This is a genomic window from Rothia sp. 27098_8_29, from assembly GCF_041432785.1.
GTDB classification, from domain to species: domain Bacteria; phylum Actinomycetota; class Actinomycetes; order Actinomycetales; family Micrococcaceae; genus Rothia; species Rothia mucilaginosa.
In genome coordinates, this window is the sequence record NZ_JAPWAI010000001.1 from 692058 (window position 1) to 922743 (window position 230686).

The window sequence follows — 230686 nt, forward strand, 5'->3', positions numbered from 1 at the left end:
AGGCTGACACGCCGCTGGCAACCATTGAGAACGGTTTCTCTGAGAAGGAGCGCGTGACTGTCACGACCCTTGAGAACGCTCAGGCAGATTGCGCATCGGTTAGGGCGCCGGCTATTACCGTCATCGGTGAGGTCGTGCATTATGCTCGCGATGATCAGAACCGCTTTGTGAGCGAGGTTCACGAGCGTCTGCGTGAGCGTTCCACCTCCTAGAGGCGGTGCGCTAGATAGTATTGCACAGCCCCGCATCCTTGGTTTTCCTAGTTGCCGAGGAGCGGGGCTGTTGCTGTGCCGGGTTATATTGCTGCGCCGGAACGCCGCGGCACAAAAACATACGAAAGCGGGGCGGGTATCAGTTGATACCCGCCCCGCTTTCATCAGGGGCGCTGCGCTCAAATCCTAATCTTGGAGCTTAGAATCTCAGAGCCTAGACCTTGAAATCGCTACTGCTACCGGAGCTAGAGCCACCGGAGCTGCCGGAGCCGCCACCGCTGGACTTGCTTGCCGAAGCCGATGAGGAGGGGCCCTCAAAGACCTTGCGGAATCGGTCGCTGTACTCCGACACAAAGTACTCGCGGCTGGTCACGCGCCACTTGCCCTCGGCGTACACCACGTAAATCACGACATCCAGGGTGCTTGCCTTCTGAGGCTCACCCGTGCCCTTCTGGTAGATGGTGTACTCCTTGACAACATCCCGGCAGGGGAACGCCACAACAGCCAAATCGGAAGAGGCAAGAGCCTTCGCATCGAGATCGTCACGGATGCTCAGCTTACTCTCGTAGTCCTTAGTCCAACCACCCGCAGCGTAGAGCTTAGCAATAGCCTTCAGATTGTTGACCAGACCGCTGTCAGCGCCGTGGACCAGACCCTTGAGGTACTGCAGGTCGCCGTTGTACATCGCGGCAATGTACGCGCTCTGGTAAGCAGCCAGGGTCTTGTAGGCGCCCTCGAGGGAGACGGTACGCTGAGCCACCGTATCAATGACCGGAATCGGGACGTTCTTCGCGGGGGAGGTGTCGGTCGGCTCAACATAGTGCGCAATGGCGGGCTTGTACTCGTACTTGACGTCGCCAATGTACTTCTTATAGTCCTTCAAGAACTCGTCGGACGGAATAATCTTCGCGCTACTACGGCTTGACGAGGACGAAGACGAAGCGGATGCCGAAGCCGAAGCAGACTCAGAAGGCGAAGCCGACGCAGAGGGGGAGGCGGAGGCGCTCGGGGAGCCGGAGAAGGTGTCGCCGCTACCGGTGGGGCGAATATCCTTGTTGAAGGCGCATCCTGCCAGAGCCAAAGCGCCGGCGGTCAGACCGCCAAAAAGAACGGTGCGGCGGGTCAATCCGTTTCGGTCGTTAGCAGAGAAGTTGGTGTGTGCACTCGGCCGGAAGGACATGGTATCTCCTGAAAGTGGTTGATCGAGGTAGCTCGCTTCACAACGCTGTGATGCGTACGAAAGGATCCGCCTCATCGTTTTTGTATGGTGCGCGGTACAGGGGGGGGTACCGGGATACGGGTGTGCCGGAGCGTGAACTGCGGCGGTATAAAGTATCCACTTCTTACTATAGAAGACTGGTTTTAAAACTTCGTCAAAAAACCCTGAACGTTGTCTTTAAGACGCAATAACCCAAAGTCGGTGAGGTGCAGGGGAAACTGTACCTCAACGACTTTGGGCTAGTGCGTATGAAATTGATGAAACGGGGCTAGTTTAGACCTTGCCGGATTTAGACCTTAGTGGAGCCGCGACCCGAAGAACCGCTAGAACCTGCGGAACTGGAACCTCCGGAGCCAGAAGAGCCCTTGCCGCCATTCAGACGCTCGTTCAGATAATCGTTGCCGATTCGCCACCACTTACCCTCGGTGTAGAGCATCACGTGCGGAATGGCTACCTGAGTAATCGCCGGTATCTTGCGTTCGGTGCCGTCCGGCTGATGGATGGCGGTGGCAGAATACTTAGCGTCCATCATGATTTCTACGTAGCCGTCACCGTTCTTCAGGGCGGTTCGAGGCTCCGTATTCCGCATGGAAATGCTGCACGTGAAGTCCATGTACCAGCCGTTCTGCTCATACAGTTCCTTGACTGCTTTAACCTCGTCGATGGCGCTCTTGTCTGCCGGGTAGGTCAGCTCAATCGCCTGATCTGCATAGTGGCCATCCTTGAGCGCGGTGATTTGAGCACTGTAGTAGGCACGCAACGTCTCGTAGGCGCCCTGGAAGGTCGGTTCTTCACGGTGCGGAACGGTCTTGAGGGGCTTAGGTACGTTCTTCGCAGGGGAAGAATCCGTTGCGGGCTGGTACTCGCCCATGTATTCGCCGGTCAGCTTCAGAGGGCCGGGGTACTTTTCCCAACCCTCAACAAGTGCGTCCTCAGATACGGGTACGCGTGCCGCGCTGGACGAGCTGCTCTTAGCGCTTGCTGATGCGGTCGCCGAAGCAGACTGTGAAGCAGACGGCGAACTAGATGCAGAAGCGGAAGCGCTCGCGGACGGGGTGGGGGAACCGATCTTAGCTTTTGCTTCTTCGCTCAACGGGCGAATGTCGGAGGCGCAACCAGCCATGAGGGTTGCCGCGCCACCGAGCAGTAGGGCGCGGCGGCTCATTAGGCGGGAAGCAGCGGAACGGGTGCTCGAAGAGGGTGAGAGCATCGGTGAACTCCTTGATTATTCCCGAGGCGGGCTCGGGGCACCCGGCGGCGGGCGCGTGGTTGTATGGCGTGTTGGGTGAGGTCGTGAAAGGGGGTAAAACTTCAGGCAAATGCCGCGGTTTCAGTCCACATCCGGAAGTGACCTCGGGCGCGTACATGCTGCTGGTAGAGCGAACGGATACGCGGTGAACTCATCTTTGAGACTGCTATGTTCACACTCCGGTGAGAGGGTAGATGCTATCGAATCATCATTGATGTGTTGCACGATTCATTTTAGACTACTTTGAATTCAAAATGCACGAAAATACACCTTAGTAATCTCTGTGAGTCTATGGATCACTCAAGATATCAATCACCGTAAAGTATTGCGACCATGCTCTGTTGATGGGGGCTATTTGATGGGGGTGGGTGCTTCGGCGAGAGGTGGCGCGCATGTTAGATTAAGTGATTTCAATCATATTTATGACCTGAAAAACGAAAGAGCCTCGTCCCAGTGTTCGCAAAAGATGGGGGAGAGGAGAGGGATTGGCTCAACCTTCTGGTTGTGAGGATGCCTTCAGTAGTTCAGGAGAAATACCCGATTCAACAAGGGGAAACCCGCTCAACAATTCCCAAATATGCACTCTATTCACCCGCTATGCATTGCTGAATCATTCAGAAAAACCGGTTCCCACACGGGGTGTTGAAGAGATGAAAACGTGCAGGGGTGAATATCTAGTGGAATTACATCGGTGTTCACCCCATATCTTGTGGTTGCACTGACTGCAATCCCATGGGCTCCCACGAAAAAATCGAAACCCACTTAAAGCAACACCGGGGGAATGCAAAAACATACATCCTTAAACACGCCCGAGCGTGGGGTGAGGCAAGACCCCTTAAGCCCCCTACTCGCTCTAAATATCGCCGAACGAAGAACCATTCTGTTTTGTGTCCCCGGCATCGGCGCATCTGAATAGTACTGTTCAAACCCACACCCCGCGGGGTTGCATACAGGCACAAAAGCCACATAAACTATTAGTGTTTGCAACGACCCGGCCATCACCGGCGAGCAATTCGGAAGAACGGACCGCACCTGCGGGCACCCGCCAATCGCTGCGGCGAGGGTGTCTTAGCGGAAGAGATGTAGTCCCAGTAGAACCGGACGGTTAAGCCCGATATAGCTGTAATAAGCGACTGATACCCGCCCAACGCGCCGCTCTTCCGGTGGCTAGGTATCGCGGACACGCGACACCCCGCTAGCCCCGGGAGGGTTCGGTGCGTTGAGCTGTTAAATCAGTAAGCAAGGTGGTACCGCGCCGCATCCCGACCCCCGGCACAACCCGGGCAAGTCAGCGATGCCTAGGCGTCCTTGCACCCGTCATGTCAATCCTCACCCGCTGAAACGGTGCGGACGACGAGTGCTACGTACCCTGTCGCCCCAACCTCTCAGCGTTGAGAACAACAGATAAGGGCGCACAAACACATGTCCCATGTTTACCCCAAGGCGAGCGCCTTCGAAGCCGCAGGAAGCGGCGTCACCGCATCGCCCAAGTTCCCCGCACTCGAAGAGGCAGTCCTCGACTACTGGAAGAAGGACAACACCTTCTCCGCATCCGTCGAGAACCGCCCCGCAGGCGAAAACGGCGAAAACGAATTCGTCTTCTACGACGGCCCTCCCTTCGCTAACGGCCTGCCCCACTACGGGCACCTGCTCACCGGCTACGCCAAGGACCTCGTCGCACGCTACCAGACTCAGCGCGGCCACAAGGTAGAACGCCGCTTCGGCTGGGACACCCACGGCCTGCCCGCAGAACTCGAGGCAATGAAGCAGCTCGGCATGACCGACAAGCGCGAAATCCTCGAAATGGGCATCGACAACTTCAACGACGCTGCCCGCGCATCCGTGCTCAAGTACACCAACGAGTGGGAAAAGTACGTCACCCGCCAGGCACGCTGGGTCGACTTCGAAAACGACTACAAGACCCTGAACGTCGAGTACATGGAGTCCGTCATCTGGGCGTTCAAGCGCCTCTACGACAAGGGCCTGACCTACCAGGGCTTCCGCGTGCTGCCCTACTGCTGGAAGGACGAGACCCCCCTCTCCAACCATGAGCTGCGCATGGACGACGACGTGTACAAGGACCGCCAGGACCAGACCGTCACCGTCGCATTCCGCCTCACCGCAGACACCGCCCTCGGTGCTGACGAGAAGGTCGCCGCAGAACTCGACGGCGTCGAAGCACTCGCATGGACCACCACCCCCTGGACCCTGCCCACCAACCAGGCGCTCGCAGTCGGACCCGAGATCGAATACTCCGTAGTACCCGGCGCGGGCAAGTTTGAGGGCCGCTCCTTCCTGATTGCCTCCGAGCTGCTCGGCTCCTACGCCAAGGACCTCGGCTACGAAGGCGACCAGCCCGAAAAGGATGCAGACGCAGCCGTCACCGCACGCTACACCGGCTCCCAGCTCGAGCACGTGCGCTACACCCCGCTCTGGGACTACTTCGCAGACACCGAAAAGTGGGGCACCGAAACCTCCTGGCAGATTCTCGTCGCCGACTACGTCACCACCGGTGACGGTACCGGCATCGTCCACCAGGCACCCGCCTACGGTGAAGACGACCAGAAGGTCTGTGAAGGCTACGGCATCCCCGTGATCCTCTCCCTCGACGAAGGCGCAAAGTTCCTGAACCTCTTCGCCGAGCCCACCGCCTCCGGCTCCACCGCCCTGGCTGAGATTGCAGGCGTGCAGGCATTCGACGCGAACCGCACCATCATCAACGCCCTCAAGGCAGACGATGTGCTGATCCGCGAGAAGTCCTACGTGCACTCCTACCCGCACTGCTGGCGCTGCCGCACCCCGCTCATCTACCGTGCAATCACCTCCTGGTACGTGAAGGTCACCGACTTCAAGGACCGCATGTACGAGCTGAACAAGCAGATTAACTGGATCCCGGAAAACGTGAAGTACGGCCAGTTCGGCAAATGGGTTGAGAACGCACGCGACTGGTCCATCTCCCGTAACCGCTTCTGGGGCTCCCCGATCCCCGTGTGGGTTTCGGACGACCCGAACTACCCGCGCATGGACGTGTACGGCTCCCTCGAAGAGCTCAAGGCAGACTTCGGCCGCCTGCCCCTGAACAAGGACGGCGAACCCGACCTGCACCGCCCGTACATCGACGAGCTGACCCGCCCGAACCCGGACGATCCGACCGGCAAGTCCACCATGCGCCGCGTGGAAGACGTGCTCGACGTCTGGTTCGACTCCGGCTCCATGCCCTACGCACAGGTGCACTACCCCTTCGAGAACCAGGAATGGTTCGAGAACCACTACCCGGCAGACTTCATCGTCGAGTACATCGGTCAGACCCGCGGCTGGTTCTACGTGCTGCACGTACTGGCGACCGCGCTCTTCGATCGCCCCGCGTTCAAGAACGTCATCAGCCACGGTATTGTGCTCGGCTCGGACGGTCAGAAGATGTCCAAGTCCCTGCGTAACTACCCGGATGTCTCCGAGGTTCTCGACCGCGACGGCTCCGACGCGATGCGTTGGTTCCTGATGTCGTCCCCGATTCTGCGCGGCGGCAACCTGATCGTGACCGAACAGGGCATCCGTGAGGGTGTTCGCCAGGTCATGCTGCCGCTGTGGAACGTCTACCACTTCTTCGCCCTGTACGCTAACGCCGCCAACAACGGCGAAGGCTACAGCGCAAAGCTCAAGTACGACTCGCAGCACGTGATGGACCGCTTCATCCTCGGCAAGACCCGCGAACTCATCGAGCAGGTCACCGCAGCGATGGACTCCTACGACATCTGGAACGCCTGCGAATCCCTGCGCCAGTACGCCGACGCACTGACCAACTGGTACGTGCGCCGCTCCCGCGAGCGCTTCTTCAACGAAGACACCGACGCATTCGACACCCTCTACACCGCACTGGTGACCGTGTCGAAGGTCGCCGCGTCCCTGCTGCCGCTCAGCAGCGAGGAAATCTACCGCGGCCTCACCGGTGAACGCTCCGTGCACCTGGCTGACTGGCCCGAGGCATCCGCTTTCGCTGACGAGTCTGACCTGCTGGCTCTCATGCAGACCGTGCGTGAGGTTTGCTCCGCCGGTTCGGCACTGCGCAAGGAAAAGAAGATCCGCGTGCGCCAGCCGCTGCAGAAGATGACCGTGGCAATCGCACCCGAGCAGTTCGCTGCCCTGGGTACCGCTTTCGGTGAGAAGGGCGCGGAGTACTTCGCGAACATCGTCGAGGACGAGCTGAACCTGCGCCAGGTGGAGCTGGTCAGCGCCGACACCGTCGACCCCGCCGACTACGGCATCTCCCAGCAGCTGAAGGTCAACGCACGTGCGGCAGGTCCGCGCCTGGGCAAGCAGGTACAGGTTGCCATTAAGGCATCCAAGTCCGGTGACTGGGCCGTGACCGAGGACGGTACCGTCCTGGTCGGCGTGGCGGCTCTGGATGGCGGCCTGGCTCTGGAAGAGGGCGAATACGAGCTGGCAACCGTGGTTGCCGCTGACGCTGAGGGTGCTGAGCACACCGCGGCTGCGGTTCTGCCCGGCGGCTTCCTGGTCCTCAACATTGAGCTGACCGATGAGCTGGTTGCCGAGGGTATCGCCCGCGACACCATCCGCGCTATTCAGCAGGCACGTAAGGACGCCGACCTGAACGTTGCGGACCGCATCAACCTGAGCATCGCGGCGCCGGAGGAAACTCTGGCAGCTCTGCGCGCCAACGAAGCACTGGTGACCGGTGAAACCCTCGCCGTGTCCCTGCAGCTGAGCGAAGCAGCCGAGCTGAGCATTAGCGTAGCCAAGGCATAAAACGCCTGAACCGTACGGCCGTCCCGCCCCCTTCACGGGCGGGGCGGCCCGTCGTCTATCCCGCCGCACGGTTATCCCGCCGCACGGTGGGCCCCTGCCGGCACTGACCGGCTATCCCAGTGAGGAGAACAATGAGCGAGAAGAATTACCCCGCAATTCCCGACCCCGAGGGCGTGGAACGGGTCTACGGTGAACTGCTGGCGCGAGCACCCGAAAACAAGATGGCACCGCGCCTGGACGCTGTGGCGCGCGCCGTCGAAATCCTCGGTGACGTGCACCGTGCCGCACCGGTCATCCACATTACCGGCACGAACGGCAAGACCAGCACCGCCCGCATGATTGAGGCGCTGCTGCTCGGCCACGACCTGCGCGTGGGCCGCTTCACCAGCCCGCACCTCGAAAGCGTCACCGAGCGTATCTGCATCAACGGCGCGCCCGTACCGGATGCTACCTTCGTGCGCATCTGGGACGAAATCGCCCCCTACCTGCAGATCGTGGACGCGGAAATGACCTCCCGCGGCGAGCCCGCCCTGACCTTCTTCGAGTCCGTCACCGTACTCGCCTTCGCAATTTTTGCGGACGAGCCGGTGGACGTGGTGGTGCTCGAGGTCGGCATTGGCGGCACTTGGGACTCCACGAACGTTGCCGACGGCGTGGTCTCCGTGGTCACCCCGATTGGTCTGGACCACACCGACATGCTCGGCGAAACCCTCGCCGAAATTGCAACCGAAAAGTCCGGCATTATCAAGCCCGGCGGCTTCCTGGTTTCTGCGGCGCAGGATCCCGAAGCGGCGGATGTACTGCTCGCCTCCGCCCGCGAGAAGGACGCATCCTTCGCCTTTGAGGGCGTGGAGTTCGGCGTGGTCTCCCGTGAGCTTGCGGTCGGCGGTCAGCTGCTGACCCTGCGCGGCCTGGCGGGGGAGTACCCGGACGTGCCGCTGTCCCTGCACGGTGCGCATCAGGCGCAGAACGCCGTGGTGGCTCTTGCCGCCGTGGAGGCGTTCTTCGGCGGTCACCGTCAGCTGCCCGAGGACGTCGTGCGTGCCGCGTTTGAGACGGTGCGCTCGCCGGGTCGCCTGGAGGTTGTGCGTACCGAGCCGCTGACCATCCTGGACGCGGGCCACAACCCGCACGGTGTGCGTGCTTCCGCGACCGCGCTGACCGAGGCGTTCAAGCTGTCGCACCTGCACGCGGTGGTCGGCATCCTGGGCGAGAAGGATGCCCTGGGCATGTTCGAGACCATGCGCGAAGAGTATGTTGACGCTTCCGACGGCACCTTCCGCCTGTACCTTGCGGCGTCGGATTCGCCGCGTGCGATTGCCCCGGAGCGCCTGCACGAGCTCGCCCTGGATGCTGGCATTGATGAAGACTCAATCGAGGTGTTCGAGCACCTGGATGAGGCGATTGCCACCGCCATGGAGAACGCTCTCTTCGAGCAGGAGTCGGCGGGCGTGCTGATTACCGGTTCGATTACGGTCATCGGTGAGGCGCGTACCCTGCTCGCTGCGCATGAGCAGGCGAAGACCCCCGGCGCTGAGGCTGAGGAGCTGCCGGATGAGCTGCCCGCCGAGGCTGGCCTGTACGCCGGTTCTGCGGGCGCGGCGTCGGCTTCGACTCTGGCTGCCGCGGCCGCTGAGGCTGCTGCCGCCGAGCCGGATGAGCTGCTGAACGACATCATGGCTGAGCTGGGTGGCGAGTCTGCGGCGGGTTCTTCGCTGGAGGATTCGCTGGGTCTGCCGCTGGGCGATTCGTACACCGATGATTTCTTCGGTGACGACGAAGACTCGGACAACTAAAGCGGTCTGTTGAGGTTACAGACATGAGGCGGGGTGCCGCCCTCCGGCTAGTATTTCTAGTATTTATTGGCTGGGGGAGTGGCACCCCGTTTTTTCGTGCCCCCGCTTTTTATGCCTTTGCCCTCATACTCCCACTCGAACGCATGATTTCTCACGTGTTCCCATGGGCTCTCACCTAACCCCAATCACGCGAGTTTGACCGGCACCATCCGCCCTCACCCATCCAAAAAATCGAAAAGAACGAAAATTTGTGGGCACCGGGGCGCAAAACCGGGCACGCCTTGGCGTTACGGTGCTATATTCGCTGAGGCGCCGGCCCCAACGCCTGAGGCCGCACCAACACACCCGCACACATACGCATACCAGCGACGGTATGCCACATAGTGAAAGGCACCCATCATGCCCGCACCCTTCACCGATTTGATTGGCACCGATTCGTTCACCGAGGCCCTGCGCCAGGAGAACCTCGCCACCTGGCTTGCCGCCACGAATCACCGTTTTGTTGCTGAGCTTTTTGACGGCTCGATTGCCCCGCAGGTCATGGCGGGGTACCTGGTGCAGGACTACCGCTTCCTCGATACCTTCCTCGCCCTGATTGGTGGCGCGATTGCTAACGCTGATACTCTCGCAGGTCGTCTGCGCCTCTCCGAGTTCGCGGGCGAAATCGCGGGAGACGAGAACACCTACTTCCTGCGCTGTTTTGAGACTCTGGGCGTGACCGAACATCAGCGTGACTCCATGCCCGATACGGAGGCGACCACCGGCTTCAAGCGTCTCTTCCTCGACGCGGCGGCAAGCGGCAGCTACGCGGCGATCCTGTCGGTGCTGGTGGTTTGCGAGGGCCTGTACCTGGATTGGGCGTCGAAGGCTCCCGCCAAGCGCCCCGACTCTTTTGTGCATCACGAGTGGATTACCCTGCACGACTACCCGGAGTTCCGTGAGCTGGTTGATTTCCTGCGCCGCGAACTGGACCGTGTGGGCCCGTCGGATGCGCAGCGTGCCCGCGAGTTCTTTAGCCGCGCGGTGGAGCTGGAGCAGCTGTTCTTTGATGAGTCGTACACCCACCCGCTGCCCTAGGTAATACCGCCCTAAGCGATGCCCCGGATAAAGCCCTAGAAATATCCTGTTGAAACCCCTGGAAGGTTCCGCCCGCCGCTGAATTGTGGGCGCCTCCCGGGGGTTTCGCGTGCTCAAGACGCCCCGAAAGTGCCCGGAATGAGCCCCTGAAAATGCCCCGAAAGTGCACAGAAAACGCGCCCACCTGTGTAAAATAGCACGTCATAAAACGGAACATATAGGCTGATGGCGTGCCATTTGGCGGTGTGAGAGGCTAGGATAAATGGGGTACCGCTTCCGGGGTGCTGGCTATGCCGCGCCGGTATGTACCCGCTACTGCACGAGGTGAGGCGCACCCTTGAGGAACCTAACCGGCACCTCCTCAGCCGTCCCCGGCGTCTGCCGCGTTGACGGTTGCATGCGCCCCTCAACACTACAGAGCTTAAGACGGTGCCGCTGCGCAAATATCCGCAGATATCTGCTGTGCAAGTATCCGCTAAGCAACTATCACCGTAAAACACTATCTAAAGGAGTCGTATGAGTACCGCCGCATCGAGTACTACCGAGCCCACCCACGCTGCAAAAGAAGCGCAGCACGGGCACGCGGGAACCCCGGGCGGCTACTCAGACCGACAGCTCGGATTCTGGCTGGTTGGCGCCGGCCTGATTGCACTCATTTCTTCAGCGATTCTGGTGTACGAGCGCCTGCAGATTTACATTGATGCCGGCCACTCCACAGTCTGCGATATCAACGCACTGCTCAGCTGCGGCACGGTGATGCGCACCCCGCAGGCGGAAGCTTTCGGCTTCCCGAACCCGTTCATTGGTCTGGTGGGCTTCTCGATTGTGGTGACTATCGGTGCCGCAATCATGGCAGGCGCACAGTTTAAGAAGTGGTTTTGGGTGTGCATGAACATTGGTCTGGCTGCGGCAACCGCGTTCATTATGTGGCTGTGGTACCAGACGACGTTCCAGATTAATGCCCTGTGCCTGTTCTGCATGATCGTGTGGGTTATGACCATCACGCTTTTTGTGAAGACCACGGTCCGCAATATTTCGGCGGGTGTTATTCCGGCGTCGCAGTCGATGCGTGAGAGCGCTCGCGGCTGGTCGTGGTTTGCGATTAGCCTGTGGCTGATCCTGATTTTCGGCATTATTGTGATCCGCTTCTTCGAGGTCATTGTGAATATGATGCGCTAAGCATTGAGCTGTACCGCCCCGGTGCCTGTTGGTACCGGGGCGTTGCTGTACCCGCAGGCAGAATGTGCTGGCAAGAATGCGGCGGGCAAGAACGTGCCGGCAGATTGCGGTGGGTAGCGGGGGAGGCGCCGGTGACCCGGGTAGCGAAGTCAGCGGGGAGGCGACGCGGGTGCGTATAATGGTCAGGTATATTCATGAGCGGCATCAGCCGGGACCGTCCGCGGGTTTTGCCTGCGGCGTCGACTGCCCGCCGTTCTGTTGGACGCTAGATTCTTGATACCCCTTCGAGGAGAACCGTGAAGACTGCCGGAATTGCCGCAATGGGCGCTGCTGCCGTTATTTTTCTGACTGCCCTGCTGTTGCTGACCGCCGGTCACTTCTCGCTACTGTGGGTGATTCTGCTGGTGGTTTCTCCGTTCGTTTTCATTCTGGGTGTTCCGTTTGCGACCGGTTCCGGTCCGGAGTACCTGCCGACCGACCCGAAGCTTGCTCAGCAGGCTCGTGAGGCGCGCGACGCGGAGCTGGGTCTGAACTAGCCCCTCCTCTTGAGAACTTTTTGAAGCCGGGTGGTGCGTGGTGGCACGCCCGGCTTTGCTGTACCCGCTATGGTGCTCGCCGCAGTGCCCGCGCATCCTGGTGGGAAGTGATGCCTGGATTGGTGGTCCCGGGTGGCTTAGAGGCACCCTCTACCGGGTATAATGGAACACGGTGTCTTGTGCGCCCCGCACGCGCATGAAGATCCCCACCAACGCATCGAGGGAGAGTACCCGATGAGCGCCGGCTATAAGCCGCGGAGCATAACTGTCGCACCGCGCGGGCCGCCCGCCTCGGCGAAGAAACCCGAAGACCGGCAGAGCACCCAGGAAGGGTGTGAGCGTGCCGTGCTCGAGAGCGAGGTGGCTGTGACCGTCGCGGCGCGCTCTGCGTTCCGCCCGCTCGCCCCCTACGGCTGAGGCACTGAATGAGATAGTGCTCGACTGAAGCGCCGATGAACGCGCACCGTAGGGTGAGGCTTGAGCCGCGGTGGCAGCAACTAGGCTTTGCGCTGTATGCGCGCTGTTAAAATCCTTGCGGTGCGGAGCAGGGTGTAACGAAAGAAGATTAATGTCTGACGAGAAGAACGTCGAACTTGGGGTTTTTGAGGCGCTGAACGCCCTCGCGGAGGAGAAGAACGCCTCTGCGGAGACCCGTGAAACTCTGCGTAAGAATGTTCGTGAGAGTTCTGAGGCTCAGCAGGGTACTGAGCGCCGCCGTCCGGGTCGCCCGAAGAAGGAGAAAGCTCCTGAGGTTCCCCTGGATGAGGCGATTGCTGCTGGCCTGACCAACCTGCGTAACGCGAAGGCTAAGCACGCGCCGGCACCGAAGGTTGCCGCTCCCGCTGCGTCTGAGACTGAGGTTGCTTCTACCTTGGATAGCCTGTTTGCGGCTGCCGAGAAGAAGGCGGCTGAGCCTGCTGTTGAGGAGAAGACCGCTAAGGTCGAGACCGTCGAGAAGACCGCGAAGGTGGAGGAAGTTGTTGCCCCCGCCGCTGAGTCTGCTGAGCCCGCTGCTGCTGAGCCCGCTGCCGAGCCTGCCGTTGAGGTGAAGGAAGAGACCGCCAAGGTTGAGGTCGTAACCCCCGCAAAGGCTGAGAAGGCTGAGACTGAGAAGGCTGAGAAGACCGAGGCTACCGCTGAAGCTGCTGAGCAGAAGGCTGAAGAGCCTGCCGCTGAGCAGCCCGCCGAGGCTGCTGCAGCTGCTGAGGAGCCCGCCGCAGAAGAGTCTGCAGAGGAGCCCGCAGCTGAGGAGCCCGAAGTAGCTCCCGAACCCGTCAAGACCATTAGCGACCTGCAGCGCGAAAAGTTGCAGGAGCTGCGCTCGCGTACCCCCATGGGTGCGATGCCGCTGTTCATGGCGCCCGAGCCGGAGGAGCTGAGTGAGCTCGCTGTTGCCGCCAAGCTGGAGCGTGAGGCACGCCGCGCCGCTGCTGAGGAGCAGAAGCGTAAGGAGCGCATGGAGCGCCGCCGCGAGGAGGCTGCCGCTGAGGCTGAGGTGACGAGCCACCGTCGCCGTCGCCGTCGCCGCGGTACCGAGGATATTGAGATTGAGGGCGGCGTTGATGATGACGTTGAGACCGTCACCAAGGTGCGTGCGCCGCGCCTGGCTGACTCTCACGCATCCAACACCGTGACCGGTGTGCGCGGTTCTACCCGCCTGGAGGCGAAGCGTGTGCGCCGCCGCGAGTCCCGTTCGCTGGGTCGCCGCCGCCACATTGTGACTGAGGCTGAGTTCCTGGCTCGCCGTGAGTCCGTGGACCGTCAGATGCTGGTTCGTCAGAAGGACGGCCGCATCCAGATTGGTGTGCTTGAGGACGGCGTGCTGGCTGAGCACTTCGTGTCCAAGACCCAGCAGGATTCCCTGATTGGCAACGTGTACCTGGGTAAGGTTCAGAACGTTCTGCCGTCCATGGAAGCTGCGTTCGTTGACATTGGTCGCGGCCGCAACGCTGTGCTGTACGCGGGCGAGGTCAACTGGGATGTCACCGGCCTGGACGGTGCGCCCCGCAAGATTGAGAACGCCCTGAAGCCCGGCGATTCGGTTCTGGTGCAGGTCACCAAGGACCCGATTGGTCACAAGGGTGCCCGCCTGACCAGCCAGGTTTCCCTGCCCGGTCGCTTCCTGGTGTACGTGCCGGGTGGTTCGATGACCGGTATTTCCCGTAAGTTGCCCGACACCGAGCGTGCGCGTCTGAAGAAGATTCTGAAGGACAAGCTGCCCGATGGTGCTGGCGTGATTGTTCGTACCGCGGCGGAGGGTGCTTCTGAGGAGGAGCTGACCCACGACATTAACCGTCTGCGTGTGCAGTGGGAAGAGATTCAGGAGAAGGCTAACTCCCGCAAGGTATTGGCCCCCGAAATGCTCTACCAGGAGCCCGACCTGATGATTAAGACCGTGCGTGACGTCTTCAACGAGGACTTCACCGCGATGATCGTTCAGGGCGAGAACGCGTGGGATTCCATCGAGGCGTACGTGACGTACGTGGCGCCGGACCTGGTCTCCCGCCTGCAGCAGTGGGACGGCGATGACGACCTCTTCGACCACTACCGCATTAACGAGCAGCTGGCGAAGGCACTGGACCGTAAGGTGTACCTGCCTTCGGGTGGTTCGCTGGTGATTGACCGTACCGAAGCCATGACCGTGGTGGATGTGAACACCGGTAAGTTCACCGGTAGCGGCGGCAACCTTGAAGAGACTGTCACCAAGAACAACCTGGAAGCTGCTGAGGAGATTGTCCGTCAGCTGCGTCTGCGCGATATCGGCGGCATTATCGTCATTGACTTCATTGACATGGTGCTTGAGTCGAACCGTGACCTGGTTCTGCGTCGCCTGATTGAGTGCCTGGGCCGTGACCGTACCAAGCATCAGGTGGCTGAGGTGACTTCGCTGGGTCTGGTTCAGATGACCCGTAAGCGCCTGGGTACCGGTCTGCTTGAGGTCTTCTCGGAGCCCTGTGAGCATTGTGCCGGTCGTGGCCTGGTGGTTCACGATCAGCCGCTGAGCGGTCGTAGCGGTGGCGCGTCGGATTACATCCACCGCCATGAGCGTAATGACCGTAAGCGTAGCCGTGCCGCTGCCCGCGAGGATTCTCGTGACCAGCAGAAGCAGGATGCTCTGGAGTCGAAGAAGGCTGAGCGCCGTAACGCTATGGCTGCGGTGGCTGCCGCATCCGCTCAGAGCGAGGACGTTTCGGAGGAGACTGCTTCGACCCGCAAGAAGCGTAAGCGCCGTAAGCGTTCGCGCCGCGCGGAGACCGCTGAGCTCTCGCTTGAGCAGGAGATTCAGGGTATTGCCGAGGCCGCCAGCGAGCAGGCTCACGCCGAGGTTGCTCAGCGTGAGGACAAGGTCGCTGAGGTCACCGAGGGCAACTGGATTGGTGAGCAGGGCGGCTTCTCCCTGGAGCAGCTGGCGAGCGCGTTTGACCGCGTGGAAGAGTCCGCTGAGGATTCCTCGAAGGACTCTGCTGAGGAGCGTTCTGATCAGGAACGTTCGGAAGAGCGTCGTTCGTCCAAGCGTGGCGAGAAGAAGTCTTCTCTTAACCGCCAGCGTCGCGAGCTGACCGATGCGGATATTGCCGCTGTTGAGGATTCCGGCGCGGGTGCGCTGGAGGACGAGCACCACGTTGACCCGGAGCTCGACCCGCGCTTTAGCCGCTCCTCGGATCGTTTTGAGGCGATTCGCGCCGGTGAGGCGAAGGCTCGTGCTTCTCAGAAGGCTGGCCGTCTTGCCCGCGCCGAGGGTGAGTCGTTCCGTTCGGGCCGTGAGGATCGTTCGGAGGAGCGTCGTTCGTCCAAGCGTCAGAACCGCGAGCAGCAGAACGCTGAGGCAACCTCCGCTGAGGTAAACTCGGGTGTGCAGAAGGCTCAGGAGTCCAAGCGTGTTGAGCGTGAGGACCTGCGCATTGAGGATGTTCGTGAGACTCCGCGTGCGTCTCGCCGCCGTGCTCGTCGTGCCGCTGATGAGAAGCGCGCCGAGAAGGCAGCTGAGCAGAGCGTGGCATCCGAGCAGGCACCCGCGAAGGCTGATAAGGTTGAGAAGTCTGAGTCTCGCCCGATTGTGACCGGCGTGATTGGTGCTCCGGCTGTGACCGGTGTGGTGGGCGCAGCTCCTGCAGCGGTTGAGGCTCCGGTTGAGGAGGCTCAGAAGCCTGCGGCTCAGGTGCCCGGTTCGACCCCGCGTAAGCGTCGCATTCGCCGTGCGGCTTCGAGCGCCGGTGCCGGTGCTCAGGTCGTGACCGTGGACGCTTCCGAGCGTGCTGAGGGTTCTGTGGTTGCTTCCGCTTCTGTTGCGGATGTGGCTCCGGTGGCTGATGACGCTTCGGCCCCTGTCTTGTTCGGCATTGGCGTTGCCGCTGCCGACATTAAGCGTGAAGGTAAGGACGATTAGTCTTTAGCTTCCGATCATCGGAAATCCGATGGTGTGTGTATATGAGATAGCCTCGGTAGGGCGAGCCGGAACTTCCCTACCGAGGCTATTTTTTTCTGTGCGTGTGCTGCGTCATTATTAAAGGCGCTACTAAGAGTGCGGTGCAGTATTAGAGGAGCATCACGTGCCGACTTCGAGTGTTCCGCAAAATTATCTATTGCGCGGCGCGTAGATCATGCCGTATCCTTAAGGACTGGTGTATATCTCAGTGAAGCCCTATCGACGCAGGGCCAGCGGGAGACACCGCTCCCACCCGCATCGTCTTCGGCGCGGTCGAGTATTCGGCTGAGTTTGGAACGTGCGGGAGAGAGACACCACCGGTGAGCCTCGCGTGTTGGCTTCGGCGGGCAATCCCGCCGGAACGCACGGGCCGTTCCTCCTTGTTCGCGGTCATTCGACTGGCGGGGGAGGGCGCACAGCAATGAAAGCGCAGGCTGCTCATTCGTGTGAGATTCAAGAAGCAAGTTGTCGAGAAAAGTGAGTCCCATAGTGGCATACGCGATTGTACGCGCTGGCGGCCGCCAGGAGAAGGTTTCCGTAGGCGACCTCGTTACCCTTGACCGTGTTGCAGGCGAGCCCGGCAGCACCATCGAGCTGCCCGTGCTGCTGCTCGTCGACGGTGACAAGGTCACCGCTGACGCAAAGTCCCTGGCTTCCGCCAAGGTTGTTGCTGAGAAGGTTGAGGACCTGCGCGGTCCGAAGATCGTTATTCAGAAGTACAAGAACAAGACCGGTTACAAGAAGCGTCAGGGCTTCCGCGCCGAGCTGACCACCGTCAAGATTACCGCTATCAACGCGTAATCGAAACGACCGGAATTCAACCCTAAGGTAGGAATACAGAATGGCACACAAGAAGGGCGCAAGCTCCACCCGTAACGGCCGTGACTCGAACCCCCAGTACCTCGGTGTTAAGCGCTACGGCGGCCAGTCCGTCAACGCAGGCGAGATTCTCGTTCGCCAGCGCGGCACCCACTTCCACCCCGGCCTGAACGTTGGCCGCGGTGGCGACGACACCCTGTTCGCTCTGGCAGCAGGCACCGTCGAATTCGGTACCCGCAAGGGCCGCAAGGTCGTTAACATCCTGGCAGCAGCTGAGTAATACTCACCGCTAGGGCAGAGGGGGTAGGCGTTAGTCTACCCCCTCTCGCTATGACCTCGAATGCCGTGGACGCCCGTGCTGGGCTCCACGATGAGGCGCACCCCAACCCGGTCGCGCCTGCCGCCGCATCCGCAGCATGATTGGTGTGTGCCGTGCGGTGGCGAAGTGAAGATTTTCCAAGATAAGGAGAACCCGTGGCAGAATTCGTGGACCGCGTGGTCTTGCATGTATCTGGCGGTCGCGGAGGTAACGGCTGCGTCTCCGTGCGACGTGAAAAGTTTAAGCCCCTGGGCGGCCCTAACGGCGGTAACGGTGGTAATGGTGGCGCGGTGATTCTGCGCGTGGATAACCAGACCACGACCCTGCTGGAGTACCACCACAGCCCGCACCAGCACGCCCCGAATGGCGATATTGGTCGTGGCGATATGCACCACGGCTTTAACGGTGAGGATCTGGTTCTGACCGTGCCGCAGGGTACTGTGGTGAAGGACCGCGAGGGTAATGTTTTGGCTGACCTGCTGCGTGTGGGTGACGAGTATGTTGCGGCCCGTGGCGGTATGGGCGGTCTGGGTAACGCTGCGTTGGCTTCGGCTAAGCGTAAGGCTCCCGGTTTTGCTCTGTTGGGCACCCCCGGTGAAGAGGCTGATATTGTTCTGGAGCTCAAGTCCATTGCGGATGTGGCTCTGGTGGGTTACCCCTCGGCGGGTAAGTCTTCGTTGATTGCTGCGATTTCTGCGGCGCGTCCGAAGATTGCTGACTACCCGTTCACCACTTTGATCCCGAACCTGGGTGTGGTGCAGGCGGGCGATGTTCGCTACACCGTCGCGGATGTTCCTGGTCTGATTGAGGGCGCTTCGGAGGGCCGCGGTCTGGGTCACCGCTTCCTGCGCCATGTGGAGCGTTCTTCGGCTCTGGTGCATGTGATTGACTGCGCTACTTTGGAGCCGGGCCGCGACCCGATCAGCGACTTTGAGGTGATTCGCGGCGAGCTGCAGAACTATGAGGTTGACCCGACTGCGGGTGTGACCGTGCCGCTGCATGAGCGTCCGCAGATTGTGGTGCTCAATAAGATTGACGTTCCTGAGGCTCGTGAGCTGGCTGAGTTTGTTCGCCCCGAGTTTGAGGAGATGGGCTTCAAGGTCTTCGAGATTTCGACTGCTTCCCATGAGGGTCTGAAGTCCCTGATCTTTGCGATGGCAAAGCTTGTGGAGGAGGACCGCGTGGCTCGTGCCGTTGCCGAGAAGGAAGCGGAGCGCGTGGTTGTTGAGGCTCCTGTGGTTCGCCCGAAGGGCTTCCGCGGTAAGAAGAAGCAGGAGTTCACTATTCGCCGCGAGGAGCGTAACCTTGAGCCGCTGTTCCGCGTGATTGGTGAGAAGCCTGAGCGTTGGATTCAGCAGACTGACTTCAATAATGATGAGGCTGTCGGCTACCTGGCGGACCGCCTGGCGCGCCTGGGCGTTGAGGATGAGCTGTTCAAGGCTGGTGCTCGTGCCGGTGACGCCGTGGTGATTGGTGAGAACGACAACTCGGTGATCTTCGATTGGGAGCCGACCATGGTCGGTGGCGCTGAGTTGCTGTCCTCCCCGCGTGGTACGGACGCTCGTCTGGAAGAGCTCATTCGCCCGACTCGTGCGCAGAAGCGTGTGGAGTACAAGGAGCGTATGGACGCGAAGGCGGAGGCTCGTGCCGAGCTGGAGTCCGAGCGTGTTGCAGGCGTGTGGACCGAGTCGGTCGAGTACCGCAAGAAGCTGAAGGAAGGCAAGGTCGACGAGAATATCGACATGCCGAATGTTGACGACTAATAGCTCAGCGTTAGCTGTTGCCTGGCTGAGGCTTGGTCGTTAGGTATTGGCGCCGCGTGCCGGGGTTCGCTCCGGTGCGCGGCGCTCTTTCTTCCTGACGCTTTGACTGCCTTTTACGCAGCCTCTTGCACTGGTTTCGCGCGTCGGAACATGCGGGTGGGCGTGTGGGTGGGCGTGCTGGCTGGGTATTCCACTGGCGGCTTAGCTCACCCCCGTCATTTCGGTGTTTTTGACCGTAAGAAGGTAGCATAGAGGGGAATGTACGCGGGCACCGTTTTCGGTGTTGCGTACCTTCTGTGTACCTGCCCGCATCCGCGCCTGTGGCGGCTCCCAAGTTGCCGTGGTGCGGTCTCTGTCCCCAGCAAGGACGGCATTTGTGACTGACCAGCCTGTTCACCTTGATTTTGGTGCTCCGAGCACCGAGTCGATTCCCCCGCGCACTCCCGGTCGGGTGCGTCTGGGTGTGATGGGTGGAACTTTTGACCCGATTCATCACGGACACTTGGTGGCAGCTAGTGAGGTTGCCGCCGTGTTCGATTTGGATGAGGTGGTGTTCGTTCCGACGGGCCAGCCTTGGCAGAAGGTGGGGGAGCGGCACGTGAGTGACGCTGAGCATCGCTACCTGATGACGGTGATTGCGACCGCGTCGAACCCGCGTTTTACGGTGAGCCGTATTGATATTGACCGTGGCGGCGCCACCTACACCTTTGATACGCTTAACGAGCTGCGCGCCCTGCGCCCGGATGCTGACCTGTTCTTCATTACCGGCGCGGACGCGATTAGCCAGATTATGACCTGGCGTAATGCCCATAAGCTGTGGGATTTGGCGACTTTTGTGGGCGTGACCCGCCCCGATCATGATCTGGATCCGCCGCTGGCAGAGGGTCGTCATATTACGACTCTGAAGATTCCTGCGATGGCGATTTCTTCAACCGATATTCGTCGCCGCGCAGCTGCAGACGCCCCCATCTGGTACCTGGTGCCGGATGGTGTGGTGCAGTACATTGCTAAGTATGGCTTGTACAAGAAGGACGCCTTGACGGCGTACCGTGACGGCTTGCCTCACGTGAAAGATGAGTCTGGGCAGGCACCCCAATCGACGAATAATGAGGGAACACATGAGTGAAGCTACGGGTTCGAAGCCCTATAGCGAGGACGAAGCGTACCTCTACGAGACGTACGTGACCGAGGACGGCATTGAGGTGCCGCCGCCTACTAAGGTGATGGGTCCGCGCCGTCTTGCCCGCTACCGTGAAGAAGTTGCCGAGTACCTGCGTGCGAACCGCCGCGGTGAGCCCGCGAAGCCTGTTGCGAACATGGGCTCCGTGATTTATACGGACGCTATTGACCCGCAGGTTCTGGCTGTTCAGCGTCGTTTTGCGGCGCTGGCGGCTCAGGGCAAGATTGACACTGAGGCGAACGATGAGGAGAAGCTACACGAGCCTGCTCCTCTGACCAGTAGCCTGCGTGTTCTGCGTCCCGAAGAGATTGCGCAGAACCGTGTGGATGCGACCAGCCCCTCCGCGGTGGATAACCCGATGACTTCTTCGATTCCGGTCATTGCCGTGGTCAAGGAGGAGAAGCCGGAACCCGAGCTGCACCAGTACCTGGTGCGCGATGAGCCGAAGGTTGAGGAGCTGGACAGCTCAGACGTTGAGGCTGAGCAGACCGAGGGCGCTTCCGTTGAGGAAGAGACCGTTGAGGTTGCTGAGGTTGAAGAGTCTGCGGACGAGCTGCCCACCCGCGTGAGCGCAGTGAACGCGCAGGGTCTTGACCTGAGCGTGCTGGATAGCGCCTCCGCAGGGGATACCGTGGATTCGGTGGACGGTGACCCGACTGTTGCTCTGAGCCCGGATGAGGTGGAGGAGCTGCTGCAGCGCATGGTGGATCGTCAGGATCCCGAAGAGTCGCTGGGCGAGGAGACTGCTGAAGAGTCCGAAGAGGATTCTGAGGATGAAGAGTCCAAGTCTGCTGAGTCGAAGTCGGCTGAGTCCAAGTCTGCTCCGGTGCCTTCTGCTGAGGCTTCGAAGGAAGCTGATGAGTCTGCTTCTGAGAGCGCTGTTGAGAAGGCTGAAGAGGTTCTGCAGCCTGCGCAGAAGGCCTCCCTGGCGTGGCTGTGGATTGTTCTGCTGCTCGCCCTGGTCGTTGTTGGTCTGATTATGATTTTTGGCCCTAAGTAGGCCGTGAACAATGCACCCCTGTTGCGGGTGCTGCCGGCGGGTGTTCTGCCGGCAAGGAAGGAAAATATGACTGCTGCACAGTCCTCGATTGAGGCTCTGCGCATTGCCGCCCGCGCTGCGGAGGAGAAGCAGGGAACGAACCTGTTCGCTGTGGATGCATCCGACGCGATGGGTCTGATTGATGGCTTCCTGGTGGTTTCTGCCCACAATGAGCGCCTCGTGAACGCTGTTGCGGATGAGGTTGAGGACGCTCTGCGTGAGCAGGCTGACCTGAAGCCGGTCCGCCGTGAGGGTCGTTCCTCGGGCCGTTGGATTCTGCTGGACTTCGGCGATATTGTCGTGCACGTTCAGCACGAGGAGGACCGCGAGTTCTACGCTCTGGATCGTCTGTGGGCTGAGGCTCCGCGTATTGAGCTGGGCGTTGAGAACGAGGCTCCCTTCGATATTGAGGGTGAGACTGAGGAAGATGCTGCACGCATCATTCCCGCTCAGGATGAGGCGTAGGCTTCTGCTTGATTTTTAGCTGATGAGGGGTGGGCTCTGCTGGCGCTGTATGGTGCCGCGGGTCCGCCCCTTTCGGCGTGTTTGCGGGTGTTTCTGCTTGCCCAGTTGCCCCGGAACTTTTTTGGATTTTTGGGTGCGTTGGTTTGCATCGTTGTCCGTGGTGTGTGTAATATATTCATGTTGCCTCGTTGAGGTCACTAACTGAATATGGGGATATGGCGCAGCTGGTAGCGCACCTGCATGGCATGCAGGGGGTCAGGGGTTCGAGTCCCCTTATCTCCACGTTTTCCTCGGTTGAGGAGCTTTTCGCCCGGTTCTTGTGAATCGGGCGATTTTGCTATCTGCCGATAACTCTCGATAGTCAACAACACAGTTCATAGTTGAGGAGTCACTCATGGGAGCGCACGCACACCACGGCCACCACGGGCATCATCACGATCATTCGCATGCCCCGAGCCCGGAGGACGCCGCCTCGATGCGTCCGCGCCTGCTGATTGCGTTCAGCTTGGCGGTCGTTATTGTATTGGCGCAGGCGATCGGTTCGTTGGTCACGGGAAGTCTTGCGCTGCTGACTGATACGGCGCATGCTGTTACGGATGCCTCGGGCCTGCTGGTGGCGTTGACGGCGGCTTCGCTGATGACGCGCCCGGCGACCTCGCGCCATACGTGGGGTTTCCGTCGCATTGAGGTGCTGGCGGCGCTGGGTCAGTCGGTGCTACTGCTGGCGGTGGGTATCTACACGGCGGTGGAGGGCGTGCATCGCCTGTTTGCCCCGCCGGAGGTGCCCGGCACTGAGCTGCTGATCTTTGGTGTGGTTGGCCTGGTGGCGAACGCTATTGGTATTGCGGTGCTGGCTACGGCGAGGAACGCGAACTTCAATATGCGTGCCGCGTTCCTGGAGGTGCTCAATGATGCCCTGGGTTCGCTGGGTGTGATTGCAGCGGCTATCGTGATTTGGCTGACCGGCTTCTACCAGGCGGACGCCCTGGCGGGTCTGTTCATTGCGGCACTGATTGTGCCGCGTGCGATGCGCCTGATGAGGCAGACGACTGCGGTGCTCATGGAGTTCACTCCTGACGGTCTGGATTTGGACGCGATGCGTGAGCACATGTTGCGCGTTGAGGGTGTGGTGGAGGTGCACGACGTGCACGCTTCGATGGTGGCGACCGGTCTGCCGGTGGTGACCGCACACGTGGTGGTTGCCGATTCGTGCTTCCATGACGGGTCTGCGGTGGCGATTTTGGACCGTATCCGTTCGTGCGTGGCGGGCCATTTTGAGGTGTCGGTGGAGCACTCGACCTTCCAGCTGGAGACCGCCGAGCTGGGCGGCCGCGAGTCGGCTTCGATTCGCCACCCGTAAGCCACCTGAAAACCTTGCGTGTATGATTTCTGCGGGCTGAAATAGCGGGGGGGGGGGAGTAGTGACCGTTATATTTGGTGGCTTCAACACGCAAAAGATACACTCTTTAGGGAGCAAAAGGTGCTCCTCACCCGCACACTTTGACAGGCCCGCTGGCTGGCTCTTTAGTTTGGTAGCCGCGGTAGCCTGTAACGATGAGCGCCTCAGCCGGGCTGAAACGGAACAGCGGGCGGGCGCATCCATAGATTTTTGACGAGAATAACCACGATTAGCAGCAGATACGGAACACTATGCATTCACCTATTGCCACTTACCTGACCGAGACCCTCGAGTCGGTCGCTTCTGATACCTCCGGTGAGCTGGCAAACTACATTCCGGAACTTGCCGCCGTGGACCCGGACAAGCTTGCCGCGTCTATCGCCATGGTTGACGGTGAGCAATACGCCGCCGGTGACTCCGATGTGGAGTTCACAATTCAGTCGATTTCTAAGCCGTTCGTGTACGCCCTGGCGCTCGCGGACCGCGGCTATGATGACGTGCTTGCGAAGGTGGGCGTGGAGCCTTCCGGTGAGCCGTTCAACGAGCTGTCCCTGGAGGACGGCTCCGGTAAGCCGCTGAACCCGATGATTAACGCGGGTGCGATTACCACCCATTCGCTGGTGGGTCCTCCCGGTGCGACTCAGGGTGAGCGCATGGAGCGCGTCATTTCTGGTCTGTCTGCGTTTGCGGGCCGTCGCCTGTCGGTGAATGAGCGCGTGTACGAGTCTGAGCTGGAGCACGCGCACCGCAACTACGCGATTGCGCACATGCTGCGCGGCCACGGCATCCTGACCGGTGACCCGACCGTGGCGGTGCAGGGTTATACCCGCCAGTGCTCGCTGATGGTGACGGTCAAGGATTTGGCGTTGATGGCGGCGACTTTGGCGAACTATGGTGTGCATCCGGTGACGGGTGAGCAGGTGGTTCCTAAGGGCGTGGTGCGTCAGGTGCTGAGCGTCATGTTCACGTGCGGCATGTATAACGCTGCGGGTGACTGGGCAACCCAGGTGGGTGTGCCGGCGAAGAGCGGCGTGGGCGGCGGCATTATTGGTGCGGTGCCCGGTCAGCTGGGTGTGGCGACGTTCTCGCCGCGTCTGGACGGTCACGGTAACAGTGTGCGCGGTGTGGAGCTGTTCGAGCAGTTCTCGGATGACATGGGCATGCACGTGATGAACGTGCCGACGGTGGCTCGTTCGGCGTTGCGCGCGAACTACCAGATTGGTTCGGGCGATGAGTCTATGCGTCTGATTCAGTTGCAGGGCCGCATCCGTTTTGCGGGTGTGGAGCGCGTGATTCGTGAGATTGTGGAATCTCCGATGGAGGGCTCCAAGGTTGCCCTGGACGTAACGCGCGTGTACGCAGTGGATGAGGTTGCTCAGAGCATGCTCCTGGAGCTGATGCGTCGTCTGCGGAATGACGGGTACAAGGTGTACCTGATTGATAATGACGAGACGATCACAAATACGGATGCGCTGCGCAGCATGGGTGTGAAGGTTCTGACGAACCCGGCGGCGGTGACTTCTGCTGAGTCGGATGCTGAGCGTGTGGCTGAGGCGGACGCCGAAGAAGCTGCGGAGGCTGCAGCTCTGGAGGCGCTGAATGCGCTGGATTCCGTTCAGGCGAAGCAGCCGGAAGCTTCGGAGTCTGAGTAGGTTTCTCTCCGCGTACTTGGTTGTACGATTGCGTGAACTTATATATTGAGGACCCTTTCCCGGGCGCGTTGTGAACGTGTTCTGGGGGAGGGGCCTTGCTGTGCTTACCTAGAGTTGCATCTTGCGCTGTATCTGGAGCTGTACCTGGATTGCCTGGCGGGGGTAGCTTAGTGCGCTGAGCGTGGTCTTCGGTGAGTGAGGGGAGTGAAAGTACGTAGAGGTTCTTTAATATCGCCGTTGTTAATCATTAAGTAATATTTTGAATTTTTCGATAGCTAACAGTGGTCTCATCATACACTCGTAATATGAACACTGTTCCACACTCAGAAACACCTATCGCTCCTCGTCAATCCGCTATTACTGACCCCACCGCTGACCGGGCGGTGGTGGGTGCTTCTGCCCGCGCCTCCATGGGGCGACGGGAACTCTTACAACACGTTGGTACCTTTAGCCTGGGCGCGGTGAGCTTCGGTGTGCTGGGTCTTGGCCTCACCGGTTGCACCCCGTCTGCGGCGGAAGGCACCCACGAGGCAACGGCTAGTGGGTCTGCCTCGGCGGCTCCTTCGGCAAGCTCGGCGGCTACCCCTTCCGCAACGGGTACCCCATCCCCGACTGCCGCGGCATCTAAGACCGCTTCTGCGACTGCGACCTCGTCGAACCCGGTTCCCGAAGCTCGTGCCTGGACCGGCCCGCAGACTGGCCTGCCCGGTGAGGGCAAGTATATTGCGTGGACGGTCGATGACGGCGCCGACCCGGAGGTGGTACGCGCCTACGCGGAGTTTTCTCGCCGTACCGGCACGCGCCTCACCTTCTTTATCAACGGTCAGTACCCGGCGTTTAGGCAGCATCGTGACCTGTTGTTGCCTCTGGTGAAGAGTGGTCAGTTGCAGATTGCGAACCATACGTATAGTCATGCGGCGTTGACGAGTCTGACGGATGAGCAGATTGTTCAGGAGTTGACCCGTAATGATGAGGAGATTATGCGGCTGTTTGGGGTTTCGTCGAAGCCGTATTTCCGCCCGCCGTACGGGTATTATGATGCGCGCGTGTTGGCGGCTGCGGCGTCGTGTGGTTTTACGCGCCCGGTTCTGTGGTACGGGTCGTTGGCGGATTCGTCTAATATTTCTTCGGCTGAGGTGTATGCCTATGCGGAGAAGTATGCGTTGGCTCAGCATATTGTGATTGGGCATTTGAATTATCGGGGTGTGGTGTCTGAGCTGGACCGTATTCGGGCGTTGTTGGATCGGCGCGGGTTGAAGACGGTGACGATTCGCGACTATTACGGGTAGTGCGGGGGAGACCCGGCGAGGGGTTCCGGTGGGTATACTGGGAGGCATGATGAAGCTTCCTCAGAACCCTCTCCTTCGGCAGGTGCACCGCTTCCGTGAGTCGCTGTTGCTTCTGCTGTATTACTCGCTGTCTTTTCTGGGTGTGCGGTGGATGCGCACGGGGCATCCGCGTGTGGCGGCGGTGTGGTCTGTGGGTTTGTGGCTGAACTTGGTGCTGCGCGGTATGGGCCAGGTGGTGCGTATGCTGGTGCCGGTCCTGCAGGATGCGGAGGCGCGCCGTGCTCGCGCTGAGCGTGCCCGCGCCTACCAACCGCGCTAACCTCACCGGCTTAGTTAACAGAACGAGGCTGATACGACGAAGCCCCCTCGTACTAGAAATAGTACGAGGGGGCTTCGCTATATCTGGGGGTAGAAGCTTAGTGCTTCTTCTTCGGCTCGCACGCCACGCCGTCACCATCAGAATCAAGACCAGGGCGGTAACCTGGCTCGCCACGATGCAACGGCGCCGCACCAGCAGCAATAGCCGCAGCACAATTCTTGTAATAAACACTCGACTGCGCCGGAGCCTGCTGAACCGGCTGCGCGGGAGCTTGCTGAGCGGGAGCCTCAGCCGCCGGAGCCTGCGCGGGCGCCTGCTGGACGGGCGCCTCCGTAGCTACCGGCGCCTGCTGAACAGGCTCAGCCTGTTGCGCGGGAGCCGCAGAAACCGGAGCCGCCGGCGCCTCCGCAGAAGGAGCCTCAGTAGACGGTGCCTGCACGGGAGCCTCAGTCGTCGGAACCGGAGACGGGGTTACCGTCGGGGTAACAGACTCCGAAGGAGACGCAGACGCACTCGGCGTCGGAGAAGAACTAGGGGTAGCTGAAACCGAAGGGCTAGCAGAAACAGACGTCGACGATGACGCAGAAGGCACAGACTTCGGAGCGCGAACAGACGAAGAGCAACCAGTCAGCAATAGAGCACCCGCAAGAACACCAGCGGTCGCGGTGTGAATTTTCAACACAATATTCCTTTATAAAGTGAGTGGACAAGGGTGTTCACCGTAGAACACACACTCAAGTGTAAATGAAAACGGTCCCATCCGCAGGTAATATTGAGCCCCCAAAAATTTCTGACAAGGGAAGATGTAGCGTGCGGGCATAGCAAAGCCCCCTCGTACTGGAAATAGTACGAGGGGGCTTCGCTATATCTGGGGATGCATTAGCCGGGGCGCTAGGGGAGTAGCACCCCCGCCGGGGTAGCTCTAGCCAGGACTGCCGCTAGGAGCAGTTGCCGTTCATGTCGCAGGACGGACCCGCCTCCGCAGCATTGTTACCTGCCGCGTCACCAGCCGCGCCCGCCAGCGGGTTCAAAAACTCAACACGGTGAGTCTCCTCCCACACCTGACGCAGCGCCTGCACCAGCATCTCCGCAGGCTGCGCACCACTGACCGCCCACTTCGACTCAATCAAGAAGAACGGCACACCATTAATGCCCAGCTGGCGCGCCAACTGCTCATCAGCACGCACATCCGCCGCGTAACGGTCGCTCTTCAACACCGCCTCAACCTCGGCGGTATCCAGGCCAATCTCAGAAGCAATATCCAGAATCGACTCGTGATCCTGCACCGAACGGCCCTGCGTAAAATACGCCAGCTTAAACGCCTCCTGCGCCGCCGATGCCAAACCCTGCTCCGCCGCATAATGAATCACACGGTGCGCATCAAACGTGTTACCGTACCGTGCCTGACGCCAATTGAAATCCAAACCCACCTCACGGGCACGCTCCGCCAACGACTCCTGGCTCGCAATCGCCTGCTCCAACGACATCTGATACTTACCGGCAATCATCTCAGGCAGCGAACCGGCAGGATGTTCCGTAGCCGACGGGTCCAGCTCAAAACTATGCCACACCACCTCAACCTCGTCACGGTGCTCAAACTCGGCGAGCGCCAGCTCCAGGTTACGCTTGCCCACGTAGCAGAAGGGGCACACAATATCGGACCAAATATCAATACGCATGTTATCTATTCCTCTCATACTCGGATGCGGCACACTGCCGCCTGTATGCTCACCTAACGCCCCGGCTACCGTGTTTATTCCCGGCTATTCCCCAGCGTTATTTCCCAGAGTTTATTCCCGCCGGGTACGGCAAAGCCCCCTCGCGCCGGTTCGTACAGAATCTCTGTATAGGAATATCTGTACAGGAATATCCGTACAGGAACCGGGTCAAGGGGGCTTAGCACACGCGAAATACGCGAACCTATCGGCGGGCAGCCGCCGGTGCGGTCGTGGCAGTAGCCGCGGGAGCAGTCGTAGCCGCAGGTGCGGCGGTCGCACGAGCCGGCGGAGCAGTCGTTGCCGCCGGAGCGGTTGTAGCCTGCTGATTAGCCGCTGCCTCATCCTCATAGCGGGTAGTCGGCGCCTGAGTCGGAGCCTCAGTAGTCGGTTCCGGGGTAGGGGCCGGCGCCTCCGTAGTAGCCTCGGGGGAGGGGGTGTTCTCCTCCGGGGTGGGGGTCGGCGAAGGAGCCGCCGCCTTAATCTCTTCCTCGGATGCGTCACCGTAGTAGTCACGAACCGTCACCGCAGTCAGGCCGCGGTCATCAAGCAGGCCCTTCACCTTATCCAGAATCGGGATGATCGTCTCGTAGTTCAAGTGACCCAGCACAATCTGCTGCGGCAGCATGTAGCGGATGCAACGCATGTAAATCACGCGGGCGCTAGTCTTCGCCTCGTCACCGGTAGTGCCGTTCCACATGACCGGGCGGGTAAAACCAATCTCACCGGCAGCCTTCAGCACCGCATCGTTGTAGCGGCCGTAGGGCGGGCGGAAGTACGGCTTCGACGAGACACCGAACATGCTCATAATCTCGTCTTCGTTACGCTGCAGCTCTTCCTTCACACCCTCAGCATCCAGGGTGGTCAGGTCAGCGTGGTTGTACGTGTGGTTCGCAACCTGAATCTGGCCGCTCTGAACCAGCGGACGCAACAACGACACATGCTCCTTAAAACCGGTGTAAGAAGCGTTAATGAAGAAGGTCAGGCGAGTATTCGTACGCTTCGAGAACTCAGCGTAGCCGCGAATCGCCTCCGGGCTTGCGCCGTCATCAACAGTCCACGCAACATACTTGCCGTCACCAACGAGGGAGTTGCCGATACCGGGCCATTCGCGCGGCTTATCAACCGGGTTGCCAGCAGCGGCAACCGTCGGCGAATTCGTGGGTGCGGGGCGAGTAGCAGCAGCAGAGGTCTCGCCGCCAGCCTGATACGGAGTGAAATTACCGCTGGTGCCGTCGTAGTCATTCGACTTCTTCGAGCAGGCAGCAATCAGCGGAAGCATAGCAGTGCCGAGCACAAAAAGTCGGCGGTTAGGCTGTGAGTGGGTCATACTCTCCAGGATAACGCCCCCACCTGCAAGGAACGAATCTGAACAGCGAATACACCCTAAATAATGTGCACATCACACCCCGCGCTCAGCACCACAGTATTAATAGGTATAAAAACTAGGTATAAGAACACAAAATCCTAAAGCCGCAAGCCGGTAACGCTCCGCTACACTAGTGGGATGGAGAATTTGGGCACTCACGAACTGCGCAACCTTGTGAACGATGCTGCCGACGAGGCTGTCAACATCGGCTACCGTGTTGCAGACCGGCTGCACAGGTGGCGCGAAAAGCGTGCCATCGCCGCCGGTCGCGAGCCTATCCTGGTGCCCACCGAAGGCTACGGACGCGCCGCCTCCGAAGGAAACCCCGGCTGGGTCCGCGTCATCGCCCGCGCACTCTACAAGACGGTCAACCTCGAACGCCTGCTACAGGTCGTAGAAGGCACCCAAGACACCGCCAACCCCATGCGCGGCTGGCGCTCCTTCACCGCAACCGCAATGTCCGACGCGCCCGTCACCATCGTCATCGACGGCACCAAGTACGAGGCGTACACCGACCGCGGCGGCGTGCTCGACGTCAAACTCAGCATCGACCTGGAACCCGGCATGCACGAAGTCATCATGTACGTGCCCGGCTCCCGCGCCGTAGCAACCAGCGTCTACATCGTTCCCGAAAGCCAGAAGCTCGGCGTCATCATGGACGTCGACGACACCGTCATGGTCACCATGCTGCCGCGCCCCCTCGTCGCTGCCTGGAACTCCTTCATTCTCGACGAGCACGCACGCATCCCCACCCCCGGCATGGCGGTCATGACTGACCGTATCCGCCGCAGCCACCCGGATGCGCCGTTCATGTACCTGTCCACCGGCGCCTGGAACATCACCCCGACCCTGCGCCGCTTCCTCAGCCGCAACGGCTACCCGCGCGGCACGTTCCTGCTCACCGACTGGGGCCCCACCCCGGACCGCTGGTTCCGCTCCGGAACCAACCACAAGGTCGAGTCCCTGCGCCGCCTCGCCGAGGAATTCCCGCAGATGAAGTGGATCCTCGTCGGCGACGATGGGCAGCGCGACCCGTACATCTACAACGGCTTCGCGGTACGCTACCCGGACAACGTGGCGGCAATCGTCATCCGCAACCTGACGGTGGGGGAGACCATGCTCGCCTCCGGTCGCGTGTGGAGTGACTACCGTGCCGAACAGATGATGCGCTCGCCGCTGTGGATTGAAGCCACCGACGGCGTAACGCTTAGTAAGAAGCTGCGTGAGCTGGGTCTGATCGATTTCTAGTCGGTCACTGTTCGCCGGTTGCTAAAACCTGCGCCTATGGCCTGTAAACCCACCGCAAATACCGCGAAATACCGGTATATGCGGTGGGTTTTGCTGTTTCAGGGGAGTTAACCAACTTAAACCCACGACACACCGGTTAGTGGAAAAAAAGTTAAAAATCTTTTCTACAGCTTTAATCACATAGCTTAAAGCCGCTCGAAGGGGGTTAACCCTCGTCTTTAAGAAAGTCCGTTCTGCTTTAAAACCGCGCCGTTCCGCGCAAGAACGCGTGAGAGCGAAGATCTCTTTAAAATCAAGCCCGAATCTGCCGGGTTTTATGCCCCCGAAAGCATACATGAGGTTAACTAAACCTCAACTCAGCGGGCGAATGAACCCTTAAAAATCCTGCCCAACTTAAACCCCACCTGTGGATAACCCGGCGCACCCCGCGAAAATCCAACGAACTAGCCTCGCGGTAGGGTGTGGATAAGCTGTAGGCACCCCCTCTTAAGTGGGTTCAGCTGTGGGTTTATCGAACGAAACACGACCCTTGCACCACATCATCTTGTGGTGAAGAAAAATCTCGACACTAGATGTAGTATTAATACTCGGTTCCACCACTACGGCACTTTTGACCGCCCTGCCCCAGCGCAGGAAGCCGCCACACCCCACTAGAAGGGGCAGCGGACGGCACCGCGCCCGCCGTAAACAACACGTGGTGAACCACAAACGAAACACGCCAGATTCATTCACGAGATAACCCCGCCTGAGCGGGAGAAAGTAAGAGGCACTCCCATGGTAGTGACCGTGTACACCAAGCCCCAGTGCGTCCAGTGCAACATGACCTACCGCGCCCTCGACGCGAAGGGTATCAGCTACACCAAGGTTGATATCACCGAAGACGCTCAGGCCCTCGAAATGGTCAAGTCCCTCGGCTACATGCAGGCACCCGTCGTCATTGCAGGCGACGAGCACTGGTCCGGCTTCCAGCCCGACAAGATCAACGCTCTGGCAGCCTAACAACCCTGCCGAACCCGTACAAACGGAAAAATCGGCACGGAACCACACCGGCACACGAGATAAGGAGTACACGTTGAGTACCGCCCTCACGCCCAACCCCGTCGACGAGCACGCAGAAATCCGCAAGATTCTTATGGATGCACGCAATGCTTCCGAGGGTCGAGCGACCGAGGTCCTGGACGACTCAGCGCCGCTCATCGTGTATTTCTCCTCCATCTCGGGTAACACCCACAAGTTCGTGGAGAAGATTCGTGCCCGCCGCCTCCGCCTGCCGCTGCGCACCGGCGAAGACACCCTCATTCTTGATGAGCCGTTCGTGCTTATCGTCCCCACCTACGGCAAGCCTGAAGGCGCCGGTAACGTTCCCCCGCAGGTGGTTAAATTCCTGAACGTGGAGCAGAATCGCCACCACATGCTCGGTGTGATTGGCTCCGGCAACACCAACTTTGGTCCGCTCTTCGGCATCGCGGCAGACATTGTCGCCAAGAAGTGCGATGTGCCCGTGCTCTTCAAGTTTGAGCTCATGGGCACCGATTCAGATGTAGAAAAAGTCAACGAAGGATTGGAAGCATTTTGGACGCAAAACTGCCCTCAGCACTAGAAACTCTCGGTGCGAGCCACAGCGGCAAGAGCGTACCCGAGAAGTTCAAGGGTATGAGCTACCACGAGCTGAACGCACTGCTGAACCTCTACGATGAGAACGGCCAGATTCAGTTCGATGCCGACCGCCAGGCTGCACGTCAGTACTTCCTGCAGCACGTCAACAACAACACCGTCTTCTTCCACGACCTGGAAGAGAAGATTGAGTACCTGATCGAGAACCAGTACTACGAGCCGGAACTCTTCGACAAGTACAACTTCCAGTTCATTAAGAACCTGTTCAAGCGCGCCTACGGCGTGAAGTTCCGCTTCCCGACCTTCCTGGGTGCCTTCAAGTTCTACACCTCCTACGCGCTCAAGACCTTCGACGGCCAGCGCTACCTGGAGCGTTTTGAAGACCGTGTCTGCATGGTTGCACTGCTGCTGGCGGAAGGCAACGAGAAGCTCGCCGAAGACATCGTCGACGAGATTATTTCCGGCCGTTTCCAGCCGGCAACCCCGACCTTCCTCAACGCTGGTAAGAAGCAGCGCGGCGAGCTCGTCTCCTGCTTCCTGTTGCGCATGGAAGACAACATGGAGTCCATCGGCCGCTCCATCAACTCTGCACTGCAGCTCTCCAAGCGCGGCGGCGGCGTGGCATTCGCCCTGACCAACCTGCGCGAGTCCGGTGCGCCCATTAAGAAGATTGAGAACCAGTCCTCGGGCGTTATCCCCGTCATGAAGCTGCTGGAAGACGCCTTCTCCTACGCAAACCAGCTCGGCGCACGTCAGGGTGCCGGTGCCGTGTACCTGCACGCACACCACCCCGACATCTACGCCTTCCTGGACACCAAGCGTGAGAACGCTGACGAGAAGATCCGCATCAAGACCCTCTCCCTGGGTGTTGTCATCCCCGACATCACCTTCGAGCTGGCGAAGAAGAACGAGGACATGTACCTCTTCTCCCCGTACGATGTGGAACGCATCTACGGCGTGCCCTTCTCCGACATCAACGTCTCCGAGAAGTACTACGAGATGGTCGACGATGCACGCATCACCAAGACCAAGATCAACGCACGCGAGTTCTTCCAGACCATCGCAGAGATTCAGTTCGAGTCCGGCTACCCGTACGTGATGTTCGAAGACACCGTCAACCGCGCGAACCCCATCGCCGGTAAGGTCATCATGTCCAACCTGTGCTCCGAGATTCTGCAGGTTTCTGAGCCGTCCACCTACCACGCTGACCTCGGCTACGAGACCGTCGGTAAGGACATCTCCTGCAACCTCGGTTCGCTGAACATTGCACTGACCATGGACGGCGACGACTTCGGCAAGACCGTGGAAACCGCGATTCGTTCGCTGACCTCCGTCTCCGACCAGTCCGACATCCGCTCCGTACCCTCCATCGAGCGCGGCAACAACATGAGCCACGCCGTGGGTCTGGGTCAGATGAACCTGCACGGCTACCTGGCACGCGAGCACGTCTACTACGGTTCTGAAGAAGCACTGGACTTCACCAACATGTACTTCTACACCGTCGCCTACCACGCAATCCGCGCCTCCATGCAGATTGCTAAGGAACGCGGCCAGCGTTTCGAGGGCTTCGAGAACTCGAAGTACGCATCCGGTGAGTTCTTCGCCAAGTACATTGAGAAGGAATGGGAACCGCAGACTGAGCGTACCCGCGAACTGTTTGCTAAGCACCACATCCCCACTCGTGAAGAGTGGATTCAGCTGGCTGCTGACGTGGCACAGTACGGCATGTACAACCAGAACCTGCAGGCTGTTCCGCCGACCGGCTCCATCTCCTACATCAACGGCTCGACCTCTTCGATTCACCCGATTGCTTCGAAGATTGAGATCCGTAAGGAAGGCAAGCTCGGCCGCGTCTACTACCCGGCGCCGTACATGACCAACGACAACCTGGAGTACTACCAGGACTCCTACGAAATTGGTTACGAGAAGATCATCGACACCTACGCTGTGGCAACCCAGCACGTGGACCAGGGCCTGTCGCTGACCCTCTTCTTCCGCGATACCGCAACCACCCGCGATATCAACCGCGCCCAGATTTACGCATGGCGTAAGGGCATCAAGACCATCTACTACATCCGTCTGCGTCAGATGGCCCTTGAGGGTACCGAGGTTGAAGGCTGCGTATCCTGCATGCTCTAGCCCGAATGCTGTGACGCATTCAGCCTGAGCTGGCACACTATAACTAAAGACTGGAAGGGGCGGTTACGGTGAACACGCAAACCGCCTGCGCGACTGGCTGGGCGCGCGTGGGACCGTAACCGACCCTTAAGAATCGGAGAATTACTAATGAGCGAAAAGGTGAAGCTCGTCGACCACGTGGTTGAGGCTATCAACTGGAACCGTATTGAGGACGAGAAGGACCTTGAGGTTTGGGATCGTCTGACCGGTAACTTCTGGCTGCCGGAGAAGGTGCCGCTGAGCAACGACGTGCCCTCCTGGAAGACCCTGACCGAGGAAGAGAAGCAGCTGACCATGCGCGTCTTCACCGGTCTGACCCTGCTGGACACCATCCAGGGTACTGTCGGTGCAGTGTCCCTGCTGCCGGACGCTGTGACCGCGCACGAAGAGGCCGTGTACACCAACATTGCGTTCATGGAGTCCGTGCACGCAAAGTCGTACTCCTCGATCTTCTCGACCCTCGCCTCCACCAAGGAGATTGACGAGGCATTCCGCTGGGCTTCTGAGAATGAGCACCTGCAGAAGAAGGCGAAGATCGTTCTGTCCTACTACACCGGTGACGACCCGCTGAAGAAGAAGGTTGCCTCCACCCTGCTGGAGTCCTTCCTGTTCTACTCGGGCTTCTACCTGCCTATGTACTGGTCTTCGCACGCGAAGCTGACCAACACCGCTGACCTGATTCGTCTGATTATTCGTGACGAGGCAGTGCACGGCTACTACATTGGCTACAAGTTCCAGCAAGGCCTGGCGAAGGAGTCCGCTGAGCGTCAGGCAGAGCTGAAGGAGTACACCTTCAACCTGCTGTACGAACTGTACGAGAACGAGGTGGCGTACACCCACTCCCTGTATGACGGTGTGGGTTGGAGTGAGGACGTGAAGAAGTTCCTGCACTACAACGCTAACAAGGCTCTGATGAACCTGGGCTACGAGCCGATGTTCCCGGCGTCTGTGACTAATGTGTCTCCGGCGATCCTGTCGGCGCTGTCCCCGAACGCTGATGAGAACCACGACTTCTTCTCCGGTTCCGGCTCTTCCTACGTGATCGGTAAGGCTGTGAACACCGAGGACGAGGACTGGGACTTCTAAGCCCCTTCTCGCTGCGAGATATCAGGCTGAGATAAACCGAGCGGAACCCCCGCGTATCCACTATGGATGCGCGGGGGTTCCGCCGTTTAACCGGGCTATTCAACGTGCCGGGATGTCCAGGATTCCCCGGTTTAACCTGGTGTGGAAGCGCTGGGGAAGCGGGGGAGTGGGAGCAGTTTTGCGGGTTCAGATTGTCGGAGTTTTTGCCTTCACCCCGTAGCATAAAAAATCATTGATATATCGGGGTGCGGGGCGTACTATTGGACTACTATCCCACAACCCCTAAAGGAACATCATGCGTTCAGTTGTTATGGAAGCCCCCGGCAAGGTCGTCGTCAACGAAGTTGAGAAGCCGACCCTGCTCGAACCCACCGACGCCATCATCAAGCTCGCAGCATCCTGCATCTGCGGCTCCGACCTGTGGCCCTACCGCGGCGCAGACGCAAAGCCCGTCGACCACCGCGCAATGGGCCACGAATACATCGGCGAGGTCGTAGAAATCGGCTCCGAGGTCACCACCGTAGCCCCCGGCGACTTCGTCGTAGGCTCCTTCTGCATCTCCTGCGGCGAGTGCGAAACCTGCACCGCAGGCTACCCCTCCCGCTGCCTCAAGGCAATCGCAGCAGGCGACACATTCATCGGCATGCGCTCTAACGGCACCCAGGCAGAATACGCCCGCGTACCCTTCGCAGACGGCACCCTCGTCAAGACCCCCGCAACCCCCACCGCAGAGCAGATCCCGCACCTGATGGCGGCATCCGACGTGCTCGGCACCGGCTGGTACGCAGCAGACGCAGCGCAGGCAGGCCCCGGCAAGACCATCGTCGTTGTTGGCGACGGTGCAGTCGGCCTGAGCGCAGTTATCGGCGCTAAGCAGCTCGGCGCTGAGAAGATTATCATCATGTCCCGTAACCCCGAACGCCAGGCGCTCGCTAAGGCATTCGGCGCAACCCACATCGTGGAAGAGCGCGGTGAAGAGGGCATCGCCAAGGTTCTGGAGCTCACCGACGGCGTGGGTGCACACGGCGTTGCGGAGGCTGTCGGCACCCAGCAGTCCTTCGACCAGGCTCTCGGCTGCGTACGCCACGGCGGCTACATCGGCTTCGTGGGCGTGCCGCACGACAGCTCCATCGGCACCGATAAACTCTTCGGCAAGCAGGTTCATCTGGAGGGTGGCCCCGCCCCCGTGCGTAAGTACCTGCCGACCCTCATCGACCTGATTTACAAGGGCGAAATTGAGCCCGGTAAGGTCTTCGACCTGGTTCTGCCCATCGACGAGGCGGCTAAGGGTTACGAGGCAATGGACCAGCGTACCGCCACCAAGGTTCTGCTGACCATGCCGTAATAGCCTGCTGTAGCGCCGGTTCTTATGCCGGTTCCTGTACCGGTAGCCCGGCGTGTATGCGCTACTAATCCCCGCACCGACCCTGCCGCTCCACGTGAGTGTAGGGTGCCGGTTGCGGGGATTAGTGCATTAAAAATTGGGTTTATTTGCCACCTTTCGGCGAGGTGAGGGACAAATGAGTGAGCCAAGGCATAGAATAAAAGAGCATGATTCGTACAACTCGAAGGATGACAATGACGAAGAAGCCTTTCCCTTCCGACCTCGAAATCGCACTTGCCGCCGATCTTTGGCCTATTAATAAGATCGCAGCAGACAACGGCATCAGCGAAGATCGCCTTGAACCCTACGGCAAGTATGTCGCTAAGGTCCTCCTCGACGAAACCACTAACGCAGAGACCGCCCGCAAGCGCGGCTCCAAGTACATCGTGGTTACCGCAGTCACCCCCACCCCGCTCGGTGAAGGTAAGACCGCAACCTCCGTCTCCCTCGCACAGGGCTTCGCCCAGACCGGCCGCAAGGCAATCCTGGCTCTGCGTCAGCCCGCAATGGGCCCGACCTTTGGCATCAAGGGCGGCGCAGCAGGCGGCGGCTACTCCCAGATCGTTCCCATGGAGAAGCTGAACCTGCACCTGACCGGCGACTTCCACGCCGTCACCGCAGCGCACAACCTGCTTGCCGCCATGATCGACAACCACCTGCACCACGGCAACGAGTTGCGCATCGACCCGCGCGCAATCGAGTGGCGCCGCGTTATCGACATGAACGACCGCTCCCTGCGCAACATTGTCGTGGGTCTGGGCGAACGCATGGACGGCGTGGTCCGCGAGACCGGTTTCGACATCACCAGCGCCTCCGAAATCATGGTGATTCTCTCGCTGGCAACCTCCTTCAAGGACCTCCGCGAGCGCCTGGCAAAGATCGTGATCGGCCTGAACTACGACGGCGAGCCCGTCACCGCAGCCGACCTGAAGGCTGACGGCGCAATGTCCGTCATCCTGGCAGACGCTATCAACCCGAACCTGCTGCAGACCCTGGAGCACACCCCCGCACTGATTCACGCGGGCCCCTTCGGCAACATCGCAACCGGTAACTCCTCCGTGGTCGCCGACTACGTTGGTCTGGAGTACTCCGACTACGTGATTACCGAGGCTGGCTTCGGTGCCGATATGGGTGCGGAGCGTTTCTTCAACGTCAAGTGCCGCGTCTCCGGCCTGAAGCCGGACGCAGCAGTGCTCGTCGTGACCGTGCGCTCCCTGAAGTCCCACTCCGGCCTGTACAAGATCGTTCCGGGCAAGCCCCTGCCCGAAGGCATGCTGCAGGAAAGCCCCTCCGACGTGGAGAAGGGCGCAGAGAACCTGAAGAAGCACATCGAGATTGTGCGCAACTTCGGTGTTCAGCCGGTCGTGGCAATCAACGCCTTCCCGACTGACTTCGAGTCCGAGCACGAGACCATCCGCCGTATCGCTGAGGAAGCTGGTGCTCGCGTCGCTATCCACCGCGGTGTGGCTGAGGGCGGTAAGGGCACCACCGACCTGGCAGACGTGGTTGCTGAGGCATGTGACGACGTTTCGGATCTGAAGTACACCTACGATCTTGAGGACTCCATCGAGACCAAGATTGAGAAGGTTGCGACCAAGGTCTACGGCGCGGACGGCATCTCCATTGCTCCCGCTGCCGCTAAGCAGCTGAAGCGTTTCGCTGAGCTGGGCTACTCGCACCTGCCCGTGGTTATCGCGAAGACCCACTTGTCCATCTCTTCGGATGCAACCCTGAAGGGCGCACCGACCGGCTGGACCCTGCCCGTGCGCGAGGTTCGCCTGGCTGCAGGTGCTGGCTACGTTTACGCTATCTGCGGTACCATGCGCACCATGCCGGGCCTGAGCAAGAGCCCCGCAGCTGAGCGCATCGGCTTTGACGAGAATGGCGTGATGGTCGGCCTGTCCTAAAGCTTGTTCTAAAGCGGCTGTTCCAGCTGATTTATAGCTAGTGGAGGCGGCGCTCCTTCCCCACAGCGGGGGAGGGGCGCCGCCTTTGCTTGTGGCCCTATGGTGCTTTTGTGGAGTGCTCTGCCCCCAGATACATGGAAGCATGAGGGGCGAATATGAGGTGTGCAACGCTTGAGGGCGGGGGAGCTCTTGAAAACAGAGTGAAACCAGACTGCAACCAAGCTGAAACCTGGCTACAACCAGACTGCAACCAGGGGGAGTGAAGGATCCTGAAACCCCTGGTGGAGGGGTCTTTCAACCTTTCATTGAGGCTTCTAGGGCGCCTGTTTTGAGGGTGAAATTGGTACGTGCTGGTTAATAATTGGGCTCTATTTGTGCTTGAAGGTCAGGTTTTATTAAACAATCTATAGAGGTTGATTTTTTAGTGACACACTGTCTTGCATTTTGTGAAAATACGGCATTGACTAGGTATTTTGCTTTTTGAAAGGGGTTTTAATGGGTGCACTCAGTGAACCTGAAAGTGGGGCTGATGTTATTGTTTTGTAATAAAACCTCTACTTTAGGGGGTACCTACAGGGGTAAAACAGACCAATTGATTTTGCCCTCGCGCGAATAATTGTGCAGATTTTGAACGGTGAGCAGTACATTTTTTCCTGCTCATGAAGTTGCAAGTACTTGAAGATACTTTCACCTTAACCCTCTACTTCCGCAGAATACCGGGCTAAAACTGGGTATTGAACCTTTGGGATTGCCGAGTGTGGAGCTTAAGTTAAAGGTGCACCGAAGTGCCAAAAGAGGGAAATTCTAAAATTATTTTGGGTGAAATAAGTCACGCTAAAACTCGAAAAAAATGAAATTGGTACGTATGGATACCCTAAAAAACACCTGTTTTTATTACAGAATGATTACAATGAGGTGCGGGTCACTAAATCCGGCTCTCCGTACCAAATTGGGTGGTAAAACAGCCCCCAAAAAGTTCGCTACTATTGAGTCATCAAGTAATCGTGAGATTTCCAAAGTCCTCGGGTTGCTTGTGTTTGAGTGAGTGATAGATACCCCTGGGTGTCATGAGAAGCGACTGTGTATCGATGCGCAGTCGCTTCTCTGTTTAACTTTTGAATTTCAGTGGAACCTCAGCCGGGCGGGATCCAGCCGGAACCTAATCCGCGCTGAACCCAATCCGTACCGAGCATGCTCCAGAATCTGTTCCCTGTGCATCCCGCACATGTATCCCGCGCGTTCAACGCCGAATGCGCTGATAGGGGAGCGAACCGCATAGGCGCATGCTGTGCGGTCACAACCCCCTACACTGGAACTATGACTACTTACCCCGAACCCACCCTCATCTTTGAGAACCCTGAACTGACCGTCCGTGCGTTCAGCGTCTCCGAGATGGACAATAGCGTCTACCTCATCACCATGCGCGCCACCGGCGAGCAGGTGCTCATCGACCCTGCAGACGATGCAGAAGAACTCTACGCATTCACTCTTGACGCGCTCCTGAACGACTGCCCGCAGCTTGAACTGGCAGACGGCGAAGAACGCCGCGTGCGCGTCATGGAGAAGGAAGAGGACTTCAACTCCATCAGGCCCCGCGCTATTGGTCTGACCGGCATTCTGGTTACTCACGGCCACTGGGACCACATCCGCGCTATTAAGGAGCTCGACCACCTCACCGGTGCCGTGACCTCCGCGGGTGCAGCTGACGCTGCTGAGATTAAGGAACTGGAAGACTACACCGTCGAAGAGGAGCTGACTGGCGGCGAAAGCTTCGACTTCTACCTCTCTGATACCGTCATCCGCGCCCTGCACGTGCCCGGCCACACCCCCGGATCCATCGTCTACACCCTCGAAACCACCTGGGAAGACGGCACCCCCGCAACCCTGCTGTTCACCGGCGACGCTCTCTTCCCCGGCGGCGTGGGCAAGACCGACTCCCCGCAACAGTTCGGCGAGCTCTTCTCCAACGTGCTCGAAAAGCTCTTCGGCGGCTTCGAAGACGACGCCATCGTGCTGCCCGGCCACGGCCGCTCCACCACCCTCGGTGACGAGCGCCCCCACCTGGAAGACTGGGGCACCCGCGGCTGGTAAACCGCGCCTGACAGTCCACCTCATATAAGTACTGCACCCTCATGCCTTCACCCGCCGCATAATCCCGCTGGTGAAAGGCGTGAGGGTGTAGAATTTAAGTTCGAAGATAAGACGAAAGGATTTTCGATGACACCCCGCCCGGCACACGGTAGCACCGCACTCAAAGCGAACGATCTGACTAGCATCCGGGTTCAGGGTGCCCGCGAAAACAACCTCAAGAACGTAGACCTCACCATTCCGCGTGATGCGATGGTCGTCTTCACCGGCCTCTCCGGCTCCGGTAAGTCCTCCCTCGCCTTCGACACCATCTTTGCGGAAGGTCAGCGCCGCTACGTCGAGTCGCTGTCCTCCTACGCGCGTATGTTCCTCGGACAGGTCGACAAGCCCGACGTAGACTTCATCGAGGGCCTCTCCCCGGCGGTGTCTATCGACCAGAAGTCCACCTCCAAGAACCCGCGCTCAACCGTCGGTACCATCACCGAAATCTACGACTACATGCGTCTGCTCTGGGCGCGCATCGGCCACCCGCACTGCCCCGAATGCGGCGAAGAAATCACCCAGCAGACCCCGCAGCAGATTGTGGATATTCTGCAGGAGTACCCCGAACGCACCCGCCTGCAGATCCTCGCACCCGTCGTCAGCGCACGTAAGGGCGAGTTCGTAGACCTCTTCAAGGATCTGCTCACCCAGGGGTACTCGCGTGCCCGTGTGGACGGCGAAACCGTGCAGCTCTCCGACCCGCCCAAGCTCGCCAAGCAGTACAAGCACACCATCGAGGTGGTCGTCGACCGCATCGTCATTAAGGACGGTATCCATCAGCGCCTGACCGATTCCATCGAAACCGCGCTCAAGCTCGCCGACGGCCGCGTGCTCATCGACTTCGTGGACCGCGAGCAGGACGACCCCGAACGCACCCGCTCCTTCAGTGAAAACCTCGCCTGCCCCAATAATCACCCGCTGCAGATCGACACCATCGAGCCGCGCGCCTTCTCCTTCAACTCGCCGTTCGGCGCATGTAGCGCCTGCGACGGCATCGGCTCTCGCCTGGAAGTAGACACCGAACTGCTCGTACCCAATCCCGACCTGACCCTCGGCGAGGGCGCTATCGCTCCCTGGTCGCAGGGCAAAGCAACCACCGAATACTGGCTACGCCTGCTCGCAGGCCTGGGGGAGGAGCTCGGCTTCGACCTGAACACCCCCTTCAAGGACCTGCCCGCCAAGACCCGCGCCGCCATCCTGGATGGCAAAGACTACAAGGTTGAGGTCTCCTACCGCAACCGATTCGGCCGCGAACGCCGCTACACCTCCGGATTCGAAGGCGTGAAGGCGTACATCAAGCGCAAGCACGAAGAAACCGAATCGGACTTCGCCCGCGACCGCTACGAACAGTACATGCGCCAGGTCGCCTGCCCCTCCTGCGGTGGCGCGCGCCTGAACCCGACCATCCTCGGCGTGAAGGTCGGCGGCAAGTCCATCGCAGACATCACCGACCTGTCCCTGGCTGACGCGCTCGCCTTCGTGCGCGGCCTGCAGCTCAGCGCCCGCGAAGCCAAGATTGGTGAGCAGGTCCTCAAAGAAATTGACGCGCGCCTGCAATTCTTGCTGGACGTGGGCCTGGACTACCTGACCCTTTCACGCTCCGCCGGTACGCTCTCCGGCGGTGAGGCGCAGCGCATCCGCCTCGCAACCCAGATTGGTTCCGGCCTGGTCGGCGTGCTCTACGTGCTCGACGAGCCCTCCATCGGTCTGCACCAGCGCGATAACCGCCGCCTCATCGAAACCCTCACCAAGCTGCGCGACATGGGCAACACGCTTATCGTGGTTGAGCACGACGAAGACACCATGCGCGAAGCCGACTGGATCGTGGATGTGGGACCCGGCGCCGGCGAGCACGGCGGCGAAATCGTGCACTCCGGCAGCTTTGAGGAGCTGCTGAAGAACACCAAGTCCATTACCGGCGACTACATGGCTGGCCGCCGCAGCATTGAGGTGCCCGCCTCCCGCCGACCCGTGGACAAGGAACGCCAGCTGACCGTGCGCGGCGCCCGCGAAAACAACCTCAAGAACGTGACCGTCTCCTTCCCGCTGGGCGTGTTCACCGCGGTGACCGGCGTGTCCGGCTCGGGTAAATCCACCCTCGTCAACGACATTCTATACACCTCCCTGGCGAACAAGCTCAACGGCGCCAAGCAGGTACCCGGCCGCCACAAGAGCATCGACGGCCTGGAACACCTGGACAAGGTCATTCACGTGGACCAGTCGCCCATCGGTCGTACCCCGCGTTCGAACCCCGCCACCTACACCGGCGTGTTCGACCACATCCGCAAGCTGTTCGCAGAGACCAGCGAAGCGAAAATGCGCGGCTACACCCCCGGCCGATTCTCCTTCAACGTCAAGGGCGGCCGCTGCGAGGACTGCTCCGGCGACGGCACCCTGAAGATTGAAATGAACTTCCTGCCGGACGTGTACGTGCCCTGCGAAACCTGCCACGGCAAGCGCTACAACCGCGAAACCCTCGAAGTGCACTACAAGGGCAAGACCATTGCCGACGTACTCGAAATGCCCGTGGAAGAAGCCGCAGAGTTCTTCGCCGCATTCACCCCGATTGCGCGCCACCTGAACACCCTCGTGGACGTGGGCCTGGGCTACATTCGCCTGGGCCAGCCCGCAACAACCCTCTCCGGCGGTGAAGCGCAGCGCGTGAAGCTCGCAACCGAACTACAGAAGCGCTCCAACGGCCGCTCCATCTACGTGCTGGACGAGCCGACCACCGGCCTGCACTTTGAAGACATCCGCAAGCTGCTCGCCGTACTGCAATCGCTGGTTGACAAGGGAAATAGCGTCATCACCATCGAGCACAACCTGGACGTGGTCAAGTGCGCCGACTGGATTATCGACATGGGCCCCGAAGGCGGTAGCGGCGGCGGCACCGTGATTGCTGAAGGAACCCCGGAACAGTTGGCTCAGGTGAAGGGCTCACACACCGGCGCGTTCCTTGCCGAGATCCTGAGCTAGCCGAGATTCTGAACTAGTCAAAAACTTGCCCTAGAGGAAACCTACGTGACTGATACTCAAGGAACCGAACCCACGCGGGGAGCTAAGGCAACCCGTGGCACTGTGAACCGGGGAGCCGTGAACCGTGGTGCTGTGACCACCGTGGACCGTGCGCGGCACATCCTGCACACCCAGCTTGAGGCGGACTTCTGCCAGGCGCCCGGCTCGATTAGTCGCGCCCTTCAAGAGCTACGCGACTACCCGGAAGCCGAGAGCCTGCCGCTACTCGCCACCGTGCAGCCGCCCTCCGAGAAGATGGGCGCCGCACGCCGCCGCAACGACGACATATGGGAGTTGCGCGTCGCCAACTACGCGAGCGTAGGCATTCTCTGCGCCAAGCACCCGCGCGTACTCGAAAAGGCCATCGACTACATGCTCGGCGACCAGTCGAACTGGCTCGGCGATTACGCGCAGCTGCGCCAGCTCAACGAACTGCTCACCCCCTACACCCAGCAGGTTAGCGGCACGAGCATCTACTATACGCCCGGCCGCGCCCTGCTGAACTCGGTCGTACCCGAGGGCGTGAAGGCGCAGGAGGTCAAGTGCGCCGTGCCCGGTGTGGGCATGATGCGCCGCGTCGACCCCGCCGAGCTGAAGGCGGCACTGCTTGCCGAAATTACCGGCGAGCGCACTATTCGCAGGGAGGCGAACGCCTCCGCGGGGGCGCTTGAGGTTGCCCCGGAGGATACGGAAGCGCGCGTAACCCGCCTGCGCGTGGACCTGCTGAGCGAAGAGCAGATTGAGTCGTTCCGCGGGGATAAGCGTTACTCAAACGCCCTGGGCTTTAGCGTGACCCGCCCGGATGTGCTGGTGCTCGCCGCATACCCGGTGGATGAGAACGCATCTAAGGCACCTGATGCACCCGCGGCGGGGGAGAGCCCCGCAAATGCCGACCCGGTAGCCATGGTTGGCCTGAGCGACGATTCGCCGATTATGCGCCAGATTGGCATTGACGTGCTGCCCGCCTTCCGCGGCGCGGGTATTGCGAGCGCCCTGGTGCGAGATGCCGCACGCCTGACCCTGGCGGAGGGTTACCTGCCGTTCTACGGTACGAGCCCGTCGCACATGCTGTCGCAGCGGGTTGCGATGAACGCGGGGCTGGTGCCGACCTGGTGGGAGTACGTGTCCACCAGCCTGAACGACCTGCCCCTGGACTAGAATTGCCCGCGCTGGGTATAACGGACAATAGGTACGCAGCATATGCGCGAAAGCCCCCGAGATCAGAGTCTCGGGGGCTTTTTGCTGCTGAGTTTCGCGTGTTAGCCGCGCGGGGTTCAGCGTGCCGGGATTTTTGCGGAGTTCAGCGTCTAGAGTCGCCGCATAAGGAACAACGTCTAGAGCCTTACCAGTTACAGCTCCGCGCCGTTGCTGGCAATCACCTCGCGGTACCAGTGAAAGGACTTCTTACGGTAGCGCGCCAGGGTGCCGGTGCCGTCGTCGTTGCGGTCCACGTAGATGAACCCGTAGCGCTTGGACATCTGCGCGGTGGAGGCGCTAATCATGTCGATGCATCCCCAGGTGGTGTAGCCGAGCACGTTCACGCCGTCCTCAATCGCCTCGCGTACCGCGTGCAGGTGCTGGCGCAGGTAGTCGATGCGGTAGTCGTCCTCCACGGTGAGCTCACCGTTCACCTCGACCAGCTCGTCGCGTGCGCCCAGGCCGTTCTCCACGATGAACAGCGGCTTCTGCCAGCGGTCCCAGTACTGGTTGAGGACCATGCGCAGGCCGGTCGGGTCGATCTGCCAGCCCCATTCGCTGGCGGGCAGGGTCGGGTTTGTTACGCCGCCGATGATGTTGCCTTCGCCGCGCTCGCCGCGTGCCGGGTCGCCGGACGCGCAGGTGGACATGTAGTAGCTGAAGGACACAAAGTCTACGGTGTTCTTCAGGTCCTCGCGGTCCTGCTCGGTGATGTTCAGCTCCACGCCCTTCTCACGCAGGGCACGCAGGAAGTAGCCGGGGTAGGCGCCGCGCACGTGCACGTCACCGAACGCGAAGTTCGCCTGCTCCGCCTGCATGGCGGCGAGCACGTCCGCGGGGTCGGGGGTGAGCGGGTAGGTGGGCATGGCAAGAATCATGCAGCCGACCTGGGCGCCCGGTGCCAGTTCGCGTGCCGCAGCGGTGGCGCGTGCGGAGGCGACCAGCTCATGGTGCATTGCCTGGTAGAGGTCGGCGTCGCTGAGCTGATCCGCCGGGGTGTTAATACCGCCGGACATGAACGGCAGGTGCAGCATCGAGTTGATTTCGTTGAAGGTCAGCCAGTACTTCACGCGCTTGCCGTAGCGGGCGAATACAGTGCGGGCGTAGCGTTCGTAGAAGCCGATGAGTTCGCGGCTGGTCCAGCCGTTGTACTGTTCGACCAGGTGCAGCGGGGTTTCGTAGTGGCTGAGGGTGATGAGCGGTTCCATGCCGTGCTTTTCGAGCTCGTCGAGCACGCGGTCGTAGAAGGCGAGGCCCGCCTCGTTCGGGGTTTCTTCGTCGCCGCGGGGGAAGATACGCGACCAGGCGATGGAGAAGCGGAAGACCTTGAAACCCATCTCTGCGAGCAGGGCGATGTCTTCGCGGTAGCGGTGGTAGAAGTCGATGCCCTCCAGCTTGAGGTTGTCCTCGGTGGGTTCCGCGGTGCGCGGGTGCAGGCCGCCGGCGGGCAGCACATCCTGCAGGCTGGGGCCCTTGCCGTCTTCGTTCCAGGCACCCTCGAACTGGTTGGCGGCGGTGGCGCCTCCGAAGAGGAACCCGGCGGGGAATGCGCCGAGCGGCTGCGGCTCGGTCAGCGCCGGGTTGGTGCGCTGTTCAGTGCTGACGCGGGGTAGCGCGGTGGTTTGGGCGGTGATGTGCTGGTCCTGATGCACGGCATTCTCCAAGGTGTTTTGGGTCTTTCTTCTACCCTAGCGGAGGGGGAGGGGGATTACTAGGTTTTAGCTACCCGGGTGGGCGTTTTCGCATTGTGGGGAGACGTAGGAGCTGTGGCGGGCGTAACCGTAAAATAGGAACGTGCAGATTATTCGAGAGACCGGCCCCGAATCCGGCGATATCCTCATCCACCACGACCAGACGGTGCAGATGCTCCGCGAGGTGGCAACCGGCAAGCGTGAAGCCACCTTGCGCATGTATCAGCCGAACCCGACGGTCGCGTTCGGCCGCCGTGACGAACTGAACCCCGGCTTCGCGGAGGCCTCCGCGGCGTGTACCGAGCACGGTTTCGAGGTGCTGGTGCGCAAGGTCGGCGGGCATGCCGCCGCCTACCATCAGGGGTGCCTGGTCGTGGACCATTTTCAGCCCGCCTCCGACGCCCGCAGCGGCAACACCCTACGCTACGAACTGTTCGGTTCCATGTACGCGCAGGCACTTCGCGAGGTTGGCGTGGATGCGCGCATGGGCGAGATCCCGGGGGAGTACTGCCCCGGCGAGTATTCGGTGCACGCGCAGCTTCCCGCCTCCGCAGGTGGTGGCCGCATTAAACTGGTCGGCACCGCCCAGCGTGTGGTGACCGGCGGCTGGTGGTTCAGCACCGGCATCGTGGTCTCCGACTCTGCCCCGCTGCGGGCGGTCACCGCGGATGTGTACCGTGCCCTCGGCATGGACCTCGACCCCGCCACGGTTGGCGCGGCGCAGGACGCGAACCCCGCCCTGCTCATGGAAGACCTGGAAGACGCCATCGTTGAGGTGTACGCCCAAAACGGTTTTCACTAGGTTGTTTTATTTCTGACTTTTATCCGTAACTTATTCGATATATCCCCACCTGAAGCGAAGGAGCATCCATGCGTTGGGCGCAGATTAAAGACTCGAAGGGCAGCCGCGCGGTCTGCTTCTTCGAAGAGACCGTGTACGAGCTTCCGGCGAAGCTCAGCCCGCTACTGAATTTCTACAGCCGGTTCCGCCTGAACTTTGGCGACCCGAAGAACGCCGTGGCGATCCTGAAGGAGAACGGCGCGACCGTCATGGGTCACGGCGAGGAGCTGTGGAACTCCCTACCGTTTATTCGCCCGCTGGATAAGCCCGGCAAGATTGTGTGCGCCGGCCTGAACTACCGCGACCATGCCGCGGAAATGAACCTTGAGGTGCCTGAGCATCCGGCGCTGTTCGCGAAGTTCCCGAACGCGCTGATTGGCCCCGGCGAGCAGATCCGCATGCCCGCCGCCGACGGCACCGGCAGCACGAAGGTCGACTGGGAGGTTGAGCTGTGCCTGGTCGTGGGCGCTCGCCTGCGTAATGCCACGGAGGAGCAGGCACTTGAGGCTCTGATGGGGTACACGGTCATGAATGATGTGTCGGTGCGTGACTGGCAGGGTCGTTCTTCGGAGTGGTTCCAGGGTAAGAACTGGGATGCGATGACTCCGTTTGGTCCGGTGATTGTGAGCCCCGATGAGGTTGACCCGGTTGCCGGCCTGGAGCTGGTCTGTGAGGTGGATGGTGTGGTGCGTCAGCGCGGCACGACGGCGGATATGGTGTTCACTCCGGCGCAGCTGCTGTCCTATATTTCGCGGTTTATGACCCTGGAGCCGGGCGACCTGGTGGCGACGGGTACCCCGGCTGGGGTTGGTTTGTCGCTGCATCCGCGTCAGTGGTTGAAGCCGGGTCAGACGGTGCGCACCCGCATCGAGGGTATTGGCGAACTGGTGAATGTCTGCTCGGAGGCGGGTGCGCTGTAGCTATTCGGTAGCTCTGTGAGTAACCGCTATTGAACCCACCTGAACCCACGGAGGCGGGTGCGGCACCTGCTATTGGGTGCACCGCAAGGCACCCACAAATGAATATCTATGCACCCCGCATGTATTTTTGAGGCGCATGCGGGGTGTTTCTATGCTTTCTAAAGCTCCCGGTGGGCGGCTTGGAATTCTTGGAATGTACAGTGAAGGGCGTCCTGCGCGGGGGAGTGTGGTGCATGCATGGTTACACACTGTTAAACACACGCAAACTTTAAACTTTGACCCGAATTTTAGGGTTTTGGGTGGGTTTTGTGGGTCTATAGGGATGAAACAAGGGGGTGCTCCCCGGTGGTGATTGTGACTCGAAAGTGATCGATTGGGCTGATAGAAGCCCCTGTTTCAGTGACTGAGACCATATCTGCCTTTGGTGCGGAATCCCAAATTGTGGTCACGTGTGAGAAATTCAACAGACCGTTTTGGCGCGTCATTCCGGGAACTTTGAGGTTGAGGGTTTAGTTTCCCGTGCGCATTTTTCGTTTTTCTGAAGCTACACTCGCTTGACTAGGGGTAAAGCTAAAACACTGCGGTGCAAATTCCGAAAACCTGAACATCTATCAATGCACACAGGTGTAAAGAAATATGAGTCTAAGCTTGAACCTTTAGCAAAAAATTGGTGCCCTGAATCACAAACTCGTTTTGCGTTCATCCCAAAGACTATGTAGGGTATGGGGATTATCTGAGAGTTTCCTGAGAATTCCTGCCAGAAGATCAGAACCCGCCCGGGTACACCCTCAGATGCATATTTCACTCACGTCCGTGTTTGTTCATACAAACGCACTCACTCAAACAAGCCGACACGAACGGAAGAAAAACATGACCACAACTGCAACCAAAAACCCGGCACAGCGCCCGGCAAACCGCCGCCGTGCCACCATCGCTGCCTCCGCAGCACTGGCAACCGTCATCACCGGCGCGAACCTCCCCGCTACCTTCGGTGCAACCGCCTCCACCCGTAACGTATCCGGTACCACCTGCGTCGACGCAGGCTACCGCACCGTGCCGACCCTCGCTAACATCACCAACGTCGCGCCCGGTCCGACCTGCTACTGGAACCCCGACCAGCAGGCGAAGACCATCGACACTCTCGCACCCGTCAACTCCTCCCTCACCAAGGAGCAGCTGACCACCACCGAGAACACCTCGCCCCTGAGCGGCAAGCTCGCCAGCGACTCCTTCGCAGCCCAGAAGCTCACCGGCACCGAAGCCGTCGCGCCCAACAGCAGCGAAATTAGCCGCACCTTCCTCGAATACAGCGGCGATGCGGGCAACCATCCCGTCACCACCGCCATCAACGGCGGTACCCTCAAGAAGATTCGCACCCAGACCGTCGGCGGCCACGAGAATATCCCGACCCTCGCCGTGAACTCCGCGAACCCGCACCAGGAGTACGTCGAGGTCGTCTCCCGCGACCAGCGCGTCAACGCTAACGCGGAGAACAAGCGCATTCTCACCGGCGGCATCCCGATCCCGAACTGGCTTGCCGAGGACCACGGCCTCTCCGGCGACCAGTCCGTCGCCCTGTACGACGAGGCGACCGGCATCTGGCGCTCCTACTTCAAGTTCGTCAAGGATGCAGACGCACAGACCTACACCAGCACCGCCCGTGTGCAGGTCGGCGGCGGCAACGCGTCCACCCCCAAGAGCGCCAAGATTCAGTACGACAACGTTGGCCGCGGCAACGCAGGCCAGACCGTCACCATCAAGGCGCCCGTCAGCATTGACGTGAAGTCCGGCAACGCCCGCACCTCCTACCCGATTGCTCGCGGTGCGAAGTTCCGCCTGGCGAAGAACGTGCCCGGCGCGTCCATCAACGAGACCACCGGCGAGATTACCTACAAGATTCCCGCAGGCACCCGCGGCACCGTGGACATTCCCGTGGCGGTTGACTACCCGGCAACCTACCACGTGTCCTCCGGCGGTTACATGCTCGCTAAGCCGAACTTCGGCGGCGTGGGCGAAGACAACTACTGGCTGACCCTCAAGAACGGCACCTCCTCCGTGGTGGGCCTGGCAAATGAGCTCACCCAGATTGGTGTGGACGAGCTCAAGGCCGGCAAGATCAACCACATGGTGTCCATCACCGCGGCTGACTACGCTGCACTGGTCTCCTCCTTCCCCGCGAAAGGTACCGACGGCAAGATTGACGCGAGCAAGTACCCGAACGCACCCCGCGCAGGTCAGCGTGGCTTCCTGCCCGCAAGCTTTGATGTGGAAGAGCACCTGGCAAACACCGGCCACGCTGACGACCAGCTCACCCGCATGATCCTGACCGCAATGAAGGAATACGGCTTCATCCTCACGGACCACAACCTCTTCACCAACGCATTCAACCTGGAGGCGGCAAGCTCCTACGCGCCCTACGCCCGCCAGGGTAAGAACGTGTATAAGGAAGACCCGCAGCTGGCGGCAATGTTCGCGAACTTCGTGCCCAGCGGCTTCACCGGCAACCAGTTCCCCTGGCAGCAGGTGCAGTGGATGCCCGTGAACTACACCGAGTCCGCTGAGAACACTGCACGCCGCGAGGGCACCCAGGTTCTGCCGCAGAGCAACAACCAGGCTGCCGACTCGAACGCTGACGCGCACAAGATTGCACGCCCCGTGACCGTGCGCCGCTCCGCCGTGCGCACCCCCAAGGCCGTGCGCATCAGCGACGCCGAGACTCAGAACGCGGCAGTGAACCAGGCTTCGGACGCCGTGAAGTTCAAGTACCCCTCGGATTCCTACGGTAAGACCGGCACCGGCTCCGGCGTGTTCTACCAGCCCGCCGAGCACCACGCCACCGTCTACTCCGGCGAGACCGCAGTCGCGCAGAGTGTTCACCAGTCGCACAAGGTTTCCCCGAACTACCGTTACGCGCGCGACTACAACTTCCAGGAAATCCAGCAGACCCCGAACTTCCGCCCCAGCCGCTGGGTCAACAAGGAGAAGGTCAACACTGCTGGCGGCCAGTTCTCCAGTGCGGAGACCGGCATCCGCTTTGCCTCCAACGGCAAGACCGGCACCTACTCGATCGATCTGAACACTCACGAGGTCACCGGCACCACATGGGATCTGCGCCGCGACAACGGCACGAACATCACCGTGAACCGCACCGGCAAGGCACCCGCACGCATGTCCGATGTGAAGGCGAAGAAGGGCTCAGCCGCACAGCTGTACTCGATCCCGCTGAAGGTACACGTGGTCGACAAGAACAGCCCCATCGCACGTGAGGACTCCGTCTCCCTGTACTCGGGCACCACCCAGAACGTGGCAGTCCTGAACAACGACGAGGCATCCTTCGGCGCATACAGCCGCGGCGAAACCGTGAAGAAGCTGGAGCTGCTCAACCAGCGCGGCCAGGCCGTCAGCGCATACAGCGACGAATACGGCACTTACCGTGTGGTGACCCTGCCCGACGGCACCCAGGGCATCGCGGTATCTGCTAAGAATAAGCAGGGCTTCGCGCCGCTGGTCCGCTACCGCGCAGTGACCGACAAGGGCGTAAAGTCCGCTGAAGGTTACCTGCAGGTGGCAGTCGCTAACCGCTAAGGGCCCGCTAGGGTTGCATGCCCGCGAGCTGATGCGCAGTTAGGGCACGGCGCTAGGCATTATGACCGCAATGTGATGAACCGCTCTAGGAGGGCGGTGGTCCACGACGTTGCCGCCACAATGACAACGCACCGACAGCTGCAACGGCATCGGATCAGCCGCATACAGCGCACCAGCAACACCAGCGAGCATCAGCGCACATAGGGGAGAGGGGCACGCTCAAGAAAGCACGCCGCGCAGGCGTAACTTCCTTGACGTGCCCCCTTTCCTGTACATAAGGTGAAAATACTATGACTCAGAGCCAGCACACAGACCAGACCGAAACTAACACCACCCACACTGACCATGCCCACGAGCATGCATCGGACCATACCCACGAGGCGCCCACCAACGCGCCCCTCCTCGAAGGCAGCGGCCCCAAAGACTGGGAGGAACAGTTCGGTCCGTCCGTGGCGATTTTCTCTGCGCTCGCGAACCCGCTACGCCTGGCGATTGCGCACCACCTGATGCACCGCCCGCACAGCGTGAGCGAACTGCACACCTGCCTGGGCATTTCGCAGCCGCTCGCCTCGCACCACTTGCGCATCCTGCGTGAGGCGCACGTGATTGACCGTGAGCAGCAGGGCCGCACCACCATTTACCGCCTGAAGGACGACCATATTAGCCACATTGTGGTTGACGTGTATGAGCATACGCGTGAGCATCATGCGGACTAGTTTGCCCTCAAGCTGAGCGTTGCCTGGGAGCCGTTGTAAGATGGTGTGTGTCCGTGCACCAGTACAGTGCGGAATAGTATGCGCACCGGCGGCGCCCCGAGTGGCACGCTTGCGCCTGAGTTAAGGAGACTTATGTCTGCCGCTGATTCTTCAGCAATTGTTATTAGCGTTTCTGGTGAGGAGCGCGAGGTCACCGCGAAGACTGCCGCTGAGCTGTTCGCTGACGACCCGAAGATCGTTGTGGCACGCGTGAACGCCGTGCTTGTTGATCTCTCCCACGAGCTGTCTGCTGGCGACTCCGTTGAGCCGGTTTTCATTCACGAACCGGACGGCCTGAACGTTCTGCGCCACTCTGCCGCGCACGTGATGGCGCAGGCGGTGCAGGAGTACCGCAAGGACGCCAAGCTGGGCATTGGCCCGTACATTACTGACGGCTTCTACTTTGACTTTGATGTGGCTGAGCCGTTCACCCCGGAAGATCTGAAGAAGATCGAGAAGTCGATGATTAAGATCATCAAGTCCGGTCAGCTGTTCCGCCGCCGTGTGGTCACCCACGACGAGGCTGTCGCCGAGATGGCGAACGAGCCGTACAAGCTGGAGCTGCTCTCCCTGACCCAGGGCCCCGGTTCTGGTGCGGATGCTGCCGAGGGCGCATCCGTGGAGGTCGGCGAGGGTGAAATCACCATTTACGACAACGTGCACCCGAAGACCGGCGAGACTGTCTGGAAGGACCTCTGCCGCGGCCCGCACCTGCCGAACACCAAGCTGATTGCTAACGGTTACGCCCTGATGCGTGCCGGTGGTGCGTACTGGCGCGGTTCTGAGAAGAACCCCATGCTGCAGCGTATTTACGGTACCGCTTGGCCGACTAAGGAAGAGCTGGTGGCGTACAAGGAGCGCATCGCTGAGGCGGAGCGCCGTGACCACCGCCGCCTGGGTCGTGAGCTGGACCTGTTCTCCTTCCCGAAGAACATTGGCCCCGGCTTGCCGGTGATTCACCCTAAGGGTGGCGTGATTAAGCGCGAGATGGAAGACTATGTGCGTACCCGCCACATTCAGGAGGGTTTCCAGTACGTCAGCACTCCGCACATTTCGAAGGAAGACCTGTTCTACACTTCCGGTCACCTTCCGTACTATGCGGACGGCATGTTCCCGCCCATGGAGCTGGATAACGGTCATTACCGCCTGAAGGCCATGAACTGCCCGATGCACAACGAGATTTACCGTTCTCGTGGCCGTTCGTACCGTGAGCTGCCGTTGCGTTTCTTCGAGTTCGGCACCGTGTACCGTGATGAGAAGTCCGGCGTGTTGCAGGGTCTGACCCGCGTGCGCATGATCAGCCAGGACGACTCTCACTCGTATGTGACGAAGGAGCAGGCACCGGACGAGGTGCGTCACCTGCTGAAGTTCATGCTGAGCCTGCTTGAGGACTTCGGCATGACTGACTTCTACCTTGAGCTGTCCACCCGCGACACTGAGGGCGATAAGAAGGATAAGTTCATCGGTACCGATGAGCAGTGGGAAGAGGCTACCGCGGTTCTGGAGCAGGTTGCGAAGGAGACCGGCCTGGAGCTCGTTCCGGATCCCGGTGGAGCTGCGTTCTACGGCCCGAAGATTTCGGTTCAGGCGAAGGACGCTATCGGCCGTACCTGGCAGATGTCGACCGTGCAGTACGACTTCAACCAGCCGAGCCGTTTCGGTCTGGAGTACCAGGCTGCTGACGGTACCGTGCAGGAGCCGGTCATGATTCACTCGGCGAAGTTCGGCTCGATTGAGCGCTTCCTGGGTGTGCTGACCGAGCACTATGCGGGTGCGTTCCCGGCGTGGCTCTCGCCGGTTCAGGTCATTGGTGTGCCGGTGGCTGAGGCGTTCAACGACTACATGACCGAGATCGCGAACAAGCTGCGTGCGCACGGCGTGCGTGTTGAGGTGGATTACGGTTCGGATCGCTTCACGAAGAAGATTCGTACTGCGTCTACTGAGAAGGTTCCGTTCATTCTGATTGCCGGCGGTGAGGATGCGGAGCACGGTGCTGTTTCGTTCCGTTTCCGCGGCAACAAGCAGGAGAACGGCGTGCCCGTGGATGAGGCTGTGGCACGTATTGTGGAGCATATCCGCAATCGCGTGAACGAAGACCCCAAGCCCAGCACGGAGGCTGCTGAGTAGTACTAGGCTTTCTGGGTCTAGCTCATATATAGAAACCACCCCCTTTGCGGCGACAAGCTGCGGAGGGGTGGTTTTCTATACCTAGAATAATGTAACGTGATATATAGGCTATATGTTAGGGTCTGGTCAAATATTATAATACCTAATATTTGATACTTATCTCGGGAAAGGAAATATTGATGACGTGGGGTAAAAATCTGGAAAATATATCCCTTAATGATGGAATTGCCGTAGAGGCACCGTCGGGTGATTTGTATATCAAAACCAGCAAAAAAAGTTGGTATATCTTGAAAGATTATAAAAATAAATTAGATTTAAATGTTGAAGACCTAGAAATGGTTTTGGAAAACTCTGAACCAGAATTTGTTTTTGATATTAGCTCGGTGGAGTCCACTCTTTATGCGCAAAGATGGTTTCAGAGGATTGATGATTGTCCATCGAAATGTTCCCAGAAGGTTATAATTTATCTCCTTGAAAAACATGTTGATGATTACTTTTCGTTTATAACTGACAGTACACCCCAAGTTTTACTGGATGAGGTTGAGAGCATCATCTGCCCAAAATGTCGTGTAAATGCAGGAATTCTGACGTATTATTCAGAGACTTTGAGTGCAGAGAACCTAATTAGAAGAGGATACTTTAGTAAATTCTTAAATAAATTTGACGGGTATAAATATATTAGCGAGGAGAGGTCTTTAAAAAATAAAGATGGATGCACGTGTAATAGTCGTATTGCAGGACGCGCTGCAAATTTTGCATTTCACAGCATTCCTGTAAATACTGAAATGTCGGCTGTAATATTTAATTTTGATAGTTTTTTTGAATGGGTTAACAGTCGTAAGGAAGAATATTTCTGGAAAGAAAATAATGGTGAGAGTAGTGTGGAGGCCGTTAGAGAGTGGACAACTCCTATAACTTACAATGCCCCCGATATTAATAGTGGGCGTAAGGAATATAAGTTGCCTAATTTATTTTCTTATGCAAATATGGTTTATTATATCGAAGCTAATAAAGATGGGATTATTGACATCTTCCTTGAAGATGGTAGTTCAATATCAAAATTTTTCGATTGCCCCATTTATAGCGATCAGGTCAAAAACGAGATTAAGCTGTCTTTACTTCTTGGCTGCAGTAAAAGGCGTGTAATTGAAGTGCAAAATTTTCCTGATTCTATTTATACTCATAGTTTGGAATGGGTAATGGGGGGAAAAGTAGAAGCAAAGAAGAGTATCAGTAGAAAGAAAGTTTATGGTGCTTTAAAGATGGGTAGGGATTTTGATGTTCTCTTGCAATCTTCGCAAAACGGAGAAACCCATGGTATTCCCTGGGGAAGCACGGTAAGCCAGGTTATAGTTGAAATGTATATGTGTAAATTGGATAAAGCCCTACTAAATAAAGGTGTAGTTTCGTTTGTAAGAGATTTTGATAATATCACATTCTCATATAATACAGAATCTGATTTAGAGGATATCGAAAAAAATGTTCGCGATACTTTGAGTGAATATAATCTTGGGCTGAATGATACTTATACAAGGGATTTTATGTCCCCATTTGTTGAGCTCTCGAGCAAGGAATCCATCATCAATTACTTTGCTAGAGCTTCTCTTTGCTCTAATTTGGATATTGAAAGTAGAAATATTAATAATATTAATATTTCTGTTAGGGAGAATGTATATAAATTTATTGACTACTGTTCCTCGGAGGAAGGCAAAGGAAATGAAGGTAGTCTGGGATTGATGCTTCCCACCCTTATTGAAAATATTATGAATGGACCGATTAATTCCTTACTGAGTGCAGTGTCCTCCACTCATGCAGGTAAGTATAATTCTGTCCTTGATATTATTTTAAATCCTAATCCCATTTCGAACTTGAGTATTTTTGAAAAGATTCTAGACCTATGTCTTATGCACCCAGAAATAACTCAAGAATTTATAGACTTCTCAAGATATATAGTCTATGTAATGAAAGTTAGTGGCATGGGTCCCCATGCGAGAGAGCGGATTGTTGCGAGGGTTCATTCATATTTTTCTAAAATGAATGGCAGTTTGGGAGATAGAATTCACCATCTATTGCGGCGAAAAAATAGCCAAGAGCTACATTCGTTGTTGATGTTAATAATTATTTTTGATTATGATATAGTTTATCAAAGAGAAGAAGAAGTTAAAGAAATTTGCAAATTGATTGTTGGGTCTGGAATGGATGATATTAGTCTGATCCTTGCCACAATGATTTATTACCGCAAATTTAATAATTTTAATGATTTATTAGATGTTTCGGCGAAAGTTCTCTGGATGAGTCATCGCTTAATCTGCACCCAGGATAATATGGATTATTCTGAAAATGATAGCTTGTGGTATACGAAACTTTGTTCTTGTGGAAAAGAGTTTTCTGGAGAGTTGTGGATGTATAGATATTTTATGTACTCATTGAGTAGTGATAAGGGGTATGAAGCGGAGGAATCTTCGGGGGGTAAGAATATCCATAAGTCATTCCGAGAATCTTTGAGCGTAATTAAATGTGAAAAAAATATACCCCTAGAGGATCATTTTAAATTTAGATTAACAAAAGAGGAGGTTAAGAAAAGGATTGAGAGCGGAAGAAATGCTAAGAAGCTTGGTATGATTGTTCATATGTTTTATAGAGAAATGTTGGATGCAGGTATTAGGTTTGTCAATCCCGGAAATTGGGAAGTGGTATTTAAAGACGGTGAAGTGATTGGTAATCCATATGGCTACAGATATGAATTATACTAGATTTGTGAATATCTATTTACATTTAATAACTTATTTTTGTGGTAAGTATCGAGATAGTAAATCGGTTACCATAAAATGCTAGTCGCCATCTATCTGTTTGCGGTAATCCAGAGTATCGTAACCTTATAAACGGCAAAGAGGACCCGGCAGGCTATCCATCAGATAGCCTGCCGGGTCCTCTTTATGAATTCGTGCCCCAAAGGTAGTTTGCACTGTTTTCCACAGGTCGTCTTTTTCTTGCTCTCGAAGCTAGTTTTCCACAGATTGCTGAGAGTAATCATGCACGCTCCTCAAAATCACGGTAGGGTTCATATACCCATGTGAAGGAGTGAAGACCATGGCGAAAAGGAAACGCCTCATATCCGGCGAGAAATTAAACTCCCGGTATCACGTTGCGTTGAGATCTGGGCACATCCTCCTGTTACCTCATATGTTGACATTGAAAACCAATTTATCAGGTTATGAGATATCCGCAACCGCGTGAACGAAGACCCCAAGCCCAGTACGGAGGCTGCTGAGTAGTAGCGGTTTAGGCTTATAACCTAGCTATATAGAAAACCACCCCCTTTTGCGGCGACAAGCTGCGGAGGGGGTGGTTTTTGTACCCTTTGAGGAGGTGAGGTGGGGAGTGCGTCTGGGTGCAAAAAGCTGTGTCGCGGGCTAGTTTTTAGCTCCAGAGTGCTAGCGTGGTAGTAAGGCGAACGTCCATAGTCATTCAGAAAATGGGTAGCTGGATGGTCCTGAAAATGATGTATCGCTGTTGATTATTGAGGGAGCACGAGCGTATGAAGTCGAATAAGTATGTTCCTGTTGGGATGCTGTTCTTGATCCTGGCAATTATCTTGAACGTAGTGTCAAATGTCAGCGACCTAGTGGTTGGAATTCTCTACGGCATCTCAATAGCAGTATTGATTATTGGACTATCTAATAGTCGAAAATAGATGCTGCAACTGAGAAAAGGGGGCTGGGGGTCTTCCCGGTTTGGCCGCTCAGCTGGCAGTAGCTGCATGGAGCTGCCGAGGTGCATTATAAGCAACCAAGGAGGTATATTATGAAAAGTATTATTTTTCAGAGCATCGGTGCTTTTATCCTCGTATTTTCTCTTTCCTGTCTGTTCTTGACAGTGATTCAGGGAATGGGAAATCTTTGTTCACCAAACGTTCTTATGATTTCCTTAGGTATGGGTTTGGCATCGGCTACCATGTACTTCTTTGCATTCAGGAATCATGACTAGTCAACCGTGCTATCTTAAAACATCTTAGAGGTAGGGCTATTGTCAGCCCTACCTCTTTTTTTTGTGTGTCTGTGCCATATGGGGCTCTTCATAATTGAGGGTGTAGTTGGGGTCTGAATCCTCCTGTTTCAAGGAGTGCTCGGGTGATGTAGTGGGTGAGGTTTCGGAATCCGAGGGCGGAGCCGCGTAGGTGTTCGAGGCGGCCGTTGATCGCTTCGGTAGGGCCATTGGAGGTGTGGGGTTGGTCGAAGTAGGCGAGGATGTCCCCGGCTCGGCGTTTGAGCGTTCTGCCCAGCGTGTCACGACAAATGCCCTGGCACCCGCAGCGTCGACACCACCGGTCCGCACCAGTAATACGGCATGCCAACACTGCATGGTCTGCCTCAATGCGCTGGCCCGTCACTTCTAGGCCCAGGTCATACAGGCGCGTGAACGCGCTCAGGTTAGGGCGATCAAAGGTAGTATTGGACATGTCGAAATCTTTCGGATGGACGGTGTAGCAATCTCCATCATCGGAAGACCTCGACCCCTACCCGGCCACGACACGCCCAACGCCGCCCACAACACCTACACCCTCAAATGCGAAGAGCCATTTTCGATAATTGAGAAAGGACGATTAAAATGATTGATTCAGATACAAAAAATATGATTTCTGTATGGATAGGAACATCAAATAAGACGTTAGATGAATTTAATAAATACACTGAAGGAATGGAAGATTCAGATTCTCAATGTCCAGCATTTGCAGATTTTGGGGTTTCATTTATTGATTCAGACTTTTTTGTAGCTTTTCGTACCATAAACGGAGAGATTGTTCCAATTGAAATTTTAGCTGAAGAAATTGGTATGCATTCGAAAAAAGCCACAGAAGAAATTATAAGAGCATCTAAAGAAAAAGGTGTGAATGAAGGGAATTCTTTGTATTATTATGCAAACGCTACTTTTAAACCCGATGATCCAGAAAAACTTTATAATGACTTAAAATTTATAGGAACGTTTAAAGATCCTAGAAAAAAGTTTCGTTAAATTGGTTGCGTAGCAAGCTGTAGCTTGCATAAATTTTTAAATTCACAGGTAGAGTGCGTGCCTCAAAGCATGCACGCAGTTTCTGGGCTCTTCGCATTTGAGGGTGTAGGTGTTGTGGGCGGCGTTGGGCGTGTCGTGGCCGGGTAGGGGTCGAGGTCTTCCGATGATGGAGATTGCTACACCGTCCATCCGAAAGATTTCGACATGTCCAATACTACCTTTGATCGCCCTAACCTGAGCGCGTTCACGCGCCTGTATGACCTGGGCCTAGAAGTGACGGGCCAGCGCATTGAGGCAGACCATGCAGTGTTGGCATGCCGTATTACTGGTGCGGACCGGTGGTGTCGACGCTGCGGGTGCCAGGGCATTTGTCGTGACACGGTGGTCAGGCGCTTGGCGCACGAGCCTTACGGGTGGCGCCCCACGATCTTGCACGTGAGCGTGCGCCGCTACCGGTGCCCGGAGTGCGCCCATGTGTGGCGCCAAGATATGAGCCAAGCGGCCGATCCGCGCGCCAAGCTCTCGCGTGCGGCGGTGCGCTGGGCGCTGACGGGCCTGGTGGTCCACCATCTGACGGTGGCGCGTATCTCCCAGGCCCTCGGTGTGTCCTGGAATACCGCCAACACCGCTGTCCTGGCAGAAGGGGCGCGCCTGCTGATCAATGATCCAGCTCGGTGTGAAGGGGTGCGTGTCATCGGGGCGGATGAACACGTGTGGCGCCACACCCACTACATCACCCGAGCACTCCTTGAAACAGGAGGATTCAGACCCCAACTACACCCTCAATTATGAAGAGCCCCTTATCCCACCTATGCGATTCATCATCTGGAAACTGCAATTACTAATATCTATGTTGATATGAAACTGTACGAAGATGATCAGCTCTTTAGGTCAATACTAGAATATATAAACTTCTACGCGATGGTGAATTCTTCTATATGATATTTATGAGAAGAATTGACACGACTATTTATTAGGTTTGCAGAATGTAAAAAGGGACCCGGCTGGCTATCCATCAGATAGCCCGCCGGGTCCCTTCTTTCGTCAGCTTATGCGCTCAACCTTTTAGCGGGTGGTGCGTTCGAGCAGCTGCAGCACGTTCTGGTAGCTGTGGCCGGTCGCCTCCGTCATGCCCTGCTCGCAGGTGCGGTTAGCCGAAATGTATGCGGCGAACTGCTTCTGCTCGCTCAGCTCGGCAGCCTCAGCCTCAGTAGCGCTCGCAGTCAGCTCCGGGTGCAGCATACCGCGGTCACCCGCGTAACCACAGCAACCCCAGTGCTTCGGCACGTACACGTCGTCACTCATCGCGTTCGCAATCTTCTCAAACGCAGGCTGAGTGCCCAGGTGAGTCATGGAGCAGGTCGGGTGCAGAGCAATCGACGGCAGGGGAGCGGACACAGTCAGCTTGTCCAGCATGTTGTCGGCGGCGAACTGCACCGCGTCGTACATGCGCAGACGCGAGTAGTCCGGCTCGCCCGGCTTCAGGCCGTTCACGATCTTGTGCTCAAGCGCCTTAATAACCTTCTCGCGCATCACCTCAAGGCCCTCAGTACAGGACGAAGCGTCACACACGACCGGCAGGCGGCCACCGTCAGTAGCCTCCCACAGGGACTTCAGCACACGGTCACTCATAATCGAGTAGCCGTCGGTGAAGCCCTTCGACTTCCACGGGGTAGCACAGCACATCTCGCCAATATTGTCCGGGATGCGGTACTTCACGCCGGCACGCTCACACAGGCGAATGAACGCCTGAGTTGCGTTGACCGGGTCGTGCTTGCCGTCGCCGTCCACGCCGCCGAACATGGAGTTCACGCAGGCGGGGAAGAACACAATCTCAGCGTTAGCGTCCTTGTGCGGCTTACGAGTCGGGCCACCGACGGGCAGGTCCTTCTTGTAGGAGGGAACCATGTCGTCGCCCATGACCTTGCGGGCAATGTTGGTGGTACCGTGCACCACGGGGAACGGCAGGTTCTTCGCCACGGTCAGGGCCTTGCCAGCGACCTTGTCCATGATGCCCCACTGCTGCGCGGCGACCTTCCAGCCGGCGGCGGCCAGCTTGTCCTGGTTCTCAGAACGCAGGCGGCGAATCAGGTCGCCAGTGTTAATGTTCACGGGGCAGCGAGTCTGGCACATGCCGTCCACAGCACAGGTCTCAATGCCGTAGTACTCGTACTCCTTACGCAGACGCTCAGCGAGCTCGTGGTCGCCGTTCGCCTCAGCGGCAGCAATCTCACGGCGCAGCACGATGCGCTTACGCGGGGTCAGGGTCAGGTTGCGGGAGGGGCAGACCGGCTCGCAGTAGCCGCACTCCACGCAGCGGTCGACTTCTTCCTCAACAGTCTCAGCGACCTTCAGGTCGGTCACGTAGTCGGTGTCCGGCTCAACCAGCAGAACGCCCGGGTTCATGAAGCCCTTCGGGTCAATGAGGCGCTTGATCTGGCGCATCACGTCGAAGAGTTCGTCACCGAACTGGCGGCTCACAAACGGAGCCATGATACGGCCGGTACCGTGCTCAGCCTTCAGCGAGCCTTCGTTACCGAGAATCAGCTGAACCATTTCTTCAGTGAAGTCGCGGTAGCGGTCCAGCTGCTTCGGGTCGCGGAACTGCTCGTTCAGCATGAAGTGGATGTTACCGTCCTTCGCGTGGCCGAAGATCACGGAATCCTTGTAGCCGTGTGCGTCGAACAGCTTGGTCAGGTCGCTACAGGTGTTACCCAGAACCTCAACAGGAACAACCACGTCTTCCAGCAGTGCGTTAGTGCCGGAGCGGCGGTTACCCGCAACGGTGGTGTACAGGCCACGGCGGGCAGCCCACAGTGCGTTACGCTCAGACAGCTTGCTGGTCATCGACACGGGCGACGCCACGGGCAGGCTCTTAAACATGGGTGCCGCAGCGGCAGCCAGGTCGTTCAGCTCCTGCTCGGAGTTGCCCTGGAACTCGACCAGCAGGGCGGCGTGGTCCTTCACGTCGATGGCGGCGAGCGCCTCCGCAGCCTGGCCGGTACGCTGAGCCACACGAATACTGGTGGCGTCCATCAGCTCGACGGTAGCGAGCTTGTTAGCAACCAGTTCGGGCACAGAGCGTGCAGCATCAATCAGGTTGTCGAACACGAGCAGGCCGGTGGAAATGTTCTTCAGAATCGGCAGGGTGCGGTAGGTAGCCGAAGCAACAAAACCGAGGGTGCCTTCCGAACCAATCAGCAGGTGCTGCAGAATGTCCACGGGGGTTTCAAAGTCGACCAGGGAGTTCAGGCCGTAACCCATGGTGTTCTTCATGGAGTACTGCTGGCGAATCTTCGCCATGGATTCGGGGTTCTCAAGCACGCGCTTGCGCAGGCGCAGCAGGCCCTCGTGGAGTTCAGGTTCGAGGGAGCGCAGCTTCTGGTCGGCGTCCGGCTCGGCGGTGTCGATGATGGTGCCGCTGGGCAGCACTAACACCATGGAGTCGAGGGTGTTGTACGTGTTGTACTTGGTGCCCGAAGACATGCCGGAGGAGTTGTTCGCGACCACGCCACCGATGGTGCAGGCGGACCAAGATGCCGGGTCGGGGCCGAGCTTGTAGCCGTAGGGTGCCAGGTAGTTGTTGACCATCATGATGGTCGCGCCGGGCTGCACGCGCACCTTCTTGCCGTCTTCAAGGACCTCAATTTTCTTGAAGTGGCGGCGGGTGTCGACCATGAGGCCGTCGCCGCTGGACTGGCCGGAGAGGGAGGTGCCGCCGGAGCGGAAGGTCAGCGGCAGACCGAGGTCGCCGGCTGCGCGGAAGATGTTGGCGACGTCTTCGGCGGAGTCGGGGCGGACCAGGCCGGCGGGCACGAGCAGGTAGTGGGATGCGTCGTGGGAGATTGCCAGGCGCTCGAGTTCGGAGACGCTGGATTCGACGGCTTCTGCGCGCGCATCGGAGAGTAGACGCTTGAGGGTGTCCTCGTAGGGGGACTTGAGTGCTTTGGAAGTGTTTGACACAACGGTGGTCATGATGAATCTCCTTAGTGAGACTGTCTTACCTTTCAGTATGTGCTCTTGAACACCGTCTTTTCCGCTTAGCTATGGCTAAGCTTGGCGACTACTTGTCACCATAAAGGGGGTGGGTTATACACCGTGCTGATGCGGTGGTTTGCCGCGTATTTGCTGGCTTTCCGGGGGAATACGCCCGGGCCTGCGGAGGCGCACCCACCACACTCTGAACGCCGCGGTTGCTCTTAGGCGCGGCTGCCGAGGGTTGTAACATTCCAGCGGCTAACCCAAAAGGCGGCTAACCCAAAAGAAAGCGTGGGGCAGAAAGCTACATGCTTTCCACCCCACGCTTGTGTAACGTTTAGGCTTCGTCGAAGAAGTCCTCATCAAGCTTCATGATGGTGTACGTGCGTGCCACCTGTACGCCAACACCGTACTTAATCATGAGGCGCGCCAGGTGCTCACCATCAATCAGAACGAGGGAAACTCCGCCACCAAGTTCCTCCGCATAGCCGCGTGCGTCAGACGTATAGGAGCTCGACGTGATGAACACTCCCTGCGTTGCCTTGCCATGCAGTGCGCCCACAAAGCTCTGAAGGGCAGGGCGTCCCACCACATTGTCCTTGGCGTAACGCTTAGCCTGGACATAAATCTTTGAAAGACCCAACGCATCCTGGTCAATGATTCCGTCCACGCCGCCGTCATTGGAAGCCGGAGTAACGGTGCCGCGTCCTGCCGGGCCGCCGTAGCCCATCGCCAACAGAACATCCACCACCAGATGCTCAAAAGCAGTCGGAGACATTGCGCGGACGCGTTCCAAAATATCGTGCGTCAGCGCGGACTCAATCTGAGTGATGCTTTCATCAATGAGTTCCTGCGGGGTGCTATCAGACACCTCAGAGGGTGCAGTCGTGACGGCAACAGTCTTGGTAGCGGTCTTCGGGGTTTCCTGCGGGTCCTGCTCGGAACTATCAGACTGGGAACGCTCACGCGTGCTGCGGGCGGAACGAACGATATGCGCGACGACATCATCGGGGATGCCCCCAGGATGAGCCTCAATCAGCTTCAAGCCTTCGTCAGAAATAACCTGCTGACCGCGGCGAGGGGAATCAACCGCACCGAACATCTTGAGATAGGTCAAGCCCCAACTAATGCGGTCCACATAGACGGGACGCTTGCCGTTCGGCAGGTAGGGTAGTAGCTGCTCGTCAGAAAGCGGGTAGCGCTCTGCTACAGCGCTATAAATCTCTTTATTGGTGCGGGAGTTGCCGTCAGATAGGTAAGCAAGAATGCTGGGAATGAATTCGTAGAACTTGGGAAGTTCAACCTCAGTGGTATCAGGCGACTGAGCGGTCATCGGTGTATCTCCATTGATTGATAACGGCTGGTTAATAACGGCGGGTAGTCCGTTCTTAATATACCTCTAATACAAAAGATAATCGTTACCAGAGGTGCCTGTTTTCCCTTGTGCAGGCTTTATTAGCGCCGCAGCTGCTCTTAGGCACGCCCGCCGAGGGCCGTAACATTCCAGCTAGCAGTACTATCAGAAGTCACCACACCACAAAATAGGGGAGAACCCGCCGAAGCACGCACCCCCAAATCCTCCACAAACACGCGGCCACCCGCAGGCACACTACGCTCCTTACGATCCACACCCGCACAATACACCGTCATCTTCGCACCCGAACGGTTCTCCACCGCAACCGAACCGCCGCCCGATTTCGACACAGTATCGTGCACAAAACCGCGGTGTAAAGACCGCCGCCCAAAGGTCACAGCACAAGGTCACAGTGCAACGAAATAGAAACGCAAACGCAACGGCGTGGAGTATCATTCACACTATGGATAAGGCAGAACAGAACCAGACAGACAACACGGTAAAGAACGGCACAGCACCCAATACCTCGGGGAATACCTCGGGCAATATTCCGGGGAACAGCCCGGTGGGTGCGTCTGCGCGCCCTGAAACTGTTGCATCTGAAACTACCGCATCTGAAGCCGCCGCTGAGAATACCACGAAGGCTGGTTATACCCAGTCGGCACCGGCAGAATCCAGTGCCGCCAAAACTAGTGCTGCAGCAAGTAGCCCCGCAGAGGCTACCGCCCCCGGCATGGAGGCAGTACAGGTTGATGCCGTGCAGATTGATAGCGCCCGCCTGGACAGCACCCACTCCGTCTACTCCACCGACCTGGACCCCGACGACTACGAAGAGGTCGTCGAAGAATACGCCACCACCGACGCGCCGGACGGTACGCACCGCGAGGAGCGTCGCATCACCCGCACCACGCATCACCCGCACGGCAAGGGCGACCAGAAAGCGGGCACCCAGGGTAACCCCGATGGTGACGCCGAGATTATTGATGTAGGCGAACCTGAAACGCACACCACGACTATCCGCACGGTCACCCGCACCGTCACGGACCCGCCGCGTCGCGCCCCGCGCACCCGCCTGTTCCGCACGCTCAGCAAGTACCGCGGCGAGAAGAACCTGGCCGCGTGGGAAGACCGCACTTCCACGCCCATGTTCGTGGCGTCCGTGCTGTACCTGCTTGCGTTCGCCGCGCCCATCATGAGCACGCGTATTCAGGAGCCGTACGACGGGTACCTCAACATCATTCAGATGATTCTGTGGGGCCTCTTCGCCGCCGACTACTGCGTGCGCCTGTACCTGGCGCCGCGGCGACTCTACTTCATCACGCATAACCTGATGAACCTGGCGATTGTGCTGCTGCCCGCGTGGCGTATTGTCAGCTTCCTCTCCATGATTTATATGACCGCCAACCGCCAATATAAGAGGCTCTCAGAGCTGGCGGTGAAGCTCTTCGGATACACCGCGATCTTCATCATCATGTTTGCCCTGTCGATCTATTCGGTGGAGTCCTCCGAGCCGGGCGCGATGATTCGTGACCTGCCCACCGCCTACTGGTGGATGTTCACGACCCTCGCCACGGTCGGCTACGGAGACGTTTACCCGGTCACCGGTATCGGCAGGGTCATCGCCGTGATCGTCATGCTGTACGGCGGGGGCTTGGTCGCGGTTGCTACCGGTGCGCTCGCGAGCTGGATTATCGAAAAGTTTGGTGGCAGGGAGGAGCAGGAGTACCCCGCAACCAAGGCTGACGTGGACGATCTTCGCCAGGAGATTTCTGAGTTGCGTGCCCTGCTGGCTCGTGAGTATGCGCGCCGTGAAGCCCGCGACTACACGTTGCGTGAGGTCGTGGATGAAGACGGTGTGCACCCGGTTCCTTCGGATGCGGAGGCGGCACGCCGTACTGGTTTCGGTACCGCTGGGTTTAGCGCTACTGGTTTTGCTGCCGAGGGCTTTACTGCTCCGGGTGCTGCTGGTACTCCTGGTGCTGCTGCGGCAGCTTCCGCAGAGGCCACCTCGAACACCGCGCAGGGTGCCGCGCAGGCTGGTGAACCCGCCGATTCATCGGCATCTCATGAGGTTGCGGTGCGTGAGCAGGAGCCGGTCGCCCTGCTGGAGGAAACTCGCCAGACATTCACGATTATTCGTGAGAAGTTCTCGCTGCGTTCCCGCAAGCAGTAGGAGTCTGCGAATAGTAGCTGGGCTGCGGTAGCGCAGATATAAGCGTAGCTATAACAGCTCAGTTGAGGTTCGGTGCTCAAACCCACACCGCATACCTATTGAAGCGGTGGGTTTGGGCGCCGAGCCCACGCGAAGGCAAGACGAAGGCAAGAAAATTGCCACCCACGCCACCGTGTGGGATATTTTGCCTTGTCGAGGCAAAATTAGCCCGCGGAGTGCAAATCGGGGCTCGTGTGCGTGAAAAACCCCTCAACTTAAGGTCTAATGTGACCAAACTATCTTTTTAAAAATGATCGCTACTGGTGAAACTCCTAGCCAGAGCCTATAAACTATCTACCGTGCCGGTTATCGAACGCCCTGTAGCCTCAATGCGCTACGGGGTGTCGCCGTATCCCCACCTCACTCACGGGGAGGCACCACTCAACTCACAAACTCACTCAAACACATACTCTGTTAGGACACTTTCGTGGCACCTAAGCCCACCCTGGGCGCGCTCGCTCTACTCGTCGGCGCGCTCTCTCTCACCGCGTGTGCACCCGCACCGAATAACGCCTCCGCAAGTGCGGTTGTTGACCCCGCAGCTTTTGAAACCGTCGAGCCCAGCGCCGTTCCCGCCCCCGGCGACGACAGCACCGGAATTAAGGCGGCGGCTATTACCTCGCATGACCCGTCGATTCACCCGACCGCGACCCAGCCCACTGAGACCCCCGCGCCGGATAGCACGAGCAACCAGGAGCCTGCCGCATCCGCCGTGACGGCTGTGCCTTCTTCCGTGCTCGCAACGCGTTCGACTGCAAGCGCTGACGGCACCTGGGTTCAGCAGGACTCTACCAATCTCGAGAACTACATGGACGCAGTCATTCACGACGGCATTATCGAGGTCACCTACCACCTGAACCACGAAGAGCTGGCAACCCCCTTCTGGGTTGGCACTTTCGAGGCGAAGACCGGCAGCTTCAGCTACGTTTCGCACGTGGATCGTGCGAAGCTGGCCCGCGCACCCTACGCCTCCGATAAGGAAACCAAGGAATTCACCATGGAGAACGGCGTGCTGAGCTTCCCCATGACCTATGAGGGTGCGACCCGCATCATTCACCTGGAAAAGCAGCACAGCTAAGCGCGCTGCCGGGGGAGTTATCTCATATCTGGCACGCATGACGGACGGGGCGTTCCCGTTGCCGCGTGCGGGCTATAGAATGGGACTATGAGCGAGAACACGACCCCCGAGCATGGCACCGCAGCCTCGGTGCAGGATTCCTTCGAGCTGCCCGGCGCACCGGATCAGTTCCAGCGCCTGTGGACCCCTCACCGCACCGCCTACGTGAGCGGTGGCCAGAAGGACTATACCGAGAAGACCTGCCCCTTCTGCACCGCGCCCAGCCGCAGTGACGAGGAGTCGCTGATTGTGCACCGCGGCGAGCATGCCTTCGTGATTCTCAACCTCTACCCGTACAACCCCGGGCACCTGCTGGTCTGCCCGTATCGTCACATCCCGTTCTACGATGATGCGACCGAGGCTGAAACCATGGAGATTGCGCAGCTGACCCAGCTCGCCATGAAGGTTCTGCGCGAGGTGTCGCATAATGACGGCTTCAACATTGGCATTAATCAGGGCAAGGTTGGCGGCGCGGGCATTGCTGATCACCTGCATCAGCACATTCTGCCGCGCTGGAGTGGGGATACGAATTTCCTGCCGATTATCGCTCACACCAAGACCATGTCCCGCACGCTGGACGATATGCGTGTGGCTATTGCGGAGGGGTTTGCCCGCCTCAGCTAGACAGCTTGGTGAGTTTGAAAATCTGCACTAGTTCCTTCAATTTGCCAACCAGTGCAGAAAAAACTTGCTTCATAAATGCGTAGATTAGGCAGTCGATGCGTATTTGAATGATGTTATGTCCATTGGATATGGCAAAGTTTTAAATGCAGCGACGCTGCGGGGAAGCTTCCGGCTTCCATGAACACCGCATAGCTCACCGAAAAATAGCGGTCACCGATCGCTTTCGGGCTTGGCAGGGTAAGCGCCCTGCCTCAACCACAGAGGTCAGCGCCTCAGCTGAGAACCCACCCCGTCGTGCGTGAACGCACGGCAACACTGCGGGGGTGCGGATCAGCGTGAAGGACGCTGGCCTCTTTTTGCGTTCTGCGGATGCGCGTGACGGATGCGGGTGGGGGCGAGCGCGCCGGGAATCTGCGGAACGTCTAGGGTGAGCCCGCCGGTCGTGCCACGAACCCGCCAGACCCGCTAGATTTGCCAGCACTAGATGTACCAGACCCGCTAGAGTGGAATGCTATGGACTACCCCAACCTGCTTGAGACTGCTTTTGATGAGTTTGCTGCTGCGCCCGCCGCCGGTGATTCTGTAGGCGCGCCGCAGCTGCTCATCTGGAGGCAGATCCGCTGGTCCAACCGCCGCCCGCTCATTGAGGTGGAACCGGTCGTGCCCGGCGGGGTCGCTGAAGGAGCTCAAAACCGGGCATCTCAAGTGGCAGGGGCACCCCATATGACAGGGGAGAGCGCTCCTAACCAGGAAAGCAACCCCGCGCAGCCTGGCGTTCCGAGCGGGGTTCGCATCCAGATTCCGTTGACCCCCGGCGCCTACCTGGGGTTGCGCATTCCGCGCGATAGCGAGGGGGAACTCTACCGCTACTGCGCCGGATACACCACCGGCACGAGCAATGACGCCGCCCCCGAATCCGCCTCCGAATCCGGGGGAGCCTCCGCGGGAATCCGCCGCGTACCCTGCCCCGAAGGTACCCGCATCCAGCGTGGTCAGCAGTGCCCGCGCTGCACCGCTCGCGACGAATTTACCGCCCTGCACAGCGCGCACCTGTACCCCGGAACGCTCACCGAATCCATGCGCGCCTACGCTATGCTGGAGCATCGCCTCTACATCGCGACCTTCCCCGACGGTACGCACAAGGTCGGCACGAGCTCCCTGCATTCGACCCCGCGCCGCCTGGATGAGCAGGCGGTCGCCACCGCCACCTACATTGCGCTCGCACCCGACGGCCTTGCCATTCGCCGCGCCGAGGACGCCGTGACCGCCCTCGCGAAGATTCCGCAGGTCAAGCAGGTGGCGAGCAAGTACCGCGCCTGGACGAACCCGCTGCCCGGCGCGCAGCTTCGTGTTGCCCATCAGGAGGCGGTTACCCGCGCCCGCGAAGCGCTCGCCGAGCTGGCGTGTACCGAGCCGGAGGTGCCGCTTACCGCCCTGGATGAGCCGTGGATTCCGTCGCTCGCCATGAACCGCCCGTATGCGGCTCTGCGGGCACAGTCGCCCGAACCGCTGGCGCCCTGTGATCCTGGTTTGGGTGATTCTGGTCTGGAGAGCGGGGCGGCTGGTTTCTTCTGTACGGGTGCGGCGGGTCAGTTTTTGAGCGCCCACACCGGCGATGCTGACGCGGCGTTCCTGGTGAATACTGCCGCGTGGCGGAACGTGCTCGTGGAGCCGGCGCAGGAGTTCACGCGGGTGAGGGTGCAGGGTTCTCTGTTCTAAGCGGGCTCGCTGTTCTAATACCCCCGGCGCTCCGCTCTAGCCGGAGCCCCGCACCAAAACCCTCGCACCAAACCCCCTGCGCCAAAACCCCAGTAACCCCGCCCCGTCCGGCATGAGCGAACGAGCCGGGCGCACCATTCAGCCGCTGGCGTGCGTGTACTAAAATGGTAAGCATGTCCAAACCCCTCATTCGTCTTCTCGGCCAGGGCGTACGCGCCGCGACTAAGCTTCGCGGCGGCGGCTCCGCCTTCCCCGGCCTTGTCATGGAAAAATTGCACCCCGACTTCGTTGCTGAAGAGCTCGCGAAGCTGCCCTACGGCGTGGTTGTTGTCTCCGGCACGAACGGTAAGACCACCACCACGAAGATGGCTGTGCAGCTGCTTGAAGCTCAGGGTCTGAAGGTTTTCACTAACCGCACCGGTTCGAACTTTGTGCGCGGTGTCGCCGCGGCACTGCTGGGCGAGATGACCCTCGGCGGCAAGCTTGACGCTGATATTGCTGTGCTTGAGCTGGATGAGGCGCACGCCGTGCACTTCGTGAAGGCCGTCAAGCCCGACTACGCTCTGCTGCTGAACGTTCTGCGTGACCAGCTGGACCGCTTCGGTGAGATTGACACGACCCGCCGCATGCTGGCGACCGTCGCCTCCGCAACGACCGGCACCGTGGTGCTCAACCGTGAGGACCCGCGCATTCGCTCCCTCGCTGAGAACGTGCAGCCTGGCGTGACCGTCAAGTATTACGGCCTGGATGAGTCCCTGCGCTCGTACTTCCCCTCGGATGATGAGATGCGCGGCGGCACCGTCGCGAAGGCAACCCTGCCCGACGCTGACGTCACCCTGACCGCGTTCTCCGGCACCTCCGCTACGTTCGACCTGGCGGGTGTGGAGCGAGTCGGCGAGATCAACCTCTACGGCATTTACAACATCTTCAACGCGGCTGGAGCTATGGCGCTGACCCGCGCCGTCATGGGGGAGAAGCTCAACGAAGATAAGCTCATTGCGGAGCTGGCGAAGATTACCCCCGCCTTCGGTCGCGGTGAGACCCTGAACGTGAACGGCCGCCCGCTGCAGCTGCTACTCGTGAAGAACCCGAGCGGTTTCCGCCTGTCCCTGGCGAGCGCGAACGCTGACGACTACGCCACCATGATCACGATTAACGACCAGTACGCTGACGGCCGTGACGTGTCCTGGCTGTGGGATGTTGACTTCGACAGCTTGCAGAAGACCGGCGTGCAGATGGTTTCGGGTGTGCGTGCCTGGGATATGGCGCTGCGCCTGGAGCATGACGGCGTGAAGGTTGACAAGGTCAACGAGAACCTTGCCGATGCGCTCAAGGGCTTCATCGCCTCCAGCGGTAACGCGCCCATGCGTATTTTCTGCACCTACACCGCAATGCTGGCTCTGCGTGAAGAGCTCGCAAAGATCACTGACGTTGAGAGGGTTTCCTAATGACGGCAACTCACACTTTTGAGGGCACCCCCGCCTCCGGCCCCAATAACGGTAAGACTCTGCGTATTCTGCAGCTGTACCCGCTCGACATGAACATTTACGGCGACTGGGGCAACACTCTGGCGTTGGCTCGTCGCGCGCAGGCGCACGGCTTTGACGTGCAGATTCTGGACCACAACCCCGGTCAGCCTTTCCCGGAAGATGTTGACATTATTCTGGGTGGCGGCGGTCAGGACTCGGGTCAGTCCGTGATTCAGGATGACCTGCACGCGAACGGTGACACGTTGCGCTCGCTGGCTGAGGCTGGTGTGCCGATGCTCGTCATTTGTGGTCTGTACCAGCTGTTCGGTAAGGAATTCCGCACCCGTGAGGGTGAGGTGCTGAAGGGTATCGGCATTTTTGTTGCGCACACGGTCGGCGGCGATGACCGCCTGATCGGCAACATTGTTGAGGAGTCTGAGGAGTTCGGCACCGTGATTGGTTTTGAAAACCACTCGGGCCTGACCTACCTGGGCCCCGGCTGCACCCCGCTGGCTACCGTCACCAAGGGTGAGGGCAACAACGTGACCGATGCGTACGAGGGTGCGCGCGTGCACAACGTGATTGGCACCTACCTGCACGGTTCGCTGCTGCCGAAGAACCCGAAGATTTCGGACTACCTGATCGAGCAGGCGGCAAAGCGTAAGTTTGGCGAGTTCACGCCGAACACGATTGACGACTCGCTGGTGGAGAAGGCACGCGTTTCGGCTGCGTCTCGCCCCCGCTAGCCTATTCCTGGCGGTGGCGTGCACTTTCTGAGGTGGTGTGCGCCTCCGCTACGGTATAGTTATGTGAGTACAGTACGGTGCGTGGGACGTTTCGCCGTGCCCGCACGGAGGTTTTGACTAAGGGAGATACGAATGTCCGGTCACTCTAAATGGGCGACTACTAAGCACAAGAAGGCTGCTATCGACGCTAAGCGCGCGAAGGCTTTCGCGAAGTTCATTAAGGCTATTGAAGTTGCGGCACGTATGGGTGGCGCTGATATTGCTGGTAACCCCGCTCTTGACCTGGCTGTGTCGAAGGCGAAGAAGAACTCCGTTCCTAACGACAACATTGACCGCGCAATCAAGCGTGGCGCTGGCCTGACCGGTGAGACCATTGACTACACCGAAATCATGTACGAAGCACGCGGCCCGCAGGGTACCGCTCTGTACATTGAGTGTCTGACCGATAACCGTAACCGTGCAGCGTCTGAGGTTCGCCTGGCTGTGACCCGTAACGGCGGCACCATGGCTGACCAGGGTTCGGTTGCGTTCCTCTTCGAGCGTAAGGGCGTTGCTGAGGTCACCAAGACTGACGGTCTGACCGAGGACGACGTTCTGATGGCTGTTCTGGATGCAGGTGCTGAAGAGGTTCTGGACGAGGGCGATATCTTCACCGTTGTGTCCGCAGCGACCGACCTGCCTGAGATCCGTAAGGCACTGGACGAGGCTGGCCTGGAGTACAACAACGACGACCCGGTCTTCCGCCCGACCATGCAGGTTGACCTGGACGCTGAGGGCGCTAAGAAGTTCATGAAGCTGGCAGACGCTATTGAAGAGCTCGACGACGTTCAGAACGTCTACTCGAACGCTAACGTCTCTGACGAGGTTATGGCAGAGCTGGAAGCTGAGTAATCACTCGGATTCTGATATCTGATGCTTGAAGAAGCCGCTCCTTTAACCGAGCCGCCGTAGGGTGGCTGGTTGGGGGAGTGGCTTCTTAGCGTCTGGGGCTTTTTTGGGGATGTGCTGGGTACTTTTCGCGGGGCGCACGGTGACTGTTTACGCGGTGACCGCGTGCTCGTTATGACAGTGCTCGTGGCATGCTCCGGTGCCGGGTGCTAGGATTCTGAAGGGCTAGAATCTAGAGATTCTATAGGGAGTTTGTCGAAAGGGGAGATGATGGCCGCCGCTCAACCTGCCGCACGCGATAGCATGCGCGAGAACCGTACCGCCGCCGCCGTGGAGCGTGTGCCGGGTGCAACCCGCATCATGGGTGTTGACCCGGGTCTGACCCGCTGCGGCTTCTCCATGCTCGATATGACCGCCGACCGTAAGGCGCACTTCGTGAACGTGGGTGTTGCCGGCACGATCCCGGCGGAGTCCCTGGACCAGCGTATTCTCTGGATTTTCAACGCCGCCTCCCACTGGCTCGACACCTACAAGCCGGATGCCCTGGCGATTGAGCGTATCTTCGCTCAGGAGCAGGTGAACACGGTGATTGGTACGGCACACGCTTCAGGCGCGGTGATTTCTGCTGCGGCAATGCGCGGCGTGCCGGTGTTCTTCCATACCCCCTCGGAGGTGAAGGCAGCGGTGACCGGTAGCGGCCGCGCCGATAAGGCGTCCGTGGGTCGTATGGTGACCCGCATTTTGGGGCTGGATTCCATGCCGAAGCCCGCCGATGCTGCCGATGCCCTGGCGATTGCGATCTGTCACGGCTGGCGTGGCGGCGGTATTGGTTCGGGTATCAACATGGCGGCCCAGACGCAGACTCACCAGGGTTCACGCCCGGCGCAGGCTCGCCGTGGCGGGTCGTTGACTCCGGCGCAGCGTGCCTGGATGGAGGCGGAGGCGCGTGCTCGCCGCTAGAGGCGCATTCGTGGGCTTGTGTGCCGTCTCCTGTTGGCTCGCATGTATTCGCTAAGAAGTTCGAATATATGCTTGATTTCAGAAGAAATATTCTAATATACTTATAGTGTCTCCCCGTTGAACTGGGGGAGTGCGTTCTGTGGGTGCCGGAGTTCCCGGTGCCCTCACACTGCCGCGAGCCTCAATCTGTGGGCGCGGTGTTGAAAGGTGGAGAGAAATGATTGCATCCCTGACCGGTCGTGTGGCTCAGGTGGGCCTTGATCATGCGGTGATTAACGTGAACGGTTTCGGCATGCTCGTGTACGCTACTGCGCGTACTCTCTCCAAGCTGCGCACTGGTGAGGAAGCTACCGTGCTGACCACCATGATTGTGCGTGAAGAGTCGATGACTCTGTACGGTTTTTCGGAGCCTGCCGAGCGTGAAGTGTTCGATATGATGCTTTCGGTTTCCGGTATTGGTCCGCGTATTGCTCTGGCGGTGTTGAGTGTTCACACTGCCGCTGAGGTGGAGCGCGCCGTGGCGACCGGTGACGATAAGGCGTTCACGAAGGTTCCCGGTATCGGTCCGAAGGGTGCCCGCCGTATTGTGCTGGAGCTTGCCGGCAAGCTGATTCTCAGCGATGGCCAGACTGATGAGTTGCCGCTGAGTCAGGGCATTGTCTGGAAGCCGCAGGTGCTTGACGCTCTCACCTCCTTGGGCTGGAGTGAGAAGGACGCTTCCGCCGCTATTGACGCTTACGTGCAGCACAACCCTGCCGCAGAGACTGAGCCGGTGGGTGTGGCTCTGCGCGGTGTGCTCGCCTCCTTGGGTACTCAGAACACGGTGGGCCGCCACTAAACGGTGCGCCCTGTTCGATGTATCCCACTCAAACTTTTGTGAAAGAAGAATTCTATGAGCCAGAATCCCTATGAGCCGCAGCCCGCGGCGTCCCTGGTTTCCGGCGGGTATTTTCCCGGTCAGGTGCCCGGCACCCAGGCGTCTTCAGCTCCCGCCCAGCGCCTGGTGGCGATGGAAGAAGAGCCTGAAGAGAAGATGATTGAGGCGGCACTGCGCCCTAAGTCCCTGGATGACTTTGTGGGTCAGCGCCGTGTGCGTCAGCAGCTGTCCCTGGTGCTGGAGGCTTCGAAGATGCGTGGCCGTAGTGCCGACCACGTGCTGCTTTCGGGTCCTCCCGGTCTGGGTAAGACCACTCTCGCGATGATTATTGCGGCAGAGATGGAGGCGCCGCTGCGCATTACCTCCGGCCCGGCGATTCAGCATTCGGGTGATTTGGCGGCGATTCTGTCTTCGCTGACTCCCGGTGAGGTTTTGTTCCTGGATGAGATTCACCGTATGAGCCGCCCGGCTGAGGAAATGCTCTACATGGCGATGGAAGATTTCCGTGTGGACATTGTGGTCGGTAAGGGTGCGGGTGCGACTTCCATTCCGCTGGAGCTGCCGCAGTTCACCCTCGTGGGTGCGACGACCCGTGCGGGTCTGCTGCCCGGCCCTCTGCGTGACCGCTTCGGCTTTACCGGTCACCTGGAGTTCTACTCGGTGGAGGAGCTGGAGCTGGTGCTGCGCCGTAGCGCTGGTCTGATGGATATGCAGATTACCTCCGAGGGTTTCACGGAGATTGCCGGTCGTTCCCGCGGCACGCCGCGTATTGCGAACCGCCTGCTGCGTCGTGTGCGTGACTGGGCGTTGGTGAACGGCGTGGACCGCATCAATGCGACCGATGCCGCAACCGCGCTGGACATGTACGAGGTAGATTCGCGCGGCCTGGACCGCCTGGACCGCGCCGTGCTGGAGGCGCTGATTCACAAGTTCGGCGGCGGCCCGGTGGGTCTGTCCACCCTCGCCATTGCGGTGGGTGAAGAGACGGAGACCGTGGAGACGGTTGCCGAACCGTACCTGGTGCGTGAGGGCCTGATTGGTCGCACCCCGCGCGGTCGTGTGGCTCTGCCCGCGGCGTGGGAGCACCTCGGCTTGGAGGCCCCGGAGATTCAGATCTAAATCCGTATCAGCTTTAGCCCCGCACCAGCTGATAACACTGTAGTAGCCCGTGGGAGGTATCCGCCTCCTGCGGGCTTCTCTGTGCCCCGGTAGCTTTTCTGCAGACGCGGCAAGCTCTTCTGCAGGGGCGGCACTCTTCTACCGGTTCTGCAGGCGCTGTCGGGTTCCATTGGGCTCTGCCGGTCTTTACCAGCGACATAAAATTACGCCGAGAGAGTCCAAAACTCAGGTTAACCTCACAAAAACGCTGGTTCGGGTCACTAAAGCTCATGCTCTCGCGTAGGATGGATACGTACTGTATCTACGATTCCACACCTTCTGGTACGCTCAACCCTCGCGGTGAGCGGCACGGGTGCGGATGTGAAAGTGAGACCATGGATTTTAACCTCCTGATTATGATCGCCATGATGGCGCTGCTGGCATGGATGATGTTCTCCGCCCAGAAGCGTCAGCGTAAGCAGGTGGAGGCGCTGCAGGCAATGCGACGTGCGCTCGTTCCCGGTGATCAGGTGATGACTGCTTCCGGCGTCTACGGCACCGTTGTCAGCACTGACTTTGAGAACAACAAGCTGCAGCTTCAGATTGCAGAGGGCGTTGTGATTACTGCGTCCATGAACGCGATCCTGAACCTTGTTGAGGATGAAGCCCCCGCAGCGCCCCTGACCGAGGACGCGTACGAGGCTACCGCATCCGAAGCTCCCGCTTCCGATACCTCTTCTGATACTGCTAAGTAATTCAGAGCGTATGAGCCCGGCGCCCAGTGAGCGGCGTCGGGTTTTCGCGTTACGGAATCTGTAGAACACTCAATACTATTCACACGAAGAAGGAACATTATGGCTAAGCGTTCACCGCTTGCAGCCGCGCGAGGGGCGCTCCTCTCGATGGTCCTGCTCATGGTTGTTATGGCTGCCGGTATTTTCGGCACCACCTACGCGGGAGGTTCTTGGGCACCGAAGCTCGCCCTGGACCTTTCGGGTGGTACTCAGATGATTCTTTCTCCGAAGGTCAATGGCTCTTCGGATGAGAACGTCTCCCAGGAGCAGTTGAACCAGGCGGTTGAGATTATTCGTCAGCGCGTTGATGGTGCCGGCGTTTCGGAGGCGGAGGTTACCACCTCCTTCGGCTCGGGTAATAACGTGGTTGTTTCGGTTCCCGGAACGATTAGCGCTGAGACTCGTCAGCTGATTCAGGCGTCTGCAAATATGACGTTCCGCCCGGTGCTGCTGTCTGGTGCCGGTACTGCGGTGGCTGAGGATGCCCGCACTGCGGACGATAAGCTGCCCAAGCCGTCTGCGGAACCGACTGACGGCTCTGACCGTAACTGGATTACTGCGGACCTGTACAAGCAGTATGAGGCGAAGGACTGCACCGCGGCACGTAATGAGGATGCCGATAGTGCTGACCCGACTAAGCCGATGGTGGCGTGTTCCACTGACGGTCAGGAGAAGTACATTCTGGGTCCTGTGGAGCTGAGCGGTAGCGATATTTCTACCGCAAGCCACTCGCAGGAGACGACCGGTCAGGGCGTGACTACGGGCCGTTGGGCTGTGAACATTCAGTTCAACGATGCTGCTCGTGAGAAGTTCCAGAACATTACTTCTCGCCTGAACGCGATTCGTGCACAGAACGCAAACGATCCGCGTGCCCGCTTCGCGATTCTGCTGGACGGCAAGGTGCTGTCCTCCCCGGTGTCGCAGGCAGTGATTTCTGATGGTAAGCCGCAGATTACCGGTAACTTCACTGAGCAGGAGGCGAAGGCTCTCGCCGATCAGCTCAAGTACGGTGCCCTGCCGATTAGCTTCACGATCCAGTCGGAGCAGCAGATTTCTGCGACCCTGGGTTCGGAGCAGCTGCGTGTAGGTCTGCTGACCGGCCTGATTGGTCTGCTGCTGGTGTTCGTGTACTCGCTGTTCCAGTACCGTCTGCTGGGCTTTGTCACGATGATGTCGCTGATTGTTGCAGGCATCATTTCGTATGAGGCGATTGCGCTGCTGGGTTGGGCGTTGAACTACCGCCTGTCCCTGGCTGGTGTGGCGGGTCTGATTGTGGCGATTGGTGCTACGGCTGACTCGTTCATCGTCTACTTCGAGCGTATCCGTGATGAGATCCGTGCGGGCCGCACAATCCCGTCGGCGGTGAACCACGGTTGGCAGCGTGCATCCCGCACTATCCTGGCGTCGAAGGCTGTGAACCTGCTGGCTGCTGTGGTGCTGTACGTGGTGTCGGTCGGTTCGGTGAAGGGCTTCGCGTTCACCCTTGGTTTGACTGCGATTGCTGACCTTGTGGTCGTGTACCTGTTCACCCACCCGATGCTGACTCTGCTATCGAATACCCGCTACTTTGGTGAGGGCCACCGCCACTCGGGCTTGTCGCCTGAGTCGCTGGGCGCTACGCCGCTGTACCGTGGTGCCGGTCGCCTCCGCAGCCCGGAGGAGAAGCAGCTGAGCATTGCTGAGCGTCGCCGTGCAGAGCGTGCTGCCGCTGAGGCTGACGAGTCTGCTTCTGATGAGAAGAAGGAGAGCTAAGCATGGCTACCGATGTGAAACCTAATGCTTTTGCCCGCTTCGGTAATGACCTGCATTCGGGTGCCCGCTCGTACCCCTTCGTAGGTAAGCGCCGCCTGTGGCTGCTGCTTGCGGCTGTGCTGATGGCGGTTTCGGTTCTGATTCCGGCTGTTGGTGGCGGCTTCAATCTGGGTATTGATTTCCGTGGCGGTTCGGAGTTCGTGGTCTCGAAGACCGCGCACGTTGATACTGCTACGGGTGAGCGCATTATTCACGAGAAGGCGAAGGACGCTTCGGATGTTCGCGTGACCAATATTGCGCCGGGTACGATTCGTGCCCAGATGAGCAAGCTCAGCGATGATGAGACTCTGCAGGTGAAGGCGGCTCTACAGGAGGGTTACGGCGTCTCTGAGAATGACGTGACCTCCTCGTTTGTGGGCCCGACCTGGGGCGCGGACGTGACCCGTCAGGCGTTCTGGGGTTTGGTCGCGTTTGTGGTGCTTGCGCTGATTGGTATGGCGTTCTACTTCCGTACCTGGAAGATGTCGCTGGCGTCTATTGCGGGCCTGTTCTTCACCGTGGTGGTGACGGTTGGCCTGTACGCCGCGTTCGGATTTGAGATCACTCCGAGTGCGATTATTGGTTTCTTGACGATTCTGAGCTACTCGCTGTACGACTCGGTGGTGGTGTTCGATAAGATTCGTGAGAACACCGAGGATGTGCTGGAACGCCGTGACACGACCTTTGCCGAGCAGATTAACTTGGCGGTGAACCAGACTCTGGTCCGTTCGATTAACACCGCTATTGTGGGTGTTCTGCCGGTGGGTGCGATCTTGTTCATTGGTGCGTTCATCCTGGGTGCGGGTACTCTGCAGGACCTGTCCCTGTCGCTGTTTGTGGGTATTCTGGTGGGCATGTTCGGTACGCTGTTCGTGTCTGCGCCGCTGTATGCTTCGCTGCGTTTGGGTGAGGCTCAGATTCGTGAGCACACCGCGAAGGTGGAGAGCGGCAGCTTCAAGGACGCTGAGGATGCTGACGAGGCTGAGGGTGACTCTTCGGAGGAGCCCGCCGAGGCTGAGAAGGCTGCGAAGTCTGAGGAATCTGCTGACAAGGCGACCGAGGACGAGAAGGCAACCGAGAAGCCTGCTAAGAAGCCGGCACGTGCAACCATTGAGATTCACCGCGTGAACCTGAACGGTTAGCCAGCGTTCCGCCAGCGCTACTGGCGTTGCTAACGATAGGGGAGTCGATACCGAAAGGTGTCGGCTCCCCTTTAGCGTGCCCGGGGTCTTATACCCGCTGGTCTGTTCCTGCCGGCCTAATATTTCACAGGTCTAATGTGTCACAGTGCGGCATAGTTTACGCGCATATTTTGGCTCATATCCGCGTGCTGGGTAGGATAAAGGTAGAAGATACTGCGCGCCCGCATCCACGCCTTTCAACGACGAGCAGATTCGGGGGCTCAGGTCATCGCTGTTACGTCCAAAGGAGCCCGGAATGAGTGCAGAACCTGCCGTGAACACCAACGCTGAGAACCCTGCAGGGACCGCCGAGAAGCCCGCGGTTCGGCCCGCTGGCCCGATTCCTCTGCCTGAAACTGATTCGTCTGATGCGAAGAGGAAGCGCGGCTCGCACCGTGTCATGGCTGCTAGCGGGCGTGTGCCTAACCGCCTCGTTTTTGGTGGCCGCAGTAGCACGATGGAAGCCTCCGACTCGCACGGCGGTACCATCCGTTTCTCCCCGATGATTGCGCCGGTCGTGCGTGCCGTGCGCCGCTACCACCCGGATGAGGACATTCAGGTGCTGCAGCGCGCCTACGAGGTGGCGAACCGCTGCCACGAGGGTCAGAAGCGTAAGAGTGGCGACCCGTACATCACCCACCCGGTCGCCGTGACCGCGATTCTTGCGGAGATGGGCGCGACCGGCCCCGTGCTCGCCGCGGGTCTGCTGCACGACACGGTGGAAGACACCGACTACACGATGGAGCAGCTCACCGAAGAGTTCGGTGAGGAGGTCGCCTACCTGGTCGACGGCGTGACTAAGCTGGACAAGATGACGTACGGCGAGAACGCCTCCATCGAGACGATTCGTAAGCTCGTGCTGTCCATGAGCAAGGACATCCGCGTGCTGCTCATTAAGCTTGCCGACCGCCTGCACAACGCCCGCACCTGGCGTTTTGTGCCGCAGGCTTCCGCCGCGAAGAAGGCGGAAGAGACCCTGAAAATTTATGCGCCGCTCGCGCACCGCCTGGGCCTGAACACAATTAAGTGGGAGCTGGAGGACCTGTCCTTCGCCGCTATGAGCCCGGAAATTTACGCCGAGATGGTGCGTATGGTCGGCGAACGCACCCCCGCCCTCGAAAAGTTCCTGAACGAGGCGCGCACCAAGATTACGGAGCGTCTGAAAGAGGTGGGCATCGACGCGACCGTGACGGGCCGCCCGAAGCACTACTACTCGATTCATCAGAAGATGAAGACGAAGGGCCGCAGCTTCGACGAGATTAACGACATCCTTGCCGTGCGCATCATGGTCGAGGAAGAGGCGGAATGCTACACCGTGCTCGGCCACGTGCTGTCCCTGTGGCCGTCGATGACTGGCCGTTTCAAGGACTACATTAAGAACCCGAAGAACAACAACTACCAGTCGCTACACCTGACCGTGTACGGTCCGGGCAACCTGCCGCTTGAGATTCAGATCCGCACCTACAAGATGCACGAAGAAGCTGAGTACGGTGTGGCTGCGCACTGGCGCTACAAGGCGGCATCGCGCGGCGAGAAGGTTGCGGCTCGTGGCGGCGCGCCCGCGAAGGACCCGAAGGAGCCGGGCACCCAGACCTCGGCGATGATGAACGTCGGCATCCTACAGTCTATTGCCGAGATTTCGAACTCCAACCCGGAGTCGGAGAAGTTCTACGAGTCGCTCGCTGACACCCTCGACACCGACGAAATCGTGGTGCTCACCCCCAACGGCGAGGCAATCGCCCTGCCCAACGGCTCCACCCCCGTGGACTTCGCCTACGCGATCCACAGTGAGGTCGGCGACCGCACCGTCGGCGCGAAGGTCAACGGCCGCCTCGTGCCGCTGCACACGGTCCTGCCCACCGGCGCGACCGTGGAGATTATGACCACGAAGAACGAAGACGCCGGACCCAGCGAGGACTGGCTGAAGTTCGTTCGCTCCTCACGCGCTCGCACGAAGATCCGCCAGTACTTCGCGAAGGAACGCCGCCTGGAGGCGCTGCTCGCCGGCCGCGAGATGCTCACCAAGAGCATGCGCAACAGTGAGCTGCCGCTGCAGAAGATGATGAGCCCGGAGATCATGACTCAGGTGGCTCAGCTGCTGCACAAGAACGATGTGGCGTCGCTGTACCGTGCGATTGGTGAGCACGAGATCGCGCCGAAGCAGGTCATTGACACCCTCGTTGAGGTGCACCGCGGCGACGAGCCAGCACCCGAGGTTGAGGTCAGCGACTTTGACGAGACGCTGCTGAAGTCCACCCGCAAGGCGATTGGCGATAACGGCGTGATTGTGCCGGGTGCTGAGGGTGTGCTGACGAAGATTGCGCGCTGCTGCACCCCGGTCCCGCCGGATGACATTATCGGCATTGTGACCCGCTACAACGGCATTTCGGTGCACCGCCGCGACTGCCCGAACATGCGTAACGCTGACGAGGAGCCGCGCGTGACCACGGTCGAGTGGGCGTCTTCGCCGACCGCTACGTACCGTGTGCAGATTCAGGTGGAGGCGCTGGACCGTAAGGGCCTGCTGAGCGACCTGATCCGTGCGATTTCTGAGTCGGGCGTGAACATTCTGGATGCGCGCGTGCACACCTCGGAGGACCGCACCGTGGTGGACCGCTTCGCCCTGGAGCTGGGTGACCGCTTCATGCTGGAGCACGTGCTGAACGTGGTCCGTAACGTGACGGGCGTGTACAAGGCGTACCGCCTGACCGGCGCGAAGCCCTCGGAAGCGTAAATATTTTTCTACGCCCAGAAGCCACATGTGTTTCGAAAAGCCACTTCTTTGGTGGCTTCTCGAAACACATGTGGCTTTTCGCCGTTAAACGGGTTGGATTCCATAATGACGAACCGGCGAGTGCGGGGTCTGGGGAACCCGTATACTGAAAGAGTTCGCGCCGCCGGGTACGAAACGGCTTGTGGAAGCTACGAACGCTCCCACGGAGTACAGCATCTAGACCGGCGCTGGCGCATGTGTACGACCGGGGCCGCACTGGTTCCGAACTTTTGACGTTTCTTCGACTGTAGAAACGATTACTGATGAGAGGTTGACCGCCCCTATGACGACGCAGTCTACGGATTCTTCCGCTACCACTGACGAACACCGTAACCGCAATACGGAGCGTGCGCAGCTGCACTCTACGATTTGGCGTATTGCGAATGACCTGCGCGGTTCGGTAGACGGCTGGGACTTTAAGCAGTACGTGCTGGGTATGCTTTTCTACCGTTACCTCTCTGAGCGTCTGGTGAAGCATCTCAGCGATGCTTCGTCCGGCGGCAATTATGCAGCGCTTCCCGATAGTTTTATTGACGCTGAGGGTAAGCGTGATGTCATTAAGAATCTCGGTTTTTTCCTCTTACCCTCAGAGCTCTTTTCCTCAGTACATGCTGCTGCACAGCGTGATGATAACCTCAATGAGACCCTTCATAAGGTTTTCAAATCAATCGAGTCTTCAGCTGAAGAGATTTATTCTGAGAATAACCTAAAAGGTCTTTTTGATGATTTTGTATTAGACTCTAATAAATTGGGAGCGACTGCTACTGCTCGTCATGAGACTCTAAAAAAACTTATGGACGCTGTGGCAGAGATGGACCTTAGCTCTGATTATTCGGAGAGTTCAAATGACGCTTTCGGGGATGCATACGAGTTCCTTATGGGTATGTACGCGGCGAATGCGGGTAAGAGCGGAGGTGAGTACTACACTCCACAGGAAGTCTCAGAGCTCCTGGCAGAGATTGCTATGGACGGGCGTAATCCCCAAGATATTAGTACCGTGTATGACCCGGCGTGTGGTTCAGGTTCGCTGTTGCTAAAGTTTGCCCGCATCCTGCGAGAACGTGGTGACGAGGTTGAGATGCCACTTTTTGTAGGACAGGAGATTAACCTGACGACCTATAACCTGTGTCGCATGAATATGATTCTTCATGGTCTTGATTTGAACGGTTTCAACATTGCGCATGGTGATACCTTGATAAATCCGAAGCATCGCAGGAACCTCGAAGCGAGGGAGAATGCTGGGGATAAGGCCTATGGCCTCTACGATGCTATCGTGTCTAATCCGCCCTATTCCACGAAGTGGAAGGGCGATTCTGATCCGACCCTAATTCACGATGAACGTTATGCCCCGGCAACAGTTCTGGCACCTAGGTCGAAGGCTGACCTGGCGTTTACGATGCACATGTTGGCTTCTCTTGAAGAAACGGGTACGGCTGCGATTGTCGAATTTCCAGGTGTGCTGTACCGTGGCAATGCCGAGCGCAAGATTCGTGAATATTTACTGAAAGAGGACAGGGTGGACGCTGTAATTCAGTTGCCCCCTAACCTGTTCTACGGCACGAGTATTGCGACTTGCATTCTGGTTCTGAAGAAGAGTGCCCGTAAGGACCATTCGGTACTGTTCGTGGATGCTTCGCACCTCTTCGATAAGGGCACGAACCAGAACATTCTGGGTAAGGCGCACCGTGAGAAGATTCTGGAGGTACTGGCGGCTCGTGAGGAGCGTGAGCACTTCTCAGCGCTGGTTCCGGTGGAGAAGCTGCTGGAGCAGGAGGCGAACCTGGCGGTGTCGAGCTGGGTTGAGCCGGAGGATACCCGTGAGCGCGTGGATATTGTTGAGCTGAATTCCCGTATTGAGGGTATTGTGGCTCGTCAGGCTCAGCTGCGCGTGGAGATTGACGCTATTGTGGCGCGCCTGGAAGGCGGCGAGTAGTCATGGCTGAGGTGACGAATTATATTGACCGCCTGGTGGCTGAGCTCTGCCCGGACGGGGTGGAGTACCGCCCTATTGAGGAGCTGTTTACCACTCGTAATGGTTACACTCCGTCTAAGTCCAACAGCAGCTATTGGGAGAACGGAACTGTTCCCTGGTTCCGCATGGAAGACATCCGTGAAAATGGTGGAGTCCTATCAGAAGCCATGCAGTCCGTTCATGAAAGCGCTTTGAAAAAGGGTGGCATGTTCCCCGCTGGTTCAATCATCGTGGCAACTTCTGCAACGATTGGTGAGCATGCGCTAATCAACGTAGATTTTCTGTGCAATCAGAGGTTCACCGTTCTGATTCTTAAAGACGAATTTAAGAACCTTTTGTCTCCTAAATTTATTTACTACTATTCATTCATTTTGGATCGTTGGTGCCTTTCGAATACTACGCAATCTAGCTTTGCCAGCGTGGATATGAAGCGTTTCAAGAAGTTTGAGTTTCCTGTTCCGCCGCTGGAGATTCAGGAAGCGATTGTTGAAATTCTCGACAAATTCACGAACCTGGAAGCGGAGCTGGAAGCGGAGCTGGAAGCGCGTACTCTGCAATACGAGTACTACCGTGATTCGCTCTTCGAAGCCCTCGACTGCCCCCGTGTCCCCTTGGGCTCTTTTGCGCGGCTTGTGCGTGGTTCAGGTATGCCGAAAACCGATTTTTCCGAATCCGGTGTGGGTGCAATTCACTACGGTCAGATTTACACCAAATTTGGTACTGCAACCGCAGAAGTTATTGCGCACGTTCCGGAAGACAAAGCGAAAAAGCTTGCTGTAGTTAACCCTGGTGATGTCATTGTGGCTAATACGAGTGAAAACCTTGAAGATGTTTGCAAGGCTGTAGCTTGGGTTGGAGAATCTGACATCGTTACTGGCGGTCACGCAACGGTTATTAAGGCTCCCGAGCAGAACGCAAAGTTTATTTCTTATTACATGGCGACTGGCCAGTTCAATAAGGATAAAAGGCGTCATGCTTTCGGTACTAAGGTTATTGATGTTGCGCCTAAGAACCTTGCGAAAATCGAGTTTCCAGTTCCCTCTTTGGAAGAGCAGCAGCGCATTGTCGATATTCTCGACCGCTTCGACGCCCTAACCAGCAGCCTCTCCGAGGGTCTACCTGCAGAGCTAGTAGCGCGTCGCAGCCAGTACGAGTACTACCGTGACCAGCTACTTTCTTTCCCCCGTAAGGGCGGAAACTAGTAGATACCTGCGTATCACGCGCGAACCCCGTGCAGAGGCGGTGGGCCCCTGCCGCCCCCTGCACGGGCCCCGCACTTCAATCGCACTCAACAACCCAAACTCAAACTAGCCGGGCTCACCAACCCCGAGCCCAACCGTCCATATTCCACCCCTACACAAAGGAGTACCCCGTGGAAACTGTACCCAACTACCCCTATCTCTCTGAAGGTAGCCGTGACCGGGTCCTCACTAGCGACACCTATACTGTTATCGGTGACCGTGAAAAGGCTCCTGGTTATGATGAATGGAAGACTGCACAGACCCTCCATAGTTCAGCTCAAACTGAATCTCAACTTGAACGCGAACTTATTAGGGTTCTTAGGGCCCAGGGATATGAATATTTACCGCGACTCACCGACGAAGCCGCACTCATCCGCAACCTGCGCGAACAGCTCGAACGCCTCAACACCCGCCCCGAAGAAGGTGCTTACGGCCCCAATAGCGGATTCCACTTCAGTGACGAAGAATTTGACCGCTTGCTTAACCGGCATATTGCTCGCTATAACGATGGCATCCTTGAGAAGGCTAAGCTCATTCAGGAGGAACGTCGTATCAACTTCTATCTCGACGACGGTACCCCACGCAATATAATACTCATCGATGCCGTTAACCCTGCACGCAACCGCATGCAGGTCATCAACCAGTACCGTGTACCCGATGACCAAGGCAAAACCCTGAACCGTTACGATGTAACCATCCTCATCAACGGTCTGCCCCTTGTACATATCGAGCTCAAAAGGCGTAGCATCTCCATTCGCCGCGCCTTTCAACAGATTGAACGCTACCAGGGAGAGGGTTTTCAACAAGATACCTACCGTCTTTTCGAATACGCCCAAATCTTTATTATTAGCAATGGTGTAGACACTAAGTACTATTCCAACACCGTACGTCACAAGCACATCGAAGATCAGCGGAAAGCCAGCCGCAAGGTAGCCTCCGGCGGCTCCGCGGGCAAGAGTTTTGAGTTCACTAGTTATTGGGCGGATTCAAAAAATAACCGTATTGGTGATTTGATGCTTTTCGCCCGTACCTTCCTGAATAAGCGAACTATTGCAAATATCCTCACTCGATACTGCATTCTCACTGTAGATGAAGACCTGCTCGTCATGCGTCCCTACCAGATTGCGGCAACCGAGCGAATCATCAACCGTGTCGAAATCGCCAACAATGACCCCAAGCGCCTCGGTACCAAGGAAGCCGGCGGCTACATCTGGCATACTACCGGCAGCGGTAAGACCCTCACGAGCTTCAAAACTGCACGCCGCCTGGCAGAAACCGGGCTTGTCGAAAAGGTCATCTTTGTCGTGGACCGCAAGGACCTCGATTACCAGACTATGCTCGAATACAATAACTTTCAGGCAGACTCCGTTAGCTCCACCGGTAGTACCCGTGAACTCGGCGAACGCCTCGCCGACAGCGGAACCGGCATTGTCGTCACCACCATCCACAAGCTGTCCAACCTAATCTCTGCTGAACCCAAGCACCCTGTCTACCGTCAGCGTGTAGTTATCATCTTCGACGAATGCCACCGCTCTCAGTTCGGCGCAATGCACCGGTCTATTCGTAAGCGTTTTACTAAATACAGCATGTTCGGCTTCACCGGTACCCCCATCTTCGACGAAAATTCCGCAGGAGGCCCCGGTACCACTACCGTAGAAATCTTCGGAGACCGGCTACATTCATACACCGTTGTGGACGCTATCAACGATAAAAATGTACTGCCTTTCCATATGGAGTACACCATCACAAATGCAACCTACAGCGATGAAGAGAAAAGCGCATACCAATTAGAGTGCATTATGGAGGGCAGTGAGCAACCAAATCCAAAAGATATCGAGAAGTACCTCCAATCTAAAGAAGCTCTTGAAAACCCTCAACGAATTGAGGCTATTGCAACCTACATTCTGGATAACTATGACCGGAAAACTAATCAGCGTGCAGGTCGTAATTATGACCTTAAACGGATTAGAGATATCACTGATCCTGTTACTGGTGCAAAATCCAGGGAACCCTATACTGTAACAGTTCGCGGTTTTAACTCAATCCTGGCAACCTCCTCAATCGATGCTGCCTGCACCTACTACGACACCATCAACACCCTGCAAGAAGAACGTATCGCAGACGGTGTACTCGACCCTGCCAAAAAGTTGAAGGTTGCCATCATCTACACGCAGGGCAACGGTTCGCAGTTGTTCGACACCTTCGGCGAGGAAGAAAACTATGAATTTCCCACCGCGGGTAGCGCAGAACAGAACCGCATGGCAGGCTTCCTCGAAGACTACAACACTATGTTCAGCACGAATTTCAGCGCTGATGGTAAGTCCTTTGACAATTACTATAAAGACGTCTCTCGCCGTATGAAGACACGCGAATTAGACATGCTCATTGTAGTAAATATGTTCCTGACCGGTTTTGATTCTAAGACCGTCAATACTCTATGGGTCGATAAGAATCTCAAGAGTCATGGTTTGGTCCAGGCTTTTAGCCGTACGAACAGAATTCTGAACTCTCTTAAGCCTTCCGGCAACATTGTATGTTTCCGTGATTTGGAAGAAGCTACGAATGATGCTTTTGCCCTCTACGGTGACTATACTGCTGGCGCGAATGCTGGAAGTGGCTTGGAAACTCCGTGGAATATTGTGCTTACCCGCCCATATAAGGAAGCCCATATTGAGTACTGTAAGGTCGTAGATGAGCTCCGTGAAGAATTCCCTGTAGACGCTGGAGGAAATATTATTGCGGATACCCCGGAACAAAAAGTACGCTACGTTGAACTCATTAACCAGGTACTTACCCTACAGAATGAGTTGGAAGTCTTTGATGAATTTATTCGGGATGGAAGTGCTCAGCTAATTAGTGACTACGATATGCAAGGCTATCTGGGTAAATATAACGATATTCGTGAAGAAGCACGTGAAGCACGTGATTATGACGGCGAACTTACCAACCCAGATGGAGGGGATGAGCTAGGTCCTGATCCTTGGTACGACCAGATAACCTTTGAAGTGGAATTGCTTAAACAGCAGAACATGGACGTCTACTTTATCTTGGAGCTGGTCGCCAAAGCGCGTGCTGAGCGTGATAATGCTAGGGACCAGAAAGAATCGCAGGAATACACTGAACGTCGCATTGAAGAGTTCCGCAAGATAGTTCATCGTGCTGTCCGCAGTGATAATGAGCTGCGCAATAGCGGCGATATTATTGAAGACTATTTTGAAAAGTACCTTACTGAACCGACTGTAGACGCAGAAGGGTCGGAAGACGTACATGAGCGGTTCCGTATCTACGTAACTGAACGTCGAGTTAGTGAAGAAGATTTCATCGTTCAGGAGGAAGAGCTAAAGCGCGAAGAAACTCGGCGTGTAGTCAATCGTGCGTTGCGTGAAGGAAACCGAAGCATTATCGGTAAGGTTAGTCGTCTCATTAAAAGTAAGATGTCGTTCTTCGGAGGCGCCTTGGGAGGTCCTGACCTTGAAGATGCCGCAGTTAAACGCCAGCGCGTACAGAATAAACTGGAGAAGCACATTGGCCGATTCATGCCGTTCCTCGGCGGCCGCTAACCTACTGTGTCAGTGGTAGTCCGCGGTAACCAGCGGTAATTCGCCCAGAAGCCACATGTGTTTCGAAAAGCCACTTCTTTTGTGGCCTCTCGAAACACATGTGGCTTCTCGCCGTTAAGCGGGGGAAGGGGTGGACAGCATCAACCCGGCTCTACGCTACTGATTAGCCCCTCTGCACAGCGCCGATTTTCGGTCATGAGTTAGTGACTTTGGTGGGGGTTAAAACCCCAGCCCAGAGTCACTAACCCATGGTTGAAGTCCGTAACTCATGACCGAATTTCCGCGCGCGTGTGGGAGGCGGGGCAGCAGCGCTCAGGAGGCAAGCCCGTCCGCGCCTAATCTTCCGTGCGGCGGGGAGTGTGGTGGGGGAGTGCGCCTTCAGAAAACCCCCTCGTCACGCAACATTTTTTGGTGTTTTCTCCGGCGCGGGGCGGTGCAGCCCCTTATCTTGTCAGGGGTGCCCCGTACCTTGGTGGTAGAGAACAACGACGCGTTCTCACCCACTCCGCTGAGCGACCAAAGGAGCCCCTCATGTACACGGTTGGTTACTACAATGACGAAGACTTCCGCGCCTTCTACTCCGGCCAGGACGCCGCCAACATTGACGACTTCTTCACTGACAACGGCGAATACCTCATGGTGTACCTGCCGGAGGTGACCGACCGCGAGTTCCTCGCCGGCCTCCGCTACGGTAACGGCTGCGACGCTCTCTGCCAGAGCGGATATGCCCTCGACGAGGCGGAAGAGGCCCTCCGCGACATGTACGCGCTCGCCGTGTAGCCCGCCCGCCCACCTGGCACAGATGGGGATCCGGTAACGGGTTACGGATTCGTGCCATAGGTTAATGTCTTTGGTCGTAGTTAAAAACCATGGCAGAAGACCCTAAACCATGGCACAAATTCTGCAGGGGCGACGCCTCCGTAAGTGTAGATTTATTTGATACATAAAGCATTGATGTGTCCGAATAATGACGTTCAGATACTATTGCACTCAAAGCAACGCAAATAGACACAAAGATGCGGTAGGGTGGTAAATATAGTGTTCCATAACGCACTGATGCGTTTGTTGGGTGCACTACAGGGCTGTTTTCCTTCCGGTGGTCAGCTTGACCTGCGAATAATGGCCCGACTTGCACATATACATCACACTGTCACCGATGATAGGAGCGTATCTTCTATGGATTCGACCATTTTTAACCGCCGTACCCTGCTGGGTAGTGGCGCACTTGCGGGCATTGGCGCTCTGCTTGCGGCGTGTGGCCAGCAGGCTAATAACGAGGCGGCAGCCACCGCCTCCGCCGCGCCGAGCGAAACCGCTTCGGCGTCTGCGGCGGCATCTGAGTCGCCTTCGGCGAGTGCTACTCCGTCTACTGTCCGAGGCTACTCGGGCGGCTCAAAGGCACCCGATGGGGAGTACCGTGGAGCTGACCCTAACGGTCCGGCGCAAAACGTTCCGAAACCTGCATCACCAGAGGACGGATACCGCGAAAAGTCTAATGAAGGTCTGCGCAAAACACTCAACGCGTGGATTGAATGGAACAACTACGGCACCCAGACCGGAGACTACAGCCAAGCACGCAAATTCGTTGACAGTAGCTTCACCGAACTACTAGATTCCTACGAAGGTCTTGAAGCCCTCTACAAGCGGGGCGGATGGATTATCGCGGGTCTTGATCATTACATTGCTGACGGGAACCCCTGGATCGAGGGGGAGACTTACTTCTGGAAAGCGTACCGGGAGTGGGGCTACGTTATGTACGTTGAACCTAACGGTGATTGGAAGTCTTACGAGAATGACTCAAAGGATGACGACACGTGGAAGTTCTCGTTCAAGTACACCTCTGAAGGCTGGAAGATTATCGACTTTGAACAGGTAGATGATTAGAAATGAAATTTAAATCAAATACCAATATTGCATTATTATCGCTCCTTGCCATATCCGTTACTACCCCTCCTGCAACATCTATTACAAATGATTGTTCCACAAAAGGCTCTAACACCGCTAAAGTATGTCAGGTAACTGTCAGTAAATCAAAAACCAAACAAAAAACAAATGAGGGAAATAAAAGTAATTCAAATTCCTCATATAATGATTTTCAATACACTTACTCGACTGTGAGCCACGGAAACGGCATAAAAGTTACCTACGCCAACGAAAATCACAATATTATGTCATGCGAAACTATAGACGGAAGAAGAGGAACATTCAAGTTCACAAACATGTCGCTTGAATCTGGCATTCCTGTAGACCGTGGAACTCCCAGAAGTCCCTCCTCGGCCTCCTGCATTCCCGACAATACCCGCACTCTTACCAGTGCCGACAGCCCAGGTCCCGCAGGTCCGACCTACGAAGAAGTCATGGAGGAAATTCGCCATGCTGCAGAGTCGCTAGAGCCTGGCAAGCCGACCCTGCACCAGTCCTACAACAACCCCGCAGGCACTGGCAGGGCAGAAGGCGATCCGAACGTCTACAAGGGCGATCAGATCAACTTCTACGTCGATGACGGAGGCCCCTACCGCCTGGAAGCAGACATGCTCGCCGGGCACGTCGAAATTGAGCTCATGCCCTCCTCGTACGTCATCGAGTACGGCAATGGTGATACAGACACCAACTACACCGCGGGCAAACCGGTCACCACCTACCCTCGTGAGCGTCCGAGGCAGACGGATACTAGCTACGCCTACCAGCGTTCGGGTAATTTCCATGCGTACACGACCGTGCACTACACGGCTCGTTTCCGTGTGGATGGTGGCCCGTGGCAGATGATGGAGGTGACCCCGCAGGCGACCAGTGACCCGCTGCTGATCCGTGTGTGGTGGGTTGATGTGGGACGCGTCGGCGGCACCTGCGATGAAGACGATACTCGTTGGGGCTGCAAGAACGATCCGACGATGGGCAAGAAGGATAACCCAAACCCCAGGCTGCGCAAGGCCGATATTCATACCGGTCAGCGTTGGCACCTGAACGACAGCGGTGACGGGGACACGGAGTACTCGTTGCACCGCGACTGGCCTGACATGTAAACCAGCTGACCCAATATATAGATAACCGCAGCAGGCGGCCCCGAATGTTTGAGCATTCAGGGCCGCCTGTTTTGTTTAGGATATTCGGGCCTGGTGGAAATTCGGTCATGACTTAGCGTCTTTAGTGATGGTTAAAACCCCAGCCCAAAGTCACTAACCCATTACTAAAAAACCTAAACCATAACCGGCTCCCGCCCATCAACCTGGCGCATCCGGGGCCGCCTGCTTTTTAGACAGAGGTTTTCGATAGGTTAGTGTCTTCACCGTGGGTCTTTAACCCGCATTAAAGTCACTAACCTATCGAAAATCCATGAACCCGGTGCGCCCTCCATCTGCATCGGGTGGGGGCGCGAATATAACCCCCGCAGACACGCAGAAGCCACATGTGTTTCGAGAAGCCACCATAAAAGTGGCTTTTCGAAACACATGTGGCTTCTCGGCGTTAATTACACCGTTATTTAGACCATCGGCTAGACCCTAGTTGCCGAAGCCCTGCAGGGTTGCTGCCCAGGCGCGGCGCGCCTCCAGAGCTTCCTTAGCCTTGGCGATCTTCTTGGAGTCGCCGCCCTTTTCAGCTGCTGCGAGCTCTGCTTCCAGTTCGGCGAGGGAGTCCTCGATCTGTGCGAGCAGGGAGTTCGCGCGTGCCGCCTTGGCGGGGTCGTTGCGCTTCCACTTTGCCTCTTCGGCGCCGTTGATTTCGTCCTGAATACGGCGCAGTTCGCCGTCGACGCGGCGCAGGTCGTTGCGGGGCACGCGGCCTGCCGCATCCCAGCGGTCCAGGATCTTCTCGAAGGCTGCCTTCGCGCCCTCAATGTCTTCGACGGGCAGGAGTGCGCGTGCTTCTTCGAGCAGTGCTTCCTTGACCTTGAGGTTTTCGGCGTAGACTGCGTCCTGCGCTGCTTCGGCTTCGTTGCGGGCGTTGAAGAACACGTCCTGTGCCGCGCGGAAGCGTGCCCACAGCTTGTCGTCTTCGCGACGGTGGCCGCGGGGTACCTGCTTCCAGGCGCGCATCAGGTCGCCGTATACGCGGGAAGTCTCAGACCAGTCAGTCGAAGTGGACAGCTCTTCCGCACGTGCAATCAGCTCTTCCTTGGCGCGCTTGATGCGTGCGTTGCGGTCGTCCAGCTGCGAGAAGTGTGCGCGGCGGTTGCGGTCGAAGGTGGTGCGGGCTGCACGGAAACGCTTCCACAGCTCGTCCTCTACGCTCTTTGCCAGGTGAATTTCGCGCTGTGCCTTCTTCCACGCTTCGAACAGTTCGTTCATGCGGGAATGGGAGTTCTTCCAGTGAATCTGGTCGGGGTCCTGGCTGGCAATCTGCTCGGCTTCCGCGACGATTTCTTCACGGACGGCGAGGGCGCGTTCACGGTTTTCGGTGCGTGCCTGCTGCTGCTTTTCGCCGAGTTCAGCGATCTGCTCTGCGAGGGTGATGAGGCGCTTCTGCAGGCCGGAGTAGTCACCGACCATGTTGCGCACACCGATCTGTGCACCGATGGAGGTGATGCCCTTCTGCAGGTCTGCGGCGGGGGCGTTGTTGGCGAGGCGGGATTCGAGCAGGGCAACCTGCGCCTCGACGTTTTCAAACTTGCGGGCGAAGTAGCTGAGCGCTTCTTCTTCGGAGGCGCCGGGCAGCTGGCCTACGGCGTATTCTTCGCCGTCGACAATGACGAAGACGTGGCCGTCCTCGGAGACGCGGCCGTACTGGCGTGCCTTTTCGAGGTTTACAGTGTCGTCGGGTTTGGTAGTCACCGCTATAACTCTTTCACTCGGGGGTGCTGGGGGTGGGGCGCCTTTGCGCTGTTCCCCGTGGTGGGCACCCGTTTGGGTGTGCGTGTGCACCTCCTAAGCATAGCCTCTGTGGGGTGTGTGTGAGTAGTGTCTGGTCGTGTTGTGTTGTGGGCGAACCTGCCGGCCGCGGGTTTGTGCGGGTTTGTGTCGGGTGCGCTGGGGGAGTGGGTGCTGTGCTGGGGTGGGTGTTGGTATGATGGGTAGATATGCCCGGAGGTGTTCCGGGGGTTTTGTTGTCGAGTTCTTTGTCAAGGAGTATCGCGTATGGCTCGCAAGGCTTCGCTGTCTGGTTTTCCCGAGTATCTTCCGGCTGAGCGGTTGGTTGAGAATCATGTTCTGGACACTTTGCGTGAGACTTTTGAGTTGCACGGTTTCTCCCCGATTGAGACTCGTTCGGTAGAGACTATTGAGCAGCTGCTGCGCAAGGGTGAGATTGACAAGGAAGTTTACGCAATTTCTCGCCTGCAGGAGGACGAGGCTGCTAAGGCTAAGGAAAAGCTGGCTCTGCACTTTGACCTGACTGTGCCGTTTGCCCGTTATGTGGTGGAGAACGCCGGTTACCTGAATTTCCCGTTCTCGCGTTACCAGATTCAGAAGGTGTGGCGTGGTGAGCGTCCGCAGGAGGGTCGTGCCCGCGAGTTCACTCAGGCTGATATTGACGTGGTTGGCGACGGCGAGCTGCCGTTCCGTTACGACGTGACCTTGGCGCTGGTTGTTGTTGATGCGCTGTCGAAGCTACCGATTCCTGAGTTCAAGCTGCGTGTGAATAACCGCAAGCTGGCTGAGGGTTTCTACCTGGGCCTGGGTTTGACTGATACTGCGGCTGTTCTGCGTTCTATTGACAAGCTGGAGAAGATCGGCGCTGAGCGTGTGGCTGAGGAGCTGCAGGCTGAGGCTGGTGCGAGCGCGGATGCTGCCGCTGCCGCCCTGGAGCTGGCGCAGATCCGCACTGAGGATGCTTCTTTTGTGGAGCAGGTGCGTGCGCTTGCCGCGAAGTATTCGGTGGAGCACGAGCTGCTGGATCAGGGTCTTGCTGAGCTGGCTGAGGTCATTGAGGAGGCATCCCGCCGTGCGCCGGGTAAGGTGCTGGCTGACCTGTCGATTGCTCGCGGCTTGGACTACTACACCGGCACCGTGTATGAGACTGTTCTGGTTGGTCACGAGTCGCTGGGTTCGATTTGCTCGGGTGGCCGCTATGAGTCGCTGGCGTCGAACGGTAAGAAGACGTACCCGGGTGTTGGCCTGTCTATTGGTGTGACTCGTGTGGTGGCTCGTATTCTGTCGCAGGGTTTTGCGCAGGCGAGCCGTAAGGTGCCTTCGGCTGTGTTTGTTGCCCTGACGAATGATGAGGGCTGGTCCGCTGCGAATGATGTTGCGGATGCGCTGCGTGCCCGCGGTATTGCCTGTGAGGTGTCCGCGAATGCGGCGAAGTTCGGTAAGCAGATTAAGTACGCTGAGAAGCGCGGCATTCCGTTCGTGTGGTTTATTTCGTCGGATGAGTCGGGTGCCCCGGTTCACGAGGTGAAGGATATCCGTTCGGGTGAGCAGGTTGCTGCTGATCCGGCTTCGTGGATGCCGCCGGCTGAGGATCTGCACGTTCAGATTGTACGTGCTGAGGGCCTGTAAACATTAGGGGCCTGTAATGCCTGCGGTGTTTGGTTGCAGTATTATCTGGCTGCTGTAATAATTTGGTTACTGTAGCCTGCATATGGATGTGTACCCGCCTGGTGGGGAGGATGTTGACCTCCCTGCCGGGCGGGTCTTTTGTGTGAGCCCAGATTTTCGATAGGTTAGTGTCTTCGCCGTGGGTCTTTAACCCGGGGTGAAGGCGCTAACCTATCGACTGAGGCGTTTCCTCGCTTTATCTCAAGAGTAGTTTCCGCAAGTGGGTGATGACTTCCCGCTCTTTTTGAAAGATGTCAGCCCATGTGAGGTGTACGACCGTCCAGCCGGCGCGGGTTAGAGCACGGTCGCGGGTGGCTTCGTAGCGGTCCCTGCCGGGGTGGTCCACGTATTTCTGTTCGCCGTCGAACTCGAGAATGACGCGCGCCTCGGGCCAGGTGAAGTCCACTCGATAGTTACGGCCTTCGCATGAAATCGGGTACTGCGTTACGGGGAGGGGCAGCCTGTGCTCCATGAGTAGGCACCGGGTGAGGCTTTCACCAGCCGACTCGCTGGATGCATCCACCGCCTGCGCCAGGAGAGGCCCGGCGGAGCCGCCGTACCCGGTGAGGTTCAGTAGAATCTCAGTCACCTCGTGGGGTTCCAAGAGTTTCCGCCGCATGATGGAGTCAGCGAGGACCACCGCCTCCCGAAAGGGCATGCTGCGAGCACAATCCTGCAGCGTGCGAGCCACCGTCGTAACCATGATGGATGTGCCCGGCAACCTGGTGACTTCCTCGGGGCCAGGGGCGCTGTAATGCCGGGTGATTCTTCCCTTGTCAGAGGTGCTATGACTACAGCTATACACGCTTATCATTTGGGGAACAGAGAGTACATCAAGTCCCCATAGCGCCGCGGCTGATGTGTGGGAGAAGATTCCTTGAAGACCCATCATCTGAGCAGCGATGCACCGTACCGTGAGCCGCTCTTCGGGGGTGAGCGCTTGGGCATCGCAGGTGTAAATATAGGCTCCTCGCTGGATACGTTGCAGAGACCCTTCCGCCACTAGCTTGCGAATGCGTTTTGGCCCGATTCCTCGCAGGTTGAGCATCTGGGAGTTCAGCACGAATGGGTGCAGTTCTGCGGCGCGGGTAATTTCTGGTGTAGCCGGTAGTACGTTTGGGACGCGTTGCCACGGAATAGTTACGGTGTTCATAGGCTTTATCCTGGCAGGCTGTGTGAGGTTGTGGGGCTTGTTTGTGAAATCTGTGGATAACTTCGCGGATTCTACCGAAAAAGTGTTTGTCCACAGGCATGCGGAGTGGATTCCCCGGTAATACTTCGATAGGGTAGTGGCTTTTCGATAGGTTAATGCCTTCACCCCGGGTTAAAGACCCATGGCGAAGACACTAACCTATCGACCGCAGACACCCACGAACCTGCCGCCCTACCCGCATCCCGCCTCCGCACCCCATTTTCTGGTGCCTGACTTGCCCCGACCCGCCATCGACCTGCCCGGAGGGGATACAATATATGAGGCGCACGCAGTGTGCGCATATCATCAACCGCGTGTACCCGGCTACTGTCTATAGTCGTGAGGTGCCCGCTATGAAAGGAATGTCTGTGCTTCGCACTCACACCAACGGCGAGCTGACCGCCGCAAATATTGGAGAGACTGTTACCCTGACCGGTTGGGTGGCTCGCCGCCGCGACCACGGTGGTGTCGCTTTCGTTGACCTGCGTGACCGTGAGGGTGTCACCCAGTGTGTTTTCCACAATGAGGCTGATTTTGAGCACCTGCGCAACGAGTATGTGCTGCGTGTGACCGGTCTGGTGACTAAGCGCCCGGAGGGTAATGAGAACCCGAACCTGGCTACCGGTGAGATTGAGGTTGAGGTGTCCGCCGTTGAGGTGCTGAACACTGCCGCTCCGCTGCCTTTCCAGATTGACGAGCACGTTGAGGTGGGTGAGGAGGCGCGCCTGCGCTACCGCTACCTGGATCTTCGCCGCCCGGAGCCGGCTCGCATCATGCGCCTGCGTTCGGACGCGAACCGTGCGGCACGCAACCTGCTGGCCGAGGACGGCTACATTGAGGTTGAGACCCCGACCCTGACCCGTTCCACCCCTGAGGGTGCGCGTGACTTCCTGGTGCCGGCTCGTCTGGCTCCGGGTTCTTGGTATGCTCTGCCGCAGTCCCCGCAGCTGTTCAAGCAGCTGCTGCAGGTGGGCGGTATTGAGAAGTACTACCAGATTGCCCGCTGCTACCGTGATGAGGATTTCCGCGCCGACCGTCAGCCCGAGTTCACTCAGCTGGACATTGAGGCTTCGTTCGTTGATCAGGAAGACATCATTGAGCTGGGCGAGCGCATCGTTGAGGCTGTGTGGAACCTGATTGATGTGAAGGTTCCCCGCCCGATTCAGCGCATGACCTACAAGGATGCGATGGAGAAGTACGGTTCGGACAAGCCTGACCTGCGTTTTGGTCTGGAGCTGACTGAGCTGACCGAGTACTTCAAGGACACCACTTTCCGCGTGTTCAAGGCTCCCTACGTGGGCGCCGTGGTGATGCCCGGTGGCGCATCCCAGCCCCGCCGCACCCTGGACGCTTGGCAGGAATGGGCTAAGCAGCGCGGCGCTAAGGGTCTGGCTTACGTTCTCATTCAGGAGGATGGCGAGCTGACCGGCCCGGTGGCTAAGAACATTACTGACGCTGAGCGTGCTGGCCTGGCTGAGGCTACCGGCGCGAAGCCCGGCGACTGCATCTTCTTCGCTGCCGGTGAGGCTAAGGCTTCTCGTGCGCTGCTGGGTGCTGCTCGTGTTGAGATTGGTCACCGTACCGGCCTGATTAAGGACGGCGAGTGGTCCTTCGTGTGGGTTATTGACGCTCCCATGTTCGAGTCTTCTGCTGAGGCTACTGAGTCCGGTGACGTGGCTCTGGGTCACTCTGCTTGGACTGCTGTGCACCACGCGTTCACCTCCCCGAAGCCCGAGTTCATGGATACTTTCGACACTGACCCGGGTTCGGCTCTGGCGTACGCTTACGACATTGTCTGCAACGGTAACGAGATTGGTGGCGGTTCGATCCGTATTCACCGCCGTGACGTGCAGGAACGCGTGTTCGCTGTGATGGGCATTGGTGAGGAAGAGGCTCAGGAGAAGTTCGGCTTCCTGCTGGATGCGTTCAAGTACGGCGCGCCGCCCATGGGTGGTATTGCGTTCGGTTGGGACCGTATTGTGTCTCTGCTGGCTGGCGTTGATTCGATCCGCGAGGTTATTGCGTTCCCGAAGACCGGTAACGGTTTTGATCCGCTGACTGCGGCTCCTGCACCGATTACTCCGGAGCAGCGTAAGGAAGCTGGCGTTGATTTCAAGCCGAAGAAGAAGGACGAGGAGTAATCTTCTCTAGTCTTTGGTCGTGCGCCCCGTAGGGGGTGTGAGGCTGTGCGGCGTGAACCCGGCGGGCGTTGAGTTGTGCCGGGGTCGCCGTTGAGGGTGGGCTGTGTATTCTGCTGGTGCAGGGTCGCAGCCCACCTTTTGTATCAACTGGCGTGCGTGCCGATTTGTGTACTAACCAAAGGGGGAGGGGAGCATGCGTATTCTGATTGCCGGCCCGAGCGGTAGCGGTAAGACGACGTTCGCGGCGCGGTTGGGGCGCCTCCTGGACATTCCGCATACGGAGATGGACTCGTTGCATTGGGGTCCGAACTGGACTCCGCGCCCTAGTTTTGAGGCGGATGTTCGGGCGCTCATTGAGCGGCCTGCGTGGATTACGGAGTGGCAGTATCCGCAGGTGCGCGGCCGCCTGCTGGAGCGTGCGGATGTGGTGATTTACTTGCGCTATAGCCGTGCGGTGGTCATGTGGCGTGTGGTTCGCCGGACGGTGCGCCGTGCGGTGACGGGTCAGAGGCTGTGGGCTGATAATGTGGAGCCGCCGCTGAAGAATATTCTGCGGGACCCGGACAACATGATTCGGTACACGTGGAGGAGCTACCCGCACGTCGGGGAGTTGCTGGCGGAGGCTCGCGGGCAGCATCTGCAGAAGCGTTTTATTGAGTTTCGTACTCCGCGGGCGGCGAACCAGTTTTTGCGTGCCGTGCAGCTGCGCGGCGTGCTCTGAGGCGGCTGCCTCTAGAACTGCGGCTCCCCTAAACCAGCCGCTGAGAGTGGTGTCGAAAGAGATGTATGAGCCCGGCGAATGCCGGTTCCATGATGAAAGGTGAACGATGCGAGTAGTTATTCAGCGTGTGACCCGCGCGGCGGTGCGCGTGGCGGGTGAGACGGTCGGCGCGATTGAGCAGCCCGGCTACCTGGTGCTGGTCGGTATCACGCACGGTGACGGTGCGGCGCAGATTGCGAAGCTTGCCGACAAGACCGCGAACCTGCGCCTGATGGAGGGGGAGAAGTCCCTGCTCGATGAGGGCGCACCCGTGCTGGCGGTCAGCCAGTTCACCCTGTATGGGGATGCGAAGAAGGGCCGCCGCCCCTCCTGGTCTGCCGCTGCGCCCGGCGCGGTGAGTGAGCCGCTGTTCAACGACTATGTTCAGGCGCTGCGTGAGCGTGGCCTGCACGTGGAGACCGGCGTGTTCGGTGCGGACATGCAGGTGGAGCTGGTCAATGACGGCCCGGTGACCCTGATTCTCGATAGTGAGACCCTCTAGGCCGGCGCTTTCGATAGGTTAGTGGATTGCCCCGGGGTTTAAAGCCTTGCCCCGGGGTTTAAAACCCACGGCGAAGACACTAACCTATCGAAAACCCGTGTGGTGTCACGCCGCGAGCTAAATCCGCAGCTGTATACCCACACCCCGTACCCGCCTCCAGATTGTGAAACGATAGAGTAAGACTATGGCTGATTCCCTCTTTGATCTTGAGTTGCCCGATGACGGGGACCGCGTGAGCCTGATTGGTGCGCCCGCTGAGGAGCCCGCCTCCTCGCGCGCCTCGACGCCGCGTGCACACTCTTCCCGTTCGGCGTCTCGTGCGCCGTTGGCGGTGCGTATGCGTCCGCGCACGATTGATGAGGTTCTCGGCCAGGAGCATCTGCTGACTCCGGGTGCGCCTCTGCGCGTGTTGGCAGGGGAAAACGCCGGCCCGGCTGGCCCGTCCTCGGTGATTTTGTACGGCCCTCCGGGTACGGGTAAGACCACCCTGGCACATGTGATTGCGCGCGCGCCGGGTCGTAAGTTCGTGGAGCTTTCGGCGATTACTGCGGGCGTGAAGGATGTGCGCGCGGTCATGGATCAGGCGCTACTCGACCGTGACATGTACGGCACGACCACCGTGCTCTTCCTCGATGAGATTCACCGTTTTACAAAGGCTCAGCAGGATGCACTTCTGCCCGGCGTGGAGAACCGCTGGGTGATTCTGGTGGCGGCTACGACGGAGAACCCGTCGTTCAGCATTATTTCGCCGTTGCTTTCGCGCTCGCTACTGTTGCGGGTTCATTCGCTGGAGCAGTCCGATATTGAGCGGCTGATTGACCGTGCATTGGCTGACCCGCGCGGTTTTGACGGTGCGGCGGTCATTGATGAGGATGCGCGCGCCCACCTCGCGGCGGTTTCTGGAGGCGACGCTCGCCGCTCCCTGACCTCGCTGGAGGCGGCGGCTGCGATTGCGTTTAGCGAAGCCGAACAGGCTTCGGCAGAACCTGCCGCCTCCGCCGAAGATTCGGCAGACTCGGTAAATTCGACAGACCCGGCAAATTCGGCAAATCAGGCGGGGGAAGCGGGGGAGAAGGACCCCGAACCTACCGCGCCCGTGCGCATCACCCTGGCGCATGCTACGGAGGCGGTGGACCGCGCCGCGATCCGTTACGACCGTTCGGGCGATCAGCATTATGACGTGGTGAGTGCGTTCATTAAGTCCATGCGCGGCTCTGATGCGGACGCCGCGGTGCACTATTTGGCGCGCATGTTGGAGGGCGGCGAGGATCCACGTTTTGTGGCTCGGCGCATCATGATTTTGGCGAGTGAGGATATTGGTCTGGCTGATCCGCAGGCTCTGCAGGTGGCGACGGCTGCGGCGCAGTCGGTGGCGCTGGTGGGCATGCCGGAGGCGCGTATTATCCTGTCGCAGGCGGTGATTTATTGTGCGCTCGCGCCGAAGTCGAATGCGGCGTATAACGCGATTAACCGTGCGATTGCGGATGTGCGTTCGGGTGCTTCGGGTCAGGTTCCGGTGCATTTGCGTGATGGTCATTATGCGGGGGCTAAGCAGTTTGGTCACGGTGTGGGGTATGTGTATGCGCATGATGAGCCGGGGCATGTGGCGGCGCAGCAGTACCTGCCGGATACTCTGCGCGGTACGGTCTACTACGAGCCGACGCAGCACGGTTTTGAGCGTACGTTGACGGAGCGTCGTGAGCGTATCCGCCGTATTTTGGATGCGGCTCCGGTGCAGGATACGACCCGTTAGTTTACGTGGCTCCCATCGAGCCGTCTACTACTTTGAGTGCTGACCACCGGGGGAGTGGCGCGCCTCGGCAGGCAGGTAGCCGTATAGAGCAAGCAACCGTATAGGGCTGAGCGCAAACAGAAAGCGGTGCGTAGTACCTCGGTAGTACTGCGCACCGCGTCAGAGTTTTGAGTTGTGATAGACGTCTTGGCTGTCGGCCTTCCCGGAAGGGCGGACGCCAAGCTTGTTATGGTTTCTAGTCTAGGCGATATGGGGGTCTGATTCAAGCTATTCCCATAAAGACACAGGTTAAAAATAACGAAATGATTACAATCCAACATCTTAGCGCCGCAATTTTTCGGGGAAGTCGCACCTAAATAGCTCTGACTGGCATAAATAATTCCTGTGGGGTCGTGTGGGTAAGTGTCGAAAACCCACACGCACAGTGATTTGAACCAAAGATTTCCCAAAAGGCTGGTAAAGCCCGGGTGTATCCGGTAAGCTTGACGGGTCTGGCAATTACTATGCCCGCATTCGTGCGAGCGTCAGTAATGTAGCTGCGGGGTACTCTGCCCCGAGCTCTCCGCCCCACCGCCGTACAGCAACGACCGAACCGGTCGCGTACGGATTCCGGCGGGGTCAACCGAGGAGGCCAGTATTCAACAGACCGAGGCCCCACCCGTGAGGGTGCAGGAGCCTCACATAGAAAGGTAGATTGTGGCTAAGCACAACCGCACCCGCCGTACCGTGCGTCAGTCCCGTGCCCTGGGCATTGCACTGACCCCGAAGGCAGAAAAGTACCTCGAGCGTCGTCCTTACGGCCCCGGCCAGCACGGCCGTGCCCGCAAGAAGGCTGACTCCAACTACGCTACCCAGCTGAAGGAAAAGCAGCGTCTGCGCGCTCAGTACAACATCCGCGAGGCACAGATGCGCCGCGCATACCTCGAGGCAAAGCGTACCGAGGGCCAGACCGGTAAGAACATGGTCGAGCTGCTCGAGACCCGCCTCGACGCTCTGGTTCTGCGTGCAGGCTTCGCCCGCACCATTGCACAGGCACGTCAGATGGTTGTTCACCGTCACATCATGGTTGACGGCGTTCGCGTGGACCGCCCCTCGTTCCACGTCAAGCCCGGCCAGCTGATCCACGTTCACCCCAAGGCTGAGAAGACCACCCCCTTCCAGGCTGCGGCTGCAGGTGAGAACCAGGCAGTTCTGCCCGAGGTTCCCGCATACCTGAACGTTGAGATCGAGAAGCTGCACGCAAAGCTTGAGCGCAAGCCCAAGCGCGAAGAGATCCCCGTGATCTGCGACGAGCAGCTGGTCGTTGAGTACTACTCGCGTCTGGCATAATCTCGATTTTTCGAGAAGCAACCCGTCCTGCACCGTTCGGTGGGGGCGGGTTGTTCCCGTTTAACGCGTGGGTTTTTGGGGCTTATACACTACAGGGCTGTGGCGCTGCAGAACCTGTGAATCTTCCGTCGCTGGGAGTTTCATGAGAGTTTAGGGGGCGCTTGAAGGATTTTTCGACTAAAATAGGGGATTGAGCTGTGTATATAGTCCTGAACTGTATGCACGATCCGGCTGCGCGCCACGGTGGCGTCCAGCCTTGTACGACTATTGATAAGCATCATGCATTGAGCGGAATGGGGTTATAGATGACCGGCGGAGATATTGCGGGCCTGATTGCAGCAGGAGTTTTTGCGATTCTGGTGGCTCTGCTTGCGCTACCCATTATTCGCCTGACCAAGGTGTTTGATGAGCTTATCGTGACGATTCGTTCGCTGAACCAGAGCACCGGCCCTCTCATTGAAGAGGTGACCCGTACTGTGGTGACCACCAATGAGCAGCTGGAGAAGGTTGACGACATCACTTCGAATGTTTCGGATGCGTCCGCGAACGTTTCTGCGCTGTCCTCGCTGGTGACTTCGACTGTGGGTCAGCCGCTGATTAAGGTTGCGTCCTTCTCGTACGGTGTGCGTCAGGCGTTCCGCGGCGGTAAGTCCGGCGATGCACACGGCACCGCCAACACTGGTAGCACTGGCGGTCAGTACGGTTCGGCACAGTCCTCTTACTCTGCAGGCGGTGAGAACTAATGGGTCTGCTTCGTTCAGCTCTTCTGCTCGGCGCCGGCGCGGCGGTTGGTTACTTCGCTTCCAGGCGTGCCGCCTCCGAACCTGCTCAGCGTACCCCCGGCAGCGCCCTGCTCATGCGTGAGCACGGTGAGCTTGCCCTCAACCCGGAGTCTCAGATGGGAAAGTTCTTCGATTCGCCGATTGGCAAGCCCCTGCAGCCGTATGCGTTGCGTGCTGTTGAGTTCGCCGCCCGCGTGCGTGAAGGCATGCAGGAGAAGGAGATGGAGCTCAACGCTAAGGTGGAGCGCCAGAAGCAGGATCTGCGTCCTGGCTCCCTGGACACCTGGGACCGCCAGATGAGCTCGGCTGAGATTGAATCCACGAACCGCCGCCTGGCTGAGCGTGAACTCATTGAGGTGGAGGCTGAGATTGCCTCCTTGGAAGAGGCTCAGAAGCGAGCGCGTGAGCAGCGTATTGCGCGTGACCGTCAGCTCGGCGACGGCTTCTTCAACTAGGTTTTTAAAGGTGGTGCTTTTGTCCGTTAACCACGGTACGAGACTGGCTCGATTAGCCATTTTGCTCTCGGACAGGCACCATAGGTCAGTAGACTAATTTAGAATTTCGCACAGATTACTCTAAGGAACGAGATGCTCTCACAGGAGATTTCTAAGCGCTGGATCGATTTCTTCGCTTCCCGCGGCCATACTGTGGTGCCTTCGGCATCGCTGATTTCGAACGAGCCCGGCGCTATGTTCACCATCGCCGGTATGGTGCCGTTCATTCCCTACTTCCTGGGCCGTGAGACCCCTCCGTTCTCCCGCGCGACCAGCGTGCAGAAGTGCATCCGCACCCTGGATATTGAAGAGGTCGGTAAGACTGCGCGTCACGGTACCTTCTTCCAGATGGCTGGTAACTTCTCGTTCGGTGATTACTTCAAGGAGCAGGCGATTCCGTTTGCTTACGAGCTGCTGACCACCCCTCAGGATAAGGGCGGTTTCGGCCTGGATCCGGAGCGCCTGTGGGTCACCATTTATGAGGGTGACGATGAGGCCTTCGACATTTGGCACAACAAGGTGGGCTTCCCGGCTGAGCGTATTCAGCGTATGGGTATGAAGGAAAACTACTGGTCCACCGGTCAGCCCGGCCCCGCAGGCCCTGACTCGGAGATCTTCTACGACCGTGGCCCCGCGTACGGTAAGGAAGGCGGCCCGGCGGCTGACGACGACCGTTACATTGAGATTTGGAACCTTGTGTTCATGCAGTACCAGCGTGGCGAGGGTATCGGTAAGGATGACTTCGAGATTCTGGGTGATCTGCCGAAGAAGAACATCGATACCGGTCTGGGCGTTGAGCGTCTTGCCATGCTGCTGCAGGGTGTTGAGAACTTCTACGAGACCGACCAGGTTCGCCCCGTTCTGGACGCTGCTTCTAAGCTGTCCGGTAAGAAGTACCACGGCTCTGAGTCCGCTGAGGACGAGGGCTACGAGGACGACGTGCGTATGCGCGTGGTGGCTGACCACATCCGTTCCTCGCTGATGCTGATTGCTGACGGCGTGACCCCCTCCAACGAGGGTCGCGGCTACATTCTGCGCCGTCTGATGCGCCGTGCTATCCGTGCGATGCGTCTGCTGGGCGTTACTGAGCCCTGCCTGCCCGTACTGTTCCCGGCTTCGCGTGATGCGATGAAGGGTGCTTTCCCGTACGTTGCTGACGACTTCGAGCGTATTTCCCGTATTGCGTACGCTGAGGAGAAGGCGTTCCTGCACACCATTGAGACCGGTACTGAGCGTCTGGAAGAGGCTGTTGCTGCCGCTAAGAAGGACGGCTCCAACGCTGTTTCTGGTGCTGAGGCGTTTGCTCTGCACGACACCTACGGCTTCCCGATTGACCTGACCCTGGAGATGGCTGCTGAGGCTGGCGTGAAGGTTGACGAGAAGGCTTTCCGTGAGCTGATGGCTGAGCAGCGTCACCGTGCGCAGGCTGATGCTAAGGCGAAGAAGGGTGCGTTTGCTGACCTGTCTGAGCTGCGTAAGCTCGTGGACGAGCGTGGCTCCATCTTCACCGGTTACACCGAGCTGCGTACTGAGACTAAGCTGCGCGCGATTCTGGTGGACGGCGTGTCTGTTCCCGCCGCTAAGGCTGGCGACAAGATTGAGGTTGTTCTGGACGAGACCCCGTTCTACGCGGAGGCTGGTGGCCAGGCAGCTGATACCGGTGTCATTACCGGCAACGGCTTCGTCATTGACGTTCAGGACGTTCAGCAGCCCGTGAAGGGCCTGAGCGTTCACCGCGCCGTTGTGCGTGAGGGCGAGGTTCACGTCGGTGCCGATGTTGTGGCACAGGTTGACGTTCAGCGCCGCCGCGACGGTGAGAAGGCACACTCCGGTACCCACATCATTCACGCTGCCCTGCACCAGGTGCTCGGCAACGAGGCTACTCAGCGTGGCTCTTTCAACAAGGAAGGCTACCTGCGCTTCGACTTCGCGTGGGGCGAGGGTCTGTCCGAGTCCGCTAAGCGTGAGGTTGAAGAGGTTGCTAACCTCGCGATCCGCGATAACCACGAGGTGATTACTCGTGAGATGCCGCTGGCTGAGGCTAAGGCTCTGGGCGCTATGAGCCTCTTCGGTGAGAAGTACGGCGATGTGGTGCGTGTTGTTGAAATCGGCGGCGAGTTCTCCCGCGAGCTGTGTGGTGGTACCCACGTTGGTTCGTCCGCTGAGATTGGTTCGCTGTCGCTGCTGACCGAGAGCTCTGTTGGCTCCGGTAACCGCCGTGTTGAGGCTCTGGTGGGTCTGGATTCCTTCAACCACCTGGCTGCTGAGCGTACCCTGGTGAACCAGCTGACCGGCCTGATGAAGGTTCAGTCTTCCGCTGATCTGCCGGAGAAGATTAACCAGACTCTCGCTAAGCTGAAGGCTGCTGAGAAGGAACTGGCTCAGCTGCGCCGCGAGAAGCTGCAGGCTGAGGCTGGCAAGCTGCTGGAGAACGCACAGACCATCGGTTCTGTTCGCGTTCTGGCGCATGACGCTGGCGAACTGGACGCTAACGGCGTTCGTGAGCTGGCTCTGGATCTGCGTTCGCGCTTTGGCTCCGAGGCTGCTGTTGTCGCAGTGGTGGGTGTGGCTAATGGCCGCCCCGTCGTCCTGGTGGCAACCAACGAGGGTGCTCGTGAGGCTGGCGTGAAGGCTGGCGCTCTGGTCCGCGTCGCTGCCGGTGTTCTCGGCGGCGGTGGCGGCGGTAAGGACGATGTCGCTCAGGGTGGTGGCCAGGACGCATCCAAGATTGGTGTTGCACTGGACGCTGTCCGCGACGCTATCGCACAGGCTCAGGCCTAAACATGGCAGAATTCCAGCGCGGAGTGCGGATGGGTGTCGATGTGGGTAACGCCCGCGTCGGCACCGCCCTCAGCGACCCCGACGGTATTCTCGCCACCCCGCTCAAGACGCTACGCCGCGACGCGAAGAAGAACTCTGACCGCCGTGTTTTGCGTAAGCTGATTGAGGTGAACGAGGTGGTGGAGGTTTTCGTCGGGCTTCCGAAGACCATGCGTGGTGGGGATTCTCCCTCCACGGAAATGGCTCGGGAGTACGCGCAGGCTCTGCGCTCCGAGCTGGATGCCGAAGAGAAAACACACATTAACATTTGGCTGGTGGATGAGCGACTCACCACCGTGAGCGCTCACCGTGCACTGCACGAGGCTGGGGTTTCCAGCCGAGATTTCAAGACTATGGTTGACCAGGTGGCGGCTGTGAACATTTTGCAGTACAGTCTGGATGCCCTCAAGGCGGGGCAGTCCGTAGCCGGGTACAAGGTGAGCGATCCGGCCCACGAAGAAAACCGACCGTCCGAGTCAGAAGGGACCACGGTCGGTGCCGTCAACGAAACGGAGAACCTTCAGTGACCGAACAGAATAAACAGCCCGAAGAGAGCGGGCTCGACCTCTTTAGGCCGACAGCCGAGGATGAACGTAAGGGCATCACCGGCATCACGATGGAACAGGAAATCGTGTCGGTGGCTACGTTGCGTGCGCGTAAGCGCCGCCGCCGCGCCATCATGCTGAGCGCTATTTCCTTGTTTGTGGTGGCTCTGGTCATCATTTCGGGTGCCTTGATTACCCGCTACGACCCGTTCAAGACTCGTGACTACTCGGGTGGCGGCAATGGTACGACCGTGACGTTCACGATTCGTTCTGGCCAGTCCACCGCGCAGGTGGCGCAGGAGCTTGAGGCAGCGGGCGTGGTTGCTGATGCTGATAAGTTTGTTGAGGTGTACACCAAGGAGAGCAAGGGCAAGTACCTGCAGCCTGGCACCTACGAACTGCAGCAGCACATGAGCAGCTCGAGCGCGATTACGACCATTATCGAGGCGAACAGCAACGTACTGTACCTGGCGATTCCGCAGGGTAAGCGCGTGAGCGAAACCATCGACCTGATTGTTTCTGGCTCCGATGGCGCGTTCACCCGCAAGCAGGTTGAGGACGCGGTCAGCAACTACACCCAGTACGGTGTGCCGAGCAACTTCCCCTCGATTGAGGGTTGGCTGCACCCGGGTGAGTACCGCTTCCCGAAGGACACCGACATCAAGAAGGTCATTCAGACCATGGTTGATAAGACCAAGGCTGACCTGAAGGAAGCCGGCGTGAGCGGCGACCAGAAGACCTTCGAGGTGCTGACCATCGCCTCCATCGTGGAGCTTGAGGCTCAGCCGAAGGACTACGTGGCGGTTGCAGGCATCATTGAGAACCGCCTGAACAACCCCGATGGTGAGACCTCGGGTCTGATTCAGTCGGATGCGACCGTGACTTACGGTCTGGGTGTCCGCTCGTACCACCTGACTGAAGAGCAGAAGGCCGATAAGAGCAATAAGTACAACACTTATGCGAATAAGGGTCTTCCGAAGGGTCCGATTGGTTCCCCGCAGCTGGCTTCGATTAAGGCTGCCGCGGCTCCTGAGAAAAACCCGTACTACTACTGGGTGACTGTGGACCTGGACTCCGGTGAGACTAAGTACTCCCGTACTTACGCTGAGCACCAGCGTTATGTTGAAGAGTACAACCAGTGGTGTTCTAAGCACCCGAACCGTTGTAGCTAATCGGTTTAGCCGGTAGCTATGATTCGGTAGCTTTGGACTGAAGGTTCCTTGCTGAGGCGGGTACCGCCTCCACGAGAGTGGGGGAGGTGCCCGCCTTTGCTGTACCCGAATATTGGTTTGTCCCTTAAAATGGGTAGAGTGCGCCTATGACCGCGGGTTCGTGGCGTGCGTGTCCGCAAGCCCCAAGCGTTGAGAGCGAAAGAGTATCTATCGATGAAGACTGAACCGTACCGTGAGGCCCCGTATCTTCGCCGCGCCTACGTGCTGGGGCACCCGATTGCGCATTCGCTGTCGCCTGCACTGCATCGTGCCGCGTATGACTTTTTGGGTGAGCAGAATTTGGGTTATAATCGCCGCGATACTCTGCCCGATGATTTGCCGGCGATTATGCACGGTGTGCGCCACCCGGACGGTACGGAGGACGCCCCGTATATTGCGGGTCTGTCGGTGACGATGCCGTTGAAGACCGCCGTCATCAAGTATTGCGATGAGCTGAGTGAGACTGCCCGCGTGACCGGTGCGGTGAACACGGTGTATCCGCGCGGTGAGAAGGTGCTGGGTGATAACACGGATGTGATCGGCATTGTGAACGCGCTGCGCCACGCCGGTTTGGAGCCGCAGCCGCTCAAGGATTCTGCCGCGATTGTGGGTGGGGGAGCGACCGCTATTTCCGCCCTGACCGCTCTGCATCAGCTGGGGTATTCCCGTGTGAGCGTGTACGCCCGTTCCCTGCATAAGCTCGGTAGCGTGCAGGAGGCGGCGGACCGCCTGGGCGTTCAGCTGGAGCAGGTTTCCCTGGCTGAGCTGCCGCAGAATCTTGCGGAGCGCGGTCATCACCCGGTGATTTCTACGCTTCCGGCGCATGCGGCGGATGAATGGGCGAGCCAGCTGAGCGGGCTGAAGGGCGCCTCCGCAACGCACCGGCCGGTACTGCTCGATGTTGCGTATAACCCGTGGCCTTCGGTGCTGGCGAGCGCCTGGGAGGCGAACGGCGGCACGGTGGTTTCTGGCCTGGAGATGCTGCTGTATCAGGCGGTGGAGCAGGTTCTGCTGTTTACCGGCCGTGAACTGCAGCCCGCCGAACTGCTGGGTCTAATCAATGCGATGTGCGCGGCGGTTGATCTTGCGCCTCGTGCTTCCGTTTCGTGAAAAAAGCGTGCTTTCACTCGCTCAGTAAACGGGCATTTTATACACTATTTATACACGTGAAGAATTATTATTCCTTCCTCCTGCGCTGCGGTGCGGGTGCGATGAAAAGAGGTTAACCTATGGCCCTGCGTTGGCTCACTGCCGGAGAATCCCACGGCGAGGCGCTCGTCGGCATTATTGAGGGCGTACCCGCCGGTGTGGAACTCACCAGCGACATGGTGCGTGACGCCCTGGCTCGTCGCCGCCTCGGCTACGGCCGCGGTGCCCGCATGAAGTTCGAGGAGGACCGCGTGCGCATCCTGGGCGGTGTGCGTCACGGCCTGACTCAGGGCGGCCCGGTCGCGATTGAGATTGCGAACACCGAGTGGCCCAAGTGGACTGACGTGATGAGCTCCGACCCGGTGGATCCGAAGCTGATTGAGGGTCGTGCGCGTAATGCTGCGCTGACCCGTCCGCGCCCCGGTCACGCCGATTTTGCGGGTATGCAGAAGTACAACTTCTCTGAGGCTCGCCCGGTGCTGGAGCGCGCCTCCGCACGTGAGACTGCGACCCGCGTGGCTCTTGGCGTGGTTGCCGCCCAGATTTTGAAGGCTCTGGGTGTTGAGCTGGTTTCTCACACCGTGGCTGTGGGTGGCGTGCACGCTCCCGAGGGCGCCCCGGTGCCTTCGCCCCGCAACGTGGATCAGCTGGACGCTGACCCGCTGCGCTGCTTCGATAAGGCAACCTCCGACGCGATGGTTCAGCGCGTGGACGAGGCGCACAAGGACGGCGAGACTCTCGGCGGTGTGGTTGAGGTGCTCGCGTACGGTATGCCTCCCGGACTGGGTTCGTACGTGCACTGGGACCGCCGCCTGGACGCGCGCCTTGCCGCAGCGTTGATGGGTATTCAGGCTATTAAGGGCGTTGAGGTTGGCGACGGCTTCGCGACCGCTGACCGCCCGGGCACTGCCGCTCACGACGAGATTTCCATTGGTGAGCACGGCGTTACCCGCGATACCAACCGCGCAGGTGGTATTGAGGGCGGCATGAGCATTGGCGACCTGCTGCGTGTGCGTGCGGCAATGAAGCCCATTGCGACCGTGCCGAAGGCTCTGAAGACCATTGATACTTCCACCGGTGAAGAGGCTCGCGCCCACCACCAGCGTTCGGACGTGTGTGCTGTTCCCGCCGCCGGCGTGGTGGCGGAGGCTATGGTCGCCCTGGTGCTCGCTGAGGCTGCACTGGAGAAGTTTGGCGGCGACTCGATTGGTGAGACTCGCCGCAACATGGATTCCTACCTGGACGCCATTCCGGCGTCTCTGGCGTGGGAGTCTAACGTGGCTGGTTGGGACGCGTAGTGCCCCTTCCGGCGGAGTCTGAGGGCCGCGGCGCGAAGGGTCGCGGTTCCGGGGAGGTTTCTGTGGAGCAGGGTGTTCGCCCGGTCGCTTCGAGCCCCCTTGCGCGTATTGCTGCGGCAACGCAGCGTGCGCGAGGGGGCGCTTCGCCGCGCCCGGAACCCGGCGCAGAATCCGGTGTATCTGCTGCGGCAACGCAGCGTGCGCGAGGGGGCGCTTCGCCGCGCCCGGAACCCGGCGCAGAATCCGGCGTGTCTGAACCCGGTGTACCTGCTGCGGCAACGCAGCGTGCGCGAGGGGGCGCTTCGCCGCGCCCGGAACCCGGCGCAGAATCCGGCGTGTCTGAACCCGGTGTACCTGCTGCGGCTGAGCAGAATGTTGAGGTTGCGGGCGCTGAGGCTGCCGCATCTGTTTCTTCTGCGTCAGTTTCTTCTGCGCGCCCGGCTTCTCGCGTGCCCACCCCCGCTGATTTGATGCGTTCTGGCGCCCGTCCCCTGCCCGCCGCCGCTACGGCGAGCACGCAGGGTGTGCGCCTGTACGCCTCCTCGGTATCTGAGGACGCCGACCAGGCGCTCGGCCTGGACGAGGACCTGCGCCTGAAGCTGCTCAGCGCCCTGCAGGGCATGGGCACCGCTGAAGAGGAACCCCGCAAGGAACCCGCACAGGCGGATGCACCCAAGCCAGCAGCTCCAAAACCGGCCGCGCCGTCAGTAGTCGCTGTGCCCAAGCCGACTGCGCCGAAACCTGCCGCGCCCAAGCCGGCACCTCCGAAGCAGGCTCAGCCTGCAGAGGCGGCGGGGGAGAGCGCTTCTGCTCCCGTAGCCGCACCTGCACATCCTGTAGCTGTGCCCGCGGCTGAACCCGCCAAGCCGGTCCGTCCGACTCCGGCGCTGTTCGGCAAGGTTCAGGTTGCCGCACCCGCTGTACCCGCTGAATCTGTGGCACCCGCAGTACCCGCCGCGCCGGAAGAACCCGTTGCGCTGGAAGAAACCCCCGCAGAGCTTGCTGTCCCCGCAGAAGCGCTCGCAGAAGACGAGTCCGCCGGCGCTCGCATCCACCCGCAGCAGGTGCGTGAAATGCACGAGAACTTCGCGGAACGCTCCCGACCCATCGTGCTCATCGGCCCCATGGCGGCAGGTAAAACCTACATTGGTACGCACCTTGCGCGTTTCTACGGCTACGAGTTCCTCGACGCCGACCAGCTCATCGTGGAACGCTACGGCGAAGTCTCCGAAATCTTCGAGATTTTCGGTGAGGCGTATTTCCGCGAGCTCGAACGCAAAACCATCGAAGAGGTCCTCACCTCGCCCGTGTACCGCAACACGGTGTTCTCCCTGGGCGGTGGCGCGCCCATGACCGACTCTGTCGCGGAGCTGCTCAAGGACGAATGCGTGGTGTACATCCTCGTTGATGCTGACACCGTCACCCCGCGCATTACCGGCAACAAGACCCGCCCGCTGCTGCAGCCGAACCCGGTCGAGCGGTGGACCGAAATTTTTGAGCGACGCCGCAGTCGATACGAAGAGCTGGCGCACTTCACCCTGGATGCACGAGGCGGCCGCCCCATCACCGAGATGACCGCCGAAATCCAGGCGTACGTGACCGCAACCCGCACCTCCCGCGCGCAGCGCCCCCAAGCATAACCCCTCACCTGTGAAAGGACACATGATGAGCACTCAGCCCACCCCCACTTTCGGTGCCTCCGGCGCGGAAGATATTACCCGCATCCCGGTGACCGGCAGCTCCCCGCGTGAGAACTATGAGGTTCTCATCGGCCACAACCTGCTCGGTAAAATCCCCGAAATTCTGGGCAACCGCACCAAGAAGGTGCTCGTGATTCACCCGCGTGCCCTGCGTTCCACCGGTGAGCTGGTCATGGAAGACCTGCGCGCCATGGGCTACGAATCGTTCAGCGCCGAAATCCCGGACGCTGAGGAGGCAAAGCACTACCAGGTGGCGGCGTTCTGCTGGCAGGTGCTCGGTCAGAACGACTTCACCCGCACCGACGCGATCATCTCTGTGGGCGGCGGTGCCATTACCGACGTTGCCGGCTTCGTCGCGGCAACCTGGCTGCGCGGCGTGCGCGTTATTCACATTCCGACCACCCTGCTCGGCATGGTGGACGCTGCCGTGGGTGGTAAGACCGGCATCAACACCGCCGAAGGTAAGAACCTGGTCGGCGCGTTCTGGCCGCCCGCAGCGGTGCTCTGCGAAATCGGCACCCTGCGCACCCTGCCTGAACATGAGCTGCTGACCGGCATGGGTGAGGTCGTCAAGTGCGGCTTCATCGCAGACCCTGAAATCCTCGACCTGATCGAGGCGAACCCGGACGCCGTACGCGACTCGCAGTCCGCCGTGATGCGTGAACTCATTGAACGTAGTGTGCGCGTAAAGGCGGAGGTCGTCTCCGAGGACCTGCGCGAATCCGGCCGCCGCGAAATCCTGAACTACGGCCACACTCTCGCCCACGCCATCGAACGCAACGAACGCTACCAGTGGCGTCACGGCGCGGCAGTATCCGTCGGCATGGTCTACGCCGCCGAACTGGCGCTGGCAACCGGCCACGCCGACGAAGAACTCGTGGCACGCACCCGCCGCATCCTCGAATCCCTGGGCCTGCCCACCTCCTACAAGGCAGACGCATGGCCCCAGCTGCTCGAAGCGATGCGCCGCGACAAGAAGGCACGCGGCAACCTGCTGCGCTTCATCATTCTTGACGGTTTGGCTCGCCCGCGCGTCTACGAGGTGCCGGACGACTCGATCCTGTACATGACCTACCAGGAGATCATCTCCGAGTAGGTGCGAGTCCCGTATATTCACCGGATGCACTCGGTACGTATTTGCTAATACGCGCCAGCCGGGCGGGGTGCCACAGAAAATGTGGTGCCCCTGCTAGGCAAATTCGTGCGCATCCTGTAGAATGTACGGGACATATTTTTGCTCATTGAAAACTTAGCGCCTCGCCGGTGTATCACTACGGCGTGAGCGTCGATGACACGAAGGAGAGCCCCATGGCATCCACTACCGATATTAAGAACGGCGCCGTCCTGAAGATTGACGGCAACCTCTGGTCCGTCGTTGAGTTCCAGCACGTTAAGCCCGGTAAGGGTGGCGCGTTCGTCCGCACCAAGCTGCGCAACGTTACCTCCGGCAAGGTCGTCGACCGTACCTTCAACGCTGGCGCTAAGATTGAAACCGCAACCGTTGACCGCTCCGACTACCAGTACCTGTACCAGGACGGCGACGACTACGTCTTCATGGACATGAAGACCTACGACCAGATCAACGTTCCCGCAACCGTTGTTGGCGACGCAGCAAACTACATGCTCGAGTCCCAGACCGCAACCATCGCAATGCACGAGGGTAGCCCCCTGTACATCGAGCTGCCCGCATCCGTGGTCCTCGAAATCACCTACACCGAGCCCGGCCTGCAGGGTGACCGCTCCACCGGCGGCACCAAGCCCGCAACCGTTGAGACCGGCTACGAGATTCAGGTTCCCCTGTTCCTGGAGACCGGCACCAAGGTCAAGGTTGATACCCGCACCGGTGAGTACCTCGGTCGCGTGAACGACTAATGAATTCGCGTACGAAAGCCCGATTGCGCGCCCTCGAAGTGCTCTTCGAGGCGGATCAGCGCAACGAAGATTATATTGAGGTACTCCGCCGCCGCCGACTGTACACGGTAGCGCAGATTTCTGCTTACTCTGAGGAAATCATTCGTGGCGTCCGCGACCACGACGAAGAGATTCGCGAGTTTGTGGAGACTTACGCCCGTGACTGGTCCTTCGAGCGTATGCCCGCCGTGGACCGTGCCGTGCTGCGTATTGGCACGTGGGAGCTTCTGTACAATGACGAAGTTCCGGATGCTGTCGCAATTTCTGAGGCTGTCGGTCTGGCGCGTGTGCTGTCCACGAATGAATCTCCGAAGTTCGTGAACGGTCTGCTGGATAAGCTCCGTCAGGTGAAGCCGACCCTGCTCGCGTAAGACGTCCCACCGCGGCCTGACCGCCAGCCTGTAGCTGGTTGGTTTGCTGCCGTTGAGGATGCGCCCGCAGGGAAGCGTACGTGAAACCCCCGCCGTGCTGTAGTTCGCTACAGGACGGCGGGGGTTTTCTGTGTCTAGGTTGCGCTTGGTTGGTGCAGTTCTGCGTGGGGTTCCGTATTGGGTGCGGATGCACTCGCAGGGGATGGGAGAGGCGCCGGTTAAGGTGCATCGGTGGAGGCTGCACCAGATAACGCAGGTGGGGGAGTGCCCCCTTTTCGGCACCCTAGCTATAAACAACATAGGCGCCTCGAAGACGGAGCCCCCGCCCCGCTCCATACCAGCTCCGTCCCCGCCGTGAGCGGTCTCTCGCCGAACCTGAACGTAGCCTGTGAACTGTGGTACCCTACTAGAAGCACAAAACCTTTAAATCCGTCCCGTGAGGCGGGGAAGGAGACGGCTATGCCTGGGTCAGCTGTACCCACATCCGGCGCGAATCAGGGGCGAAATGTAACCGCAGCCCCCCATTCGGCAACCCCTCAAAGCACCTCCGAGAACGCGACCACCGTCGGCCGCACCATCCTCAGCGAGGACGAAATCCGCCGCGCCCTCACCCGCATCGCCTACGAAATTATTGAAACCAATAAAGGCGTAGAAAACCTCGTACTCATCGGCATCCGCTCCCGCGGCGTGCCCCTCGCCGTACGACTCGCCGCCCGCATCCAAGCCATCGAGCCGAACTTCAACGCAGAAACACGAATCGGCGCCCTGGACATCACCGCCTACCGCGACGACCAGCGAACCGGCGGCGGCGGCACCTCCCCAGACACCGCAGGGGAAAGCATCATGCCCTCCATCGGCATTGAAGGCAAAACCGTAGTCCTCGTTGACGACGTCCTCTACTCCGGCCGCACCGTACGCGCCGCCCTCGACGCACTCAACGCCCACGGGCGACCCGCCCTCGTACGCCTGGCAGTCCTCGTAGACCGCGGACACCGGCAACTACCCATCCGCGCCGACCACGTGGGCAAAAACCTGCCCACCAGCGCCAGCGAAACCGTGCGCGTCGTACTGACTGAAACCGACAACGCAACAGACCGAGTTGACATTATCCAGCTGGGAGGGCTCTCATGAAGCATCTGCTCGACACCCGCGAACTAACCCGCGAAGAAGCCATCGAAATCCTTGACGTCGCCGACTACATGGCGCAGGTCAAAGCCGAAAACCGCACCCTGAACGTGCTCAACGGCAAGACCGTCGTCAACCTCTTCTTCGAGGACTCCACCCGAACCCGCCTCTCCTTCGAAGCCGCAGAGAAGCGCCTGGGCGCCGCCGTCACCAACTTCTCCGCTTCTGGCTCCTCCCTGTCTAAGGGCGAGTCGCTCAAGGACACCGCGCAGACCCTCAAGGCGATTGCCGCGGATGCGTTCGTGATCCGCCACTCGGCATCCGGCGCGCCGCAGCGCCTCGCCGAGGCAGGCTGGACCGACATCCCCGTACTCAACGCGGGCGACGGCACCCACGCACACCCCACCCAGGCACTGCTCGACGCCGTATCCCTGCGCCAGTACAAGGCAGAACGCGACGGCCTCGACAGCCCCCGCGGCACCGACCTGTCCGGCATGCGCGTGCTCATCGTTGGCGACATCCTGCACTCGCGTGTGGCACGCTCCAACCTCTGGCTGCTGCACACCCTCGGCGCACAGGTCGTCTTCGTCGCACCGCCGACCCTGCTGCCGCTGAACACCGCCTCCTGGGTTGAAGAAGCCGGCCTGGAAATCTTCCACGACTTCGACGAAGCCATCGCCACCAACCCCGACGCCGTCATGCTGCTGCGCATCCAGAAAGAACGCATGAACGCCGCGTACTTCCCCTCCGCAGAGGAGTACACCGACCTGTGGGGCCTGACCGCCGAACGCTTCGCAACCCTGCAGGCGCAGCCGCAGCCGGTCGCGATTCTGCACCCGGGCCCCATGAACCGCGGCCTGGAAATCTGCACCGAAGCCGCCGACGCCACCAACTCCTGGGTCCTGCGCCAGGTCAGTAACGGCGTAGCGCTGCGCATGGCGGTGCTCTACCTGCTTCTGACCGACGGCTCCAGCGCCAAGCTCTACGCCGGCGACGAATCCTAAACGACCTTCCTAACGAGAGGAACCAACACCATGAGCAAGTACCTGATCAAGGGCGCAAGCCTCTACGGCGAAAAGGTCGCCGACATCCTCATCGAGGACGGCGTGATTAGCCGCATCGCAGAGAACATTGACGCCGCAGACGCACAGGTCGTCGAGGCGGCAGGCCAGGTGGCGCTGCCCGGCCTGGTCGACATCCACACCCACCTGCGTCAGCCCGGCTACGAGGCATCCGAAACCGTCGAGACCGGCACCCGCGCAGCAGCCCTGGGCGGCTACACTGCAGTGTTCGCCATGGCAAACTCCATGCCCGTGGCAGACACCGCCGCAGTCGTTGAGCAGGTTGACCGCCTCGGCAAGGAATCCGGCTGGTGCCGCGTGCAGCCCATCGGCGCAGTGACCGTGGGCCTGAAGGGCGAGCGCCTCTCCGACATTGGCGGCATGGCGAACTCCACCGCGAACGTGCGCGTGTTCTCTGACGACGGCATGTGCGTGTACGACCCCGCAGTGATGCGCCGCGCCCTCGAATACGTCAAGACCTTCGACGGCGTTATTGCGCAGCACGCGCAGGAGCCGCGCCTGACCGAAGGCGCCCAGATGAACGAAGGTAAGGTGTCCGCTGACCTGGGTCTGACCGGTTGGCCCGCCGTCGCTGAAGAGGCAATCATTGCCCGCGACGTGCTGCTGGCTGAGCACCTGGACTCTAAGCTGCACATCTGCCACCTGTCCACCAAGGGCTCCATTGAGGTTGTGCGCTGGGCTAAGTCCCGCGGCGTGAAGGTGACCGCGGAGGCAACCCCGCACCACCTGCTGCTCACCGACGAGACCGCACGCACCTACGACCCGATCTTCAAGGTGAACCCGCCGCTGCGCACCGAAGAGGACGTCATGGCGCTGCGTCAGGCTGTTGCTGACGGCATCATCGACGTGATCGGTACCGACCACGCACCGCACCCCGCAGAGACCAAGGAATGCGAGTGGGCGTGCGCCGCGAACGGTATGACCGGCCTGGAGCAGGCACTGTCCATCATCCAGATGACCCTGGTTGACACCGGCATGATTACCTGGCGCGATGTGGCACGCATCCTCTCCGAGGAGCCCGCGAAGATTGGTCGCCTGGACCACGAGCAGGGCCGCCCGCTTGCCGAAGGCGAACCGGCAAACATTGTGCTGGTCGACCCGAAGGCAACCCGCGTCATCAAGCCGGAGGAGCAGGCAACCAAGGGTAAGAACAACCCCTACCGCGACATGGAGGTACCCGGCTCGATCCGTGCAACCTTCTACGCTGGCCACCCGACCGTGCTGAACGGCGAGCTGGCAACCCCGCGCCGTTAACCCGCGAGGCAAACGTACGTAGTGACCGTGCCTGGCGGTGGTAGGTTCACGCCTGCCACCGCCTCGCCGGGAGCACCGTCCCCAACCTCACCAACCCAGGCCGAGATCATCGACCGAGACCCCAACCGAAAGAGAGAACCTTCGTGGGAAAGTTCCTGACCGCCGTCATCTGCATCGCCCTGGTCGCCCTGTGCATCTACGGCATGTGGCACGGATGGCGCTCGCGCCTGGCACGCCAGGCGAACATGTTCGGCTCCCTCAAGGAAGTTCCCGAACGCTACGAGGGTATGACCGCTGACGCCGCTTTCGAGGGCGAGTACGTCAGCACCACGATCTTCGGTAACTGGCTGGACCGTGTGGGTTTCGATTCGCTCGGCTTCAAGAGCAAGTCCACCCTGCTGATTTACCCGGACAGCATCATCTTCACCCGTAACGGCGCGAAGGACCTGTGGATTCCGGCGAAGAAGCTCGCAGTCATCACCACCGACCGCGGTATGGCGGGCAAGGTTGTGGAGAAGAACGGCCTGGTCGTGATTGGTTGGACCCTGGACGGTCACCGCGTGCAGACCGGCTTCCGCACCCGCTACGCCGAGGACAAGCAGGCGGTACTGCGGGAGCTGCGCCGCATCGCCCCGAATGCGGTGGATGCGCCCGAGAAGTGGGCGGCAGAACCGGAAGCCTAAATCCCGGTGTAATATCCCGGCGCAATACCCGGTGCACCCACACCCATAGATTTTGCCTGAGGTCAGGCGAACACCCGCCGAAGGCACCATAGACTACCCCGGAACCTGCACGGTAGAGGCCGTACAGGAAGCGGGGGAGAACACCAGAGAAAAGGAAGAAGAGCATGACTGACATGACACGATCCGGCGCCCTGCGTACGGACCGCGCGCTGCTCGTCCTGGAGGACGGCACCGTCTACCGCGGCTACGGCTACGGCGCAACCGGCGCGTCCCTGGGCGAGGCGGTTTTCTCGACCGGTATGACCGGCTACCAGGAAACCCTGACCGACCCCTCCTACGCGGGTCAGATTGTGGTTCAGACCGCTCCCCATATCGGCAACACCGGCGTGAACACCACCGACGCTGAGTCCCGCAAGATTTGGGTTGCCGGCTACGTGGTTCGCGACGCCGCACGTGTGGCATCCAACTGGCGTTCTGAGCGCACCCTCGACGAAGAGCTCATCGAGCAGGGCATCGTCGGTATTCAGGGCATTGACACTCGCTCCCTGACCCGCCGCCTGCGTTCGAGCGGTTCGATGCGTGCGGGCGTGTTCTCCGGTGAGCACGCAGAACGCCCCGAAGCTGAACTGCTGGAGGAGGTGCGCGCCTCCGAGCCGATGGCTGGCCGTAAGCTCGCTGACTCCGTTTCGGTTGACACCGCCTACACCGTTGAGCCGCACCAGTTCAACTGGTTCGCACCCCCGGTCGCAACCGTTGTCGCCCTGGACCTGGGCATTAAGTCGATGACCCCGCAGCGTTTCGCTGAGCGTGGCGTGCGCGTGCACGTGCTGCCCGCAAGCGCAACCCTCGAGGACATCTACTCCCACAACCCCGACGGCGTGTTCTTCTCCAACGGCCCCGGTGACCCGGCAACCGCTGACGAGCAGGTTGAGCTGCTACAGGGCGTGCTGCGTAAGGGCACCCCGTTCTTCGGTATCTGCTTCGGTAACCAGCTGCTCGGCCGCGCCCTGGGCTTCGGCACCTACAAGCTGCCCTTCGGCCACCGCGGCATCAACCAGCCGGTCATGGACAAGACCACCGGCAAGGTTGAAATCACCGCGCAGAACCACGGCTTCGCTGTGGACGCGCCGATTGGCGACTACGTGACCGCACCGAACGCCGAGTTCGGTCAGGTCATGGTCTCCCACGTGGGTCTGAACGACAACGTGGTTGAGGGCCTGACCTGTAAGGACATCCCCGCGTTCTCCGTGCAGTACCACCCCGAGGCTGCCGCGGGCCCGCACGATTCCGCCTACCTCTTTGACCGTTTCATCGACCTGATGGTCGCAACCAAGACTGCAAAGGAAGCATAAATGCCTCGTCGTACTGACCTTAATAGCGTCCTCGTCATCGGTTCCGGCCCCATCGTCATCGGTCAGGCAGCGGAATTTGACTACTCCGGCACTCAGGCGCTGCGCGTGCTGAAGGAGGAGGGCGTGCGCGTCATCCTCGTGAACTCGAACCCGGCAACCATCATGACCGACCCCGAGTTCGCGGACGCCACCTACATTGAACCCATCACCCCCGAGGTGATTGAGAAGATTATCGAGAAGGAAAAGCCGGACGCAATCCTGCCGACCCTGGGTGGTCAGACCGCGCTGAACGCGGCTATCTCCCTGGATGAGCGCGGCGTGCTCGCCAAGTACAATGTTGAGCTGATCGGCGCGAACATTGAGGCGATTAACCTCGGTGAGGACCGTGAAGCATTCAAGGGCGTGGTGGAGCGCGCCGGCGGCGAGTCTGCACGCTCGGTGATTGTTCACTCCATGCCGGAGGCGCTGGAAGCCGCTAAGGAGCTGGGCTACCCGATGGTGGTCCGCCCCTCCTTCACCATGGGTGGTCTCGGCTCGGGTATGGCGTACAACGAGGAAGACCTCTACCGTATTGCCGGTGCGGGTATTCAGTACTCGCCGACCAGCGAGGTCCTGCTGGAGGAGTCCATCCTCGGCTGGAAGGAATACGAGCTGGAGATGATGCGTGACACCAACGACAACGTCGTGGTCGTCTGCTCCATCGAAAACTTCGACCCCGTGGGCGTGCACACCGGTGACTCCATCACCGTGGCACCCGCACTGACCCTGACCGACCGTGAGTTCCAGAAGCTGCGCGACATCGCGATTAACGTGATTCGTGAGGTTGGTGTGGACACCGGTGGTTGTAACATCCAGTTCGCGATTGACCCGAAGACTGGCCGCATCATCGTCATTGAGATGAACCCGCGTGTGTCTCGTTCTTCGGCGCTCGCGTCGAAGGCTACCGGCTTCCCGATTGCGAAGATTGCGACCAAGCTGTCTCTGGGTTACACCCTGGATGAGATTCCGAACGATATCACCCAGAAGACCCCGGCGTCCTTCGAGCCGACCCTCGACTATGTGGTTGTGAAGGTTCCGCGCTTTGCGTTTGAGAAGTTCCCGGCTGCTGACCCGACCCTGACCACCACCATGAAGAGTGTTGGTGAGGCTATGGCTCTGGGCCGTAACTTCACTGAGGCTCTGCAGAAGGCGATGCGTTCGCTGGAGCAGAAGGGTGCGTCCTTCTCGTTCAAGCCGCTGTCCCTGTCTGAGGCTGAGCTGGCTGAACTGATTGAGAAGACTAAGGTTCCGACCACTCAGCGTATCTACCAGGTTCAGCAGGCTCTGCTGGCTGGCGCTACCGTGGAGCAGCTGCACGAGGCGACCAAGATTGACCCGTGGTTCCTGGATCAGCTGGTGCTGCTGAATGAGGTTGCCGGCGTGGTTCACGCTAAGCGTGACAACCTTGACCCGGAGACCCTGAAGCTGGCTAAGCGTCACGGTTTCTCGGACGCTCAGATTGCTGAGATTATCGGCTCTTCTGAGGATGTTGTGCGCGGTGTTCGCCACGCTCTGGGTATCCGCCCGGTCTTCAAGACTGTTGACACCTGTGCAGCCGAGTTTGAGGCGTTCACCCCGTACCACTACTCCTCCTACGATCTGGAGGATGAGGTTGCGCACCACGAGAAGCCCTCGATCATGATTCTGGGTTCGGGCCCGAACCGTATCGGTCAGGGTATCGAGTTCGACTACTCGTGCGTGCACGCCTCTATGGTGCTGCGTTCGCTCGGTTACGAGACCGTCATGGTCAACTGCAACCCCGAGACTGTTTCGACTGACTACGATATTTCGACCCGCCTGTACTTCGAGCCGCTGACCCTTGAGGACGTGCTCGAGATTGTTGAGTCGGAGCGTCGTACCGGCGGCCTGATGGGCGTGTTCGTGCAGCTGGGCGGCCAGACCCCGCTGAAGCTGGCTCGTGCCCTGAAGGATGCGGGCGTGCCGATTCTGGGCACCACCCCCGAGGCTATTGACCTGGCTGAGGACCGCGGCGAGTTCTCCCGCGTGCTGGAGGAGGGCGGCCTGATTTCGCCCAAGAACGGTACCGCGTTCACTTTCGAGGGTGCTAAGCGCATCGCTGACGAGATTGGTTACCCGGTTCTGGTTCGTCCTTCGTACGTGCTGGGCGGCCGTGGCATGGAGATCGTCTACGATGAGGCGAACCTGGCTCGCTACCTGGAGAACGCTACCGAGGTTTCGCCTTCGCAGCCTGCTCTGATTGATAAGTTCCTTGAGGACGCTATCGAGATTGACGTTGACGCCCTGTTCGACGGCGAGGAGCTGTACTTGGGTGGCGTCATGGAGCACATTGAGGAAGCCGGTATTCACTCGGGTGACTCTTCTTGTACTCTGCCTCCGATTACTCTCGGCCCGGACATCATTGCGAAGGTGAAGGACGCTACCGAGAAGATTGCTCGCGGCACCGGTGTGCGCGGCCTGATTAACATTCAGTTCGCGTACGTGTCTGAGAACCTGTACGTGATTGAGGCGAACCCGCGTGCGTCTCGTACTGTTCCGTTCGTGTCGAAGGCTACCGGCGTGCAGATGGCTAAGGCTGCTGTGCTGATTGGTCTGGGTAAGAGCATTGCTGAGCTGAAGGCTGAGGGCTACCTGCCGTCGAACATGGATGGCGCATCCCTGCCTGAGGAGACCGCAATTGCTGTGAAGGCTGCGGTTCTGCCGTTCGCTCGTTTCCGCACTCCCGAGGGTGTTGTGGTGGATTCGCTGCTGAGCCCGGAGATGCGTTCGACCGGTGAGGTCATGGGTCTGGATAAGCACTATGACACCGCGTTCGCGAAGGCTCAGGCTGGTGCTGGTTCGCCGTTGCCGACCTCCGGTAAGGTGTTCATTTCGGTGGCTAACCACGATAAGCGTAACGTCATTATTTACGCGAAGATGCTGGAGTCGCTGGGCTTTGAGATCGTTTCGACCGGTGGTACCGCTGAGATTCTGCGCCGTAACGGCCTGAACTCGGTGATTGTGGCTTCGAAGTTCGCTGAGGCGAATGGCGACCACTCGATTGTGGACATGGTCCGCAATGGTGATATTGACCTGATTCTGAACACCCCTGCCGGTGGTGCTGCTCGTAGCGATGGTTACGAGATTCGTGCCGCTGCGGTTTCGGTGGGCTGCCCGGTCATGACCACCATTTCTGAGTTCGCTGCGGCTGTTCAGGCGATTAATGCTCTGCGTGAGCACAGCTGGGACATCATGAGCCTGCAGGAGCACGGCGTTCAGCTGGCTGCCGCTGTGGATGCTCGTTCTGAGGGTGGCGAGGCGTAATGTCCGCTGCTTTTGGTGATCGTCTGGCGAAGGCGATGGCGGAGCGCGGCCCGCTGTGTGTGGGTATTGACCCGCATCCGAACCTGCTGGAGCAGTGGGGTCTTGAGGATTCTGCTGCCGGCCTGGCTGCTTTTACTGAAGCGGTCTATGAGGGTTGCGCCCCGTTTGCGGCGGCGTTGAAGCCTCAGGTGGCGTTGTTTGAACGTCACGGTTCGGCTGGTCTTGCTGTGCTGGAGGCGCTGTTTGCCCGCGCTGCCGCTGATGGCGTGCTGATTGTTGCTGACGCTAAGCGCGGCGATATCGGTTCGACCATGAAGGCGTACGCGGATGCGTGGCTCGGATCCTCCTCGCCGCTGGGTACCGATTCGGTGACTTTGAGCCCGTATCTGGGTTTTGAGTCGCTGCGTCCGGCGCTGGATTTGGCTGATGAGAATGACCGCGGCACTTTCGTGCTGGCGTTGACCTCGAACCCTGAGGGTAAGAGCGTTCAGCACGTGGGCGCGTCGGAGTCTGGTCATTCCGGTGAGTCTGAGGGCGCTGTGGCTAAGCGTATTATCGCTGCAGCTACCGCTGAGAATGCTTCCCGCCAGTGGGAGCAGATGGGCCCGTGCGGCCTGGTGGTTGGCGCGACCGTTGGTCAGGCGCTGGTTGATTTGGGTATTGACCTGAGCGTGTTCAACGGCCCGATTCTGTCGCCGGGTTATGGTGCGCAGGGCGCTTCGGCGGCTGATCTATACCGCGTGTTTGCGGGCGTTGAGTCGCAGGTGTTGGTGAATTCCAGCCGTGGCGTGCTGGCTGCTGGCCCGTCGGTTGAGGGTTTGGCGCAGGCTGCGCAGGCGGCTCGTGATGACCTGTTGGCGGCTCGCGGCGCATAGTTCGCGTGTTGTGTGAGAGGGGCGTGTGCTCCGGGTGGATTCTGTTGAGGATCTGCTCGGGGTGCGCGCCCCCTTTTGCGTACCTGTTTTATCGCATTTTTTGGGTACACCTGCATGCATAATTTTTCCCCCGCCCGCTCGCGCTGATGCGAGTTTGCTCACCTCTGTAGCGGGGGAGTGTGCCTGCTCTTTGAGGTGCGCGCGTGGCTTTCGCTTTTGATAGGGCGAATACTCCGCTATGCTATAGGGGTACTCCCTGATATTTACGTGCTGACGTGCGTAGACGCATTGTTGGTGCGAGGGTGAGTGCCGCGGGTGGAACGAGGGTTCTCGTGTCATCCGTGTTACATTAGTTGATAAGTAAAATTCTATAACTCGCAGAAATGGGGGACCCAACCATGCCGCTGACTCCGCTAACTGAGGATGCGCGCGCCTCCGCCCGCGAGAAGGCAGTACTTGCCCGAGCACACCGCCAGGAAATTAAGCGTGCACTGAGTGAACGTGAACTTTCCGTGCGTCAGGTGCTCGATATGGTCGATTCCGACCCTGCACTGGCTAAAATGCCGGTGGGGCAGATGCTGCGCGCACTTCCGGGCATTGGTGCCGTTCGCGCTGAACGCATCATTGAAGAACTTCATATTGCACCTACTCGCCGCCTTGGCGGCCTGGGTGTACACCAGCGTCGCAAGATGGTGGAGTACTTCAACCGTAATTCGCGGTATTTGAACCGTGCACGTCGTAAGACTGCTGGTCAGTCTTCCGAGTCTTCTCAGTCCTAATACCTCGTGCCTTCAGCCGATGAAGGCGCAGTAAGGAAGCTATGTCTCAGCCGACTCTCACCGTACTGGCTGGCCCCACTGCTGTTGGCAAGGGTACGGTGTGCCAGTACATTCGTGAGAACTACCCGAACGTGTGGTTCTCTGTTTCCGCTACCACTCGTGATCCTCGCCCCGGTGAGGTTGACGGTACTCACTACTATTTCGTTTCGATGGAAGAGTTTGACCAGATGATTGCTGACGGTCAGATGCTTGAGTACGCTGTGGTGCACGGTAAGAACAAGTACGGTACTCCGCGCGCTAAGGTCCAGGAGGCTCTGGATGCTGGCCGCCCGGTGATTCTTGAGATTGACCTGCAGGGCGCTCGCCAGATTCGCGAGACCATGCCGGATGCTCGCCTGATTTTCTTGGCTCCTCCGAGCTGGGATGAGCTGGTGTCGCGTCTGGTGGGTCGAGGTACCGAGAGTGAGCAGGAGCAGGCTCGTCGCCTTGAAACCGCGAAGGTTGAGCTGGCTGCTGAGAAGGAATTTGACGTCACGGTCGTCAACGACACTGTTGAGCGTGCAGCGAAGGAGATTGCTGAGCTGATTGGCGCCGCCTAATCTGCATGCTTTGCGTTCGCGGTGGGGCTAGAGTTTCTTCCGACCTGTAGTTCTGCTGTGAGGCGTTGTGAAGGGTGGGGGTTCCGAAGAGTTTTCTTCGGGGCCCCCACCTTTTGTTTGCCCTGTGTCTGCTGATTCGGGGTTTTGTCTGGGCTGGTACGTGCGTTTTAGCCGTTGAGAGGGTAGAATAGTTCTTTAGTTTTGACCGTGCCCTCAGTGTGCCCGGTTTGCGCCATAGCGCGAACGGTGTGCGGGGGTGTTCGGTACGTACATTCCATCAAGCTATTTGGAGTTTTTAGTGGCAAACGAAATCAAGGAACACGAGGACTACAACTTCGTTGACGGTGTCGCTCCCGAGGGCATCGTGAGCCCCAGCGCTGACGCGCTGATTGAGAAGGCTGAGTCCAAGTACGGCCTGGTGATTTTCGGTGCCCGCCGTGCACGCCAGATTAACGCGTACTACGCTAACCTGCAGGACAATACTGCTGCGCACGTTGGCCCGCTGGTTGACGCTGAGTCGAACGAGAAGTCCCTGTCGGTGGCAATGCGTGAAATCATTGCTGACCGTGTTGTGGCGGAGCACCGCCCGGACGCAAAGTTCGACGAGGACGGCTACCCGATTCCCGAGGATCTGTCCGCTGTGATTGATTTCAGCGCGGCTGAGTTCCCCGGCGCTATCGAGGAGGAGTACATCCCCGCAGGTAGCGAAGAGGTTATTGCTATCGAAGAGGTTATCCTCGACGAGTCCGCTGAGTAATCTGCTTCTACAAGGATTCTTTGACGTACCATGCGCATTATCGTTGGTATTGGAGGGGGCATTGCTGCGTATAAGGCGGCGATGCTCCTTCGTCTTTTTGCGAAGAATGGCGACGAGGTGATTGCCATGCCCACCCCGAACGCGACGAAGTTCGTGGGTGTTCCCACTCTGGAGGCGCTGAGCGGCAACCCCGTCTCAACGGACGTGTTTGACCGCGTGCCGGAGGTAAACCACGTGCGTCAGGCTGAGCAGGCTGACGCTGTGGTGATTGCCCCGGCGACCGCTGATTTGCTGGCTCGTTTGGCGGCTGGTCGTGCGGATGATTTGCTGTCCTCTACGGTGTTGACGACGCACGCCCCGGTGATTTTGGCGCCGACGATGCACACCCAGATGTGGGAGCATCCGGCGACTCAGGCGAATGTGCAGACGCTACGTTCGTGGGGTTATCACGTGATTGAGCCGGCGATTGGGCGTTTGACGGGCCCGGATTCTGGTCCCGGTCGCATGCCCGAGCCGGAGGATATTTTCGCGGTGGCGCTGGATGTGATTGCCCGCTTCCCGAAGGGTCAGGTGCACCCGGTATACACGCCCGGTTACGCGCCGACTGAGCCCCTGTACACGGGCACAGAGCAGGAGCGTATGGCGGCGGCGCGTGCGGCGACGCTGACTTCGGCGCTGCTGGGGCAGGTTGATGCAGGCCAGGGTGAACCCGACCAGGCAACTGGCGCATCCGAATCGCTGCGTGGTCCTCTGGCCGGCCGCCTCGTGGTCATTACCGCTGGCGGCACCCGTGAGGCGCTGGACCCGGTACGCTTCCTCGGCAACCGTTCGACCGGCAAGCAGGGTGTGGCGCTCGCGGAGGCGGCGCGCGACTTGGGCGCGACCGTGCACCTGATTGGCGCGAACCTTGAGGTTCCGGCGCCGGAGGGCGTACAGGTGACCCGCGTGGTCAGCGCCCTGGAGCTGCGTGAGGCGACCCTTGAGGCGAGCGCGGCGGCGGATGTACTGATTATGTCTGCGGCGGTGGCTGATTTTAGGCCCGCTGAGTTTGCCGAGTTCAAGATTAAGAAGAGCGCCGATTCTGAGGATGCGCCGGTGATTCAGTTGGTGCGCAACCCGGATATTCTGCGTGAGGTCGTGGTGCGCCGCCAGCAGGCTCGTGAGGCGGGGGAGAGCACCCTCGGTCCGAAGCTCATTGTTGGTTTTGCGGCGGAGACCGGTTCGGCGGAGAAGACTCCGTTGGAGCTGGGTCGTGAGAAGCTGCAGCGTAAGGGTACGGACTTCTTGGCGGTCAATACGGTGGGCGTGAATCGTGGTTTCGGCACGGACGATAACACGATTACGCTGCTGTCGACTCTGAATGATGAGGCGCCGGTGTTCTCCGGTTCGAAGAAGGAGCTGTCGGTGCGTCTGTTGGAGCATGTGGCGGCTTTCCTGCCTGAGCTTTCTGCCTGAGTTTTCTGTCTAAGGCAACCTGGCGCATCCGCGTAAAATATTCGGAGCGTTTATAGCGTGGAGCCCGTGCGGTACTTCCTGTGGGAGGTATCGTGCGGGCTTTGCTGTACCCGCTGGGAGGCTGCCAGCGCCTCCATCTACTCATCCTTTGGAGAGCATTATGAGCAAGCACTTGTGATGCGGGTTTCTTTCTTCTGGGGTTCCGCCGGGGGGAGCGGCGCATATTTCTGTCATGCTGGTGAAATTTCTGACCGTACCCCCGAACCGTCAGATAAAGGTCTTGTATCATGGCATAGAGAGTATTTCGCGTTGAAGGGGAAGAAGCACCATGCCCGAGAACCAGAGCAAGCCCGCCACGGTACAGTCCGCCCAGAGTGAGGCGCGCCCTCAGATTCTGGTGATCACCGGTATTTCCGGTGCAGGCCGCAGCACTGTCGCAAATGTGTTGGAGGATGAGGGCTGGTACGTTATCGATAACATCCCGCCGCAGATGCTCGGTTCCCTGGCTGAGCTGGTGACCCGCGACGGTGCACGAGTTCCGAAGGTGGCGCTCGGCATTGACGTTCGCGCCCGCGCACTGTTCTCCGATCTTCCCGCTGCGATTGAGACTCTGCGCAAGTCCGATATTGACTTCTCCATGCTCTTCCTTGACGCCAAGGACGAAACCATTATTGCCCGCTACGAGGCTCAGCGCCGCCCGCACCCGCTGCAGGGTGAGGGCCGCGTCCTCGACGGTATCCGCGCTGAACGCACTCTCTTTGAAGGTCTGCGCCTCGCTTCTGACCGCACCATTGACACCACCGGCATGAATGTTCACGAGCTGGCTCGTACCGTGCGTGAAATGTTTGCTGAGGGTGCGGATAAGAAGCTGAACCTGACCGTGATGAGCTTCGGCTTCAAGTACGGTGCGCCTTCGGACGCTAACTACATGGCTGATATGCGTTTCATCCCGAACCCGCACTGGGTTCCGGAGTTGCGCCCCCTGACCGGTCAGGACGCCCCGGTGCGCGACTACGTGCTGGAGCACGCCGGCACCGAGGAGTTCATCAGCAACTACCTTGCGGCTCTTCGCCCCGTGCTTGAAGGTTACCGCCGTGAGGGTAAGTACTACGCCACCATCGCAATTGGCTGCACCGGTGGTAAGCATCGTTCCGTGGCTGTGACGGAAGAACTGGCTCGTCGTCTCTCTGCTTTCGGTGAGCTGAACGTGAATGTTCAGCACCGCGACAAGGGCCGCGAGTAAGTTCCACCCGGCGCGTCCCAACCACCGCGTCGTGTTTCATTAGCCGCCGTCCGGCCCCGCACCCGTGGGCCGGCATACCATTCCTTCCGGGTATGTGAGGTATTACTATGTCCACCCATTCGACCAGTTATGACACTCAGGGCATTCCGCGCCTGCCGGCTCTGCCGACTCAGGCTCTGCGCCTGTTGAAGACCACGCACCGTTCGCCGAAGGTCACGGCGATGGGCGGCGGCCACGGGCTGTACGGTTCCCTGTCTGCGCTGCGCCACGTCACGCCTGATTTGACGGCTGTTGTGACGGTTGCTGACGATGGCGGTTCGTCGGGTCGTTTGCGTGAGGAGATGGGTATTCTCCCTCCGGGAGATTTGCGTATGGCGCTTTCTGCGCTGTGTGATGACACCGATTGGGGTCGCACGTGGCGTGATGTGATGCAGCATCGTTTTAGCGCGCCCGAGGGTTACGAGGGTGAGTTCCCGCTGGATTACCATGCTCTCGGTAACCTGCTGATTGCGACTCTCTGGCAGCTGCTGGATGACCCGGTTGCGGGTCTGGACTGGGCGGGTGCCCTGCTGAATGCGCGCGGCCGCGTGTTGCCGATGGCGCTGGATCCGATGGTCATTTACGGCACCGTGCTGCGTGAGCATAACGGTGGCGGTATTGAGCGTGTGAAGGTGGTCGGCCAGGTGAACCTCTCGAAGGAGGAGCGGGTTCACGATATTGGTCTATCTCCCGCAAATGCGCGTCCTTGCCCGGAGGCGCTCTCCGCTATTGAAGAATCCGACTGGATTGTTTTGGGTCCGGGTTCGTGGCGTACGTCGGTTCTGCCGCATCTGCTGTTGGATGCTCAGCGTGAGGCGATTATCCGCACGGAGGCGCGCCGCTGCGTGGTCATGAACCTCTCCGACGATAAGGAGACGGTCGGCTTCACCCCGGCAACGCACTTGGATTTGTTGCGCCAGTACGCCCCGAAGCTTCACCTTGACGCGGTGATTGCTGACGCTGACATGCAGGCTGATCACCGTTCCGAGCTGGAGCGTGAAGCTTCTGCGATGGGTGCGAAGGTTGTGTGGGCGCACCTGCGTTCGAGCTCCCAGCCGAATGTGCACGACCCGCTGAAGCTTGCGGCTGCGTATAACGAAGCGTTTGAGCTGAGCTCCTAGAATCACCGTTGCGGCTGCTATTTTGGTGTGCCCATTTCCCGAAGTTATAGACTCTTAGACACTACGCCCAGAAGGACCTGTTCATGGCATTAACCACGCTCGTCAAGGACGAACTCGCCAACTACGAGGCAACGAAAGTCTCTGCTCGTAAGGCAGAAATCTCTACGATTCTGCGTTTTACCGGAGGCCTGCACATTGTCTCGGGGCGAATCGTGGTGGAGTCTGAGGTCGACCACGAGGCAACCGCCCACCGCATGCGCCGCACCATCGCGGAGATTTACGGCCACGACTCTGAGCTGACCAGCGTCAGCGGTGGTGGCCTGCGTCGAGGCGGCCGCTACATTGTGCGTGTGGATCACGGCGGCGAGGCGCTGGCTCGCCAGACCGGTCTGCTGGATTTGCGTGGTCGCCCGGTGCGTGGTCTGCCGCCGGCCGTGGTGAACGGCTCCCTGCAGGACGCCGAGGCGGTCATGCGCGGTGCGTTCCTGGCGCACGGTTCGCTGACTGAGCCGGGTCGTTCCTCCTCCCTGGAGATTACCTGCCCCGGTCCGGAGGCGGCGCTCGCGCTGGTGGGTGCGGCTCGTCGCCTGGACATTATTGCGAAGGCACGCGAGGTGCGCGGCACCGACCGTGTGGTGGTGCGTGACGGCGAGACGATTTCGCAGCTGCTGGAGCGTATGGGCGCGACCGGCACCCTGACCACGTGGCGTGAGGCGCGCACCCGCAAGGAGGTTCGTGCGACCGCGAACCGCCTGGCAAATTTTGATGATGCGAACCTGCGCCGTAGCGCCCAGGCTGCTGTTGCGGCGAGTGCCCGCGTCGAGCGTGCTCTGCAGATTCTGGGTCATGAGGCTCCGGATCATCTGCGCTATGCCGGTGAGCTGCGTGTGCTGCATAAGCATGCGTCGTTGGATGAGCTGGGTCGCCTGGCTGATCCGCCGATGACGAAGGACGCGATTGCGGGCCGTATTCGTCGCCTGCTGGTGATGGCTGATAAGCGTGCTTCGGAGCTGGGTGTTCCGGGTACTGAACTGCCGCGCGAGGACTAAGCGAAGGCTAGATTCTGCTCTTAAACGGTGCGGGTAGCTCGTGTGGCTGGGGTGTTTGTGACGGTTTTATGACAGACCAAACCCCTCCGTTTTTGAACAAAAACCGCATATTTTTCAAAAATGAGCCTGTGGATGGCCCCTTTCGCGTTGTGCGAGGGGAGTTATCCACAGGTTCTTTGCGTGCGCTCGTGCGTTCGCGCGCGTGAGCCTAGGGTAGGGGTATGACGAGCATGACCCCCAACCCCGAGCAGAACCACCTGCAGAACCCGAGTGCTGCACCGAACAACGGTGCTGCGCAAGACAACGCACCCCAGCAGGGCAGCGCGCAGCGTAGCGCCCGCTCCCTGATGAACAGCCTCTACCGTAGCCCGCGCGCTCGCAAGAACGGTGCGCCGGATGCCGAGGATACCGTGCCGCTGGCTATTGCCGCTGAGGTAACGCCGGAGGAGGTACCAGCTGAAGAAGCTGAGGCACCGCAGCCTGAATCTTCGCTGCCTAATTCTTCTCAGCCCGGCACCGCACAGCCCAGGGCGAGCCAGCCAGCACCTACCAGCCAGCCCGCGGCATCCCACCCGGAGTCGAATGGTTGGGCTGACTGGGATCAGCAGCCAGATTGGAACGAGGTGGACGATTGGGCGGAGTGGGAGCAGGCCGATCAGCCCGGCACCACCCGCAGTACCCGTTGGGGCTTGTCGCCGCGCGTGCTGCTTCTGGTGGCGGTGTTGGCGTTGGTTGCCGTGGTGTGGGGTGTGACCCAGTTTTCGGCGGCGCCGCGTGCCGAGCAGGTCGTCTCCCCGGGCGCTTCCGCCGAGTCGGTGCAGGCGGTGGGCGCCCAGCAGAGCCCCGGTGCTCAGCCCGGCACCCAGTCCGCTGCCCAGCCGGGCGCTAACCCGAGTGAATCCGCGCCGGGTGGCGCCTCCGGTGAGGGTACCGTGCGGGTGCACGTGGCGGGTGCCGTGAACAACCCCGGCGTGTACACGTTGCCCGCGCAGGGGCGTGCCGTGGATGCGATTGCCGCCGCCTCCGGTGCCGCAGCGGATGCTGACCTGGACCGCGTGAACCTCGCCGGCGCGCTCAGTGACGGGGTGCAGATTTATGTGCCGCATCGTGGTGAAACGGCTGCTCCGGCGCAGATTCAGCCCAACGGTGGCACGGCGAATGCCGGTCAGGGTAACGCGGCGAATGGTGCATCGCAGGGTGGCGCTCAGCCTCAGTCTGCACGCACGCTAACTCCTGCAGGCAGCGCGCAGAAGGGCTCAACCCCGGTGAACATTAACACCGCCACCGCTGAGGAGCTGCAGACCCTGCCGCGTATTGGTCCGGCGATGGCTCAGCGCATTATCGCCTGGCGTGAGGTGCACGGCGGTTTCCGTAGCGTCGATGAGCTGGATGCGGTGCCCGGCATTGGTCCGTCGATGCTGGAGAATTTGCGCCCGCTGGTGACGGTCTAATGCACCGGCAGAACCGTTTGCAGAACCGCCAGCAGGCAGGGGAGCGGGAGCTATTTCCCGGTTCCTTGCGCCTCACCCGGCGCCTCATCCGGTCTGCGGCTACGGCGTATGACCGCGTCCGCTACCGCTGGAGCATCGGCGCTGAACGGTGGCGTACCCGCCGCGATGAGCAGGAGCTGCGCGCCCAGGGAAGCCTCATTCACCTGGACTTTCGCCTGAGTTTTACGGTGCTGGCGCTGTGGGCTTTTACCGCGGCGGCGCTGACCGTGGGAACGTGGCGGGTGGTGCATCCGCTGGCGTGCGTGCTCATTGCTCTGCTGGGGTGCCTGGCGATTCTGTTGTTCTTTCCGCCGCGTGTGGTGATGCCCTACAGTCTGCTCTTTCGCACGACCGGTCAGCTGGTTTTTCTGGCGTGTATTGTCACGGTTCAGGCGGTGCTTTTGTGCGCTACGGGGGTGGATGCATCCCGCGCCACACTGCAGCAGGCGCAGGGTGCTTCGCTTCGTCTGAATGGCACGGTGGAGCAGGTTCGCCGCGTGGATCCGCGAACTACCCTGGTGGTTATTAAGCTGGAGGAAATTCAGGGGCGGAGCGTGCGTGCGCTGGTGAATGAACGGGTGCGCGTGTATCGGCGTGACGGTTCGGCAAAGAGTACCGCGCAGCGTCTAGAGGTACGTTCGGAGGCGAGTGCGGTCGCTCAGCAGCAGGGGATCGGTACCGCGCGCTCGCAGGCGATTTATCCGGGCATGAGGGTGACCGCCCTCGGCACGGTGGAGTTCAATGGTTCCACGGCGAAGCTGAGCGGCGCAACTATTTTTCCCGCGCCCGCCTACGGTACCGGGTCGAACACTGCCACCCGACCTGCGGAGGAGCCGTACCTGTCCACGCTCAAGGAGCAGTTGCGCATCCGCGCCCTGGACACCCTCGGCACGGAGTCGGCGGCACTGGTTTTGGGCACCGCCTACGGGGACGATTCGCTGATGAGTTCCACCGCGCGGGAGGAGTATAAGCTCAGCGGGCTCAGCCATATTACGGCGGTGTCCGGGGCGAATATTGCCATTGTGTTTTTGGGTGCGTACCGGCTGGTGTTGGCGGTTCGCCCGTACCGTTTCGCTAGCGCATACCTGCTGCTTCGTTCCTGGATGCAGCGGTTGCGGGGGAGAGGCACGGGTCGTTCTCGCCGCCCTGCCCACCCCCATCAACTTGGCCAGCCTCAACAAGCTACCCCGCCAAATGCCCACGACCTGCCGCCGCTCGTGCACCGGCTGAGCACCCTCGCCATTCCGCACCGCGTCATGGTGCTGTGCGGGGTTGCGGCGGTGCTCGCCTACGCGATGCTGCTGGACTCTGAGGGTTCCGTGATTCGTTCCCTCGCCATGGGTCTACTCGGTGCTTACGCGATGCTACGCGGTTCAGGTCGTCAGTCTTTGGCGGCGCTTCAAACCACGGTGCTGATCTGTCTGCTTGCCGCCCCGCACCTCGCCGTGGATATGGGGTTCGCCCTGTCGGTGACGGCAACCTCCGCGCTGATTCTGCTGGGCCCTCCACTGATTCGCCTGCTCATGCGCGTCATGCCGGTGTTCTGCGCGGAAATGCTCGCCGCACCGATTGTGGCGTCCCTGTGGTGCACTCCGCTGATTTTGGCGATGAGCGGTAAGGTGCCGCTCTACTCGGTTCCGGCGAATCTGGTTGCCGCTCCTTTGGCGCCGGTGAGTATGCTCGCCGGGCTGGCGGCGCTCGGATTCATGCTCCTGGGTCTGCCCACTGCGGCGGATCTGTGCCTGCGTGCCGGTGGCCTTGCCGCGCAGGGCATCGAGTGGGCGGCACACACTGCCGTGCACGCGCCGGGTAACCCGTGGGATCCCGGTTCGAGCGTCCCGGCGGTGGTGTGTAGCGCCTTCTGCGTGCTGGCGTTGAGCATAGCCCTGTGGTGGGTGGATGCGCGCCGCTACCGTGCGGTCACGCACCGGCAGTATTTGCGGGTGGTACCGCACACTGCGCGCTCCCATCAGCGCCCCGATCAGCCCGCCCGTTCCTAACCGACTAACTGAGGGCATCTAACCGCAAACATCTACCTCTGACTGACTACCCCTAACCACCGCTAGGAGGCATCTGAGAAGAAAACGCTATGATGGATACTCGAGACTCTACCCGCGCAGCACCCCGTGCGCAGCGGGGTCGAGTTCAGCCCGTACCCTGCAGATAAAGGCGAGTGATAAGCGTGTCCGAGCGTAAGCGTTCAACCCAGCGTGGTGGTTCCCGAGGCTACGCCCGCCGAGGCGGCCCCGCCCTCGACACCGCGTGGCGTACCGTCACCCCGGCACCCGCCGTCATGCTCTACGGCCCGGAGGAGTACTTCGCCTCCCGCGCTGCGGCACGCCTGCGTGAGCTGTTCCGTAGCATCCACCCGGAGGTGGACCGCGTTCAGATTAACGCCGCCACCTACACGGCGGGGGAACTGATCCTGCATGCTTCGCCCTCCCTATTCGGTTCGGCGAAGATCATTGAGGTTGAGAACGTAGCCTCCATGAGCGACGAGTTTTTGACCGATACGCTCGCCTACCTGAACGCCCCCGAGCCGGACATCATGCTCATTCTGAACCACTCGGGCGGTAACCGCGGCAAGAAGCTCATCGACCTGGTGCGCTCCCAGTTCGTGCTCATTAACTGCAAGGCGCTCAAGACCGACCGGGAAAAGAGCGAGTTCTTGGCGGGGGAGTTCGCAGCAGCTCAGCGCCCGATTACCGGCGGCGCCCTGGCGTTGCTGACGGCCGCCGCCTCCGACACTGCTGAGCTTGCCGCCGCCTGCCAGCAGCTGCTCTCAGACGTACCTGGCGAAATCACCGAAGAGGCGGTGAACCGCTACTACGGCGGCCGCACCGAAGTCACCGCATTCCGCGTGAGTGACGCCGCGATTTCTGGTAACGCTCCGGAGGCTCTGCGTCTGCTCCGCCACTCCCTTGCCACCGGCACAGAGCCGATTCCGATGCTGGGTGCGCTCGCCATGCGTATCCGCAATATTGCGCGCGTGCACCACGTGCGTATGAGTGCTAACGAACTGGCGCGTGAGGTGGGTATGTCACCGTGGCAGGTTGAGCAGGCTCAGCGTGACGGCCGCCGTTTTACCGGCGCCCAGTTGGCGCATATTGTGCAGCTTCTGGCTGATGCGGACGCCCAGCTGAAGGGCGAGTCGCAGGACGCGGTGTATGCGGTGGAGCAGGCTGTTTTGGCGATTGCTCTACCTCCGCGCCTGTAGTGCATAATAGAGCCCATGCTCGAAATTCTGAAGAAAATTTTCCTTGCTCTGCTGCCCTTCCTGCAGAAGGCGGCAGAGGATGCCCTCAACGACGCTACTGCGTCTAAGGGCGGCTCCGAGTCCTCCCAGAAGAGTGAGTCCCGCAAGGATGAATCTCGTCAGCGTGAATCTCGTCAGGGTGAGGCTCGTACCTCTGGCTCTTCGGCGCCTAAGCCGAGCGCCCCGAAGCCTTCCTCGGGAAAGTCCTCGGCACCTAAGCCTTCCGCACCGGCTTCAACCGTCGCATCCGCCGGTTCGGATTACCCGGGCGATTACCGCGACATGATCAACTTTGAGTACTCGCCTTCCCTGGACGGCGACGCTGACCCGGGTGAAATCGTGTGGACGTGGGTTCCCTTCGAGGAGGACCACTCGCAGGGTAAGGACCGCCCGGTGCTTCTGGTGGGTCGTGACGGTGAGTACCTGCTGGCGCTGATGATGACCAGCAAGGATCACAATAACCGTGAGCACGCTGATCCGAACTACCTTGATATTGGTTCGGGTCCGTGGGATCCGCAGGGCCGCGCCTCTGAGGTGAAGCTGAACCGTGTGATTCGTGTTCGCCCGGATGCGATGCGCCGTGAGGGCGCGATTATGCCGGAGGATACGTTCCGCCTGATTGAGCGTGCGTGGACTCGCCATAACGGCTAATAACCCTGTGCGGGTAGTTTCACCGGCGACCGGTGCCGATTATCTGCGCCGGATGTGGAGGCTGCGTGTAGCGGTTTTCACAGTATTTTTCTCTCCGCGAGGGTCTGTCGTGGAGGCTGTTCATCTGGTATTATGTGTGGTTGAGTGTCCGATGGTCATCGGGCACTGCTGGCCGGTTGCCATAGGCATCCCCACGCCGCTCAGTCGATGATCGGCCAGCGTCGCCCTCACCGACCAATAAGACAAAACAGAAAGTTTAATTGTGGCTAACATTAAGTCTCAGAAGAAGCGTATCCTCACCAACGAGAAGGCTCGCCTGCGCAACAACATTGTAAAGTCCGAGCTGAAGACCGCGACCCGCAAGGTCAAGGCTGCTGTTGAGGCACAGAACCAGGAAGCTGCTGTTGAGGCTCTGCGTTTTGTGAACCGTAAGCTGGACAAGGCTGTTTCCAAGGGTGTTCTGCACAAGAAGACCGCTGCAAACAAGAAGTCCGGTCTTGCTGCGCTGGTAAACAAGGCTTTCTAAAACTTGCGGGGTACGTGAGTACCTCTCTGGTTTAAGGGCAGAAACCCCCTGTGTTCCCCCTCCTCTAAGGGGAACGCAGGGGGTTTCTTTATGCCCAATTCTTGGCACGGATTCCCTGCCCAGATTTGGGGAGGCGCCCGCCCGGTGACGAAACCGCTTGCGGGTCGTGGAAGAGCCCGTATAGTGGGAACTATCGGCGGTACCGCACACCGCCCGCACCCTGTACGCAGCGCCGTATACAGCACAACGAACGGCACCGGGGGAGTGAGCACCGCCGATACCCACCACACAACCACCGACCACGAGCTAAGGACAATGATGAGCCAGCCGAACTTCCCTCCCGCCCGACTCTTTGACGCTTTCGTCAAGCCCGCCTCCACGGAACAGCCCACGAAGAAGGGACTGCTCGGCAAGCTACGCCTGAGCGAATCCTCCGAGGAGGACAACTACACGACCGTCATGCTGGTCGGTTTCAACTCCGCGAAGGAACCCCCGGGCAACGGCGAGGACGCCCTCGACGTGATTCACCGCGCATTCGACCCGTGCGATGAGAGCCCCGGCTTCGACATGGACGACTTCTACGACTATGGTTCCGTCGCCCCGCAGCTGCAGAACAGCGACGACTCCGAATCCACGGTCCTGGTGTGGCCCAAGATGTTCTACAACATGGTCACCATCCCGGAGCGCCGCCTGCGCCTGCTCGTGGTGACCGGCCCCGCCCCGAGCCTGTGCCTGCAGCGGTTCATGACCCGCTTCTTCAAGTACGTGAAGAAGCTCCACGTGGACCACGCAATCTTCGTTGAGACCTTTGAAGATCAGGTGGCGCACACCCGCCCGTACCCGTACACGCTGACCACTCACGACGAGAAGCTGGCGGCAATCCCCGGTATTCTGCACGAGGACTACACCGGTTCTACCTCGGTGACGATGGCGATGTCTGCGCTCGCCGCCGAGCACGGCCTGTCCTCCTCTGTCATGCTGCGTATGAGCATCCCGGGGTATCTGAGTTTTGACCAGCAGAACCCGCGCGCGGTCGTGAGCCTGATTGAGGCGCTGGAGGTCATCCTCGGCATTAAGGTCGAGTCGGAGGAGTACGACCGCCTGCGCACCCACGCTGATGAGTGGGAGGCGGAGCTCGCCGAAGAAATGGCGAAGGACTACGAGAAGGTTGAGCTGGTGCGTGAGATTGAGCAGAAGATGGATTCGACTCTGCGCACTGTCTCCGGCGAGGTGATCGCCGAGGATATTGAGGGCTACCTGGATTCCCTCAGCGGCGCCTCCGAGGGCGTAAACCCTGCCGATGATGGTGCGGATTCTGCGGAGGATTCTTCGGAACGTTAGGTCCGTTCGCACATATGGCGCGGGTATGGGAAAATGATAGGTAACTATGCCCATACCCGCAGCCAGCATCTCGAAAGGATGATGTGATTGGCACCCATGTCGAAGAACCCGCCCGTTCCGGCGGCGACCGACCCCGCGATTATTCGCAACTTCTGCATTATCGCCCACATTGACCACGGTAAGTCCACCCTCGCAGACCGTATGCTGCAGGCCACCGGCGTGGTTGCCCCGCGCGATATGAAGGCGCAGTACCTGGACCGCATGGACATTGAACGTGAACGCGGTATCACCATTAAGTCCCAGGCTGTGCGCATGCCCTGGGACGTTGACGGCACCTCCTACGCGCTGAACATGATTGACACCCCCGGCCACGTGGACTTCACCTATGAGGTGTCCCGCTCCCTGGCTGCGTGTGAGGGTGCGCTTCTGCTCGTGGACGCCGCCCAGGGTATTGAGGCTCAGACCCTTGCGAACCTGTACCTGGCGATGGAGAACGACCTGACCATCATCCCGGTGCTGAACAAGATTGACCTTCCCGCGGCTCAGCCCGATAAGTACGCTGAGGAGCTGGCGAACCTGATTGGTTGCGAGCCGGACGAGGTCCTGCGCGTATCGGGTAAAACCGGTGAGGGTGTTGAGGCTCTGCTGGACCGTATTGTGGAGGCGATTCCCGCCCCGCAGGGTGACGCATCCGCCCCGGCGCGTGCCATGATTTTTGACTCGGTGTACGACTCGTACCGCGGCGTGGTCACCTATGTGCGTGTTGTGGACGGTAGCTTGCAGCCGCGTCAGAAGATTAAGATGATGTCCACCGGCGCTGAGCATGACCTGCTCGAAATCGGCGTGATTTCCCCTGAGCCTGTGCCTTCTAAGGGCCTGGGCGTGGGCGAGGTGGGTTACCTCATTACCGGTGTGAAGGACGTCCGTCAGTCCCGTGTGGGTGATACCGTCACCTCCGCCGCGAAGCCTGCGCAGGAGTCCCTGGGCGGTTACGAGGACCCCAAGCCGATGGTGTTCTCTGGCCTGTTCCCGATTGACGGTTCGGACTACCCGGCGCTGCGTGACGCGCTGGATAAGCTGAAGCTTAACGACGCCGCGCTGATCTACGAGCCGGAGACTTCTGCCGCTCTGGGCTTCGGTTTCCGCTGTGGCTTCCTGGGTCTGCTGCACCTGGAGATTGTGCGTGAGCGCCTGGAACGCGAGTTCAACCTGGACCTGATTTCGACCGCGCCGAACGTTATTTACGACGTGGTGGATGAGGCTGGCAACGCTAAGCGCGTGACCAACCCGAGCGAATTCCCCGAGGGTAAGGTCGCGACGATTCGTGAGCCCATGGTGGCGTGTACGATTATTGCCCCGAGCGAGTACATTGGCGCGATTATGGAGCTGTGCCAGGCTCGCCGCGGCCAGATCGGCGGCATGGATTACCTGTCCGAGGATCGTGTGGAGATGCGTTACCGCCTGCCCCTGGCGGAGATTGTGTTCGACTTCTTCGATCAGTTGAAGTCCCGTACCCGCGGTTACGCGTCACTGGACTGGAAGTTCGACGGTGAGGAAGAAGCCGACCTGGTGAAGGTCGACATCCTGCTGCAGGGTGAGAAGGTGGATGCGTTCAGCGCCATTACCCACCGCGATAAGGCGTACTCGTACGGCCTGATGATGACTTCTAAGCTGCGTGAGCTGATTCCTCGTCAGCAGTTTGAGGTGCCGATTCAGGCGGCTATCGGTTCACGTATTATTGCCCGCGAGAATATTCGTGCGATGCGTAAGGACGTTCTTTCGAAGTGTTACGGTGGCGATATTTCGCGTAAGCGTAAGCTGCTGGAGAAGCAGAAGGAAGGCAAGAAGCGCATGAAGATGGTCGGTCGTGTGGAGGTTCCGCAGGAAGCCTTCATTGCGGCACTGTCTTCGGGCGAGGAGAAGGAAAAGAAGAAGTAGCCTTTCGCTACTGTAGCTTTTCCGGCTGTGTGCTGACCTGTTGATTGTGGAGAACCCGGCTGGTGCCTCGTGTACCGCCGGGTTCTCTGCACGCTGTCTGTTGATATTACACGCCCACTGAAGTCACCCGCGTAGCCGCATGCGCGGTGCCCATATTTGATCCCCCCGACCTCTACACCTAGTTCCAGGAGGCAGAATGCCCGCCCAGCCCACCGGCGCCCCCGCACCCCGCGACGGGCGCATCCCCGCCACCAGCGCGGCAGGATGCGAAACCCGCGACTTCAGCCTCTATGTACACATCCCCTTCTGCTCCGTACGCTGCGGCTACTGCGACTTCAACACCTACGCCACCGAAGACTTCGGCGACGGCATCGGCCTCGGCACCTACGCCGACGACGCCATCGCAGAAATCCTCTTCGCCGCACGCACCCTCGAAACCTCCGGCGTCGCAAAACGCCCCATGCGCACCGTCTTCTTCGGAGGCGGCACCCCCACCAAACTGCCCGCCCGCGACCTCGTACGCATCCTACAGGCAGCCATCGACGTATTCGGTCTCGTCGAGGGCGCAGAAGTCACCACCGAAGCGAACCCCGACTCCGTCACCCGCGAGGACCTGCAAACCCTCAAGGACGGCGGTTTCACCCGCGTCTCCTTCGGCATGCAGTCTGTCGTCCCCGAGGTGCTACAGGTACTCGACCGCACCCACACGCCGTCGAACGTGCCGAAGGTTGTCGCCCGGGCTAAGGAGGTCGGTCTGCAGGTGTCCGTGGACCTGATTTACGGTTCGCCGGGGGAGAGCCTGCACCAGTGGGAGCAAAGTGTTCGCGCCGCAATCTCCTACGAGCCGGACCATATTTCGGCGTACTCGCTGATCGTGGAGGACGGCACTAAGCTTGCCGCGCAGATCCGCCGCGGCGAATACACCATGCCCGACGAAGACCTCATGGCGGACATGTACCTGCTCGCCGAGGAGCTACTCACCGAAGCTGGCTACAACTGGTACGAGGTCTCCAACTACTCGCGCAGCGAGGACACCCGCAGCGACCACAACCTCGCCTACTGGCGCAACCAGGACTGGTGGGGCATCGGCCCCGGCGCGCACTCGCACGTGAACGGTACCCGCTGGTGGAACGTGAAGCACCCGGTGCCCTACGCGCAGAAGGTGCGTGCGGGGGAGTCCCCGGCGGCGGCACGTGAGGTGCTGGACACCGCCACCCGTGCTTTTGAGACGATTATGCTCATGATCCGTGTGCGTGAGGGTTTGGCGATGCGCGAGCTGCTCGCGGTGCACGATGAGGCGCAGCTGGGCGCCTCGTTGCGCTGGCTAGTTTCTCAAGCTCTGATTGAGCCTGATGCTTTGAATTCTCAAGCTGAACCTGACCCTAAAGCTCACGTGCGACTGACCCTCAAGGGGCGACTTCTGGGCGACGCTGTGACCCGTGAGCTGCTCCCGGAGGTCTCTGACGAGCACGAGGAACACTAAGAAGCATTGGTCTGACAAGGGGCTTTTCAATCGGGGCGGCGTTCCGGTTCTGGTCTGTCATAACTCCACCTGGGCGCCGTCTCTGCTGTTGCCTGCGCGCCGCGCGTACCCCGGGATTGCCGTAATATTTCGGTGATTTCGGGGTGTTTTTATGGGTCTAGAAAAACTTTTAAAAAAATTTTTCGGGGCTGTTTGGAGGGATTTTGGGGGAGCATCACACCTTACACCGGTGTGCTAATTGTTCGCATTTGTGCTGGACTAGCCGAAAGAATTTTCCACTCCTCCATACCGCTTTTAGGGTGCGTATTTTTCGAATACTTTCCCGAGAAAAAATTCTCCAAAACACCCAATTTCAAGTTGTGGTTGAAGGTTACGCTGTGCCATAATAGGTCATGGCAGGACGGTATATGTCTAACAGCGTGTTCTCGTCTTTGCTGAAGTTGAGTGAATACGGTTGTGGGCTCCTGGTAACAGGGGCCCACGATCGTTTAACAACGATTATCTACAGCACCATTCGGTAGAGTTTGCAGTAATTCACGCGCACTGGGTAAAGAAGCCCCACTTAAACGTAGAACGCCCCGCACACAACGTGCGGGGCGTTCAAACGTAAAAGCTATCAGCGCGGTTTAAGACTCTGCGGATTCTGCGTTCTCGGTGGAGTAGAAGCGGTCCAGCAGGCGCGGGTTCACGCGGTAGCTGTACGGCTCACCGCGGTTCACCTCAATACCGGCACGCAGCGACGCAATAGCCATGAACAGCCACACGAGCGCACCCAGAACCATGGCAATGTTGCCCATGCCGGGCAGGAACGACACAACCCACAGGGCCACCAGAGCAATGGAGGGTAGGAGGGTGAAGTTCATCGCCTCGCGAGCTTCCTGCTCAGCGAAGGGTGCGTTATTGCGGCTGACGTAGAAAACCGCAGCGGAAGGGATGATGCCGAGAATACCGCCGAAATGCGCGAAAGTCGCACGGTTGCGGTCCTGAATCACGCTAATCTTACGGGTTTTCTGAGGCCCGGTTGCCGGGCGAACATCGTTAGTCACGAAAATCCTGGTTCGATAGAAGTTTCTTGTGGTGATCACCTAAGCCGGTGGAAATACCCTCCGAAGAGGCAAATCGTTTGAGCGGTGGTGACCTAGAGTGTAGTGAGGGTGCAACATAAACCCACAGGGGCAATGCCACACGCTCAACTATTGTACCGCTTTAGCGGGCAGAACCCACAGGATAATGCCCTCGGGGGAAAGGTTCTGAGCAAATTCACACCTGCGCCCGCAGACGGGGGCGCAATAGCGGGTTTCGGGTGCGGTTAGGCACCCGGCTCGGTGAGAAAATCGATGAGCGATTCGACCGGACCGAGCAGCGTCGGGTCCAGATCAGCGTAGGAGTCAACGCGGGAGAGAATATGCTTCCACGCCTGCGCCACATCCGCCTGCGTTTCGTGCGGCTGACCCAGACGACGCAGCGTGCCCTTCTTGAAGTCCTCACCGCGCGGCACCTGCGGCCACGCCTTCAAACCCAGCACTGCGGGCTTGACCGCCTGCCAAATATCGATGAACGGGTGACCCACAATCTTCACGTGCCCGGCGGCACCCGGCACAGCCAACGCCTCCGCAACGATGTGCTGCTCCTTCGTGCCCTCAATCAGGTGGTCGACCAGAATACCCAGGCGGCGGCCCGGGCCCGGCGCGAACTCACGAATAGCACCGGCAAGATCATCCACGCCGTGCAGCGGCTCCACAACAATGCCCTCAACGCGCAGGTCGTGGCCCCAGACCTTCTCCACGAGCTCGGCGTCGTGCAGACCCTCAACCCAGATGCGGGAGGCGCGTGCCACTCGAGCCGGGGCGTTCTTCACCGCAATGGAACCGGAACGAGAAATCGTGCGCTTCGGCTCCTTCGCCGCCACCGGGGCGACAATCTCAACGGGCTCACCCTCAATCAAGTAGCCCGGACCCAACGGGAAGTTCTTCACGCGACCCTTCGCGTCCTCGAGTCCGAAGAACAGGGCGCCGCCGATGCGTTCAGCCTTCACGACCTCACCCACCCAGCCGTTAATATCCTCAATCAGCAGGCCGCGGCGCAGCGGCACCTTACGCGGGGCCGGCGCCTGGCGGCTCATGCGGGCGGCGTTTAGATCCTGGGCACCCCAGCCGTAGGGGGAGTGGTGGGTACTCAACGTATTCTCCTTTGGGGCGGTAGGGGCAGCAGAGCCAGTAGGGGCGGTGACAGCGCCGGAACCATGAGACAGAACAACCAGACGGAACCGTAAGACAGAACCGGCGGGGGAACTAAAACGGGGTTCGGGGCGCACCGCAGATTAAGCGGATAGCGGGAGCGACCCCCATTCAGCCTAGCCATTGTATCGGGTCGGGGGTAGTATCCCCTAGAATTGATACGACCATTGTTGGCGGTGCACTCATCGAGCACCGCCATCGTCTCGAGAGGAAGGAAACGCATGAGCCACTACGATACTCTCGGCGTATCGAACGACGCCAGCCCCGAAGAGATCAAGAAGGCGTACCGAAAGAAGGCACGCCAGCTGCACCCGGACGTGAACCCCTCCGAGGACGCAGCCGAAGAATTCAAGCGCGTCACCCTCGCCTACGAGGTGCTCTCCGACCCTGAAAAGCGCCGCAACTATGACACCACCGGCGACGAACAGGGCCGCGCAGGCTACCCCGGAGGCGGCGGCTACCCGGGCGGCGGATTCAGCGGCTTCGGCGGTTTCGAGGACCTGCTGAACATGTTCACCGGCGGCGCGGCAGGTGCCCGCGGCCCCGCATCCCGCATGCGTCAGGGCCAGGACGACCTGATTACCGTCTCCATCAGCCTGCAGGACGCCGTGTTCGGTGTTGAGAAGACCATTGAGCGTCGCTCCGCCGTGACCTGCAAGTCCTGTAACGGTGAAGGCACCGCAGAGGGCACCCAGCCCGAAACCTGCACCACCTGCTCCGGTCACGGTTTCATGCAGCGCCGCGTGCAGTCCATCCTCGGTACCGTCATGCAGCAGGTCGAATGCCCCGACTGCCACGGCTACGGCACCGTCATCAAGACCCCCTGCCCTGAATGCCACGGTCAGGGCCGCGTACGTGAAGACGTGCCGCTGACCTTCAACGTTCCCGCCGGCGTGCACGACCAGGCGCGTATCCGCCTGCGCGGCAAGGGCGAAGCAGGCCTGTACGGTGGCCCCAACGGCGACCTGTACATTGACCTGAACGTCAAGCGCGACAAGTACTTCAGCCGCGAGGGTGACAACCTGGTCACCACCGTGAACATCCCCATGGTCGCGGCGGCGCTGGGCACCACCATCCCGCTGAAGACCTTCGACGGCGACCAGGAAGTTGCTATCCCCGCAGGCACTCAGAGCGGTGACGTAATCACCCTCAACGGCCTGGGCGCAACCGTGCTCGGCACCGAGCGTCGCGGCGACCTGCTGGTGCGTATCCAGGTGGTCACCCCCACCGACATGACCGAAGAACAGCGTGAGCTGCTGCGCCAGTTCGCCTCTCTGCGCGGTGAATCCCTCACCGAAGGTTCGCAGGTCAAGCACCGCGGCGGTCTCTTCTCCCGCCTGAAGGACCAGTTCAAGTAGGATCCCTACACCAAGCTGAGGATGCGGCGGGTGCGGTACTCAACCCGCACCCGCCGCTTTCCTGTCAGCACTGCTGTCAGCACAGCACTGCACGAGCCCGCGCTAAGCAGCACACCTATTTCACACGCCACCCGCACACTACCCACGCTTTCAAACCGCACCCTCAAGGAGAACCATGAGCGCCCCCATCTTCTACATCAGCACAGAAGAATACGACGCACTCACCCCCGGCGCCACCTGCGCGCTCGGCGGTTCCGAAGGCAAGCACGCCCTCGTCAAGCGCCTTGAGCTCGGCGAACGCATCGACCTGGGTGACGGCACCGGCCGCCGCGCACTCGGTACGGTCGCCTCCATTAATGCGGACGGTGTGAGCGTGCAGGTGCAGGAGCTGCGCGAGGAACGCAGCGTGCCCTCCATCTACCTGGTGCAGGCGCTCGCGAAGGACGGCCGCGACCTGCTCGCCATCGAAACCGCCACCGAGCTGGGCGTGTACGGCGTGCTTCCGTGGAGTGCGGACCGCTCCATCGTGCGCTGGAAGGGGGAGCGCGCCTCCAAAGCACACACCAAGTGGCAGAACACCGTCACCGCCGCGGCGAAGCAGTCGCGCCGCGCACTCATTCCCGAAGTGTACGACCTGTACAGCACCGCCGACCTGGTCGAACTCATTGAAGAAGTTGCCGGGGAGGGTTCTGAGCAGTCCGCCGCCGTGTTCATCCTGCATGAGCAGGCGACCGAACGCCTCAGCGCCCTGGCACGCAAGCTTGTAGAAGCAGAGAACCTGCCCGAAGAGATCTACCTGCTCGTCGGCCCCGAAGGCGGCATTAGCGACCGCGAAGTGCAGCTCTTCACCGACGCCGGTGCGCAGCTGGCACTACTCGGTGATGAGGTGCTGCGTTCCTCCACCGCCGGTTCTGCCGCCATGTGCACCCTGAACGTGGTGCTGGGCCGCTGGTAGAGCGCCCGCGTTAGCACCCAGCTGGCAGAACCTAGCCGGTGCGTGGTGCATCACGCGCATCTATACTTGTAAATACATCACTAGCCAAGGAGCCCATATGACTACCTCCCGACCTCTCTCGACCGCGCGCACCGTATCCTTCAAGAGCGCCGCAGAAATGATCGCCGTGCTCGGCCCGCAGGACGCGCACCTGGCAATTATCGAGGACTACTTCGAGCAGATTAGCCTGCGCCCCAAGGACCTGGATGTGCTCATCACCGGCCCCTCCGAGGCCGTCAACACCGCCGCAAAGCTGTTGAATGAACTGCGCGTGCTCTCCAGCCACGACACGCAGATTACCGTGCAGGTCATTCACCGCCTCATGGGCATGCTCGGCGACGAACTGAGCAACCCGGCGCACTCGCTGTCCACCAGCATCCTCTCCACCCGCGGCACCACGATTCGCCCCAAGACCATTAACCAGAAGAAGTACGTGGACGCTATCGACGCGAACACCGTCATCTTCGGTATCGGCCCGGCGGGTACCGGCAAGACCTACCTCGCCATGGCGAAGGCTGTGCAGGCGCTGCAGACCCACGAAGTGAACCGCATTATCCTCACCCGTCCCGCCGTGGAAGCCGGTGAGCGTCTGGGCTTCCTGCCCGGCACCCTCAACGAGAAAATCGACCCGTACCTGCGCCCGCTCTACGACGCACTGCACGACATGCTCGAACCCGAAACCATCCCCAAGCTCATGGAGGCGGGCACCATTGAGGTCGCACCGCTGGCGTACATGCGTGGCCGCACCCTCAACGACGCATTCATCATCCTTGACGAGGCACAGAACACCACCGCCGAGCAGATGAAAATGTTCCTGACCCGCCTGGGCTTCGGCTCGAAGATGGTCATTACCGGTGACATCACCCAGATCGACCTGCCCGGTGGCGCCGCCTCCGGTCTGAAGCAGGTGCGCAACATTCTGCAGGGTGTGGAGGATATTCACTTCAGCATCCTGGAATCCTCCGACGTGGTTCGCCACACCCTGGTGTCGAACATTGTGTCCGCCTACGACCAGTGGGGCGAAGACCAGAAGGCAATGGAACGCAAGCGCAACCGCAAGGTCAAGCGCGCCACCATCGAGGCCGCAGCTGAGAAGTTGCTGGACCGCGCAGGCATCAACGGCGGCTCCGAAAAGAACGCCGAGCAGAACCCCAACAACGCACAGACCACCCCGGAAGGACGCTAAACGGTGGCAGAGATCGAATTCGACTGTGAAGAACCCGCAACCGGTGCCGACCCGGCAACCGACGCCTTCATCCGCGAATCTTTCGAAGCGGTAGACACCGAGGTGCTCACCCGCCTCGTCGAGCACGCCTTCAAACGCATGCACCTTGCCGATGACACCTACCTGTCCATCGCCATTGTGAACGAAGACGAAATGGAACGCGTGCACATCGAATGGATGGACCTGCCCGGCGCAACCGACGTGATGAGCTTCCCCATGGACGAGCTGGAACCGGGAACCCCCGAAAACCCCTCCAGTGGCATGCTCGGCGACATCATCCTCTGCCCGCCCGTCGCCGCACGTCAGGGCGCAGATGCGGGTCACAGCACCCTGGACGAGCTGTGCCTGCTCACCACCCACGGCATTCTGCACTGCCTCGGCTACGACCACGGCACCGCCGAAGAGGAAGCTGAAATGTTCGGCATTCAGCGCTCCATCCTCGAAGAGTTCCTGGGCCGCCCGGCACCGGTCGAAACCCGACACTAGGGGAGCGGCGTGGATATTCTACTCACAGCCCTCCTCGCCGTTCTCGCGCTCTGTCTGACCGTGGTCGCGGCAATCGCCGAAACCGCGTTCACCTACCTGCCACACAACGAGGCTGAGGAGGCAGTGGAAGCACACCCGGACACCCTCGGCGCCCGCGTCCTGCAGCGCACCCTCGACGGTGATTCCGAGGCGTACACGCACCCGCTGCGCCTGACCCGCCTCATTGCGGCAGCCGCCGCGGTGCTCGCCACCATGACCTGCCTGCTGAACCTGGTCGAGGTGCACGCGCTCGCCATCGTACTGACCCTCGTGATCGTTGCGCTGGTGGGCTACCCGATTCTGCACGTGCTGGCGCGTGCTCTGGGCCGTAACCGCCCGGTCGCGTCGATTCGTGTGCTGGCTCGCCCGGTGCACTACCTGTCGGTTCTGCTGAGCCCGGCGACTGGTCTGCTCGATAAGCTCAGTGTGCGCCTGGCGCCGGAACGTTCGGCTGAGGCCCCGGTGGGCGTGTTCGATGAGGAGGAGCTGCGCGAGTTCCTGGACCGCGCCTCCGACGCTGAAACCATCGAGGACGACGAGGCACAGATTGTGCAGTCCGTCTTTGAGATGGACGATACCCGCATCCGTTCACTCATGGTTCCGCGCACCGACATGCTCACCGTCAGCCGTGACACCCCTCTGCGTGAGGCGCTGAGCCTGTTCTTGCGTTCGGGTTATTCGCGCATGCCGGTGATTGGTGATTCGAGCGATGAGATTCTGGGCGTGCTCTACCTGAAGGACGCGATGCGCGCCTTCATCCTGCACGGTGAGGCTCCCGAAGGTACCGCCCTGCCGACCGTGGTTGAGCTGATGCGCCCGGCTCGTTTTGAGCCCGAGTCGAAGCGCGCCATGGACCTGCTGCGTGAGATGCAGCGCGAGTCCACGCACGTGGCAATCATTGTTGATGAGTACGGCGGCACCGCCGGTCTGATCACGCTTGAGGACCTGATTGAGGAGCTGGTCGGTGACATTTCTGATGAGTACGACCATGAGCGCCCCGATTACACGCTGAACGATGACGGCACGTTCCGTCTCTCTGCCCGTCTGGGTATTGATGAGCTGGGCGAGATTTTCGGTCGTGAACTCGACGATGAAGATGTTGATACGGTGGGCGGTCTGCTCGCTAAGCATCTGGGTATGGTGCCGATTGTCGGTTCTGAGATTGAGATTGACGGCATTCATATTCGTGCGATTGGTTCGTCGGGCCGCCGCCACCAGGTGGATATGCTGCAGGCGTGGTATGAGCCGCCTCGTGATGAGCAGCAGACCGCTGAAGGTTCCTCTGCGTCTTCCTCGGAGCCTAATTCCGCGGAGGTTGCTGACATCCTCACCGTGGATACGGAGCCGCCCGCTGTGGCTGAGCCGCACGCGCATCCGGATCTTCCGGGAGATATTGCAGAGGCTGAACCGGCAACCGATCAGCACGGCAACCGCTAGACATCGAATATAGACGCCGCATTTTCCCTAACACACTTTGAGTCAGCCGCCCCGCCCTGGAAGGCGCAGGCAGATGATGCTGGCACCCCATACACCCCGCACGGGGTTTGATAAGGAGAAACACAATGGACCAGGAGTACACCCCGCTCGATTTGAGCACTCTGGACTTGAGCACCCCGCTGCCGACCTACCCGGCGGATTTCCGTTCGGGTTTCGCGTCGCTGGTGGGCCGCCCGAATGCAGGTAAGTCCACTCTGACGAACGCTATGGTCGGTCAGAAGGTGGCTATCACCTCGAACCGTCCGCAGACGACCCGCCACACGATCCGCGGTATTGTGCACAAGGACGAGTACCAGCTGATTCTGGTGGACACCCCGGGTATTCACCGCCCCCGCACTCTGCTGGGTGAGCGTCTGAACGACCTGGTGGCAAGCACCCTTTCGCAGGTGGATGTGCTGGGCTTCTGCATTCCGGCGAATGAGAAGATCGGTCCGGGTGACCGTTACATTGCGTCGCAGCTGGTGGCGTCGAGCAATAAGCCGGTGGTTGCTATTGTGACGAAGGCTGACACTGTGAGCTCTGAGGAGCTGCGTGAGCAGCTGCTGGCTGTTGAGGCGCTCGGCGAGGAGGTCATGAGTGCTGAGCGTGCGGCTCGTGCTAAGCGTGCCGCGCATCGTGCGAAGCAGAAGGGTAAGGGCCCCAAGGGTAAGGGCGGCAAGAATGATGCTGTGCCTTTCGCGAAGGGTTCGGGTCCTGCGGCTAAGCGCCGCTCCGGTGAGGTTGCTGAGCCGATGCCGGTTGACGGTAAGGGCGGCTGGGCTGCGATTATCCCGGTGTCTGCTGTGAAGCATTTCCAGGTGGATGCGGTTGCTGACCTGCTGGCGCAGTACACTCCGCTGTCGCCGCCGCTGTACCCGGACGGTGAGCTGACCGATGAGCCGGAGGCAACCCTCATCGCGGAGCTGGTGCGTGAGGCTGCCCTGGAGGGTGCGCGCGAGGAGCTGCCCCACTCGATTGCTGTGACGGTTGAGGAGATGGAGTTCCGTGAGGGCCGCCCGGAGGATAACCCGCTGCTGGATGTGCACGTGAACCTGTATGTGGAGCGTGAGTCGCAGAAGTACATCATTATCGGTAAGGGCGGCTCGAACCTGCGCAAGATTGGTACGAAGGCTCGTGAGCAGATTGAGGCGATGCTCGGTACCCGCATTTATTTGAATATTCATGTGAAGGTTGCGAAGGAGTGGCAGTCTGACGCGCGTGCGTTGAACCGCCTGGGATTCTAGTAGCTTTCCTGAGCGCATCGCCCTGAGATTTTGCCCTGCGAGGCAGCCCCGAGAGGTTGCCCTTGGGGCGGTCGCGCATCCTTAGTTTTCGCCCGGTGGCTTGCAGAAATATGTGCATGCCTCCGGGTGAAACTTTTCACTCTCATTCGGCGCTCATAGGGAAGAGTGTTACTCTGAGAAAGCACTTGCTCACCGGCAGAAAGAGAAAAGGTATGCCCCAGGCACCTCGTTTACGAAGCACCGGTCGTCATATGCGCACGACGGTGATGACTTCAAACCGCAATAAGTGGATTGCTCTGCTTACTGCTTGCATGCTCGTCATTGTTGTTGGCTTTGGTGGCGTGTTGGCTCTGCGTATGCGCAATAATCTGCATACTCAGGAGCTGAACATCAGCAATTACAAGAACGGCCTGGAGAACGGCGCCTTGGACATTCTCGTGATTGGCTCCGACACCCGTAAGGGCAATAACGGCGCGTACGGCGATGAGGATGACCGCAATTCTGAGGCTCGCGCGGACGTGATGATGCTGCTGCAGATCAGCAAGGACCGTAAGAACGTGAGCGTGCTGTCGTTCCCGCGTGACCTGATGGTTGATGTGCCGCAGTGTACTGATCCTGAGAGCGGCACCGTGTACCCGGCTGAGGAGAACGTTCAGATTAACGAGTCTCTGTCTCGCGGTGGCCCCGGTTGTACTGTGGCAACCATTAGCAAGCTGACCGGTGTGAATATTGACCACTTCATGTTGGTGGACTTTAACGCTGTGAAGGAGCTGTCGAAGGTTGTTGGCGGCGTTCAGGTGTGTGTGGACGCTCCGATTGATGACGAGTACAGTGGCCTGAAGCTTCCTGCGGGTACTTCTACTGTTGAGGGTGAGCAGGCTCTTGCGTTCTTGCGTAGCCGCCACGGCTTCTCGGATGGTTCCGATATTGGTCGTATTCAGGCTCAGCAGGGCTTCTTGTCTTCGCTGCTGCGTAAGGTGAAGAGCGAGGGTACTCTGTCGAATCCGGGCCGTCTGATTAACATTGCTGAGGCGATTACTCAGAACGTGACGGTGGATAAGAACCTGGGTAATATCAGCACTCTGGTGGGTGTTGGTGCGGCTCTTGGTGGCGTGGACCTGTCGAATGTTGTGTTTGCGACGGTGCCGACTGAGCCGTGGAGCCAGGATGAGAACCGCCTGCAGGTTTCTGCGGATGCTGCGAACGTGTTCCAGCGTCTGCGTGACGATAAGTCGCTGAAGGAGGAGAAGGCTCCGGAGGCGCCGGCTACTTCTGCCGCTCCGGTTCAGCTGGATCGTACGGTTCCGGTGAACGTGTACAACGCGACCGGTCTGGATGGCCGTTCGGCTACGATTGCTTCGGTGATTGAGGGCTTGGGCTACTCGAATGTTACTCCGGGTACTTCCGCTAGCCCGACGAACTTCACCACGGTCTTCTACTCGACCGGTTACGAGGCGGAGGCGAAGGAAATCGCCGCGAAGCTGAATGTGACCCGCGTGGTGGCGACTGAAGAGGTTCAGGGCGTGTCGGTGACTATCGGTACTGACTTCCCGTCCGGTGAGGCGATGGAGAAGCAGGAGGCTGCGATTGCGGGTAACGCGACCGGTCAGACTGCTGATCAGAACAAGTGCCAGACTGCTTTCGCCTACTAGATTCTAGCTAGGGCATAGCGCAGATGCGTGAATAGCGAACAGAAGGGGCGTAGCGCCAGAAATGGTGGCTGCGCCCCTTTGCCGTTAATTCTTTCCAGATGATGGACGGCTTCCCGGGTGCCCTGCCGCCGCCTCCGACCCCTGTGATAGCGTGGAGGCATGACTATTGACGGTGAGAGCATGCGCGGGGTTACTCGCCAGGCAGTGAATCTGCTGCTTATTCGCCGGAACGGGGCACACTAGAATCTGCCGCGACCGTTCCGGCTTTTTGACGCGGCATCTCACCTTTGCATCCTTTCTGATGCACCGCCTTGACCACGGCTGCCGGGGACCGATACCCGGCACGGTACGAGCCCCACAATTGGGGTAGAGCGAGACGGACCAACCAACAGGAAATTCATCATGAAAAACCACCAGAAGCCCAGCCCCATGCCGGTACACAAGTACCGCCCTTTCCACGAGCAGATTGTTGTTGACCTGCCGGACCGCACCTGGCCGGATAAGGTCATTGAGAAGGCTCCGCGCTGGTGCGCAGTGGATCTGCGTGACGGCAACCAGGCGCTGATTGACCCCATGGACACCGACCGTAAGCTTGCGATGTTCAAGCTGCTGGTGAAGATGGGTTACAAGGAAATTGAGGTTGGTTTCCCTTCGGCGTCCCAGACTGACTTTGATTTTGTGCGCACTCTCGTTGAGGACGGCCACATTCCTTCGGACGTGACCATTCAGGTTCTGGTGCAGGCGCGTGAGCACCTGATTGCCCGCACTTTTGAGGCGATTGAGGGCGCACCGCAGGCGATTGTGCACTTCTACAACTCGACCTCCGTGCTGCAGCGTCGCGTGGTGTTCAACCAGGATCAGGAGGGCGTGCTGGACATCGCCCTGCAGGGTGCGCGCCTGTGCCGCAAGTACGAAGAGCAGATGATTTCTGACACTAAGGTTATCTACGAGTACTCGCCCGAGTCTTTCACCGGCACCGAGCTTGAGTACGCGGCTCGCGTGGTGAACGCTGTGGCTGAGGAGCTGGAGGTCGGTCAGAACGGCCGCGAGCTGATTGTGAACCTGCCCGCTACCGTTGAGATGGCTACCCCGAACGTGTACGCCGACTCGGTCGAGTGGATGGACCGCAACCTGAACCACCGCGAGCACATTGTGCTGTCGCTGCACCCGCATAATGACCGCGGTACCGGCGTGGCTGCTGCTGAGCTGGGTTACTTGGCGGGTGCTGACCGTATTGAGGGTTGCCTCTTCGGTAATGGCGAGCGCACCGGTAACGTTGACCTGGTGACGTTGGGTCTGAACATGTACACCCAGGGTGTGGATCCGCAGATTGATTTCTCTGATATTGACGGTATCCGTAAGACTGTTGAATACTGCAACCAGCTGAAGGTGCATGAGCGTTCGCCGTATGGTGGCGATTTGGTGTTCACCGCGTTCTCTGGTTCTCACCAGGACGCTATTAAGAAGGGCTTTGAGGCTCTGGAGCGTACCGCTGCTGAGGCGGGTAAGACCGTGGATGAGGTGTACTGGGAGGTTCCGTACCTGCCGATTGATCCTCGCGACCTGGGTCGTACCTACGAGGCGATTATTCGTGTGAACTCGCAGTCCGGTAAGGGCGGCATGGCGTACCTGCTGAAGCAGGATCACGGCCTGGATCTGCCGCGTCGTGCTCAGGTTGAGTTCTCGAAGATTGTTCAGGCTCGTACTGACGCTGAGGGCGGCGAGATGACCAGCCAGAAGCTGTGGAACATCTTCGCGGATGAGTACCTGCCCGCAACCGACACGGAGAAGCGTTGGGGTAAGTACCGTATTGAGTCGATTAACATTGATTCGGCTGATACCGGTGCGACTACTCTGCGTGTTGGTCTGAACATTGATGGTCACACGTACACCCGTTCGGCTTCGGGTACCGGTCCGGTGGATGCTCTGCAGAACATCCTGTCGGGCGAGGGCGTGGATATTCGCGTGATGGATTATTCGGAGCACACCATGTCGTCTTCGTCGACTGCTAATGCTGCGTGCTATGTTGAGGCTGCTGTTGGTTCTCGCGTGCTGTGGGGTATCGGTGTGGATAACTCGACGACTCGTGCGGCTTTGAAGGCGATGATTTCAGCTGTGAACCGTGCGCTGCGTGATGAGCGTCAGGCGTAGGCGATAGCCGTACATGCTTTGTGCAAGGTTTTCGGGTGACCGCTGGTGGGTGACCGTTAGCCGTGCATGATGTGGGGGCGGGATGCATACTGGGAGTATGTATCCCGCCCTTACTCGTTTAATGTGCGCAGGTGTTGTGTGCATCGGCGTGCTGTGGGGCGAATAGTCTGCAGGGAGGAACTCTCATGAAAAGCTACGCGATGGTGTTTAGCCCCGTTGATGCGGCGGGCACCGATTCTTCTGTCCGTGCCTGGAATTATGAGCTGCGCGGTGGTGATGATACTGCTCTGCCTGCAGGTTCCACCGAGGCGTGGGAGGCTGGCTGGGTGGGTTCGACCGGTCCCGGTATTGAGCAGGATCAGTGGCCGCGCAGTACGTTTACTGGTTTGCCGATGCAGCATATTTTTACGGTGAGGTTGCCGGGGGAGTACCTGCCGGATACGCAGAAGTATCCGGGCGTTGTGGCGTTCTCTTTCTTCGCTGGTGATGGCCAGTTCGCTGAGGATGAGGCGACTGAGGGTGTTGCTAATGCTGCTAGTGATGACCCGTTTGAGGTGCAGTATGCGCAGGCGCGGGTGCATCCGTATCAGTTGTTGTTGCGCGATATTTTGGATGCCGAGTTTGCGGTGCTGTACCTGAGTGAGGAGGAGTTCTCATCCCGTACGGAGCCGCCGCAGGATGTGCGCCGGCCCGGTGAGCATCGCGGTGAGGAGGAGAGCTTCAGCGCCTGGGCTTTGGCGGATCGTCAGCAGCCGCTGGACCGTAAGCCTGCTCTGGTGGGGTGGGTTCCGACGGATGACCCGAATGCCGGTAAGATCCCCAGTGATGTGTTTGAGAATGTTGACCCGCAGACTGGTTATCTGAGTCCTTTCGATTGGGATGCTGAGGATTCGGCGTGGTTTGAGTGGGCGAAGCCGCTGATTGCGGTGGGTACTCACCTGGGCGGCACTCATTTTTATGCGCAGAGCCTGCCGGAGGGCATGACGGCTCGTTATATTGAGTTCGATGAGTTTGATGTGCTGAATTTTGGGTGCGGTAGCGCTGTTTTTGATTTTGAGACCGGTGTTTTTGACTGGTCGTGCGGCTAGTACGTTTGCGCCGGAGAGCGCGCTGTTGACGTACCTTTGACGCGCCGGAGAGCGCGCATTTGAGGTGTTTGCGCGGCCTCCTTGAGCCATGGGTGAACCGTGGATGAGCTATGGATAAGCCCCGGTTGCACCGCGGTGTACCTCCTGAAACGGCACCCTGAGCGTTCCAGAGTGTGGACGGGGCGGTTTGCGGAAGTTTCACATCACCTTCGGCGAACCACCCCGGGCGGGTGCGCCTCCTGTATCCTTGAATGCGTGGAATGGATTCAAGCAATTATTTTGGGCTTTGTTCAGGGCCTGACCGAATTTCTGCCGATTTCGTCATCGGCGCATCTGAACATTGTTGGCCAGATCCTGCCGGAGAAGGCTGACCCGGGCGCCGCGTTTACCGCAATCACCCAGCTGGGTACTGAGACCGCGGTCTTGATTTTTTTCTGGCGCGATATTGTGCGCATTGTGAAGGCGTGGTTTGGCGCTCTTACCGGCCGCGTACCGCGCAACGACCCGGATGCCCGCATGGGTTGGCTGATTATTATTGGCTCCCTGCCCATCGGCGTTCTGGGTCTGCTGTTGGAAGACTACATTGACACCCAGTTCCGTAGCCTGTGGATTGTGGCGACTATGCTGATTGTGTTTGCTGTGTTCCTGGGTCTTGCGGACCGTTTCGGCCGCGAGCAGCGTGAGCTGAAGGACCTGACTTTCCGTCACGGCCTGCTGTACGGTTGCGCACAGGCGCTGGCACTGATCCCGGGTGTTTCTCGTTCGGGCGGTACGATTACTGCGGGTCTGTTCATGGGTTACACCCGTGAGGCTGCGGCACGTTACTCGTTCCTGCTGGCCATGCCTGCCGTGTTCATGTCTGGCCTGTACAAGACCTTCAAGGTGGTCACCGGCGAGGAGGCGACCGGCTACTACGGTATTCCCTCGACTATCGTGGCTACTCTGGTTGCGTTTGTGGTGGGTTACCTGATGATTGGCTGGTTCTTGAAGTACGTGTCTTCGAAGTCCTACGGCATTTTCATCTGGTACCGCATTGCGCTCGGTATCCTGATTTTCGTTGGTCTGGGCACTGGCGTTCTGAACGCTACTTCTTCGGCGTTCTAAGGCTTTAGCCCTCAGCGTGATATGACATACCCGTCCGTGAGTTTCTCACGGGCGGGTATTCTTATTGGAGTAGATTTTTTGGCACCCGCATGCCTTGAGGTTGGGCGGCGGGTGTGGCGCGTCCACCGGTTGTGGGCGTTTTTACGGAAAGGAAACCCATGCGAGCTTGGGATGCCCCCGCCTCTGTGACTCTGCCCGGTCAGGCTGCGCTGCCGCGTATTTTTGATACCGCGGCTGGTGAGATTGTTCAGGTTCAGGAGGATAAGGCGGCGAGCCTGTACGTTTGCGGTATCACCCCGTACGACGCGACGCATATGGGTCACGCCTCCACCTATGTTGCTTTTGACTTGCTGCACCGCGCCTGGCTGGATGCGGGCGTGCCGGTCACCTACGTTCAGAACGTGACCGATGTGGACGACCCGCTACTGGAGCGTGCGACCGCGACGAATGTTGATTGGCGTGAGCTGGCTGAGGATCAGACTGAGCTGTTCCGCACCGACATGAAGGCGCTGAACGTGATTCCGCCGGCGCACTATGTGGGTGTGGTGGAGTCCATTGAGTGGCTGTTCCCGCTGATTGAGGATTTGCTGCGCCGCGGCCTGGCGTACCGCGTGCCCGGTTTCACGGACGAGCAGGGTGTGGTGCATCCTGACGGTGACGTGTACCTGGATCTGAAGGCTGTGCGTGAGCTGCCCGCGAACGCTGAGGGCTACTCGTGGACACCGGGCGAGGTCTGTCACTTGAGCCGTGATGAGATGCTGGAGATTTTCGCTGAGCGCGGCGGCGACCCGAATCGTGCCGGTAAGCGTGACGCACTGGATCCGCTGCTGTGGCGTGTTGAGCGTGAGGGCGAGCCGAGCTGGGATGCCGGCGAGCTGGGCGCGGGCCGCCCGGGCTGGCATATTGAGTGCACGATGATTGCCCGCCGTTTTGTGGATGGTTCGCTGACCGTTCAGGCTGGCGGTAACGACTTGACGTTCCCGCACCATGATTTGGGCGCGGGCCATTCGTGGGCTGTGTCTGCACGCCCGCACGCTAAGCATTACGCGCACACCGGCATGGTCGGTTTGGATGGCCACAAGATGAGCAAGTCCCGCGGTAACCTGGTGCTGGTTTCGCGTCTGCGTGCGGCCGGTGAGGATGCGAACGCGGTGCGTCTGGCGATTATGGGTCAGCATTACCGTTCGGATTGGTTCTGGACTGATGAGCTCCTGGAGCACGCGAAGGCTCGCCTGGATACGTACCGTCATGCGGTGTCGGTGGCTGAGGGCCGTGAGGGTTCCGAAGGTGTCACCGATGAGGCGGCTGTTGAGCTGCTGGCCGCTGTGCGTGAGGCGCTCGGTGAGGACCTGAACGCTCCGGCGGCGTTGGCGGCTGTGGATGCGTGGGCTGTGAAGGCTCTGGCGGACACTACCGTCGGCGGTGGCGCGCTGGTGCGTGACATCCTGGCGGCACGCCTGGGCGTGGTCCTCTAAGATGGCTGCGTCTGTCATTGAGGAGCTGTATGCTCTTCGCCCGTACGACCGTGAGGCGGTCGATGCGCTCGCCGCAGAGATGTTAGCTGAGGTTCGCACGTACGAGGCGCAGAAGGAAGCGTAGGGCTTCTGAGAGCAATATAAGCCCAACAAGGGGGTGGGTGATCCTGGAATACTCCAGGGTCACCCACCCCCTTGCGTTTAACCGGTTGTAGAACCCAATAACTGGTGTTACTCTTCAGCAACTAGTCCTGAGCGGCTAGTCTTCGGTGTCTACAAATTCCTCACGGAAAATCTGTTCACCGGCAAGAACCTCATCAAGGAGCTTCTCCTGAGCAGGTTCCAGATGCACCAGGTGCGTAAGAGTGTAGAGCAGACGCTCATACTCTTCGCTCCAGGCTTCCGGCCATTCTCGCAGAACAATATCGTTGAGTGAGGAGCTACGGCGCACTACCGGCTTCTTGAGGCGGTATTTAGCCCACAGTCCCAGCACCTGGTTGCCACCGACGGTGTAGTCGAAGACGCGTTTCTCCACGTTCTCGCAACGTGCCTGACCGAAGGAAACCGTACCCGTAACCGGGATATCCTGCTCCTCAGAAAGGCTACCGTTTACCGGGTCGGGGGAGAAGCTGGGCTTCTTCTCCGGCATGGTCCTGCCCATGTCTACCGTCGGGGTCGGCAGGGTGTAGTCTGCATCCTTAGGCAGCTGGTGCAGGTACTTCATACCCGGTAGCGGCTCACCACGCTCACCGTAGGTGTGTAGCCACACGACCTGCTTACCAAGCTGAACAGCGCGTTCCCAGAGTGCAGGGTCGGCGGTGAGGGGCACACGGATACCCGCCTGTTGGAGGGGCTCGTCAAAGGTGCGCACATAGCCGGGGTGTCCAGTGAGTGCCGCCAGGTAGTAGACGAGGTCACCCGGAGCATTGTTGCCGAAGCGTTCACGTAACATCTGCGCGGCAGGTTCGGTAAGGTTTGGGGTACCGCCAATGTTTAACACTGGGTGAGCGCGTCCGCCACGATTGTTGAAGGTATGCTTATCCGGAATCAAGTAGCTAAAGTATAGGCCAGGACCTGCTTTGGGGTAGTGCGCGTGCTGTTCCACAATAAAAATCTGCTCCGGAACTCGATAGCCCCACAGCTGAGGAGAAGGCATGTGAATCAGACGAGAATCCGCCAGAATATACTGTCGGTCAAAAGTGCGGTATCCCACAGGCACAATATTCGGCGTATCAGGAATGAGCTCACGAGCAATCTGGTCGTTAAGGCTTTCACGACTTCCCTGGAACGTGTCTGTACCTGGAAGGGGCTTCTTTCCCTTTGAAATAGTTGTGTCGCGTGTTTCTTTGAAACGCTCGGCACGTACCTGCAAATCATTGCCCTCAATCAGCTCAGCCCAGCGTTCTTCCAAAATGGATGGGGAAGGATCATATACCCACGACCTAGAAGGATTAATCCCAGGAAAATGGTCTAGGTAGAAATCAGGTAATGCCGGGTAACTGTCCCAGTCGCCACCCGCTTCGGGAGCGAACTTATCACCCCAGCCGGAACGCACCGGCTCAAACTCGGCACCATCCAGGTCAAGAGCGGCAAGAGCCTGCAGTTTCTCCTCAAGTTTTCCGTGCAGAGCCACATAGCGGATATCCGCAGGGGTTTCCTCATCGGTATTTTCTTCACGCAAGAACAGAGCAATAGACACCGGAGTCTCGATATCGAAAACAGCTGTTCCCTTGGGAGGGCGCTTACCCTCAGGGGTCACGTTAATAATCCATCCGCGGCTAGAGGAACGGCGAATATACTCTCGCATTCCCGCGAAACCGGGTCCATTCAGATAGCCGTCTGCGGTAATAAAGCAGACCACACCCGCATGCTGAGCACTATCGAGCTGACCCTCCAGAGCACGGAAAGAATCCTCAAAAACCTTCCAGAACGCCCAGCGCCAAAAATAGACGTACAGGTTCTTCAGCACATACTCGTACTTACCCATACCCGGTGCACGGAAGTCATCCAGAATAGGGGAGGCGACATCGGCAGAGCGGAAGCCCGACTCCACCCAGCCGCCCATACCCTCCGCCTTATCCTTATACGGCGGATTACCAATGCACACCTGAATAGGCACCTCACGCTTCACCCTAGTTGCCTTATTCGACAACTGAGAAAGCAGACGCAGAGTATTACCGTTCACCGGCTTCTGCTTAGCGTAGGGGTCGCTCAGAGTATCCGCCACATAGAGGTTCAGACCGTCCTCAGGAATGTCAGCCCCCAGCTCCTTAAGGGTCTGGTTCAGGCGAAGCTCTGCCACGGAGAAAGGACCGGACTGCAGCTCAAAGCCGTACAGGTTCTTCGCCAGACGATTCAGAGCACGAGTACGCGCAGCGGGAGCCAGGCTCTCCGTCTTCGCCACCTGATGCATGACTGACAGGGGATAGGTGCCGGTACCCATCGCCGGGTCAATCACGGACACACCCTCACTCGCCAGACCGTGTTCCTTACCCAGGTAGGTGCGCAGCGCATCATCTACCAGGCGCACCATCTGGTCTACCACCTCAACGGGGGTGTAGTAGCTACCGGTCTTCTTGCGCTGCTCGGGGTTATAGACCTTCAGGAAGTGCTCGTAGAGGTGCAGATAAACATCCGACTTGCCGCCGGAAATATCAGCCCAGGAGGCGGCACCCATGACGCGCACAATCACGGCTAGAGCGTTATACAGGGAGCTCTTCTCATCCAGGTGCTCGGTCAGCAGACCCAGCGCATTACCCAGCAGACCGTGCTGAGAACGCAAACGACCCGCCATGGTCGAGAACGTCTCAAGGCTCAGGTCGTGACCCTCTGAGAGAGCAACTACCAGGGAGAACACCACCGTCTGCGCAAAGCTATCGGCAAACTCTTCATTACTGGTACTCGGGGCGAGAGTATCACGCCAATCCTTACGCAGACCCACCAGCGGGGGAGGAACCACAAAATCTTCCTCACCCTTCTTCTTAGCCTTTGCCTGATCTGCTTTATATGTCTTTTCCTGTACGGCAAGACCCAAAAGCATCTCTTCACGGAGCAAAGCCGCAAGGGGAGCGAGAGTTTCCACCAACTGGTCAGCGCTCTTAATCGGCGCAGGAACCCACCGCAAAAAGTTCAGGAAAAACGTCGCGAGAGCATCCGGTGCGCTCAGCGTGCCATGGCCGCTGAAAGAACCATGCATATGCACCGCGTCGTACCCGGTGCTCGTCAGCACCGGTTCGCCATAACGATACAGACGCCACTCGGTGCCATTGGTGTACAAAAGGTTCGGAAGGTTCCGCAGCCGCTGCCACTGCTTATACTCGTGGCTCTTCTTACTGAAAGAAGCGGGGTCAATGTTCTTACCCGGAGCTTTCAGCTCCACGTAACCGGTTAAAACACCATCGACCATGATGGCGTAATCAGGGCGCACCAGACCCTCAGAAACTAGACCCCCCCCCGCTGTTTTCAGCGAGGTTTCACGGACGGTCACAACCTTCATCGAATGCAAAGCGCCAAAGTCCTGCAACAGGGTAGCGACAGGGTTCGTCAGCTGAGCCTCCGGTTCACCTTCCCCAACGCGCAGATTCTCCCGCACCTGCCTGCCAAACTCGGCAATCAGTGAGTTGAAATCAGTCACAATACTCTTTCCTTTGCCCCATAATTCGTGGGCACTAAGGTGTTTCTGCCCGCCAAGGATTCTGGCGAACTCTCCTCAAGTCTAACTAAAAATGAGTAGCTCTCATTGCTCAGTGGTCATCGCTTCATCCGTGCCCCGCATTATCACGCCCGCGGGGGAACACGCCACAGCCGATTTGCAGACTCCGCTAAAATAGAAAAGGACTTTTTCCGTCCACAGTTCGCCGCAAAGCGCGAACAGCACAGACTGACCCAAACCCGAGGAGAATCACCCCGTGAGCAGCGGCACCCACACCCCCACCGGCGCAATCAACCGCCGCGGCCCCTTCCGCCCCGGCGAGCGCGTCCAGATCACTGACGAACGCGGCCGCATCACCACCATCACCCTCGCCGAAGGCGGCGAATACCACTCCCACAAGGGCTTCCTCAAGCACGACGACCTCATCGGCGCACCCGAAGGCACCGTCATCCCCAACACTCACGGCATTCTCTACCAGGCGCTGCGCCCCCTCTACAAGGACTTCGTGCTCTCCATGCCGCGCGGCGCAGCCGTCGTCTACCCCAAGGACGCCGCCCAGATCATCGTCAAGGCAGACATCTTCCCCGGCGCACGCGTCGTCGAGGCCGGCGTCGGCTCCGGCGCGCTGTCCATCGCCCTGCTGCGTGCAGTCGGCGACTACGGTTGCGTGCACTCCTTCGAACGTCGTGAAGAGTTCGCAGACGTCGCCCGCGGCAACATTGAAACCATGTTCGGTGGCCCCCATCCGGCGTGGAAGCTGAGCATCGGCGACCTGCAGGACACCCTGCCGCAGGTTGAAGAGCCCGGCAGCGTCGACCGCGTCGTACTCGACATGCTCGCACCCTGGGAATGCCTGGACGCTGTAGCGGAGGCGCTCGCACCCGGCGGCGTGCTCATCTGCTACGTTGCGACCGTGACCCAGATGTCCCGCCTGGTTGAGGGCATGCGCCTGGACGGCCGCTTCACCGAACCCGAATGCGACGAAACCATTGTGCGCGGCTGGCACGTGGAGGGCCTGGCTGTGCGCCCCGACCACCGCATGGTTGCACACACCGCGTTCCTGGTGGTGGCTCGTCGCCTCGCTGACGGTGCGGTGCGCCTGGCACCGAAGCGTCGCGCGTCCAAGACTGACTTCTCCGAAGAGGATATGAACGCGTGGATTCCCATGAACGTGGGTGAGCGTGAGGTGACCGATAAGAAGATTCGCCGCGCAGCCCGCGATGCGAAGAACCTTGCCGCTCACGCCGCACGCGCGAACGAGATTGCGCTCGAACAAAACGGCGCAGCCGCTGACACTGACTCTGCGGTGACTGAATCCGCCGAATAATTTGAACCACCTTTGACCTGCGGGGGCACGGGCGTTGCCTGGAGCCCCCGCAGTGCACTCACCAGGCTACTCACTGTGCCCAATCACCCGCATCGAGTAGCCGCCGATTAGGACGAACAGCTAAAGGAGCTACCGTGTCCACCCACGAATCTGCAGATCAGGCAGGAACCCCCCAGTACGGCACCGCCCACAGTGCAGCCAGCGCGGCACCGCACTACTCGGCTGCTTTCGGGTCGACCTCCCTGCCCGGCAGTCAGCCCGTCAGCGCGCAGGAGTATGATGCCGTGCTGCGTCGACTCTCCGCTGCGGAGGCAACCCGCGACAATATGAGCCGACAGATTCGTGGTGCGGGGGAGAAGAACCGCAAGCTCGTTGAGGCAATCACCAGCATGCGCTACCAGGTGGAGCGTCTGCGCGCGTCCCTGTCGCAGAATGTTATGCCGCCGCTGAATTCGGCGATTGTGCTGGCGGTGCATGAGGGCCAGACCATGACCTACGAGCAGGTTGCGGACGATAAGACTCCCGCCGAGATTGACACCTACCTGGATGTTCAGGTGAGCGGCCGCATGATGCGTATTCCCGTGTCCCCGCTCGTTGACCTGTCCACGCTGACCCCCGGCATGACCGTGCTGCTCAACGACAAGACGGAGGCGGTGCTCGCCCTGGACACCGAACCCTTCGGTGACGTGGTGACCGTGCGCGAGGTGCTGGATGAGCAGCGCGTGCTGGTTGATACGTCCTCGGGTGCTCAGCAGGTGGCGCGCGTGGCTGGTTCCCTCGACATTGAGCAGCTGCGCACTGGCGACGCGGTCACCCTCGACACGCGCACCCGCATGCTGACCTCGCAGGTTCCCGCTTCCCGCTCGCAGGAGCTGGTTCTGGAAGAGATTCCGGATGTCACCTACGAGCAGATTGGTGGCCTGGGCGCGCAGATTGAGCAGATTCGCGACGCGGTGGAACTGCCGTACCTGCACCCCGAGATTTTTGAGCGCTACCACCTGGCACCGCCCAAGGGTATTCTGCTGTACGGTCCTCCCGGTAACGGTAAGACCATGATTGCTAAGGCTGTGGCGAACTCCCTGGCGGCTCGTGCGGCTGCGCTGAACCCGGGTTCGGCTACTCGCGGCTACTTCTTGAACATTAAGGGCCCCGAGCTGCTCGATAAGTTCGTCGGTGAGACGGAGCGTCAGATTCGCGATATTTTCGTTGCCGCCCGTGAGAAGGCGGAGGCTGGCCACCCGGTCGTCGTGTTCTTTGACGAGATGGAGTCGCTGTTCCGTATGCGCGGTTCGGGCCGTTCTTCCGATATTGAGACGACCATCGTGCCGCAGCTGCTTGCCGAAATTGACGGCGTGGAGTCGCTGCAGAACGTCATTGTTATTGGTGCGACCAACCGTGAAGACCTCATTGATGCCGCGGTGATGCGCCCGGGCCGACTCGACCTGAAGATTCGCATTAACCGCCCGGACGCCGCCGGTGCGGCAGAGATTTTCGGCCTGTACCTGACCGAGGACCTGCCCCTGGACGCGGCGGAGGTGGCAGCCGCCGGTTCGACCCGCGCCGCCCTGACCGCGATGATTGCGGCGGCGGCAGGTCAGCTGTACGCGCGCACCCCCTCCACGGCGTACGCTGTGGCGACCGTGGATTCTTCCATGGTCGTTGGTTCTGGCGCGAGCGCGAACCTGTCCACTCACACGCTGTACCGCGGCGATTTCGCGTCGGGTGCGGTGATTCGCAATATTGTGGACCGCGCGAAGAAGGCCGCGATTAAGGAGCAGCTGCAGGCGCTGACCGCCGGTGCGGACGCCTCGAACGTGGGTATTGGTACCCGCCACCTGCTGGAGGCGGTGCGCGCCGAGTTTGAGGATCAGGTGGACTTGCCGCCGCTGCCCGATATTGAGGATGCACTCACCGTTGCCGGTGTGCGTGGCCGCCTGGTGTCGGTGGAGCCGCCGCGCTAAACCGCGCGCCCACTCGACTGTGCGCTCAGCCCACACCCCGCGCTTATCCAGCAATACAACCAGCATTACCGCAGGTCCAAAAGCCTTTAGATGGTATAGATTTTTTCAGGAGAACCCCATGAACTCCACCCCCAGCTACGGCGTGCACCGCATTATGGGCGCCGAAACCGAGTACGGCGTCATCGCCCCCTCCGCGCCGGGCACCAACCCGACCGTACTGTCCGCACTGGTGGTCAACACCTACGCCAAGTTGGCGTTCCGCCGCGGCGCCGCCTTCCGTGAGGAGTTGCAGCGCCGTGCCCTGGCGGATGAGCTGACCGCCGAGCAGGCACGCCAGGCAGAGAACTACTCGACCGCCACCCCGGAGAGTCAGTGGCTGGGTGAGTCCGAGTCGCCGCTGCGTGATGCGTTCGGTCAGGTTCAGGACGCCTCCACCGCCCACTCGAGCCAGATGACGCACACCCGCACCGAGCTGACCAGCGAAGATATCGCCCTGGAGATTATGCGCGAGGCGGGCGTTCAGGCACCGGGTGAGCCCTCCGAGCCGCGTAGCGCCCTGGATGCGCTCGCCGGTGTGCACGGTCGCGGTGGTTTCCCGGAGCGTCTGGACTGGGACCGCGTGACCATGAACGCGATCCTGCCTAATGGTGCGCGCCTGTATGTGGATCACGCGCATCCGGAGTATTCCTCGCCGGAGGTTCTGACCCCCGCCGACGCGGTGCTCTATGACGCTGCCGGTGACGCGCTGGCGTATGAGTCGCTGGTGGAGCTGGGCAACCACGGGCAGGATTTGCCGCAGGTGAAGCTGTACAAGAACAACACCGACTCGAAGGGCCAGTCCTACGGCGCGCACGAAAACTACCTGATTAGCCGTGACGTTCCATTCGAGCAGGTTGCGGAGGCGCTCCTGCCGTTCTTTGCAACCCGCGCAATTTTTACGGGTGCGGGCCGTGTGGGTATTGGTACGCACGGTGAGGTTCCGGGTTTTCAGATTAGTTCGCGTGCTGATTTCTTTGAGCGCACGATTGGTCTGGAGACCACGATTCGCCGCCCGATTGTGAATACGCGCGATGAGCCGCATGCGGATGAGTCGAAGTACCGCCGCCTGCACGTGATTCCGGCTGACGCGAACCTCTCGCACTATTCGAACCTGTTGAAGTTTGGTACGGCGGCGCTGGTGATGAACCTGATTGAGTCGCACAGCGAGCAGGCTCCGGTATTGCCGGGTGTGCGCCTGTCTGATCCAGTGGCGGCGATGCACGCGGTCAGCCACGATTTGTCGCTGTCGGTTCAGCTGCCGCTGGCGCCGTCTTCGGCGACCCTGCCGAACCCGGTGTCCACGAGTGGTTCGGCGAGTGCCCTGCAGATTCAGCGCGCCTACTATGAGGCCTCCCGTGCGCATGAGGAGTCGAACCCGGCGGGTGTGGACGCTGCGACCGCGCAGATCCTTGACCTGTGGGGTGAGGTTCTGGATGCCCTGGAAACCAACCCGCTCTCGCTGGCGGATCGTCTGGATTGGGTGGCGAAGTATGCGCTGGTGCGCGGCTATGTCGCTCAGGGCGTAGATTATGCGAATCCGAAGTTGAAGGCGCTGGATTTGCAGTACGCTGATATTGACCCGTCGAAGAGCCTGTATCACCGTCTGGTGGCGCGTGGCCGTATGCGCACGCTGTTCTCTGCGGAGCAGATTGAGCGTGCGACGACTGAGCCGCCGCGTGAGACGCGCGCGTTTTTGCGTGGCACGTTGATGGCGCGTTGGCCGGAGGAGATTCTGGGTATTAACTGGGATACGGTGTCCTGCCGTGGCAGGTATTCGAAGGATCTGACTCGTTTTACGATGATGGAGCCGACCCGGTACGGTGCCGCCCAGGTGGAGCCGCTGCTGGATGAGGTGAACCATTCGGATGAGTTGCTGAACCGCCTGCGCTAGTAGCACCCCCCTAAACCCACATAAACTCACATTCTTCCCCGGGGTGAATACCCCCATTCGGAAGAGTAAAAACCACATAACCCACAGTTAGGGTGCAGGAGAATCCGGGTACCAAAACCCTTACACCCCGCACCCGACCCCACTAAAAACTTATTTGTCCACAACCGAAAACCCCTTGAGGAGAGAATCATGAGCCGCGAACGCATCAGCGCACAGCAGACCGAAACCACCGCAGCCGAGCAGGAGCAGGAACTGACCCTCGCCGCCTCCCACGTTGTCTCTGACGTGAGCGAGGTCGACGACCTGCTCGACGAAATTGACGGCCTGCTCGCTGAGAACGCTGAAGACTTCGTCACCGGCTTCGTCCAGAAGGGCGGCGAGTAACCGGCGCACCTGCGTGCCGGGTCAGCATCATGGAACACCGTATTTTCGGCATTGAAAGCGAATTCGGGCTCAGCTACGTCCCGCACGGGCTCGGTCGGCTGAGCATCGAAGAGTCCGCCGCCGCCCTTTTCAAGCCCGTCCTGGATCAGTGGCGTTCAACGAACGTCTTCCTGCCCAACGGCGGTAGGCTCTACCTTGACGTGGGTTCGCACCCCGAGTATGCCTCCGCCGAATGCGGCAGCATTGACGAGTTACTCGCGCAGGAACGCGCCGGTGAGCTGCTTTTCGCTGATCTGGCGCGTACCGCCCGCAAGCGCCTGCTCGCAGGTTCGGAGGGCCGCCCCCTCGACGGTGAACTGTACCTGTTCAAGAACAACGTGGATTCGGCAGGCAACTCCTACGGCAGCCACGAGAACTACCTGATCAGCCGCAAACTGCAGTTCAACGACCTGATTGCCCAGCTCGTGCCGTTCCTGGTGACCCGCCAGATTCTGGTCGGCGCCGGTAAGACCCACCCGAACGGCGGCCCGGTGCCCGGTTCGACCGACCCAGCATCCAGCACGGGTGTGCCTTCGTATTCGTTCTCGCAGCGTGCCGACCATATTTGGGAGGCGGCATCCACCTCAACCTCGCGCGCTCGCCCGCTCATTAACACCCGCGACGAGCCGCACGCGGACGCTTCGAAGTTCCGCCGCATGCACGTCATTAATGGTGATTCGAACATGGCAGAGCCGACGACCCTGCTGAAGATTGCCAGCACCGACCTGGTGCTGCGCATGCTGGAGGACCGCTTCCCGGTCACGAGCCTGGATATTGTGTCTGTTCCGGCGGCGCTGCGCGCTATCAGCCACGATCTGACCGGCACCGCAACCTTCGAAACCACGGATGGTAAGCACTACACGGCGTTGAGCGTTCAGCGTCACTACCTGGATGCGGCACGCCAGTACGTGCAGCAGTACGGCGCGCACCACCACCACGTGGAATACGCCCTGGACCTGTGGCAGCGCACCCTGGACGCTATCGAGTCCGGCGACTACAGCAGCATTGATACTGAGATTGACTGGGCTATTAAGAAGAAGCTTCTGGATGCGTATATTGCCCGCGCCCGCGCGGCTGGTCAGCCTGCCGATTATGCGAGCGCCCGCATCCGTCAGCTGAATTTGGCGTACCACGACATCGACCCGGAGCGTAGTGTCTTCCACGCGCTGGTTCGTCGCGGTGCGGTCAAGCGCATCCTGCCCGAGGGTGCTGCGGAGGCGGCGAAGACTCAGCCGCCGAACACTCGCGCTCTGCAGCGTTCGCGTTTCATTAATGCGGCGGTTGCGGCGGGGGAGCAGTTCACCGTGGATTGGGTGCATTTGAAGCTCAATGCCTACCCGCAGCACACGCTGGTGTGTAAGGACCCGTTTGCTACCGGTAGCGAGGAGCTTGAGGAGGTGCTGAGCCTGTTGGCATCTAAGGCGCGTCAGCACCAGGAGGCGGCATTCCCGCCGCCCTGCTAAACAGCGCCGCTAAACAGCATTGCTAGAAACACTCTGATGAGGGGAAACCCACCGGCGGTCGGGGTTGTGGGCCTTCGGGAACACCCCGGCCGCGACACAGCCTGAACACAGCTACGTGCCGTAGCATAAAACAGCTAAACCTATACCTGTAAACTGTTCTGTGGCACACGGGCACTCACACGCCCCACTCTCACAGAAAACCCCAGAGGATAACACTATGACCAAACGCTCTAAGCTCACTATTTTCGGTGCCAGCGCGGCAGCTCTTGCGCTCGCACTGTCCGCATGCGGCGCGCAGTCCAGCAATGGCGATTTGTCCAAGGTGCAGTACACCTTGAAGAACGCGACCGCTGAACCTGAGGCGTCCTTCGCGACTCCCTTCGCCGCTTCTAGCCCCTCCGCGTACGTGATTGAGGAAGGTAACGGCGAGTCCATCAACGATGGTGACTACGTGCTCGTTGAGGCTGCCGTGTTCAACGGCACCGACGGCAAGCTTAACGGTTCCACTTACTCCAGCGAGCCGATTCTGCTGCCGATTAACGATCAGCTGAAGCAGGCTGCACCGCAGGTGTACGAAACCTTGAAGAAGATTAAGGTTGGCGGTTCTTTCTCGTACACCACCAACGTTCTGCAGCAGCGCAGCACCGCGGGCGTGACCACTACGACCGCTTCGCCCGGCGCCGCAACTAACGTTGAGGTGTACACCGTGAAGACGAAGCTGCCCAAGTACGCAACCGGTAAGGCTGTTGAGGCTGACCCGTCGCTGCCGTCCTTCACCCTGGATGAGTCCACCGGCAAGGCTGAAATTAAGCTGCCCGATAACAAGCCGGAGGTCACCGAGCTGACCGCTAAGACCCTCATCGAGGGCGAGGGCGCCGAGGTCAAGGAAACCGACACCGTGTACGTGCGCTACATTGGCGTGCAGTACTCCGACGGTAAGGTCGTTGACGGCAACTACAACGCCGCCACCCCGATGGGTATCTCCCTGCAGGGCGTTATCAAGGGCTGGACTCAGGGTCTGAAGGGCAAGAAGGTCGGCTCCCGCGTTGAGCTGGTCATCCCGGCGGATTTGGCGTACGGTAACGACACCGGCGGCTCCAAGCCTTCGGGTCCCCTCGTGTTCGTGGTTGATATTCTGGGCGCGGAGGAGAACCCGCAGACCCTGCAGCGTGCTCAGGCGGCTTCTAGCGCGGCTGCTGCGGAGGCGAGCGCCTCGGCAACCGCAGACGCTTCTGCGACCCCGGCGGCTACCGCCTCGGCAACCGCACAGTAGCCCGGCACCCAAATTTTTACGTCACATTTTTATACAGCGCTCGCCGCTTATCCTGTATGGGCGGCGAGCGCACCCACTATTTCGATGTATGTCGAACCAATCAAAGGAGACACCCATGTCTTTCGGTCAGCGTAACCTCGACCGCGAAAAGCCCGAAATCGATTTCCCCGAGGGCGACGCCCCCACCGAGCTGGCCATTACCGACCTGATCGAGGGTGCAGGCGCTGAGGTTGTTCCCGGCTCCCGCGTGCTCACCCACTACGTTGGTGTGGCATTCTCCACCGGTGAAGAGTTTGACGCGTCCTGGAACCGCGGCGAGCCGCTGCCGTTCCAGGTGGGCGTTGGCCAGGTTATCCGCGGTTGGGATGAGGGTCTGCTCGGCATGAAGGTCGGCGGCCGTCGTCGCCTGGAGATCCCCGCCGACATGGCGTACGGTGACCGCGGCGCTGGTTCGGTCATTAAGCCCGGTGAATCCCTGATTTTCGTGGTGGACCTGCTGGACGTCCGCTAAGGACTAGCAAGGTTCTCGCGTTTTTCGCGCTTCTCACGTAAGACGCGCAGAGACGCGCAGCCCGGTGCTTTCTCCCGATTGTGGGAGAGGGCGCCGGGCTTTTGCGTATCAAGTTTTTGTGCCGGGCTATCGGCGCGTCCGCGAGATTTTATGCCCGCGCATTCTTCCCGTAGCCACCCCACACGCAAAGTAAGTGCCGCGGAACACACACGGTATGATGGAATCATGTCCACCGCAGCTCAGCTTTACATGACTCTTCACCGCCTCGCCACCGCCGCCGAGGCACCCGATACCGCAACCCGAACCCAGGGCATCAGCCGCAACGAGCTACTGACCCTGCTCGGCATTAGCACGCGCGCTAACGGCTCCCTCAGTGAGGCCCAGGAACGCGCCTTTGAACGAGCCAAGCAGACCCTGCGTGATGCCGGCGCGCGCATTACCCACGTGACCACGGATCTGGGGGAGCGCTACCGCCTCGAACCCAGCGACGCCGCTAAGCTGCCCGCTTGGAACCCCACCGCTGAGGAGTTCCGCCTCATCAACACCATCCTGCGCGGCTGGGAAGGCACCGAATTGCAGGATGACGCCTACCGCATCCTGCGTAAGATTGCGCTGACCAGCGAGAACCTCACCGATGAGGCGCTCGCCGCCGCGAAGATTCTGGACCCGAAGACCGGCAAGCGTCAGCGCGCGAAGAACCTGTACACCTACCGCGAGCCCCTTCAGCGCATTTACTTTAGCGATAACCCGCACCTGAATGAGCTGTTCACCGCCTATGCGGAGCGTAAGACAGTCACGTTCACCTATCAGACGGCTGCCGGTGCGACCCGCGTACAGGAGAAGGTCAGTGTTGCCGGTATTGGGTACCGTTACGGCACCTGGTATTTTGTCGGCTACTACACTGAGAGCTCGGAGCGTAAGGAGTACACGTTCCGTGCCAGCCGTATTCAGAAGCTCACGATGCTCTCACGTATCGATTCGACCCCCATCAACGCGACGTTCAACGCCAAGAACTGGCTTGAAGACATTAAGGGCTACGAAGAGAGCCTAATCGTTGCCGAGGTCAACGCCGATTCCACAGTCTCGGAGCCCTTCACCGTGCCCTCGTACGGCACGATTGATAGCGCTGTGGCGGCGACCAGCTACAGCTGCGTGATTGAGCCGCCCGAGGAATCGGAGGATGCCTCTACCCGCCAGCGTGACAGCTACGCCGCCCAGCAGCAACTACTGCGCACCCTCACCGACCTGCACAGCGGCGCAGTCGAAGACCCCGGCACCTGGGCAGGTATCAACCAGCGCAACCGCAACAACTCACTCGACGACCTTGTGGACCTGCTCCTGGGTCTGCACCGTGCCGACCGCTGGGCGAGTGCCCATGGTGAAGAGCCCATGCCTTTGAATCAGCTCAACGCCCTCTACAGCGTGGACACCGAGAAAAACCGCGACCTCGGCAAAACCATTGCCGAGATTTTCGCGCGGGTAGATACCGTTCCCTTCGATTCTGATCCCAAGGACCCGGACGCCCTCAAGCCCAGCTACATTAACCTGCTGCCGGACTTTGGCGGCGCCACCCCGCACACGCTGCTGAACTACGCGCGCCTTACCGACACTGAGCTCGCCATTCTCGTCTTTACCCTCTCTGCCGCAGATATTCTGCACCCGGCGGATGCCCGTCTGGGCAGTATCCGTGCGGCGCTCGCCGCCGCGTACCCGAATGCGCCCGTTTATGCGCAGCACCTGTGCTTCGCCCCGGAGGAGCCTCTGCTGCAGGAGGCGACTGCCGCCTTGAGTAGCGGCAATGCCGTGACTATTGGTTACGGTACCTCTGAGCGTGCCGCGGATCGTCTGGTGGACCCGTATGCGTTGGTGTTGCACCGCGACCACATGTATCTGCATGCGTGGTGCCGTACCGCTGAGGAACGTTACTATGCCGCGCGCGGTGAGGAAGTCCCCGAGTATGTACCGGAGGCTTTTGCTCACGCGGCCACCGGCGAGGCGGGAAACAACGAGACTGCCGACAGCGCGGCGACGGATAATGAAGCAGGGGAGAAGACCCCCACTTTCTGGCGTAACTTCCGCCTCACCCGCATCAACCACATTCACGAGGCGGGCGCAGGTCGTACCCACCCGGTCACCGGTGACACCGTTCCGCATTGGCACGCGCAGCAGCACAACACTCAGACCAACCCCTTTGCTGAGTTGCGGATTCACCCGACCGAGCATATTCCCAGCGGTGAGCCGCTTGATACTCTCACCGCAACGTACATGCGTCGAAGCACCCACCACGTGAAGAAGGCTTCACGCACCCAGTACGTGCGCATCCACTACTACAACAACGCCCACGGCGCTGGCGATAAGAACATCCTCGACACCGTCATCGCGCACCGAGGTGCCCTCGAACTGGTCGGCCCTGCGCACCTGCGCGCGGCGCTGCTTGACCAGTTGCAAACCCTCAACGCGAGTAGCCGCAGGGGTGCGCCCGCAGAAAAATAGAACTTCACCCACAAGCAAAAACGCCCTAAAAACCCATCTAAGGGGCCAAAACATTAACCTAAAACTTGTATAATGGTGCTCATGTCTTGGTGGTTCTGGATTTTGCTATGGGGCGCGCTCATCATCTGCTCGCTCCTCTATTTGGCATGGTTCACCTACAAAGCACTCACTCGCGGTTTCACACTCCTTGACGAAACCGTAACCTGGGTCGAGTCAATCGAGGGACAATTCGACGCAGCGCAAGCGAACGCAAGCCGAAAACTCCCGCGAGACACCACCCTCGGGGTATTCACACCCATCACCGAGGCATACAATAACTACGAACAAGGTAAGCAGACACGCAGGTCTGAGCGGATCAAGCGACGGGTCTCCCGACGAGATCGACTCGGCCAACCTCAAAACATCGGAGACCTGCTCTAACAGAAAGGCACACCACCATGGGCCAGATTTTCAGCCACCCCGCGACCATCATCGTCGTTATCCTCCTCATCGTCCTCCTCTTCGGCGCACCCAAGCTGCCCGGTATGGCACGCAGCCTCGGCCAGTCCATGCGCATCTTCAAGACCGAGGTTGAGGGCCTGAAGAACGATTCCAAGAAGGACCCCCGCGAGAAGGACGGCGAAGAGGTCGTCACCGCTGAGGTCGTAGACAACGGCAAGGACGGCAAGACCGAAACCAAGTAACGGTCCCGCCACCGACGCACCAAACCCGTGCCAGCCCACCGGCCGGCACGGGTTTTGCGGCACCACCCCATAAACACCCCACCAGACCCCCTCAGCCGAATCACACACGGCACCGACACCCAGAGGACACCACGTGGCAACACCTGACCAGGACGTGCGCAACCGCAAAATCAATCCTGAAGCACGCATGGAACTCAAGGAACACCTGCGCGAATTCCGCGACCGCCTCATCAAAGCGGCTATCGCAACCATCATCGCAGCCATCATCGGTACGGTCTTCCTCTACCAGCCTTTCATCGATATGATCTCTGCACCCCTGCAGCAGATCAACGCAGAAACCGGCCGCAACGCAAACCTGAACTACGGTAGCGTCGCATCTCCTTTCGACCAGCTGCTGAAGGTCGGTATGTACATCGGCTTGGTAATCGCCTCTCCCGTCTGGCTCTACCAGGCACTGCGATTCCTGCTGCCGGCACTGCACACCAAGGAGAAGAAGTATCTCTTCGGCTTCCTCACCGCATCTATTTTCGCGTTTGCCTGCGGTGTCGCCATTTCGTACTTCACCCTCCCCGGCGTGGTCTACGCGCTGCTGAAGTTCACCCCCCTCAACGACAGTAACTACATTGACGCGGGCGTGTACATCTCCTTCATCCTGAAGTTCGTTGTGACGTTCTCTTGCGCCTTCATCATCCCCGTGATTCTGGTCGGCATTAACATGCTGGGCCTGATTCGCGGTAAGACCATCCTGAAGTCTTGGCGCTGGGTTGTTGTGCTCGTTGCGGTTATCGCAGCACTGACTGCACCCGGTAGCGACATCATGATGATGTTCGTGCTCATGGCGCCGCTGCTGATTTTCTTCTTCGCAGCAATCCTCATCTGCATGATTAACGACAAGCGCCGCGACCGCAAGCTCGCAAAGCTGGCGCAGGGTGCAGACGAAGCAAGCCTGAACACCGCAACCAGCGCCGAAGACCTGGCGAAGATGGGTTACTTCGAGGACGAGAAGACTTCCTAAATTGAATAGCTCGCTTTGAGCAACATCGCCGAAAGGGGCGGGGCACAGAATCTCTGTGCCCCGCCCCTTTCGCATATTCCACAAAAGGGTCTCGAGGCGCACAGACGAATTTTTACAACGCCCGCCGGTACATCCCCGCAGAAACGCAGCGTATATTGCGCCGAAACCGCGCAGCCGATGCGCTCGCTGTTCGCCCGTACCGGATTAGTGCCCATCCGGGATGCTTTCGGAAGGTGGGCGGTGGGCGAGCGGTTACACTGGACATACTATGAGCAAGCACCATGCACAGCACACATCCGACGCACACACTTCTAACTCTTCTAACGAGCAGACCGGCACCGACTACGCTGCCGCCTACGCCGCATCCCGAGAGCGCGCCGCATACGCGAAGACCGCCCTCGGGGCTTTTGAGGCGTCCCTTGATTTTCCGCTGGATGATTTTCAGCGTCAGGCGTGTGCCGCCGTGGAGGCGGACCGCTCCGTCCTCGTTGCCGCGCCTACGGGTGCCGGTAAGACCATTGTGGGTGAGTTCGGTATTTACCTGGCGTTGCGCCGCGGCATGAAGGCGTTCTACACGACCCCCATTAAGGCGCTGAGCAACCAGAAGTACCACGACTTTGTGCGCGCGTATGGTGAGGATTACGTGGGTCTGCTCACCGGCGATACGAGCATTAACACGGAAGCACCCGTGGTCGTGATGACCACCGAGGTGTTGCGCAACATGCTGTACGCCAACTCGACCACGCTGACCGGCCTGGGCTATGTGGTCATGGATGAGGTGCACTACCTGGCGGACCGTTTCCGTGGCGCGGTGTGGGAAGAGGCGATTATTCACCTTCCCGAGCACGTGAACGTCATTTCCCTGTCTGCTACGGTGTCGAACGTTGAGGAGTTCGGCGCGTGGCTGGATACGGTGCGCGGCGGCACGGACATCATTGTTTCTGAGCACCGTCCGGTGCCCCTGTGGCAGCACATGATGGTCGGTCACCGCGTGGTGGACCTGTTCGTACCCGAAGACAACTCCGCGCAGGGTAAGAACCACACCCAGGGCAAGAACCAGGAGCCGGAGGAGAAACTCTCCCGCAAGCAGGCGAAGAAGGCACAGAAAGCTAAGCAGCGCGGCGCAACCGTGGAGGCGGGCGCTAACCCTCTGCTTGCCGGTCTGCGCCTGAACCCGCAGCTGAAGGCGCTACGCCCCGGCTTCCGTTCCGCACCGGGCCGTGGACGCTACGGCGGCAAGCGTGAGCGTTTCCGTCACCGCCGTGAAGGCTGGCTCAACGAGACATTCAGCAGCGGCGAGCGCGGCCGCTCGGACCGTCGTGACCGTTTCAGCAACGATCGTTTCAGCAACGACCGGGACTTTGATGCGCGCGGTGAGCAGAAGCCTCTGCATCCGCAGCGCATTACCCGCCCGGAGATGGTGCGCGCCCTCGACAAGCAGGGCCTGCTTCCCGCCATCTGCTTTATCTTCTCCCGTGCCGGTTGCGACGGCGCGGTCAGCCACTGCGTATCCGCCGATATTACGCTGACCACCCCCGAACAGCAGCAGACCATCCGCGCCTACATTGCGGAAGCGACCGCTCACCTGGACACCCGCGACCTGAACACCCTCGGCTACTACGAATGGCGTGACGGCCTCATCCGCGGTATCGCCGCGCACCACGCAGGCCTACTGCCTCTGTTCAAGGAGGTCGTAGAAACCCTCTTCGCCCAGGGCCTGATTAAGCTGGTCTTCGCCACCGAAACCCTCGCACTGGGCATCAACATGCCCGCCCGCACCGTCATCCTGGAAAAGCTCACCAAGTACAACGGCGAATCCCACGTGGACATCACCCCCGGCGAGTACACCCAGCTGACCGGACGCGCAGGCCGCCGCGGCATCGACATCGAAGGCCACGCCGTCGTCATGTGGCGCCCCGGCATGTCCCCAGAACACGTGGCAACCCTCGCCTCAACCCGCACCTACCCGCTAAACTCCTCGTTCCGCCCCACCTACAACATGGCGGCAAACCTCATCGCCTCCTACGGCGCCGAACGCACCCGCAAAATCCTGGAATCCTCCTTCGCACAGTTCCAGGCAGATAAGTCGGTCGTGGGCGTCGCCTCCCGCGTACGCAAAAACGAAAGCGCCCTAGAAGGCTACCGCGAAGCCATGGCATGCCACCTGGGCGACTTCACCGAATACGTCCAGCTCAGCCGACAGATCGCCGAACTGGAAAAGAAGGCATCCAAGAGCAACGAACGCCACGCCCGCGCGCAGGCACATCACAGCATCCAGCAGCTACTGCCCGGCGACATCATCTACATTCCGCACGGCCGCTCCCGCGGCTACGCAGTCGTCATCACCCGCTCCGATTCGCAGGCCGACCCGCGCATCGGCATCGTCACCGAGGACGCGCACCAGCGCACCGCCTCAACCCGCGATTTCGAAGGCGCCGTCGAACCGGTCTCACGCATCAAAATCCCCAAGCGCCTAAGCCTCAAAACCGCCAAGGAACGCCGCGACACCGCAAGCCGCATGCGCCAGGCACTCTACGACGGCCGCGCCCCGCGTGCGCTCGCACAGCAGAACATCCCTGCTCGTCAGAACAGTATTGACGCGCAGCTGGAGGCTCTGCAGGCTCAGCTGCGTAACCATCCGTGCCACGGCTGCTCCGACCGCGCGAACCACATGCGTTGGGCTGAGCGCTGGCAGAAGCTCAACTCTGAGACTGAAGGGTTGCGCCGTCAGATTGCCCGCCGCACCAACACTATCGCGCAGGTCTTCAACCGCATTGCGCGTCTGCTGGAGAGCTACGGCTACGTCGAACGCACCGAGGATAACGAACTGTCGCTAACCACCGGCGGCCAGGCTCTGCGCCGCATCTACGGCGAGCGCGACCTACTGACCGCCCTGTGCCTAGACGCGCACTTCCTCGACGGCCTGGAACCCGCCGCCATCGCGGCAACCGTCGCCGCACTAACCTACCAGGGCAAGCGCGACGCCGTGGAATACCTGGCGCACTACCCGCACCCCTCCCTGCGCGCACCCATCGCGACGATTACGCAGCGCCTCGCCGACCTGAACGCAGCCGAGGAACAGTTCAAGGTCAACCCGACCCCCGCATGCGACTTCGGTCTGGTCGAACCCATGTACGCCTGGGCGAACGGCGCACACCTCGCAAAGGCAATCGAGGACACCGGCCTTGCCGCCGGCGACTTCGTACGCTGGGCAAAGCAGGTACTGGACGCCCTGGACCAGATCGCGCACATCCGTTCACTGGACCCGGTCATCCGCGCCCGCTGTGAAGAAGCAATCGAGGCGGTACGCCGCGGCGTAGTCGCACTCGACGTCTAACCCGCACCGTAGTGCTACACCGTACATAGTGCTACACCGCACCCGACCAGCTCGGGCCACCACCCCCGCGACTGTGTATTGTTCTGTACCATCTAAGTTCCGCCTCATCTAAGGACGAACGAACTACCACAGGCAGCGGGGGTGCTTCTATACTCAAATGAGACGCTCAGCTAAGCTACGCGAGCACAATTGAAGTGCCCGCCCCGTGTGCGCCTCGGCGCGCCTCAAAGGTGAAAGGAATCTAATGTCTACCCGTATTTTTGTAGATGGTAGCGTGTACAGCCCGGTCGACCCGTACGCAACCGCAATGCTCGTCGAAGACGGCTTCGTCCGCTGGGTTGGTTCCGACTCCGGGGCACGTTCAATTGCCGACGAATCAGCCACCATCACCGAACTCGACGGCGCCCTACTAACCCCCGCCTTTGCACGCGCACTGGCACCGGTAGCAGGCAAAGAAGCACCCGAAATCCTCGACTACCTGCAGGCATACCGCGCAGCCGGCTACCACACCCACACCCTACTCGCCGGCATGGAAGACGTCCCCGACCTCGTCTCCGCACTCAGCTACTACAGCGCCGAACACGGCGTACCCGACATCCGCCTCATCCTCAACGCCACCGGCGTAGAAACCGACGAACTCATCAGCGCCATCAAGGCATTACGCCCCCTCACCGAAGGCGAACGCGCCATCAAGGGCCTGCAGCTAGTCGGCATCTTCGTCGCACCCACCGAAGCCCCCGCAGCAGCACAGATAGCCGAAGACGCCGCACTCCTACTCTCCATCGACGCATCCACCAGCTTCACCACCGCGGCCAACGCCGCGCTCGCCGTACGCGAAACCCGCCCCTGGCTGTCCATCCGCCTCGACGCAGCAATCAGCACCCCGCAGGACCCTATCACCGACGAACACCTCACCCAGCTAGCAGAAGCACGCATCAACCTGGGCCTGAGCGTCTGCGAACCCGAAGAAGACGAAGCCGCCAACGACACCGTCCAAGCACTCCTCGCACACGCCGGGGGAGAAGCACGCGAATCTGTGGCATCCGTAGCCCGCCGCGCAAACGCAGCCGGCACCTCCATCGCGCTGGGCTCTGATGCTCAGCTGTACGCACCCGGCGCCTGGTCCCTCATCCGCGAACTCGTCAACGACGAATACGGCATCTCCGCACGCAGCGCCTTCGCCGCCCTCACCCGCGGCGTATACCGCCTAGCCCACGAAGAAAACCCCTTCACCGGCCAGTTCGCACCCGACACCCCCGCATTCGTAGCACAGTGGCGCGTAGAAGCCCTCATGGTCCAAGCACCCGACTCCCGCGTCGCATCGTGGAGCACCGACCCCCGCGCTCGCATTCCGTTGCTTCCGGTGCTGGATGAGGATTCGCCTCTGCCCATTCTGGAATCTATTTACACTGAAAGTAACTAATTTTTTAGCTTGTCAACACCTTTTTAGGTGGTTTAGGGGTAGTGGAAGCCCCCGAGGATTCAGTTCCCCGCATGTATACCCGGTATACTGGATACCTACACTGCCTGTTTTATATGCACCTGTGGGGGAGTAATATGCGCGTTCTAACTGTCATCCCGACGTATAACGAGAAGGAGAACCTACCCATCGTGGTAGAGCGTCTTCGTAAGGCAGCTCCCGAGGTGGACATTCTCGTGGTGGATGATAACAGCCCCGACGGCACCGGCCAGATTGCTGATGAGCTGTCGGCTAAGGATTCCCAGATTCACGTTCTGCACCGCACCGTTAAGGACGGCCTGGGTGGCGCGTACCTCGCTGGCTTCGATTGGGGCCTTGAGGCAGGCTACGACATTCTGATTGAGATGGACGCTGACTGCTCGCACCAGCCTGAGCAGCTTCCTTCTCTGGTTCGTGCCGTGGAGGCAGGCGCTGACCTGGCTATTGGTTCGCGTTACGTTCCCGGCGGCAAGACTAAGAACTGGCCGGCTCACCGCCAGGTTCTCTCTCGCGGCGCCAACCTGTACACCCGCCTGATTCTGGGCACCTCCATCAAGGACATTACCGCTGGTTTCCGTGCGTACCGTCGTGACGCTCTGCAGCGCCTGAACCTGGACGGTATTGACTCGAAGGGCTACGTGTTCCAGGTTGATTTGGCGTGGCGTTCTGAGCAGGCCGGTCTGAATATTGTTGAGGTTCCGATTACCTTCGTTGAGCGTGAGATTGGCGCTTCGAAGATGGACGGCAACATTATCTTTGACTCCATGTCTAAGGTGACTCGCTGGGGTATGGCTAACCGCATTCAGAAGCTGAAGAAGGCTCTGGGCAAGTAAGACTTCTTGCTCAGACGCTTCTCGCACCTGAGATTTATACGAAAGACCGGGGCAGATACGTTACGTATCTGCCCCGGTCTTTTTGTGCTTTTCTGTAGCGCTCTTTCTTGGCTCACGCCTGGCTCACGTACCGACGGAAGCCAGCATCACAATAAAGAAAAGGCCCGCTAAGAGCACGAGTGGCGCTTAGCGGGCTTTCTACAGCGTTTCTACGGCATGTCTACGGTGCTTTTAGAGCGCGTAGTGCTTGCGGTAGTATTCCAGGCGGTCTTCCAGAGTCTTTTCCAGCTCTTCGATGCTGCGGCGTTCCATGAGCATATCCCAGTGGGTACGTGCGGGCTTCTCTTCTTCGGCGTCTGCGGTGGAGTCGCCGTTGACGAGGTATGCTTCCTTACCGGACTTTGCGGTCCATACCGAGGGGATTTCTGCTTCTGCCGCGAAGGTCACGAAAACGCGGTCACCGTCAGCGGTACGGTATTCGACGCGCTGGCGGGGCGCGGGCTGTACGTTCGATTCGGTTTCCATCGACTGGGAACCCAGGCGCATACCGCGCAGGCTACGATCGCTCATTTTTCCTCCAGTGTCGTCGGGTGCGCTCTTTGGCGCTTTAGGCATAACGTTGGGCGGGGGAGAGCTATTCCCTCGAACGTTTACAAAACATCCATTATATCGGTAATAGTCTCCACCCGCCCAACGTGGTGGTGTTTATTCGGCGTGATTTTTGATGATTCACGCCTTTTTATGCGTTAGATTTCGCGTTTAGCCGTTGATGCCGTAGCTTCCGGGTGCCTGCGGTGCGCTCTTGGGTGCCTCTGCTACGGGCTTCTTCGGTGCGTCTGCCAGGTCGGATGCGGGCAGGGTGCCGAATGCGTTGCCGAGGCCGCGCAGTGCATCGCCGAGTTCGGTCGGGATGAACCAGAGCTTGTTGGCGTCGCCTTCGGCGAGCTTGGGCAGGGTCTGCAGGTACTGGTAGGTGAGCAGCTGCTGGCTGGGGTTGGATTCGTGGATTGCTGCGAAGACCTTCTGCACGGCTTCTGCTTCACCGTTTGCGCGCAGGATTGCGGACTGTGCGTCACCTTCTGCACGAAGGATTTGCGCCTGCTTTTCACCCTCTGCACGCAGGATTGCGGCGCGGGATTCACCTTCTGCGGTCAGGATGTCGGACTGCTTCTGGCCTTCTGCGGTGAGGATTGCGGCGCGGCGGTCACGCTCTGCACGCATCTGCTTCTCCATGGAGTCCTGGATGGATACCGGGGGCTGGATTTCCTTGATGTCCACGCGGGAGACGCGCAGGCCCCAGCGGCCGGTGGTGGAGTCGAGTACGCCTCGCAGTTCAGCGTTGATCTGGTCGCGGGAGGTGAGGGTCTGCTCCAAGTTCAGGCCACCAACGACGTTACGCAGGGTTGCGCTGGTCAGCTCGTCCACGGCGCGAATGTAGTTGGTGATTTCGTAGGTTGCCGAGCGCGGGTCGGTGACCTGGAAGTACACGACGGTGTCGATACCGACCACGAGGTTATCTTCGGTAATCACTGACTGCGAGGGGAAGGAAACGACCTGTTCGCGCAAATCGATGAGGGGCAGTACGCGGTCAACTACGGGGATGACGATGTGCAGGCCGGGGTTGAGGACGGCGTGGAACTTACCCAGTCGTTCGACGATGCCGGCTCGTCCCTGCGGGATGACGCGCACGGTCTTTGCGAGCATCGTCAGCACGAAGAGGATGAGTAGGACCGTCAGAATAAGGCTGATAGGCATTGTTTCTCCTTATCGGTGAGTTATATGGTGTGTTTTTGGAGTATCTGAGTTGGCTTTTGGAGCCGGTATTCAGATGGGTCTTAGTTTGTTAGTCTTAGTCATGGGGGAGAGGCTCTACGATTGCGGTAGCACCCTCAATGGCTCGTACCCTCGCGTGTGATCCTGCTACGAGCGTTCCGGAGGCGGTGCGCGCCGTCCAGGTGTCGCCAGCCAGTACCACCAAACCGGTTTCACTAGTCACATCTTGAGTGACGCGCACCTCAGCACCAACGAGTGCTTCAGCATTAGTGACAGCTCCGGTGGCTGATTTATTGAGCTTTTTCAGCAGCGGCGGGCGTAGACCAAGAACCAGAATCAGGCAGATCACCACGAAAATAACGGTTCGAATCAGCATGTTATCCACGAAGGGCGATATTGCTGCGGTGATGCCTGCGCTAATCGCCAGCATGAGAAAGAACAGGTCGAGGCTGAGCATTTCTATGACGGCGAAAACGAGGGCGAGTGCAACCCAGAGTGTCCAGGGTGTCTCAAAGAGCCAATCCACGAGTTTTCTCCTTTGGTGTACATCAACCGGCGTGGTTGACGTTGGATCTGCACACGAGGCGACAGCACCTTCGTGATGCGGGGTATATCCATTATTTCAGGTGGATTGAGTACTGGTGACAGTTCTGGTGACCGAGTGAGGTTAATACATGAACTGTTAAGACTTTATTTAGATACGGGGAATCTTTGGTTCATTCTAGACCTCCCTAAAAAGCCGATAATATACATTATGTAAAGTAGACCTATTTTTCACTACCCTACCGACTGCTCACCGGTGCTTTCTACGCTCAGGCTGGCACGGACCGAACCTGTACTCCTCACGGTGCGACCATGCTGTTCTCGTCCGTTGCTTTCAGCTTCATGCACCTCAGCTTCCGCGACCCGCAAGCTACGCGCTCAAATGTTCCGAACCTTCGGGCTCCTCAACGCATCCCGTTAAACGACAAACACCCGAGACGAGCTCACACCATTCGGTGCGCCCCATCTCGGGTGCCTATCATCAGCTACTGAGCTTCTTTATTCTGCGTGCTTTTCGCTGAACTCTACCCATGCGTTGAGCACACGCTCCGCTGCACCGGATGCAATAGATTCGCGCGCATCAGCCAAAGCCTGAGTGAAACGGGTCTCAAAGCTCTCCCCGTTGACCGGGCGGTACGCGACCAGGCCAGCCGCAGCGTTCATCACCACAGCGTCGTGAATGGCGCGCAGCGGGCTCTTAGGGGCCTCGCCCTCCCCCGCCAAAATTGCACGGAAAACGCCCGCATTGTACTCGGCGTCGCCGCCACGCAACTGCTCCAGCGGTGCGTTCTGCAGACCGTACTCGGTCGGGTCAAAACGGTACTCGGTCAGTTCGCCGTCTACAGCCTCCCACAGGCGGCTCGTGGTGGCGATGGTCAACTCGTCCAGGCCGTCATCACCGCGGAAAATCAGGGCGTGATCGCCACGCTCCGCGAAGACGTGAGCCATCTTCTCAGCCATGACCGGGTTAGCAACGCCGATAGCCGAGGACTTCACGCGAGCCGGGTTCGTCATGGGGCCCAGGTAGTTGAACGCAGTCGGAATACCGAGCAGACGGCGGGTCGGGCCCACGTGGCGCATTGCCGGGTGGAAAGTCATCGCAAACAGGAACGTGATGCCAGTCTCGCGAGCGCATTCGGCGACTGCGGGAATGGGCATGTCGAGGCGGATTCCGAGGGCTTCGAGGACGTCTGCGGAGCCGGATTTGGAGGTGGAGGCGCGGTTGCCGTGTTTGACGACGGTGGCGCCGGTGCCTGCGATGACGAGGGCTGCCATGGTGGAGATGTTGACGGTGTTTTGCTGGTCGCCGCCGGTGCCGACGATGTCTACGGCGTGGGGGTTGATGTCGACGGTTTCAGCTTTGGCGATCATGCCAGTTGCGAGGGCGCCGAGTTCTTCGGGGGTTTCGCCTTTGGAGTGGAGGGCGGTGAGGAAGGATGCGAGGATCGGCTGTTCGGTTTGGCCGGTCATGATGTGGTCCATTGCCCAGGCGACTTCGGTGTCGGTGAGGTTTTGGTGTTTGACGAGCTGGTTGAGGATGTATTTCCAGGTGATTTCGTGCGTAGTCATGTGTTAAGTGTAAAACCCCCGCCGCGTATCTGCATGGTTGGGTGCAGTATGCGAGACGGGGGTTTGTTAGGCGTGTTGCACCGTGGGGTGCTTAGCGCTGGGGTGTCTTCGGTTTAGTGGAAGGAGTCACCGCATGCGCAGGAGCCTGCTGCGTTGGGGTTGTCGATGGAGAAGCCCTGCTTTTCGATGGTGTCTTCGAAGTCGATGGTGGAGCCGTCGAGGTAGGGTGCGCTCATCTTGTCGACGATAACCTCTACGCCGTCGAAGTTGCGGACTGCGTCGCCGTCGAGGACGCGCTCGTCGAAGTAGAGCTGGTAGATGAGGCCGGAGCAGCCGCCGGGCTGGACGGCGATGCGCAGGCGCAGGTCGGTGCGGCCTTCCTGTTCGAGGAGGGTGCGGACCTTGGTCTGTGCTACTTCGGTGAGGTTGACGCCGTGGGTCGGCAGTTCGGTGGTGGTTTCACTCATTGGTGTTGTCCTTTTGTTTTGTTGGTTGCCCGTGTGCGCCGCGTGTGGGTGCGTGTGGGCGTTTTAGCCTTCACGATACGCGCCCGAGTGTTTGATGTACAACCTAGGGTGTGCATAGTTCGCCGGGGGCGTGAGTTTTGGTGTGGGGGCTTGACATGTAATTCTGCTTCTAGGATACCGAAAAAGTGGGGGTTGGGGTTTGTGACCCTTCTCCCCCACTTTTTGTGGATGTTCCTAGCGAGCGCGTTTAGCGGGCACCGAGTGCGCTGAGCAGTAGCGCCTCCGCGAGGATTGCGTTCTTGAAGTCCGGGATATAGAGGGACTCGTTGGCGCTGTGTGCGCGGGTGTCGGGGTCTTCTACGCCGGTGACGAGGATCTGTGCCTGCGGGAAGAGGTCCTTGAGGTCGGAGATGAACGGGATGGAGCCGCCCATGCCGGTCTGTACGGGTTCTACGTCCCAGGCGGCGCGCATTGCGTCGAGTGCAGTCTGTGCGCCGTCTGCGTCGACTTCGGTGGCGAAGGGCATGCCGGAGTCGACGGTGGTGTAGTTCGCCTGTGCGCCGTGGGGTGCGTGTGCCTTGATGTGTTCGGCGAGTGCGCGGTGTGCGTTTTCGGGGTTGTCGCCGGGTGCTAGGCGGGTGCTGATGCGTGCGCGGGATACGACGGCGAGGGTGTTGGAGGAGGTTGCGATGGAGGGGATGTCCATGCCGATGACGGAGATTGCCGGCTGGGTCCACAGGCGGGAGGCGACGCTACCGGTGCCTGCGAGGGGTACTGAGTCGAGGATTCCGGAGTCGTTGCGGAAGTCCGCTTCGGCGTATTCGAGTTCGGGTTCGGGGGCTCGGTGTAGGCCTTCGACGGCTACGGCGCCGGTGGCGTCGTGCAGGGTTGCGAGGAGCTGCGCCATGAGGGTGTGTGCGTCGAGCATGGGGCCGCCGAACATGCCGGAGTGGATGGCGTGGCTGCCAACGCGTACTTCGATGTCGCCGGATGCGACGCCGCGCAGGCTGGTGGTGAGTGCGGGTACGCCGGCGCGCCAGTTGGCGGAGTCTGCGACGATGATGTAGTCGGCGGACAGTTCGTCGCGGTAGGTGTTGAGGAAGGAGACGAAGGAGGGTGAGCCTGCTTCTTCTTCGCCTTCGATGAAGAGTTTCACGCCGAGTTTGAAGTCATCGCCGAGGGTTTCGTTGATGGCTGCGAGCGCGGCGAGGTGTACGAGGATGCCTGCTTTGTCGTCTGCTGCGCCGCGGCCGTAGAGTCGGTCGCCCTTGCGGGTGGCGACAAAGGGTTCGGTGTTCCAGAGGTCGAGGTTGCCGGCGGGCTGTACATCGTGGTGGGCGTAGAGCAGGATGGTGGGGTAGCCTTCGGCGGCGGGGCGCTGGGCGATGACGGCGGGCATGCCCTGCTTTTCGGTGCCGTCAGCGGTGGTGTAGGTGGCGCGTTCGATGCGTGCGTTGTCGAAGCCTGCCTTGCGGGCGAGTGCGGCGACTGCTTCTGCACTGCGGTCGACCTGGGTGAGGTCGTGAGATTCCCAGGCGATGGAGGGAATGGCGACGAGGTCGGTGAGGGTTTGTAGGGTGGCTTCGAATCGTTCGTTGATTGCGTCGTTGAGGGCGCTGTGGTGGGTGAATTCAGTAGTCATGTTTCTACCTTACATCGCGGGGTGTGGGGGTGTGTTATTCGGGGTCTTGCGGTGGGGTGGGGCTGTGGTGTTTCAGGCTCTGACGTGGTTTTGTTGTGGAGGGGGTGCATCTGTGTGTGTCGGGTATGATGGGAGGGTGTTTGGTCGTAAGAATAAGAAGGCTGAGACTGAAGCTGCTCAGCCGCAGGTTGTAGAGGAGCCGCAGGCTCCGGTTGATCCGAAGTTTACCCCGAAGAAGGGCCGTCCGACTCCTTCGCGTAAGGAGCGGGAGGCGGCTCGTCATAGGCCTCTGGTGGGCGGCGGTGATCGTGCGCTTGCGAATGATCGTGAGGCGCGTGCTGAGCTTCGTCGTCGTGAGCGTGAGGATAACGCTAAGCTTCGTGCTCGTCAGAATGAGGCGTTGCGTGGCGGTGATCAGCGTTTCTTGCCTCTTGTGGATCAGGGTCCGCAGCGTCGTTACATCCGTGATTATGTGGATGCGCGCCGTAACCTGGGCGATTTCATGCTGATTGTTCTGTTGGTTCTGCTGGTTGGCGGCTGGATCGGTCAGGGTGTTTCGGGTTCGTCCGAGGTTGGCGTTTCGATTTATTACGGTTCTGTGTACGCGATGTATGCCGCGATGTTGCTGTGGGTGATTGATTATTTCATTCTGTGGCGTGGTCTGAAGAAGAAGCTGATTGCTAAGTTTGGCGAGGTTCAGCGCGGTGGTGGTATGTACACCTTTAACCGTGTGATGATGGTTCGTCGTTGGCGCCGTCCGGTTCCGATGGTGAAGTACGGCGAGTACCCGCACTAAGTCGTTAAGTGCCTTATAGGCGCTTGGGGAGAGGTCCTGAGTATTCTCGGGCCTCTCCCCTATTTTTGTGCCCGCTAAACTCTCCTTACCCTCTTACGTTCTGGGCCTTTTACGCGAGAAGCCACATGTGTTTCGAGAAGCTACTTCTTTGGTGGCTTTTCGAAACGTATGTGGCTTCTGGACGTATATGTCGTGGCTGGATACCGGTACGACTAGGCTTCGATTCGGGAGTAGAGGATCTGCCACCTGCCGTCACGGTGTTCGAGGGCGAACGTGTAGATTTCTTCTTCCTTGTCGCTGTTCCAGGTTTCTTGGCGGCCGTCGGGTTCTACCTCGGTGTGTTTGTCCCATTCGTGGTTGGTTTCCAGGTAGTAGCTTTGATGGTCGTCGGTCCTGGGTATGCCGGCGGGTTTGAAGTATTCGATGCCGTCGATGACCCATCCGCCGCGCTGGTAGAGCGCTTCTATTTCCCGGTAGATTTTGAGTTCTCCGTCGTTTGAGGTGGAGAGGAATTCGCGGGCTTTGCTGTAGTCACCGGTTTGGACGCCGTAGTTAATCCACTGGTTCCAGGCGTCCATGGTTTTGAGGAGGCCGTCGGGGGTCTTTGCGCGGTAGCCGTCTTCGGGGGCGTTGGGTTTGGGGACGTTCTGGGCGGGGCCTTTGGCATCTGCCTTGCGGTATTCGCCGCTACCGGTGTTGTTGCTGGCGCTACGGCTCGAGCTGCTGTTGGTGGCAGGCTTGCCGGAGGCGGTGGATCCGTCTCCTGCAGTTGTGATGTCGTGCGGCACGCAGGCGGCGAGTAGGGTGCTGAGGCTGATGAGTGTGCCGCCGGTCAGCATTGAGCGGCGGTTCAGCGTGTTGGGGTTCATGGTTGCTCCTCCACATCGTTGTAGTGCATGGTCTCCCGCTTATCTCCATTATGCGCGAGCGCGCGCTGGGAACCTGTCATTGCTCCTGCCCTGATTCGCCCAAATAACGCGGATTATTGTCAGGCTTATCTTGAAATTTACTAGGCTAACCATCTGCAGCAGGGAAGCCGCGCGCCTGTCGAGGTGCCAGCAATTGGCGGCCTGAGCAGGTACGCGGCTTCCTGATAGAGAACTAAACAATTAGTAACTTTTATCCTTGGATACTCTTATTAGGTAAACGTAGAGACGGGCGTGGTGCTTGAGCGTAGCTATCAGGGTCGTTCCATTTCCAGCCTCTGAGGAATTTCTTTTTCAAGTTCTGCGGCTTCTCCAAGCTAACAACGTCCTCAGGCTTAGGCGGGCTTTTAGGGACTTTAGGATCACTTACACGAGAGTCAAAAATAACATCATACATATTCTTAGCCCAGTATGTCTTAATCCACGATTTTCCGTCCCAGACGCCGTATGCAACAATCTCCATAGGCTGTTTTACCAGCGAATAAGATTCTACATCGTCATACTTGGTCATCTCGCGCATCCTGTTTTGTTGATAAAAACGTGCTGGTCCAGGATATTCCTGTTTCAGTTTATACACCCCAGGAACAGGATCAAGAACCCGTGCAACCCAGATAGGGCTCCCATAGACGACGCATTTTTCCCTCTCGGTTTCGCCCTCTTCCACACCATCGACGCGCAGAAGCATGTCATAAACTCCGGGCTGATGAACCCAATCTCCGCCCCTTCCAACTACGCCATTGTTAAAACAAAAGCTAAGAAATTCGCGGACTGTCCCACTACTCTTCGTGACCTTGGAATTGTTATTAGTGGCTGCTACCACGGAATCCATCAACTTGGAATGCGCGCCAATCACAGACGGGGACCATGTGCTCCGAGCTTTGTGGTCATAACCCGTCTGCAAAGTATTACTCAAGCTTCCGTATGCCAAAACTTTGACGTCTTCGCCCTCGCCGACCCACCAAGCTACACGCCTCATCTTTTTCTTCGCGGTACCCGAAGGCCACATTGTCCCGGCAGCAGCAGCCAAACGAACAAGCAGGTAGGATCCAGGTCGCGGATTATCTTCATAACACAGCTTGTTCAGCTTCTTGAGGAATTTACCAGCTTCGGTCATCTTTTCACGGCGTAGCTCTTCTTTTTTTGAATTTTCAGAAAAAGTCACGTTAACTGCCCATAATTTTATTACAAAACTCCAACTCCACCATTTGAAGCTGGATACCAGAAGATCATCTACCTTTTCCTGCGACGAGTAGACGAGGTCTTTCCACTTAAGATTTGTGGTCAACTTAGAATATTTAGAACGCATAATTGTTTCCTTTTGTCTCAAAAATCAAAATAAATTTAATCTAATCACGAATTTTAGCCTTATAAAACCTCCTTGTCCTTTGATAATATCTGCGTCAAGCATATACACTCCTGACATGATAAGTCTATACTTTCTCCGTCGAGAAAACTTTTTTAAAATTTAATTCAAATCCATAAAACCGCCAGTTCATCTGTCCGCAACCTCCATTATTTTACGTCAGAGATGTATACAGCTGCTCGATGAGATGCCGATAACAAGTCAGCATAGAGAGAGAACTACTTTCTGGTGCCATTGGAGACCATTTCACCAAAGTACAACTGGCTTCTCGACAGAATAGAGGGCACAAAAAAAGGGGGCACCGCATCCACCCCAACGGGTAGAGAACGGTGCCCCCTCAGCACGCCGGGAGCGTGAGGTTCCCTCCCCCGCCAGTCACCCGGCGGGGCGTAAACCTTTTAGCGGCGAGCGCGGCGCAGCTTCACCAGGCCGTGGTTAATGTGTGCCGCCCAGAGCGGACCCTCGTACAGGAAGGCGGTGTAGCCCTGCACCAGGTCGGCGCCAGCGTCCAGGCGTTCCTGCACGTCCTCGGCGGTGGTCACGCCGCCGACGGAGATGATGGCCAGGTCGTCGCCGATTTCGCGCTTGAGCAGGCGCAGCACCTCGAGGGAGCGGGGCTTCAGCGGCGCGCCGGAGAGGCCGCCGGCACCGATTTCCTTGACCTTGGTCATATCGCTGGTCAGGCCCAGGCCTTCGCGGGCGATGGTGGTGTTGGTGGCGATGATGCCGTCCAGCTTCAGCTCCTTGGCCAGGGCCGCCACCTCGATGATGTCCTCGTCGACCAGGTCGGGTGCGATCTTGACGGTGAGGGGTACGTGGCGGTTGGGGCTGACGCGGTCTGCCTCCTCGCGCACGGCGGTGAGCAGCGGGCGCAGGGATTCGATGGCCTGCAGGGTGCGCAGGCCGGGGGTGTTCGGGGAGGAGACGTTGACGACCAGGTAGTCTGCCTGCGGTGCCAGGGTGCGGGTGGAGATCAGGTAGTCGTCGATGGCGTTCTCGAGTTCCACGATCTTGGTCTTGCCGATGTTCACGCCGATGATGGGGCGTACGACACCGCGGTATTCGGTTTCGAGGTCTGCGCGGGCGGCGGCTACGCGCGGGCCTGCCGCTGCGGCGCCGTCATTGTTGAAGCCCATGCGGTTGATGACCGCCTTATCTTCCACGAGGCGGAAGAGGCGCGGCTGCGGGTTGCCGGGCTGCGCCTGACCGGTGATGGTGCCGATCTCGACGTGGCCGAAGCCGATACCAGCCAGCGCGGCAATGCCCTTGCCGCCCTTGTCGAAGCCCGCGGCCAGGCCGAAGGGCGAGGGGAAGGTGATGCCCATGACGGTGGTTGCCAGTTCGGGTGCGGGCTGGAAGTACTTGCGCAGCGCGCGGGTGATGCCGACGTTGCGCAGGGTCTGCACGCCCCAGAAGCCGATGTGGTGTGCCTTCTCGGGGTCCATGCCCTTGAAGAAGATGTTGAAGAAGGTCGGGTAGATGCGCATTTGTTCTCCCTAGTGTTGGAGGTGTGGGTGGTTTGTGGGCGGCGAACCGGGTCGTCGCGTTGGGGTGCTAACGCTTGGGCTTAGTGGTCGGCCTACTCGGCGGCGATGGCGTCGACTGCGCCCCCGTAGCGGCGGTCGCGGCGCGCATACTCTTCGACGGCTTCCCAGAGGGTGCGGCGGTCAACGTCGGGCCAGAGCACGTTCATGAAGACGAACTCGGCGTAGGCGCTCTGCCAGAGCAAAAAGTTTGAGATGCGCTGCTCACCGGAGGAACGCAGGAACAGGTCAACATCCGGCAGGTCGGGCTCGTCCAGGTACTTTTGGATGGTCTTTTCGGTGATGCTGCCGGGCTTGAGCTTGCCCGCGGCTGCGTCTGCCGCGATGGCTGCGGCCGCGTCGGCGATTTCTGCGCGGCCGCCGTAGTTCACGCACATGGTGAGGGTGCAGACGGTGTTGTCGATGGTTTCGCGCTCGCAGAGCTCGAGCTCTTCGATGACGCTCTTCCACAGCTTGGGTCGGCGGCCGGCCCAGCGGATGCGCACGCCCCAGGTCTTGAGGGTTGCCAGCTGACGCTGCAGCACCTCGGTGGAGAAACGCATGATGAACGCAACCTCGCTGGGCGAGCGCTTCCAGTTTTCGGTGGAGAAGGCGTAGGCGGTCACGTACGGGATGCCCATTTCGATGGCGCCCGCGACGACATCCAGCAGGGCGGCCTCGCCGGCGCGGTGACCTTCGGTGCGGGGCAGGCCGCGTTCGTTGGCCCAGCGTCCGTTGCCGTCCATGACGACGGCGACGTGCTGGGGGATGAACTTCTTCGGGATGGGAGGCGGGGTTGCCCCGGTGGGGTGCGGGGGCGGGGGTACGGGCTGGGTGCGTGCCATGTGTGCCTTTCTTCCCTGGCGGGTTCTCCCCCGGGGTCGTTTGCCTAGATATGCGCCAGATATAAACCTGGCGTGCTGTTAGCTATTTTACCGTGGCACGGCGCGCATGGGCGGGCGCTTCGGGGGTTATTTTGCGTCCTGGTTGGCGCACGCTTGAAACACCGGAGTGCATCTTTTACGGTGCAGGAATTTCTGCCTCGAGGGCGCTCGCCGTTTTCAGGGGGTGTTCGAGCAGGTTCTGGGTGGTTTTCAGGTAGAGCCCCAGAATTTTGGAGGCGACCGGCACCGGTGCCGCGTCAATAGTCGCCCAGGCGCGCGGATCCACCGACGCGGTCGCGAGCGCATAGCCGAGCTCATCAGCACGCAAACCGGTCAGGGGCGTGTCAGTGGCGGGTGCGCATTGGGGGCAGAGGACCGTGTGGTGCCCGTAGGTGTGGGCGGTGTGGAAAGCAATGTACCTGCCGCTTCCGCTTGTAGCGCCGGGGGTGCTACTGTCTGCCCCGTTATCGCCCTGGCTATCGGCGCTGACGAGCGGGTTGCCGCATCGGGTGCAGTTTTCACCGATGAGCGGCCAGCCGGCGGCGTTCATGCTGCGCGCCAGGTAGCGGGTCAGGATCCTCTGCGGCACATGCTGCCCGTGCGCGAGCGCGGCAAGCGCCCCGTGAGTGAGGGTGTAAATATCGGCGGTGCTGTCGGTGTCTTTGGTGAGTGCTTCCGCCAGTTCGGCGATGGTGGAGGCGCACGTGTACGCATCGTAGTTCGCCATAATCGGTGCGGTGTAGGCGTGCAGGGTCGCCGCCTGGGTGATGGTGTGCAGATTAGTACGACCACGGCTGAAGGACAGGTCGGTGTGCATGAACGGTTCGAGTCGTCCACCGAACTTGGAGGTGGGTTTGCGTACGGCTTTGGCGACGGCGTGGGTGATTCCGCCGTCGCGGGTGAGCATGATGATGATACGGTCGGTTTCGCCGAGTTTTTGGGTGCGGAGGATGAGGGCGGCGTCGCGCCAGGTGCGGGGTTCGCTCACGGGTGTCTCCGTTCTCGGTATATGCTCGGTAGGTGCGTGGTGGATGCTCAGTAGATGCTGAGGGCAAGATCTACGCGGGTGTTGCGGGTACGGTTCGACCCCTGCCTCGTTACCCCGCATAGGGGGTACCGGTCAGGGGTCGGTCCGTAACGTATGGGCGAGGCGCTATTTAGTCCTCGTACTCAATATCGTCGTCGATGTCGTCTTCATCGTCGAGGATTTCTTCAAGGTCATCCTCGTCTTCATCACCGTAGACACTCAAGGGGGTGACCTCGTTGTGAGCCTCGAAAAGGGCATCTTCGTAGGCTTCGAAGGCGTTGGCGATTTCTACGTACGCCTCATCGACGGCGGGGTCGTGCTCGCCGGTTCGGTTGACGACGGCGGTCAGGTGCGCCTCCAGCGCGTCAAGGAGGCGGGTGAGTTCGGTGCGAGGATCAATGCTCATGCCATTTATTCTACTACCTACAGGCCGATGGTGTGCGCCGGGCGGTCATGCGGCGGTTTAAACGCGGAACTATGAACGGGTGCGGCAGGTAAATCAGCGGGTAAATTCGGTGCCGTGAAGAGAACACCAAAGCCAGAGCGGTAAGCCCAGGTTGGTCGAGTCAGGCTCGGCAAGCCAGATTGGTCAAGCCAAGCAGCACGCGGCGCATCAAGCACCGCAAAAACCTTACAGACACAGCGAACCCGCCGTCCCCAGTCCCCCACTCCTCAAGGGGCGGGTGCCGGGTGCGGCGGGTTCTTCTGTCGGTTAGCTCAGCTTTACGCTACGCCTACTGAATGTTTGCTTCTTGCGGGTTGAGCCCGAGAGAATGAGAAGCCGGGTTTTTAGAAGCCCAGGGATGCTGCGGATGCGCGGATTGCCTCAGCGGATGCCTTCAGCTGTGCCAGCTCAGCCTCGTTCATGGGAACCTCGAGCACGCGCTGGATGCCCTCGCGGTTGACGATGGTGGGCAGGGACAGTGCAACGTCCTTGAAGCCGTACAGCTCGCCTGCGATGGTGGTGGAGACGGGCAGCACTGCGTTCTGGCCGCCGAGGAATGCCTCAGCGATACGTGCACCGGAGATACCGATTGCGTAGTTGGTGGAACCCTTGCCCTCGATGACCTTGTATGCTGCGCGCATAGCTTCGGTTGCCAGTTCTTCACGGACCTCTTCGGTGAACAGCAGCTTGCCGTCCTGCTTCCACTCGGTCAGGGGAACCATGCCGATGTTTGCTGCGGACCAGACGGGGAACTCGGAGTCGCCGTGCTCGCCAACAACGTTTGCGTGAACGCTCTTGATGGAGACGCCAGCCTTGTTAGCAATCAGCCAACGCAGGCGGGAGGAGTCCAGAACGGTACCGGAGGACAGCACGCGGTTTGCGGGCAGGCCGGTAATCTTCTGAGCCACAACGGTGAGAACGTCACAGGGGTTGGTGACGAGCATGATGATTGCGTTGGGTGCTACGGACAGAATGTTCGGCAGCAGCTTCTCGAGGATTGCGACGTTTGCGCCTGCCAGTTCGAGGCGGGGCTGGCCGGGCTTCTGGCGAGCACCTGCGGTGATGATGACCATGTCGCAGTCGCGCAGCAGCTCGATGTCGTCGCCACCGGTGACGGTTGCTTCGTGTGCGAACATTGCGCCGTGTGCGATGTCCAGTGCTTCAGCGTGTGCGCGCTTGCCGTCGATGTCGTACAGGACGATTTCGTCTGCGGAGCCGCGGACCATAGCTGCGTATGCGGTTGCGCTACCGACGCCGCCTGCACCGATGACGCCGAGCTTGGTGGGGTTGTTGACACCGTTCATTGCTGTATGCCCTCTTTCGTGAGAGTTATCCGTGTGGTGCGAGAGGATTCTCGCGTGGTCTATAAGGAAGCGGGTGTGTGCCTCGGGGTTGAATTTCCTTAGATGGGCGTTCTTCCCCGGTGAGCTTGCTTCGTTATGTTCTATTATGCCGCAGATTTTGCGTTTTGTGTTGGGATATTTTGCTTTTTTCGATGGGTGCTGGTGACTTTATGGGCTATGAGGGGTGTTTTTCACTCACAAAACCAAATAATGACGTTCTGACCTTTTGAGCAAGCTCACATGCTGCTAAAGTAGCCCTCCACATCCACGGCACCGCCGGAAGCCTCAAAATCAGCACGAACAGCATCCGCCAGATCGTCGTCGACCAGGAAGTCCAAAGCCACAGACGCCAAACCGAACGCCGCATCCAGGGCAGCATCCACAGCCGCCGGAGTGTCAGCACAGTGCGCGAACTCCACCGTGTGCATACCGGTACCCTCGGGCGCAATCTGAATCAGCGGGTGAATACCGGGCACGCGCAGGCTCACATTACCGAAATCAGTAGAAGCCGCCAGGGTGTCACTGACCGTTCCGGGCGGGTACGGGTGGCGACCCACCGAACGCTGAGCCGAAACCCAACGCTTCAACAGCGGACGGTTCGTACGCACCGGCATGGTCATCGGCGAAGAATCCCACGTCACCTTCGCACTCACGCCAGCCATGAGCGCCGCACCGCGCAGCACCTCCTCAACCCGTCGCGACAGCGCACGCAAAGTCGGCGCGTACTTAGAACGGATATTAATATGCAGGCTCGCGGAGGCAGGAATCAGATTCGGGGCGTCCCCGCCGTGGTCAATAATCGCGTGAATACGGTCAGAACCGGGAATCTGCTGACGCAACAACCCCAGGCCCTGATACGCCAAATTCGCCGCATCCAGTGCGTTACGACCCATAAACGGATGCGAGGAAGCATGCGCACTCACGCCCGTATAAGTCACGCGGCATTCGCGGCGACCCAACCACGCCTGATCAGCCACATCCATAAAGTAGGGGTGCACCATGATGGCGGCATCCACCCGCTCGAACGCGCCGGCGCGTGCCATCAGCTCCTTACCGGCGTCGGATTCCTCGGCGGGCGTGCCGTAGTAGAGGATCCTGCCGCTGAACGCCTCGGGGCCGGTAGCGAGCGCATCCGCTAGGGCAAGGAAAGCGCCCAGCCCGGATACCGCGATGACGTTGTGGCCGCAGCCGTGACCGATGCCCGGTAGCGCGTCATATTCGGAGAGAATCGCGATGGTGCGGTGTTTGGTGGGGTCGTAGTCGGCGCTGGTGAGCTCCACTTTGAACGCGGTATCCAGACCGAAGGCGGGGTACTCGATGCTGAGGTTCGGGTAGGCTTCGCGGACCGCATCAACGAGCGTGCGGGAGGCGAAATACTCCTCGTAGGCAGTCTCGGGGTGCGCGTGAATCGCCTTGAGAATTGAGGTCAGGGAGTCTGCGCGGGTGGCTACGGATTCGGCGAGGTCGCGGCGAATATGCGCCAGCCCGCTGTCTTCGTCGAGGCGGTGACCGTGATGCGCTCCGTGACCCTTTCCACGACCGCGTCCCTTTCCATGACCATGGCGCTCGCCGTGGCTACGTTCCTGCTCGGACTGACCGTGATCAGCGTGTTCCCGCTCAGGATGCGCGTGCCCGCGCTTGCGACGGTGCTCAGCGGCACGCTTACGCTGCTCGGTTTCGATGGCGAGGATTTCGGAGTACTCGCTACCGCGCACGCAATCAGCGTCGGGCGCGTCGTAGTGGCGGGTTATTGCGGCGGGTCGGTTCGGTGCCGTTCGACCGGAGCCGTCAGAAGTGGGCTGGGTGTGGGCGGCAGTGCCCTGTGCGTTCGCGTCAGTCATGCTTCTACGCTACCGTCTGCGCTCGCCGGGCGCTAGATGCTCAGGCGTGATGGAGTCGAAAACGCCCAAAAAGAAATTTGTGTCACATAAAAGAAAATTTGTATATATCCTAGGAATCTTTGATTCAGTGGAGTAGCGTTAAGCACATGGGAGCGACAATCCAGCCGCACCCATCACCATCCGGCGCTAGCGATGCGAATGCCGGCAGGACAGTTCACAACCGGTCCAAACCATGTCGTTTGGGCCTCTGTCAACGCTGTGACAGACCCATGGATGCGAACCGTACCGGCAAGCACACACCGCTGTGAGCGCCACAACCACGCTAAGGAGCTCCATCCCATGAAGGCAGCACGCTTCTACGACCGTAACGACATCCGCATTGAAGACATCCCCGCACCCGAAGCCGCTGCGGGCGAGGTTCTGGTCAAGGTCGCATGGTGCGGTATTTGCGGTACCGACCTGCACGAATACCTTGACGGCCCCATCTTCTGCCCCCAGCACGGTCATCCCCACCCCATTTCTGGTGAGGACTCCCCCGTCACCCTCGGTCACGAATTCTCCGGTGTTGTTGAGGCACTGGGCGAAGGCGTAGACGACCTGCAGGTTGGCGACCACGTTGTCGTCGAGCCCTACATCATTCGTGATGACGTTTACACCGGCCCCGACTCCAAGGACTATCACCTGTCCAAGGACATGAACTTCATCGGTCTGGCAGGTCGCGGTGGCGGTCTGTCCGAGAAGGTTGCCGTCAAGCGCCGCTGGGTTCACAAGATTCCTAACAACATTCCCCTGGACGAGGCTGCACTGATTGAGCCCCTGAGCGTTGGCTACCACGCTGTTGAGCGTGCAGGCGAGTTCGAAGAGGGCGCATTCGCACTGGTTACCGGTGCTGGCCCCATCGGTCTGCTGACCTCCGCAGTTCTGAAGGCTAAGGGCGCTAAGGTTATTATCTCCGAGCTGTCCCCGCTGCGTCGCCAGAAGGCTCTGGACTCCGGTGTTGCTGATTACGCTTTCTCCCCCGCAGAGACCGACGTTCTGGCTGAGATTCACAAGCTGACCGACGGCCGTGGCGCCGACATCGCGTTCGAGTGCACCTCCGTTCAGCCCGCACTGGACCTGATTCTGGATGCCCTCAAGCCCACCGGTAAGGTCGTCATCGTCTCCATTTGGGGTAAGCCCGCTTCTCTGGATGTTCAGAAGATTGTGCTCAAGGAGCTCGATATCCGCGGCACCATCGCATACGTGAACTCCCACCCGGAGACCATCAAGCTGGTTGAGTCCGGCAAGATTGACCTCAAGCCCTTCATCACCGGCAAGATCGCTGTGGAAGACCTGATTGACAAGGGCTTCGACACCCTGATCCACCACAACGAGACCGCTGTGAAGATTCTGGTCACCACCGACCCGGAGCGTCTGGCTGAGTAATCTCTTCGAACGATACTGATTCGTTCAGTTTCAGCTGATGCAGCTGTTCTTCTAGCTTCCTTAGCGTAGCTAGTGTGGGGTGAGGTTCCCTTCAAGGAGCCTCACCCCGCTACTTTTTTGTGTACTTTTTACCGGGCATACAAAAATCCCCGGCTCCGAAGAACCGGGGATTATCTGTGCGCGAGGGGGGACTTGAACCCCCACCCTCTAATACGAGGACTAGCACCTCAAGCTAGCGCGTCTGCCTATTCCGCCACCCGCGCAGGTGACTTTCGAACGTTTTCCTTTCGGTGCCGTTCGAAGCAACACGTAATACTATACGGGCTTTCCGAACACTCCGCAAATCGAAAGAGCATGTTCTGCGTCACACATTCGAGGTTGGTTGGTTCCCCACACCCCGGGTAATCTTCTCGCACCTTGAGTAATATGACCGGCACGCCCACTCGACTGCCATATTTTCGGTCATAACGACTAGAATAAAGAGCATGAATAATGAGAACCTCTCCCGCGAAGAAGCCGCAGAACGTTCGGCTCTCATCAGTGTCGACACCTACGACGTGCATGTCGACCTGACTAACGCCAAGGACCCCGAATTCGAGTCCTACCCCACCGTCACCACCGTCCGATTCTCCTGCAACACCCCCGGTGCAGAAACCTTCATCGACTACATCCACCACAGCGTCGACTCCGTTAAGCTCAACGGCACCGAACTGACCCTGGCTGATGTCGTCAACGGCGCACGCATCACCCTGCCCAACCTGCAGGCAGAAAACGTGCTCACCATCCACGGTCGCTCCTACTACTCCCGCTCTGGCGAAGGTATGCACCGCTACTTCGACCCCTCCGACGGTCGTGTCTACCTGTACACCCAGTACGAGCCCTCCGACTGCCGCCGAGTCTTCCCGAACTTCGAGCAGCCCGATCTGAAGGCAGTCTTCAACTTCCGCATCACCGCGCCCAAGGACTGGGTCGTCAGCTCCAACGGCGTACTCGAAAGCCAGGTCGTAGACCCCACCGACGACTCCATCACCAAGCGAGTCTTCTCCCCCACCGCAAAGATCTCCACCTACATCACCGCAATCGTTGCCGGCGAATACTTCACCGCAACCACCACCTACAAGCCCAAGAGCAAGGTCAACAGCGGCGACATCCCCCTGGTCGCATACTGCCGCCAGTCCCTCAAACCGCACTTCGACTACGACCACATCTTCATGGTCACCAAAAACGGCCTGGACTTCTTCCAGGACCTCTTCGACTACCCCTACCCGTACCCCAAGTACGAGCAGGCATTCGTGCCCGAATACAACATCGGCGCAATGGAGAACCCCGGCCTGGTCACCTTCACCGAAGACTACATCTTCGTCTCCGGCGCAACCGAGGACGACCTCGAAGGCCGCACCAACACTATCTGCCACGAAATGGCACACATGTGGTTCGGCGACCTCGTCACCATGAAGTGGTGGGACGACCTGTGGCTCAAGGAATCCTTCGCAGACTTCATGGGCACCCTTGGCGCTAAGGAAGCCAACAACTTCAACGACGCATGGGTCACCTTCGCGAACAACCGCAAGGCATGGGCATACATGCAGGACCAGCTGCCCACCACCCACCCCATCGTCGCTGACATCCCCCACCTGGAAGCAGCATCGCAGAACTTCGACGGCATCACCTACGCAAAGGGCGCATCCGTGCTCAAGCAGCTGGTCGCCTACGTCGGCTTCGACACCTTCATTGAGGCAGCACGCGTGTACTTCAAGCGCTTCGAGTGGGGCAACACCTCCCTGAACGACTTCCTGCAGGTACTCAACGAGGTGTCCGGCCGCGACATGCAGGCATGGGCTAACGCATGGCTGCAGACCTCCGGCGTGTCCGCACTGGGCACCAAGCGTGTCTACGGCGAAGACGGCCAGCTCACCGACCTGATCCTCACCCAGGAACTGCCCGCACAGCAGCCCGCAGGTCTGGGCCGCCCCCACGTGGCAAAGCTGGAAACCTTTGCGCTGACCGACGGCAAGCTTACCTCCACCGGCCTGCTCTCCCTCGAGTACCCGGCAGAGCCCGTTTCCGAGCACCGCGTGGAGCTCACCGAGGAGCAGAAGAAGCTCGTTGGCGAAGCTGACCTGCTCATGCTCAACGCAGAAGACCACACCTACGCCAAGGTCGCCCTGACCGACGAAGACGGCCTGCAGGCAGCTATCGAAGGTGTCTCCACCCTCGAGTCCGCGCTCTCCCGCGGCCTCATCTGGGGCTCCCTCTGGGAGAATGTGCGCGATGCACGCCTGCCCGTCACCACCTACGTCGACGCAGTCGTACGCAACGTCTCCAAGGAACCGAGCGCATCCCTGCTGGGCACCATGGTCAACAACGCACAGGTCGCTATCGCAACCTTCTCCGCACCCACCGGCCGCGAGCGCCTCTACGACGCTCTCTACGACGCATTCGCAGCCGCACTGGCACAGGCTAAGCCCGGCTCCGACGAGCAGCTGATTCTGCTGCGCGCCCTGATTTCGGTCTCCACCAACGCGACCAAGGGTGAAGAGCTCTGCCGCGATATTGCCCGCGGTGCTTTCGAAGACACCACCGGCGATATTGCTGACGCAACCGGCATTCCTTACGACCAGAACCTGGGTTGGAGCGCGCTGGGTGCGCTCGCAAGCCGCGACCTGGTGACCGTTGAGGATCTGGACCGTGCGGCGAAGTACAGCCCCTCCTCAATCTCTTCGAATGGTTACGCGTACGCGATTGCTGCCCTGCCCTCTGCTGAGCGTAAGGCTGCCGCGTACAAGACCATCATGGAAGACGAGTCGCTGTCGAACGACGCTCTGGCTTCGACCATTAACGGTTTTGCTCGCGGTCCGGTTGAGCTGCGTGAGTCCTACTACGACTCCTACTTTGAGGCTCTGCTGCCCATTTGGGCGTCCCGTTCGATTGGTATGGCAACCCGCATTGTGCGTGGCCTGTACCCGAAGGCTCCGTACAACACCGGCTCCACCAAGGGTCTGGATGTTGAGGGTAACCCCTCCGTTGCATTGGCTCAGCGTTGGCTGGAGGCGAACCCCGAGGCTCCTTCGGCTCTGCGTCGTCTGGTTCTGGAGGCTCAGGATCACGGCCACCGTTCGATTGTGGCTCAGAAGTTCAACGCCTCCCTGCAGGACTAAGCTGCATGGTTTGAGGGCTTGTGGCGGGGTGTGAGCCGGTATCTAGGCTAGGTTCCGCTCTCCCCCGCTAGGTTCTCTAGCCTCTTTGAGAGACTGCCGTTCGGCACGCCCCCGGTAACGTACCGGGACGCGCCGGGCGGTGGTCTTTTTCTGGCTCATCTATAGAATTCATAGCGGCGGTATGCCGTCTAAATATTTCCCTCATACAGTGGTTCACACACAGACAAGGGCACTTATTACCGGGGCAGTTTCACCAGGGCACAAAACTATATGCACCCGGTGCTAAAAGACAGATAAATGTCACCCGTTTTTGTGAGCTGTCCACACTGAAAGCATGAGAGAATAGACTAGGTATCCGCTCGCTTAGACACATCAGAAGGAGTTTTCAGTGGTCGATTACGCACTCGGTGACCGCGGTAGCGTTGACATTGTCACCGATGATTACTACGAAGCAGAAACCCTCCAAATCTTTGAGGAACTGCACATCGACCGTGAACGTATCTGGTACGGTGAAGCGCGCCTCGTTCCCGAACCGGATAACCCCTACGAGCCCAATAGCATTGCCGTCTACATTGACGAATTCAAGGTAGGCCGCATGAGTGTGGAGGACTCCGCCGCGTACTGGGATGCCATTGCCCGCGTGGTCGCCTCCGGTTACGAGCCCATTGCGCACCTGCAGCTTTCCGCCGTGGCGGTTCGCACCGAGAGCGGTAATATGCGAGTGAAGAGCACCGGTGTGCTCTCGCTGTCCGCTCCTAGCTCGCTCTTCCCCCTCAACGACGCACCGACTCGCGCGACCCTGCTACCCCAGGGCCCGTCGATGAAGGTGCTTGATGAGAAGGAACACTCCGAATACCTGCACAGCATCCTGCCGCCCAGCGGTGAGGGTCGCGTCATTCTGACCCTGGAAGCTAACCAGCTGAAGACCTCCGACGGCCGCGTGGTCGACAGCGTGGAGGTACGCCACGACCGCAAGCTCGTGGGCCGCCTGAGCACCCAGATGTCTGAGCAGCTGACACCTGTCATCCGTTACGCTTTTGAGAACGACCGCCTCACCAGCGCCTGGGGTACTATTCGCGGTAACACCCTGGAACTGTCCCTGACCGTTCAGGCTGCACGCCCCGCCGATATTCCGCAGGAATGGTATGAGACCCTGCCCAACAACGTTCCGGCTCTGCTGCCGGTGGGTGAAGAGTACGATGTGCCCGCCGCATTCGTGCCCACCGAAGGTGAGCGCCACTACCTGGAGTCCTCCGCTCAGCAGGCTCCGAAGAAGCGTCGCGGTTTCATGAGCTCCCTGACCGGTGGTTCTTCGGCACCCGCCGAGCCGACCCGTAGCGAACCCGCCGCGGAGAAGCCTGTCATCGAATACAGCATTGAGGAAGAGGAATACTACGAGCCGAACGAACGTGACCGTCTGCTGAACCTGATCAAGGGTGCAGGCCTCGCCGTTCTGGTCGCCGGCCTAATTTCAATGCTGTGGACCCCGATGCTTGGCATCCTCATCGCAATCCTGGGTGGCGCTATCGCGGCTGTAGCATTCTATTTTGGCCGCCAGCCCTACTACGAAGACTACGACGAATACGATGAGTACGAAGAGGAAGAATCTGCCGAGGAAGCAGAAGAAGCCGATTCGAAAGCCTAACTCCCTCTAAGAGCACGGTACGAATGGGGCGGCTACCCCACCATCACGGTGAGGTAGCCGCCCTTTTGTGCGCCCCAGCAGCTCTCTAAGCGCCAACGAGGTACTTCCAGGTATCTACATTCCGACAGCTTTTCGGGAACAGTTAAAAACCAGCGGGGGCGAAAGCCTCATCAGCTTTCACCCCCGCAAGGAGTCAGATCTTAGTCCTGGCCGTAAGTCGCCATGAACTGATCCATGCTGTCATGCTGCAAAGCATAGGACAGGTTAGCATTCGCAGCCTGGTTCACGATAACAATCGACTGACCGTCGTAGGACCAACCCGGGCCTGCGTTCGGCAGGGTGGTCATACGCATCGTGGTATCACCGCTAGTCAGCACCGGAGCCGCAATCTGGGCAATCTGCGCCGCGTCCAGGCCAGAGTCAACACGCATATAACCAGCAATAGACTCAACAGCAGACTGGAAAGAGCCCACATTCTCCAGTGCACCCTTAGACTTCATCGTGCTGTACAGACCGCGCAGGAACGCACGCTGGTTACGAACACGCTGGTAGTCGCCGTCAGCGAACGGGTAGCGAGCACGAACGAACGCAAGAGCCGCACCACCATCCATATGCTGCATACCCTGCTTGAAAGACCACGCATTGATATCGAAGTCGAAAGGTACCTGGACATCCACGCCATTAACAGAATTCACCAGAGCCTTGAAGCCCTCGAACTCGATCTCTGCCACGTGATCAATCTTGATACCCAGCAGGTTCTCAACGGTCGCCACCTGCAGAGAAATACCGCCATAGTTCAGCGCCGCGTTAATCTTTGCCGAACCGTAACCGGGGATATTCACCCAGGTATCACGCATAATCGAAACCAGGTACACGCCCTTACCATCGGCAGGGATGTGAGCAAGCATGATGCTATCTGCACGGGAGCCGCTCACCTGAGCTGCTTCAGAACCGGAACGGGTATCGCTACCGAGCAGCAGGATGTTCTTACCCGGACCCTTCACGACATTGTAGCTGTAACCGTCATCCAAGATGCCGTCGCCGTCCTTATCGTGATCGCTCGCGTTAGCTGCAAGAGCCGCAGCAGCATCGGAGCCGTTCTTGCCGGTATTCGAGTTGGTGACGGTCGGAGCCTTCAGCTCCGTCACGTTGAGCTTCTTAGCCTCGCCAAGCTGCTCCTTAATTTTGCTGAGGTCTTCATCCACCTTAGTGATGGAGTCAAACTTCTCGGTCTTGCTATCCCAGGTGTGGCCAGCACGCCAGATAAAGAAACCAATACCGAGGGTAATAACCAGCAGAAGAATCAGCAGGATCAGCAGAATACGCTTGACCCATTTCTTCTTCTGCGACGGTTCAGAGTGAGCGTCGCTCATTAAGTTGTCCTTTGTTTGAGGTGGTGATACGCGAGGTGCACAGCGCATCCAGCGAAGTCTCTAAAATAGAGAGCCGGAAATAACCCGCCGATATGGGGCGGCACTGAAAAGCACAGAAAATGCACAGCTCGCAAAATACTTTCCCATTGTAACGCCGTCAGCTGGTCTACGCACCGGCGCACGAAAGGTTTTACGTTACAACTTTCCTCACGTTCGCGCCAAACTTGCGACTACAGGCGCCAGAACGCACAATGCCCCGCCTCCCTGAAAACCAAGGAGAACGGGGCATTGATTTCGCTATAAAGCAAAACCTGAAAAGAAGATTTACTTCTTGCCGAAGTTTGCGAAGCGTGCGTTGAAGCGCTCGACGCGACCTGCGGAGTCCATGATGCGCTGCTTACCGGTGTAGAACGGGTGCGACTCGGACGAGATTTCAACCTCGACGATCGGGTACTCGTTGCCGTCTTCCCACTTCTCGGTCTTGTCCGAGGTCATGGTGGAACGGGTCAGGAAGACCTTGCCGGATGCGAGGTCGCGGAACAGAACCAGGTTGTAGTCCGGGTGGATTTCTGCCTTCATTGATTACCTTCTTCTGCTACTGGATTTTGCCAGTAGCCCTTATATAGATGGAGTAGGTTTTTCGATGTGCAGCTATCGAGAAAATCTCAGAGCGCATCACCATTGTGCCCGCATAGGGCGCGCACAACCCATTAAGGGTACCACCTTCATGGATTAAATCCCAGTACGTTCCCTCGCAGGCGCCAACCCACACACCGCAAGGGCACCCCCAGAAGGCACTCACGCGGGTTAAGAATCAGGTGAGAACTCAGGTTATGAACGCGGGCGGGTCTCCCAGAACGCCACGGCACTCGCCGCCGCAACATTCAAAGAATCCACGCCGTGCGACATCGGAATCATCACCGTATCGTTACACGCAGCCAGGGTGCGGGGCGACAGTCCGTGCCCCTCCGTGCCCAGAATCAGCGCAAGCTTCTCATCCCGGCGGGCAGACAGCTCCTCCAGGGTCAGCGAGTCCTCTTCCAGTGCGAGCGCTGCGCTCTTAAAGCCCAGCTCGTGCAGGGTCTGCAGGTCTGCAGGCCACGACTCTAGGCGAGCCCACGGCACCTGAAAAACGGTACCCATCGACACGCGAATCGAGCGGCGATACAGCGGATCAGCGCACCGCGGAGTCACCAGTACAGCATCCACGTTCAGCGCGGCAGCCGAACGGAAAATAGCTCCCACATTCGTGTGGTCCACAATATCTTCCAGGATTGCCACGCGAGAGGCACCCTGCAGCAACTGCTCCAGAGGCTGCGGCGCCGGGCGAGCCATCGCCGCCAACGCGCCACGATGCAGATGAAAACCGGTCACCTGCTCCAGCTGCTCCTCACTGCCCACATACGCGGGAGTTTCAGGATGGGCGCGCAGAACATCCGCCAAATCATCAGCCCACTTCTCACTCATCAGGAAAGAAACGGGCTGATGACCTGCAGCGAGCGCACGACGAATCACCTTCGAAGACTCCGCAATGTAAATACCCCACTGCGGCTCCATGGTGCTACGGAGCTTCACATCGGTCAGCTGCGTGTAGTAGCGCAAAGCCTGCTCGGGTGCCTGCGCCAGAGCCGTGACCGACTCGATGGCGTAGACACGCTCGGCACGCTCAGCGATCTGTTCGGCGCTCAGCTGCTTCGGGGCACGGCTCATGCGCGCTTAAACGCGGAGTAACGACCCGCGGAGGTGACGGTCAGAGCCAGGTCCATGTCGTAGGTTGCTGCGAGGTTCGCCTCGGTAATGGTGGACAGGATCGGGCCGGCGGCGACCACGCCACCGTCACGGACCAGCAGGGCGTGGGTGAAGCCCGCCGGGATTTCCTCGAGGTGGTGGGTGATGAGCACGGTAGCCGGTGCGTAGGGGTCGGCGGCAAGTGCGGTCAGACGCTCGACCAGGTCCTCACGGCCGGAGATGTCCATGCCTGCGCCGGGCTCGTCCAGCAGCAGCAGTTCGGGGTCGGTCATGAGGGCGCGGGCAATCAGTGCACGCTTACGCTCGCCGTCGGAGAGGGAGCCGAAGGTGCGGTCAGCGAGGGTGTCGACACCCCATTCAGCCAGCAGCTCGGTGGCGCGCTCGTCGTCCATGACGTCGTATTCTTCCTTCCAGCGGCCGGACACAGCGTACGCTGCGGTCACGACAACGTCGGAAACCTTCTCGTTGGCGGGAATCTGGTTTGCCGAAGCACCGGAGGACAGACCAATGCGCGGGCGCAGGTCGAACACGTCAACAGCGCCGAGGGTCTCGTCAAGGATTTCAACCTCGCCGCTGGTCGGGTGCAGGCGGGCTGCCGCAACCGACAGCAGAGTGGACTTACCGGCGCCGTTGGGGCCCAGAACAACCCAGCGTTCACCTTCGTTCACAGTCCAGGAAACGTCGTTGAGAATCTTGCGGCCGCCGCGAATCACGGAGACATTCTGAAGGTTGAGTACGGTGCTCATGGTTCTTCTTCCAGTGAGTTAGATGGATGGGATGCGCCCCCACCCCGCAACCCGTGCCGGGTTATTGGAGCGGTTGGCGCATAGTGCGCGGGTACCCCACATTGGGCTCCTCGCGCTAAACCTTAGGGGCTATAGGTGCCGCCGCGTCAGGGGCGGCGCGCCTCATCAAATGTACCTTGTCAGAGGGGCGGGCGCATCCGCAACGGCACCTATAGCGGCTGAAGTTATTAGTCGATGAAGCCGCGTGCGCCGCCGACCAGCTCAACGTGGCCGGTCTCAACGTCTGCGGTGACCATCTTCGCGATTTCCTGCGCGAACTCGTTGACGGTGTAGAGCTTGCCAGCGGTCTCGCGGCGCTGCTCAATAGCGCCGGGGTGCAGGCGGTTCAGCAGAGTTGCGGTGACGGTGCCTTCAATCATGTCAGCGGACACGACGACCAGGGAGATACCCTTCTCGGACAGTGCGGGAATCTCGGCAATCAGTGCGTCTTCGCCTGCGCGCTTGGACTCTGCGACGGGCTTGTACTCGTCCATGGTCTCAACCTCGCGGATGAAGTGCGCCTGGTGGCTGGTCACGAACACAATGCGTGCGCCTTCGGGCATCTTCTCTGCAGCCAGGCGTGCCAGGTTCAGCTGTGCGTCACGGTTCAGGCGCATTGCGTAGTCTTCGCCCATGCCGGTTTCCATGCCGCCCGACGCGTTCAGGATCAGGTAGTCCAGGGAACCGAAGGTCTCCACGGCGGTGTTGACGAGGTTCTGCAGGTCCTCATTGTTGGTCACGTCAGCCTGCACTGCGATTGCCTTGCCGCCAGCCTCTTCAATAGCCTTGACGATCTTGTTCGCACGCGGTGCCTTGGAGCGGTAGTTCACCACAATGTTCGCGCCCTCAGCGGCGAGAATCTGTGCGGTATCTGCGCCAACGCCGCGGGAGGAGCCGGTAATGATAATGGTCTTGCCGGTCAGCTGTGCCATAGTTTTATGTCCTTAAAGTTTAGAAAGGGTGCACCCACGTTCGGGCGCTTCGTGCAGTCTGTACGGGGTGGGGTTAGTGACCCATGCCCAGGCCGCCATCAACGGGGATGACAGCGCCAGAAATGTAGCTAGCCTCATCGGATGCGAGCCAGCGAATCACGCGAGCGACCTCTTCCGCCTCCGCGAAGCGACCAGCCGGGATGGACGCGAGGTAGTTCTTCTTGGTCTCTTCGGGCAGAACCTCGGTCATTGCGGTGTTAATGAAGCCCGGTGCCACCACGTTAGCGGTGATGTTACGGCCGCCCAGCTCACGGGTGATGGAGCGCGCCATACCGACCAGTGCAGCCTTGGACGCGGAGTAGTTGACCTGACCGGGGGAACCGTACAGACCCACCACGGAGGAAACCAGGATGATGCGGCCGCGCTTGAGCTTCAGCATGCCCTTGATGGCGCGCTGAACCACGCGGAAAGAACCGGTGAGGTTGGTGTCTACCACGTCGGTGAAGTCGGATTCCTTCATGCGCATCAGCAGCATGTCGCGGGTGATACCTGCGTTGGCGACCAGCACCTCCACGGGGCCAAATTCTGCTTCAATTTCCTTGAATGCTTCGTTAATGCTGTCGGCATCGCGTACATCTGCCTTGACGGCGAAAAATTCTTCGGGGGCTTCACCGCTACGGTAGGTGATGCAGACGTTGTGTCCTGCTGCCTGGAATTCCTTGGCAATTTCGTAGCCGATGCCTCGGTTGCCGCCGGTGACCAGCACGGTCTTGGGAGTGTTCTCGCTCATGAGCTTCCTTGATGAGTCGACCCCTCACGATCAGAGCCGATGCAGCGGCTACGCGGTTGGGGTGTGGACGGATGGACAGACAAACCCTATTTTACCGCGTTTTAGCGCAAAGGTGCCGCAGGCTACACTCCACTCTTGAACACTGAACACCTGCTCCCCTTCTTTTACATGCCTCATCGGACGCGTACACTATCTGAAGCGGAACAGCCCGCACCCTTTTCCTTGGAATCGCGCGGGCACGGAATAACACCGCACGTCGAGGCTCATTAGTAAGGATAAGAAGACATGGATCTGCTCGGTTCACTTTCTCAGGATGCACAGCCCGAGTACGCCAAGTGCTCCCGTAAGGGTTGCCAGCAGGCGGCAGAATTTCAGCTGCTCTGGAACAACCCGAAGGTGCACACCCCCGAGCGCCGCAAGATCTGGTTGGCGTGCTCCGAGCACGTGGGCTGGCTGGAGAACTACCTGCGCGAGCGTGAGTTCTGGAAGCAGACTCTGCCCTTTGAGGGGTAGTGCCACTTGAGGTAGCGCCGCTTGAGTAATAACCCAGTCTATCGAAAGTAATTTCGATATATGCTATATTTGTTCTAATTAGTTCGAATGAACACCCCGGCACCCGGGCAACCACACTCGCAGGGTAATTACATTCGCTGAGCAATCGCATTCAAGGAGGCACCTCCCCATGATGGGCTATTCGCACACCGTCAGCGCCGCAGCTGGCTGGCTAGTGCTCGTCGAGACGGGAGTAGTGCAGGTTCCCGATACCCCCACCCTCATCGTGACCACCCTGGCGTGCGCCGGTGCGGGCATGCTGCCGGATATTGACCACCACAACGGCAGTATCGCCAACTCCATCCCGCCCATTTCACGCTGGGTAGCACGCATTGTCGGGGCGGTCAGCGGCGGGCACCGCAAGGGAACGCACTCCATTTTGGGTCTGGTGGCTTTCTGGGCAATTGCCTATTTCAGCGCCAACCTGAGCTACAACGGAATACCCTGGGCTTCACTGCTTCTTGCCGCATTCTCGGGCGGCCTGGCATTGCGCGTGCTCGGCGCACCGGGTGGATGGATTGGTGCCATCGCCCTCGGGTACGCCGCCTACACGACTGATTCGCTGGCACTACTCCCCTGGGCTATTTCGGTCGGCGCGACCATTCACCTCATTGGCGACCTACTGACAACTCGCGGACTGCTGCCCCTCTACCCCATTGTTATCAAACCCCTGGTGGCGTCCCCCCTATGGAAAAAGAGCGGCTACATGGCACTGCCGATCCTGGGTGATGCTGGCAGCGTACGCGAGAAGGCACTCGTTCTAGCACTGACCGGGTACATCGCCTGGTACGCGGCAGCCATGATGGGCTTTACCGAATACCCTCTGCAAATGTTCGGACTGGGTATTCACGCCGCATAACGTGCCACATAACTAAATTCTCACCGAGGACAGCAAAGCGCCCCGTCACTTCCCTACGGAAGCGGCGGGGCGCTTTTCTAATCCTTATCCCGATCTATCGGGGTGAGAGATTAAGCGTCCTGGATGGGCCAGAAGACGTCAACCTCAACGTTCTCTTCACCGGAGGTGGGGTACTTCTCGAACTCAGTGTTGTGCATTGGTAGTTCTCCTTCGTGAGCGGGCGGGAATCTCTTCTCCCCCGCGTTAGCTCACCATCGGTAGTGAGCCCTAATGTTTCGCATTTGCGTCCTCGCAATGGCGGGAACAGTTATAAGTCTACGCCCCACGCATGTTGTGTTTCTACCATTTTTCCCACAATGTATGTAGAGACACATGAAAAATTCAAAAAGCCCACACAGACCCCCTGAAATATAGCCTGAGAGCTTTTCTTTCCCGCAGAAAAACCCACAAGGCAACATTTTTTCCCGTCAAATACGCCGCAAGTTTCGTGTGTCAGAACCCACAAATCACATGCACGGGAACGCAATTACACCACATATGATCAGAAAACAATACAACCCCACGGGTCAGGTCACATTTTTCCGCACTATTCACGAGAAAAATACCGGCAATATCTCCGCAACACATTTTCAGAACACAAAAAATACGCCCTGGACAATACGCCCCAGACAATAAAACAACGCGCAATACACGCAAAGAGGCCCCGGCACCACACGGCACCGGAGCCTCCCCATGCTTTGATGTTCAGCGGATATTGCTTACGCCAGCGAAATCAGATCCTGGTAATCCTTCGACCATAGGTCCTCCACCGCATCCGGCAGAAGCAGCACACGCTCAGGATCCAGCGCCTCCACGGCACCCTCATCGTGAGAAACCATCACGATAGCGCCCTGGTACGCCTTCAACGCGTTCAGAATCTCCTCACGCGAGGCGGGGTCCAGGTTGTTGGTCGGCTCATCGAGCAGCAGCACATTCGCGCTCGACGCCACCAGGGTCGCCAGGGACAGACGGGTCTTCTCACCGCCGGAAAGCACACCGGCAGGCTTATCCACATCATCGCCGGAGAACAGGAACGAACCCAGAATCGTGCGCACGCGGGTGTCGTCCAGATCCGGCGCGGCAGACTTCATGTTCTCAAAGACAGTGCGGTCACCATCAAGAATTTCGTGTTCCTGCGCAAAATAGCCCAGCTTCGCGCCGTGACCGTACACGACCTCACCCGTATCAGGCTTGGTGGAGCCAGCCAGCATGCGCAGCAGAGTGGTCTTACCGGCACCGTTCAGACCCAGCACCACCACGCGCGAACCGCGGTCAATCGCCAAATCAACGTCCGTGAAAATCTCCAGAGAGCCATAGGACTTCGACAGGCCCTGGGCAGAGAGCGGAGTCTTACCGCACGGCGCCGGATCCGGGAAGCGAATCGCCGCAACCTTATCACTCTGACGCTCATCCTCCAGGCCGCGCAGAAGCTTCTCAGCACGCTTAATCATCTGCTGAGCAGCAACAGCCTTCGTCGCCTTCGCGCGCATCTTATTCGCCTGCTCCATCAGAGCGTTCGCCTTCTTCTGCGCATTCGCACGCTCACGCTTGCGGCGGTGCTCGTCCTGCTCACGCTGGGTCAGGTAGTTCTTCCAGCCCATGTTGTACTGGTCAATCACGCAGCGGTTCGCATCCAGGTAGAAGACGCGGTTGACGACAAGCTCCATCAGGTCAACATCGTGGCTAATGACCATCAGGCCGCCCGAGAAGTTCTTCAAGAAGTCACGCAGCCACATAATGGAGTCAGCATCCAGGTGGTTGGTCGGCTCATCCAGCAGCATGGTGTCCGCATTGGAGAAGAGAATACGCGCCAGCTCCACACGGCGACGCTGACCACCCGACAGAGTAGACAGCGGCTGGGCGAGCACACGCTCCGGCAGGTCCAGGTTGGAGGTGATGACCGCCGCCTCCGACTCAGCCGCGTAGCCGCCACCAGCAATGAACTCAGCCTCGAGACGGTCGTAGCGGCGCATACCCTTAGCGCGCACCGCCGGGTCCTCACTCGCCATATCGTCCTGCGCCTGACGCATCTTGCGCGCCACACCGTCCAGGCCACGCGCCGAGAGGATGCGGTCACGCGCCAGCTGGCTCATGTCATCCACCTTCGGGTCCTGTGGAAGGTAGCCGATAGTGCCGCTGCGGGTCACCGTACCGTCAGCGGGCAGGGTCAGACCGGCAAGCACCTTAGTCATAGTGGTCTTGCCGGCACCGTTGCGGCCCACCAGACCAATCTTATCGCCCTTATCGATGCGGAAGGTGACCTCTTCCATGAGCAGGCGCGCGCCTGCACGCAATTCGAGGTTCTGTACAGCAATCATGGGTGCCTTTCCGGATGGCGGTCTGGTGTGTGGGTTGATAGTGCTTGGTGGGCGGGATTCGCCGAGTTAGAAGCGGCGAGCGCGCAGAGCACCTCATCAATTTTAGTGCAGGTGTGCCGAGTGCGCATGTGGGGCACCTTTTGTTTTCATGGTGTGCGGTGTACGATACATACCGAACACTATTCGTAGAACATTGTTCAAAAATTGGGTTGTGACAAGCAGTCAACCACCGCTACCCTCAACTCTGTAGAAAAATCTGCAGAGCAATACGTATCAAAGGAGTACCACCCCAATGACCGATTCCGTGCGCGAATCAGCTCAGGCACCCCAGGCAACTCAGGCACCGCGCCGTAACGTAGCGGCAAAGACCTCCCTCGCCACCGACCTCTCCCTCATCGCAGTGTTCGCGGGCTTCATCGCCGCGCTCGCCATCATGCCCGCCGTCAGCTTGGGCGGCGTTGCGGTTCCCTTCACCTTCCAGACCCTCGGCATTTACATCACCGCTCAGGTGCTCGGCGGCAAGCGTGCCACCGCCTCCGTGGCGCTGTACCTGCTGGTTGGTTTCGCTGGCCTGCCCATCTTCGCTAAGGGTGGCGCCGGTTTGGGTACGCTCGCCTCCCCGAGTGCCGGCTACCTGCTCGGCTTCCTGCCCTTCGCCGCTATTGCCGGTACCCTCGCCTACCTGTTCACCCGCAACACCCGTTCGGTTGGTGCGACCTTCCTTATGGCTCTGGTCGCGAACTTCTGCGGTTTTGTGGTTCTGACCGCCTGCGGTATCGCCGGTATGATGGTGAACGCCCACATGACTTTTGAAGCCGCGTTCAGCGCGGCAATGGTATTCGTTCCCTGGGATCTGGTGAAGTCCACGATTGCGGTTCTGGTTGGTTTGTCGGTACGCCGCGCCTTCCCGTCTCTGGCTTCTGCCCAGCGTTAAAAGCACACGATGTGCCGCACGAGAGGATAGCTATGTTTTTTCGCCGCTCCACGCGCCAGCCTGCACCGCAGCAGGTGCAGGGCGAGCAGGCGGTGAGCGCCTCTACCAGCATGCCCGCCCTTGAGCTTGAATCGGTGAGTGTTTTCACCGAGCTGCCCGAAGGCGGGCATCGCCGTATCCTCAAGGATGTGAGCCTGCAGTTCACGGCGAAGCGCACCGCGGTGCTGGGTCTGAACGGTAGCGGCAAGTCCACCCTACTGGGGCTTTTCAATGGGCTCACCCACCCGGATGAAGGTATTGTGCGCGTGAACGGTGTCGACACCCTGGAGACACCGAGCCGCGGATCGCAGGACGCTCGCGGTCATTCGCAGGGCGCTTTTGAGGGTGTGGGCATGCTCTTCGCCCAACCGGAGGCGCAACTGATTATGCCCACCGTTGCCGAAGATATTGACCTGAGCCTGCGCCGTGCCGCCGCCGTTGAAGGCAGTGCCCTCAGCGGTGAGCAGCGCCTCGAACGGATTCGTGAACTGCTCCGCGAGCGCGGCCTCGAACACCTTGAAAACCAGAGCGTTTTCACCCTCTCAGGAGGCGAAAAGCAGCTGGTCGCTCTCACCAGTGTGCTGGCGGCGCGCCCGCAGATTCTTCTGCTCGATGAGCCGACCACCCTGCTGGATTTGCGCAATCGCGCGCGGCTGCTCAAGCACTTGGAGTCGCTGGATCAGATGCTGGTGCTCAGCACGCACGATCTGGATTTGGCGGCGTCCTGCGATGAAGCCGTCATTATTCACGATGGGCGCCTGCTCGCTCAGGGGGATGCGGAGCAGCTGGTGCAACAGTACCGCACGTGGTGTGCTGAGGGGTTCCCGAACGAGGGTGCTACCGAAGATCTGGATTCGGCAGGAGGCGCCCATGGGCGCTAACACGCCGCGCGTGAATCCTCGCCCCGCCGCCCAAGGCTCGGATTTCAACCCCGGTACTCTGCTGGTGGGTTTCTACCAGCCGTTGAACACGCCGGTGCATCGGGCGCCGCTGTGGTTCAAGAGCACGCTCTTCTTTGGGCTGTTTCTGCTGTTGGCGGTGACCGGTTGGCAGGTGGCGCTGGTGGCTTTGGTGGCGTCCACGTTCTGCGCGTTGTGGGCTGGTGTGCCGGCCTCCCAGCTGTGGCTGGTGGTTCGCACGCTGTCTCTGCTACTACTGATTATGGTCGGCTATTACGTGTTGACGGGTCAGTACGCCTCCGGCGCGGATGCTATCGCGACCATGCTGACGGCTTTTTATGCGTCCCGCGCTCTGCTGGTGAGCACTCCCCTGCCGGTTCTGATTGACGGCTTTGTGAGGCTGTGTTCGCCGTTGCGTTTCGTGGGTCTTTCCCCCGAGCGTCTGGGTCTGCTGATTGCGTTAATGGTCCGGTCGATTCCGGCGCTCATGGACCGTTGGGGTGCGTTGCGCAGGGCGGCGGTGGCGCGTAACCTGCCCAAGCGCATGTATTGGCGGCTGCTGATTCCGTGGGTGGTGCAGGCGGTTGATTACGCGACGGCGACCGCTCGTGCTTTGCGCGCGCGACACGTGGACGAGCTGAAATAACGCAGATACGCGAGAGGGGCGGGGTGAACCGTGTAGGTTCATCACGCCCCTTCGCTTTAACTCGCCTAGCTAGGCTGGTTTAGGGTGTTTCAATGAGGAGCACCGCCGGGAGCTGCTCCCACCACAGGTACCAGTCGTGCTGACCGTAGAGCGCCTCCACAAGCTTGTCGAAGCCGCGGTAGACACGCACCGGCATCGCCGAGGAAACCATCGTATGCTCAACCGCCAGGATCTCGGCGTCGCGGCGGGTCGTGACCGGCACCGGCGTGTAGAACTCGATAAAGTCCGAGGCGATAACAGCCGGGTAGGCGTCATCGCGTTCAAACCAGTAGCGGGCAATGGACAGCATCGCCTCGGGGCTGGGGCTGGAATCCCACCCGCCAAAGGGCAGGTAGGCAAATACCCCGGATACATCCCGCAGCGGCAGATCCATGATGAGCAGTTCCGCGGCACTGTCAATGTCGGTGGTTTTGACCTTCTCATTGATGATGCCGGCGGTCAGCTCGAAGGGGTACTCCGCTTTCAGGGGCGTACCAATATCGTCTTCGCCGAGTTCGCCGTTTTCCATGAGGCGGCGGTAGGTCTGCAGGTAGGTGCTCTCGTTCAGGTGCCGGAACGCCTCGTGCGCGGCAACTTCTACACCGACCTGGTCCAGGTAATGATGCTGGTCGGTGATGAGCTCGTGTGCGTACCGCTTGACGGTGTCTGCGGTGATGTTCTGCACGGGCGTTGAGGTGCGCAGGGAGACGTTATTCTCAATGGTCCCGAGCAGAGTCGGGTCGAGGGCAACCACGATGGGGGTTGTTCCCCGGTTCTTGCCCTCGTAGAGGTGTTCGAGGTATCGCCGGTTAAGTTCGGCTCGTGGGGCGCCGTGGCGGATTCGCTCGTGTGGGTAGGGATACAAAGCGACGAAGCGCTCGTAGAGCTCTGCCATGGTGTTCTCCGATGTTTGGTTGCCCCCAGTTTATCGCGTATTTTCGCACAAAAATACGGGTTTTTGAAGGTTTTAGCAGGGCGCGGAGGGCGCGCGATTTTTTCGTTTGATGAGTGTGTATCGGTGTGTGCTAAACACGCTTAAACTGCCTTAGTGTTGGGCGGTTTGTGCACCGATTTTCGCCAGAAAAAGACAGAAATTTTTTGCCACCATATGAGATTTTGGGCGGTTTACGCTGGGCGGCACCAAAGGGTACGGCGGACACTTTCGCGGAGGTGCGGGGCGCCTCCTGCAGGTCGGTATCCGCTGCCAGAACTCGGGTAGAACAGGCACCAAGTTAATGATTTACAGCCATAAAGCACCCTATTTTCTTCTTCTGCGCGTCATATTTGACGTATTAGGGGTGTCTCGGGCGAGTTCTGCCGCCGCCGCGTAGCTGCTGGAGTAAAGTGTTGGTACCAGCTACCACCCGTGCCGCGTTGGTGCGGAAAACGTCGCTGGGACCATCAACTCGCAGGAGTTCAAACCAACGGAGGTTCTCATGTCGAATAACTACTACAAAGAGATGGTTCGCCTGGCAGACAGCATCGCTGATAAGGCGCATGAGGGGCAGACTGACCGTAACGGCTGGCCCTATATCTCCCACCCTCGCCGTGTGGCTCTTGGGGTACGTAAGCTTGCGTGTGAGTTGGCTGCAGCCACTCATCCCGATTCGTCTTTGGAGGAACTGAAGACTGAGGCTCAGATTGTGGCGTTGCTGCACGACACGGTGGAGGATACCGGCGTTTCCCTCGCATATCTGGCCCGTTACTTCTCGGCGCGTATTGTGGATGCGATTGATGCCTTGACCCGCCGCCCCGGCGAATCCTACGAGGCGTACCTGGGTAGGGTGCGTGTGAATGATTTGGCTCGCCTGGTGAAGCTTGCCGATGTCGCGGATAATACTGACCCGCGCCGTCTGGCTCTGCTGCCGGAGCCGACCCGCTCGACCCTGATGATCAAGTACGAATACTCGCTGAAGCTGCTGCACCTGGACGACTAGGTAGACGCAAAACCCAGAAGACACAAAAATACCCGCCCGGTGCCGAAGGCTTACACCTTCCGCACCGGGCGGGTACCTTATCTGCGAGTCAGGAGCTTAGATGTTGAAGCCCAGCGCGCGCATCATATCGCGGCCGTCCTCAGTAATACGCTCCGGACCCCACGGCGGCATCCAAACCCAGTTCACACGCCAAGAATCAACCAGGTTATCCAGGTTGCTCTGAACCTGCTCCTCAATAACCTCCTGCAGCGGGCACGCCGCAGTGGTCAGAGTCAGATCCAGAATGAGGGTTCCATCCTCATCCCAGCGCAGACCGTAGAGCAGACCGAGGTCAACAATATTGACGCCGAGCTCCGGGTCAATGACCTCCTTGAGGGCTTCCTCAATCTCTTCCTGAGGAACACGACCCTGCACAGTCTCAGTCATAGTCCTATCTTTCTGTCAGAATCCGGTAGGAGAAGAAGCTTACTTCTTACCCACGTAAGAAACGTAGCCCTCTTCTTCCAGGCGGTCAGCCAGCTCGGGGCCGCCCTGGTCAACCATCTTGCCGTCCACGAACACGTGCACGAACTGCGGCTTGATGTAGCGCAGGATGCGGGTGTAGTGGGTAATCAGCATGACGCCCATGTCGTTAGCCTCGTGCGCACGGTTCACGCCCTCAGACACGATCTTCAGTGCGTCAACGTCCAGACCGGAGTCAGTCTCATCCAGGATGCCGAACTTGGGCTTGAGCAGCTCCAGCTGAAGGATCTCGTGGCGCTTCTTCTCACCACCGGAGAAGCCCTCGTTCACGTTACGTGCGATGAAGTCGGGGTCAATCTCCAGGTTCTTCATGGCTTCCTTAACGTCCTTGGTCCAGGTACGCAGGGAGGGAGCCTTGCCGTCCACAGCGGTCTTAGCGGAACGCAGGAAGTTAGACATGGTCACGCCGGGGATCTCAACCGGGTACTGCATAGCCAGGAACAGGCCTGCGCGTGCACGCTCGTCCACGCTCATCTCGGTGATGTCCTCACCGTCGAGCAGGATCTGACCGGAATCAACCTGGTACTTGGGGTGGCCAGCAATGGTGGAAGCCAGAGTGGACTTACCGGAACCGTTCGGGCCCATGATTGCGTGAATCTCGCCCGAGTTGATGGTCAGGTTAACGCCCTTCAGGATGGGCTTGGTGGTTTCGTCGTCGAGGATAACCGAGACGTGAAGGTCCTTGATTTCAAGAGTAGACATTGATTTCTCCTGGTAAAGCTTAGTTGTTGCTGAGGGCGAGCTCTGCCTCAAGGGCCTCGGTGAGCTGCTCTTCAAGTTCGGGAACACGAATCTGCTGAATGATCTCGTTCAGGAAGCCGCGCACGACCAGACGGCGTGCCTCAGCCTCCGGAATACCGCGAGCCTGCAGGTACCACAGGTGCTGCTCATCGAGCTGGCCGGTGGTGGATGCGTGGCCGGCGCCCTCAATCAGGCCGGTCTCAATCTCCAGGTTCGGCACGGAGTCGGCGCGGGGGCCAACTTCCAGCAGCAGGTTACGGTTCAGCTCGTAGGTGTCGGTGCCTTCTGCATCCTTACCAATCAGAACGTCACCAACCCATACGGAGTGCGCACCCTTACCCTGCAGCGCACCCTTGTAGGTCACGCGGGACTTGCAGTTGGGTACGGAGTGGTCCACGAACAGGCGGGACTCAATGTGCTGACCTGCGTCTACGAAGTACAGGCCGTACATTTCAGTCTCAGCGCCGGGAGCGGTGAACTTAGTGGAGGGGGTCACGCGCACCAGATCGCCACCGAGGGACACCACAACGTGCTTGAAGCGTGCGTTACGGCCCAGCTTAGCGTAGTGTGCGGAGGCGTGGATTGCGTCGTCAGCCCACTGCTGCACGGAAACAACGTTCAGCTCAGCCTCGTCGTTCACCACAAACTCAACGTTCTGTGCCAGGACGGTGGAGCCGGTGTGGCGCAGAACCACAACAGCCTTCGAGAAGGGCTTAGCCTCAATCACGATGTGCTGTGCGGCTGCTTCGTTGCCGGTGCCGGTGATGTCGATTTCCACGTGCTCAGCCAGTTCAGCTTCGGCGGGGATGGTCACCACGGTTGCTTCGGTGAAGCTGGACCATGCGTTTGCTGCCACACGGTCCTCGGGGATACCTGCGGAGCCGATGCGTGCATCCTCGCGGGAGACGGTCTCAACCTGAACCTGCTCGGGTGCGGTCACCTTCGGTGCCGGTGCGGTGCCGGTCAGCTTCTCCAGGTGCAGGCCGCCCAGACGCTTCAGCGGGGTGAAGCGCCAGTCCTCTTCACGACCGGTCAGGGGTGCGAAGTCCTCCACGTTGTAGGAGGTCTTACGCTCTGCACGGGATGCTTCGAGTACCTTCTGGACGTTGTTCGGGTTGGAGCCCTGGTGGTGTGCCTCGGTGGCGCGCATCAGGGTGTCATCGTGGGCGAACTCGGTGGCGAGCTTCTCGCCCTCCTGGTCCATGCCGGGGATGATCGGGGAGTGGTAACCCAGGGTTTCTTCGTTGGTCGGCATTAGCCCACAGATCCTTCCATCTGAAGTTCGATCAGGCGGTTCAGTTCGAGTGCGTACTCCATCGGCAGCTCACGTGCGATAGGCTCAACGAAGCCGCGGACGATCATCGCCATTGCTTCTTCTTCGCTCAGGCCGCGCTGCATCAGGTAGAACAGCTGGTCCTCGGAGACGCGGGAAACGGTCGCCTCGTGACCCATGGTCACATCGTCCTCGCGGACATCCACGTAGGGGTAGGTGTCGGAGCGGGAGATGGTGTCCACCAGCAGTGCGTCACAGACCACGGAGGACTTGGAGTGCTTAGCACCCTCACGAACCTGAACCAGGCCACGGTACGCACTGCGGCCGCCGTTACGTGCCACGGACTTGGACACAATGGTCGAGGAGGTGTTCGGTGCAATGTGAACCATCTTCGAACCGGTGTCCTGGTGCTGACCCTCACCCGCGAATGCGATGGACAGGGTCTCACCCTTAGCGTGCTCGCCGACCATGTAAACAGCCGGGTACTTCTGGGTGACCTTCGAGCCGATGTTGCCGTCCACCCATTCCATGGTGGCGCCCTCGTGCGCAACAGCACGCTTGGTCACCAGGTTGTAGACGTTGTTCGACCAGTTCTGGATGGTGGTGTAGCGAACGCGTGCGTTCTTCTTCAGCACAATCTCAACCACTGCGGAGTGCAGGGAGTCGGACTTGTAGATGGGGGCGGTGCAACCCTCAATGTAGTGAACGTAGGAGCCCTCGTCAGCGATAATCAGGGTGCGCTCGAACTGGCCCATGTTCTCGGTGTTAATACGGAAGTACGCCTGCAGCGGGATCTCCACGTGAACTCCCGGGGGAACGTACACGAAGGAGCCACCGGACCATACGGCGGTGTTCAGCGCGGAGAACTTGTTGTCACCAATCGGGATGATGGAGCCGAAGTATTCCTTGAACAGCTCGGGGTATTCGCGCAGACCGGTGTCGGTGTCGACAAAGATCACGCCCTGCTTCTCCAGGTCCTCACGGATCTGGTGGTACACGACCTCAGACTCGTACTGTGCAGCCACACCCGCGACGAGGGAGTTACGCTCCGCCTCGGGAATGCCCAGACGCTCGTAGGTGGTGCGGATATCCTCGGGCAGTTCCTCCCAAGAAGCCGCCTGACCCTCGGTCGAGCGCACGAAGTACTTGATGTTGTCGAAGTCGATTTCGGAAAGATCCGCACCCCAGGTGGGCATGGGCTTACGCTCGAAGAACTTCAGCGCCTTCAGACGCATATCCAGCATCCACTGGGGTTCGTTCTTCTTCGCAGAGATGTCGCGCACGACGTCCTCGTCCAGGCCGCGCTTTGCTACCTGGCCTGCTGCGTCGGAGTCTGCCCAACCGTACTCGTAGTTGCCAATGCCCTCGAGTTCGGGGTTCATCTCCAGGATCTCTGAAATGACGGTGTCGTTGGCGTTCTGCCCAACTTTCTCAGTCATTACGGCCTTTCTTCGATGGTTATTACATTTCTCTCCGCCACCTGCCGGTTGCAGGCGCGGTAGTTTAGGGGGCTGATGCCGCGCTCGACCACGGCGTTTAACGTAGCGTGGGGCGGGCGGGTTCCAGCGTGCGGGTCGCACCCTTGAGGGGTTCATTGGGGTGCGCCGCGAGGTACTGCGGTAAGCGTTACGCGGAAGGTTTCTCTAGGAATAGGTTTCTCTAGGATTCTTCTGCGTTCTTCTCACCCTCGGCGGTGACGCGGTTCAGGGGCACGTGCGTGGTACACACGTGAGCACCCGAAGCCATGGTTGAAAGCCTACGGACATCAACGCCGAGCAGGTCAGAAATAATCCCGGTTTCCTGCTCGCAGAACACTTGGAAGTCTCCAGCGAGGTCGCGTACCGGGCAGTGACCCTGACAAAGCTGAATACTTGCCAGAAAATGCTCGGGAACGGTTCGTCCTGCAGGAGGCGCGGTAACCTGAGCGGTCGCCACGAAACCGTCCTTACTCATTGCCTCTGCGAGTGCCTGCGCTCTGGCTGCCACGTCATCACCGGCGGCTTCTACGACGGGTCGGTAGCGGGCTTCCATTTCTGCGGCGCGGGCGGAGGCGAAAGCTTCGAGGGCTTCCTGACCAACCGTGTCGCGGAGCATCTGCAGGGCTTCGCGGGCGATAAGGAGGTAATCGTTGCCGAGGCGTTCGTGGCCCTGGGGGGCGATCACGTAGCGGCGGGCGGGTCGTCCAGCTCCGGCGCCGTGCTTTTTGATGGGCGCGACCTCAATCATGTTGTTGGATTCGAGGGCGTCGAGGTGGCGGCGTACCGCTGCGGGAGTGAGGCTGAGGAGCTCACCGAGGGTTGCTGCGGATACGGGGCCATTGTTGAGGACTTCGCGCAGGACGCGGTCCCTGGTGCGTTCTTCTGCCTCGGCTTTGCGCTTGGATGTGCGTGCCGCGGAGGACTTTGTACTGGAAGCACCAGTAGAGCCCGAGGCGGCGGTTCGGGTGCCGTTTCGGGTCTGCGCCTCGTTCGTTGAGGCGCGCTGAGGGGTCTTATTCACGGAATACACAAATAAAGTATGTCCTAATTAGTTTTTCTTTGGCTAGTTAGGTACCCCTACTTGCTAACTTTTCTACCTTAAAGTGAACTTTTGAGTCGTAACGGGCGTGCCTTGAACGTGAGTTAGGGCATAAGATGAAGGGGTACACACGCTCATCAGCGAAAAAATCGAAAGTGACTGTCTATGGAGACCACCACCGCGGGCCAGCAGGACCACCCTGGGCGTGCATCCGCCGTACCAACGGCACACACTGAGCACCACACGGAGCCCAGCGCCTCCCCCACCGCACGACGACGCATCGTCACCGAAGAACCGGCGCTCACCATTAAAGACCTCATCAAAGAGTTCAAACCCTCACGCGCCTTCCGCACCAAATACCCCGAACGGCTCACCGCCAGCGGGCTCTACCGCGCCGTCAACAAGGTCAACCTGCGTGTCTTCCCCGGTGAGGTGGTCGTCCTGCTCGGAGCCAACGGTGCCGGCAAAACCACAACCCTCGCCTGCGCCCAGGGCCTGCTCAAACCCACCCGCGGTACCGTGCGCCTGCTCGGAGAAAACCCGCTACAGGCGGACCCGGAGCTGCGCGCCAAAGTCGGCATTATGCTCCAGGACGGCGGCCTGCCCAACGCCATGCACCCCATCCCGCTACTCGAGCATATTTCGACCATGTACACCGACCCGTACCCTGTCGAAGAGCTCGCAGAACGCCTCGGCATTGATGCTTTCAACGGCACCACGATTCGCCGCCTCTCGGGTGGTCAGAAGCAGCGCGTCTCCCTCGCCGCCGCCCTCATCGGCCGCCCGGACGTACTCTTCCTCGACGAGCCCTCCGCAGGCCTGGATCCGCAATCCCGCAACGTCGTCTTCGACATCATTCGTGAACAGCGTGAACTCGGCACCGCAATCGTGCTCACCACGCACCTGATTGATGACGCGCAGAAGCTCGCCGACTACGTGTACATCATTGAAAACGGCACCACGGTTCAGGAAGGTACCGTCTCCGAGCTCATCGCCAGCGACGGCACGAACCGCCTGCAGTACACACTGGATGCCCCCACCCCCACCCGTGAGCAACTGCTGCCCGCGCATCTGCGTGCCGGTGTGGAGCTCATCGAAAAGGTGCCCTACACCCCGGCTCGTGACGGTGCGCCCTCCGTGCCCGGCGCGTATGAGCTGGTCGGCGCGCTACGCCCCGAGCACCTGGCGGCGTTCACCTCCGCTCTCGCCGAGCGCTACCTCATGCCCATTTCTCTCACCATGGAACCGAAGACTCTTGAGGATGTCTTCCTCGACATTTCAGGACGTGATATCCGATGAGCAACACCGCGAACACCCGCCCCAAGGTCTCTTCTATTGACGAAGACGAGGAGTACATTCCCCCGCGCGCGAACTACCCGCTCGTGCGCGTCATTGAGCAGGGCCGCTACGAGACGATGGCGATGCTCCGCAACGGCGAACAGCTGATGCTCAACATTATTTTTCCCGTCATGGCGCTTATCGCCCTGCGGTTCACCGGTCTGATTGATGAGTACGCGAACTCGGTGGGAGTATCCCGCATGGATGCGGCGGTCCCCGGCGTTCTGGCGCTCTGCGTGATTTCTACGGCGCTGTCCGGTCAGGGCATTGCCACCGGTTTTGATCGCCGCTACGGCGTGCTGCGGTTCCTTGCGACCACTCCCCTGGGCCGTAACGGTCTGATCATGGGCAAGTGCATTGCGGTGCTGGTGGTCGTGGCGATTCAGTTCACGCTGGTTGCGGCGCTCGGGTACGGTCTGGGCTGGCGCCCGGACGCTATCGCCGTCTCGCGCTCCATCATCACGATGCTCATGGGTGCCGGCGCGTTTACGGCGCTGGGTCTGCTCATTGCCGGTACGGTGCGCGCGGAGGCGACCCTCGCCATCGTGAATATTGCCTGGGTGATTCTTGCCGGTGCCGGCGGCGTGGTGTTCCCGCTCAAGTCCTTCCCCGACTGGTACGCCGGAATCGTAGCGTGGTCGCCCTCAGCGGCTCTGGGTGACGCGTTGCGCGGCAACTTCATTCAGCATCAGTGGCTCGCCGACCCGCACTGGGTACTCATCGTGTGGACCGTGGTCATTGGGTTTATTGCCTCGCGCAAGTTCAAGTGGTCTGACTAGTATCAACCTGGCAGGCAGCGCTTTTCGCGCATACAGCTAAAGCAACTGCAGGTTAAAAAGGCGGGCGCCGGATATGTTTCCGACCATATCCGGCGCCCATTCATATAACACAAACCTTTAGCCTCAATCACGCACAAAGTGCACGGTCAGAGACTAAAAGAAAGCACCCTCCTCCAGAACCTTTTATCTCACCACCACAGTAAGATAATCGACGGTTCTTACGCGGAGGAGGGGCTTCAATCACCGAGATGCAGACCGACCCAACCACTGTTTCGGTCTGCAACCTTCCTGCTCAACCTTAACATGAGCTTCACCACTTACACAAAAATTGTTACGTTACTGAACAATATTCAGCGCATAGCTCAGAAACACAGCTCAAACGCGCACCGCGAAATCCGCAGAGCCCGCGTTGTAGCGTCGCTTTTTCTCCATCTCAGCCCCGTATCACCCTGTGAATGTCTGCATTCACACACCGGATACTTCCGCCCAGTGAACTATCCTGTTAAAACGAAAGGGTCGAAACAAACCTCCCGGCGCCCCGCACCTACCCTGGTACCTACCCGGTCACCTACCGGCGCGGGAATAAGCACCCCCGAAGGCACGTTACACCCGACGGACAGCGCGCTAGCACAAGCCTGCTGGCGCATCCACTCACGTTGTGAAAGGACACCCACGTGGCAGAGAACTTCCAGTGGACAGAAACCGACCAGCGCGCCGTAGATACCGCACGTATCCTCGCCGCAGACGCCGTAGAAAAGGTCGGATCCGGCCACCCCGGCACCGCAATGAGCCTGGCGCCGGTCGCCTACCTGCTCTTCCAGAAGGTCATGAACCAGGATCCCTCCGACGACCGCTGGGAAGGCCGCGACCGCTTCATCCTCTCCCCCGGCCACACCTCCCTCACCCTGTACACTCAGCTGTTCCTCGGCGGCTACGGCCTCGAAATGAGCGACCTGGAAGCCCTGCGCACCTGGGGTGCCCTCACCCCCGGCCACCCCGAATACAAGCACACCAAGGGCGTAGAAATCACCACCGGCCCGCTCGGCCAGGGCCTGGCATCCGCCGTTGGTTTCGCCTACGCACAGCGCCGTATGCGCGGCATGTTCGACCCCGAAGCAGCACCGGGCACCTCCCCCTTCGACCACCACGTCTACGTCATCGCCTCCGAAGGTGACGTGCAGGAAGGCGTCACCGCCGAGGCGTGCGCGCTCGCAGGTCACCAGGAGCTCGGCAACCTGATCGTCGTCTGGGACCGCAACCACATCTCCATTGAGGAAGACACCGACGTTGCCTTCACCGAGGACGTAGCAAAGCGCTACGAGTCCTACGGCTGGGATGTTCAGCGCGTGGACTGGACCCGCACCGGCGACTACGTTGAGGACGTCGCAGAACTGTACGCCGCTATTGAGCGTGCGAAGGCTGTCACCGACAAGCCCTCCTTCATTGAGCTGCGCACCATCATCGGCTACCCCGCCCCCACCAAGCAGAACACCGGCGCAGTGCACGGCTCCAAGCTCGGCGCTGAAGAGGTCGCCGCAACCAAGGAACTGCTCGGCTTCGACCCCGCCAAGAGCTTCTTCATCGAGGAGAACGTCCTGGCACACACCCGCCAGCTTGTTGAGCGCGGCGCCGCAGCGCACAAGGCATGGGACGAGAAGTTCGAGGCATGGGCCAAGGCTAACCCCGAGCGCGCCGAACTGTACAAGCGCCTCGTCGCAGGCGAACTGCCCGCAGACTACAAGGCTGCTTTCCCCGTGTTCGAGGCTGGCACCTCCGTGGCAACCCGCGCGGCATCCGGCACCGTCATCAACGCTATTGCTGACACCTTCCCCGAACTGTGGGGCGGCTCCGCTGACCTCGCCGGTTCGAACCTGACCACCATCAAGGGTGCAGAGTCCTTCAACCCGGCATCGCACAGCACCGAAGACTGGACCGCGAACCCCTACGGTCGCGTGCTGCACTTCGGTATTCGCGAGCAGGCTGCCGCAGCAATCGTCAACGGCATCGTGCTCTCCTCCCCCACCCGCGCGTTCTCGGGCACCTTCTTCGTGTTCTCCGACTACCAGCGCCCGGCTGTTCGCCTCTCCGCGCTGATGGGTGTTCCCGCACTGTACGTGTGGACCCACGACTCCATCGGTGTGGGCGAGGACGGCCCCACCCACCAGCCGATCGAACACCTCTCCTCGCTGCGCGCTATCCCCGGCTTCGACGTGGTTCGCCCCGCGGACGCTAACGAAACCGCCGTCGCATGGCGCACCATCCTGGAGAAGTCCGACCGCCCCGCAGGCCTCGTGCTCTCCCGTCAGAACCTGCCCGTCTGGGCTCGTGAAGACGTGCACGCGGACGCTGAGGGTGAGAAGTTCGCTTCCGCTGAGGGCACCGCACGCGGCGGCTACATCATGGCTGACACCGAGGGCACCCCGGACGTCATCCTGATCGCTACCGGTTCCGAGGTTGAGCTGGCCGTTCAGGCTCGCGCAACCCTCGCAGAGCAGGGCATCGCCGCCCGCGTGGTTTCCATGCCTTCGCGTGAGTGGTTCGCCGAGCAGAGCGAAGAGTACCGCGAGTCGGTTCTGCCCTCCTCGGTTGCAGCCCGCGTCTCTGTCGAGGCTGGCCTGGCGATGAGCTGGTACGACCTGCTCGGCACCGCTGGCCGCGCCGTGTCCATCGAGCACTTCGGTGCATCCGCCGATGCGAAGACCCTGTACCGCGAATTCGGTATCACCGCGGAGGCTGTCGTGGCCGCCGCTAAGGATTCCATCGACGCCGCTAAGTAGGCAATAACAACGCCGCGGTAACTGCCGCGCACACTGCGCTCCCCCTGTACGGGTGGGGTGCGGACGCAACGGGTAGGCTCCGGCTGACCGCTCAGCCGGAGCCTCCCGCCGCCCAGAAGATTTCACTGATATCTCAAATTTCAATTTCGACAAAGAATCGAAGGTTTTCACATGTCTGAGTCCACTCAGAAGCTTTCCGACGCCGGTGTCTCCATCTGGCTTGACGACCTCTCCCGTGAGCGTCTGACCAGCGGCAACCTTGCCGAACTCATCAAGACCCACAACGTCGTCGGTGTGACCACCAACCCCACCATCTTCGCTGGCGCGCTCTCCAAGGGCGCCGCATACGCTGAGCAGATGCGCGAGCTTGCCGCCGCCGGAGCAAGCGTTGAAGAGGCAGTCTTCGCCGCAACCTGCGACGACGTACGCGCAGCCTGCGACGTGTTCGCACCCGTCTACAAGGGATCCAACGGTTTTGACGGCCGCGTCTCCATCGAGGTTGACCCCCGCCTGGCACGCGACGCCGAAGGCACCGCGAAGATGGCGCGTGAGCTCTACGAGCGCGTGGGCCGCGAAAACGTCATGATTAAGATCCCCGCAACCCAGGAAGGTCTGCGCCCCATTGCTGAGACCCTGGCTGCTGGCATCAGCGTGAACGTGACCCTGATCTTCTCCCTGACCCGCTACCGCGAGGTCATCAACGCCTACATGCTCGGCCTGGAGCAGGCGCTGGAGAACGGCAAGGACCTGTCCACCATTCACTCGGTCGCATCCTTCTTCGTCTCCCGCGTAGACACCGAAATCGATGCACGCCTCGAAGCTGCAGGCGGCGACGCTGTACAGCTCAAGGGCAAGGCAGGCCTGGCAAATGCACGCCTCGCCTACGAGGTGTTCGAGGAAATGTTCTC

The 230686-nt window shown here is 59.5% G+C and carries 174 protein-coding genes, 2 tRNA genes and 2 pseudogenes (2 of these 178 only partly in view); 134 read left to right on the plus strand and 44 right to left on the minus strand.

Annotated features, from left to right (window positions below; translation table 11 throughout):
- Positions 1 to 212: the 3' end of a uroporphyrinogen-III C-methyltransferase gene (gene cobA, locus O3649_RS02735; protein WP_070629463.1), read on the plus strand. 700 nt of this gene lie to the left of the window's left edge; only the last 212 of its 912 coding nucleotides appear in the window; the start codon falls outside the window, past its left edge; its stop codon occupies positions 210 to 212.
- Positions 213 to 426: 214 nt separating this feature from the next.
- On the opposite strand, the gene O3649_RS02740 is transcribed toward cobA, so the two are convergent.
- Positions 427 to 1392, minus strand: coding sequence for a DUF6318 family protein (locus tag O3649_RS02740; RefSeq protein WP_371572637.1), 966 nt, complete (start codon positions 1390 to 1392; stop codon positions 427 to 429).
- 328 nt (positions 1393 to 1720) lie between these two features.
- The gene (locus O3649_RS02745) at positions 1721 to 2641 is read right to left on the minus strand and encodes a DUF6318 family protein (protein WP_371572639.1); all 921 of its coding nucleotides are present in this window, start codon (positions 2639 to 2641) and stop codon (positions 1721 to 1723) included.
- 1461 nt (positions 2642 to 4102) lie between these two features.
- Between O3649_RS02745 and ileS the strand changes: the two genes are divergently transcribed.
- The 17 genes from ileS (at position 4103) to O3649_RS02830 (ending at position 26702) form a co-directional block, all read left to right on the plus strand.
- A complete protein-coding gene (gene ileS / locus O3649_RS02750; protein ID WP_371572641.1) occupies positions 4103 to 7444 on the plus strand; it encodes an isoleucine--tRNA ligase in 3342 nt (1113 codons plus the stop codon).
- Between the two features lie 131 nt (positions 7445 to 7575).
- Positions 7576 to 9240 (plus strand): folylpolyglutamate synthase/dihydrofolate synthase family protein, encoded by a 1665-nt coding sequence (locus O3649_RS02755; protein WP_371572643.1) that lies wholly within the window; start codon positions 7576 to 7578, stop codon positions 9238 to 9240.
- Between the two features lie 399 nt (positions 9241 to 9639).
- A complete protein-coding gene (locus tag O3649_RS02760; RefSeq protein WP_371572645.1) occupies positions 9640 to 10317 on the plus strand; it encodes a TenA family protein in 678 nt (225 codons plus the stop codon).
- Positions 10318 to 10833: 516 nt separating this feature from the next.
- Complete coding sequence (locus O3649_RS02765) at positions 10834 to 11496, plus strand: vitamin K epoxide reductase family protein (RefSeq protein ID WP_049354518.1); 663 nt, start codon at positions 10834 to 10836, stop codon at positions 11494 to 11496.
- A 296-nt stretch (positions 11497 to 11792) separates the two neighbouring features.
- Positions 11793 to 12032, plus strand: coding sequence for a hypothetical protein (locus tag O3649_RS02770; protein WP_012903409.1), 240 nt, complete (start codon positions 11793 to 11795; stop codon positions 12030 to 12032).
- Between the two features lie 568 nt (positions 12033 to 12600).
- A complete protein-coding gene (locus tag O3649_RS02775; RefSeq protein ID WP_371572648.1) occupies positions 12601 to 16419 on the plus strand; it encodes an Rne/Rng family ribonuclease in 3819 nt (1272 codons plus the stop codon).
- 528 nt (positions 16420 to 16947) lie between these two features.
- On the plus strand, positions 16948 to 17259 hold the full coding sequence (rplU, locus tag O3649_RS02780; RefSeq protein ID WP_005505764.1) for a 50S ribosomal protein L21: 312 nt from the start codon (positions 16948 to 16950) through the stop codon (positions 17257 to 17259).
- 40 nt (positions 17260 to 17299) lie between these two features.
- A complete protein-coding gene (rpmA, locus tag O3649_RS02785; protein WP_005505766.1) occupies positions 17300 to 17557 on the plus strand; it encodes a 50S ribosomal protein L27 in 258 nt (85 codons plus the stop codon).
- 194 nt (positions 17558 to 17751) lie between these two features.
- Entirely contained in the window at positions 17752 to 19359 is a 1608-nt protein-coding gene (gene obgE / locus O3649_RS02790; protein ID WP_371572650.1) for a GTPase ObgE, read from the plus strand.
- Between the two features lie 376 nt (positions 19360 to 19735).
- The gene (nadD, locus tag O3649_RS02795; RefSeq protein ID WP_049338424.1) at positions 19736 to 20485 is read left to right on the plus strand and encodes a nicotinate-nucleotide adenylyltransferase; all 750 of its coding nucleotides are present in this window, start codon (positions 19736 to 19738) and stop codon (positions 20483 to 20485) included.
- Positions 20478 to 21539, plus strand: coding sequence for a sulfite reductase subunit alpha (locus O3649_RS02800; protein WP_371572652.1), 1062 nt, complete (start codon positions 20478 to 20480; stop codon positions 21537 to 21539). The genes nadD and O3649_RS02800 overlap by 8 nt, the downstream gene beginning before the upstream one ends.
- 66 nt (positions 21540 to 21605) lie before the next feature.
- Positions 21606 to 22043 carry a ribosome silencing factor gene (gene rsfS, locus O3649_RS02805; protein WP_005505774.1) on the plus strand — a complete coding sequence of 146 codons (438 nt, stop codon included), beginning with the start codon at positions 21606 to 21608 and terminating at the stop codon, positions 22041 to 22043.
- Positions 22044 to 22252: 209 nt separating this feature from the next.
- Positions 22253 to 22325, plus strand: a tRNA-Ala gene (locus O3649_RS02810).
- A gap of 112 nt (positions 22326 to 22437) precedes the next feature.
- Complete coding sequence (locus O3649_RS02815; RefSeq protein WP_371572654.1) at positions 22438 to 23403, plus strand: cation diffusion facilitator family transporter; 966 nt, start codon at positions 22438 to 22440, stop codon at positions 23401 to 23403.
- Positions 23404 to 23693: 290 nt separating this feature from the next.
- On the plus strand, positions 23694 to 25094 hold the full coding sequence (locus O3649_RS02820; protein WP_371572656.1) for a glutaminase: 1401 nt from the start codon (positions 23694 to 23696) through the stop codon (positions 25092 to 25094).
- Positions 25095 to 25399: 305 nt separating this feature from the next.
- Positions 25400 to 26383, plus strand: coding sequence for a polysaccharide deacetylase family protein (locus O3649_RS02825; protein ID WP_371572658.1), 984 nt, complete (start codon positions 25400 to 25402; stop codon positions 26381 to 26383).
- Positions 26384 to 26429: 46 nt separating this feature from the next.
- Positions 26430 to 26702, plus strand: a complete 273-nt coding sequence (locus O3649_RS02830; protein ID WP_239661600.1) for a hypothetical protein — start codon at positions 26430 to 26432, stop codon at positions 26700 to 26702.
- A 97-nt stretch (positions 26703 to 26799) separates the two neighbouring features.
- Here O3649_RS02830 and O3649_RS02835 read toward each other — a convergent pair whose 3' ends face one another.
- From O3649_RS02835 to O3649_RS02845, 3 genes are all read right to left on the minus strand, one after another.
- Positions 26800 to 27384, minus strand: a complete 585-nt coding sequence (locus O3649_RS02835) for an excalibur calcium-binding domain-containing protein (RefSeq protein ID WP_371572660.1) — start codon at positions 27382 to 27384, stop codon at positions 26800 to 26802.
- A 256-nt stretch (positions 27385 to 27640) separates the two neighbouring features.
- Entirely contained in the window at positions 27641 to 28381 is a 741-nt protein-coding gene (locus O3649_RS02840; RefSeq protein ID WP_371572662.1) for a DsbA family protein, read from the minus strand.
- 241 nt (positions 28382 to 28622) lie between these two features.
- Entirely contained in the window at positions 28623 to 29747 is a 1125-nt protein-coding gene (locus O3649_RS02845; RefSeq protein ID WP_371572664.1) for a polysaccharide deacetylase family protein, read from the minus strand.
- Positions 29748 to 29924: 177 nt separating this feature from the next.
- On the opposite strand from O3649_RS02845, the gene O3649_RS02850 reads away from it, so the two are divergent.
- From O3649_RS02850 to O3649_RS02895, 10 genes are all read left to right on the plus strand, one after another.
- Entirely contained in the window at positions 29925 to 31034 is a 1110-nt protein-coding gene (locus O3649_RS02850; protein ID WP_070678221.1) for an App1 family protein, read from the plus strand.
- Positions 31035 to 31808: 774 nt separating this feature from the next.
- On the plus strand, positions 31809 to 32033 hold the full coding sequence (gene nrdH / locus O3649_RS02855) for a glutaredoxin-like protein NrdH (protein ID WP_005505794.1): 225 nt from the start codon (positions 31809 to 31811) through the stop codon (positions 32031 to 32033).
- A gap of 73 nt (positions 32034 to 32106) precedes the next feature.
- A complete protein-coding gene (gene nrdI, locus O3649_RS02860) occupies positions 32107 to 32634 on the plus strand; it encodes a class Ib ribonucleoside-diphosphate reductase assembly flavoprotein NrdI (RefSeq protein WP_044150387.1) in 528 nt (175 codons plus the stop codon).
- Positions 32607 to 34787 carry a class 1b ribonucleoside-diphosphate reductase subunit alpha gene (gene nrdE / locus O3649_RS02865; protein WP_371572667.1) on the plus strand — a complete coding sequence of 727 codons (2181 nt, stop codon included), beginning with the start codon at positions 32607 to 32609 and terminating at the stop codon, positions 34785 to 34787. Before nrdI ends, nrdE begins: the two co-directional genes overlap by 28 nt.
- 147 nt (positions 34788 to 34934) lie before the next feature.
- The gene (gene nrdF / locus O3649_RS02870; RefSeq protein WP_049338464.1) at positions 34935 to 35912 is read left to right on the plus strand and encodes a class 1b ribonucleoside-diphosphate reductase subunit beta; all 978 of its coding nucleotides are present in this window, start codon (positions 34935 to 34937) and stop codon (positions 35910 to 35912) included.
- 295 nt (positions 35913 to 36207) lie between these two features.
- Positions 36208 to 37257 carry a zinc-dependent alcohol dehydrogenase family protein gene (locus O3649_RS02875; RefSeq protein WP_371572669.1) on the plus strand — a complete coding sequence of 350 codons (1050 nt, stop codon included), beginning with the start codon at positions 36208 to 36210 and terminating at the stop codon, positions 37255 to 37257.
- Positions 37258 to 37490: 233 nt separating this feature from the next.
- Entirely contained in the window at positions 37491 to 39203 is a 1713-nt protein-coding gene (locus tag O3649_RS02880) for a formate--tetrahydrofolate ligase (RefSeq protein ID WP_005508799.1), read from the plus strand.
- A gap of 1317 nt (positions 39204 to 40520) precedes the next feature.
- Entirely contained in the window at positions 40521 to 41294 is a 774-nt protein-coding gene (locus O3649_RS02885) for an MBL fold metallo-hydrolase (protein ID WP_314893968.1), read from the plus strand.
- Between the two features lie 126 nt (positions 41295 to 41420).
- Complete coding sequence (gene uvrA, locus O3649_RS02890) at positions 41421 to 44309, plus strand: excinuclease ABC subunit UvrA (protein ID WP_371572672.1); 2889 nt, start codon at positions 41421 to 41423, stop codon at positions 44307 to 44309.
- A 45-nt stretch (positions 44310 to 44354) separates the two neighbouring features.
- A complete protein-coding gene (locus tag O3649_RS02895; RefSeq protein ID WP_371572674.1) occupies positions 44355 to 45506 on the plus strand; it encodes a GNAT family N-acetyltransferase in 1152 nt (383 codons plus the stop codon).
- 191 nt (positions 45507 to 45697) lie between these two features.
- Here the strand turns inward: O3649_RS02895 and O3649_RS02900 are convergent, their stop codons facing one another.
- Positions 45698 to 47197, minus strand: coding sequence for a glycoside hydrolase family 1 protein (locus tag O3649_RS02900; RefSeq protein ID WP_371572676.1), 1500 nt, complete (start codon positions 47195 to 47197; stop codon positions 45698 to 45700).
- Between the two features lie 142 nt (positions 47198 to 47339).
- Here O3649_RS02900 and O3649_RS02905 point away from each other — a divergent pair, with 142 nt between their 5' ends.
- The 6 genes from O3649_RS02905 (at position 47340) to O3649_RS02930 (ending at position 58217) form a co-directional block, all read left to right on the plus strand.
- Positions 47340 to 48038, plus strand: coding sequence for a biotin/lipoate A/B protein ligase family protein (locus tag O3649_RS02905; RefSeq protein WP_371572678.1), 699 nt, complete (start codon positions 47340 to 47342; stop codon positions 48036 to 48038).
- A gap of 68 nt (positions 48039 to 48106) precedes the next feature.
- Positions 48107 to 48997, plus strand: a complete 891-nt coding sequence (locus O3649_RS02910; RefSeq protein ID WP_005505816.1) for a fumarylacetoacetate hydrolase family protein — start codon at positions 48107 to 48109, stop codon at positions 48995 to 48997.
- 870 nt (positions 48998 to 49867) lie between these two features.
- The gene (locus O3649_RS02915) at positions 49868 to 52582 is read left to right on the plus strand and encodes a Rib/alpha-like domain-containing protein (protein WP_371572680.1); all 2715 of its coding nucleotides are present in this window, start codon (positions 49868 to 49870) and stop codon (positions 52580 to 52582) included.
- Positions 52583 to 52872: 290 nt separating this feature from the next.
- On the plus strand, positions 52873 to 53298 hold the full coding sequence (locus O3649_RS02920) for a helix-turn-helix transcriptional regulator (RefSeq protein WP_049356821.1): 426 nt from the start codon (positions 52873 to 52875) through the stop codon (positions 53296 to 53298).
- A gap of 132 nt (positions 53299 to 53430) precedes the next feature.
- Complete coding sequence (gene thrS, locus O3649_RS02925; RefSeq protein ID WP_371572682.1) at positions 53431 to 55464, plus strand: threonine--tRNA ligase; 2034 nt, start codon at positions 53431 to 53433, stop codon at positions 55462 to 55464.
- A 179-nt stretch (positions 55465 to 55643) separates the two neighbouring features.
- A complete protein-coding gene (locus O3649_RS02930) occupies positions 55644 to 58217 on the plus strand; it encodes an RNA-directed DNA polymerase (protein WP_371572684.1) in 2574 nt (857 codons plus the stop codon).
- A 1322-nt stretch (positions 58218 to 59539) separates the two neighbouring features.
- On the opposite strand, the gene O3649_RS02935 is transcribed toward O3649_RS02930, so the two are convergent.
- Positions 59540 to 59923, minus strand: coding sequence for a transposase (locus O3649_RS02935; protein ID WP_371572686.1), 384 nt, complete (start codon positions 59921 to 59923; stop codon positions 59540 to 59542).
- A 149-nt stretch (positions 59924 to 60072) separates the two neighbouring features.
- Between O3649_RS02935 and O3649_RS02940 the strand changes: the two genes are divergently transcribed.
- A complete protein-coding gene (locus O3649_RS02940; RefSeq protein WP_371572688.1) occupies positions 60073 to 60477 on the plus strand; it encodes an immunity 22 family protein in 405 nt (134 codons plus the stop codon).
- A 204-nt stretch (positions 60478 to 60681) separates the two neighbouring features.
- Positions 60682 to 61203 (plus strand): annotated as a pseudogene (locus O3649_RS02945) (ISL3 family transposase); the annotation flags it as partial.
- A 339-nt stretch (positions 61204 to 61542) separates the two neighbouring features.
- Here O3649_RS02945 and O3649_RS02950 read toward each other — a convergent pair.
- From O3649_RS02950 to O3649_RS02960, 3 genes are all read right to left on the minus strand, one after another.
- Entirely contained in the window at positions 61543 to 64452 is a 2910-nt protein-coding gene (locus tag O3649_RS02950) for an FAD-binding and (Fe-S)-binding domain-containing protein (protein ID WP_371572690.1), read from the minus strand.
- A gap of 340 nt (positions 64453 to 64792) precedes the next feature.
- Complete coding sequence (locus O3649_RS02955; RefSeq protein WP_005505835.1) at positions 64793 to 65788, minus strand: restriction endonuclease; 996 nt, start codon at positions 65786 to 65788, stop codon at positions 64793 to 64795.
- Between the two features lie 140 nt (positions 65789 to 65928).
- Positions 65929 to 66159 (minus strand): hypothetical protein, encoded by a 231-nt coding sequence (locus tag O3649_RS02960; RefSeq protein WP_141744435.1) that lies wholly within the window; start codon positions 66157 to 66159, stop codon positions 65929 to 65931.
- 113 nt (positions 66160 to 66272) lie between these two features.
- On the opposite strand from O3649_RS02960, the gene O3649_RS02965 reads away from it, so the two are divergent.
- The 20 genes from O3649_RS02965 to O3649_RS03060 all read left to right on the plus strand — a co-directional run bounded on the left by O3649_RS02965 (position 66273) and on the right by O3649_RS03060 (position 93854).
- Complete coding sequence (locus tag O3649_RS02965; protein ID WP_371572692.1) at positions 66273 to 67982, plus strand: ion channel; 1710 nt, start codon at positions 66273 to 66275, stop codon at positions 67980 to 67982.
- Positions 67983 to 68448: 466 nt separating this feature from the next.
- The gene (locus O3649_RS02970; protein ID WP_371572694.1) at positions 68449 to 69099 is read left to right on the plus strand and encodes an aspartate ammonia-lyase; all 651 of its coding nucleotides are present in this window, start codon (positions 68449 to 68451) and stop codon (positions 69097 to 69099) included.
- Positions 69100 to 69186: 87 nt separating this feature from the next.
- Positions 69187 to 69762, plus strand: coding sequence for an HIT domain-containing protein (locus O3649_RS02975; RefSeq protein ID WP_049342029.1), 576 nt, complete (start codon positions 69187 to 69189; stop codon positions 69760 to 69762).
- A 513-nt stretch (positions 69763 to 70275) separates the two neighbouring features.
- Positions 70276 to 71481: a hypothetical protein gene (locus tag O3649_RS02980; RefSeq protein WP_371572696.1), complete on the plus strand. Its 1206-nt coding sequence runs from the start codon at positions 70276 to 70278 to the stop codon at positions 71479 to 71481.
- 164 nt (positions 71482 to 71645) lie between these two features.
- Positions 71646 to 72929 carry a Mur ligase family protein gene (locus O3649_RS02985; protein WP_303972172.1) on the plus strand — a complete coding sequence of 428 codons (1284 nt, stop codon included), beginning with the start codon at positions 71646 to 71648 and terminating at the stop codon, positions 72927 to 72929.
- Complete coding sequence (locus O3649_RS02990; RefSeq protein WP_371572698.1) at positions 72929 to 73696, plus strand: type 1 glutamine amidotransferase; 768 nt, start codon at positions 72929 to 72931, stop codon at positions 73694 to 73696. Before O3649_RS02985 ends, O3649_RS02990 begins: the two co-directional genes overlap by 1 nt.
- 132 nt (positions 73697 to 73828) lie before the next feature.
- Entirely contained in the window at positions 73829 to 74587 is a 759-nt protein-coding gene (locus O3649_RS02995; RefSeq protein ID WP_070506196.1) for a YebC/PmpR family DNA-binding transcriptional regulator, read from the plus strand.
- Positions 74588 to 74887: 300 nt separating this feature from the next.
- On the plus strand, positions 74888 to 75544 hold the full coding sequence (gene ruvC, locus O3649_RS03000) for a crossover junction endodeoxyribonuclease RuvC (protein WP_049362705.1): 657 nt from the start codon (positions 74888 to 74890) through the stop codon (positions 75542 to 75544).
- Positions 75545 to 75761: 217 nt separating this feature from the next.
- Entirely contained in the window at positions 75762 to 76382 is a 621-nt protein-coding gene (ruvA, locus tag O3649_RS03005) for a Holliday junction branch migration protein RuvA (RefSeq protein ID WP_005505871.1), read from the plus strand.
- Positions 76383 to 76553: 171 nt separating this feature from the next.
- Entirely contained in the window at positions 76554 to 77540 is a 987-nt protein-coding gene (ruvB, locus tag O3649_RS03010) for a Holliday junction branch migration DNA helicase RuvB (protein ID WP_193389563.1), read from the plus strand.
- 374 nt (positions 77541 to 77914) lie between these two features.
- Positions 77915 to 78274 (plus strand): preprotein translocase subunit YajC, encoded by a 360-nt coding sequence (yajC, locus tag O3649_RS03015; RefSeq protein WP_371572700.1) that lies wholly within the window; start codon positions 77915 to 77917, stop codon positions 78272 to 78274.
- A 99-nt stretch (positions 78275 to 78373) separates the two neighbouring features.
- Positions 78374 to 80065 (plus strand): protein translocase subunit SecD, encoded by a 1692-nt coding sequence (gene secD / locus O3649_RS03020; RefSeq protein ID WP_371572702.1) that lies wholly within the window; start codon positions 78374 to 78376, stop codon positions 80063 to 80065.
- A 2-nt stretch (positions 80066 to 80067) separates the two neighbouring features.
- A complete protein-coding gene (gene secF, locus O3649_RS03025; protein WP_070615798.1) occupies positions 80068 to 81246 on the plus strand; it encodes a protein translocase subunit SecF in 1179 nt (392 codons plus the stop codon).
- A 295-nt stretch (positions 81247 to 81541) separates the two neighbouring features.
- Positions 81542 to 84019, plus strand: a complete 2478-nt coding sequence (locus O3649_RS03030; protein WP_371572704.1) for a bifunctional (p)ppGpp synthetase/guanosine-3',5'-bis(diphosphate) 3'-pyrophosphohydrolase — start codon at positions 81542 to 81544, stop codon at positions 84017 to 84019.
- A gap of 322 nt (positions 84020 to 84341) precedes the next feature.
- Positions 84342 to 85991: a type I restriction-modification system subunit M gene (locus tag O3649_RS03035; RefSeq protein ID WP_371572706.1), complete on the plus strand. Its 1650-nt coding sequence runs from the start codon at positions 84342 to 84344 to the stop codon at positions 85989 to 85991.
- Between the two features lie 2 nt (positions 85992 to 85993).
- Positions 85994 to 87232, plus strand: a complete 1239-nt coding sequence (locus O3649_RS03040; protein ID WP_371572708.1) for a restriction endonuclease subunit S — start codon at positions 85994 to 85996, stop codon at positions 87230 to 87232.
- 170 nt (positions 87233 to 87402) lie between these two features.
- Positions 87403 to 90831, plus strand: a complete 3429-nt coding sequence (locus tag O3649_RS03045; protein ID WP_105361313.1) for a type I restriction endonuclease subunit R — start codon at positions 87403 to 87405, stop codon at positions 90829 to 90831.
- A 531-nt stretch (positions 90832 to 91362) separates the two neighbouring features.
- Positions 91363 to 91611 carry a hypothetical protein gene (locus O3649_RS03050; protein ID WP_005505891.1) on the plus strand — a complete coding sequence of 83 codons (249 nt, stop codon included), beginning with the start codon at positions 91363 to 91365 and terminating at the stop codon, positions 91609 to 91611.
- A gap of 396 nt (positions 91612 to 92007) precedes the next feature.
- The gene (locus O3649_RS03055; RefSeq protein WP_371572711.1) at positions 92008 to 92715 is read left to right on the plus strand and encodes a DUF6318 family protein; all 708 of its coding nucleotides are present in this window, start codon (positions 92008 to 92010) and stop codon (positions 92713 to 92715) included.
- Between the two features lie 335 nt (positions 92716 to 93050).
- A complete protein-coding gene (locus tag O3649_RS03060) occupies positions 93051 to 93854 on the plus strand; it encodes a hypothetical protein (protein WP_371572713.1) in 804 nt (267 codons plus the stop codon).
- A gap of 477 nt (positions 93855 to 94331) precedes the next feature.
- Here O3649_RS03060 and O3649_RS03065 read toward each other — a convergent pair whose 3' ends face one another.
- Positions 94332 to 95600 (minus strand): DUF349 domain-containing protein, encoded by a 1269-nt coding sequence (locus O3649_RS03065; RefSeq protein ID WP_314423478.1) that lies wholly within the window; start codon positions 95598 to 95600, stop codon positions 94332 to 94334.
- 303 nt (positions 95601 to 95903) lie between these two features.
- On the opposite strand from O3649_RS03065, the gene hisS reads away from it, so the two are divergent.
- Positions 95904 to 97265, plus strand: a complete 1362-nt coding sequence (gene hisS / locus O3649_RS03070) for a histidine--tRNA ligase (RefSeq protein WP_049341928.1) — start codon at positions 95904 to 95906, stop codon at positions 97263 to 97265.
- A gap of 235 nt (positions 97266 to 97500) precedes the next feature.
- On the opposite strand, the gene O3649_RS03075 is transcribed toward hisS, so the two are convergent.
- Complete coding sequence (locus O3649_RS03075) at positions 97501 to 97893, minus strand: endonuclease domain-containing protein (RefSeq protein ID WP_231840307.1); 393 nt, start codon at positions 97891 to 97893, stop codon at positions 97501 to 97503.
- Between the two features lie 378 nt (positions 97894 to 98271).
- A pseudogene (locus O3649_RS03080) lies at positions 98272 to 98457 on the minus strand (type IV toxin-antitoxin system AbiEi family antitoxin domain-containing protein); the annotation flags it as partial.
- Between the two features lie 407 nt (positions 98458 to 98864).
- Here O3649_RS03080 and aspS point away from each other — a divergent pair.
- From aspS to hemW, 38 genes are all read left to right on the plus strand, one after another.
- Positions 98865 to 100637, plus strand: coding sequence for an aspartate--tRNA ligase (gene aspS, locus O3649_RS03085; protein WP_303936879.1), 1773 nt, complete (start codon positions 98865 to 98867; stop codon positions 100635 to 100637).
- A gap of 193 nt (positions 100638 to 100830) precedes the next feature.
- A complete protein-coding gene (locus O3649_RS03090) occupies positions 100831 to 101358 on the plus strand; it encodes an adenylate kinase (RefSeq protein ID WP_070629813.1) in 528 nt (175 codons plus the stop codon).
- A 106-nt stretch (positions 101359 to 101464) separates the two neighbouring features.
- Positions 101465 to 101899: a D-aminoacyl-tRNA deacylase gene (gene dtd / locus O3649_RS03095; protein ID WP_012903476.1), complete on the plus strand. Its 435-nt coding sequence runs from the start codon at positions 101465 to 101467 to the stop codon at positions 101897 to 101899.
- A gap of 184 nt (positions 101900 to 102083) precedes the next feature.
- Positions 102084 to 103652, plus strand: coding sequence for a replication-associated recombination protein A (locus O3649_RS03100; RefSeq protein WP_294632568.1), 1569 nt, complete (start codon positions 102084 to 102086; stop codon positions 103650 to 103652).
- A gap of 696 nt (positions 103653 to 104348) precedes the next feature.
- Positions 104349 to 104981 carry a 30S ribosomal protein S4 gene (rpsD, locus tag O3649_RS03105; protein WP_005508739.1) on the plus strand — a complete coding sequence of 211 codons (633 nt, stop codon included), beginning with the start codon at positions 104349 to 104351 and terminating at the stop codon, positions 104979 to 104981.
- 305 nt (positions 104982 to 105286) lie between these two features.
- Entirely contained in the window at positions 105287 to 105724 is a 438-nt protein-coding gene (locus tag O3649_RS03110; RefSeq protein ID WP_049327226.1) for a DUF948 domain-containing protein, read from the plus strand.
- The gene (locus O3649_RS03115; RefSeq protein ID WP_005508736.1) at positions 105724 to 106218 is read left to right on the plus strand and encodes a hypothetical protein; all 495 of its coding nucleotides are present in this window, start codon (positions 105724 to 105726) and stop codon (positions 106216 to 106218) included. Before O3649_RS03110 ends, O3649_RS03115 begins: the two co-directional genes overlap by 1 nt.
- 132 nt (positions 106219 to 106350) lie before the next feature.
- On the plus strand, positions 106351 to 109038 hold the full coding sequence (gene alaS / locus O3649_RS03120) for an alanine--tRNA ligase (RefSeq protein WP_294632566.1): 2688 nt from the start codon (positions 106351 to 106353) through the stop codon (positions 109036 to 109038).
- A gap of 2 nt (positions 109039 to 109040) precedes the next feature.
- Positions 109041 to 109604: a Holliday junction resolvase RuvX gene (ruvX, locus tag O3649_RS03125; protein WP_012903482.1), complete on the plus strand. Its 564-nt coding sequence runs from the start codon at positions 109041 to 109043 to the stop codon at positions 109602 to 109604.
- The gene (gene mltG, locus O3649_RS03130) at positions 109601 to 110794 is read left to right on the plus strand and encodes an endolytic transglycosylase MltG (protein ID WP_371539217.1); all 1194 of its coding nucleotides are present in this window, start codon (positions 109601 to 109603) and stop codon (positions 110792 to 110794) included. Before ruvX ends, mltG begins: the two co-directional genes overlap by 4 nt.
- A gap of 213 nt (positions 110795 to 111007) precedes the next feature.
- Entirely contained in the window at positions 111008 to 111943 is a 936-nt protein-coding gene (locus tag O3649_RS03135; protein WP_371572718.1) for a shikimate dehydrogenase, read from the plus strand.
- A 119-nt stretch (positions 111944 to 112062) separates the two neighbouring features.
- Positions 112063 to 113280, plus strand: coding sequence for a chorismate synthase (gene aroC / locus O3649_RS03140; RefSeq protein WP_005508730.1), 1218 nt, complete (start codon positions 112063 to 112065; stop codon positions 113278 to 113280).
- Positions 113280 to 114920: a shikimate kinase gene (locus O3649_RS03145; protein WP_371572720.1), complete on the plus strand. Its 1641-nt coding sequence runs from the start codon at positions 113280 to 113282 to the stop codon at positions 114918 to 114920. The genes aroC and O3649_RS03145 overlap by 1 nt, the downstream gene beginning before the upstream one ends.
- 25 nt (positions 114921 to 114945) lie before the next feature.
- A complete protein-coding gene (gene aroB / locus O3649_RS03150; RefSeq protein WP_049345478.1) occupies positions 114946 to 116076 on the plus strand; it encodes a 3-dehydroquinate synthase in 1131 nt (376 codons plus the stop codon).
- 212 nt (positions 116077 to 116288) lie between these two features.
- Positions 116289 to 116852, plus strand: coding sequence for an elongation factor P (gene efp, locus O3649_RS03155; protein WP_005505932.1), 564 nt, complete (start codon positions 116289 to 116291; stop codon positions 116850 to 116852).
- On the plus strand, positions 116852 to 117262 hold the full coding sequence (gene nusB / locus O3649_RS03160; RefSeq protein WP_005505934.1) for a transcription antitermination factor NusB: 411 nt from the start codon (positions 116852 to 116854) through the stop codon (positions 117260 to 117262). Before efp ends, nusB begins: the two co-directional genes overlap by 1 nt.
- A 459-nt stretch (positions 117263 to 117721) precedes the next feature.
- Complete coding sequence (gene pyrR, locus O3649_RS03165; protein ID WP_371572722.1) at positions 117722 to 118393, plus strand: bifunctional pyr operon transcriptional regulator/uracil phosphoribosyltransferase PyrR; 672 nt, start codon at positions 117722 to 117724, stop codon at positions 118391 to 118393.
- Entirely contained in the window at positions 118390 to 119391 is a 1002-nt protein-coding gene (locus O3649_RS03170; protein ID WP_049337443.1) for an aspartate carbamoyltransferase catalytic subunit, read from the plus strand. Before pyrR ends, O3649_RS03170 begins: the two co-directional genes overlap by 4 nt.
- A 30-nt stretch (positions 119392 to 119421) precedes the next feature.
- A complete protein-coding gene (locus O3649_RS03175; RefSeq protein ID WP_070847731.1) occupies positions 119422 to 120723 on the plus strand; it encodes a dihydroorotase in 1302 nt (433 codons plus the stop codon).
- Positions 120724 to 120866: 143 nt separating this feature from the next.
- On the plus strand, positions 120867 to 121406 hold the full coding sequence (locus tag O3649_RS03180; protein WP_005508722.1) for a hypothetical protein: 540 nt from the start codon (positions 120867 to 120869) through the stop codon (positions 121404 to 121406).
- Between the two features lie 164 nt (positions 121407 to 121570).
- Positions 121571 to 122758, plus strand: coding sequence for a glutamine-hydrolyzing carbamoyl-phosphate synthase small subunit (carA, locus tag O3649_RS03185; protein ID WP_049341910.1), 1188 nt, complete (start codon positions 121571 to 121573; stop codon positions 122756 to 122758).
- Entirely contained in the window at positions 122759 to 126079 is a 3321-nt protein-coding gene (gene carB / locus O3649_RS03190; RefSeq protein ID WP_294632553.1) for a carbamoyl-phosphate synthase large subunit, read from the plus strand.
- On the plus strand, positions 126079 to 126954 hold the full coding sequence (gene pyrF / locus O3649_RS03195; RefSeq protein ID WP_070506253.1) for an orotidine-5'-phosphate decarboxylase: 876 nt from the start codon (positions 126079 to 126081) through the stop codon (positions 126952 to 126954). The genes carB and pyrF overlap by 1 nt, the downstream gene beginning before the upstream one ends.
- A gap of 398 nt (positions 126955 to 127352) precedes the next feature.
- On the plus strand, positions 127353 to 127733 hold the full coding sequence (gene mihF / locus O3649_RS03200) for an integration host factor, actinobacterial type (protein ID WP_005508715.1): 381 nt from the start codon (positions 127353 to 127355) through the stop codon (positions 127731 to 127733).
- A 41-nt stretch (positions 127734 to 127774) separates the two neighbouring features.
- Positions 127775 to 128332: a guanylate kinase gene (gene gmk / locus O3649_RS03205; protein WP_012903499.1), complete on the plus strand. Its 558-nt coding sequence runs from the start codon at positions 127775 to 127777 to the stop codon at positions 128330 to 128332.
- A gap of 298 nt (positions 128333 to 128630) precedes the next feature.
- Positions 128631 to 129089 (plus strand): DNA-directed RNA polymerase subunit omega, encoded by a 459-nt coding sequence (gene rpoZ / locus O3649_RS03210; protein WP_005505953.1) that lies wholly within the window; start codon positions 128631 to 128633, stop codon positions 129087 to 129089.
- Between the two features lie 30 nt (positions 129090 to 129119).
- Positions 129120 to 130544, plus strand: coding sequence for a bifunctional phosphopantothenoylcysteine decarboxylase/phosphopantothenate synthase (locus O3649_RS03215; protein WP_371572728.1), 1425 nt, complete (start codon positions 129120 to 129122; stop codon positions 130542 to 130544).
- A gap of 328 nt (positions 130545 to 130872) precedes the next feature.
- Positions 130873 to 131787, plus strand: a complete 915-nt coding sequence (gene rapZ / locus O3649_RS03220) for an RNase adapter RapZ (protein WP_049341906.1) — start codon at positions 130873 to 130875, stop codon at positions 131785 to 131787.
- A gap of 107 nt (positions 131788 to 131894) precedes the next feature.
- Complete coding sequence (gene yvcK, locus O3649_RS03225) at positions 131895 to 132947, plus strand: uridine diphosphate-N-acetylglucosamine-binding protein YvcK (RefSeq protein WP_049345462.1); 1053 nt, start codon at positions 131895 to 131897, stop codon at positions 132945 to 132947.
- Between the two features lie 83 nt (positions 132948 to 133030).
- Positions 133031 to 133996 (plus strand): DNA-binding protein WhiA, encoded by a 966-nt coding sequence (whiA, locus tag O3649_RS03230; protein ID WP_005505961.1) that lies wholly within the window; start codon positions 133031 to 133033, stop codon positions 133994 to 133996.
- A gap of 221 nt (positions 133997 to 134217) precedes the next feature.
- Positions 134218 to 135447: a ComEA family DNA-binding protein gene (locus tag O3649_RS03235; RefSeq protein ID WP_371572730.1), complete on the plus strand. Its 1230-nt coding sequence runs from the start codon at positions 134218 to 134220 to the stop codon at positions 135445 to 135447.
- Positions 135447 to 137486, plus strand: coding sequence for a ComEC/Rec2 family competence protein (locus O3649_RS03240; RefSeq protein ID WP_371572732.1), 2040 nt, complete (start codon positions 135447 to 135449; stop codon positions 137484 to 137486). Before O3649_RS03235 ends, O3649_RS03240 begins: the two co-directional genes overlap by 1 nt.
- Positions 137487 to 137668: 182 nt before the next feature.
- On the plus strand, positions 137669 to 138703 hold the full coding sequence (gene holA, locus O3649_RS03245) for a DNA polymerase III subunit delta (protein WP_049327212.1): 1035 nt from the start codon (positions 137669 to 137671) through the stop codon (positions 138701 to 138703).
- A 15-nt stretch (positions 138704 to 138718) separates the two neighbouring features.
- A complete protein-coding gene (locus O3649_RS03250) occupies positions 138719 to 139393 on the plus strand; it encodes a type II toxin-antitoxin system PemK/MazF family toxin (RefSeq protein WP_371572735.1) in 675 nt (224 codons plus the stop codon).
- Positions 139394 to 139655: 262 nt separating this feature from the next.
- Complete coding sequence (rpsT, locus tag O3649_RS03255; RefSeq protein WP_005505969.1) at positions 139656 to 139919, plus strand: 30S ribosomal protein S20; 264 nt, start codon at positions 139656 to 139658, stop codon at positions 139917 to 139919.
- 315 nt (positions 139920 to 140234) lie between these two features.
- Complete coding sequence (locus O3649_RS03260) at positions 140235 to 141260, plus strand: PAC2 family protein (protein ID WP_371572738.1); 1026 nt, start codon at positions 140235 to 140237, stop codon at positions 141258 to 141260.
- A gap of 96 nt (positions 141261 to 141356) precedes the next feature.
- The gene (gene lepA / locus O3649_RS03265; RefSeq protein WP_371260509.1) at positions 141357 to 143198 is read left to right on the plus strand and encodes a translation elongation factor 4; all 1842 of its coding nucleotides are present in this window, start codon (positions 141357 to 141359) and stop codon (positions 143196 to 143198) included.
- A 196-nt stretch (positions 143199 to 143394) separates the two neighbouring features.
- Positions 143395 to 144681 carry a radical SAM family heme chaperone HemW gene (hemW, locus tag O3649_RS03270; protein ID WP_371572740.1) on the plus strand — a complete coding sequence of 429 codons (1287 nt, stop codon included), beginning with the start codon at positions 143395 to 143397 and terminating at the stop codon, positions 144679 to 144681.
- 626 nt (positions 144682 to 145307) lie between these two features.
- On the opposite strand, the gene O3649_RS03275 is transcribed toward hemW, so the two are convergent.
- Positions 145308 to 145727 (minus strand): DUF4870 domain-containing protein, encoded by a 420-nt coding sequence (locus O3649_RS03275; protein ID WP_314668369.1) that lies wholly within the window; start codon positions 145725 to 145727, stop codon positions 145308 to 145310.
- 263 nt (positions 145728 to 145990) lie between these two features.
- Complete coding sequence (locus tag O3649_RS03280) at positions 145991 to 146860, minus strand: DUF3097 domain-containing protein (RefSeq protein ID WP_371572742.1); 870 nt, start codon at positions 146858 to 146860, stop codon at positions 145991 to 145993.
- Between the two features lie 279 nt (positions 146861 to 147139).
- On the opposite strand from O3649_RS03280, the gene dnaJ reads away from it, so the two are divergent.
- The 12 genes from dnaJ (at position 147140) to O3649_RS03340 (ending at position 161334) form a co-directional block, all read left to right on the plus strand.
- On the plus strand, positions 147140 to 148276 hold the full coding sequence (gene dnaJ / locus O3649_RS03285) for a molecular chaperone DnaJ (RefSeq protein WP_049327205.1): 1137 nt from the start codon (positions 147140 to 147142) through the stop codon (positions 148274 to 148276).
- A 175-nt stretch (positions 148277 to 148451) separates the two neighbouring features.
- Positions 148452 to 149231 carry a 16S rRNA (uracil(1498)-N(3))-methyltransferase gene (locus O3649_RS03290; RefSeq protein WP_070666560.1) on the plus strand — a complete coding sequence of 260 codons (780 nt, stop codon included), beginning with the start codon at positions 148452 to 148454 and terminating at the stop codon, positions 149229 to 149231.
- Between the two features lie 97 nt (positions 149232 to 149328).
- Entirely contained in the window at positions 149329 to 150456 is a 1128-nt protein-coding gene (locus O3649_RS03295) for a PhoH family protein (RefSeq protein WP_070690311.1), read from the plus strand.
- 3 nt (positions 150457 to 150459) lie between these two features.
- The gene (ybeY, locus tag O3649_RS03300; protein WP_005505992.1) at positions 150460 to 150981 is read left to right on the plus strand and encodes an rRNA maturation RNase YbeY; all 522 of its coding nucleotides are present in this window, start codon (positions 150460 to 150462) and stop codon (positions 150979 to 150981) included.
- A gap of 9 nt (positions 150982 to 150990) precedes the next feature.
- A complete protein-coding gene (locus O3649_RS03305) occupies positions 150991 to 152457 on the plus strand; it encodes a hemolysin family protein (RefSeq protein WP_371572746.1) in 1467 nt (488 codons plus the stop codon).
- A 125-nt stretch (positions 152458 to 152582) separates the two neighbouring features.
- Positions 152583 to 153740, plus strand: a complete 1158-nt coding sequence (locus O3649_RS03310; protein WP_193389029.1) for a GTPase Era — start codon at positions 152583 to 152585, stop codon at positions 153738 to 153740.
- A gap of 212 nt (positions 153741 to 153952) precedes the next feature.
- Positions 153953 to 155392: an LCP family protein gene (locus O3649_RS03315; protein WP_371572749.1), complete on the plus strand. Its 1440-nt coding sequence runs from the start codon at positions 153953 to 153955 to the stop codon at positions 155390 to 155392.
- 402 nt (positions 155393 to 155794) lie between these two features.
- On the plus strand, positions 155795 to 157543 hold the full coding sequence (gene leuA / locus O3649_RS03320; RefSeq protein WP_303938039.1) for a 2-isopropylmalate synthase: 1749 nt from the start codon (positions 155795 to 155797) through the stop codon (positions 157541 to 157543).
- A 185-nt stretch (positions 157544 to 157728) separates the two neighbouring features.
- The gene (locus O3649_RS03325) at positions 157729 to 158631 is read left to right on the plus strand and encodes a hypothetical protein (protein ID WP_294604312.1); all 903 of its coding nucleotides are present in this window, start codon (positions 157729 to 157731) and stop codon (positions 158629 to 158631) included.
- 255 nt (positions 158632 to 158886) lie between these two features.
- A complete protein-coding gene (locus O3649_RS03330; RefSeq protein WP_044145830.1) occupies positions 158887 to 159735 on the plus strand; it encodes an undecaprenyl-diphosphate phosphatase in 849 nt (282 codons plus the stop codon).
- Positions 159736 to 159893: 158 nt separating this feature from the next.
- Entirely contained in the window at positions 159894 to 161210 is a 1317-nt protein-coding gene (gene mshC / locus O3649_RS03335) for a cysteine--1-D-myo-inosityl 2-amino-2-deoxy-alpha-D-glucopyranoside ligase (RefSeq protein ID WP_371572751.1), read from the plus strand.
- Between the two features lies 1 nt (position 161211).
- Positions 161212 to 161334, plus strand: a complete 123-nt coding sequence (locus O3649_RS03340; RefSeq protein WP_012903526.1) for a hypothetical protein — start codon at positions 161212 to 161214, stop codon at positions 161332 to 161334.
- A 135-nt stretch (positions 161335 to 161469) separates the two neighbouring features.
- Here the strand turns inward: O3649_RS03340 and O3649_RS03345 are convergent, their stop codons facing one another.
- Complete coding sequence (locus O3649_RS03345) at positions 161470 to 164844, minus strand: type ISP restriction/modification enzyme (RefSeq protein WP_371572753.1); 3375 nt, start codon at positions 164842 to 164844, stop codon at positions 161470 to 161472.
- A 274-nt stretch (positions 164845 to 165118) separates the two neighbouring features.
- Here O3649_RS03345 and O3649_RS03350 point away from each other — a divergent pair, with 274 nt between their 5' ends.
- From O3649_RS03350 to O3649_RS03410, 13 genes are all read left to right on the plus strand, one after another.
- Positions 165119 to 166189: a tRNA (adenine-N1)-methyltransferase gene (locus O3649_RS03350; protein WP_371572755.1), complete on the plus strand. Its 1071-nt coding sequence runs from the start codon at positions 165119 to 165121 to the stop codon at positions 166187 to 166189.
- Positions 166190 to 166323: 134 nt separating this feature from the next.
- Positions 166324 to 168150, plus strand: a complete 1827-nt coding sequence (gene arc / locus O3649_RS03355; protein ID WP_371572757.1) for a proteasome ATPase — start codon at positions 166324 to 166326, stop codon at positions 168148 to 168150.
- Positions 168151 to 168268: 118 nt separating this feature from the next.
- Positions 168269 to 170080, plus strand: a complete 1812-nt coding sequence (gene dop, locus O3649_RS03360; protein WP_371572760.1) for a depupylase/deamidase Dop — start codon at positions 168269 to 168271, stop codon at positions 170078 to 170080.
- Between the two features lie 189 nt (positions 170081 to 170269).
- Positions 170270 to 170464 (plus strand): ubiquitin-like protein Pup, encoded by a 195-nt coding sequence (locus O3649_RS03365; protein WP_005506016.1) that lies wholly within the window; start codon positions 170270 to 170272, stop codon positions 170462 to 170464.
- A 29-nt stretch (positions 170465 to 170493) separates the two neighbouring features.
- Positions 170494 to 171966 carry a Pup--protein ligase gene (gene pafA / locus O3649_RS03370; protein ID WP_371572763.1) on the plus strand — a complete coding sequence of 491 codons (1473 nt, stop codon included), beginning with the start codon at positions 170494 to 170496 and terminating at the stop codon, positions 171964 to 171966.
- A 217-nt stretch (positions 171967 to 172183) separates the two neighbouring features.
- Positions 172184 to 173239: an FKBP-type peptidyl-prolyl cis-trans isomerase gene (locus O3649_RS03375; RefSeq protein ID WP_371572765.1), complete on the plus strand. Its 1056-nt coding sequence runs from the start codon at positions 172184 to 172186 to the stop codon at positions 173237 to 173239.
- A 115-nt stretch (positions 173240 to 173354) separates the two neighbouring features.
- Complete coding sequence (locus O3649_RS03380) at positions 173355 to 173750, plus strand: FKBP-type peptidyl-prolyl cis-trans isomerase (RefSeq protein ID WP_314364105.1); 396 nt, start codon at positions 173355 to 173357, stop codon at positions 173748 to 173750.
- Positions 173751 to 173975: 225 nt separating this feature from the next.
- Complete coding sequence (locus O3649_RS03385) at positions 173976 to 176243, plus strand: WYL domain-containing protein (RefSeq protein ID WP_371572767.1); 2268 nt, start codon at positions 173976 to 173978, stop codon at positions 176241 to 176243.
- A 437-nt stretch (positions 176244 to 176680) separates the two neighbouring features.
- Positions 176681 to 176926: a Sec-independent protein translocase subunit TatA gene (gene tatA / locus O3649_RS03390; protein ID WP_005506024.1), complete on the plus strand. Its 246-nt coding sequence runs from the start codon at positions 176681 to 176683 to the stop codon at positions 176924 to 176926.
- Positions 176927 to 177059: 133 nt separating this feature from the next.
- On the plus strand, positions 177060 to 177941 hold the full coding sequence (tatC, locus tag O3649_RS03395) for a twin-arginine translocase subunit TatC (RefSeq protein ID WP_070616355.1): 882 nt from the start codon (positions 177060 to 177062) through the stop codon (positions 177939 to 177941).
- A 268-nt stretch (positions 177942 to 178209) separates the two neighbouring features.
- Positions 178210 to 181278, plus strand: a complete 3069-nt coding sequence (locus tag O3649_RS03400) for a DEAD/DEAH box helicase (protein ID WP_371572769.1) — start codon at positions 178210 to 178212, stop codon at positions 181276 to 181278.
- 244 nt (positions 181279 to 181522) lie between these two features.
- Positions 181523 to 182701: an amidohydrolase gene (locus tag O3649_RS03405; RefSeq protein WP_371572771.1), complete on the plus strand. Its 1179-nt coding sequence runs from the start codon at positions 181523 to 181525 to the stop codon at positions 182699 to 182701.
- A 134-nt stretch (positions 182702 to 182835) separates the two neighbouring features.
- On the plus strand, positions 182836 to 183570 hold the full coding sequence (locus O3649_RS03410; protein WP_306524825.1) for a polyprenol monophosphomannose synthase: 735 nt from the start codon (positions 182836 to 182838) through the stop codon (positions 183568 to 183570).
- Between the two features lie 231 nt (positions 183571 to 183801).
- Here O3649_RS03410 and O3649_RS03415 read toward each other — a convergent pair whose 3' ends face one another.
- From O3649_RS03415 to O3649_RS03440, 6 genes are all read right to left on the minus strand, one after another.
- On the minus strand, positions 183802 to 184140 hold the full coding sequence (locus O3649_RS03415) for an RNA polymerase-binding protein RbpA (protein WP_005506034.1): 339 nt from the start codon (positions 184138 to 184140) through the stop codon (positions 183802 to 183804).
- 189 nt (positions 184141 to 184329) lie between these two features.
- Positions 184330 to 185325 carry an SPFH domain-containing protein gene (locus O3649_RS03420; protein WP_371572773.1) on the minus strand — a complete coding sequence of 332 codons (996 nt, stop codon included), beginning with the start codon at positions 185323 to 185325 and terminating at the stop codon, positions 184330 to 184332.
- Between the two features lie 94 nt (positions 185326 to 185419).
- Positions 185420 to 185869 carry an NfeD family protein gene (locus O3649_RS03425; RefSeq protein WP_070616350.1) on the minus strand — a complete coding sequence of 150 codons (450 nt, stop codon included), beginning with the start codon at positions 185867 to 185869 and terminating at the stop codon, positions 185420 to 185422.
- A gap of 515 nt (positions 185870 to 186384) precedes the next feature.
- Positions 186385 to 187455, minus strand: coding sequence for an anthranilate phosphoribosyltransferase (gene trpD, locus O3649_RS03430; RefSeq protein WP_371572775.1), 1071 nt, complete (start codon positions 187453 to 187455; stop codon positions 186385 to 186387).
- A gap of 113 nt (positions 187456 to 187568) precedes the next feature.
- The gene (locus tag O3649_RS03435; RefSeq protein WP_005506039.1) at positions 187569 to 187922 is read right to left on the minus strand and encodes an iron-sulfur cluster assembly accessory protein; all 354 of its coding nucleotides are present in this window, start codon (positions 187920 to 187922) and stop codon (positions 187569 to 187571) included.
- Positions 187923 to 188169: 247 nt separating this feature from the next.
- Positions 188170 to 189564, minus strand: a complete 1395-nt coding sequence (locus tag O3649_RS03440; protein WP_371572777.1) for a M20/M25/M40 family metallo-hydrolase — start codon at positions 189562 to 189564, stop codon at positions 188170 to 188172.
- A 136-nt stretch (positions 189565 to 189700) separates the two neighbouring features.
- On the opposite strand from O3649_RS03440, the gene O3649_RS03445 reads away from it, so the two are divergent.
- Positions 189701 to 190360, plus strand: coding sequence for a DUF3043 domain-containing protein (locus tag O3649_RS03445; RefSeq protein ID WP_070681878.1), 660 nt, complete (start codon positions 189701 to 189703; stop codon positions 190358 to 190360).
- Positions 190361 to 190572: 212 nt separating this feature from the next.
- On the opposite strand, the gene O3649_RS03450 is transcribed toward O3649_RS03445, so the two are convergent.
- The 8 genes from O3649_RS03450 to O3649_RS03485 form a co-directional block, all read right to left on the minus strand.
- The gene (locus O3649_RS03450) at positions 190573 to 191229 is read right to left on the minus strand and encodes a DUF6318 family protein (protein WP_371572779.1); all 657 of its coding nucleotides are present in this window, start codon (positions 191227 to 191229) and stop codon (positions 190573 to 190575) included.
- Between the two features lie 250 nt (positions 191230 to 191479).
- On the minus strand, positions 191480 to 192592 hold the full coding sequence (locus tag O3649_RS03455; RefSeq protein WP_314849861.1) for a hypothetical protein: 1113 nt from the start codon (positions 192590 to 192592) through the stop codon (positions 191480 to 191482).
- A gap of 455 nt (positions 192593 to 193047) precedes the next feature.
- Positions 193048 to 194136, minus strand: coding sequence for a quinone-dependent dihydroorotate dehydrogenase (locus tag O3649_RS03460; RefSeq protein WP_371572783.1), 1089 nt, complete (start codon positions 194134 to 194136; stop codon positions 193048 to 193050).
- A 92-nt stretch (positions 194137 to 194228) separates the two neighbouring features.
- Positions 194229 to 195017 (minus strand): isoprenyl transferase, encoded by a 789-nt coding sequence (locus O3649_RS03465; protein ID WP_049334175.1) that lies wholly within the window; start codon positions 195015 to 195017, stop codon positions 194229 to 194231.
- Positions 195018 to 195192: 175 nt separating this feature from the next.
- A complete protein-coding gene (recO, locus tag O3649_RS03470) occupies positions 195193 to 196044 on the minus strand; it encodes a DNA repair protein RecO (protein ID WP_371572785.1) in 852 nt (283 codons plus the stop codon).
- A gap of 169 nt (positions 196045 to 196213) precedes the next feature.
- Positions 196214 to 196489: a hypothetical protein gene (locus O3649_RS03475; protein ID WP_049353093.1), complete on the minus strand. Its 276-nt coding sequence runs from the start codon at positions 196487 to 196489 to the stop codon at positions 196214 to 196216.
- 383 nt (positions 196490 to 196872) lie between these two features.
- The gene (locus O3649_RS03480; protein ID WP_298698561.1) at positions 196873 to 197832 is read right to left on the minus strand and encodes an L-lactate dehydrogenase; all 960 of its coding nucleotides are present in this window, start codon (positions 197830 to 197832) and stop codon (positions 196873 to 196875) included.
- Positions 197833 to 198107: 275 nt separating this feature from the next.
- Positions 198108 to 199712 carry an amidohydrolase gene (locus tag O3649_RS03485; RefSeq protein ID WP_371572788.1) on the minus strand — a complete coding sequence of 535 codons (1605 nt, stop codon included), beginning with the start codon at positions 199710 to 199712 and terminating at the stop codon, positions 198108 to 198110.
- A 339-nt stretch (positions 199713 to 200051) separates the two neighbouring features.
- On the opposite strand from O3649_RS03485, the gene O3649_RS03490 reads away from it, so the two are divergent.
- Positions 200052 to 201137 (plus strand): 2,3-butanediol dehydrogenase, encoded by a 1086-nt coding sequence (locus tag O3649_RS03490; RefSeq protein WP_070629687.1) that lies wholly within the window; start codon positions 200052 to 200054, stop codon positions 201135 to 201137.
- A gap of 177 nt (positions 201138 to 201314) precedes the next feature.
- Here the strand turns inward: O3649_RS03490 and O3649_RS03495 are convergent.
- Positions 201315 to 201400 (minus strand) — tRNA-Leu (locus tag O3649_RS03495).
- A gap of 222 nt (positions 201401 to 201622) precedes the next feature.
- On the opposite strand from O3649_RS03495, the gene pepN reads away from it, so the two are divergent.
- Positions 201623 to 204295: an aminopeptidase N gene (pepN, locus tag O3649_RS03500; RefSeq protein ID WP_371572790.1), complete on the plus strand. Its 2673-nt coding sequence runs from the start codon at positions 201623 to 201625 to the stop codon at positions 204293 to 204295.
- A gap of 388 nt (positions 204296 to 204683) precedes the next feature.
- Positions 204684 to 205940 (plus strand): hypothetical protein, encoded by a 1257-nt coding sequence (locus O3649_RS03505; protein ID WP_371572792.1) that lies wholly within the window; start codon positions 204684 to 204686, stop codon positions 205938 to 205940.
- Positions 205941 to 206140: 200 nt separating this feature from the next.
- On the opposite strand, the gene O3649_RS03510 is transcribed toward O3649_RS03505, so the two are convergent.
- From O3649_RS03510 to O3649_RS03535, 6 genes are all read right to left on the minus strand, one after another.
- Positions 206141 to 207313 carry an LCP family protein gene (locus O3649_RS03510; protein ID WP_049356971.1) on the minus strand — a complete coding sequence of 391 codons (1173 nt, stop codon included), beginning with the start codon at positions 207311 to 207313 and terminating at the stop codon, positions 206141 to 206143.
- Between the two features lie 324 nt (positions 207314 to 207637).
- Positions 207638 to 207892, minus strand: coding sequence for a type B 50S ribosomal protein L31 (locus O3649_RS03515; protein WP_070688056.1), 255 nt, complete (start codon positions 207890 to 207892; stop codon positions 207638 to 207640).
- Between the two features lie 252 nt (positions 207893 to 208144).
- The gene (locus O3649_RS03520) at positions 208145 to 209023 is read right to left on the minus strand and encodes a TrmH family RNA methyltransferase (protein ID WP_371572794.1); all 879 of its coding nucleotides are present in this window, start codon (positions 209021 to 209023) and stop codon (positions 208145 to 208147) included.
- Positions 209020 to 209808 carry an ABC transporter ATP-binding protein gene (locus O3649_RS03525; RefSeq protein ID WP_049327170.1) on the minus strand — a complete coding sequence of 263 codons (789 nt, stop codon included), beginning with the start codon at positions 209806 to 209808 and terminating at the stop codon, positions 209020 to 209022. The genes O3649_RS03520 and O3649_RS03525 overlap by 4 nt, the downstream gene beginning before the upstream one ends.
- 227 nt (positions 209809 to 210035) lie before the next feature.
- A complete protein-coding gene (locus O3649_RS03530; protein WP_005506073.1) occupies positions 210036 to 210779 on the minus strand; it encodes an SDR family oxidoreductase in 744 nt (247 codons plus the stop codon).
- A gap of 73 nt (positions 210780 to 210852) precedes the next feature.
- Entirely contained in the window at positions 210853 to 211569 is a 717-nt protein-coding gene (locus O3649_RS03535) for a beta-ketoacyl-ACP reductase (RefSeq protein ID WP_005509097.1), read from the minus strand.
- Between the two features lie 285 nt (positions 211570 to 211854).
- On the opposite strand from O3649_RS03535, the gene O3649_RS03540 reads away from it, so the two are divergent.
- Complete coding sequence (locus O3649_RS03540; protein WP_005506080.1) at positions 211855 to 212082, plus strand: hypothetical protein; 228 nt, start codon at positions 211855 to 211857, stop codon at positions 212080 to 212082.
- A gap of 169 nt (positions 212083 to 212251) precedes the next feature.
- Complete coding sequence (locus O3649_RS03545; RefSeq protein WP_371572797.1) at positions 212252 to 212980, plus strand: metal-dependent hydrolase; 729 nt, start codon at positions 212252 to 212254, stop codon at positions 212978 to 212980.
- Between the two features lie 758 nt (positions 212981 to 213738).
- Here O3649_RS03545 and abc-f read toward each other — a convergent pair.
- Positions 213739 to 215337, minus strand: a complete 1599-nt coding sequence (gene abc-f / locus O3649_RS03550; RefSeq protein WP_371539098.1) for a ribosomal protection-like ABC-F family protein — start codon at positions 215335 to 215337, stop codon at positions 213739 to 213741.
- Between the two features lie 292 nt (positions 215338 to 215629).
- On the opposite strand from abc-f, the gene O3649_RS03555 reads away from it, so the two are divergent.
- From O3649_RS03555 to O3649_RS03565, 3 genes are read left to right on the plus strand one after another with little or no spacing between them, the layout of a single operon-like run.
- Positions 215630 to 216271 carry a biotin transporter BioY gene (locus tag O3649_RS03555; protein ID WP_371572799.1) on the plus strand — a complete coding sequence of 214 codons (642 nt, stop codon included), beginning with the start codon at positions 215630 to 215632 and terminating at the stop codon, positions 216269 to 216271.
- 32 nt (positions 216272 to 216303) lie between these two features.
- A complete protein-coding gene (locus O3649_RS03560; RefSeq protein WP_371572801.1) occupies positions 216304 to 217191 on the plus strand; it encodes an energy-coupling factor ABC transporter ATP-binding protein in 888 nt (295 codons plus the stop codon).
- Positions 217181 to 217855: a CbiQ family ECF transporter T component gene (locus tag O3649_RS03565; protein ID WP_070678409.1), complete on the plus strand. Its 675-nt coding sequence runs from the start codon at positions 217181 to 217183 to the stop codon at positions 217853 to 217855. The genes O3649_RS03560 and O3649_RS03565 overlap by 11 nt, the downstream gene beginning before the upstream one ends.
- Before the next feature lie 79 nt (positions 217856 to 217934).
- Here the strand turns inward: O3649_RS03565 and O3649_RS03570 are convergent, their stop codons facing one another.
- Positions 217935 to 218789: a DUF4253 domain-containing protein gene (locus O3649_RS03570; RefSeq protein WP_371572803.1), complete on the minus strand. Its 855-nt coding sequence runs from the start codon at positions 218787 to 218789 to the stop codon at positions 217935 to 217937.
- A 541-nt stretch (positions 218790 to 219330) separates the two neighbouring features.
- Here O3649_RS03570 and O3649_RS03575 point away from each other — a divergent pair.
- Entirely contained in the window at positions 219331 to 219831 is a 501-nt protein-coding gene (locus tag O3649_RS03575) for an HD domain-containing protein (RefSeq protein WP_371572805.1), read from the plus strand.
- A gap of 96 nt (positions 219832 to 219927) precedes the next feature.
- On the opposite strand, the gene O3649_RS03580 is transcribed toward O3649_RS03575, so the two are convergent.
- The 5 genes from O3649_RS03580 to O3649_RS03600 form a co-directional block, all read right to left on the minus strand.
- The gene (locus tag O3649_RS03580; RefSeq protein WP_005506103.1) at positions 219928 to 220257 is read right to left on the minus strand and encodes a metal-sulfur cluster assembly factor; all 330 of its coding nucleotides are present in this window, start codon (positions 220255 to 220257) and stop codon (positions 219928 to 219930) included.
- 39 nt (positions 220258 to 220296) lie between these two features.
- The gene (sufC, locus tag O3649_RS03585; protein WP_005509109.1) at positions 220297 to 221055 is read right to left on the minus strand and encodes a Fe-S cluster assembly ATPase SufC; all 759 of its coding nucleotides are present in this window, start codon (positions 221053 to 221055) and stop codon (positions 220297 to 220299) included.
- 19 nt (positions 221056 to 221074) lie between these two features.
- Positions 221075 to 222349, minus strand: a complete 1275-nt coding sequence (gene sufD, locus O3649_RS03590; protein WP_049358344.1) for a Fe-S cluster assembly protein SufD — start codon at positions 222347 to 222349, stop codon at positions 221075 to 221077.
- Positions 222349 to 223806, minus strand: coding sequence for a Fe-S cluster assembly protein SufB (gene sufB, locus O3649_RS03595; RefSeq protein ID WP_005509111.1), 1458 nt, complete (start codon positions 223804 to 223806; stop codon positions 222349 to 222351). Before sufB ends, sufD begins: the two co-directional genes overlap by 1 nt.
- A gap of 220 nt (positions 223807 to 224026) precedes the next feature.
- Positions 224027 to 224875 carry a metalloregulator ArsR/SmtB family transcription factor gene (locus tag O3649_RS03600; protein WP_070738399.1) on the minus strand — a complete coding sequence of 283 codons (849 nt, stop codon included), beginning with the start codon at positions 224873 to 224875 and terminating at the stop codon, positions 224027 to 224029.
- A 174-nt stretch (positions 224876 to 225049) separates the two neighbouring features.
- Here O3649_RS03600 and O3649_RS03605 point away from each other — a divergent pair, with 174 nt between their 5' ends.
- The 4 genes from O3649_RS03605 to tal form a co-directional block, all read left to right on the plus strand.
- Positions 225050 to 226183 carry an ABC transporter ATP-binding protein gene (locus O3649_RS03605; RefSeq protein ID WP_049349667.1) on the plus strand — a complete coding sequence of 378 codons (1134 nt, stop codon included), beginning with the start codon at positions 225050 to 225052 and terminating at the stop codon, positions 226181 to 226183.
- Positions 226180 to 227001 (plus strand): ABC transporter permease, encoded by an 822-nt coding sequence (locus O3649_RS03610; protein ID WP_371572809.1) that lies wholly within the window; start codon positions 226180 to 226182, stop codon positions 226999 to 227001. The genes O3649_RS03605 and O3649_RS03610 overlap by 4 nt, the downstream gene beginning before the upstream one ends.
- 674 nt (positions 227002 to 227675) lie before the next feature.
- On the plus strand, positions 227676 to 229778 hold the full coding sequence (gene tkt / locus O3649_RS03615; RefSeq protein ID WP_371572811.1) for a transketolase: 2103 nt from the start codon (positions 227676 to 227678) through the stop codon (positions 229776 to 229778).
- A gap of 171 nt (positions 229779 to 229949) precedes the next feature.
- Positions 229950 to 230686: the 5' portion of a transaldolase gene (gene tal / locus O3649_RS03620; RefSeq protein WP_371572813.1), read on the plus strand. 364 nt of this gene lie beyond the right edge of the window; 737 of the gene's 1101 nt are visible here — the first part of the coding sequence; it begins with the start codon at positions 229950 to 229952; the stop codon falls past the right edge of the window.

Bases quoted from the DNA above. Each gene is read 5' to 3' on its own strand.
- O3649_RS02740 (WP_371572637.1), bottom strand. From the start codon at position 1,392: ATGTCCTTCCGGCCGAGTGCACACACCAACTTCTCTGCTAACGACCGA.
- O3649_RS02745 (WP_371572639.1), bottom strand. From the start codon at position 2,641: ATGCTCTCACCCTCTTCGAGCACCCGTTCCGCTGCTTCCCGCCTAATG.
- ileS (WP_371572641.1), top strand. From the start codon at position 4,103: ATGTCCCATGTTTACCCCAAGGCGAGCGCCTTCGAAGCCGCAGGAAGC.
- O3649_RS02755 (WP_371572643.1), top strand. From the start codon at position 7,576: ATGAGCGAGAAGAATTACCCCGCAATTCCCGACCCCGAGGGCGTGGAA.
- O3649_RS02760 (WP_371572645.1), top strand. From the start codon at position 9,640: ATGCCCGCACCCTTCACCGATTTGATTGGCACCGATTCGTTCACCGAG.
- O3649_RS02765 (WP_049354518.1), top strand. From the start codon at position 10,834: ATGAGTACCGCCGCATCGAGTACTACCGAGCCCACCCACGCTGCAAAA.
- O3649_RS02775 (WP_371572648.1), top strand. From the start codon at position 12,601: ATGTCTGACGAGAAGAACGTCGAACTTGGGGTTTTTGAGGCGCTGAAC.
- rpmA (WP_005505766.1), top strand. From the start codon at position 17,300: ATGGCACACAAGAAGGGCGCAAGCTCCACCCGTAACGGCCGTGACTCG.
- O3649_RS02800 (WP_371572652.1), top strand. From the start codon at position 20,478: ATGAGTGAAGCTACGGGTTCGAAGCCCTATAGCGAGGACGAAGCGTAC.
- rsfS (WP_005505774.1), top strand. From the start codon at position 21,606: ATGACTGCTGCACAGTCCTCGATTGAGGCTCTGCGCATTGCCGCCCGC.
- O3649_RS02815 (WP_371572654.1), top strand. From the start codon at position 22,438: ATGGGAGCGCACGCACACCACGGCCACCACGGGCATCATCACGATCAT.
- O3649_RS02820 (WP_371572656.1), top strand. From the start codon at position 23,694: ATGCATTCACCTATTGCCACTTACCTGACCGAGACCCTCGAGTCGGTC.
- O3649_RS02825 (WP_371572658.1), top strand. From the start codon at position 25,400: ATGAACACTGTTCCACACTCAGAAACACCTATCGCTCCTCGTCAATCC.
- O3649_RS02830 (WP_239661600.1), top strand. From the start codon at position 26,430: ATGATGAAGCTTCCTCAGAACCCTCTCCTTCGGCAGGTGCACCGCTTC.
- O3649_RS02840 (WP_371572662.1), bottom strand. From the start codon at position 28,381: ATGCGTATTGATATTTGGTCCGATATTGTGTGCCCCTTCTGCTACGTG.
- O3649_RS02845 (WP_371572664.1), bottom strand. From the start codon at position 29,747: ATGACCCACTCACAGCCTAACCGCCGACTTTTTGTGCTCGGCACTGCT.
- O3649_RS02850 (WP_070678221.1), top strand. From the start codon at position 29,925: ATGGAGAATTTGGGCACTCACGAACTGCGCAACCTTGTGAACGATGCT.
- nrdH (WP_005505794.1), top strand. From the start codon at position 31,809: ATGGTAGTGACCGTGTACACCAAGCCCCAGTGCGTCCAGTGCAACATG.
- nrdF (WP_049338464.1), top strand. From the start codon at position 34,935: ATGAGCGAAAAGGTGAAGCTCGTCGACCACGTGGTTGAGGCTATCAAC.
- O3649_RS02875 (WP_371572669.1), top strand. From the start codon at position 36,208: ATGCGTTCAGTTGTTATGGAAGCCCCCGGCAAGGTCGTCGTCAACGAA.
- O3649_RS02880 (WP_005508799.1), top strand. From the start codon at position 37,491: ATGACGAAGAAGCCTTTCCCTTCCGACCTCGAAATCGCACTTGCCGCC.
- O3649_RS02885 (WP_314893968.1), top strand. From the start codon at position 40,521: ATGACTACTTACCCCGAACCCACCCTCATCTTTGAGAACCCTGAACTG.
- uvrA (WP_371572672.1), top strand. From the start codon at position 41,421: ATGACACCCCGCCCGGCACACGGTAGCACCGCACTCAAAGCGAACGAT.
- O3649_RS02910 (WP_005505816.1), top strand. From the start codon at position 48,107: ATGCGTTGGGCGCAGATTAAAGACTCGAAGGGCAGCCGCGCGGTCTGC.
- O3649_RS02915 (WP_371572680.1), top strand. From the start codon at position 49,868: ATGACCACAACTGCAACCAAAAACCCGGCACAGCGCCCGGCAAACCGC.
- O3649_RS02920 (WP_049356821.1), top strand. From the start codon at position 52,873: ATGACTCAGAGCCAGCACACAGACCAGACCGAAACTAACACCACCCAC.
- thrS (WP_371572682.1), top strand. From the start codon at position 53,431: ATGTCTGCCGCTGATTCTTCAGCAATTGTTATTAGCGTTTCTGGTGAG.
- O3649_RS02930 (WP_371572684.1), top strand. From the start codon at position 55,644: ATGACGTGGGGTAAAAATCTGGAAAATATATCCCTTAATGATGGAATT.
- O3649_RS02935 (WP_371572686.1), bottom strand. From the start codon at position 59,923: ATGTCCAATACTACCTTTGATCGCCCTAACCTGAGCGCGTTCACGCGC.
- O3649_RS02940 (WP_371572688.1), top strand. From the start codon at position 60,073: ATGATTGATTCAGATACAAAAAATATGATTTCTGTATGGATAGGAACA.
- O3649_RS02950 (WP_371572690.1), bottom strand. From the start codon at position 64,452: ATGACCACCGTTGTGTCAAACACTTCCAAAGCACTCAAGTCCCCCTAC.
- O3649_RS02955 (WP_005505835.1), bottom strand. From the start codon at position 65,788: ATGACCGCTCAGTCGCCTGATACCACTGAGGTTGAACTTCCCAAGTTC.
- O3649_RS02965 (WP_371572692.1), top strand. From the start codon at position 66,273: ATGGATAAGGCAGAACAGAACCAGACAGACAACACGGTAAAGAACGGC.
- O3649_RS02975 (WP_049342029.1), top strand. From the start codon at position 69,187: ATGAGCGAGAACACGACCCCCGAGCATGGCACCGCAGCCTCGGTGCAG.
- O3649_RS02980 (WP_371572696.1), top strand. From the start codon at position 70,276: ATGGACTACCCCAACCTGCTTGAGACTGCTTTTGATGAGTTTGCTGCT.
- O3649_RS02985 (WP_303972172.1), top strand. From the start codon at position 71,646: ATGGTAAGCATGTCCAAACCCCTCATTCGTCTTCTCGGCCAGGGCGTA.
- O3649_RS02990 (WP_371572698.1), top strand. From the start codon at position 72,929: ATGACGGCAACTCACACTTTTGAGGGCACCCCCGCCTCCGGCCCCAAT.
- O3649_RS02995 (WP_070506196.1), top strand. From the start codon at position 73,829: ATGTCCGGTCACTCTAAATGGGCGACTACTAAGCACAAGAAGGCTGCT.
- ruvC (WP_049362705.1), top strand. From the start codon at position 74,888: ATGCGCGAGAACCGTACCGCCGCCGCCGTGGAGCGTGTGCCGGGTGCA.
- ruvA (WP_005505871.1), top strand. From the start codon at position 75,762: ATGATTGCATCCCTGACCGGTCGTGTGGCTCAGGTGGGCCTTGATCAT.
- ruvB (WP_193389563.1), top strand. From the start codon at position 76,554: ATGGAAGAAGAGCCTGAAGAGAAGATGATTGAGGCGGCACTGCGCCCT.
- yajC (WP_371572700.1), top strand. From the start codon at position 77,915: ATGGATTTTAACCTCCTGATTATGATCGCCATGATGGCGCTGCTGGCA.
- secD (WP_371572702.1), top strand. From the start codon at position 78,374: ATGGCTAAGCGTTCACCGCTTGCAGCCGCGCGAGGGGCGCTCCTCTCG.
- secF (WP_070615798.1), top strand. From the start codon at position 80,068: ATGGCTACCGATGTGAAACCTAATGCTTTTGCCCGCTTCGGTAATGAC.
- O3649_RS03030 (WP_371572704.1), top strand. From the start codon at position 81,542: ATGAGTGCAGAACCTGCCGTGAACACCAACGCTGAGAACCCTGCAGGG.
- O3649_RS03035 (WP_371572706.1), top strand. From the start codon at position 84,342: ATGACGACGCAGTCTACGGATTCTTCCGCTACCACTGACGAACACCGT.
- O3649_RS03040 (WP_371572708.1), top strand. From the start codon at position 85,994: ATGGCTGAGGTGACGAATTATATTGACCGCCTGGTGGCTGAGCTCTGC.
- O3649_RS03050 (WP_005505891.1), top strand. From the start codon at position 91,363: ATGTACACGGTTGGTTACTACAATGACGAAGACTTCCGCGCCTTCTAC.
- O3649_RS03055 (WP_371572711.1), top strand. From the start codon at position 92,008: ATGGATTCGACCATTTTTAACCGCCGTACCCTGCTGGGTAGTGGCGCA.
- O3649_RS03060 (WP_371572713.1), top strand. From the start codon at position 93,051: ATGTCGCTTGAATCTGGCATTCCTGTAGACCGTGGAACTCCCAGAAGT.
- hisS (WP_049341928.1), top strand. From the start codon at position 95,904: ATGGCTCGCAAGGCTTCGCTGTCTGGTTTTCCCGAGTATCTTCCGGCT.
- O3649_RS03090 (WP_070629813.1), top strand. From the start codon at position 100,831: ATGCGTATTCTGATTGCCGGCCCGAGCGGTAGCGGTAAGACGACGTTC.
- dtd (WP_012903476.1), top strand. From the start codon at position 101,465: ATGCGAGTAGTTATTCAGCGTGTGACCCGCGCGGCGGTGCGCGTGGCG.
- O3649_RS03100 (WP_294632568.1), top strand. From the start codon at position 102,084: ATGGCTGATTCCCTCTTTGATCTTGAGTTGCCCGATGACGGGGACCGC.
- O3649_RS03110 (WP_049327226.1), top strand. From the start codon at position 105,287: ATGACCGGCGGAGATATTGCGGGCCTGATTGCAGCAGGAGTTTTTGCG.
- O3649_RS03115 (WP_005508736.1), top strand. From the start codon at position 105,724: ATGGGTCTGCTTCGTTCAGCTCTTCTGCTCGGCGCCGGCGCGGCGGTT.
- alaS (WP_294632566.1), top strand. From the start codon at position 106,351: ATGCTCTCACAGGAGATTTCTAAGCGCTGGATCGATTTCTTCGCTTCC.
- ruvX (WP_012903482.1), top strand. From the start codon at position 109,041: ATGGCAGAATTCCAGCGCGGAGTGCGGATGGGTGTCGATGTGGGTAAC.
- O3649_RS03135 (WP_371572718.1), top strand. From the start codon at position 111,008: ATGAAGACTGAACCGTACCGTGAGGCCCCGTATCTTCGCCGCGCCTAC.
- aroC (WP_005508730.1), top strand. From the start codon at position 112,063: ATGGCCCTGCGTTGGCTCACTGCCGGAGAATCCCACGGCGAGGCGCTC.
- aroB (WP_049345478.1), top strand. From the start codon at position 114,946: ATGAGCACTCAGCCCACCCCCACTTTCGGTGCCTCCGGCGCGGAAGAT.
- efp (WP_005505932.1), top strand. From the start codon at position 116,289: ATGGCATCCACTACCGATATTAAGAACGGCGCCGTCCTGAAGATTGAC.
- nusB (WP_005505934.1), top strand. From the start codon at position 116,852: ATGAATTCGCGTACGAAAGCCCGATTGCGCGCCCTCGAAGTGCTCTTC.
- pyrR (WP_371572722.1), top strand. From the start codon at position 117,722: ATGCCTGGGTCAGCTGTACCCACATCCGGCGCGAATCAGGGGCGAAAT.
- O3649_RS03170 (WP_049337443.1), top strand. From the start codon at position 118,390: ATGAAGCATCTGCTCGACACCCGCGAACTAACCCGCGAAGAAGCCATC.
- O3649_RS03175 (WP_070847731.1), top strand. From the start codon at position 119,422: ATGAGCAAGTACCTGATCAAGGGCGCAAGCCTCTACGGCGAAAAGGTC.
- carA (WP_049341910.1), top strand. From the start codon at position 121,571: ATGACTGACATGACACGATCCGGCGCCCTGCGTACGGACCGCGCGCTG.
- carB (WP_294632553.1), top strand. From the start codon at position 122,759: ATGCCTCGTCGTACTGACCTTAATAGCGTCCTCGTCATCGGTTCCGGC.
- pyrF (WP_070506253.1), top strand. From the start codon at position 126,079: ATGTCCGCTGCTTTTGGTGATCGTCTGGCGAAGGCGATGGCGGAGCGC.
- mihF (WP_005508715.1), top strand. From the start codon at position 127,353: ATGCCGCTGACTCCGCTAACTGAGGATGCGCGCGCCTCCGCCCGCGAG.
- gmk (WP_012903499.1), top strand. From the start codon at position 127,775: ATGTCTCAGCCGACTCTCACCGTACTGGCTGGCCCCACTGCTGTTGGC.
- O3649_RS03215 (WP_371572728.1), top strand. From the start codon at position 129,120: ATGCGCATTATCGTTGGTATTGGAGGGGGCATTGCTGCGTATAAGGCG.
- rapZ (WP_049341906.1), top strand. From the start codon at position 130,873: ATGCCCGAGAACCAGAGCAAGCCCGCCACGGTACAGTCCGCCCAGAGT.
- yvcK (WP_049345462.1), top strand. From the start codon at position 131,895: ATGTCCACCCATTCGACCAGTTATGACACTCAGGGCATTCCGCGCCTG.
- whiA (WP_005505961.1), top strand. From the start codon at position 133,031: ATGGCATTAACCACGCTCGTCAAGGACGAACTCGCCAACTACGAGGCA.
- O3649_RS03235 (WP_371572730.1), top strand. From the start codon at position 134,218: ATGACGAGCATGACCCCCAACCCCGAGCAGAACCACCTGCAGAACCCG.
- O3649_RS03240 (WP_371572732.1), top strand. From the start codon at position 135,447: ATGCACCGGCAGAACCGTTTGCAGAACCGCCAGCAGGCAGGGGAGCGG.
- O3649_RS03250 (WP_371572735.1), top strand. From the start codon at position 138,719: ATGCTCGAAATTCTGAAGAAAATTTTCCTTGCTCTGCTGCCCTTCCTG.
- O3649_RS03260 (WP_371572738.1), top strand. From the start codon at position 140,235: ATGATGAGCCAGCCGAACTTCCCTCCCGCCCGACTCTTTGACGCTTTC.
- lepA (WP_371260509.1), top strand. From the start codon at position 141,357: ATGTCGAAGAACCCGCCCGTTCCGGCGGCGACCGACCCCGCGATTATT.
- hemW (WP_371572740.1), top strand. From the start codon at position 143,395: ATGCCCGCCCAGCCCACCGGCGCCCCCGCACCCCGCGACGGGCGCATC.
- dnaJ (WP_049327205.1), top strand. From the start codon at position 147,140: ATGAGCCACTACGATACTCTCGGCGTATCGAACGACGCCAGCCCCGAA.
- O3649_RS03290 (WP_070666560.1), top strand. From the start codon at position 148,452: ATGAGCGCCCCCATCTTCTACATCAGCACAGAAGAATACGACGCACTC.
- O3649_RS03295 (WP_070690311.1), top strand. From the start codon at position 149,329: ATGACTACCTCCCGACCTCTCTCGACCGCGCGCACCGTATCCTTCAAG.
- O3649_RS03310 (WP_193389029.1), top strand. From the start codon at position 152,583: ATGGACCAGGAGTACACCCCGCTCGATTTGAGCACTCTGGACTTGAGC.
- O3649_RS03315 (WP_371572749.1), top strand. From the start codon at position 153,953: ATGCCCCAGGCACCTCGTTTACGAAGCACCGGTCGTCATATGCGCACG.
- leuA (WP_303938039.1), top strand. From the start codon at position 155,795: ATGAAAAACCACCAGAAGCCCAGCCCCATGCCGGTACACAAGTACCGC.
- O3649_RS03325 (WP_294604312.1), top strand. From the start codon at position 157,729: ATGAAAAGCTACGCGATGGTGTTTAGCCCCGTTGATGCGGCGGGCACC.
- mshC (WP_371572751.1), top strand. From the start codon at position 159,894: ATGCGAGCTTGGGATGCCCCCGCCTCTGTGACTCTGCCCGGTCAGGCT.
- O3649_RS03340 (WP_012903526.1), top strand. From the start codon at position 161,212: ATGGCTGCGTCTGTCATTGAGGAGCTGTATGCTCTTCGCCCGTACGAC.
- dop (WP_371572760.1), top strand. From the start codon at position 168,269: ATGAACTCCACCCCCAGCTACGGCGTGCACCGCATTATGGGCGCCGAA.
- O3649_RS03365 (WP_005506016.1), top strand. From the start codon at position 170,270: ATGAGCCGCGAACGCATCAGCGCACAGCAGACCGAAACCACCGCAGCC.
- pafA (WP_371572763.1), top strand. From the start codon at position 170,494: ATGGAACACCGTATTTTCGGCATTGAAAGCGAATTCGGGCTCAGCTAC.
- O3649_RS03375 (WP_371572765.1), top strand. From the start codon at position 172,184: ATGACCAAACGCTCTAAGCTCACTATTTTCGGTGCCAGCGCGGCAGCT.
- O3649_RS03380 (WP_314364105.1), top strand. From the start codon at position 173,355: ATGTCTTTCGGTCAGCGTAACCTCGACCGCGAAAAGCCCGAAATCGAT.
- O3649_RS03385 (WP_371572767.1), top strand. From the start codon at position 173,976: ATGTCCACCGCAGCTCAGCTTTACATGACTCTTCACCGCCTCGCCACC.
- tatA (WP_005506024.1), top strand. From the start codon at position 176,681: ATGGGCCAGATTTTCAGCCACCCCGCGACCATCATCGTCGTTATCCTC.
- O3649_RS03400 (WP_371572769.1), top strand. From the start codon at position 178,210: ATGAGCAAGCACCATGCACAGCACACATCCGACGCACACACTTCTAAC.
- O3649_RS03405 (WP_371572771.1), top strand. From the start codon at position 181,523: ATGTCTACCCGTATTTTTGTAGATGGTAGCGTGTACAGCCCGGTCGAC.
- O3649_RS03410 (WP_306524825.1), top strand. From the start codon at position 182,836: ATGCGCGTTCTAACTGTCATCCCGACGTATAACGAGAAGGAGAACCTA.
- O3649_RS03415 (WP_005506034.1), bottom strand. From the start codon at position 184,140: ATGAGCGATCGTAGCCTGCGCGGTATGCGCCTGGGTTCCCAGTCGATG.
- O3649_RS03420 (WP_371572773.1), bottom strand. From the start codon at position 185,325: ATGCCTATCAGCCTTATTCTGACGGTCCTACTCATCCTCTTCGTGCTG.
- trpD (WP_371572775.1), bottom strand. From the start codon at position 187,455: ATGACTACGCACGAAATCACCTGGAAATACATCCTCAACCAGCTCGTC.
- O3649_RS03435 (WP_005506039.1), bottom strand. From the start codon at position 187,922: ATGAGTGAAACCACCACCGAACTGCCGACCCACGGCGTCAACCTCACC.
- O3649_RS03440 (WP_371572777.1), bottom strand. From the start codon at position 189,564: ATGACTACTGAATTCACCCACCACAGCGCCCTCAACGACGCAATCAAC.
- O3649_RS03450 (WP_371572779.1), bottom strand. From the start codon at position 191,229: ATGAACCCCAACACGCTGAACCGCCGCTCAATGCTGACCGGCGGCACA.
- O3649_RS03455 (WP_314849861.1), bottom strand. From the start codon at position 192,592: ATGCGTTCTAAATATTCTAAGTTGACCACAAATCTTAAGTGGAAAGAC.
- O3649_RS03460 (WP_371572783.1), bottom strand. From the start codon at position 194,136: ATGCGCATCTACCCGACCTTCTTCAACATCTTCTTCAAGGGCATGGAC.
- O3649_RS03465 (WP_049334175.1), bottom strand. From the start codon at position 195,017: ATGGCACGCACCCAGCCCGTACCCCCGCCCCCGCACCCCACCGGGGCA.
- O3649_RS03475 (WP_049353093.1), bottom strand. From the start codon at position 196,489: ATGAGCATTGATCCTCGCACCGAACTCACCCGCCTCCTTGACGCGCTG.
- O3649_RS03480 (WP_298698561.1), bottom strand. From the start codon at position 197,832: ATGAACGGTGTCAACAACCCCACCAAGCTCGGCGTCATCGGTGCAGGC.
- O3649_RS03485 (WP_371572788.1), bottom strand. From the start codon at position 199,712: ATGACTGACGCGAACGCACAGGGCACTGCCGCCCACACCCAGCCCACT.
- O3649_RS03490 (WP_070629687.1), top strand. From the start codon at position 200,052: ATGAAGGCAGCACGCTTCTACGACCGTAACGACATCCGCATTGAAGAC.
- pepN (WP_371572790.1), top strand. From the start codon at position 201,623: ATGAATAATGAGAACCTCTCCCGCGAAGAAGCCGCAGAACGTTCGGCT.
- O3649_RS03510 (WP_049356971.1), bottom strand. From the start codon at position 207,313: ATGAGCGACGCTCACTCTGAACCGTCGCAGAAGAAGAAATGGGTCAAG.
- O3649_RS03515 (WP_070688056.1), bottom strand. From the start codon at position 207,892: ATGAAGGCAGAAATCCACCCGGACTACAACCTGGTTCTGTTCCGCGAC.
- O3649_RS03520 (WP_371572794.1), bottom strand. From the start codon at position 209,023: ATGAGCCGTGCCCCGAAGCAGCTGAGCGCCGAACAGATCGCTGAGCGT.
- O3649_RS03525 (WP_049327170.1), bottom strand. From the start codon at position 209,808: ATGAGCACCGTACTCAACCTTCAGAATGTCTCCGTGATTCGCGGCGGC.
- O3649_RS03530 (WP_005506073.1), bottom strand. From the start codon at position 210,779: ATGGCACAGCTGACCGGCAAGACCATTATCATTACCGGCTCCTCCCGC.
- O3649_RS03535 (WP_005509097.1), bottom strand. From the start codon at position 211,569: ATGAGCGAGAACACTCCCAAGACCGTGCTGGTCACCGGCGGCAACCGA.
- O3649_RS03540 (WP_005506080.1), top strand. From the start codon at position 211,855: ATGGATCTGCTCGGTTCACTTTCTCAGGATGCACAGCCCGAGTACGCC.
- O3649_RS03545 (WP_371572797.1), top strand. From the start codon at position 212,252: ATGATGGGCTATTCGCACACCGTCAGCGCCGCAGCTGGCTGGCTAGTG.
- abc-f (WP_371539098.1), bottom strand. From the start codon at position 215,337: ATGATTGCTGTACAGAACCTCGAATTGCGTGCAGGCGCGCGCCTGCTC.
- O3649_RS03555 (WP_371572799.1), top strand. From the start codon at position 215,630: ATGACCGATTCCGTGCGCGAATCAGCTCAGGCACCCCAGGCAACTCAG.
- O3649_RS03560 (WP_371572801.1), top strand. From the start codon at position 216,304: ATGTTTTTTCGCCGCTCCACGCGCCAGCCTGCACCGCAGCAGGTGCAG.
- O3649_RS03565 (WP_070678409.1), top strand. From the start codon at position 217,181: ATGGGCGCTAACACGCCGCGCGTGAATCCTCGCCCCGCCGCCCAAGGC.
- O3649_RS03570 (WP_371572803.1), bottom strand. From the start codon at position 218,789: ATGGCAGAGCTCTACGAGCGCTTCGTCGCTTTGTATCCCTACCCACAC.
- O3649_RS03575 (WP_371572805.1), top strand. From the start codon at position 219,331: ATGTCGAATAACTACTACAAAGAGATGGTTCGCCTGGCAGACAGCATC.
- O3649_RS03580 (WP_005506103.1), bottom strand. From the start codon at position 220,257: ATGACTGAGACTGTGCAGGGTCGTGTTCCTCAGGAAGAGATTGAGGAA.
- sufC (WP_005509109.1), bottom strand. From the start codon at position 221,055: ATGTCTACTCTTGAAATCAAGGACCTTCACGTCTCGGTTATCCTCGAC.
- sufD (WP_049358344.1), bottom strand. From the start codon at position 222,349: ATGCCGACCAACGAAGAAACCCTGGGTTACCACTCCCCGATCATCCCC.
- sufB (WP_005509111.1), bottom strand. From the start codon at position 223,806: ATGACTGAGAAAGTTGGGCAGAACGCCAACGACACCGTCATTTCAGAG.
- O3649_RS03605 (WP_049349667.1), top strand. From the start codon at position 225,050: ATGGAGACCACCACCGCGGGCCAGCAGGACCACCCTGGGCGTGCATCC.
- O3649_RS03610 (WP_371572809.1), top strand. From the start codon at position 226,180: ATGAGCAACACCGCGAACACCCGCCCCAAGGTCTCTTCTATTGACGAA.